220 protein-coding genes, 4 tRNA genes and 4 pseudogenes (2 of these 228 running past the window's edge) are annotated in these 226286 nt (G+C 71.4%); 115 read left to right on the forward strand and 113 right to left on the reverse strand.

What is annotated here, in order from left to right; all coding sequences use genetic code 11:
• Positions 1-1240: the 3' portion of a serine hydrolase domain-containing protein gene (locus ACLQ26_RS16445; protein ID WP_425745243.1), read on the forward strand. Its footprint begins 344 nt before the window's first position; the window shows 1240 of its 1584 coding nt (coding positions 345-1584); the start codon falls outside the window, past its left edge; it ends in the stop codon at positions 1238-1240.
• Between the two features lie 48 nt (positions 1241-1288).
• Here the strand turns inward: ACLQ26_RS16445 and ACLQ26_RS16450 are convergent, their stop codons facing one another.
• From ACLQ26_RS16450 to ACLQ26_RS16515, 14 genes are all read right to left on the reverse strand, one after another.
• The gene (locus ACLQ26_RS16450; RefSeq protein WP_425745244.1) at positions 1289-1984 is read right to left on the reverse strand and encodes a DivIVA domain-containing protein; all 696 of its coding nucleotides are present in this window, start codon (positions 1982-1984) and stop codon (positions 1289-1291) included.
• Positions 1981-3177: a globin domain-containing protein gene (locus ACLQ26_RS16455; protein ID WP_425745245.1), complete on the reverse strand. Its 1197-nt coding sequence runs from the start codon at positions 3175-3177 to the stop codon at positions 1981-1983. Before ACLQ26_RS16455 ends, ACLQ26_RS16450 begins: the two co-directional genes overlap by 4 nt.
• A 2-nt stretch (positions 3178-3179) precedes the next feature.
• Positions 3180-3578 (reverse strand): group I truncated hemoglobin, encoded by a 399-nt coding sequence (locus tag ACLQ26_RS16460; RefSeq protein ID WP_425745246.1) that lies wholly within the window; start codon positions 3576-3578, stop codon positions 3180-3182.
• Between the two features lie 363 nt (positions 3579-3941).
• The gene (locus tag ACLQ26_RS16465) at positions 3942-4538 is read right to left on the reverse strand and encodes a MerR family transcriptional regulator (protein WP_425745247.1); all 597 of its coding nucleotides are present in this window, start codon (positions 4536-4538) and stop codon (positions 3942-3944) included.
• A gap of 190 nt (positions 4539-4728) precedes the next feature.
• The gene (locus tag ACLQ26_RS16470) at positions 4729-5193 is read right to left on the reverse strand and encodes a bifunctional nuclease family protein (protein WP_007460347.1); all 465 of its coding nucleotides are present in this window, start codon (positions 5191-5193) and stop codon (positions 4729-4731) included.
• Between the two features lie 185 nt (positions 5194-5378).
• Positions 5379-6080 carry a MerR family transcriptional regulator gene (locus ACLQ26_RS16475; RefSeq protein ID WP_193376631.1) on the reverse strand — a complete coding sequence of 234 codons (702 nt, stop codon included), beginning with the start codon at positions 6078-6080 and terminating at the stop codon, positions 5379-5381.
• A 50-nt stretch (positions 6081-6130) separates the two neighbouring features.
• Positions 6131-6583 carry an oxoglutarate dehydrogenase inhibitor Odhl gene (gene odhI, locus ACLQ26_RS16480; RefSeq protein ID WP_007071101.1) on the reverse strand — a complete coding sequence of 151 codons (453 nt, stop codon included), beginning with the start codon at positions 6581-6583 and terminating at the stop codon, positions 6131-6133.
• A 217-nt stretch (positions 6584-6800) separates the two neighbouring features.
• A complete protein-coding gene (gene gcvH, locus ACLQ26_RS16485; RefSeq protein WP_363686170.1) occupies positions 6801-7181 on the reverse strand; it encodes a glycine cleavage system protein GcvH in 381 nt (126 codons plus the stop codon).
• An 83-nt stretch (positions 7182-7264) separates the two neighbouring features.
• Positions 7265-8230 carry a DUF881 domain-containing protein gene (locus ACLQ26_RS16490; protein WP_425745248.1) on the reverse strand — a complete coding sequence of 322 codons (966 nt, stop codon included), beginning with the start codon at positions 8228-8230 and terminating at the stop codon, positions 7265-7267.
• An 11-nt stretch (positions 8231-8241) separates the two neighbouring features.
• Complete coding sequence (locus ACLQ26_RS16495; protein WP_007460356.1) at positions 8242-8574, reverse strand: small basic family protein; 333 nt, start codon at positions 8572-8574, stop codon at positions 8242-8244.
• Positions 8571-9509 (reverse strand): DUF881 domain-containing protein, encoded by a 939-nt coding sequence (locus tag ACLQ26_RS16500; RefSeq protein ID WP_425745249.1) that lies wholly within the window; start codon positions 9507-9509, stop codon positions 8571-8573. The genes ACLQ26_RS16495 and ACLQ26_RS16500 overlap by 4 nt, the downstream gene beginning before the upstream one ends.
• Positions 9506-10138, reverse strand: a complete 633-nt coding sequence (locus ACLQ26_RS16505) for a CDP-alcohol phosphatidyltransferase family protein (protein WP_425745250.1) — start codon at positions 10136-10138, stop codon at positions 9506-9508. Before ACLQ26_RS16505 ends, ACLQ26_RS16500 begins: the two co-directional genes overlap by 4 nt.
• A 293-nt stretch (positions 10139-10431) precedes the next feature.
• Positions 10432-10896 carry a MarR family winged helix-turn-helix transcriptional regulator gene (locus tag ACLQ26_RS16510; RefSeq protein WP_425745251.1) on the reverse strand — a complete coding sequence of 155 codons (465 nt, stop codon included), beginning with the start codon at positions 10894-10896 and terminating at the stop codon, positions 10432-10434.
• A 56-nt stretch (positions 10897-10952) separates the two neighbouring features.
• The gene (locus ACLQ26_RS16515; protein ID WP_425745252.1) at positions 10953-12131 is read right to left on the reverse strand and encodes a PP2C family protein-serine/threonine phosphatase; all 1179 of its coding nucleotides are present in this window, start codon (positions 12129-12131) and stop codon (positions 10953-10955) included.
• A 226-nt stretch (positions 12132-12357) separates the two neighbouring features.
• On the opposite strand from ACLQ26_RS16515, the gene ACLQ26_RS16520 reads away from it, so the two are divergent.
• The 3 genes from ACLQ26_RS16520 to ACLQ26_RS16530 all read left to right on the forward strand — a co-directional run bounded on the left by ACLQ26_RS16520 (position 12358) and on the right by ACLQ26_RS16530 (position 13989).
• Positions 12358-13239 (forward strand): universal stress protein, encoded by an 882-nt coding sequence (locus ACLQ26_RS16520; protein ID WP_425745253.1) that lies wholly within the window; start codon positions 12358-12360, stop codon positions 13237-13239.
• A gap of 70 nt (positions 13240-13309) precedes the next feature.
• Complete coding sequence (locus ACLQ26_RS16525) at positions 13310-13522, forward strand: hypothetical protein (protein WP_007460364.1); 213 nt, start codon at positions 13310-13312, stop codon at positions 13520-13522.
• Entirely contained in the window at positions 13519-13989 is a 471-nt protein-coding gene (locus ACLQ26_RS16530) for a hypothetical protein (RefSeq protein ID WP_425745254.1), read from the forward strand. The genes ACLQ26_RS16525 and ACLQ26_RS16530 overlap by 4 nt, the downstream gene beginning before the upstream one ends.
• A gap of 2 nt (positions 13990-13991) precedes the next feature.
• Here ACLQ26_RS16530 and ACLQ26_RS16535 read toward each other — a convergent pair whose 3' ends face one another.
• Entirely contained in the window at positions 13992-14198 is a 207-nt protein-coding gene (locus tag ACLQ26_RS16535; protein ID WP_425745255.1) for a hypothetical protein, read from the reverse strand.
• Between the two features lie 132 nt (positions 14199-14330).
• On the opposite strand from ACLQ26_RS16535, the gene ACLQ26_RS16540 reads away from it, so the two are divergent.
• Positions 14331-14981 carry a hypothetical protein gene (locus ACLQ26_RS16540; RefSeq protein WP_363685795.1) on the forward strand — a complete coding sequence of 217 codons (651 nt, stop codon included), beginning with the start codon at positions 14331-14333 and terminating at the stop codon, positions 14979-14981.
• A gap of 5 nt (positions 14982-14986) precedes the next feature.
• Here the strand turns inward: ACLQ26_RS16540 and ACLQ26_RS16545 are convergent, their stop codons facing one another.
• From ACLQ26_RS16545 to ACLQ26_RS16600, 12 genes are all read right to left on the reverse strand, one after another.
• On the reverse strand, positions 14987-15172 hold the full coding sequence (locus ACLQ26_RS16545) for a hypothetical protein (RefSeq protein ID WP_363686189.1): 186 nt from the start codon (positions 15170-15172) through the stop codon (positions 14987-14989).
• Positions 15173-15245: 73 nt separating this feature from the next.
• The gene (locus ACLQ26_RS16550) at positions 15246-16523 is read right to left on the reverse strand and encodes a hemolysin family protein (RefSeq protein WP_425745256.1); all 1278 of its coding nucleotides are present in this window, start codon (positions 16521-16523) and stop codon (positions 15246-15248) included.
• Between the two features lie 80 nt (positions 16524-16603).
• Positions 16604-16801 (reverse strand): hypothetical protein, encoded by a 198-nt coding sequence (locus ACLQ26_RS16555; protein WP_030327722.1) that lies wholly within the window; start codon positions 16799-16801, stop codon positions 16604-16606.
• A 57-nt stretch (positions 16802-16858) separates the two neighbouring features.
• Entirely contained in the window at positions 16859-17602 is a 744-nt protein-coding gene (locus tag ACLQ26_RS16560; RefSeq protein WP_425745257.1) for a hypothetical protein, read from the reverse strand.
• 72 nt (positions 17603-17674) lie between these two features.
• Positions 17675-19429 carry a selenocysteine-specific translation elongation factor gene (gene selB / locus ACLQ26_RS16565; RefSeq protein ID WP_425745258.1) on the reverse strand — a complete coding sequence of 585 codons (1755 nt, stop codon included), beginning with the start codon at positions 19427-19429 and terminating at the stop codon, positions 17675-17677.
• A gap of 2 nt (positions 19430-19431) precedes the next feature.
• The gene (selA, locus tag ACLQ26_RS16570; RefSeq protein ID WP_425745259.1) at positions 19432-20736 is read right to left on the reverse strand and encodes an L-seryl-tRNA(Sec) selenium transferase; all 1305 of its coding nucleotides are present in this window, start codon (positions 20734-20736) and stop codon (positions 19432-19434) included.
• Positions 20737-20756: 20 nt separating this feature from the next.
• A tRNA-Sec gene (locus tag ACLQ26_RS16575) sits at positions 20757-20852 on the reverse strand.
• 34 nt (positions 20853-20886) lie between these two features.
• Positions 20887-22083 (reverse strand): NrfD/PsrC family molybdoenzyme membrane anchor subunit, encoded by a 1197-nt coding sequence (nrfD, locus tag ACLQ26_RS16580; protein ID WP_425745260.1) that lies wholly within the window; start codon positions 22081-22083, stop codon positions 20887-20889.
• Positions 22080-23276: a 4Fe-4S dicluster domain-containing protein gene (locus tag ACLQ26_RS16585; protein WP_425745261.1), complete on the reverse strand. Its 1197-nt coding sequence runs from the start codon at positions 23274-23276 to the stop codon at positions 22080-22082. The genes nrfD and ACLQ26_RS16585 overlap by 4 nt, the downstream gene beginning before the upstream one ends.
• The gene (fdh, locus tag ACLQ26_RS16590) at positions 23266-26538 is read right to left on the reverse strand and encodes a formate dehydrogenase (RefSeq protein ID WP_425745262.1); all 3273 of its coding nucleotides are present in this window, start codon (positions 26536-26538) and stop codon (positions 23266-23268) included. The genes ACLQ26_RS16585 and fdh overlap by 11 nt, the downstream gene beginning before the upstream one ends.
• 90 nt (positions 26539-26628) lie before the next feature.
• Positions 26629-27051 carry a DUF6069 family protein gene (locus ACLQ26_RS16595; RefSeq protein ID WP_425745263.1) on the reverse strand — a complete coding sequence of 141 codons (423 nt, stop codon included), beginning with the start codon at positions 27049-27051 and terminating at the stop codon, positions 26629-26631.
• Entirely contained in the window at positions 27048-28046 is a 999-nt protein-coding gene (locus tag ACLQ26_RS16600) for an RNA polymerase subunit sigma-70 (RefSeq protein ID WP_425745264.1), read from the reverse strand. The genes ACLQ26_RS16595 and ACLQ26_RS16600 overlap by 4 nt, the downstream gene beginning before the upstream one ends.
• Before the next feature lie 154 nt (positions 28047-28200).
• Here ACLQ26_RS16600 and ACLQ26_RS16605 point away from each other — a divergent pair, with 154 nt between their 5' ends.
• Both ACLQ26_RS16605 and ACLQ26_RS16610 read left to right on the forward strand, forming a co-directional pair.
• Entirely contained in the window at positions 28201-28542 is a 342-nt protein-coding gene (locus tag ACLQ26_RS16605; protein WP_425745265.1) for a hypothetical protein, read from the forward strand.
• A complete protein-coding gene (locus tag ACLQ26_RS16610) occupies positions 28539-29198 on the forward strand; it encodes a nucleotidyl transferase AbiEii/AbiGii toxin family protein (RefSeq protein ID WP_425745266.1) in 660 nt (219 codons plus the stop codon). Before ACLQ26_RS16605 ends, ACLQ26_RS16610 begins: the two co-directional genes overlap by 4 nt.
• A 63-nt stretch (positions 29199-29261) precedes the next feature.
• On the opposite strand, the gene ACLQ26_RS16615 is transcribed toward ACLQ26_RS16610, so the two are convergent.
• A complete protein-coding gene (locus ACLQ26_RS16615) occupies positions 29262-30164 on the reverse strand; it encodes an SDR family oxidoreductase (protein WP_425745267.1) in 903 nt (300 codons plus the stop codon).
• Between the two features lie 168 nt (positions 30165-30332).
• Here ACLQ26_RS16615 and ACLQ26_RS16620 point away from each other — a divergent pair, with 168 nt between their 5' ends.
• Positions 30333-32123, forward strand: a complete 1791-nt coding sequence (locus ACLQ26_RS16620; protein ID WP_425745268.1) for a bifunctional metallophosphatase/5'-nucleotidase — start codon at positions 30333-30335, stop codon at positions 32121-32123.
• A gap of 92 nt (positions 32124-32215) precedes the next feature.
• On the opposite strand, the gene ACLQ26_RS16625 is transcribed toward ACLQ26_RS16620, so the two are convergent.
• Positions 32216-34651 (reverse strand): ATP-binding protein, encoded by a 2436-nt coding sequence (locus ACLQ26_RS16625; RefSeq protein ID WP_425745269.1) that lies wholly within the window; start codon positions 34649-34651, stop codon positions 32216-32218.
• A gap of 97 nt (positions 34652-34748) precedes the next feature.
• On the reverse strand, positions 34749-37763 hold the full coding sequence (locus ACLQ26_RS16630; protein WP_425745270.1) for a S8 family serine peptidase: 3015 nt from the start codon (positions 37761-37763) through the stop codon (positions 34749-34751).
• A 296-nt stretch (positions 37764-38059) separates the two neighbouring features.
• On the opposite strand from ACLQ26_RS16630, the gene ACLQ26_RS16635 reads away from it, so the two are divergent.
• The gene (locus ACLQ26_RS16635; RefSeq protein ID WP_425745271.1) at positions 38060-38590 is read left to right on the forward strand and encodes a GNAT family N-acetyltransferase; all 531 of its coding nucleotides are present in this window, start codon (positions 38060-38062) and stop codon (positions 38588-38590) included.
• A gap of 33 nt (positions 38591-38623) precedes the next feature.
• Here the strand turns inward: ACLQ26_RS16635 and ACLQ26_RS16640 are convergent, their stop codons facing one another.
• The gene (locus ACLQ26_RS16640) at positions 38624-39874 is read right to left on the reverse strand and encodes a DUF222 domain-containing protein (RefSeq protein ID WP_425745272.1); all 1251 of its coding nucleotides are present in this window, start codon (positions 39872-39874) and stop codon (positions 38624-38626) included.
• 178 nt (positions 39875-40052) lie between these two features.
• Positions 40053-40532, reverse strand: a complete 480-nt coding sequence (locus ACLQ26_RS16645; protein ID WP_393289910.1) for a winged helix-turn-helix transcriptional regulator — start codon at positions 40530-40532, stop codon at positions 40053-40055.
• 106 nt (positions 40533-40638) lie between these two features.
• Between ACLQ26_RS16645 and ACLQ26_RS16650 the strand changes: the two genes are divergently transcribed.
• Positions 40639-42258: an MFS transporter gene (locus ACLQ26_RS16650; protein ID WP_425745273.1), complete on the forward strand. Its 1620-nt coding sequence runs from the start codon at positions 40639-40641 to the stop codon at positions 42256-42258.
• A gap of 223 nt (positions 42259-42481) precedes the next feature.
• Here the strand turns inward: ACLQ26_RS16650 and ACLQ26_RS16655 are convergent, their stop codons facing one another.
• Positions 42482-43348, reverse strand: coding sequence for an oxidoreductase (locus ACLQ26_RS16655; protein ID WP_425745274.1), 867 nt, complete (start codon positions 43346-43348; stop codon positions 42482-42484).
• 156 nt (positions 43349-43504) lie between these two features.
• On the opposite strand from ACLQ26_RS16655, the gene ACLQ26_RS16660 reads away from it, so the two are divergent.
• From ACLQ26_RS16660 to ACLQ26_RS16695, 8 genes are all read left to right on the forward strand, one after another.
• On the forward strand, positions 43505-44386 hold the full coding sequence (locus tag ACLQ26_RS16660) for a helix-turn-helix domain-containing protein (protein ID WP_425745275.1): 882 nt from the start codon (positions 43505-43507) through the stop codon (positions 44384-44386).
• Between the two features lie 51 nt (positions 44387-44437).
• The gene (locus tag ACLQ26_RS16665; protein WP_425745276.1) at positions 44438-44980 is read left to right on the forward strand and encodes a TetR/AcrR family transcriptional regulator; all 543 of its coding nucleotides are present in this window, start codon (positions 44438-44440) and stop codon (positions 44978-44980) included.
• A gap of 96 nt (positions 44981-45076) precedes the next feature.
• Positions 45077-46108 carry a medium chain dehydrogenase/reductase family protein gene (locus ACLQ26_RS16670; protein ID WP_425745277.1) on the forward strand — a complete coding sequence of 344 codons (1032 nt, stop codon included), beginning with the start codon at positions 45077-45079 and terminating at the stop codon, positions 46106-46108.
• A gap of 318 nt (positions 46109-46426) precedes the next feature.
• Positions 46427-46600, forward strand: a complete 174-nt coding sequence (locus tag ACLQ26_RS16675; protein WP_358096054.1) for a hypothetical protein — start codon at positions 46427-46429, stop codon at positions 46598-46600.
• On the forward strand, positions 46597-47652 hold the full coding sequence (locus tag ACLQ26_RS16680; protein WP_425745278.1) for a glycosyltransferase family 4 protein: 1056 nt from the start codon (positions 46597-46599) through the stop codon (positions 47650-47652). The genes ACLQ26_RS16675 and ACLQ26_RS16680 overlap by 4 nt, the downstream gene beginning before the upstream one ends.
• A 130-nt stretch (positions 47653-47782) precedes the next feature.
• Positions 47783-48919, forward strand: coding sequence for a glycosyltransferase (locus tag ACLQ26_RS16685; protein WP_425745279.1), 1137 nt, complete (start codon positions 47783-47785; stop codon positions 48917-48919).
• Positions 48916-49968 (forward strand): glycosyltransferase, encoded by a 1053-nt coding sequence (locus tag ACLQ26_RS16690; protein ID WP_425745280.1) that lies wholly within the window; start codon positions 48916-48918, stop codon positions 49966-49968. Before ACLQ26_RS16685 ends, ACLQ26_RS16690 begins: the two co-directional genes overlap by 4 nt.
• Positions 49965-51440, forward strand: coding sequence for a glycoside hydrolase family 130 protein (locus tag ACLQ26_RS16695; RefSeq protein WP_425745281.1), 1476 nt, complete (start codon positions 49965-49967; stop codon positions 51438-51440). The genes ACLQ26_RS16690 and ACLQ26_RS16695 overlap by 4 nt, the downstream gene beginning before the upstream one ends.
• Positions 51441-51501: 61 nt before the next feature.
• Here ACLQ26_RS16695 and ACLQ26_RS16700 read toward each other — a convergent pair whose 3' ends face one another.
• A complete protein-coding gene (locus ACLQ26_RS16700) occupies positions 51502-52317 on the reverse strand; it encodes an RNA polymerase sigma factor SigF (protein WP_425745282.1) in 816 nt (271 codons plus the stop codon).
• A 337-nt stretch (positions 52318-52654) separates the two neighbouring features.
• Here ACLQ26_RS16700 and ACLQ26_RS16705 point away from each other — a divergent pair, with 337 nt between their 5' ends.
• The gene (locus tag ACLQ26_RS16705; RefSeq protein ID WP_425745283.1) at positions 52655-53869 is read left to right on the forward strand and encodes a PP2C family protein-serine/threonine phosphatase; all 1215 of its coding nucleotides are present in this window, start codon (positions 52655-52657) and stop codon (positions 53867-53869) included.
• Positions 53870-53937: 68 nt separating this feature from the next.
• Positions 53938-55005 carry a DUF2855 family protein gene (locus tag ACLQ26_RS16710; RefSeq protein WP_425745284.1) on the forward strand — a complete coding sequence of 356 codons (1068 nt, stop codon included), beginning with the start codon at positions 53938-53940 and terminating at the stop codon, positions 55003-55005.
• 8 nt (positions 55006-55013) lie between these two features.
• Here the strand turns inward: ACLQ26_RS16710 and ACLQ26_RS16715 are convergent, their stop codons facing one another.
• Entirely contained in the window at positions 55014-55814 is an 801-nt protein-coding gene (locus ACLQ26_RS16715; RefSeq protein WP_425745285.1) for an SDR family NAD(P)-dependent oxidoreductase, read from the reverse strand.
• A 582-nt stretch (positions 55815-56396) separates the two neighbouring features.
• Between ACLQ26_RS16715 and ACLQ26_RS16720 the strand changes: the two genes are divergently transcribed.
• Positions 56397-58229, forward strand: coding sequence for a sigma-70 family RNA polymerase sigma factor (locus tag ACLQ26_RS16720; protein WP_425745286.1), 1833 nt, complete (start codon positions 56397-56399; stop codon positions 58227-58229).
• Positions 58226-58846, forward strand: a complete 621-nt coding sequence (locus ACLQ26_RS16725; protein ID WP_425745287.1) for a DUF305 domain-containing protein — start codon at positions 58226-58228, stop codon at positions 58844-58846. The genes ACLQ26_RS16720 and ACLQ26_RS16725 overlap by 4 nt, the downstream gene beginning before the upstream one ends.
• On the opposite strand, the gene ACLQ26_RS16730 is transcribed toward ACLQ26_RS16725, so the two are convergent.
• The gene (locus ACLQ26_RS16730) at positions 58810-59418 is read right to left on the reverse strand and encodes a GNAT family N-acetyltransferase (protein ID WP_425745288.1); all 609 of its coding nucleotides are present in this window, start codon (positions 59416-59418) and stop codon (positions 58810-58812) included. The two genes, ACLQ26_RS16725 and ACLQ26_RS16730, sit on opposite strands and share 37 nt — an antisense overlap.
• Before the next feature lie 126 nt (positions 59419-59544).
• Between ACLQ26_RS16730 and ACLQ26_RS16735 the strand changes: the two genes are divergently transcribed.
• Genes ACLQ26_RS16735 through ACLQ26_RS16745 form a run of 3 tightly spaced genes read left to right on the forward strand, consistent with a single transcriptional unit; the run spans position 59545 to position 63001 of the window.
• Positions 59545-60255: a siderophore-interacting protein gene (locus tag ACLQ26_RS16735; RefSeq protein WP_393289871.1), complete on the forward strand. Its 711-nt coding sequence runs from the start codon at positions 59545-59547 to the stop codon at positions 60253-60255.
• Positions 60252-61523 carry an MFS transporter gene (locus tag ACLQ26_RS16740; protein WP_425745289.1) on the forward strand — a complete coding sequence of 424 codons (1272 nt, stop codon included), beginning with the start codon at positions 60252-60254 and terminating at the stop codon, positions 61521-61523. Before ACLQ26_RS16735 ends, ACLQ26_RS16740 begins: the two co-directional genes overlap by 4 nt.
• The gene (locus tag ACLQ26_RS16745; protein WP_425745290.1) at positions 61520-63001 is read left to right on the forward strand and encodes an MFS transporter; all 1482 of its coding nucleotides are present in this window, start codon (positions 61520-61522) and stop codon (positions 62999-63001) included. Before ACLQ26_RS16740 ends, ACLQ26_RS16745 begins: the two co-directional genes overlap by 4 nt.
• On the opposite strand, the gene ACLQ26_RS16750 is transcribed toward ACLQ26_RS16745, so the two are convergent.
• Genes ACLQ26_RS16750 through ACLQ26_RS16760 form a run of 3 tightly spaced genes read right to left on the reverse strand, consistent with a single transcriptional unit; the run spans position 62998 to position 68641 of the window.
• Positions 62998-65865 (reverse strand): FAD-binding and (Fe-S)-binding domain-containing protein, encoded by a 2868-nt coding sequence (locus tag ACLQ26_RS16750; RefSeq protein ID WP_425745291.1) that lies wholly within the window; start codon positions 65863-65865, stop codon positions 62998-63000. The two genes, ACLQ26_RS16745 and ACLQ26_RS16750, sit on opposite strands and share 4 nt — an antisense overlap.
• Before the next feature lie 26 nt (positions 65866-65891).
• Positions 65892-67064 carry an anhydro-N-acetylmuramic acid kinase gene (locus ACLQ26_RS16755; RefSeq protein ID WP_425745292.1) on the reverse strand — a complete coding sequence of 391 codons (1173 nt, stop codon included), beginning with the start codon at positions 67062-67064 and terminating at the stop codon, positions 65892-65894.
• Between the two features lie 11 nt (positions 67065-67075).
• A complete protein-coding gene (locus tag ACLQ26_RS16760) occupies positions 67076-68641 on the reverse strand; it encodes a sodium:solute symporter (protein ID WP_425745293.1) in 1566 nt (521 codons plus the stop codon).
• A 187-nt stretch (positions 68642-68828) separates the two neighbouring features.
• On the opposite strand from ACLQ26_RS16760, the gene murQ reads away from it, so the two are divergent.
• Positions 68829-69722, forward strand: a complete 894-nt coding sequence (gene murQ / locus ACLQ26_RS16765; RefSeq protein ID WP_425745294.1) for an N-acetylmuramic acid 6-phosphate etherase — start codon at positions 68829-68831, stop codon at positions 69720-69722.
• Positions 69723-69748: 26 nt separating this feature from the next.
• Here the strand turns inward: murQ and ACLQ26_RS16770 are convergent, their stop codons facing one another.
• The 5 genes from ACLQ26_RS16770 to ACLQ26_RS16790 form a co-directional block, all read right to left on the reverse strand.
• Positions 69749-70999: a GAF domain-containing protein gene (locus ACLQ26_RS16770; protein WP_425745295.1), complete on the reverse strand. Its 1251-nt coding sequence runs from the start codon at positions 70997-70999 to the stop codon at positions 69749-69751.
• Positions 71000-71181: 182 nt separating this feature from the next.
• Entirely contained in the window at positions 71182-71451 is a 270-nt protein-coding gene (locus tag ACLQ26_RS16775) for a hypothetical protein (RefSeq protein ID WP_357124207.1), read from the reverse strand.
• Between the two features lie 31 nt (positions 71452-71482).
• Positions 71483-73327 (reverse strand): hypothetical protein, encoded by a 1845-nt coding sequence (locus ACLQ26_RS16780; protein ID WP_425745296.1) that lies wholly within the window; start codon positions 73325-73327, stop codon positions 71483-71485.
• Positions 73324-73647, reverse strand: coding sequence for a hypothetical protein (locus ACLQ26_RS16785; RefSeq protein WP_425745297.1), 324 nt, complete (start codon positions 73645-73647; stop codon positions 73324-73326). Before ACLQ26_RS16785 ends, ACLQ26_RS16780 begins: the two co-directional genes overlap by 4 nt.
• Entirely contained in the window at positions 73637-74068 is a 432-nt protein-coding gene (locus tag ACLQ26_RS16790) for a YbaB/EbfC family nucleoid-associated protein (RefSeq protein ID WP_425745298.1), read from the reverse strand. Before ACLQ26_RS16790 ends, ACLQ26_RS16785 begins: the two co-directional genes overlap by 11 nt.
• A gap of 210 nt (positions 74069-74278) precedes the next feature.
• Here ACLQ26_RS16790 and ACLQ26_RS16795 point away from each other — a divergent pair, with 210 nt between their 5' ends.
• Positions 74279-74515 carry a hypothetical protein gene (locus ACLQ26_RS16795; RefSeq protein WP_425745299.1) on the forward strand — a complete coding sequence of 79 codons (237 nt, stop codon included), beginning with the start codon at positions 74279-74281 and terminating at the stop codon, positions 74513-74515.
• A gap of 117 nt (positions 74516-74632) precedes the next feature.
• Here the strand turns inward: ACLQ26_RS16795 and ACLQ26_RS16800 are convergent, their stop codons facing one another.
• Positions 74633-75931: an NAD(P)/FAD-dependent oxidoreductase gene (locus ACLQ26_RS16800; RefSeq protein WP_425745300.1), complete on the reverse strand. Its 1299-nt coding sequence runs from the start codon at positions 75929-75931 to the stop codon at positions 74633-74635.
• A 173-nt stretch (positions 75932-76104) separates the two neighbouring features.
• Here ACLQ26_RS16800 and ACLQ26_RS16805 point away from each other — a divergent pair, with 173 nt between their 5' ends.
• Positions 76105-76503 carry a ChaB family protein gene (locus ACLQ26_RS16805; protein WP_425745301.1) on the forward strand — a complete coding sequence of 133 codons (399 nt, stop codon included), beginning with the start codon at positions 76105-76107 and terminating at the stop codon, positions 76501-76503.
• A gap of 44 nt (positions 76504-76547) precedes the next feature.
• On the opposite strand, the gene ACLQ26_RS16810 is transcribed toward ACLQ26_RS16805, so the two are convergent.
• From ACLQ26_RS16810 to ACLQ26_RS16825, 4 genes are all read right to left on the reverse strand, one after another.
• A complete protein-coding gene (locus ACLQ26_RS16810) occupies positions 76548-77255 on the reverse strand; it encodes a GAF and ANTAR domain-containing protein (protein WP_425745302.1) in 708 nt (235 codons plus the stop codon).
• 300 nt (positions 77256-77555) lie between these two features.
• Positions 77556-80009, reverse strand: coding sequence for a ricin-type beta-trefoil lectin domain protein (locus tag ACLQ26_RS16815; protein ID WP_425745303.1), 2454 nt, complete (start codon positions 80007-80009; stop codon positions 77556-77558).
• A 308-nt stretch (positions 80010-80317) separates the two neighbouring features.
• Positions 80318-81691, reverse strand: a complete 1374-nt coding sequence (locus tag ACLQ26_RS16820; protein WP_425745304.1) for a lectin — start codon at positions 81689-81691, stop codon at positions 80318-80320.
• A 473-nt stretch (positions 81692-82164) separates the two neighbouring features.
• Complete coding sequence (locus ACLQ26_RS16825) at positions 82165-82881, reverse strand: GAF and ANTAR domain-containing protein (RefSeq protein WP_425745305.1); 717 nt, start codon at positions 82879-82881, stop codon at positions 82165-82167.
• Positions 82882-83242: 361 nt separating this feature from the next.
• On the opposite strand from ACLQ26_RS16825, the gene ACLQ26_RS16830 reads away from it, so the two are divergent.
• Positions 83243-83650, forward strand: coding sequence for an STAS domain-containing protein (locus tag ACLQ26_RS16830; RefSeq protein ID WP_425745306.1), 408 nt, complete (start codon positions 83243-83245; stop codon positions 83648-83650).
• A 103-nt stretch (positions 83651-83753) separates the two neighbouring features.
• Here the strand turns inward: ACLQ26_RS16830 and ACLQ26_RS16835 are convergent, their stop codons facing one another.
• Positions 83754-84734, reverse strand: a complete 981-nt coding sequence (locus ACLQ26_RS16835; RefSeq protein ID WP_425745307.1) for a helix-turn-helix transcriptional regulator — start codon at positions 84732-84734, stop codon at positions 83754-83756.
• Between the two features lie 358 nt (positions 84735-85092).
• Between ACLQ26_RS16835 and ACLQ26_RS16840 the strand changes: the two genes are divergently transcribed.
• Complete coding sequence (locus ACLQ26_RS16840; RefSeq protein ID WP_425745308.1) at positions 85093-86496, forward strand: glycoside hydrolase family 6 protein; 1404 nt, start codon at positions 85093-85095, stop codon at positions 86494-86496.
• 147 nt (positions 86497-86643) lie between these two features.
• Here the strand turns inward: ACLQ26_RS16840 and ACLQ26_RS16845 are convergent, their stop codons facing one another.
• Positions 86644-87627, reverse strand: a complete 984-nt coding sequence (locus ACLQ26_RS16845) for an aldo/keto reductase (RefSeq protein WP_425745309.1) — start codon at positions 87625-87627, stop codon at positions 86644-86646.
• Between the two features lie 195 nt (positions 87628-87822).
• Positions 87823-89043, reverse strand: coding sequence for an MFS transporter (locus ACLQ26_RS16850; protein WP_425745310.1), 1221 nt, complete (start codon positions 89041-89043; stop codon positions 87823-87825).
• Positions 89044-89236: 193 nt separating this feature from the next.
• Here ACLQ26_RS16850 and ACLQ26_RS16855 point away from each other — a divergent pair, with 193 nt between their 5' ends.
• From ACLQ26_RS16855 to ACLQ26_RS16870, 4 genes are all read left to right on the forward strand, one after another.
• Positions 89237-89887: a CGNR zinc finger domain-containing protein gene (locus ACLQ26_RS16855; RefSeq protein ID WP_425745311.1), complete on the forward strand. Its 651-nt coding sequence runs from the start codon at positions 89237-89239 to the stop codon at positions 89885-89887.
• A 181-nt stretch (positions 89888-90068) separates the two neighbouring features.
• Complete coding sequence (locus tag ACLQ26_RS16860) at positions 90069-90758, forward strand: DUF998 domain-containing protein (RefSeq protein ID WP_425745312.1); 690 nt, start codon at positions 90069-90071, stop codon at positions 90756-90758.
• 67 nt (positions 90759-90825) lie between these two features.
• A complete protein-coding gene (locus tag ACLQ26_RS16865) occupies positions 90826-91197 on the forward strand; it encodes a YciI family protein (protein WP_425745313.1) in 372 nt (123 codons plus the stop codon).
• A 37-nt stretch (positions 91198-91234) separates the two neighbouring features.
• Positions 91235-92503, forward strand: coding sequence for an RNA polymerase sigma factor (locus ACLQ26_RS16870; protein ID WP_425745314.1), 1269 nt, complete (start codon positions 91235-91237; stop codon positions 92501-92503).
• Between the two features lie 130 nt (positions 92504-92633).
• Here the strand turns inward: ACLQ26_RS16870 and ACLQ26_RS16875 are convergent, their stop codons facing one another.
• The gene (locus ACLQ26_RS16875) at positions 92634-92933 is read right to left on the reverse strand and encodes a helix-turn-helix domain-containing protein (RefSeq protein WP_425745315.1); all 300 of its coding nucleotides are present in this window, start codon (positions 92931-92933) and stop codon (positions 92634-92636) included.
• A gap of 942 nt (positions 92934-93875) precedes the next feature.
• On the opposite strand from ACLQ26_RS16875, the gene ACLQ26_RS16880 reads away from it, so the two are divergent.
• The 5 genes from ACLQ26_RS16880 (at position 93876) to ACLQ26_RS16900 (ending at position 97241) form a co-directional block, all read left to right on the forward strand.
• Positions 93876-94436 carry a hypothetical protein gene (locus ACLQ26_RS16880; RefSeq protein ID WP_425745316.1) on the forward strand — a complete coding sequence of 187 codons (561 nt, stop codon included), beginning with the start codon at positions 93876-93878 and terminating at the stop codon, positions 94434-94436.
• A gap of 123 nt (positions 94437-94559) precedes the next feature.
• Positions 94560-95078: a SigE family RNA polymerase sigma factor gene (locus ACLQ26_RS16885; protein ID WP_425745317.1), complete on the forward strand. Its 519-nt coding sequence runs from the start codon at positions 94560-94562 to the stop codon at positions 95076-95078.
• Complete coding sequence (locus ACLQ26_RS16890) at positions 95078-95572, forward strand: hypothetical protein (RefSeq protein ID WP_425745318.1); 495 nt, start codon at positions 95078-95080, stop codon at positions 95570-95572. The genes ACLQ26_RS16885 and ACLQ26_RS16890 overlap by 1 nt, the downstream gene beginning before the upstream one ends.
• Positions 95573-95677: 105 nt before the next feature.
• A complete protein-coding gene (locus ACLQ26_RS16895; RefSeq protein ID WP_425745319.1) occupies positions 95678-96358 on the forward strand; it encodes an NAD(P)-dependent oxidoreductase in 681 nt (226 codons plus the stop codon).
• Positions 96359-96362: 4 nt separating this feature from the next.
• Positions 96363-97241, forward strand: coding sequence for a sigma-70 family RNA polymerase sigma factor (locus ACLQ26_RS16900; protein WP_425745320.1), 879 nt, complete (start codon positions 96363-96365; stop codon positions 97239-97241).
• 249 nt (positions 97242-97490) lie between these two features.
• Here ACLQ26_RS16900 and ACLQ26_RS16905 read toward each other — a convergent pair whose 3' ends face one another.
• Complete coding sequence (locus ACLQ26_RS16905; protein WP_425745321.1) at positions 97491-100349, reverse strand: glycosyl hydrolase family 95 catalytic domain-containing protein; 2859 nt, start codon at positions 100347-100349, stop codon at positions 97491-97493.
• A 469-nt stretch (positions 100350-100818) separates the two neighbouring features.
• The gene (locus ACLQ26_RS16910) at positions 100819-103707 is read right to left on the reverse strand and encodes a glycosyl hydrolase family 95 catalytic domain-containing protein (RefSeq protein WP_425745322.1); all 2889 of its coding nucleotides are present in this window, start codon (positions 103705-103707) and stop codon (positions 100819-100821) included.
• A gap of 311 nt (positions 103708-104018) precedes the next feature.
• On the opposite strand from ACLQ26_RS16910, the gene ACLQ26_RS16915 reads away from it, so the two are divergent.
• Entirely contained in the window at positions 104019-104639 is a 621-nt protein-coding gene (locus ACLQ26_RS16915; protein WP_425745323.1) for a TetR/AcrR family transcriptional regulator, read from the forward strand.
• A pseudogene (locus tag ACLQ26_RS16920) lies at positions 104636-105010 on the forward strand (DUF6069 family protein); the annotation flags it as partial. The gene ACLQ26_RS16915 and the pseudogene ACLQ26_RS16920, both read left to right, overlap by 4 nt.
• Before the next feature lie 66 nt (positions 105011-105076).
• On the opposite strand, the pseudogene ACLQ26_RS16925 reads toward ACLQ26_RS16920, so the two are convergent.
• Positions 105077-105221: pseudogene (locus ACLQ26_RS16925) on the reverse strand (MerR family DNA-binding transcriptional regulator); the annotation flags it as partial.
• A gap of 285 nt (positions 105222-105506) precedes the next feature.
• Between ACLQ26_RS16925 and ACLQ26_RS16930 the strand changes: the two are divergent.
• The 3 genes from ACLQ26_RS16930 (at position 105507) to ACLQ26_RS16940 (ending at position 108021) form a co-directional block, all read left to right on the forward strand.
• On the forward strand, positions 105507-106112 hold the full coding sequence (locus ACLQ26_RS16930) for a SigE family RNA polymerase sigma factor (protein ID WP_425745324.1): 606 nt from the start codon (positions 105507-105509) through the stop codon (positions 106110-106112).
• On the forward strand, positions 106102-107508 hold the full coding sequence (locus ACLQ26_RS16935) for a hypothetical protein (RefSeq protein ID WP_425745325.1): 1407 nt from the start codon (positions 106102-106104) through the stop codon (positions 107506-107508). Before ACLQ26_RS16930 ends, ACLQ26_RS16935 begins: the two co-directional genes overlap by 11 nt.
• Positions 107509-107945: 437 nt before the next feature.
• Positions 107946-108021, forward strand: a tRNA-Arg gene (locus tag ACLQ26_RS16940).
• Positions 108022-108281: 260 nt separating this feature from the next.
• Here the strand turns inward: ACLQ26_RS16940 and ACLQ26_RS16945 are convergent.
• The 5 genes and pseudogenes from ACLQ26_RS16945 to ACLQ26_RS16965 form a co-directional block, all read right to left on the reverse strand.
• Positions 108282-109646, reverse strand: coding sequence for a collagen-binding domain-containing protein (locus ACLQ26_RS16945; RefSeq protein ID WP_425745326.1), 1365 nt, complete (start codon positions 109644-109646; stop codon positions 108282-108284).
• 273 nt (positions 109647-109919) lie between these two features.
• The gene (locus tag ACLQ26_RS16950) at positions 109920-110096 is read right to left on the reverse strand and encodes a hypothetical protein (RefSeq protein WP_425745327.1); all 177 of its coding nucleotides are present in this window, start codon (positions 110094-110096) and stop codon (positions 109920-109922) included.
• A gap of 376 nt (positions 110097-110472) precedes the next feature.
• Positions 110473-110766, reverse strand: coding sequence for a hypothetical protein (locus ACLQ26_RS16955; protein WP_425745328.1), 294 nt, complete (start codon positions 110764-110766; stop codon positions 110473-110475).
• Positions 110767-110981: 215 nt separating this feature from the next.
• A complete protein-coding gene (locus ACLQ26_RS16960) occupies positions 110982-111968 on the reverse strand; it encodes a phosphotransferase (RefSeq protein WP_425745329.1) in 987 nt (328 codons plus the stop codon).
• A 61-nt stretch (positions 111969-112029) separates the two neighbouring features.
• Positions 112030-113010, reverse strand: a pseudogene (locus ACLQ26_RS16965) (sigma-70 family RNA polymerase sigma factor); the annotation flags it as partial.
• Between the two features lie 66 nt (positions 113011-113076).
• On the opposite strand from ACLQ26_RS16965, the gene ACLQ26_RS16970 reads away from it, so the two are divergent.
• Complete coding sequence (locus ACLQ26_RS16970; protein ID WP_425745330.1) at positions 113077-113355, forward strand: hypothetical protein; 279 nt, start codon at positions 113077-113079, stop codon at positions 113353-113355.
• 242 nt (positions 113356-113597) lie between these two features.
• Here the strand turns inward: ACLQ26_RS16970 and ACLQ26_RS16975 are convergent, their stop codons facing one another.
• The 6 genes from ACLQ26_RS16975 to ACLQ26_RS17000 form a co-directional block, all read right to left on the reverse strand.
• Complete coding sequence (locus tag ACLQ26_RS16975) at positions 113598-113948, reverse strand: DoxX family protein (RefSeq protein ID WP_425745331.1); 351 nt, start codon at positions 113946-113948, stop codon at positions 113598-113600.
• A gap of 131 nt (positions 113949-114079) precedes the next feature.
• The gene (locus ACLQ26_RS16980; RefSeq protein WP_425745332.1) at positions 114080-114859 is read right to left on the reverse strand and encodes a hypothetical protein; all 780 of its coding nucleotides are present in this window, start codon (positions 114857-114859) and stop codon (positions 114080-114082) included.
• Between the two features lie 49 nt (positions 114860-114908).
• Complete coding sequence (locus ACLQ26_RS16985) at positions 114909-115508, reverse strand: ClpP family protease (protein ID WP_425745333.1); 600 nt, start codon at positions 115506-115508, stop codon at positions 114909-114911.
• A gap of 134 nt (positions 115509-115642) precedes the next feature.
• Entirely contained in the window at positions 115643-116230 is a 588-nt protein-coding gene (locus ACLQ26_RS16990) for a helix-turn-helix domain-containing protein (protein WP_425745500.1), read from the reverse strand.
• Positions 116231-116342: 112 nt separating this feature from the next.
• The gene (locus tag ACLQ26_RS16995) at positions 116343-117461 is read right to left on the reverse strand and encodes a hypothetical protein (protein ID WP_425745334.1); all 1119 of its coding nucleotides are present in this window, start codon (positions 117459-117461) and stop codon (positions 116343-116345) included.
• Between the two features lie 11 nt (positions 117462-117472).
• Positions 117473-117985 (reverse strand): SigE family RNA polymerase sigma factor, encoded by a 513-nt coding sequence (locus tag ACLQ26_RS17000; protein ID WP_425745335.1) that lies wholly within the window; start codon positions 117983-117985, stop codon positions 117473-117475.
• A gap of 170 nt (positions 117986-118155) precedes the next feature.
• On the opposite strand from ACLQ26_RS17000, the gene ACLQ26_RS17005 reads away from it, so the two are divergent.
• Positions 118156-119169 (forward strand): potassium channel family protein, encoded by a 1014-nt coding sequence (locus ACLQ26_RS17005; protein ID WP_393289437.1) that lies wholly within the window; start codon positions 118156-118158, stop codon positions 119167-119169.
• Between the two features lie 19 nt (positions 119170-119188).
• Here the strand turns inward: ACLQ26_RS17005 and ACLQ26_RS17010 are convergent, their stop codons facing one another.
• Entirely contained in the window at positions 119189-119668 is a 480-nt protein-coding gene (locus tag ACLQ26_RS17010) for a MarR family winged helix-turn-helix transcriptional regulator (RefSeq protein ID WP_425745336.1), read from the reverse strand.
• 82 nt (positions 119669-119750) lie between these two features.
• On the opposite strand from ACLQ26_RS17010, the gene ACLQ26_RS17015 reads away from it, so the two are divergent.
• A complete protein-coding gene (locus tag ACLQ26_RS17015; protein WP_358161359.1) occupies positions 119751-120395 on the forward strand; it encodes an FMN-dependent NADH-azoreductase in 645 nt (214 codons plus the stop codon).
• A 71-nt stretch (positions 120396-120466) separates the two neighbouring features.
• On the opposite strand, the gene ACLQ26_RS17020 is transcribed toward ACLQ26_RS17015, so the two are convergent.
• The 3 genes from ACLQ26_RS17020 to ACLQ26_RS17030 form a co-directional block, all read right to left on the reverse strand.
• Positions 120467-121501, reverse strand: coding sequence for a 2-oxoacid:ferredoxin oxidoreductase subunit beta (locus ACLQ26_RS17020; RefSeq protein ID WP_425745337.1), 1035 nt, complete (start codon positions 121499-121501; stop codon positions 120467-120469).
• A complete protein-coding gene (locus tag ACLQ26_RS17025; protein ID WP_425745338.1) occupies positions 121494-123341 on the reverse strand; it encodes a 2-oxoacid:acceptor oxidoreductase subunit alpha in 1848 nt (615 codons plus the stop codon). The genes ACLQ26_RS17020 and ACLQ26_RS17025 overlap by 8 nt, the downstream gene beginning before the upstream one ends.
• A gap of 287 nt (positions 123342-123628) precedes the next feature.
• Entirely contained in the window at positions 123629-125068 is a 1440-nt protein-coding gene (locus tag ACLQ26_RS17030; RefSeq protein ID WP_425745339.1) for a hypothetical protein, read from the reverse strand.
• Between the two features lie 128 nt (positions 125069-125196).
• Between ACLQ26_RS17030 and ndhC the strand changes: the two genes are divergently transcribed.
• Positions 125197-125574, forward strand: coding sequence for an NADH-quinone oxidoreductase subunit A (ndhC, locus tag ACLQ26_RS17035; protein ID WP_007455225.1), 378 nt, complete (start codon positions 125197-125199; stop codon positions 125572-125574).
• 67 nt (positions 125575-125641) lie between these two features.
• On the opposite strand, the gene folP is transcribed toward ndhC, so the two are convergent.
• Positions 125642-126511 (reverse strand): dihydropteroate synthase, encoded by an 870-nt coding sequence (gene folP / locus ACLQ26_RS17040; protein ID WP_425745340.1) that lies wholly within the window; start codon positions 126509-126511, stop codon positions 125642-125644.
• Positions 126512-126662: 151 nt separating this feature from the next.
• Here folP and ACLQ26_RS17045 point away from each other — a divergent pair, with 151 nt between their 5' ends.
• From ACLQ26_RS17045 to ACLQ26_RS17060, 4 genes are all read left to right on the forward strand, one after another.
• Positions 126663-127268, forward strand: a complete 606-nt coding sequence (locus tag ACLQ26_RS17045) for a DivIVA domain-containing protein (protein ID WP_425745341.1) — start codon at positions 126663-126665, stop codon at positions 127266-127268.
• A complete protein-coding gene (locus tag ACLQ26_RS17050; protein WP_363685115.1) occupies positions 127265-127762 on the forward strand; it encodes an SRPBCC family protein in 498 nt (165 codons plus the stop codon). Before ACLQ26_RS17045 ends, ACLQ26_RS17050 begins: the two co-directional genes overlap by 4 nt.
• A 66-nt stretch (positions 127763-127828) precedes the next feature.
• Positions 127829-128398 carry a DNA-3-methyladenine glycosylase I gene (locus ACLQ26_RS17055; RefSeq protein ID WP_363685117.1) on the forward strand — a complete coding sequence of 190 codons (570 nt, stop codon included), beginning with the start codon at positions 127829-127831 and terminating at the stop codon, positions 128396-128398.
• A gap of 25 nt (positions 128399-128423) precedes the next feature.
• A complete protein-coding gene (locus ACLQ26_RS17060) occupies positions 128424-129047 on the forward strand; it encodes a hypothetical protein (RefSeq protein ID WP_425745342.1) in 624 nt (207 codons plus the stop codon).
• Here the strand turns inward: ACLQ26_RS17060 and ACLQ26_RS17065 are convergent.
• The 4 genes from ACLQ26_RS17065 to ACLQ26_RS17080 are packed head-to-tail and all read right to left on the reverse strand — an operon-like array spanning position 129044 to position 133274.
• On the reverse strand, positions 129044-130285 hold the full coding sequence (locus ACLQ26_RS17065) for a DUF1501 domain-containing protein (protein ID WP_425745343.1): 1242 nt from the start codon (positions 130283-130285) through the stop codon (positions 129044-129046). The genes ACLQ26_RS17060 and ACLQ26_RS17065 overlap by 4 nt on opposite strands.
• A 16-nt stretch (positions 130286-130301) precedes the next feature.
• Positions 130302-131600: a DUF1800 domain-containing protein gene (locus tag ACLQ26_RS17070; RefSeq protein WP_425745344.1), complete on the reverse strand. Its 1299-nt coding sequence runs from the start codon at positions 131598-131600 to the stop codon at positions 130302-130304.
• 59 nt (positions 131601-131659) lie between these two features.
• Positions 131660-132451 (reverse strand): enoyl-CoA hydratase-related protein, encoded by a 792-nt coding sequence (locus ACLQ26_RS17075; RefSeq protein WP_425745345.1) that lies wholly within the window; start codon positions 132449-132451, stop codon positions 131660-131662.
• A gap of 4 nt (positions 132452-132455) precedes the next feature.
• Positions 132456-133274, reverse strand: a complete 819-nt coding sequence (locus tag ACLQ26_RS17080) for a PaaX family transcriptional regulator (protein ID WP_363685127.1) — start codon at positions 133272-133274, stop codon at positions 132456-132458.
• Between the two features lie 190 nt (positions 133275-133464).
• On the opposite strand from ACLQ26_RS17080, the gene ACLQ26_RS17085 reads away from it, so the two are divergent.
• Positions 133465-133632: a DUF3117 domain-containing protein gene (locus ACLQ26_RS17085; protein ID WP_007455245.1), complete on the forward strand. Its 168-nt coding sequence runs from the start codon at positions 133465-133467 to the stop codon at positions 133630-133632.
• A 148-nt stretch (positions 133633-133780) separates the two neighbouring features.
• Positions 133781-135256, forward strand: a complete 1476-nt coding sequence (locus ACLQ26_RS17090) for a leucyl aminopeptidase family protein (RefSeq protein ID WP_425745501.1) — start codon at positions 133781-133783, stop codon at positions 135254-135256.
• A gap of 3 nt (positions 135257-135259) precedes the next feature.
• Here the strand turns inward: ACLQ26_RS17090 and ACLQ26_RS17095 are convergent, their stop codons facing one another.
• Positions 135260-135847: an O-methyltransferase gene (locus ACLQ26_RS17095; RefSeq protein WP_425745346.1), complete on the reverse strand. Its 588-nt coding sequence runs from the start codon at positions 135845-135847 to the stop codon at positions 135260-135262.
• A 297-nt stretch (positions 135848-136144) separates the two neighbouring features.
• On the opposite strand from ACLQ26_RS17095, the gene ACLQ26_RS17100 reads away from it, so the two are divergent.
• Both ACLQ26_RS17100 and ACLQ26_RS17105 read left to right on the forward strand, forming a co-directional pair.
• Positions 136145-137473 (forward strand): S1C family serine protease, encoded by a 1329-nt coding sequence (locus ACLQ26_RS17100; RefSeq protein WP_425745347.1) that lies wholly within the window; start codon positions 136145-136147, stop codon positions 137471-137473.
• A gap of 76 nt (positions 137474-137549) precedes the next feature.
• The gene (locus ACLQ26_RS17105; protein WP_425745348.1) at positions 137550-137972 is read left to right on the forward strand and encodes a preprotein translocase subunit TatB; all 423 of its coding nucleotides are present in this window, start codon (positions 137550-137552) and stop codon (positions 137970-137972) included.
• A gap of 385 nt (positions 137973-138357) precedes the next feature.
• Here the strand turns inward: ACLQ26_RS17105 and ACLQ26_RS17110 are convergent, their stop codons facing one another.
• From ACLQ26_RS17110 to ACLQ26_RS17120, 3 genes are all read right to left on the reverse strand, one after another.
• Positions 138358-139506, reverse strand: a complete 1149-nt coding sequence (locus tag ACLQ26_RS17110) for an Mrp/NBP35 family ATP-binding protein (RefSeq protein ID WP_425745349.1) — start codon at positions 139504-139506, stop codon at positions 138358-138360.
• Positions 139507-139594: 88 nt separating this feature from the next.
• A complete protein-coding gene (locus ACLQ26_RS17115) occupies positions 139595-140221 on the reverse strand; it encodes a DUF1003 domain-containing protein (RefSeq protein WP_007455258.1) in 627 nt (208 codons plus the stop codon).
• Positions 140214-141500, reverse strand: coding sequence for a magnesium transporter MgtE N-terminal domain-containing protein (locus ACLQ26_RS17120; protein ID WP_425745350.1), 1287 nt, complete (start codon positions 141498-141500; stop codon positions 140214-140216). Before ACLQ26_RS17120 ends, ACLQ26_RS17115 begins: the two co-directional genes overlap by 8 nt.
• A gap of 33 nt (positions 141501-141533) precedes the next feature.
• Between ACLQ26_RS17120 and ACLQ26_RS17125 the strand changes: the two genes are divergently transcribed.
• Both ACLQ26_RS17125 and ACLQ26_RS17130 read left to right on the forward strand, forming a co-directional pair.
• Positions 141534-142409, forward strand: a complete 876-nt coding sequence (locus ACLQ26_RS17125; protein ID WP_425745351.1) for a PhzF family phenazine biosynthesis protein — start codon at positions 141534-141536, stop codon at positions 142407-142409.
• 12 nt (positions 142410-142421) lie between these two features.
• Positions 142422-142952 (forward strand): hypothetical protein, encoded by a 531-nt coding sequence (locus ACLQ26_RS17130; protein WP_425745352.1) that lies wholly within the window; start codon positions 142422-142424, stop codon positions 142950-142952.
• A 106-nt stretch (positions 142953-143058) separates the two neighbouring features.
• Here the strand turns inward: ACLQ26_RS17130 and ACLQ26_RS17135 are convergent, their stop codons facing one another.
• Positions 143059-143802 carry an HAD family hydrolase gene (locus tag ACLQ26_RS17135; RefSeq protein WP_425745353.1) on the reverse strand — a complete coding sequence of 248 codons (744 nt, stop codon included), beginning with the start codon at positions 143800-143802 and terminating at the stop codon, positions 143059-143061.
• 94 nt (positions 143803-143896) lie between these two features.
• Between ACLQ26_RS17135 and ACLQ26_RS17140 the strand changes: the two genes are divergently transcribed.
• Entirely contained in the window at positions 143897-144865 is a 969-nt protein-coding gene (locus ACLQ26_RS17140; RefSeq protein WP_425745354.1) for a DMT family transporter, read from the forward strand.
• 6 nt (positions 144866-144871) lie between these two features.
• On the opposite strand, the gene ACLQ26_RS17145 is transcribed toward ACLQ26_RS17140, so the two are convergent.
• The 3 genes from ACLQ26_RS17145 to ACLQ26_RS17155 form a co-directional block, all read right to left on the reverse strand.
• Positions 144872-145516 carry a hypothetical protein gene (locus ACLQ26_RS17145; protein WP_425745355.1) on the reverse strand — a complete coding sequence of 215 codons (645 nt, stop codon included), beginning with the start codon at positions 145514-145516 and terminating at the stop codon, positions 144872-144874.
• A 112-nt stretch (positions 145517-145628) separates the two neighbouring features.
• Positions 145629-145904, reverse strand: coding sequence for a hypothetical protein (locus tag ACLQ26_RS17150; protein ID WP_425745356.1), 276 nt, complete (start codon positions 145902-145904; stop codon positions 145629-145631).
• A gap of 10 nt (positions 145905-145914) precedes the next feature.
• Complete coding sequence (locus ACLQ26_RS17155; RefSeq protein WP_425745502.1) at positions 145915-146739, reverse strand: SDR family NAD(P)-dependent oxidoreductase; 825 nt, start codon at positions 146737-146739, stop codon at positions 145915-145917.
• 125 nt (positions 146740-146864) lie between these two features.
• Between ACLQ26_RS17155 and ACLQ26_RS17160 the strand changes: the two genes are divergently transcribed.
• Positions 146865-147821: an HpcH/HpaI aldolase/citrate lyase family protein gene (locus ACLQ26_RS17160; protein WP_425745357.1), complete on the forward strand. Its 957-nt coding sequence runs from the start codon at positions 146865-146867 to the stop codon at positions 147819-147821.
• Positions 147822-147854: 33 nt separating this feature from the next.
• Here ACLQ26_RS17160 and ACLQ26_RS17165 read toward each other — a convergent pair whose 3' ends face one another.
• On the reverse strand, positions 147855-148358 hold the full coding sequence (locus ACLQ26_RS17165; protein ID WP_425745358.1) for a DUF4190 domain-containing protein: 504 nt from the start codon (positions 148356-148358) through the stop codon (positions 147855-147857).
• Positions 148359-148544: 186 nt separating this feature from the next.
• Between ACLQ26_RS17165 and ACLQ26_RS17170 the strand changes: the two genes are divergently transcribed.
• The gene (locus tag ACLQ26_RS17170; RefSeq protein WP_425745503.1) at positions 148545-149384 is read left to right on the forward strand and encodes an SDR family NAD(P)-dependent oxidoreductase; all 840 of its coding nucleotides are present in this window, start codon (positions 148545-148547) and stop codon (positions 149382-149384) included.
• A 13-nt stretch (positions 149385-149397) separates the two neighbouring features.
• Here ACLQ26_RS17170 and ACLQ26_RS17175 read toward each other — a convergent pair whose 3' ends face one another.
• Positions 149398-149934, reverse strand: coding sequence for a DUF4190 domain-containing protein (locus ACLQ26_RS17175; protein WP_425745359.1), 537 nt, complete (start codon positions 149932-149934; stop codon positions 149398-149400).
• 173 nt (positions 149935-150107) lie between these two features.
• On the opposite strand from ACLQ26_RS17175, the gene ACLQ26_RS17180 reads away from it, so the two are divergent.
• Positions 150108-151304 (forward strand): acyl-CoA dehydrogenase family protein, encoded by a 1197-nt coding sequence (locus tag ACLQ26_RS17180; RefSeq protein ID WP_425745360.1) that lies wholly within the window; start codon positions 150108-150110, stop codon positions 151302-151304.
• On the opposite strand, the gene ACLQ26_RS17185 is transcribed toward ACLQ26_RS17180, so the two are convergent.
• The 3 genes from ACLQ26_RS17185 to ACLQ26_RS17195 are packed head-to-tail and all read right to left on the reverse strand — an operon-like array spanning position 151285 to position 154552.
• A complete protein-coding gene (locus ACLQ26_RS17185; RefSeq protein ID WP_425745361.1) occupies positions 151285-152025 on the reverse strand; it encodes a hypothetical protein in 741 nt (246 codons plus the stop codon). The genes ACLQ26_RS17180 and ACLQ26_RS17185 overlap by 20 nt on opposite strands.
• A gap of 26 nt (positions 152026-152051) precedes the next feature.
• Positions 152052-152459, reverse strand: a complete 408-nt coding sequence (locus ACLQ26_RS17190; RefSeq protein WP_425745362.1) for a CoA-binding protein — start codon at positions 152457-152459, stop codon at positions 152052-152054.
• Positions 152460-152485: 26 nt separating this feature from the next.
• Positions 152486-154552, reverse strand: coding sequence for an intein-containing Rv2578c family radical SAM protein (locus ACLQ26_RS17195; protein WP_425745363.1), 2067 nt, complete (start codon positions 154550-154552; stop codon positions 152486-152488).
• Positions 154553-154644: 92 nt separating this feature from the next.
• Between ACLQ26_RS17195 and ACLQ26_RS17200 the strand changes: the two genes are divergently transcribed.
• Positions 154645-155064: a thiol-disulfide oxidoreductase DCC family protein gene (locus ACLQ26_RS17200; protein WP_425745364.1), complete on the forward strand. Its 420-nt coding sequence runs from the start codon at positions 154645-154647 to the stop codon at positions 155062-155064.
• Here ACLQ26_RS17200 and ACLQ26_RS17205 read toward each other — a convergent pair.
• The 3 genes from ACLQ26_RS17205 to trxA all read right to left on the reverse strand — a co-directional run bounded on the left by ACLQ26_RS17205 (position 155028) and on the right by trxA (position 156938).
• On the reverse strand, positions 155028-155984 hold the full coding sequence (locus ACLQ26_RS17205) for an HTTM domain-containing protein (RefSeq protein ID WP_425745365.1): 957 nt from the start codon (positions 155982-155984) through the stop codon (positions 155028-155030). The two genes, ACLQ26_RS17200 and ACLQ26_RS17205, sit on opposite strands and share 37 nt — an antisense overlap.
• A complete protein-coding gene (locus ACLQ26_RS17210; protein ID WP_425745366.1) occupies positions 155981-156421 on the reverse strand; it encodes a hypothetical protein in 441 nt (146 codons plus the stop codon). Before ACLQ26_RS17210 ends, ACLQ26_RS17205 begins: the two co-directional genes overlap by 4 nt.
• Positions 156422-156575: 154 nt before the next feature.
• The gene (gene trxA / locus ACLQ26_RS17215; RefSeq protein WP_030329190.1) at positions 156576-156938 is read right to left on the reverse strand and encodes a thioredoxin; all 363 of its coding nucleotides are present in this window, start codon (positions 156936-156938) and stop codon (positions 156576-156578) included.
• A gap of 547 nt (positions 156939-157485) precedes the next feature.
• Between trxA and ACLQ26_RS17220 the strand changes: the two genes are divergently transcribed.
• The 11 genes from ACLQ26_RS17220 (at position 157486) to ACLQ26_RS17270 (ending at position 166011) form a co-directional block, all read left to right on the forward strand.
• Positions 157486-158001, forward strand: a complete 516-nt coding sequence (locus tag ACLQ26_RS17220; RefSeq protein ID WP_425745367.1) for a MaoC family dehydratase — start codon at positions 157486-157488, stop codon at positions 157999-158001.
• 90 nt (positions 158002-158091) lie between these two features.
• Positions 158092-158616, forward strand: a complete 525-nt coding sequence (locus ACLQ26_RS17225) for a hypothetical protein (RefSeq protein ID WP_425745368.1) — start codon at positions 158092-158094, stop codon at positions 158614-158616.
• 53 nt (positions 158617-158669) lie between these two features.
• On the forward strand, positions 158670-159293 hold the full coding sequence (locus tag ACLQ26_RS17230) for a TrmH family RNA methyltransferase (protein ID WP_425745369.1): 624 nt from the start codon (positions 158670-158672) through the stop codon (positions 159291-159293).
• Positions 159294-159374: 81 nt separating this feature from the next.
• The gene (locus tag ACLQ26_RS17235) at positions 159375-160052 is read left to right on the forward strand and encodes a DUF6758 family protein (protein WP_363685177.1); all 678 of its coding nucleotides are present in this window, start codon (positions 159375-159377) and stop codon (positions 160050-160052) included.
• 114 nt (positions 160053-160166) lie between these two features.
• On the forward strand, positions 160167-160325 hold the full coding sequence (locus ACLQ26_RS17240; protein ID WP_007455302.1) for a hypothetical protein: 159 nt from the start codon (positions 160167-160169) through the stop codon (positions 160323-160325).
• Between the two features lie 6 nt (positions 160326-160331).
• A complete protein-coding gene (locus ACLQ26_RS17245) occupies positions 160332-161207 on the forward strand; it encodes a PH domain-containing protein (protein ID WP_425745370.1) in 876 nt (291 codons plus the stop codon).
• Between the two features lie 103 nt (positions 161208-161310).
• Positions 161311-162150 carry a SigE family RNA polymerase sigma factor gene (locus ACLQ26_RS17250; protein ID WP_425745371.1) on the forward strand — a complete coding sequence of 280 codons (840 nt, stop codon included), beginning with the start codon at positions 161311-161313 and terminating at the stop codon, positions 162148-162150.
• Positions 162151-162206: 56 nt separating this feature from the next.
• Entirely contained in the window at positions 162207-163409 is a 1203-nt protein-coding gene (locus ACLQ26_RS17255) for a hypothetical protein (RefSeq protein ID WP_425745372.1), read from the forward strand.
• A 108-nt stretch (positions 163410-163517) separates the two neighbouring features.
• Positions 163518-164390 carry a PHP domain-containing protein gene (locus tag ACLQ26_RS17260; protein WP_425745373.1) on the forward strand — a complete coding sequence of 291 codons (873 nt, stop codon included), beginning with the start codon at positions 163518-163520 and terminating at the stop codon, positions 164388-164390.
• 41 nt (positions 164391-164431) lie between these two features.
• The gene (locus ACLQ26_RS17265; RefSeq protein WP_266248663.1) at positions 164432-165046 is read left to right on the forward strand and encodes a MarC family protein; all 615 of its coding nucleotides are present in this window, start codon (positions 164432-164434) and stop codon (positions 165044-165046) included.
• Positions 165047-165060: 14 nt separating this feature from the next.
• Positions 165061-166011 (forward strand): RecB family exonuclease, encoded by a 951-nt coding sequence (locus tag ACLQ26_RS17270; protein WP_425745374.1) that lies wholly within the window; start codon positions 165061-165063, stop codon positions 166009-166011.
• Between the two features lie 64 nt (positions 166012-166075).
• Here the strand turns inward: ACLQ26_RS17270 and ACLQ26_RS17275 are convergent, their stop codons facing one another.
• A complete protein-coding gene (locus ACLQ26_RS17275) occupies positions 166076-166939 on the reverse strand; it encodes an oxygenase MpaB family protein (RefSeq protein WP_425745375.1) in 864 nt (287 codons plus the stop codon).
• A gap of 47 nt (positions 166940-166986) precedes the next feature.
• Positions 166987-167280, reverse strand: a pseudogene (locus tag ACLQ26_RS17280) (Fur family transcriptional regulator); the annotation flags it as partial.
• Positions 167281-167463: 183 nt separating this feature from the next.
• Between ACLQ26_RS17280 and ACLQ26_RS17285 the strand changes: the two are divergent.
• A complete protein-coding gene (locus ACLQ26_RS17285) occupies positions 167464-167946 on the forward strand; it encodes a DUF2231 domain-containing protein (protein ID WP_363685307.1) in 483 nt (160 codons plus the stop codon).
• Positions 167947-168058: 112 nt separating this feature from the next.
• On the opposite strand, the gene ACLQ26_RS17290 is transcribed toward ACLQ26_RS17285, so the two are convergent.
• On the reverse strand, positions 168059-168388 hold the full coding sequence (locus ACLQ26_RS17290; RefSeq protein ID WP_425745376.1) for a hypothetical protein: 330 nt from the start codon (positions 168386-168388) through the stop codon (positions 168059-168061).
• A 105-nt stretch (positions 168389-168493) separates the two neighbouring features.
• Between ACLQ26_RS17290 and ACLQ26_RS17295 the strand changes: the two genes are divergently transcribed.
• Positions 168494-168676: a hypothetical protein gene (locus tag ACLQ26_RS17295; protein WP_425745377.1), complete on the forward strand. Its 183-nt coding sequence runs from the start codon at positions 168494-168496 to the stop codon at positions 168674-168676.
• Positions 168677-169276: 600 nt separating this feature from the next.
• On the opposite strand, the gene ACLQ26_RS17300 is transcribed toward ACLQ26_RS17295, so the two are convergent.
• Both ACLQ26_RS17300 and ACLQ26_RS17305 read right to left on the reverse strand, forming a co-directional pair.
• Entirely contained in the window at positions 169277-169714 is a 438-nt protein-coding gene (locus tag ACLQ26_RS17300) for an FmdB family zinc ribbon protein (RefSeq protein WP_425745378.1), read from the reverse strand.
• A gap of 27 nt (positions 169715-169741) precedes the next feature.
• The gene (locus ACLQ26_RS17305) at positions 169742-170419 is read right to left on the reverse strand and encodes a 5-formyltetrahydrofolate cyclo-ligase (RefSeq protein WP_425745379.1); all 678 of its coding nucleotides are present in this window, start codon (positions 170417-170419) and stop codon (positions 169742-169744) included.
• 85 nt (positions 170420-170504) lie between these two features.
• On the opposite strand from ACLQ26_RS17305, the gene ACLQ26_RS17310 reads away from it, so the two are divergent.
• The 6 genes from ACLQ26_RS17310 (at position 170505) to ACLQ26_RS17335 (ending at position 177163) form a co-directional block, all read left to right on the forward strand.
• A complete protein-coding gene (locus tag ACLQ26_RS17310) occupies positions 170505-172889 on the forward strand; it encodes a diguanylate cyclase (RefSeq protein WP_425745380.1) in 2385 nt (794 codons plus the stop codon).
• 9 nt (positions 172890-172898) lie between these two features.
• Entirely contained in the window at positions 172899-173861 is a 963-nt protein-coding gene (locus ACLQ26_RS17315) for a UTP--glucose-1-phosphate uridylyltransferase (protein ID WP_425745381.1), read from the forward strand.
• Positions 173858-175171 (forward strand): molybdopterin molybdotransferase MoeA, encoded by a 1314-nt coding sequence (gene glp / locus ACLQ26_RS17320; protein ID WP_266248677.1) that lies wholly within the window; start codon positions 173858-173860, stop codon positions 175169-175171. Before ACLQ26_RS17315 ends, glp begins: the two co-directional genes overlap by 4 nt.
• 79 nt (positions 175172-175250) lie before the next feature.
• On the forward strand, positions 175251-175901 hold the full coding sequence (locus tag ACLQ26_RS17325; RefSeq protein WP_425745382.1) for a GNAT family N-acetyltransferase: 651 nt from the start codon (positions 175251-175253) through the stop codon (positions 175899-175901).
• A 178-nt stretch (positions 175902-176079) separates the two neighbouring features.
• The gene (locus ACLQ26_RS17330; RefSeq protein WP_425745383.1) at positions 176080-176859 is read left to right on the forward strand and encodes a hypothetical protein; all 780 of its coding nucleotides are present in this window, start codon (positions 176080-176082) and stop codon (positions 176857-176859) included.
• A gap of 230 nt (positions 176860-177089) precedes the next feature.
• Positions 177090-177163, forward strand: a tRNA-Ala gene (locus tag ACLQ26_RS17335).
• A gap of 377 nt (positions 177164-177540) precedes the next feature.
• Here the strand turns inward: ACLQ26_RS17335 and ACLQ26_RS17340 are convergent.
• The 4 genes from ACLQ26_RS17340 to ACLQ26_RS17355 form a co-directional block, all read right to left on the reverse strand.
• Positions 177541-178722 carry a low temperature requirement protein A gene (locus ACLQ26_RS17340; RefSeq protein ID WP_425745384.1) on the reverse strand — a complete coding sequence of 394 codons (1182 nt, stop codon included), beginning with the start codon at positions 178720-178722 and terminating at the stop codon, positions 177541-177543.
• Between the two features lie 77 nt (positions 178723-178799).
• Positions 178800-179498, reverse strand: a complete 699-nt coding sequence (locus ACLQ26_RS17345; protein WP_425745385.1) for a hypothetical protein — start codon at positions 179496-179498, stop codon at positions 178800-178802.
• Between the two features lie 96 nt (positions 179499-179594).
• Positions 179595-180497 carry a hypothetical protein gene (locus ACLQ26_RS17350; RefSeq protein ID WP_425745386.1) on the reverse strand — a complete coding sequence of 301 codons (903 nt, stop codon included), beginning with the start codon at positions 180495-180497 and terminating at the stop codon, positions 179595-179597.
• 141 nt (positions 180498-180638) lie between these two features.
• Complete coding sequence (locus ACLQ26_RS17355; protein ID WP_425745387.1) at positions 180639-181295, reverse strand: 4'-phosphopantetheinyl transferase family protein; 657 nt, start codon at positions 181293-181295, stop codon at positions 180639-180641.
• 185 nt (positions 181296-181480) lie between these two features.
• Between ACLQ26_RS17355 and ACLQ26_RS17360 the strand changes: the two genes are divergently transcribed.
• Positions 181481-181750: a hypothetical protein gene (locus ACLQ26_RS17360; protein ID WP_425745388.1), complete on the forward strand. Its 270-nt coding sequence runs from the start codon at positions 181481-181483 to the stop codon at positions 181748-181750.
• 54 nt (positions 181751-181804) lie between these two features.
• Here ACLQ26_RS17360 and ACLQ26_RS17365 read toward each other — a convergent pair whose 3' ends face one another.
• From ACLQ26_RS17365 to ACLQ26_RS17380, 4 genes are all read right to left on the reverse strand, one after another.
• Complete coding sequence (locus tag ACLQ26_RS17365) at positions 181805-182587, reverse strand: peptidase (RefSeq protein ID WP_425745389.1); 783 nt, start codon at positions 182585-182587, stop codon at positions 181805-181807.
• Positions 182587-183882 (reverse strand): VWA domain-containing protein, encoded by a 1296-nt coding sequence (locus tag ACLQ26_RS17370; protein WP_425745390.1) that lies wholly within the window; start codon positions 183880-183882, stop codon positions 182587-182589. The genes ACLQ26_RS17365 and ACLQ26_RS17370 overlap by 1 nt, the downstream gene beginning before the upstream one ends.
• Before the next feature lie 87 nt (positions 183883-183969).
• On the reverse strand, positions 183970-184335 hold the full coding sequence (locus ACLQ26_RS17375; protein ID WP_425745391.1) for an MmcQ/YjbR family DNA-binding protein: 366 nt from the start codon (positions 184333-184335) through the stop codon (positions 183970-183972).
• A 380-nt stretch (positions 184336-184715) separates the two neighbouring features.
• Entirely contained in the window at positions 184716-186269 is a 1554-nt protein-coding gene (locus ACLQ26_RS17380; RefSeq protein ID WP_425745504.1) for a dolichyl-phosphate-mannose--protein mannosyltransferase, read from the reverse strand.
• Positions 186270-186524: 255 nt separating this feature from the next.
• Here ACLQ26_RS17380 and rsmI point away from each other — a divergent pair, with 255 nt between their 5' ends.
• The 3 genes from rsmI to ACLQ26_RS17395 all read left to right on the forward strand — a co-directional run bounded on the left by rsmI (position 186525) and on the right by ACLQ26_RS17395 (position 188084).
• Positions 186525-187364, forward strand: a complete 840-nt coding sequence (gene rsmI / locus ACLQ26_RS17385) for a 16S rRNA (cytidine(1402)-2'-O)-methyltransferase (protein ID WP_425745392.1) — start codon at positions 186525-186527, stop codon at positions 187362-187364.
• Positions 187365-187458: 94 nt separating this feature from the next.
• Entirely contained in the window at positions 187459-187713 is a 255-nt protein-coding gene (locus ACLQ26_RS17390) for a type II toxin-antitoxin system Phd/YefM family antitoxin (protein ID WP_425745393.1), read from the forward strand.
• Positions 187710-188084 (forward strand): type II toxin-antitoxin system VapC family toxin, encoded by a 375-nt coding sequence (locus tag ACLQ26_RS17395; protein WP_425745394.1) that lies wholly within the window; start codon positions 187710-187712, stop codon positions 188082-188084. The genes ACLQ26_RS17390 and ACLQ26_RS17395 overlap by 4 nt, the downstream gene beginning before the upstream one ends.
• A 70-nt stretch (positions 188085-188154) precedes the next feature.
• On the opposite strand, the gene ACLQ26_RS17400 is transcribed toward ACLQ26_RS17395, so the two are convergent.
• Complete coding sequence (locus tag ACLQ26_RS17400; protein WP_425745396.1) at positions 188155-189318, reverse strand: hypothetical protein; 1164 nt, start codon at positions 189316-189318, stop codon at positions 188155-188157.
• A gap of 157 nt (positions 189319-189475) precedes the next feature.
• On the opposite strand from ACLQ26_RS17400, the gene metG reads away from it, so the two are divergent.
• A complete protein-coding gene (gene metG, locus ACLQ26_RS17405; RefSeq protein WP_425745397.1) occupies positions 189476-191278 on the forward strand; it encodes a methionine--tRNA ligase in 1803 nt (600 codons plus the stop codon).
• Positions 191279-191323: 45 nt separating this feature from the next.
• Here metG and ACLQ26_RS17410 read toward each other — a convergent pair whose 3' ends face one another.
• On the reverse strand, positions 191324-192562 hold the full coding sequence (locus tag ACLQ26_RS17410; protein WP_425745398.1) for a hypothetical protein: 1239 nt from the start codon (positions 192560-192562) through the stop codon (positions 191324-191326).
• A 75-nt stretch (positions 192563-192637) separates the two neighbouring features.
• Between ACLQ26_RS17410 and ACLQ26_RS17415 the strand changes: the two genes are divergently transcribed.
• The 7 genes from ACLQ26_RS17415 to ACLQ26_RS17445 all read left to right on the forward strand — a co-directional run bounded on the left by ACLQ26_RS17415 (position 192638) and on the right by ACLQ26_RS17445 (position 199177).
• Positions 192638-193537: a TatD family hydrolase gene (locus ACLQ26_RS17415; RefSeq protein WP_425745399.1), complete on the forward strand. Its 900-nt coding sequence runs from the start codon at positions 192638-192640 to the stop codon at positions 193535-193537.
• 46 nt (positions 193538-193583) lie between these two features.
• The gene (gene rsmA, locus ACLQ26_RS17420; RefSeq protein WP_425745400.1) at positions 193584-194453 is read left to right on the forward strand and encodes a 16S rRNA (adenine(1518)-N(6)/adenine(1519)-N(6))-dimethyltransferase RsmA; all 870 of its coding nucleotides are present in this window, start codon (positions 193584-193586) and stop codon (positions 194451-194453) included.
• Between the two features lie 32 nt (positions 194454-194485).
• Positions 194486-195070: a Uma2 family endonuclease gene (locus ACLQ26_RS17425; protein WP_363685265.1), complete on the forward strand. Its 585-nt coding sequence runs from the start codon at positions 194486-194488 to the stop codon at positions 195068-195070.
• On the forward strand, positions 195067-196017 hold the full coding sequence (locus ACLQ26_RS17430; protein WP_425745401.1) for a 4-(cytidine 5'-diphospho)-2-C-methyl-D-erythritol kinase: 951 nt from the start codon (positions 195067-195069) through the stop codon (positions 196015-196017). The genes ACLQ26_RS17425 and ACLQ26_RS17430 overlap by 4 nt, the downstream gene beginning before the upstream one ends.
• Positions 196018-196140: 123 nt before the next feature.
• Positions 196141-197946 (forward strand): ABC-F family ATP-binding cassette domain-containing protein, encoded by a 1806-nt coding sequence (locus ACLQ26_RS17435; protein WP_425745402.1) that lies wholly within the window; start codon positions 196141-196143, stop codon positions 197944-197946.
• Positions 197947-198041: 95 nt separating this feature from the next.
• On the forward strand, positions 198042-198497 hold the full coding sequence (locus ACLQ26_RS17440) for a DUF4383 domain-containing protein (RefSeq protein ID WP_363685271.1): 456 nt from the start codon (positions 198042-198044) through the stop codon (positions 198495-198497).
• Positions 198498-198700: 203 nt separating this feature from the next.
• A complete protein-coding gene (locus ACLQ26_RS17445; protein ID WP_344358177.1) occupies positions 198701-199177 on the forward strand; it encodes a DUF4383 domain-containing protein in 477 nt (158 codons plus the stop codon).
• Positions 199178-199183: 6 nt separating this feature from the next.
• Here ACLQ26_RS17445 and ACLQ26_RS17450 read toward each other — a convergent pair whose 3' ends face one another.
• Both ACLQ26_RS17450 and ACLQ26_RS17455 read right to left on the reverse strand, forming a co-directional pair.
• Positions 199184-199867 carry a TetR family transcriptional regulator gene (locus ACLQ26_RS17450; RefSeq protein ID WP_393294609.1) on the reverse strand — a complete coding sequence of 228 codons (684 nt, stop codon included), beginning with the start codon at positions 199865-199867 and terminating at the stop codon, positions 199184-199186.
• Between the two features lie 223 nt (positions 199868-200090).
• Positions 200091-201056, reverse strand: coding sequence for an acyl-CoA desaturase (locus tag ACLQ26_RS17455; RefSeq protein ID WP_425745403.1), 966 nt, complete (start codon positions 201054-201056; stop codon positions 200091-200093).
• Between the two features lie 362 nt (positions 201057-201418).
• Between ACLQ26_RS17455 and ACLQ26_RS17460 the strand changes: the two genes are divergently transcribed.
• The 10 genes from ACLQ26_RS17460 to ACLQ26_RS17505 all read left to right on the forward strand — a co-directional run bounded on the left by ACLQ26_RS17460 (position 201419) and on the right by ACLQ26_RS17505 (position 210830).
• A tRNA-Gln gene (locus ACLQ26_RS17460) sits at positions 201419-201490 on the forward strand.
• 109 nt (positions 201491-201599) lie between these two features.
• Entirely contained in the window at positions 201600-203132 is a 1533-nt protein-coding gene (gene glmU, locus ACLQ26_RS17465; protein ID WP_425745404.1) for a bifunctional UDP-N-acetylglucosamine diphosphorylase/glucosamine-1-phosphate N-acetyltransferase GlmU, read from the forward strand.
• A gap of 57 nt (positions 203133-203189) precedes the next feature.
• The gene (locus ACLQ26_RS17470) at positions 203190-204170 is read left to right on the forward strand and encodes a ribose-phosphate diphosphokinase (RefSeq protein WP_007455396.1); all 981 of its coding nucleotides are present in this window, start codon (positions 203190-203192) and stop codon (positions 204168-204170) included.
• Positions 204171-204502: 332 nt separating this feature from the next.
• A complete protein-coding gene (locus tag ACLQ26_RS17475) occupies positions 204503-205192 on the forward strand; it encodes a 50S ribosomal protein L25/general stress protein Ctc (RefSeq protein ID WP_393293320.1) in 690 nt (229 codons plus the stop codon).
• Positions 205193-205287: 95 nt separating this feature from the next.
• A complete protein-coding gene (gene pth / locus ACLQ26_RS17480; protein WP_425745405.1) occupies positions 205288-205878 on the forward strand; it encodes an aminoacyl-tRNA hydrolase in 591 nt (196 codons plus the stop codon).
• A gap of 134 nt (positions 205879-206012) precedes the next feature.
• Positions 206013-206843, forward strand: a complete 831-nt coding sequence (locus ACLQ26_RS17485; RefSeq protein WP_425745406.1) for an inositol monophosphatase family protein — start codon at positions 206013-206015, stop codon at positions 206841-206843.
• A gap of 65 nt (positions 206844-206908) precedes the next feature.
• Positions 206909-207820 carry a sulfate adenylyltransferase subunit CysD gene (gene cysD, locus ACLQ26_RS17490; RefSeq protein WP_007455400.1) on the forward strand — a complete coding sequence of 304 codons (912 nt, stop codon included), beginning with the start codon at positions 206909-206911 and terminating at the stop codon, positions 207818-207820.
• Positions 207820-209130: a sulfate adenylyltransferase subunit 1 gene (locus ACLQ26_RS17495; protein WP_425745407.1), complete on the forward strand. Its 1311-nt coding sequence runs from the start codon at positions 207820-207822 to the stop codon at positions 209128-209130. The genes cysD and ACLQ26_RS17495 overlap by 1 nt, the downstream gene beginning before the upstream one ends.
• A 105-nt stretch (positions 209131-209235) precedes the next feature.
• Positions 209236-209742, forward strand: a complete 507-nt coding sequence (locus tag ACLQ26_RS17500) for a MarR family winged helix-turn-helix transcriptional regulator (protein ID WP_425745408.1) — start codon at positions 209236-209238, stop codon at positions 209740-209742.
• A 146-nt stretch (positions 209743-209888) separates the two neighbouring features.
• Complete coding sequence (locus ACLQ26_RS17505; RefSeq protein WP_425745409.1) at positions 209889-210830, forward strand: NADP-dependent oxidoreductase; 942 nt, start codon at positions 209889-209891, stop codon at positions 210828-210830.
• 234 nt (positions 210831-211064) lie between these two features.
• Here the strand turns inward: ACLQ26_RS17505 and galK are convergent, their stop codons facing one another.
• The gene (gene galK / locus ACLQ26_RS17510) at positions 211065-212234 is read right to left on the reverse strand and encodes a galactokinase (RefSeq protein WP_425745410.1); all 1170 of its coding nucleotides are present in this window, start codon (positions 212232-212234) and stop codon (positions 211065-211067) included.
• A complete protein-coding gene (gene galE, locus ACLQ26_RS17515) occupies positions 212231-213214 on the reverse strand; it encodes a UDP-glucose 4-epimerase GalE (RefSeq protein WP_425745505.1) in 984 nt (327 codons plus the stop codon). Before galE ends, galK begins: the two co-directional genes overlap by 4 nt.
• Before the next feature lie 190 nt (positions 213215-213404).
• Here galE and ACLQ26_RS17520 point away from each other — a divergent pair, with 190 nt between their 5' ends.
• The 6 genes from ACLQ26_RS17520 (at position 213405) to ACLQ26_RS17545 (ending at position 218009) form a co-directional block, all read left to right on the forward strand.
• Complete coding sequence (locus ACLQ26_RS17520) at positions 213405-214445, forward strand: hemolysin family protein (RefSeq protein WP_425745411.1); 1041 nt, start codon at positions 213405-213407, stop codon at positions 214443-214445.
• A gap of 33 nt (positions 214446-214478) precedes the next feature.
• On the forward strand, positions 214479-215504 hold the full coding sequence (gene trpS, locus ACLQ26_RS17525) for a tryptophan--tRNA ligase (protein WP_425745412.1): 1026 nt from the start codon (positions 214479-214481) through the stop codon (positions 215502-215504).
• Between the two features lie 26 nt (positions 215505-215530).
• Complete coding sequence (locus ACLQ26_RS17530; RefSeq protein WP_425745413.1) at positions 215531-216100, forward strand: 2'-5' RNA ligase family protein; 570 nt, start codon at positions 215531-215533, stop codon at positions 216098-216100.
• A gap of 80 nt (positions 216101-216180) precedes the next feature.
• Positions 216181-217104: a YhjD/YihY/BrkB family envelope integrity protein gene (locus tag ACLQ26_RS17535; RefSeq protein ID WP_425745414.1), complete on the forward strand. Its 924-nt coding sequence runs from the start codon at positions 216181-216183 to the stop codon at positions 217102-217104.
• Positions 217104-217490: a GntR family transcriptional regulator gene (locus tag ACLQ26_RS17540; RefSeq protein WP_363678320.1), complete on the forward strand. Its 387-nt coding sequence runs from the start codon at positions 217104-217106 to the stop codon at positions 217488-217490. Before ACLQ26_RS17535 ends, ACLQ26_RS17540 begins: the two co-directional genes overlap by 1 nt.
• Before the next feature lie 81 nt (positions 217491-217571).
• Positions 217572-218009, forward strand: coding sequence for a hypothetical protein (locus ACLQ26_RS17545; RefSeq protein ID WP_039907332.1), 438 nt, complete (start codon positions 217572-217574; stop codon positions 218007-218009).
• 136 nt (positions 218010-218145) lie between these two features.
• On the opposite strand, the gene ACLQ26_RS17550 is transcribed toward ACLQ26_RS17545, so the two are convergent.
• Together ACLQ26_RS17550 and ACLQ26_RS17555 are read right to left on the reverse strand one after the other, a co-directional pair.
• Positions 218146-219780, reverse strand: coding sequence for a glycoside hydrolase family 13 protein (locus ACLQ26_RS17550; RefSeq protein WP_425745415.1), 1635 nt, complete (start codon positions 219778-219780; stop codon positions 218146-218148).
• A gap of 73 nt (positions 219781-219853) precedes the next feature.
• The gene (locus tag ACLQ26_RS17555) at positions 219854-220900 is read right to left on the reverse strand and encodes a LacI family DNA-binding transcriptional regulator (protein ID WP_425745416.1); all 1047 of its coding nucleotides are present in this window, start codon (positions 220898-220900) and stop codon (positions 219854-219856) included.
• Between the two features lie 199 nt (positions 220901-221099).
• Between ACLQ26_RS17555 and ACLQ26_RS17560 the strand changes: the two genes are divergently transcribed.
• The 5 genes from ACLQ26_RS17560 to ACLQ26_RS17580 form a co-directional block, all read left to right on the forward strand.
• Entirely contained in the window at positions 221100-222350 is a 1251-nt protein-coding gene (locus ACLQ26_RS17560; RefSeq protein WP_425745417.1) for a sugar ABC transporter substrate-binding protein, read from the forward strand.
• Complete coding sequence (locus ACLQ26_RS17565; RefSeq protein ID WP_425745418.1) at positions 222350-223990, forward strand: ABC transporter permease subunit; 1641 nt, start codon at positions 222350-222352, stop codon at positions 223988-223990. The genes ACLQ26_RS17560 and ACLQ26_RS17565 overlap by 1 nt, the downstream gene beginning before the upstream one ends.
• A gap of 110 nt (positions 223991-224100) precedes the next feature.
• Positions 224101-224916: a sugar ABC transporter permease gene (locus ACLQ26_RS17570; protein WP_425745506.1), complete on the forward strand. Its 816-nt coding sequence runs from the start codon at positions 224101-224103 to the stop codon at positions 224914-224916.
• Positions 224917-224987: 71 nt separating this feature from the next.
• The gene (locus ACLQ26_RS17575) at positions 224988-225335 is read left to right on the forward strand and encodes a hypothetical protein (protein WP_363678334.1); all 348 of its coding nucleotides are present in this window, start codon (positions 224988-224990) and stop codon (positions 225333-225335) included.
• Positions 225336-225612: 277 nt separating this feature from the next.
• Positions 225613-226286, forward strand: partial view of a BMP family lipoprotein gene (locus tag ACLQ26_RS17580; RefSeq protein WP_425745507.1) — the 5' portion only. 397 nt of this gene lie beyond the right edge of the window; 674 of the gene's 1071 nt are visible here — the first part of the coding sequence; it begins with the start codon at positions 225613-225615; its stop codon lies beyond the right edge, outside the window.

Raw genomic sequence — 226286 nt, forward strand, 5'->3', positions numbered from 1 at the left:
CGGCCGCGTCGACCTCGACACCCCGGCGTCCACCTACCTCCCGTGGCTGCGCCTCGGTGACGCGCAGACCGCCCGGACGGTCACCATCCGCCACCTTCTCACCCACACCAGCGGACTCCCGCAGGTGTGGAGCACCACCCTGACCGACCGGTACGACAACCGCCCCGGCGGCCTGACCCAGTCCGTGCGTGACCTCGCCACCCTGCGGCCCACCACCGCTGTCGGGCAGACCTATCAGTACAGCGACGCCAACTACATGATTCTCGGCGCGCTCGTCGAGAACGTCAGCGGCGACACCTTCGGCGCATACCTGCGCCGACACGTGCTCGACCCCCTGCGGATGACGCACTCCGCAGGCTCCGCCGACGAGGCCCACGCCATCGGCATTCCGGCCGGGCACCGCTACTACCTCGGTCGGCCACAGCGCTTCGCTGCGCCTTTCGACACCGCCGGAGTGCCTTACGGCTTCCTCGCCGCCAGCCTCGACGACCTGTCCCACTACGCCATCGCACAGCTGGGCGGCGGCCGTTACGGCGACACCCGGATCCTCGGCCCTGACAGCACCCGACAGATGCACACCGGGACCGTGGCCACCGGTCACGGCACCTACGGGTTCGGCTGGAAGAACAGCACCCTCGACGGCATCGGCATCCGCATGGTCTGGCACGCCGGCGCGACCCCCGACTACTTCACCCACATCGTGCTGGCCCCCGACGCGAACCTCGCCGTGATCATCATGACCAACGTCTACGGCCTGCCGATGGACGCCCAACTCAGCGCCGGGGCGTTCAACCTCACCCGCATCCTGCACGGCGGCGCACCCACGTCCGTCAGCGCTGACCCCACCCACTCCCGGGTCCTGGCCGGGCTGGCCGCTGTCACCGCGCTGCTGCTCACCGCCCTGGCCCACTCCTGGATCGGCCTGGTCCGCGGCCGGCGGCAGAGCATCACCCGGCGCGCCCGAACACTCGCCGGCACCGCCGCCCAGGTGGCGGCGTGCGCCACCGTGGCGGCCTGCGCCGCCTGGCTGGTGCCGTCCTTCTGGAAGGGCGCCGGACTCGTCAAACTCCAGTTGTGGGCACCAGACATCGGACACGGCATCACGGTCGTCATCGCCCTGGCCGCCGTTCTCGCGCTGACCCGACTGGGCATGGGTGTGTACGCCGTGCTCCCCCATGGACCGTCCTCGCCGACACGAACGACCGACATTCCCGTGCACCCCGAGCAACGAGGCAACTGAAACGCCACCCGGGTGGGGCTCGCCCTACGCGGACCCCACCCCGGCCCGTCACCGCTGGTGATGACGCGGCAACGCCGCCTGACCCGCCGCGCCCCCCACGAAGGACGCCCCCGGCGTCTCCGCCGCGATCCGGTCCATCGTGCGCGCCAACTGCTCACTGCCGTCGTCGAGATGCCGCGCCGCCGCCTGCATGTGCGACACCATCATCTCCCCGAAGATCCGCAACGCCTCCCGCGTCGCCACCGTGTCGTCGAAGCTCGACCCGGCCGAACTGCGGTACTCCGCCACCGCCCGCTCAGCCTCCTGCTTCGCCTCCTCCGCCGCCGCCCGCATGTAACTCTCGTACTGCACCCGGGCGTACTCGGCGACCCGCCGCGCGTAGTCGTGCGCCTGCGCGATGATCTGCTCGGCCTCCCGCTGCGCCGCCGACAGCAGATTCACCTCCTTGGCCGCCGGCACCTTCGCCGCCGCCCCCGCGCTCGGAATCACCCCGTGCCGGTGCAACTCCACCCGGTCGGTGAGCCGCTCGTTCTCCGCCCGCAGGTTCGCGATCTGCGTCGCCAACAGATCCAACTCGTCGGCCACCTGCACCCGGAACCGATCCACATCGGCGTTGTCGTAACCACGCCGCGCGAACGGCGCCGTCCCGAACTCCCACCGCCGAACCCGGTCGGAGGTCATCCGCACCTGCACACCACCGGACACCTGCATACCGTCGTACCGGCTGATCGGGGTCGCGCTCACCGCTCACGCCTCTCGTTCGCCACAGCGGGGCCCGTGCGCCCCTCACTCGACTGCTGAACCGCCGTACGCCACGCCGGGCCGTACCACTGCGTGCCCAGACCCTCGTGGTGCACCTGACCTTCGTGATAGCCCGCGCGGGCCAACGTCTGCACCGCGTGCGACACCATCTCGTCCGACCCGCACACGTACACGTGCCGCGAACGCCAGTCACCATCGGCCAACGCCCGGTCCACGGCCTGCACGAACTCACCCGGCCGGTGCACGTCCGCGCCCACCACGTACGTCACCGTCAACCACGCAAAAGACGACGCCAACTTGTCGATCGCGTCGCTGTCGTAGAACTCGCTGGGCGAGCGCGCACCCACATACAGGTCCACGCGACGACGGGAACCCTCCGCGGCGACCTGCTCCACCAACGCCTTCACCGGCGCCCAGCCGGTACCCGACGCCAGCAGCAACAGATCGCTGGAACCCGCCGCCCACAACCCCAGGCGCTCCCCCACCGGCGCGGCCAGATGCACACGGTCCCCCACCGCCGACCCGTACACCAGCCGCGACGACACCGCGCCCCCCGGAGCGGCCCGCACATGCAACTCCAGCGTGCCGTCCGCGCGCGGCGCGTTCGCCGGCGAGTAGTACCGCCACGACCGCACCGACGGATGCGACACCCCGATCGACTGACCCGGCGTGAACGGCAACAGGTACTGCGGGCGCACCGTCAACACCGCCACGTCGAACGCCCGCCGCTCATGGGCCACGATCTCCGCCACCCACCACGGTGGGTTCACCGCCTCCGCGGCCTGCGCCGCCTCCATCATGACCTGCGCGATCAGCCCGTACGCCGCCGCCCAGTCCTGGGCCAGCTCATCGGTCCACTGCTCGGCGAGGAAGTGTTGCAACGTCGCCAACAGCGCCTCACCGACCGCCGGATAGTGCTCCGCGCGGACCGCGAACTTCCGGTGATCCGCGCCCAGGTCCTGCAGGAAACCCACCAGCCGATCGACCTGGTCCACATGGGACACGATGTGCCCCAACGCGGTGACCAGGCGGTCCCGCTGCCCCGCCATGTTCGTGGGGAACATCTGCCGCGTCTCGGGATGCGCCAGAAACAACGTCGAATAGAAGTAGAGCGGCACCTCGTCGCCGTGCCCGGCGACGAGGGACCAACTCTGCTTGAGTCGGGCCGCGTCCACGCTCAGACGCCCGGACGCTCTCCGGCGGCCACCACCTGGTCCTGCACCTGCGCCAGCACCGCCCGCACGTCGTCCCGCACATCGGCCGGAACACCCAACTCGGACAGCGTCGCGATCAGGTACTCACCCACCTTGGTGTAGTGCGCCACCGGAATGCCCAACGGCTGGTGCGCCTCGGCCAACCCGCGACCCGTGTACTCGTTCGGGCCGCCCAACACCACCGTCAACATCAACGCCAGGTGCCGACGCTGACCCGCCATGTCCACAGTGGCGAAGTAACCCGCCAACTCTGCGTCGGCGAGCACCTTGTCGTAGAACAGCTCCACGGCCGCCTTCACCGAACTCGCACCGCCGATGCGGTCGTAATTCGAGGGGGGAGCGGTCTCTTCCGTAACCGTCACGGTCGTTCCTTCCGGGGTGACAGGTCGCGCGCGCGGTGACGCGCAGGGGCAACGGCCACCGACGGCACACCGTCAAGCCACGGCGGCACACCGGGGACCGTGACGGACCATAGCGTGCCCACGACCTCCGGTCAGGGCCCCCCTATCGGTTTCCCGACAGTTGACGCACACGCACCGTCACCACCAACAACCCGATGATCCACCCACCGCAACCAGGAGACAACCCACAGTGTCCACAGTGGAACCGACGACCCGGACAACCGGAACCCGCGCCCAACAACCTGACCCACAGTCATCAGACGGCCGCAACCAAAATTGTCACAGACGTCGATGGGCCGGGCACCGACAGTCGCGCCGCGCCACTCAGCCCGCGCGCCGCCGCGCCCGCCGCGCCGCCAACTCGTCACCCACCGGATCCGACGCGGACCCCACCACCGGCTCCGCCGGGCCGCTCACCGCCGGCTCCGCCGGCAGATGCGACAACGACCCCTGAATCTCCTTGAACGCCCCACCGATCGCGATCCCGAAGACGCCCTGCCCACCCTGCAACAGGTCGACCACCTCCTCCGGAGACCGACACTCGTACACAGTCGTCCCATCGGAGATCAACGTGATCCCGGCCAGATCCTCCACACCCCGCGACCGCAACGCCTCGATCGCCTTACGGATGTTCTGCAGGGACACCCCCGCGTCCAACAACCGCTTCACGACCTTCAACACCACCAGATCGCGGAACGAGTACAAGCGAGACGTCCCCGAACCCGACGCGTCCCGCACACTCGGCACCACAAGCGTCGTCCGCGCCCAGTAATCCAACTGCCGATAACTGATGCCCACCGCGTGGCACGCCGTCACACCGCGGTAACCCACCGAGCCGTCACTCTCAGTCGCCGCACCCGGCGACACCACACCCGACTCGCCCACCTGTGTACCCGGATCGGAATCCTGCGGCTCGTGCATCCGGACAACCTCCCCGTCAGTGCGGCGACGCGCCGTTTCCTCCGACGCGCACCCCTCGACACGGCAACCCTAACGCCACCGTCAGGGGTTACCACGGAGGAACCGACGCGACACGCCGCGCAGCCACCGAGAAAGATCACCAACCAGCGCCGACGTCACCCCACCGTGACACCAGCACGGACCGAGCCACTCAGCCCGCGAAATCCTCCGGACGCACCTGCTCCAGGAACTCGCGGAACTTCTCCACCTCGTCCTCCTGCTCATCGGGGATAACGATCCCCGCCTCACTGAGGACCTGCTCCGCACAACGAATCGGCGCACCGACCCGCAACGCCAACGCGATCGAATCGCTCGGCCGCGCCGACACCCGCACCCCATCGCCGATCAACAGATCCGCGTAGAAGACATTCTCCTTGAGCTCGGTGATCTCCACCGCCTGCAACGGCGCCTGCAACGCCGCCAACACATCCCGCAACAGATCATGCGTCAACGGACGAGCCGGCTTGACCCCCTGCTGCTCATAAGCGATAGCCGTGGCCTCGACCGCGCCGATCCAGATCGGCAGATAGCGGTCGCCCTCGACCTCCCTGAGCAGGACGATCGGCTGGTTGCTGGGCAGCTCCACCCGAACTCCGACCACGCTCAGCTCGCGCACCGCCGCCTCCGTGTCGTTGTCACCTACGCCGCACCGCGCCCTTCCCTGCACGGTACACGGACCGCAACACGGCCGTCGTATGCGCTACAGCACCACGCCCGCGCCAGAAAGGGGTTACCCCGGCAAGCCTACGGCACGCTTCGGAGAAGAGATCTTTCCGCTCCACCGCCACCTGCCGGGCACCCTCACCGACCCAACGTCGACCGCAGCCCCACCCGCACCAACGCCGCGTGCAACTGCTCCGACAACGCCACCAACTCCCGCGCCGTCTCCGCCGCCCGCGCCCGCGCCGCCGGATCACTCTGCCGCGCCAACGGCGCCACCAACTGCGCGAACAACCCGACCTCACGATCGGCCGCACTCCGGTAACCCCGCAGATGCCGCGGCTCCAACCCGTACGCCGCCAAACCCGCCACCGCCGACGCGATGATCAACGCATCCGCGTCATACCACCCCGGCGGATCCGACACCAGCACACCGAGCCGCTCCAACTCCACCAGAGTCGACTCGTCGATCCCACTACGGGCCACCAGCTCAGCCCGGCCGAGCCGCACCTGCGACGACTCGGCCGGCTCCGCCGACTCCCGACCCGGCACCGCACCATCGGGCCCCACCGCGACCAACGCCGGCCGCGACCGCTCCGGCTGCTCACCGGACGAATCCCACTGCGCCAACTGCTCACGGATCACCCGCAACGGCAGATACCGGTCCCGCTGCGCGGTCAACACGAACCGCAACCGCGCCACATCATCCCAGCTGTACTTCCGGTAACCCGCCGCCGTCCGCTGCGGCTCCACCAGCCCCTCGGCCTCAAGAAACCGCAGCTTCGAAATGGTCGTGTCCGGGAAATCAACCCGCAACTGACCCAGCACCTCACCGATGCTCATCAGCGGCTGGGACCGGGCCGCCCCGGGTGGCGTGGAGGCCGCAGGCTCGTTCACCCCCGGCCGGCCTCCTCCTCCGGGCGCGGACCGGCGATGAACACCACCCGGAACTTACCGATCTGAACCTCGTCACCATTGCTCAACGTGGCCGCCTCAACCCGCTCACGATTCACGTACGTGCCATTCAGGCTACCCACGTCCCGCACCGTGAACGTCCCACCATCACGGTGGAACTCCGCGTGCCGGCGCGACACCGTCACATCGTCGAGGAAGATGTCACTGTCCGGGTGCCGGCCACTTGTCGTCACATCGTGGTCCAACAGGAACCGGGCACCCGCATTCGGACCGCGACGAACCACCAGCAACGCCATACCCGGCGGCAACGAACCGGACATCCGGCTCGGCACCACATCGGTGTCCGGCCCTTCCAGCACTTCGTCGAGCGAGCCGAGATTGAGCGTCGAGGTGACGTCGAGCGGGGGGAACTCGTCGTCTGGGCGCGTCATGGGACCACCTCACGGATCTGTTCGGTCGGCGTCGGGTAATGGCGGGTCTGGCCGCCGGGCGATCGTTCACCCGGCGGCTGGCTCCCCGTGCCCGGGAAGGCAATTCCGCAACGCTCAACTAATGGGTTCTTCTCGGTCGACTGGGCGAGCCTAGCCAGCGCCGAAATGCAGGGCAACCGGACGCGCGCAGACATCCCGCACACCGGATCAAGCACACTCAGCCTTCGGTGATCTTCTGGTACGCGCCCGCCGTCAGCAACCCGTCCGTCGCCGTCGGATCGTTCGGAGTGATCTCCACCAACCAACCCGCACCGTACGGATCCGTGTTGATCAGCTCAGGAGTGTCACCCAACGCGTCGTTACGCGCCGCCACCGTACCCGCCACCGGCGCGTAGATCTCCGACACACTCTTGGTCGACTCGATCTCGCCCAACGAGTCACCGGCCGCGACGACCGCACCCGCCTCCGGCAACTGCACATACACGATGTCACCCAACGCGTCCTGCGCGAAGTGCGTAATGCCGACCCGGATCGAACCGGTACCGTCACCCGCCACCCACTCATGCTCGGCGGTGTATCGCAGATCCTCGGGTATCACCAGACGCGTCCTCATCCATCGGTGCACCGGACCACCCGGGCCCGGCGCGGCCGCGCCGGCCAGGAGACCGGACGGGCGTGTTCCTACTTGGTCGGCACGTGCAGCGCCGAAACCTCGGCAACCTCACGCTCCCCAAACGTCACGTTACCGCCGTCACCCCGGACCGTCGCGACCACCCCACCAGGAATGTTCAAGGCCGTACGCATCGTCGCCGGATCACCGATCACCGTGATCGTGAACGGCCCCGTCAACCGACGCCCCTCCACCATCAACGACCCGTTGTCCCCATCGAGGAAGTACGTCGATGCGATCACCCGCACCGTCGCCCGGTCACCACCGGAGATCTGCATCGCCTCCGCGCCCGCGCCCCGCAACTCCTGCACGGCGTCCAACACCCGGTCCGCCGTGATCGGCTTGACCCCGTTGCTGGTGAACTCCACAGTCAACCCCGGCCCCACCGCCGGCAACGTACCCGCCAGAATCCCCAGCTCGTCCGCCCGACGGGTCGCCTCGTCCAACGCCGCCTGCCGACCCTGCGCACCCGAGGCCAACTGCCGCTGACTGTCCTCCAGCGCCCGAATGTCCTGCTGAAGACGATTCTCACGCGCATCCAGATCCGACAGGATCCGCACCAGGTCCTCCTGGCGCGTCGCCCCCAACGTCGGATCCGCCGACGTCGTCCGCAACTGCACCACCAGGGTGAACCCCAGCAACGCCAACAACGCCGCGATCATCAAACCCGCCGCGCTGAACCGCGACCGACCCGCAGCCACCGGCGCCGCCGACTCCACGACCGGCTCGTCCACCGACGCACCCGCCCGCGACACCGCGCTCAGGTCCACCGTCGCACCGTCATCGGCCGGCACCACCTCAGGCTCCGCACCCGGTGACTCCGGCTCCTCGGCAGGACCGCTCGGCGCCAACGGACTCAACTCGTCCGGATCCGGCGCGTCCGGCCGCGGATCCGGTTCACCCGCCGGCCCACCCGGTCGCGCCGGCCCCGCCGGCTGCGGCCAACCCGTCCCCGTCTCCGCCTGCTCGTCGCTCATCGCTGTCAAACCTACGCCCGGAACAGGTGCCGACGGATCGCCGCCACATTTCCGAAGATCCGCACACCCAGAACGACGACCACACCGGTGGACAACTGCCCGCCCACCCCCAACTGGTCACCCAGGTACACGATCAGGCCAGCCACCAGCACGTTCGAGATGAACGACACCACGAACTGCTTGTCGTCGAAGATGCGGTCCAACTTCGCCCGGACCCCACCGAACACCGCGTCCAACGCGGCGACCACCGCGATCGGCAGGTACGGCTGCAACGCCGCAGGCACCGTGGGATCAAGCCACACGCCCAGCACCACACCGGCGAGCAACGCCAGCACCGCGATCATCCGCCACCTCCGGAAGGGCTAGCGGTCCCCGGCGAACCCGACGACCCAGGACTGCCGGACCGGACACCCGACCCAGAAGGGCTCGGACTGACCGACGGCTTGGCGTAGCGTAGCTGCGGCTCCGGAGCCGCCGGCAGGGCGAGGTCCTCCGCCTTACGCACACCGAACGACAGGCCGGTCTTCTGCGCGACCTCCCGCATCACCGCAGCGCTCCGGCTGTCCTCGAACTTGCGCCGCATCGACCCCGGCCCGATCGCCGACACCTCGTACGGCCCCGTCACCGGACGGAAATCCACCAGGATCGCCTCACCCGCCGTACGGATCGTCGACGTCGACGTCAACCGCTGACCGTTGATCGAGATCGCCTCCGCACCGGCGCTCCACAACGCGTTCGCCACACCCTGCAGATCGCTGTACAGAACCTGCGACGGCCCCGCGCCCTTGCCGGTCACCGCGTCCGCGTTGCCCGGGCCGTCCGCCAGGCGCACCACCACACCGTCACCGCGCACCCGACCCAGCCCGGTGACCGCCTCCAGGTCCCGCAGGCGCGCCGCGGTCGGCCCGCCCAACGCCGCGTCCCGCTGCCGGCTGACCTCCTCGCGCAGCTGGTCCGCGCGCGTCGACAACCGGTCGGTCTGGCTCTCCCGCTCCTTGATCTGCGCCACCAACCCGGAGCGCGCCTGGGCACGCCCCGGCTCGTCCGCCATCGTCTGGCGATACGCCACCGCGAACAGGAAACCCAGCACCACCACCACGACCAGGCCGACCGCCCGAGCCGGCCAACCCCGGGACTCGTCCGGCGACGACGCCACCCGCCGGCGCGCGGCCGCCGCGTCGGCGTACCCCGGGTCCAGGGGATTGCGGAACAGCTCGGTGAGGAAGTCCGGGGCGTACACCCGATCCGGGCGGGGACGCTCCGGCGGCCTCGCGCTCACGCGGCCGCTCCCGCGCCGCGCGCCGCGCGGACCAGCCGCGACGCCTGCACCACGTACATCGCGCCGGCCACCCAGTAGAGCACCAGCCCCCACCACGCCAAACCCCAGCCGATCGCGGCCGTCGCCGTCGCCGCCGCGCTCCACTCGGTGGCCAACAGCAGCACCGGGAACGCCGCGAGCAGCAGGAAGGTGGCGGTCTTGCCCATGTAGTGCACCGGCGGTGGCCCGTACCCGTAGCGGCGCAGCACCGCCAGCGAGCCGAGCAGCAGCACCTCGCGGGCCAGCAGTGCCGCCGTGAACTGCCACGGCACCACCTCCCGGGCGGTGAAGGCGAGCAGCGTGGCGAGGATGTACAGCCGGTCGGCGAGGGGGTCGAGCAGCTCCCCGAGCCGGCTCACCTGACGCAGCCGGCGGGCGATCCAGCCGTCGACCCAGTCGGTGGTGCCGCCGATGGCCAACACCACCACCGCCGCCACGTCCGCGCGGGCCACCAGGAACAGATAGAGGAACAGGGGTACGCCCAGCAGGCGCCCGAAGCTGATCAGGTTGGGCAGGGTGAGGACCTGGTCACCGGGAGCCTGGTCACCGGTGTCCCGCGGATGCTCTGCCCGAGCCGGCCGACGCGACACCGAACCTCCTCCACCGCACGCCCCGACGCCAGACCGAGATCGGGCGCGGCGGAGGTCGTACGCGCTGTCGGGCCGGCAACCGCCGGCGCCCCTGCGGCCCCGGGACGGGACCTCTGCTCTGATGCGGCCCGCGATCGTGGTGATCGCGGGCCGGTTGAGTGCGCTGCCACTATATCGGGCCACCCCCGTGCGCCCCGGTCGCCGCCGCGTCCTGTTGGTGCGGTGCTGTCGCTTTGTGGCGTGGATCACCACGTGTAAGTCGTCCTAGGACGCTAGTCGAGAGGGGTGACGGATCAGGCCGTCTGCACCGCCTGGTCCACCTGCTGTTCCGGCACCGTCTGCGTCGCCGCCCGGCCGAAGGCGAGCAACGACAGCAACAGATCGTGCTGCATCCGTGGCGGCATCCTGTCCAGCACGGCCTGCACCGCGCGCTGCCGCCGCTCCGCCAACTCCCCCAGCAGGGTCAGGGCGGCGGACGTCAGCACCAACCGCACCTCCCGCCGGTCGCGCGGGTCCGCCACCCGGCGCAACAGCCCGGTCGCCTCCAGCCGGTCGCAGAGGCGGCTGGCCGAGGAGGGCACCACGTCCAGCAGCTCCGCCAGGCCGTTGACGTTGGTCTCCCGCCGGCCGTTGATGAGCATCAGCACCCGCAGCTGGGTCGGTGGCACCTGATGCCGCGACGCCACCGAGTCGAGCACGGCGATCAGCGTCTCGGCGGCCGCGTCGATCGCCGAGGCGAGATCCGCCTGTCGCTCCACCCGCTGTCCCCTGCCGTCGTCGCGCTGGTGCCCGCCCGGCACGACCCCGGCGACCCTCATCCGCCGTCGCGCTCACGCGGACCATGCCAGTCCAGGCAGACGACGACGGCGTCGTCGCGCAAATCCGAGTCCGCGTGGTAGACGTGCAGTTCGCGCATCACCGTACCAACCGCCTCGGTCGCCGGCTGCAAGCGCGTGGCCCGCAGGGAACGGGCCATCATCCGCTGCCCGTACGGCTCCCGCCCCGCCGGCTCGGCCGCCCACACCCCGTCGCTGACGACGAACACGCGGTCACCCGGGGCGAGCGGAAACTCCTGCACCTCGTAGCGGGTCTCGGCGAACATGCCCAGCGGCAGCTGCTGCTCCAGCTTCATCGGCTCGACTGTCGCGCCCCGCATCCGCAGCAGATGCGGCGAACCGGCGTCGACCGCCCGCACCCGCCCCGTGTGGATGTCCAGCTCCAGCAGCAACGTGGCCACGTGCCGACGGCCCCGGTGCTGGTAGTAGACCGTGTCCGAGGCCAGCTCCGCCTGCTCCACGAGGCCACCGCCGGAGCGGCGGGCGTTGCGCATCGCGTTCACGGTGACCGCCGTCAGCAGCGACGCGGCCAGGCCACTGCCCTCGCCGTTGAGCACCGTCAGGGTGAGCCGGTCCCCGTCCAACGACCAGTCGAAGTGGTCGCCACCCACGGTGTACGCCGGTTCCAGCTGCCCGGCCAGGTGAAAGGCGCGGTGCGCCACGCTGCGACCGGGCAGCAGGTCCCACTGCATCTCGGCGGCCATGCTGAGTCGCTCCCGGCGACGGGCCCGCCGATAGCGGTCGGTCTCCCGGTCCGCCGCCCGCATCGCCACCGCCAGGTCGCCGGCGATGTCGGTGGCGCGGCCGGTGACCTCCGGGCCCGGCACGGTCGGCAGCTCGATGAGCAGCACACCCAGCCGCTCCCCCCACACCGTCAGCGGCAGGTAGAGGCGGCACGCGCCGTCCTCGAGCCCGTCGCGCACCGGCTGCTGGCTGGAGAAGCAGCGCTGCGCCACGGTGTGCCGGGCCAGAGCTCCGGCCGCCGGCAGGTCCGGATCCAGCACCGGCCAGAGCCCGCTGATCCGGTAGTCGGCGACGAACACGTCGGTGCGCAACGCGCCCAACGCCGCCCGGATCGCCCGGTCCGCCGCCTCCGCCAACTGGTCGGGCGCGGCCTCACGCAGCGCGCGCGACACCCCGTCCGGCGCGTCCACCATGGTTGGTCGTCCCTCCAGAAGCTTGCTACAGGGCAAGCATCATACGGACGACGCCGGACAACCCGTCGCCGCGGGTCAGCCGGCACCCCGCGCCGCGAGGACGCCGTGGACGGCGCCCGGCACGTCGGCGGGCGAGCCGCCACCGGTGCACCGGGACGATCCCGACCTGCGGTATCGCTCCGCCGCGCCGCCACGCCCGCGATACTGGCCCGGCGGGAGGTGCACGGTGAACTCGGCGGACAGCGCGGCGGTGGTGGTCGGCGTGGACGGCTCGGAGCCGTCCCTGCGCGCGGTGCGCCTGGCCGCCGCCGAGGCCGTGCGCCGGCACCGGCCGCTGCGGGTGGTGCACGGGTTCGTCTGGCCGCTGCTGCACGTGCCCGTCTCCCCCGCGCCCGACGCCCCGCCCGGCGCCGGACTGCGCCAGCGGGCCCAGGAACTGGTCCGCGCCGCGGTGGCCGAGGCCGAGGCGACCGCACCCGGCCTGACGGTCTCCGGCGAGATCATCGACGGCGAGGCGTCCGCGGTGCTCGTGGGCGAGTCCCCCACCGCCGCGCTCGTCGTCCTCGGCGACCGCGGGCTCGGTGGCTTCTCCACGCTTGTCGTCGGCTCGGTCGCGGTGCAGGTCTGCGCGTACGCCGACTGCCCGGTGCTGGTCGCCCGCGGCGACCAGCGGCCCGACGAACCGGTGGTGGTGGCGATGGACGGCTCGGCGGCGTCCCGGCTGGCAGCCGAGTTCGCCGCGGAGACCGCGCTGACGCGCGGCGTGCCGCTGCGCGCCGTGCACGCCTACCGCCACCCCGGCAGCAGCGGCCCCGGTGACATGCAACCCCTGGTGTACGACGAGGCGCAGCTGCACGGCGAGCAGGAACGGATGCTCACCGGCTGGCTGGACGGGCTGACCGAGCGCCACCCGGGACTGCGGCTGACCTGGCGGGCGACGCACGGCCGCGCCGGCGCGGTCCTCGCGGAGGCGTCGGGCACCGCCCAACTGATCGTCGTCGGGGGGCAGGGGCGCGGCGAGGTGACCGGGTTGCTGCTGGGGTCGGTGAGCCAGTCGGTGCTGCACCACGCCCGCTGCCCGGTCGCCGTGGTCCGCTGGCCCCGCTGACCCCGGGGTTGTACCGCCGCCAGACGGGTAGACGGCCGCGGTACGCCAACGGCGACGAAGGAGGCAGCAGATGCCAGGACCACGGCCGGGCAGCAACGCGTACGACAAGCAGCGCGCGCGGATGCGCAACGCTATCGACGATTCCGGACGCCGGGTACCCGACGGCAAGGCCAACCAGGTCGCGAACCGGATCCTGCAGGAGGATCGCGGCCAACGGGGTGTCGTCCGCGGCGAGCGCACCTACGGCCCCAAGAGTGAACGCGAACCGGGCGACCCGAAGTGAGGGCGGTCGACCTGGCCGACGGCGCCATCGCGGGCGCCGTCGGCAGCACCGCGCTCAACGTGGTCGGCTTCCTGGACATCGCCCTGCGGGCACGACCGGCGAGCAGCACGCCGGAGCAGACCGTCGACAGGCTCGCCGGCATCGCGCACGTGGACCTGGGGTCGGGGCCCCGGGCGGCGAACCGCCGCTCGGGGCTCGGTGCCCTGGTCGGCTACGGGCTGGGCATCGCCGCCGGCGTGGCGTTCGCCGCCTACGCCGGTGGTCGGCGTCAGCCCTTGCCGCTGGCGACCGGCCTGCTCGGCGCCGGCGTGATGGCGATGACCGACGGGTCCATCACCGTGCTGGGCATCAGCGACCCGCGCACCTGGCGGCGCTCCGACTGGATCTCCGACATCATCCCGCACCTGGCGTACGGTCTGACGGCCGCCGCCACCTGGAACAGGTTGCGGCGGCCGTCCGATCGCTGACGTTAGGAGCGGGTGTCGCTGTCGTCCTCGGCGACCGGCTCACCCGCCGGGCCGTACGGCGACACCTGCCCCCTGGGCACCGGCCGGCCGGCGTCGCCGCGCGACGTGCCACTGTTGCGTGGGTGCCCGGTCGGCTGGGGCCCCTTGCTGTCCTGACTCGTCGCTCCCTTGGCGTTACGCCGGAACTCCTCCTGCTGCGGGTTGACCACGAGCGTCTCCTCCCGGTACGGCAGTCGGCATCGACCGCCTCCAGCGGCGGCATACCCGCCCGAACCGGTGCCATTCCGGTCCCGGCCCGCCTCGGAAGGGCTAGCCGGGCCCGGGGCGGGTACCCGTGCGGTGTGGGTGACGATCGAGCGGTGGTGCGGGTCCTGCTGGACCGGCGCCGCCACACGTACGCGGAGGAGGCCGGCATCCGGCTGTCCGACCGCCCCGGTCCGCTGTACCAGCTGCTGGTGCTGGCCACCCTGCTGAGCACACGGATCCGGGCGTGCGTGGCGATCGACGCCGCGCGGGAGCTGTTCGCGGCCGGCTACCGCACACCGCAGGCGATGGAGGCCGCGAGCTGGCAACAACGGGTCGACGCGCTGGGCCGCGGTCACTACCGCCGCTACGACGAGCGCACCGCCACCATGCTCGGCACCGGTGCCCGCCTGTGTCTGGACCGCTGGCACGGCGACCTCCGGCGGCTGCACCGCGACGCCCAGGGCGACCCGGCCGGGCTTCGTCGACGACTCACCGAATTCCCCGGCATCGGACCCACCGGCGCGGACATCTACCTGCGCGAGGCACAGACGGTGTGGTCCGACCTCCGCCCGTACGCCGACCGTCGCGCCCTCGCCGGCGCGAAGCGGCTGGGCCTGCCGGGCTCACCGGACCGGCTGGCCGGGTTGGTCGACGAACCGGACTTCGGTCGGCTCGCCTCGGCGCTGGTGCGGGTGGCGCTCGGCGAGGAGTCCGCCGGCGAGGTCACCCGCGTCGCCGCCGGGTGAGGCGTTCACTTGACGGTCTTGTCACCCGGTCGGGTCAGGTGCCACACGCCGAGCGCGGCGAGCAGCGCCAGGATGATCACCCCGCCGGAGATGCCACGGCCCTCCTCGGGGCTGCGGCCGGCGCTGCCGAAGTAGATCACCGCGAGGCCGGCGAGCACGGTGACGAACGTACGCAAACCTCGGTCCTTCACCTACCGCACGGTAGGCAGCGGGCAACCACGGCGGGTCTTTTCGGGCGTCCTGTCCCCCGTCCGGGCGACACGGTCAGTGGTCCGGAACGAAGCCGCGCAGCCGCACCCGCCGCACGGCCCGGTCGGCGACCTCCACCACCTCCATGGTCAGGCCGGGCAACCGCACCGTCTCGCCCGGTTCTCCCGGCAGGTGACCCAACCGTGCCAGCACCAGCCCGGCCACCGTCGTGTACTCCCGCGACAGCGGGAAGCTCAGTCGCACCCCCAGATCGGGCAGGTCGTGCAGGGGGAAGTCGCCGGGCACCAGCAGCGACCCGTCCCGTTCCCGGATCACGCCGCGCACATCGCGGTCGGTTTCGTCGTACAGCTCGCCGACGACCTCGGCCAGCAGATCCTCAAGCGTGACGATGCCGTCGATGCCGCCGTGCTCGTCGACGACGAGGGCCAGTTGCTGGTGTTCCTGGCGCAGCCGGCGCAGCGCGTCGGCCACCGGCAGGGTGACCGGCAGCAGCAACGGCGACCGGACCCGCTCCCCCACCGTCCCGGCACCGGCCCGCACCAGGTCGCGGATGTGCACCACGCCGAGCACCTCGTCCAGACCGCCGGGGCCGGTCACCGGGGCACGGGACCGGCCCGCGCCGGCCAGTCGGCGTACCCCCTCGTCGGCGGGCAGGTCGGTCGGCAGCGTGGTCACCTCCCGGCGGGCCACCAGGATCTCCCGCAGCGTCCGACCGGCGATGTCGAACGCCCCGGTCAGGATCTCCCGCTGCTGCGCCGACAGGCCCCGCTGACTGACAAGCATCTCCCGCAGCTCCTCCTCGGTCATCTCCTCCCGGCTGGCCCGGGGGTCCCCGCCGGCCAGCCGGACCACCCTGTCGGTCGCCCAACTGAGCAGCCACACCGCCGGACGCGACACCCGGGCGAGCAGGTCCAGCGGCCCGGCGCTGAGCAGCGCCCACCGCTCGGCGCGCTGCATGGCCAGCCGCTTGGGCGCCAGCTCGCCCAGCACCAGCGTGACGAAGGTCAGCGCCACCGTCACCAGCAGCACCGCGGCCGGGCGGGCCGCCGCGCCGAGGAAGCCCAACGGAGCGACAAGCGGCTGCGCCAGCGACACCGCCGCGGCCGCCGAGGCGAGGAACCCGGCCAGGGTGATGCCGAGCTGGATGGTTCCCAGGTAGCGGTTCGGGTCGCGGGAGAGCCGGACCAGCCGCTCACCGGCGCGGGTGCGCCGACCCAACCGCCGCAGCTGCCCCTCCCGCAACGTCACCAGCGCCATCTCGCTGCCGGACAGCGCGGCGTTGACAAGCACCAGCACGGCCACCAGCGCCACCTGCCCCAGCTGACCGCCCACCGCGCACCCCCGTTGACCACCTCAGGTCACCTAACCGCAGCGTGCCCGGCTCCGGGTCCGGTTTCCGGCCGTCCGGGCCCTCAGTCGACCTCCAGGTCGTCAAGCGAGATGGCGTGGGTCATCAACCACCGGGCCAGCGCCGACATGCCGAACAGCCAGAGCGGCACCGACTCGGTGGGACCGTTTGTCGCGTAGATGGCGAACCGCAGGTCCGGCGCTCGGTACGCCTCGATCCGCCACCGGTGCTGCCGGTCCCGCCAGACCGCCGAAGGGTCCATGGCGTCACCGTAGGTGACCGTCGACGGTCGGGGGGCCGGTTAGCCCGGCACCGGGGATCAGCCCGGCACCACCGCGACGCCGAGCAGCGCACGCGCGGCGGACACCAGGGCGGCGATGCCGAGCCCGGCGAGCAGCAACCAACCGACACCGCGCCACCCCGAGCCGCGATCGGGCGGCGGCTCCGAGGGTGGTCTCCACATCTCGCGGTACGACCAGGCCAGCACGCCCACCCCGAACGGGAGGAGCCCGATCCAGAACCAGAACCAGCGGGTGCCGACCAACGGTGGGGCGCCCCCGACGAGCCGGACCAGCCACAGCAGGGTCACCGCGCCGGCGAGCAGCCCGGCCGTCTCGGCGATCCGATGCGCGGCAACGCCGCTGGTTTGCCACGGGTCCGCCACCGCTGCGAGTCGCGCGTCCGACCCGGCGGGTTGCTCCGTCGACTCCGGCCCGCCGGGGTCCGCCTGCTCCTCGGGTGGCTCGACGAAGGCGTACCGGACCTGGCCGCTCGGCACGCTCCAGGCGAGCATGCCGCCCCGCGTGTCGTACCGGGGCTGCGGGCGGCTGCCCCAGTACGCGTCGTCGTCGACCCAGCCCGACGCCCGTTGGAAGGTCACCACCCGGCCGGCCGCCAGATCCCGGTCAAGCTGCGCCGCTGTCGCCTCACGTGGCGCTACCCACCAGGCCAGCGAGGCCCACAGCACCCACAGCACCGGCAACGCCCACCGCAACGCGACCGGGACGAGGCCCCGCCACCGGCCGCCGGACGGCCGCGTTGGGGCCGGAGACAGCTCGATCATCCCCCCACCATGGCAGCCGGACGCACTCCCGTCAGCCCCGAGAACGCCGCGACCGGGCCGCGCGTCGCACGCTCAGGTGACGACGATCCGGGCGTCGTCGGGCAGGCGGCGGGTGGCGCCACGCCGGTCCAGCAGTTCCAGCAGCGGGACCGCCACCCGGCGGGTGGTGTCCAACGCCTGCCGGGCCGCCGACAGGGTGAACGGCTGGGGCAGCCCGGCCAGCACGGGCACCGCCGCGTCGAGCGCGTCGGGCAGCAGCACCACGCTGTCGGCCAGCCGCAGCAGCGCGCCGGCGCGTACCGCCGCACCGATCTCCCGGGGGCCCAGGCCCAGGTCGACGAGGCGGTCCGCCTCGGGGGCGCGGAACGGCCGGTCGGCGTACTCGGCGCGCAGCCGCCGCACGGCCCGTGCCACCGGCTCCGGGAGGGTGTCGACGGCGGCCGTTCCAATCCGGCCACCGTGGACCCGCAGCGGCGGGCGGATCAGCGCCTCGACAAGCGCCCGGTCGGGCAGGGCGAGGCGTTGTCGCAGCGCGTCCACGGGCATGCCCGGCTCCAACGGGTGCTCCCGGGCGTAGCGGCCGACCTCCTCGGTGAGCTGCACGCCGAGCCGCTGCCAGTGCGCCGGGTCGGCCAGCCAGTCACCGGCCACCGGCGTGGCCTGCACCGGCACACCCATCCGCCGCAGCGCGCCGACCCGGACGAGCCGACGGCGGCGCAGCTCACCGGCCAGGTCGGGGCTACCGTCGAGGCCGGCCAGGACCGTCGCGCGGGCGGCGGCCGCACCTCGACGTGACAGCGGCGGCGGCGCCACGTCGAGGACCCGCACACCGCCGGCCACGTGGTGTCGGCCGGGGTCACGCAGCAGCGCCCGGTCGCCGACCAGCAGCGGCAACGGGCGGGCCAGCCGCAGCCGGACGGTGTCCGCGCCGAGCGGTCGTACGCGCACCGGCACCGCCGCCGACCCCACGTGCAGGGTGAGGGTGGCGGGCAGGTCGGCGGCCGGGTCGCCGGTGAGCCGTACGTCGATGACGTCGGTGCGGTGGAACCGGCCCGGGGTGAGCAGCGCGTCGCCGCGGCCGAGCCGGTCGCGGGGCGTACCGCGCAGGTTGACCGCGACCCGCGCCACGGCGGTCGCCTCGGGGCGGGCCTCGCCAAGGGAGTGCAGGCCGCGAACGCGCACCGTCTCGTCGGCCCCGGCCAACTCCAACTCGTCGCCGACGCGCACCCGGCCGGCGCCCAGGGTGCCGGTGACGACGGTGCCGCTGCCTCGCACGGTGAAACTGCGGTCCACCCAGAGACGCACCGGAGCGTCCACGGTGGGGGCGGGCAGCCGGGCGGCGAGCCGGTCCAGCGCGGTGCGCAACTCCGGCAGGCCGGCGCCGGTCAGTCCACTGACGGCCACCGTCTCCACCGCGCCGAGGCTGCTCGCCGCGATCTCCGCGCGGGCGTGTTCCGCCGCCGGCGCGGGGTCGGCCAGGTCCGCGCGGGTCACCACCAGCAGTCCGTGCCCGACGCCGAGCGCGTCGAGCGCGGCGAGGTGCTCGGCGGACTGTGGCATCCACCCCTCGTCGGCGGCGACCACGAGCAACGCGGCCGGCACCGGGCCGACCCCCGCGAGCATGTTCGGCACGAACCGTTCGTGCCCGGGCACGTCGACGAAGGCGATGGTGGCGCCGGACGGCAGCGTCGTCCAGGCGAACCCCAGGTCGATGGTCATGCCCCGGCGGCGTTCCTCGGCCCACCGGTCGGGTTCCATCCCGGTCAACGCCCGGACCAGTGTCGACTTGCCGTGGTCGACGTGCCCGGCGGTGGCGACGACGAACATGCTCAGTCGTCTCCGGGAACGCGCAGCACCGCCGCCAGGACCGCCTCGTCGGCGTCGACGGGAACACAGCGCAGGTCGAGCAGGAGCCGGCCCCGCACCACCCGGCCGAGCACCGGTTGGTCCCCGGTGCGTAGTGGCACGGCGTACCGCTCGGGCAGGCTCAGCGCCCACGAGTCCAACTCGACGCCGGGGCCGCCGCCGCCGCCGACCACGGCGACCGCCGGGACGACCTCCGCCTTGCGGCCGTCCGCGCCGAGCCGGTCCCGCAGCAGCTCCACCCGGCGGCGCAGGGCGGCCGGGTCGGCGTGCAGCGCGGCCCGCGTCGGGGTGTCCGGGCGGTGCAGGGTGGCGGCCAGCGCGGCCAGGGTCAGCTTGTCCACACGCAGCGCCCGGGCCAGCGGGTGGCGGCGCAGCCGTTCGACGAGGGCGGCGTCGCCGAGCAGCAGACCGGCCTGGGGGCCGCCGAGCAGTTTGTCGCCGCTCGCGGTGACGAGCGTCGCGCCGGCGCGCAGGGCGCCGGCGGCGTCCGGTTCGTCGGGCAGCAGCGGGTCCGGCGCGAGCAGCCCGGAGCCGATGTCGGCGACCACAGGCACGGCGAGCGTGGCCAGTTGGCGTACCGGCGTGGCCGAGGTGAAGCCGGTGATCTGGAAGTTCGACGGGTGCACCTTGAGCACGAACCCGGTCTGCGGGCCGACGGCAGCGGCGTAGTCGTCGAGCGTGGTGCGGTTGGTGGTGCCCACCTCGCGTAGGCGGGCGCCGGTGCTCTCCAGCAGGTCCGGCAGGCGGAAACCGTCACCGATCTCGACCAGTTCGCCGCGGCTGACCACGATCTCCCGACCGGCGGCCAGCGCGGTGGCGGCCAGTACCAGCGCGGCGGCACCGTTGTTGACCACGTGCACGGCGGCGGCGTCCGGCACGGCGGCGGCCAGCGCGTCGAGCGCGTCCCGGCCGCGACGCGCCCGCCGGCCCGTGCGCAGGTCCAGCTCGACGTCGGTGTGCCCGGTGGCCGCCACGACCGCGGCCACGGCGGTGGGTGACAGCGGCGCCCGGCCCAGATTGGTGTGCAGCACGACGCCTGTGGCGTTGAGCACCGTGCGGGGACCCGAGGCGGGCAGTCCGGCGAGTGCCGCGTCGCGGACCTCGTCGGGCTCGATCTCACCGCGGCGGGCCCGCTCCTGCGCCTGGACGACGGCGGCCTTGACCCGGTCCCGGCCGAGGGTCGCGACGGCCGCGGCCAGACTCGGGTCGGCGAGCAGCGTGTCGGTGCGGGGCACCCGACGTCGCGGGTCCACGCTGCCGTCGCCCATCACGTCACTCCTGCCGCCGTTGGCGGAGACGGACGGGAATCGAACCCGCCTGGCCCGGGTCCCGGACCACACCGGTTTTGAAGACCGGGAGGGGCACCAGCCGCCTGAACGCCTCCGTCGCACATTCGATCACAACGCCGGAGCCGCCGCTCAGTCAGCCGCCGGATCCACCCCGGTCCGCCGCGCGTTCACCCGCTCGCGTTGCGGCACCATCGTGTAGCGCGGATCCCGCGCCGACGCGACACCGCCGTAGAAGATGCCGAACCGGGTGGCCACCGACGCGCCCAGCAACGCAGCTCCCGACATCGCGCCCGCCGCCCGACTGCGCCGCCCGAGCAGCGCCCCGGCCACACCGGCGACGGTCAACAGCCGACCGGCGCGCAGCAGCCGACCGGGCCGCCCCGACCGGTAGGGCTCGCTGAGCAACCCCAGGCGCGTCTCCACGCGGTGCGCGCCGAACAGTTCCAGGGCCGCACCGGCCACCGCCATCCGGCGGGCCGGCCCGGCCTGCGCCGGCGGCGCGGCGAGCAGCCCCACCGCGGCGCCGCTGGCCAGCGCGCTGCCCGCGAAGATGACAGGCAACTCGGGGTACGCCTCATGCCACGACGGCACCGCCGTGTCGGCGAGCAGCACCCCCGTGTACGTGGCCAGCGCCGGCGCGGTGGCGGCGGCGACGAGCCCGGCGGCGTGCCCGGCCGGCGGCAGTGCCCGGCCGACCAACCCGAGCAGCCCTCGTCGGGGCAGCCAGCCGGCGGCCTCGGCGACCGCCGCCACCCCGGCGGCCGGCCCGAACGCGGTGAGGATCCAGGTGCCCACCGACATGGGCGAGGTCGGCTTGGCCACCCGCAGCATGTGGTGGAACCGCTCCGGGCGGCCCAGGTCCCGGATCAGGAAGACGGCGCTGGCGCTGACGGCGCCCAGCGCGGTGACCCGGCCGGCGCGGCGCAGCACCGGCCGGCCGGTGAGCTGCCCTCCCGCGCCGAGCAGCGACGAGCCGGCGGCCAGCCCACCGGTGAACAGGTACGCGGCGATGTCCCACTTCCAGACCGGCGCCTTGAGGACGGGCCGGCCGTAGTACGAGGTGAACTCGGCCTCCGGGACCCGCAGCTCCTCGCCGCCGCCACCACGGCGACCGCCCCGACGACGGGGCCGCCGGCTGTCCGGTCCGCTGGTCCCGGCCCGGCTGCCGTTGCCGGTGCGCGACGCCAGGCCGGTCGCGGCGTCGACCGGGCCACTGCTCGTCGGGGCATCGTGGCCGGTAGGCGTCGGCAGCGGTGGGCCGTCTGCGGCCAGCCGGTCGCGGAAACGGCGGAACCGGTCGCCCACCTCAAGGCGGCGTGCGCTCACGAGGATCCTCCGACGACGAACGCGGCGACGGTCGCCGCCGTCATGGCCAGCGCGGCGAGGCCGGCACGTTTCCACATCGCCGGCAGGTCCCGGGTCGTCACGATCGGATCCGGTGGCAGCCCGTACACCTCCGGCTCGTCCAACAGCAGGAAGAACGCGCCATCACCACCGACGCCGTCGTTCGGGTCGTGCCCGTACAACCGCGCCTCGGGCACTCCATGCTCGTGGAGCTTCGCCACCCGCGCGGCGGCCCGCTCCCGCAACTCGTCCAGCTCGCCGTACTGGATCGACTCCGTCGGACACGCCTGCGCACACGCCGGCGTCATCCCCGCACCCAACCGGTCATAACACAGCGTGCACTTCCACGCCCGACCATCATCCTTACGCTGATCGATCACCCCGTACGGACACGCCGAAATGCAGTAACCACAGCCGTTGCAGATGTCCTCCTGCACCACCACCGTCCCGAACTCCGTCCGGAACAACGACCCAGTGGGACAGACGTCCAGGCAGGCCGCATGCGTGCAGTGCTTGCACACATCCGACATCATCAACCACCGAAAATCCGACCGCTGCTCCACACCCGTACCCCGCCCCGGAGGCTGCCCACCCGGCATCCCCAGGAACTGCGGGCCCGCGCCGCCGGTGGTCCCGGCCGCAGCGGTGGGGCCGTGGCCCGTGACGGGGTGTGCGCCGGGGTCGTGCGCGCCTACCGGGTCGCCGAGCACGTCGAGCCGGCCATCGTGGCCGGTGCCGGGCGGGGTGCCGTCGGGCCGGGTGCCGTTGGTCATGCGCGCGGCGGCCGACGGTGACCCGGGCGGCAGGCCCGGCTCGGTGCCGGTCGGGCCGGCGGTGCCGGCGGCGACCGCCGCCGACGCCGCGCTGACCGTCGCGCCTGTCGGTGTGCCCGCGAACGCCGCGCTGCCGTGCCCCGTCGGGCGCGGCTGCTCGATGAACGCGACGTGCCGCCACGAGTTCGCCGTCAACGCGCCGGTGTTGTCGTACGACATGCCCAGCAGATCCAGACCACTTCCCGGAACGCCGTTCCACTCCTTGCAGGCCACCTCGCACGCCTTGCACCCGATACACACGCTCGTGTCGGTGAAGAACCCCATCCGCGGCGGCGCGTTCGTGTAGCCGGCGTCCGGCGCCGGATCGAGCGGCCCGTAGAGGCTGTTCGGGTCAGGAACCATCGCGCCCCTCCACGTCCTGGTCGGTGGTGACGGCAGGCGCGTGTCCGCCCGGTGTGATCCCGGCGCGCCGCTGGTAGTCGGCGACCAGGTCGAGCAACGCCTTCCCGGTGGGCCGGCGGCCCGACCGGACGTCACAGGTACCGATCTTGCTCTCCTGGATGAGGACGTTGGGGTCGAGGGTGATGCCGAACAGGTCGTTGGCCGAGTCGCCGGTCACCAGACCCTCGAAACCGAAGTGGTACGGCAACCAGAGCTGGTGGATGATCCGACCGTCCACCCGCAGCGGAGTGAGCCGGTCGGTCACCAGCACCTTCGCCTCGATGACCGCGCGCCCGCTGATCAGGTGCGCCCACCCCAGATGCGCCAGACCGGCCTCGGCGGCCAACTCGGGTGACACCTCGACGAACATCTCCGGCTGCAGCTCGGCCAGCGGACGCACAGTGCGGCTCATCCCACCGGCGGTGTGGTGCTCGGTGAGCCGGCTGACAGTGAACACGTACGGGAAGACCTGGCTGTGCTCCTGCGGCGGGCTCGGGTTGACCGAGTTCACCGGGTGCGCGTACGACTTGCGGGTCGGGTTGGCCTGCTGCCGGTACAGCGGGTTACGCACCGGCGACTCCACCGGCTCGTAGTGCGTCGGCAGCGGGCCGTCCAGCACGCCACTGGGCGCGTACAGCCAGCCCTTGCCGTCGCCCTGCATGACGAACGGATCGTCACCGGCGATGCCCTCCGTACCGGACGCGCCGGCCGGCGGCCGGTACGACGGCGGTTTGGTCTTCTCGAAGTCCGGCACGTCGTAGCCGGTCCACTCGGCCTTCTCCGCGTCCCACCACACGTAGCGCTTGCGCTCGCTCCACGGGTTGCCGTCCGGGTCGGCCGAGGCACGGTTGTAGAGGATGCGGCGGTTCGCCGGCCAGGCCCAGCCCCACTCGGCGGCCACCCAGTCCTGCTCGTGTCGGGATTTGCGCCGGGCGGCCTGGTTGACGCCGTCTGCGTACACACCTGTGTAGATCCAGCAGCCGATCGCGGTGGAGCCGTCCGCACGGGCCTCGGCGAAACTGGACAGTGGACGCCCGGTCGTCACGTCGTACCCGTTGATCTCGCGAAGGACCGACTCGGCGCTCGGCTCCGCGTGCGGGCCGTGCGTGGGGTAGTCCCAGGTGAGGTCGAGCAGCGCCCGGTCGCGCGGCAGCGGCGAGGCGGCCAACTTCTCGCGCAGCCTGCGCCCGAGGTGGTAGAAGAACCACAGCTCGGAGCGGGCGTCGCCCGGCGGCTCGACGGCCTTCTCCCGCCACTGCAACAGGCGCTGCGTCTGGGTGAACGTGCCCTCCTTCTCCACGTGCGAGGCGGCGGGCAGGAAGAACACCTCGGTTCGGCACTCCTCGGGCACGATCTCGCCGGTGGCCACCTCGGGCCCGTTCTGCCAGAACGTCGCGCTCTCGATCATGAACAGGTCCCGGACGACAAGCCAGTCCAGGTTGGCCATGCCCAGGCGCTGCGCGCGCCCGTGCGCCGAGCCCACGGCAGGGTTCTGCCCGAGCAGGAAGTACCCCTTGATCTTCCCGTCGATCATGTTGAGCACCTGCTGGTAGGTGCCGTGGTCGCCGGTCAGTCGCGGCAGGTAGCCGTAGCAGTAGTCGTTCTCCGGTGTCGCCGCGTCACCCCAGTACGCCTTGAGCAAGCTGGCCGCGAACGACCGGGCGTTGCCCCAGAAGCCCTTCTGCCCGGGGTGCCGGATGCTGTCCACCCACTCGTCGAACGTGGGGTGGTCGGCGTGGTGCGGCATCGGCAGGTAGCCGGGCAGCAGGTTGAACAACGTCGGGATGTCCGTGGAGCCCTGGATGCTGGCGTGCCCGCGCAGGGCCATCACCCCGCCACCCGGGCGGCCCATGTTGCCCAGCAGCAACTGGATGATCGCCCCGGTACGGATGTACTGCACGCCCACGCTGTGCTGCGTCCAGCCCACCGAGTAGATCAGCATGCCGGTGCGGTCCCGGCCCGAGTTGGCCGTCCACGCCTGGGCCAGCTCCAGGAACTTGTCCTGCGGGATGCCGCAGACCCGCTCCACCATCTCCGGCGTGTAGCGGGAGAAGTGTCGCTTGAGGATCTGGTAGACGCAGCGCGGATGCTGCAACGTCTCGTCCCGCTGGGTCTGGCCGCCCACCGGCGCGCCGTGCGACTCGTGCTCCAGCCCGGCCGCGCTGTCGCGCTCCTTGGCCGTGTGCCCACTGCCGGAGGAGTCCTCGTTGCCCTCGTACTGCCAGCTGTCCTGGACGTAGGTGCCGGTCTCCGGGTCGAAGCCGGAGAAGAACCCGTCACCGTCCTCGGTGTCGCTGAACCGCTCACTGACGATCGTCGCCGCGTTGGTGTAGGCCAGCACGTACTCGCGGAAGTCCAGCTCGTTGTCGAGGATGTAGCGCACCACGCCGCCGAGCAGGGCGATGTCGGTGCCGGCACGGATCGGCAGGTACGCGTCCGCCACCGCGCTCGTCCGCGTGAACCGCGGATCGACGTGGAACACCTTCGCCCCACGGCGCTTGGCCTCCATCACCCACTGGAACCCCACCGGATGCGCTTCCGCCATGTTCGAACCCTGGATGACGATGACGTCAGCGTTGGCGATGTCCTGCTGGAAATCCGTCGCACCGCCACGACCGAAGCTGGCCCCCAGACCGGGGACGGTGGCGGAGTGTCAAATACGGGCCTGGTTCTCGATCTGCAACGCCCCCATCGCGGTGAACAACTTCTTGATGAGGTAGTTCTCCTCGTTGTCCAGCGTCGCCCCACCCAGACTGGCGAAACCCAGTGTCCGGTTGAGCGGCCGGCCCTGCTCGTCGGCGTCCTCCCAGGTCTGCTCGCGGGCGGCGAGCATCCGGTCGGCGATCATGTCGAGCGCGGTGTCGAGGTCCAGGTCCTCCCACTGCGTCGAGTACGGCCGCCGGTAGCGGACAGTCGTCTGCCGCAGCGGACTGGTCACCAGGCTCTTGCTCGCCGCGCCCTTCGGACACAACCGACCCCGCGAGATCGGACTGTCCGGATCACCCTCGATCTGCGTGACCTGCCCGTCGGCGACGTACACCCGCTGACCACACCCCACGGCGCAGTACGGGCAGACGGACCGGGCCACGCTCTCGGCGGCCTCGGTGCGAGCGGTCAGACCGGCCGAGCGCGCCGACTTGGCGGCAGCGCCCCGGCCCAACGGGTCGGTGCCGGTGAGCTGCCGATACACCGGCCAACCCTCGATGAACGTCCGCAGACCCATCCCCGACACCCCCTCCCACGCGAGCGACCCCACGAACATAGGTCAGACGAGGACTCTTCGCGAATCGAGGGGGCGCCGGGTCGCGAATGGTCAGTCGGCGCGGGCGCGCAGGCGCCACGCCACGGCCGGGACCAGCACCGCCGCGGCGACGAGGTGCAGCCCGACGAGGGCGGCGGCGGTGGCGGCGTTCGCCCCGCTGACCAGGGGCGGGACCAGCGAGATCGCGGTCAGCGACACCGCCGTCCACACCCATCGCGCGGCCGGACGCGCGCTCCACCGCAGCAGAGCGGCGGCGATGACGACGCCCACGACCGAGAAGAACCCGGTCACCACGGCGAACCCGGGCAGCGGAATCGCCTCCCCACCGTCGGGGACCTCGAAGTCGACGCCAACGGCCCGGGCGAGCGCGGCCGCGACTGTGGTGACCACCATCGCCACGAGCGTGGCGAGGACGCCGGTGCCGGCGAGCCCACGCAGTCGGCCGACGCGGCCGGCCCGGGCCGCGACTGTCACCGTGCACCGTCCGCCGGCAGGCGCTGCGGCAGCCCGAGCAGCGGGAACTGGTCGTCGTGGAAGGTGACGATCTCGGCGACCGCCCCGCCGGTGACGCGCAGGACGTCGATGGTCAGCGGCAGGTACGCGTCCTCGGACTCCCGCCACAGGTAGAAGGCGACGGCGGGCTGCCGGTTCACCGCGGTCGGTACGCCGCGCAGGCGCCCCAGGTCCGCGAAACCATCCTCGACCCAGTCGTGCACCACCGCGTCGCGGCCGACGTGGACGCCGGGGGTGGGCGGCATCGAACAGCGCACATCGTCGCGCAGCATCGCGGCCAGCCCGTCGATGTCCTTGGCCACGCTCGCGTCGGTGAAGCGGCGCACCAGCTCGCGCGTCTGCGCGTCCCCGTCACCGCCGGTCCAGTCCTGCCGCTCGGCGGGCAGATGCTCACGCATACCGGCGCGGGCCCGCTGCAACGCGCTGTTCACCGAGTTCACGGAGTCCCCGAGCAGCTCCGCGACGTCCCTCGCCGGCCAGCCCAGCACGTCCCGCAGGATCAGCACGGCCCGTGGGCGCGGCGCGAGGTGCTGAACCGCCACCAGGTACGCCAGCTCGATCGTCTCCCGCGCCACCGCGAGGCTCTCCGGCTCGTCCGCGTCGCCCGCCGGCAGCTCGTCGAGCAGCCGGTCCGGGTACGGCTGCAACCACCGCACCTCGCCACCCGTCGCAGGCTCCGGACGGCACCTGGCAAGCAGGTCCAGGCAGGCGTTCGTGGCGATCCGGTACAGCCAGGCCCGCAGCGACGACCTCCCCGCGAAGGTCTCCCGCCGCCGCCACGCCCGCAGCAACGTCTCCTGCACGGCGTCCTCGGCGTCCTCGAACGACCCGAGCATCCGATAACAGTGCACGTGCAGCTCCCGCCGGTGCCGAGCCGTCAGCCCCGCGAACGCCGCCTCGTCGACCCCACCCAGACCATCCACGTCCACAGGCTCCCGCGTGTAGGCACTTGTCACGTCCCGCTCCCGTCTCGTCGTGTCCCGTCGTAGGTATGACGGGTGCGGGCGCGAGAACTCATCACCGCCGGCGCGGGCTCCTCGGCCCGCCCGCCGCGCGGGCCCAGGAACGTAGCTGAGCGACACCGGGACCGGTGGGGGTTACCCTGACAGCATGCAGGCCGTCTCGCCCACCGCGACCGGCGTGGCCTTCCTGGCCCGCCCGGGTCGTCCGGCCGTCGTGGCGCGCACCCTCACCGAGCTGACCGGCCCCACCCGCGGCGTCGTGGAGCTGCCGGTGCGGTTGATGTGGAACGCCGAGCGCACCTTCGACCTCGGCGACCCCGACCAACTGCTCTGGATGTACGAGAACGTGCTGCGCGAGACCGCAAGCACCGACGACCTACGCACGCTGATCAACGGGCGGACACTGCGCCGGGTCTGGCGGTTGCTCAACCTGCCCCGGGGCGTCCGCCTCGCCTGGGAGAGCCGGCACCGCGGCCTGCGCGCGGCGTGATCGCACCCCACCTGCACGAGTTCTACCGGGAGGTGGCCCGGGTGGCGCTCACCGCCGCCGGGCCCCACCGGTTCGTGCTCGGCGGTGGGGTGGCCTGGGCCGCGCACGGCCTGGTCGCCCGGCCCACCGAGGACGTGGACCTCTTCGCCGACGTCGAGGGCGCTGCCGCGGCGGCCACCGCCGGGGTACGCGTCGCGCTCGAGCGGGCCGGGTTCACCGTCACCGACGCCGACCCCGACAGCGAGCTCGCCGACCTGTTCGACGGCTACGGCCAGGACATGAAGGACTTCGTGGTGAGCCGCGACGGACGACAGATCCGGCTCAGCCTGGCCCGCCTCGACCGGCAGCAGAGCCCGGTGGTCATGGACCTCGGCCCGGTGATGGACGTGCGCGACCTGGTCGCCAACAAGATCGCGGCCCTGGTCAACCGACGGGAGGTCCGAGACTTCATCGACGTGGCCGCGGCGCTGGAACACTACGACGTGACGCAGTTGTTGGTGCTCGCCCGGCAGGTCGACCCCGCGCTGGACCCGGCCGACGTGCGAGCCGCCGGGCGCTACCTGGACCGGCTGTCCGACACGCGTTTCGGCCGCTACGGCCTGAGCGCCGACGACGTCGCGCGGGTACGGCACCGCTTCACCACCTGGCCCCGCTGACCCCAGCACCCGCGAACCCGTACCGCCGGGTGGTCACCCACGGGCGACCACCCGGCGGTGCGATCACTTCGTCGGTCGACCGCCGGTGACCCCCAGGATCTCGCCGGTGACGTAGCTGGACTCCTGGGAGGCGAAGAAGACGTACGCCGGGGCCAGCTCCGCCGGCTGACCCGGCCGGCCCTCCGGGGTGTCGGTGCCGAACTGCTCCACCTTCTCCTTCGGCATCGTGGAGGGGATCAGCGGCGTCCAGACCGGGCCGGGGGCGACCGCGTTGACCCGGATGCCCTGCTCGGCCAGGTCGGCCGCGAGGGCCTTGGTGAAGTTGGCGATCCCCGCCTTGGTGGTGGCGTAGTCCACCAACTGCGGCGACGGGTCGAACGCCTGGATCGACGCCGTGTTGATGATCGCCGACCCCTGCGCCAGGTGCGGGATGGCCGCCTTGCAGAGCCAGAACATGGCGTACAGGTTGGTCTTGAGCACCCGGTCGAACTGCTCGGTGCTGATCCCGAGGATGCCCTTGTCCTGCGACATCTGGTACGCCGCGTTGTTCACCAGGATGTCGAGGCCTCCGAGGTCACGTACCGCCCGGTCGACCAGCTCCTGGCAGTGCGCCTCGTCGGTGATGTCGCCGCGGACCGCGATGCACCGCCGCCCGGCGCCCTCGACGAGCCGGACGGTCTCCCAGGCGTCGGCGTCCTCCTCCTCGCTCAGGTAGGAGATGAGCACGTCGGCGCCCTCCCGGGCGAACGCGATCGCGACGGCCCGGCCGATCCCCGAGTCACCGCCGGTGATCAGCGCCCGCTTGCCGTCGAGCTTCCCACTGCCCCGGTACGACTCCTCGCCGTGGTCCGGCTTCGGCGTCATCTCCCCTGTCGAGCCGGGTGGCGCCTGCTGCTGACTGGGCGAACCGGACTGCTGGCCGTACTGGCTGGTCGGGTCCTGCTGCGTGTGCTGGTCCTCACTCACCGACATCTCCTCGCACCGCGCGGGTCCGCTCCCGCGACAACCGTTCCCCCACCGCCCTACCCGGGCGCAGGCTGCGGAAACCGGGGCTGGCGTGGCGGGAGTGACAGGCGCTGGTTATGGTGCGCGAGGCGCTCACGAGGCGCGTCCACCCCCATGGAAAGGCACGTCATGACCTCTGGATCCGGTCCGTCGCGTCGCCAGGTGCTCGCCGGCGCCGCCGCGGCGGCGACCGCCCCGCTGATCGCCGCCGCCCCCGCGCAGGCGGCGGGCCCGGCCCGCCCGCGCACCTGGGACCTCACCCTGCTCGGCACGTCGGACACCCACGGCAACGTCTACAACTGGGACTACTACCGCGACGCCGAGTACGACGACAGCAAGCACAACGACATCGGCGTCGCGAAGCTGGCGACCCTGATCAACCAGATCCGTCGGGAGCGGCGCGGCAAGGCCACGCTGGTGCTCGACGCCGGCGACACCATCCAGGGCACCCCCCTCGCCACGTACTACGCCAAGCAGGAGCCGATCACCGCCACCGGCGAGAAGCACCCGATGGCCCGCGCCATGAACGTCATCGACTACGACGCCGTGACGCTTGGCAACCACGAGTTCAACTACGGCCTGCCGCTGCTGGACCTGTGGATCCGCCAGCTCGGCTTCCCGGCCCTCGCCGCGAACGCGATCAACGCGAAGACCGGCAAGCCCGCCTTCCTGCCGTACGTCATCAAGAAGGTCTCCCTCGGCTTCGCGGCGCCCACCCTGCGGGTCGGCATCCTCGGCCTGACCAACCCCGGTGTGGCGATCTGGGACAGGGGCAACGTCGAGGGCAAGCTACGCTTCGACGACATGGTGGCGACCGCCGCGAAGTGGGTGCCGATCATGCGGGCCCGCGGCGCGGACCTCGTCCTGATCTCCGCGCACGGCGGCGACAGCGGCACCTCCAGCTACGGCCCGGAACTGCCGAACGAGAACCCGGTGGCGCTCATCGCCGAGCAGGTGCCGGGGATCGACGCGATCCTGTTCGGGCACGCCCACAACGAGGTCGTCGAGCGGTTCGTCACCAACGCGCGGACCGGGGCGCAGGTGCTGCTCTCCGAGCCGTCCAAGTGGGGCCAGCGGCTGACCCGGATGGACTTCACCCTCGCCCGCGAGCACGGCCGGTGGACGATCACCAAGAAGGCCGCCACCATGCTGAACACCAACACGGTGGTCGAGGACCCGAAGGTGCTCGCCGCCGTGCGCGCGCAACACCAGAAGACCATCGCGTACGTGAACCAGGTGGTGGCCCAGGCCACTGTGGAGATGTCCGCCGTGGAGTCCCGCTACAGGGACACCCCCATCCTGGACTTCATCAACCACGTCCAGGCCGAGACCGTCACGAAGGCGCTGGCCGGCACGCAGTACGCCGGGCTGCCGGTGCTCTCGCAGGCCTCGCCGTTCAGCCGCACCGCGGTCTTCCCCTCCGGCGACGTCAAGATCCGCGACGTGGCCGGGCTCTACGTGTACGACAACACCCTCGAGGCGGTCGTGCTCAGCGGCGCCGAGGTGCGCGCGTACCTGGAGTACTCGGCGAAGTACTTCCGGACCCTCGCCCCGGGTGCCCCCGTGGACACCGAGCAGATCAACGACTCGACGGTGCCGGACTACAACTACGACGTCATCGCCGGCCTGGACTACGACATCGACATCGCGAAGCCGGTCGGCCAGCGGATCACCCGACTGGTGCTGCCCGGCACCGACACCCCCGTCGCGGACGACGCGCAGTTCGTGGTGGCGGTGAACAACTACCGGCGCAGCGGCGGCGGCAACTTCCCCGGCATCGTGAAGACCCAGGTCTACAACGAGCAGCAGGAGATCCGCCAGCTGCTCATCGACTGGGCGCAGGCCAAGGGGACGATCAACCCGGCCGACTTCTTCCAGCCCAACTGGCGGCTCGTACGCGAGGGCGTCCCGGTCTTCTGATCCTCTGATCGCGCAACGCCGGCGGGGCGGGGGGGGGGCCCCCCCCCGGGCGCCCCGCCACCCGCACCACCCACGGTTCGGCCTGCGGCGACTCAGGTCGGGACGAGCTCCCGGCACCGGCGCAGCGCGGCGAGAGCGAGCGGCGCGTCCCTACCCGCGGTCCCGGCCTCCAGCTCGGCGACCGCCTCCGCGGCGCGTGCCGGATCGCCCGTCAGTACTGCCGCCTCTGCCAGCACCACAACAGCATCTGCGGCCCACGCCAGGATTCCCTTGGCCCGCACCAGTGTCAGCGCCTCGGTGGCGTGCCGGACGGCCTCGTCCGGCCGTCCGGGCAGGGTCAACCGAGCCAGCGCCGAGAGCCCTTGCACCAGCGGCCAGATCGCCCCGACCCGCCTGGCGTCGGTCACCACCTCGCGCAACGCCTGTTCCGCGCGCCGTGTCTCGCCGTCCCTGCCAGCGGTGCGGGCCAGCACGGTGGCCAACTCGGCTCGCGCGTCGAGCAGGGTGACAGGCATCCGCTCGGCGCTGGCCACCACTCGGGACAGCCGCTCGGCCAACCCGTCGAACCGTCCGGCAGCCCGCTCCAGCGACAGCTCCGTCACCTCCACCAGGGGAGCCAGCCGCTGGTAGCCGGTCTCCTCGACCAGCTCGCGGCCGTCCGCGAGAAGTGCGGTGGCCCGATCCAGGTGCCCGGCGTGCAGAGCGCCCTGCGCCCAGTTCAGGCAGGCCCGCGCGTGTTCCCGGGGCCGGTCGGCCAGGGCGACCGCGCCGCGTAGCTCCTCGACGATCGCCCACGCCGCCGGGTCGCCCAGCTCCAGCAGCAGCGAGGCGCGGGCGATGCGTACCGCGAGGTGCGCCGCCGGGTCCTGGCTGGCCGTGGCGGCGGCCTCCGCCTCCGCGCACCGGGCCAGGTGGTCGTCCACGTGCCGCCCCACCACGGTGTCGGGCGCCGCCAGGACCGCGAGGGCCGGGGCCCTGCGGCGCGGTGCCCGCAGGTACGGCACGGCCCGTTCGATCTCGGCGTACCCGCGCAGAGCCTCGCCCTGCTGGCGCAGCATCCGCCCGAGCACCAGACCCAGCTCGCCCCGGGTGCCGGGCGGCAGCCGCCGGTCGGCCAACAGCCGCTCCAGCACGGGAATCGCGGTCGCCTGACTGAGCCCGTCGATCGCCGACCGACCGAGTTTGCCGGCCAGCCGGGCCCGTACCGGCCGGGGCAGCTCGGCGACGTCCATCGTCTGGAGCAGGAAATCGGCGGCGGTGGCGTCGTCGCCGCGCTCGGTGGCGAGGTCGGCGGCGGCTTCGGCGTTGCGGACGAAGTCGGCGCCGCTGCCGGCCAGCCGGTAGTGGTAAGCGAGTTGGGCGACCGGCCTGGGCAACTCCTGCTCCAGCACCCGGGCGACGCGTAGGTGCAGCCACTGCCGGGTCTCCCGGGGTACCAGGTGGTACACCACCTGGCGGGCCAGGTCGTGGCGGAACCGCAACCCCTCGCCTGTGTCGTGCAGCAGGCCCGCCCGGTGCGCGGCGGTGAGCGCCGCGCCCACGGATGCCCGGTCCTGGGCGAGCACCGCGGCGAGGACGCGCTGATCAGGCGCGCGGCCCAGCACGGCGGCGGCGCCGAGCACATCCCGGGTGGCGTCGTCGAGCGGGCGCAGTCGCCAGAGCAGCACGTCCTGCAGGACGAACGGCACGCTGTCGTCGGCCAGCGGGTCGCCGCCCCGCTCGGCGAGCGTGCGCAGCACCTCCTCCACCACGAACGGGATGCCGGCGGTGCGGTCCAGCAGGGCGGCGGTGAGCCGGGGCGACGGGGCGTCCAGCCGCAGGGTCCGGGCGGCCAGCCGGCGTACGTCGTCGGCGTCCAGAGGACCCAACAGAACGCGGGTGACCGCCCGGGGCGTACGCGAGAAGACGTCGTGGATCGGTGTGCTGCCGCCCGGCGGCGGCGTGCGGGCCGTCAGCACGACGGCCAGGCCGTCCACCGGACGGGCGCTGAGGTAGCCGAGGAATTCGCAGGTCGCCGGGTCGGCCCAGTGCAGGTCTTCGAGAAGCAGCGTGGCGGGGCTCAGCGCGGTCAGCACCGCGGCGACGGCCCGGAGCAGCCGGTGTCGTTCGGCTGCCGGGTCGGCCAACGGTGGCGGCGCGGCGGGCAACACGTCAGCCAGTTCGGGCAGGAGTGGCGCCAGGGCGCCGGCCACCGGGTTGAGCCCGTCGACCGGTCCCAGCCGGTCCGCGCCCGTCCGGATGGCGTCCAGCAGTACGCCTAACGGAAAGGGCTCCGGGACGTCGTCGCACTCGCCGACCAGGTGGCGGCCGGGAAGCGTGGCGAGGAGTTCGCTGATCAGTCGGCTCTTGCCGATGCCGGGCTCGCCCTCCAGCAGGACCAGGCACGGCGCCGCGTCGACGAGCCGGCGGAGCTGGGCCAGTTCCGCCGTCCGCCCGACGAACTCGACGGGTCCGCGCAGGCGCGCGGGGCGGACGGAGGTGGAACCCCCGCCGCCCCGCGTCGTGTTGTCGTCGTCGCCGCCGCTCACCGTGCGGCGAGCAGATCACCCCGGCGTCGACTGTCGACCGGCCGGCGGGCCGACGGTGACTCAGGTCACACGCCGGCCCGCCGGGTCGGTGCCACAGTCAGGACTGGACGGTGACCGGAACGGTCTTGAGCGAACCGTCGCCGTTGCGGAACTCCAGCACCCCGAGGTAGCGCCGCCCCGGGAGGAGTCCGGACCAGCGCAGGGTGAGGTTCGCCGTCGCGCCCGGCTGGACGCTGCGCTGCTTCGGGTCGATGGTGAACCGGCCGGTGGAGGTGCCGGGCGCGCCCGGCAGATAGCTGGTGACCGTGTACGCGTTCACGCCGTCCGCGATGTTCTCGGTGAACTCCTGCTCGACGACCACGATGTAGTCACCGGCGCCGTCCGGCAGCGTCACCTTGGCGCCGTCCCGACCGCTGGCCGTGGCGGTGACGAACTTCCCGTCCTTGTCGTAGACGTTGAGGCTGAACTCCGTGCACTCCATCACGCCCTCCTCGTCGTCCCAGTCGATGTGGGAGCAGGTGGGTCGCGCCGACGTCACCTGCACGAGAGGGCTGCGAGTGCCGGCCGGCACGTGCAGGGTGGTCCTGCTGATCGAGGCCGGCAGCGGCACCGGCAGGTTGTTCGACGTGCTCCAGTCCCAGCTCGGCCCGTCGCCCTCGAGGGTCGCCACGTTGCTGGTGCCCGAGGTCAGGCCGGAGAGCTGGGAGATCAACTGCCCCTTGTAGCCGACCTCGGCGGCGATCCGGACGCTGCCGAAGGTGCCCTTGCCGGTGACGGCGTCGGGGGCGATCAGCCCGGAGTTGTGCACGACGAGCGGAGTGCGTACCCGGTGCTCGTACTGGTCGGTCCAGGTGAGCGCGCCGTCGGCCCAGGTGTCGAACGCGCCGCCGGTGTTGGTGACCTCCACAGTGAAGCTGGCGGACCTGCCGGGGCGGATCTGCATCTTCGCCGGGGTGACCTTGGCCTTGTAGCCCGGCGGGGCCTGCACCGAGGAGGTGTAGGTGCTGGTCCTGGTGCCGACGTTGGTGACGGTCCGGGTGACCGTCTGCTTGCCCACCATCCGGCCGAGCGCGATCGACGGGTAGTTGAGCTGGGCGGTGTCGATCGCGTCGATCGTGTCGCAGCCCTCCAGGTCGCCGAGCCCGAAGTCGCCCCCGCGGTCGGCGGACACCCCACAGAGATACCGGATCCAGTCCTGCTGCTGGGAGTCGTACACCAGGCCCGGGTCGAAGGCGCTGCCCGGCTCGACCTGGCCGGCCCCGTAGTTGAGCGGGGTGGCGTCCCGGGTGCCGATCTTGATCGGGTTGCCCTTGTCGGTCCGGTCCGTGGCGCTGGTCATCAGCGCCGAGCGGACCGCCGCGGGCGACCAGTCGGGGTGCTTGGCCAGCAGCAGGGCGGCGATGCCCGCGATGTGCGGCGCCGCCATCGAGGTGCCCGACTCCAGTGCGAAGTCCTCCCCGCCGATGGACGGCGAGAACGCGGCCACGATGTCCTGTCCGGGTGCGCTGATGTCCGGCTTGAGCAGCTCGCCGGCGTTCAGGTTCGACGGGCCCGCCGACGAGAACGCGGCGACCGAGGGAGCTTCGACCGTCTCCAGCTTGCTCGGCGAGATGGTCGCCGTGGCGTTGCCCTTCGCGACGTACGCGGTGACGGTGGCCAGGTCGACCTCGTTGATGTGCACGGTCGGCACGGTCTGCACGTCGGCGTTGAGGGAGTTCAGCTCGTCGTTGTAGAGCACCATCCCGACGCCGCCGGCGCGGGCCACCTCGATGCTCTTGTCGGTACGCGGGATCTCACCGCGCAGGCAGAGCACGATCGCGCCCTTTACCTTGGCCGGGTCCAGCGTGTCGTCGGCGCAGAGACCCGCGCCGTACGCGCCGTCCGGGTCGAGCGCGCTGTCCCGCGCGAAGACCAGGCGTGCCGGCCCGACACCCGTCTCGCCGAGGCCGGCTCCGGTGATCCTGGTGCCGTTGCCGAGGGTGAGCGTCCGGTTGTTCTGCCTGTCGGTGGTGCTGGCCGCCACCGTGGTCACCCACGGGGTCGAGTTGTCGACAGTGTTCGCGTACGGGCCCGAGTTGCCGGCAGCAGCGGACACGAACACTCCGGCGGCCGCCGCGTTGAAGAACGCCGCGTCGACGGCGCCGAACTGCTCGCTGTCGTCCCCGATCGAATAGTTGATGACGTCCACGCCGTCGGCGACCGCGTCGTCGATCGCGTGCACGATGTCGATGTCCGTGCCGGACGCCGACCCGGCGCCGTTGTCGTAGAGCGCCTTGTAGATCGCCAGTCGGGCGGCCGGCGCCATGCCGGAGATCGCGCCGAGGTCGCGGCCACCCTGCGTCGCCCGTACGCCGTGGTTGCCGGCGGCGGTGCTGGCGGTGTGGGTGCCGTGGCCGTTGCGGTCCCGGGGCGAGGAGTAGTCGTCCGGGAACGCGTCGGCGATTCCGCTGTCGTTGTACCAGCGGGCACCGATCACCTTGTTGTTGCAGGCGACGGGCGCCTCGACACCGACGTCGCAGGTGCCCTTCCACTTGGCGTCGATGATCGCCTGGTCCGGACGGGGGCTGGGCAGCGCCGCGAAACTCGCGCTCTCCGGCCAGTACCCGCTGTCGATGACGCCGACGATGACGCCCTCGCCGGCGTGGGAGTCTCCGCCGAACTCCTGCTTCCACACGCCGTCGCGGCCGGTGAGGCCGAGGTAGTCGGGGGTGTGTGAGGTGGCGGCGTGCACCGTGTGGCTCTCGTACACCGCGCGCACGCCCCGCGTCGCGCGCAGCCGGGCGGCCTGTGGCCCGGTCAGGTCCGCGGCGAAGCCGTTGAACGCGGTATCCAGGGTCACCCGGGTGCGGTCGGCCGGCACGCCGACGCTGTCCAGGACGGCCGTACGCTTCTGCCGCAGGTGCTCACGGTAGGCGTTGGCGGTGCCGGAGGTTCGGTTCAGCTTGCCGCCGGGCGTCGGCTTGGTCGCCGCGATCCCCGCAACCCCGCCGGTGTACGTCGCCAACGGCTCCTCGGCGAGCTGAACCAGGTACCGGGCGGTCGGGCCGCTGCTGGTCGGGGCGGCGGTGGCGCTGGTGGGCAGGCTGGTCAGGCCGGCCGCGGTCAACGCCACGGCGGCCAGCATGCTGACCCCGCGCCTGGTCCGTCCGGGCCGATGTGTGATCGGTTGTGGCACGTCGTTGCCTCCACGTTCGGTGCCGGCCGCCACGACTGATGACGGTTGCCGAAACGTAGGATCGGCGGCGGTCATCCAGAAGCACTCGTAACCTGCTCGACACCTTGGAAACAAGCTCGTAACGCAACGGGTACTTTGCGCGTCATTTGGGTTGGCGCTGCGGTGGGGCTGCCGCTGCCGCTGCCGCTGCCGCGGCGGCGGTTCAGGCCGCGGCGGCGGATTACAGTTCCGCCATGGACGACACCACCCGCGGCATTCGGATCAGACGCGGTGGCCCGGCCGACGCACCTGCCGTACTGGACATGCTCGACTCCGCGGTGATCTGGATGAACGCTCGCGGCAATACCGAGCAGTGGGGCACGACGCCGTTCTCGGAGAAGCCCGGCGGGGTCGAGATGGTCGATCGGTACCTGACCGAGAACCTTCCGTACATCGCGGAGCTGGACGGCACACCGGCCGCCGCCCTGGTGTTGGACTCCGGGCCCCATCCGCAGGCACCGATCGCGCCCGCGGAAGAGCCCGAGCGGTACGTCCGCCTGCTGGTCTCCGACCGACGATTCGCCGGTCGACACCTCGGGTCGGCCCTGCTGGCACACGCCGTGGAGGAGACCCGGCGAGCCGGTGTGCGGTTGCTGCGGGTCGACTGCTGGGCGGGCGGCGGTGGCGAGTTGGTGGCCTTCTACGAGCGCCACGGGTTCACGTCCACCGAAACCTTCCAAGCTGGAGCCTGGCCGGGGCAGGTGCTGGCCCAGCGGATCGGCTGACCGCGAGCAGCAGGAAGGTGGCGGGCGCCGGGGCTACGTGCGGCGGTGGTATTGGTTGCGGCGGGGGAGTTGATCGGGGTCGAGCCAGGCGGGTGGGGTGAACTCGGGGTGGCCGTCGCCGGCCGACCGGACGGTCCAGTCGCCGTGGTGGATGTGCCGGTGGTGATGGCCGCAGAGCAGGACGGCGTTCGCAAGGCTGGTGTCGCCGCCGTCGGCCCAGTGGTCGATGTGGTGGGCGTCGCACCAGCGTGGCGGGCGGTCGCAGCCGGGGAAGGCGCAGCCACGGTCACGAAGGACGAGTGCCCGGCGGAGTGCACCGGTGATGAGCCGACGTTGGCGGCCGACGTCGAGGACCTGGCCGGCCCCGCCGAGGACGGCGGGCAGGATGGCGGCGTCGCAGGCGAGCCGACGGACCGCTTCCGGGGTCAGCCCGAGGCTGGTGTCCAGTGTGCCCGCGTCGAGCTGTCCCACGAGGCCGTCGAAGCTGGTGGTGACGACGAGCTGGGCGACCTCGCCGCCGTGTTCGGGCAGCTCGCCGGTGCGCAGGGTGAGCCGGCAGAGGTCGGCGAAGGCATCGTGTCGGCGTTGCCCGGGGGAGCGTTGATCATCGGAACCTGACGGCGCGGTCAGGGGGTCGATGGCGGCGCGCAACAGGCCGGCGGCTTCGGTGTCGAGGATGCCTGTGAGTCGGAGGCGGCCGTCGGTGAGGGTGGACAGAGTGACGTGGCGGTCGCGGGCGGCTCGGCGCGCCTCGGCCTCCAGCGCGGTCTTCGCGGCGGCGTCGGCGACCTCAGGTGCGACATGGTCGAGGATCCGCATGCTCAGCTTGCGGAGCAGTGTCGGATCGAACTGCCCGGCCCATTCCACGAGCACACCCACCGCCTTGTCAGCGACCGCCGCGCCGGCGGTGCTCCGCACGGTGTCGACGGTGTCGGCGATGACCCGGGCCTGATCGAGCGTGATGTCGGCATCGGCCAGCGCCTGTCGTACTCCCGGGTTGCCGTTGTCGAGCGCGGCAGCGAGGTCGACGAGGCGACGGGCGGTGGGAACGGTGAAGCGCAGTCGTTCGCGGAGCCACACCGCCGTGGAGGACGCGCCCTGCGCGGTAGGTATGCCTCGGCAGTCCAGCTCGCGAATGAGCGAGAGCTTGACGGCGGCGAGGCGTTGCTCGATGCGGTGCACCGCATCGAGCGCGGCGACGAGGTCGTCCGCGGGGAGGGCCCAGGCGGCGCCGCCGGCGCAGGCTGCGACCACACCTTCCGCCTGCGTCAACTCCTCCACCATGGCCCGAGAATAGAACAGGTGTACGACACTTCCAGTCACCAGGATCGATCGATCTTCAGCCGCCGACCGGCCTGCTCGCGGCACCCGGCCCGCCGGGAGCTGTCGGCCTGCTCGCGGTGTCCGGCTCGCCGGGAGTTGTCGGGCTGCTCGCGGTGCCCGGCTCGGCCGGGCCCGGTTGTCAGTTGCGGCGGATCAGACCCGGCCCGGCGGTGATGTCGATGTCGCCGCTCTCGATGTCGTGTCCGGCCGCGCAGCGGAGTACGGCGCGGACCGGTTCGCCGCAGTCGTGGTGGGTGGCGAGGATGCCGGGGCCGGCTTCGTCGGCGCTCCAGGTGTCGCCCCAGTTGCGTAGTGCGGTGATGACCGGCAGCAGTTCGTGGCCCTTGCGGGTGAGTTGGTACTCGTGGCGGGTGCGCTGTCCCGGCTCCCGGTAGGGAATTCGTTCGAGCAGGCCGGCGGCGACCATGTCCTTGAGGCGGGCCGCCATGGCGGGCTCGCCGACCCCGACCCGCTGGACGAAGTCGTCGAACCGGCGCGTGCCGAGCAGCGCCTCGCGCAGGATCAGGATCGTCGAACGGCTGCCCACGATGTCCATCGCCCGTGCGACGGAGCAGTTCTCCATCGACCAGGAATCGCGGTCGTCCCGTAGGTCCTCCATGTGTTCCAGCCTACCTGACTTGCGTCGACGCTAGCCAGGTGATTCACTGGGACGCTGCTGACTTTTGCAAAGGCAAGCCAGCAGGACTCCAACCCGAGGACACCTTGTGACCACCAGCAGCACGGCCCCGACCGGGCCGGCCAGCGCCGCTCCGACCGGGCCGGCCAGCGCCGCTCCGACCGGGCCGGCCAGCGCCGCTCCGACCGGGCCGGCCAGCGCCGCCCGTACGTCCGTTCGCGGCTCCCGGCCGGTGACCCTGATCGCCATGTGTCTGGGCGCGATGATCACCTTCCTGCAGATCACCGCGACGGTCTCCGCCCTGACCACGATCCAGGCCGACCTTCGGGTCGATCCGACCACCGTGATCTGGATCCCCAGCGCCTACACCCTGGTCGTGGCGAGCCTGGTGCTGTCCGCCGCGACTCTGGGCAACCGGTACGGGCGCAGGCGCATGTTCGGAGCCGGCGTCGTCGCGATGATCGGCGGCGGCGCTGTCGTGGCAAGCGCGCCCACCGTGGCCTGGGTGATCGTCGGTCAGTTGGTCGCGGGCCTCGGCGGCGCTCTGATCCTGCCCAACAGCCTGGCGATCCTCGGTGCCACGTTCACCGATCCGCACCGCCGTACCGAGGTCATCACCGCCTGGTCGGCCGCCTCCGGCATCGGGCTGGCGATCGGCCCGCTCATCGCCGGCGCGCTGCTGCGTCACCATTCGTGGCACAGCGTCTACCTGTCGGTGATCGTGCTGGGCGTCATCACCCTCGTCGTCGCCGCGATCGGGGTGGTCGAATCGCGGCCCAGCGCCGGACGACTCGACCTGCCCGGTCTGCTGCTCGGCACCGTCGCCATCGCCGCCGCCGTCTACGCCATGATCCAGGGCGGACGCGACGGCTACGCCAGCCCGGTCGTGGGGACCGCCTGGGTCGTCTCGGCCTTCGCGCTTGTCACGTTCGTCCTGGTCGAGCTGCGGAGCAACAACCCGATGCTGGACGTACGGCTGTTCCGCTCGGCGTCGTTCAGCGCCGTCATGATCGTCGCCGCGGTGTCGCTGTTCGGCTTCACCGGAGTGGCGATCCTGCTCGTCCTGTTCCACGAGCGCGCCCAGGCGCTCAGCCCGCTGGACACCGGCTGGCGGATGCTGGTGCTCTTCGGCGCGTACGTGCTCGTGGCCTTCGCCGCCGGCCGGACCATCCGGCGCACCGGGTTCAAGGCACCACTCAGCGTCGGCCTGGTGCTCGGCGCGGTGGCCAGCTTCGGGCTGGCGGCGCAGGGGCCGACCACGACGTTCGAGCACCGCTGGGCGTTGTTCGCGTTGTTCGGCGCCGCGAGCGGGCTGGTGGTGGCCCCGGCCACTGCGGCGGCGTTGGCCAGCGTGGCGCCCGCCCAGGCCGGCATGGCCGCCGGCGCGGTCAACGCCTCCCGTCAGGTCGGCTCGGTGCTGGGCTCGTCCCTGCTGGGCACGCTGCTCACCACCACGATGCTGGCCGACCTGCCCGACCGCCTCGCCGCACACCAGGTCGGCGAACCCACCCGTACCGCCGTGCAGGCGGCGGTGGCCGCAGGCGCGACAGGTGATCAGCCGCTGCCCGATCCGGTCCGGGCCGCCCTCGCCGAGGCCATGACCTCCGGAGTCCAGGCCGGCCTGCGGATCAGCGGCATCGTCTTCCTGGTCACCGCCGTGCTCGCGCTCACCCTCATCCGCAACCGCCCGCACCAGCACTCGCACTAGGGCCGGCCCCGGCCCCAAGGCCGGGCCCGCCGGCAGCGGGACCAGGGCCGAGCCGGCGACCGCACTGGGATCCGGCCCGCGCCGGCACGAGGTGACAGCGCGCACCGCCCGGCCCCGGCCCGCGCCGGCACGAGGTGACAGCCGCGCACGGGGCGCGGGCCCGCGCCGGCCCGAGGTCGTCACAGCCGCGCACGGCCCGCGTCCCGGCGCCGGTGGGCTGCGGTCAGCCGCCGATGGTGTCCAACTCCGCGATCGCGTCGGCCGGCAGCGTCAGGTCGGCCGCGGCGAGGTTCTCCCGCAGGTGTGCCAGCGTCGAGGTGCCAGGGATCAGCACGGTGGTGGGGGAGCGCTGCAGCAGCCAGGCCAGGGCGACCTGCTGTGGCGAGGCGCCCACCCGGGTGGCCACGTCGTTGAGGATGTCGGACTGCAACGGCGTGAATCCGCCGAGCGGGAAGAACGCCGCGAACGCGATGTTCTCGTCCGCGCACCTGTCGACCAGGGCGTCGTCCTGCCGGTTCGCGAGGTTGTAGAGGTTCTGCACGGTGACCACCGGGGCGATGGCCTGGGCCTCGGTGAGCTGGGTGAGCGTGACGTTGCTGAGCCCGAGGTGCCGGATCAGCCCCTCCTGCCGCAATTCGGCGAGGGCGCCGAACTGCTCGGACAGGGGGTCGTCGCCGGTGCCCTCCGCCACGCCGACCCGCAGGTTGACCACGTCGAGGACGTCCAGGCCGAGGTGTTGCAGGTTGTCCCGGACCTGGGCCTTCAGCTCCTCCGGCTGCAACGCCGGGATCCAGGAACGGTCGGCGCCGCGGCGCGCGCCGACCTTGGTGACCAGGTGCAGATCCTCGGGGTACGGGTGCAGTGCCTCGCGGATCAGCTCGTTGACCACCACTGGGCCGTAGAAGTCGCTGGTGTCGATGTGTCGGACGCCCCGGTCGACGGCCTCGCGCAGCACGGCGAGGGCCTGCGCGCGATCGCGCGGCGGGCCGAAGACGCCGGGGCCGGCCAGCTGCATCGCCCCGTAGCCCATCCGGCTCAGGGTGAGGCCGTCGGCGGGGGTCAGGGAGCCGCCAGGAAGGTTGTCGCTCATGTCGTTCCTCTATCCGTTGTCGTCGTGGATATGCGGGCGGTCCGAAGATCGGCCTGCGACAACTGTCCGTCGGCATCCGTCCGACCGGCAGGGCGAGGCGTTCCTGGTAGTGACACGGCCAGTCACCGGGCGGTGGGGCGATCTACCGTCAAAGGCATGGACGCCACCAACCAGCTCGGCGACTTTCTGCGTGCGCGGCGGGAACAGGTCCGGCCCGAGGACGTCGGTCTCGGCCCGGGCGTCGGCCTGCGCCGGGTGCCTGGCCTGCGCCGGGAGGAGGTGGCGATGCTGGCCGGCATCAGCGCCGACTACTACCTGCGGTTGGAGCAGGGCCGTGAGCGGCACCCGTCGGTGCAGGTCCTCGACGCGCTCGCCGGGGTGCTCCGACTGGACCCGGAGGCCACCTCGTACATGATCGGGTTGACGCGTCCGCGGTCGCGCCGGGCGGTCCGGCCGGCCGTCGAGCGGGTGCCGGCCAGTGTTCTGCACCTGGTGCGGGAGCTTCCGATGCCGGCCTTCGTGCAGAACCGCTATCTCGACATTCTGGCGTCGAATCGGATGGCGCGGGCTCTGTCGCCGAACCTCGCTCCGGGCGCCAACCGGCTCCGCGCGGTGTTCCTGGACGCGGCGGAACGGGAGTTGTTCCGGGACTGGCGGCAGGCGATGCAGAGCGTGGTGGGGCAGATGCGCGCCGACTCGGCCGGCGACGCCGACGACCCGCGACTGACGGCGCTGGTGGGGGAGTTGTCGCTCAAGAGCGACTGTTTCCGCCAGTTGTGGGCCCGGCACGAGGTGCGGCGGCGGGAGGGCGTGGTGAGTCGGCTGCACCACCCCGAGGTGGGTGATCTCGACCTGTACTGCGACAAGCTCGCGGTCGCCGGCGCCGAGGGGCAGCTCCTGGTGATCTACCACGCCGAGCCCGGTACGGAGTCGGCACGGTCGTTGGCGCTGCTCGGCTCGATCGCGGCCAGCGCGCCGGACGCCGGCACGGACAGCCTCCGGGCCGGCGATCCCGCACGCCTGTATCCCCTGGAGTGAGAGCGGCCCGTGGGGTTGACGCAAGATGTTTGTGAGTGCACACTTACATACATGCGATCCACAGCCGAGGCCCGCCGAGCCACCGTTCTGAACGCCGCCGTGTCGGCGTTCGCGCGCACCGGCTTCCACGCCACACCGGTCACCGCCGTGGCGGCCGCTGCCGGCATCTCCGAGGCGTACGTCTTCCGGCTCTTCAGCGGAAAGCTCGGGCTGTTCGTGGCGGCCGCCGGGGCGTGCTTCGAGCGGATCGTCGTGGCGCTCGAAGCCGGGGCGGAGCGTGCCGGCGACGCCGGACCGGAGGAGGTTCTGGAGGCGATGGGCGACGCGTACGCCGAGCTGATCGCGGACCGCGATCTCCTGCTGTTCCAGGTGCAGGCGCAGGCCGTGACGGACGTCCCCGAGGTCGCCGAGGCGGTGCGGGCCGGCTACAAGCGGGTCGCCACCTTCGTGCGGAGTCGGTCCGGTGCCAGCGACGCGCAGGTGCAGCAGTTCTTCGCGTACGGCCAGCTCTGCCACCTGATCGTGACCGCCGGGCTGGAGCAGGTGGCCGAGCCGTGGGCTCGTGCGCTGACCGCAGGCATCCGCCACCCCTGATCCCGACGTCCGCACCATCGGGCCGCTCCCGGGCGGCCCACATTTTCCGCCCAGCATGTGTGTGAGTGCACACTTACAAACAAAAGGAGAACACCGATGACGACCGACAGGATGATCACCGAAGTGGTGCTGCCCGGCGTGGTGGAGCCGGACGGACTCCAGGTCAACCGACGTGCCATGCCCGTTCCCGCCGACGGGCAGGCGCTCGTCGAGGTCGAGGCGACCGGCATCTCGTTCGCCGAGCAGCAGATGCGCCACGCTCTCTACCCCGGCCAGCCGAAGTTTCCGTTCGTGCCCGGCTACGACCTCGTCGGCACGGTGCGGGCGGTGGGACCGGGCGGCGACGACGCGCTGATCGGCACCCGGGTCGCGGCGGTCACCAAGACCGGCGCCTGGGCCACCTACGCGCTTGTCGACCTTGACGCCCTGACCCCCGTACCCGCGGATCTGGACCCCGCGGCGGCCGAGACCGTCGTCGTCAACGGGGTGACCGCCTGGCAGATGCTGCGGGACGCCGACCTGAAGGCCGGCCAGACCATCCTCGTGCACGGCGCGAACGGCGGCGTGGGGAGCGTGCTCGTCCAACTCGGCCGACACCTCGGCCTGCGAGTCATCGGCACCGCCGCCGCACGGCACCACGCCGGGCTGCGCGAACTCGCCGTCGAACCGCTCGACTACCGCGACCCGGAAATGGCCGCCCGCATCCGTGAACTGTCGCCGGGTGGCGTCGACGCTGTCTTCGACCCGATCGCCGGCCCGGGCGTACGCACCTCGTACGCCCTGCTCGCTCCCGGCGGAAAGCTGGTCGTCTACGGCAACGCCGCCGCCGTGGGCACCGGGCAGTCGGTCGCCTGGGTCTTCGTGAAGCTGCTCGCTCGCCTCTACACCTGGAACGCCCTGCCGAACGGTCACCGGGTCGGGTTCTACAACTTCTGGTCCGGCCGCCGCACCCGCCCCACGGCGTTCTGGCGTCGGCTGCGTACCGACCTGGGCACCGTGCTCGATCTGCTGCGGCAGGGCGTGATCGTGCCGCAGATCGCCGCCCGTTACCCGCTCACCGAGGTCTCCGCCGCGCTGGTCTTCGCCGAGGCTCGCACCCGGCCGGGCAAGGTCGTGCTGGAACCCTGACGCCGGCCCGTCGGAGGCGCGGACGCGGTGCGCGTGCAGGGGCACCGGCCGGGGCGTACGCTGGGCATGTCGCCCGGGGCCCCCGGTGGCCGCCGGATGTCGCCGCCACCAGCCCGTCTGGGCATTACCGATCGTCCTTTCCCATCGCTGCGGCGTGTGTGCCGTGGTGGTTGGCACCGGCCACGTTCCGCCGGTCGGGTTTCACCCAGGACGGCACGTTCGGGTTCGCGGCGTTGCCGGAGACGGCATCCCACCCGCGCTTTCACACCGCAGTCCAGGCGCGTCACCGGTCCGGACGGCTCAACCAGGGAGCACCAGATGAGGATCGCCAAGCACAGGATCGTCAGCGCGCTACGCGATCGGGGCCAGCAGGCCCGGGCCGACTGGGTCGAGCGTGAGCTGCCCGAGCGCGTCGACCCGGCCAAGCACTCCGGGCTGCTCGCCACCCTGCACCTCGACCCAGCCGACCTCGCCGACGCGCCGTCTCCGTGAGGGTTGCGCTGCTCGGGCCGATCGCCTGGCGTACGCCCCCGCACCACTACGGTCCCTGGGAGCAGGTGACCGGCCTGCTCGCCGAGGGCCTGGTCAGCCGCGGTGTGGACGTGACGCTCTTCGCGACGCTGGACTCGGTCACCTCCGCCCGGCTCGACGGCGTCGCCCCCACGGGGTACGCGGACGACCCGGCCCTGGACGGCCGGGTGTGGGAGGCGATGCACGTCTCCCACGCGTTCGCCCGCTCGGCGGAGTTCGACCTGGTGCACAGCCACCTCGACTGGCTGCCGCTGGCGTTCGCGGAGCACTGTCACGCTCCACTGCTCACCACAGTGCACGGCTTCTCCGGGGCCGGGATCCTGCCCGCCTACGCCCGAGCCCGCTCGTCGTACGTGTCGATCTCCGACGCCGACCGGGCGCCGGAGCTCGACTACGTCGCCACGGTCCACCACGGCGTCGACATCGGCGGGCTGCCCTTCACCGGCGACGCCGGTCCGGGACTGGCCGCGTTCGGCCGCATCCACCCGGACAAGGGCACCCACACCGCGATCGAGATCGCCCGTCGCGCCGGCCGACCCCTGACCATCTGCGGCATCGTGCAGGACGAGCGGTACTTCGCCGAGCAGGTGGCCCCGCACATCGACGGGGACCGGGTCGTCTTCCTCGGCTCGGTCGGCCCGCGCCGACGCGCCGAGGTGCTGGGCGCCAGCACCGCCCTGCTGCATCCGATCGCGTTCGACGAACCGTTCGGGCTGTCGGTGGTGGAGTCGATGGTCTGCGGCACGCCTGTCGTCGCGTACGCGCGGGGATCCATGTCGGAGGTCGTCGACGAGGGCGTCACCGGATGCCTCGTCCACACCGTCGAGCAGGCCGTCGACGCGGTGACCCGGGCCGCCGGCCTCGACCGGGCTGCCTGCCGGGAACGGGCCCGGCACCGCTTCGACGCGGACCGGATGGTCGGCGACTACGTCGCCGTCTACGAGCGCCTCGTCGGCAGCGTCGCCGCACCCGTCGAACGACAGGTCGTCCCCGACCAGGCGACAGTGGTCTGACACCCCACCCGTAGCTGATCACCCCCGAACACGTTCCGCCGGTCACACACGCTGACCGACGTGCGCCGTCACCGCGTGAGGCGTGCCCCCGTACCGCGGTGGCGGCCGACAACCGGAAGGCCCGACGTTCATGCCCAGCTACGGATTCCTCAGCACCCACCCGCCGACGCGGTGTGGACTGGCCACCTTCAACTCCGCCCTCGCCGCCCAGCTCACCGCCGACGGCACGCGCGGTGGGATCGTGCGGGTCACCGACCACGGCGACGACCAGCGGCCGGCCCCCGGGGTGGTGCACACCTGGTCGGCGCGGACCCCGGCCGGGTGGCGGGACGCCGCCTCCGCTCTGAACACCTTCGACGTGGCCATCATCCAGCACGAGTACGGCATCTACCCGGGCGCCGACGGCGCGGACGTCCTGCCGTTGCTGCGCCGGCTCACCGTCCCGAGCATCGTGGTCCTGCACACCGTTCTGCGCGAGCCCTCCGCCCGGCAGAAGTCCCTGCTGGAGCAGATCGTCGCCACCGCCGGGGCGGTCGTCACGATGACCGACACCGCCCGGGATCGACTGCTCATCGGCTACGACGTGCCTGCGGAGAAGGTGACTGTCATCCCGCACGGCGCCGCCGAACTCACAGGTGTGCCCGTCGACAGGCGTACCCGCCCGCACCTGCTCACCTGGGGACTGATCGGCCCCGGGAAGGGCATCGAGTGGTCACTGCGCGCCCTCGCCCGGTTGCAGGACCTGGAGCCGACCCCCACCTACACAGTCGCCGGACGGACCCACCCGAAGGTGATCGAGCACCACGGCGAGACGTACCGGTCGGGTCTGCACCAGCTCGGCGCCCGGCTGGGGATCGCGCACGCCGTGGACTACCAGGACGTCTACCACGACCAGGATGACCTCGCCCGCCTGATCCGTTCGGCCGACGTGGTCGTCCTGCCGTACGACTCCCGCGAACAGGTCACCTCCGGCGTGCTCATCGAGGCGGTGGCCGCCGGAGTGCCAGTCGTGGCCACGGCGTTCCCACACGCCGTCGAGCTGCTCACCGGCGGGCCCGGTCTGGTCGTACCCCATCAGAACCCGGCGGCGCTGGCCCTGGCGGTCCGGCGGGTCCTGACCGAGCCGGGCCTCGCGACCCGGCTGGCCGGCCGGGTCCGGCCGCTGGCCGCGGATCTGCGCTGGCCGGCGGTGGCGGCCCGCTACGGCATGCTCGCCGAACGGCTCACCGACGTACGTCCGCCAGTGGTCAGCGCGGCGTCGGCGTGACCGCGACCGCCGGCCGCTCCCGGACGACCTCCGGCAGGCGATGGGTGGGCGCGCCCGCGCCGAGCTTCGCGCACCTGGCCCGGCTGAGCGACGACACGGGCCTGTTCGAGCACGCCCGACACGCAATCGTCCGGCGCGAGCACGGCTACTGCACCGACGACGTGGCCCGTGGCCTGGTCGTCCTCTGCCGCGAGCCGGAGCCGACGGAGGAGTTGCTGCGGCTCGCGGAGCGTTACCTCGCGTTCCTGACCCACGCGCAGGACTCCGCCGGTGCCTTCCACAATCGGCTCGGGCACGACCGGCGCTGGACCGACGAGCCCGGTCTCGGCGACTGGTGGGGCCGAGCGCTGTGGGGGCTGGGCACGGCCGTCGCCCGCAGTCCCGCCGCCTGGGTTCGGGAGGAGGCGCTTGTCGCCTTCAGTCGCGGGGCGACGCGGAGATCCCCCGCGCCGCACGCGATGGCCTTCGCCGGGCTCGGCGCGGCCGAGGTGCTGCGTCGCCATCCGGGCCACGTGGCCGCGGCGGCGTTGCTGGCGGACGCGGCCAGCGCCGTCGGCGCACCGGACACCGACGCGAGGTGGCCGTGGCCGCAGCAGCGGTTGACCTACGCCAACGCGGCCCTCGCCGAGGTCGTCATCGTCGCCAGTCAGCTGCGCCACGGTGGCCCGCCCCTCGACGAGGGCCTGCGGATGCTTGCCTGGTTGCGGGACGTCCAACTCCGCGACGGGCGGCTGTCCGTCGTGCCCGCCGCCGGATGGCGGCGCGGCGCCGTGCGCTTCCACCACGACCAGCAGCCGATCGAGGTCGCGGCCCTCGCGGACGCCTGCGCCACGGCCGCCACTGTCACCGGCGACCCGGCCTGGGACGACGGGGTACGCCAGGCGATCGGTTGGTTCCTCGGTGACAACGACCTCGGCACGCCGATGTGGGATCCGGGCACCGGTGGCGGTTACGACGGGCTGACCGCGCACGGCCCCAACCTCAACCAGGGCGCCGAATCCACACTCGCGCTCATCTCCACGCTCCAGCACGCCCGGCGGTGGTCGTGACCGACGTCCTGGCCGTCCGCCAGGACGTCACCCTCACCCCCGACCCGCGCCGGGTCGTCGTAAAGCTCTTCGTCCCGGGTGAGGACGCGGCGGTGGTACGCACCAGGGCGCGAGCGCTCATCGAGCGTGTCGCGGGCCTCGACGACGAGGAGACCGACCGGCTGCTGCGGGCCACGCTCGACCGCTTCGGCGCCCGGCACCGCGACCTCGCCGCGACGTTCCAGCACCACTACGACCTGGTGCGACACCGCGCCGCCCGGGCCACGGACCTCTCACCCGCCAGTCGGCTCCTGGTCGGCGCCTACTTCAGCCACGAGTACGCGGTCGAGGCCGCCGCCCTGTGCAACCCGTCGATGGTCGCCCACCCCGACCAGAGCCGGTTGAGCGCCGGGCAGCTACGCGTCGCGGTCAGCCTCCGCCAGATCGGTGAGGGTCACCTGTCGTCGATCGGGTTCGCCAGCGCGGTTCTCGGGCCGGGGCACCAGCTCACCGTCACCGACCGGTCCGGCCCCCTGGTCGTCGGACAGCGGACGGGAGTGCGGCACCGCAGGGATCTGCTCGTGGCCGGTCTGGCCGAGAAGGACTGCGACAACGAGATCACCGCGACGGTGCTGGACGCGCTGCCCGACCGGTACGACGAGGCGACCTTCGAGCGGGTGCTCGGCGGTCTGCCGCCGGATCTGCTCTCCCGCAGCACCGGACTGGACACGCTGGAGCACCTGCGCCGTACCAATGCCGGCAGCTACGCCACCGCCTTCCCGGCCGGGACGGCCCTGCACGAACGGGTGCTCTGGCCGGCCACCCCGGCGGAGAGCAACGGCATGGAGGACGCGCGGTTCGTCCGCTTCACCGACGGGTCCGATCCGGTCTACCGGGCCACCTACACGGCCTACGACGGCCGGAACATCGCTACCCGGGCGCTGGCCAGCCCCGATCTGCGCCACTTCGAGATGACCCCGATGCGCGGGCCGGGAGCCCGCAACAAGGGGGTCGCGCTGTTTCCCCGTACCGTCGGCGGGCGGCACCTGGCGCTCTGCCGCGCCGACGGCGAGACCATCGGCCTGACCGTGCTGGACACGGACAACCGTTGGCAGCCACCGGTTCCGCTGCACGCACCTCTGGACAGCTGGGAGCTGATCCAGGTCGGCAACTGCGGATCTCCCATCGAGACCGAGGCGGGCTGGCTCGTGCTCACCCACGGTGTCGGGCCGATGCGTCGGTACGCGATCGGTGCGCTCCTGCTCGACCTGCACCAACCGGATCGGGTGGTCGCGCGCCTGCCCGGCGTGCTTCTGGCGCCCGAACGGTCCGACCGGGACGGCTACGTGCCGAACGTCGTCTACTCCTGCGGCGGGCTCATTCACGACGGTGACCTGTGGCTGCCGTACGGCGCCAGCGACGCCCGGGTCGGCTTCGTCACCGTGCCGGTGGCCGCCCTGCTCGCCGCGATGGTGGACGCGCGGCGAGATTGATGGCCGACGTGCCGACGGCCGATGTGGCGGTCGGGCCGACGGGCCGCTGCGGTCGGATGGATCAGGCGAAGTCCGCGGAGAGGTGCCCGCGCAGTGTGGCCAGCGCCCGGGTGATCAGCCGGGAGACGTGCATCTGGGAGACACCGATCTGTTCGGCGATCTGGGCCTGGGTCAGGTTGCCGTGGAACCGCAGGCTGAGGATCCGTCGTTCGCGTTCCGGCAGCGTGGCGAGCGCCGGGCCGAGGGCGACGCGGAGGTCGACGCGGTCGAACTCGTGGTCGTCCTCCCCGAGGGTGTCGCCCAGCTCCATGCCCCCGTCGATCCCCATCGGGGTGGACAGTGAGGTCGCCCGGTACGCGCGGGCCCCCTCCAGCCCCTCCAGGACGGTCTCCTCGGAGACCTCGAGGTAGGTCGCGATGTCGGCCACCGTGGGCGAGCGGCCCAGGGTGTGCGTCAGGGTGCTGTTGGCGGCGGTGATCGAGAGCCGGAGCTCCTGGAGACGACGCGGCACCCGCACCGCCCAGGTGCGGTCCCGGAAGTACCGCTTGATCTCGCCGACGATGGTGGGGATGGCGTACCCGCTGAAGTCGACACCCCGTGTGGCGTCGAAGTGGTCGACGGCCTTGATGAGGCCGACCATCGCGGTCTGCGTCAGGTCCTCGTCCGGGGCGCCGCGCCCGGAGTAGCGGCGGGCCAGATGGCGGGCGAGCGGCAACCACGCCTCGATGGCGCGCTCCCGCAGTGCCGGTCGGCGCGGGTCGTCGGCGGGGGTGGTGGCCAGCTCGACGATCAGTTCGTCGCTGCCGGCGGTGTTCCGTCGGCTGAGGGCGGTGGGGGACTCGACAGTCGTGACCATGGGCTGGTCCTCTCCGCGCATGCCCGTCGACCAGGGCGACCGGAGGAATCCGGTGCGCTGTCGGCAGGACCACAACCACGGGCCTCGCCGCCGCGTCATGTCGTTCAGGTGCTGGCGTGCACGTTACCCGAAAGTTCGAACTATTGCTAGCCGAAAGTATGAGGTTGGGCAGGTCGTTGCCGCCGTTCGACACGTGGACCAATGCGCTTCCGCAAGGGCTGCCAGGGTCGCCGACATTCGTCCCTCCGCGAGGTGTGCGCCAGGCCCCGGCGGGGGAGTTCCTTGTCTCCCGGGGCCCCCGCGCATTGGCCAGTTGGCCGCCGGGCTTCTACGGTGGTCAGGACACGGGAGGTGGAGCGTGGTCGACGCCGGCGACGCGGCGCGTTGGCTGCAGCTCAACGCACCCCGGGGCGGGCCTGACGAGTTGTCGCTCCTGGTCACCCAGGCTGCACCGGCGGTCGGTGCCACCGAGATCGTGATCTATCTGGCCGACTACACCCAGTCCTGCCTCGTGCCCCTGCTGGGCGCCGGTCTCGCCCGGGACGAGCTGACGATCGAGACGACCCTGGCCGGTCGGGCGTTCACGACTCTCGACGTGCAGCGTGCCGCCGACAACCCGGACCGGCTCTGGGTGCCCCTGTTGCTCGGCTGCGAGCGGCTGGGTGTGCTGGAGGTCGTGTCGCCGGCCGCCGCCGACCAGGCGCTGGACGGGCCGGCCTGGGAGTTGGCGGTCAACATCGCTCAGGTCCTGGTGAACCGCCGCCTCTACGGCGATGTCGTCGAGCGGATGCGGCGGCGCCTGCCGATGCAGGTCGCCGCCGAGATCGTGTGGGGGCTGCTGCCGCCGCTGACCTTCGCGACCGACGACCTGGTGATCACCGCGATCCTCGAACCGTGCTACGACGTCGGCGGCGACATCTTCGACTACGCGCTGAACGGCGACGTGCTCAGCCTCGGGCTCTTCGACACCTGCGGGCACGGCATCAAGGCGAGCACCCTGGCCTCGCTTGTGGTCAGCGCGTACCGCAACGCGCGCCGGTCCGGCCTCGACCTCGTCGACACGGCCATCAGCATCGACAGGTGGGTGCGCTCGGAGCACCCGAGCTACTTCGCGACCGCGCTGCTCGCCGAGCTGGACCGGCGGACCGGTCGGCTCCGGATCATCAACGCGGGCCACCCCGGCGCCATGCTGCTGCGCGACGGCAAGGCCATCCGGGAGCTGCCGGGGCCGACCGCGCTGCCGCTCGGCCTGGGTCACCTGTCCGAGGCACGACCCCAGGTGTACGAGGAGGAGCTGCACCCCGGCGACCGCATCCTCGCCTACACCGACGGCATCACCGACGCGAAGAGCATCGACGGTGAGCGGTTCGGGCCGGACCGGCTCGTCGACTTCGTCAACCGTGCCCTCAACGACGGGCTGCCCAGCCCGGAGACGATGCGCCGCCTGGTGCGTGCCGTCCTCGCGTACCAGGACGAGCAGCTCGACGACGACGCCACGGCCCTGTTCCTGGAGTGGCAGCCCCCGCACCTGCCGCTGGCGCACCTGCGGCACGTCACCGCGCCCCAGCCCTGACCGTCGAGTGGGATTTTGCACTCCCAGTGCACTTGTCTTTGGAATTCGAGGCTGTCTAGCGTCACACCATGGCTGACTCGTGGACCTTCGCCGTGGACCGTGCCGACCTGCGCCACACCACGCTCGCCGACGCCGAGGCGCCCGCGCTGCCCGACGGCGCGGCGCTGCTGCGCGTCGACCGCGTCGGCCTCACCGCCAACAACGTGACCTACGCGGTGCTCGGCGACGCGATGCGCTACTGGGAGTTCTTTCCGCCGGGCCCGCGCGGGCTCGGGCCGCAGTGGGGGCTTCCGCCGCTGTGGGGCTTCGCCGACGTGGTCGCGTCGACGGTTGCCGGGGTCGAGGTCGGCCAACGGGTCTACGGGTACCTGCCTCCCGCCGGCCACCTGGTGGTCCGGCCGGACCGGGTGGACGCGTCCGGGTTCCGCGACGCGAGCCCGCACCGGGCCGAGCTGCCCTCGCCGTACAACGCGTACCGGTCGACCAGCGGGGACCCGGCCTACCAGGCCGGGCAGGAGGACCTGCTGATCCTGTTCCGGCCGCTGTTCTTCACCTCGTTCATGCTGGCCGACCAGGTCGTCGACAACGACTTCTACGGCGCGCGGTCGATAGTGCTCTCGTCGGCGTCGAGCAAGACGGCGTACGCTGCCGCGTCCGAACTGCACGGTCGCGGCCCGCGCCTGGTCGGGCTCACCTCGCCCGGCAACGTCGCGTTCACGCGGTCCCTCGGCTGCTACGACGACGTCGTCGCGTACGACGACATCGAATCCCTCGACGCGGTCCCGACCGTCTACCTCGACCTGTCCGGCGCGCCCGCGACCCGGGCCGCGCTGCGCGGTCACCTCGGCGACCGGCTCGTCCGGGACATCGCGGTCGGGCTCACCAATCAGACGCCCAACGCGGACGCCGCCGGGGAGGTCTTCTTCGCGCCGGTGCAGATGCGCAAGCGCGGCCAGGACTGGGGCCGTGACGGGCTCGACAGGCGGTTCACCGAAGCCTGGCAGCGGTTCGTCCCGGCGGCGAGCGGGTGGGTCGACGTGCGGGTCGGCGACGGTCCCGAGGCCCTGCGCCACGCGTGGCTCGACGTCCTCGCCGGTCGTACGCCGCCGCGGGTGGGTCACGTCGTCCAGTTCTGAACCGACCGTTACGGGACGATCGCGTCCACGTAGCCCCCGTCGACCCGGACCGCCGCGCCCGTCGTCGCGGAGGCGAGCGGCGAGGCGAGGTACGTGACCATGTTGGCGATCTCCTCGGGCTCGATGAGCCGCTGGAGCAGCGACTGCGGCCGGTGCTGCCGCATGAACTCGCGCTGCGCCTCCTCCCACGGCAGGCTGTCGCCGACGAGTTCGGCCACGAAGTCCTCCACGCCGCCGGTGTGGGTCGGCCCGGCAAGCACCGAGTTGACTGTCACGCCGGTGCCGGCGGCGGCCTTCGCGAACCCGCGCGAGACACCGAGCAGGGCGGTCTTCGAGACGCCATAGTGGATCATCTCGGCGGGGATGGCGACAGCCGAGTCACTGGCGATGTACTGCACCCGACCCCAACCGCGTTCCATCATCCCGGGCAGGTAGGCGCGGGTCAGCCGGACGCCGGCCAGCACGTTCACCTCGAAGTAGCGACGCCACTCGTCGTCGGTGATCTCCAGGGCCGGAGTGCTGCCGAAGACGCCAAGATTGTTGACCAGGATGTCGACGCTGGGCAGGAGGTCGAGCACGCGCGCCGTACCGTCGTCGGTCGAGACGTCGGCGTCCACCTCGACGACCTCGACGCCGGGGACCTCGCCGCGCAGCGTCGTGGCCGCGCGCTCGACCGAGGCGGCGGTACGGCCGTTCACTGCCACCCGGGCTCCGGCGCGGGCGAGCCCGGCCGTGATGGCGGCGCCGATTCCCTGGGTCGAGCCGGTCACCAGCGCGGTCCTGCCGGTGAGATCGATCTGAAGCGTCATGTCTGTCCCGTCCGTTCGCACCAACCGACCCCGGTTCGGGGGACGGCTTCCGCAATCTCGACCGTAGCCGTGCCGACTCGACCCGGCAGCGTGAGTCGGACACCTCACGTCCCCGCCTCGGTCGGCACGGAAACCGCAGGCGATCGGCTGGTGACGTTGGTCCCGTACCCGCCGGTTGCCCTCGGCGGCTAGGCTGTGGGTGCGGGTACCGATGGCCCATCGCCGGGCCCGCCCCTCCGCCTCTCCACGGCTTCGAAGCTGCCGACGACTGAGTCGAGCGCTGCCGTGCACATCTCCTGGAGCACCTCGTGCCCGATATGACGTCCGCCCGGAACCCCTTCACCATCGAGGGGGGCAGGGTCGTCGACGACGAGCGCAGTCCGACCGCGGACATCAGTGCCGCGTCCATGACCCGCCTGCGTACCCCCTTCGCGGCGGAAGCCGAGGCCGGTGCCCCGGCCGACCGGCCCGACCGCTCGGAGGAGAAAACCGTAATCTGACCCCGCTGCCGCTCGTCTCCGATCACGAGGCGGGCAGCGCGCACGCGCGCTGCCCGGACCGAGCGCAGGAGGAGTGGGATCCATGTCGTCAGCCGGTCGGGCAGCACCCGATCCCGGGCTGGTCGTCGCGGCTCGACAGGGCGACCGGCGCGCTCTCGACGACGTCGTGGCGGCCTCGCTTCCGCTGGTCTACAACATCGTCGGGCGCGCGCTCCGCGGCCACGCCGACGTCGACGACGTCGTCCAGGAGACCCTGGTACGGGTGATCCGGCACCTGCCCGCGCTCAACGACCCGGCGGCCTACCGGTCCTGGCTCGTGGCGATCACCATCCGTCAGGTGCGCGACTGGGACCAGCGTCGCCGTGTCGCGCTCGACCGGGACGCCGGGCTCGACGCGATCCACAACGTGCCCGACCCGGCCTCCGACTTCGCCGGGATGACGATTCTCCGGCTCGGCCTCACCGACCAGCGTCGTGAGGTAGCCGAGGCGACCCGCTGGCTCGACCCGGACGACCAGGAACTGCTCTCGCTGTGGTGGCTGGAGGAGACCGGCGAGCTGACGCGTACCGAGGTCGCCGAGGCCGCGAGTTTGTCGCCGGGGCACGTCGCGGTCCGGATCCACCGGATGAAGGAGCAGATCCAGAGTGCCCGGGGCGTCGTCCGTGCCCTGCGTGCCCGTCCCGGCTGCCCGGACCTGGGCGCGGTGACGGCCGAGTGGGACGGCACTCCCAGCCCGCTGTGGCGCAAGCGGCTGGCCCGGCACGTCCGTGACTGCGCGTTCTGCGGACGCCTGGGCGCCACGTTCCTGCCGATCGACCGGCTGCTCGCCGGCATGCCGCTGCTGCCGCTACCGCCCGGCCTGAGCGCCCACGTGTCGAGCGCGACAGTGCCCCCGGCGGCCGCGCCGGCAGTCGGGCCGCATCCCCCGGGCGTTGCCGAGCTCGCGGTGCACGCGCCGCGCGGTCTGGTTCCGTACCTGGCCGCCGGAGTGGTCGCCGCGGTCATCGCGATCACCACGTTGGTGGTGGTGCTGCCGGACGATCCGGTCGCCGCGCCCTCGTGGGCAGGTCCGCCGCCCGCGGCGCCCACCGCCGTCGCCTCCACCTCTCCCTCTCCCAGCAGCGCGCCGTCACCGAGCGCGCGCCAGTCGTCGAAGGCCCCTGTCGCTCCGGCGGTCAGTTCCGTGCGCAAGGGCGTCGGGGTGTGGAACTTCGCCGGAGCGAGCCAGGCGCTGGCCAGCTCGAAGGCCGGCTGGTACTACACCTGGGGCACCCAGCACCCGGGGATCAGCACTCCCCGCGGCGCGACGTTCGTGCCGATGATCCGCAGCGCGGAGAACGTCACCGCCGCGGAGTTGGCGCGGGCCAGGGCCGCCGGGCCCCACCTGCTCACCTTCAATGAGCCGGACCTGCCCGAACAGGCGAACATGACAGTCGCGCGGGCACTGGACCTGTGGCCGCAACTGATGGCGACGGGCAGCAGGCTTGGCAGCCCGGCGGTCGCGTGGGGCGGCGCGGACCCCCAGGGTTGGCTGGACCGGTTCATGACCGGCGCCGAGGCCCGTGGTCACCGGGTGGACTTCATCACCCTGCACTGGTACGGCGCCGACTTCACGACGGCGGCGGCGGTGAACCAGCTTCGGGAGTACCTGCAGGCCGTCTACAAGCGGTACCACAAGCCCATCTGGCTGACCGAGTTCGCGCTGATCCGCTACGACGGTGGGCGTCAACAGTTTCCCAGCCAGGAGCAGCAGGCGGCCTTCCTCACCGCGGCCACCGGCATGCTCGGCCAGCTGTCGTACGTGCAGCGCTACGCCTGGTTCGGCCTGCCCGCCACCGACAGGGACCGGTCCGGGTTGTTCAGCGACGGCACCCGGGCGACAGTGATCGGCCGCGCGTTCCAGGCCGCGCGGTGAACAGGCGGGCCGGGCGCGTCGGGCGCGTCGTCGGCGTCGTCGGGACCCTCGCCGCGACGGCGCTGGCCGTGGGTCTGACCCGGGACGCGGACCACGTCGACCGGACCGCCGCGCCGGCGTCGGTGGCACCCGCGTCGGTGCTGCTCAACGGCACCGATGACGCCTTCATCCAACTGCTGCTCCCGATGAACGACGGCGCGCTCGCGTTGCTCGACGACCTCGACGCCCGTCCGTCGGCCGGCGACCCGGCGCTGCGTGCCGTCCTCGGTGACATCCGTGCGGCGCACCGGGCCGAGTCGGTGGAACTGCGCAGGCTGCTGGCCGCCGGCAACAGACCGGAACAGAACATCCATGCGGGGCACCAGATGCCCGGCATGGTCACCGACGTCGCTCTCGCCGAGCTGCGCGCGGCCCCCGAGGCCGAGGTCCGCTCCCGGGCGGTCGGTCTGCTCCGGGCGCACCTCGCGCAGACAGTCGTGCTGTGCCGGGGCGAGCAGACCGCCGGGGGCAGCCCGGAGGTGAAGACCCTCGCCGGCCGGATCCAGGAGGTGCGGGCCGCCGAGCTGAACGCTCTCGCACGTCAGCCCGGAGCGACCGGAACCCCGCCGGCCAACTGATCCGGTGCTGGTCTCGCGGGCGTCGGATGGTCCGACTCGAACCGGGAGCGGGTGAGGAACGCCAGTTGCGCGCGCTTGTCCGGCATGTCGATCTCGGCGTCGAAGGTGAAACCCTCGATCTCCAGTCGGCGCAGTGCGAGGTGGTTGCGGACGTCCGGCTCCACCACGATCCGCTGGGCGGCCGGGTCGAGGAACAGGAAACGGGCCAGGGCGGGCCCGACGGCGTTGGTCAGGCCGCGGGCGAGATGGCGGGCGGGGCAGAGCAGCAGGTGCATCCCGACGTCCCCGGGCTGCACGGCGTACCGCTCGCCGACCGGGTCCGCCTCGGGCTGGTAGCTCTGGAACAGGCCTACCGGCTCGCCGTCGACCTTGATCAGGTACGCGTGGTGGGTGGGCAGGCCGTCGACGAAGGTGTATATCTCGCGAACCTGGTCGACGGTGTGTGCGCCCATGCCCCAGAACGAGTTGCGGGGCAGAGTGACCCAGCCGTGCAGGAGCGCGGCGTCCCGGTCGGGTACGACGGGCGTCAACGTCAGCTCGCCGAGTTCGGTGATCTTCTCCTGGTAGGTCATGGCGCGGGATCCTTCGCTGGTCGGGGTGAGCGCGCCCGGGATGACGTGAGGGGGGCACGCGTTCCATCCGTGGCGCGAGTTAGGTTACCCTCCCCTAACAAAGGCTCGCCTTACCTGGAGGGGTGCGTGAAACGGAACTGGGAAGCCCTGGTCCTCAAGGCCATGGGAGGCCGGGACTTTCAGTTGACGGTGCGGGCGAGCGAGTCGGTGGACGGGCACTACCAGCGGCTGCTCCTGGACGACGGCGGCCTGCTGGAGGCGTGCGGGGTCCACCCCACGATGTGGGTCCGGCTGTGGTTCGACAACGACGGCCGGGCACACCAGCGGGCGTACACCCTCGTTGACCCCGACCCGGCGAACGGCCGGTTCAGCCTCGAATTCGCCATCCACGACGGCTGCGCGGCCCGCTGGGCCACCACGGCGCAGGTCGGCGACACCATCGTCGCCACAGTCCAGGGCAGCGCGTTCCAGCTGCCCGACCCGGCACCCGAGCACCTCTACCTCGTCGGCGACGCGGCGTCCCTGCCGGCGGTGAACAGCCTGCTCGACGCGAACGCCGACATCCCGGCGACGGTCTGGCTGGAGTACGCCCACGAGGGCGAGAAGGCCCTCACGCCGCGTGCCCGGGCACACCACGCCATCACCTGGGTGCCCCGGGACACGGACGGTCGACACCTCGTCGAACGGGTCCGCTCCGACCTGCCCGCCAACGACGCGGCCCACTACTGGGTGGCCTGCGAGGCGGCCACCACCCGCGGCATCACCCGACACATCCGCCGGACGCTCGGCGTCGACAAGGACCGGCTGACCTCGCTCGGCTACTGGAGAGCTCCGTGAGAGGCCGGCTCGGCACCCTCACCGCGCTGTACGTCACCCAGTACCTCGGCATCGGCTTCATCACCGTCGGGTTGACCGCCATCCTGCGCGACGGCGGCACCTCCCTGGACACCCTCGCGCTGTTGCAGGTCGTCGGCCTGATCTGGCCCATCAAGTTCCTCTGGGCCCCGATCCTCGACCGCTTCGGGTCGAAGCGTCGCGGCCACTACCGGTCCTGGCTCCTCGTCCTGCAGAGCGCCCTGGTGCTGGCCCTGCTGGCACTGCTGCCGTTCTCCCGCCCGGCCGACGCGCTCGGCCCGGTCATCGCCATCTGCGCCGCGTACGTCTTCTTCTCCGCCACACAGGACATCGCCGTGGACGCCGTCGCCGTGCGGATGCTCGGCGAGACGGACCGGGGGACCGGCAACGGCATCCAGGTGGCGGCGAGCTACCTCGGCAACCTGCTCGGCGGTGGCGCCTGCGTGCTGGTCTACGACCGGTTCGGCTGGGCTTCGGCGGTCGGCCTGCTGGCCGCGTTGACAGCGGTCGGACTGCTTGTGGTGTGGCGGTTCTCCGAGCCCGCCCGGACCGATCGCGTGGACCGGGTCGGCACCGCGTACCGGGCGCTGCTGTCGGTGTTCGGCCAGCCCGGCTGCCGGTGGTGGACCTTCGGCGTCGTGCCGCTTGTCTACGTCGGCGCGGGCATGGCGTACGCCCTGGTGACGCCCGCCCTGGTGGACGCCGGGTGGTCGCTGGGCCGGATCGGTGTGGTGACCGGAGTGGTGACAAGCGCGCCCGCCATCGTGGCCGGTCTGGTCGCCGGGGTGGGCATCGGGCGGTTCGGGCGCGGCAGGGTGCTCGTGGCTGGCGGTGTGACCCTCGCGGTGTCGACGGCGATGCTGCTGCCGTTGTTGAACGGCCGGGCGCCACTCGGCGGGACGATCGCCGCGCTCTGCTTCTTCATGGTGGCCTACACGATCGCCAACGTCGTGCTCTACACGGTGAACATGGACTACTCGCGACCGGGCACCGGCGGCACGGACTTCACGGTCCTGTCGTCGTTCGGCCTGGTCTGCTCGTTCGTGGCCGCCTCGGTGGGCCTGGCGGCGGCCGACCGGATCGGCTACCCGTCGGTCGCGGTCGCCGCCATCGTGCTGGTGGCCGCCGGGGTCGTCCTCGGCCTCGCGCACCAGCGACGGTTCCCCCGCACCCCCGACGCCAACCCGGCGCCGGCCGCCGAGCCGGCCGCCGAGCGCCCGTCGACCGACGACGTGCGGGCGGCGGTGTGACGCTCGTCCAGCCGGTCGCCGTTCCCACGGCGGCGACCCGACTGCCGCACCGCTGGCTCGTCCTGGCCGTCCTCTGCGTCGCCCAGCTCGTCGTGGTGCTGGACAACACGGTGCTGACAGTGGCGGTGCCGGTGCTCACCACCGAGCTGGGCGCCAGCACCGCCGACGTGCAGTGGATGATCAACGCGTACGCCCTGGTGCTGTCCGGACTGCTGCTCACGGCGGGCGCCGCGGCCGACCGGTACGGCCGGCGGCGGATGCTGCTCGCCGGGCTCGTCCTGTTCGGACTCGGTTCGCTGGTGGCCGGTCTCGCGAGCACCAGCGGTCAACTGATCGCCGCCCGGGCGGGGATGGGCGTCGGTGGGGCGCTGCTGGTCACCTCGACGCTCGCGGTGGCGATGCAGGTCTTCGACGGCCCCGAAAGGTCCCGGGCGATAGGCATCTGGGCGGCCACCAGCGCGCTGGGCTTCGCCGTCGGGCCGCCGATCGGCGGCACCATCCTGGCCCACCTGCCGTGGGGCGCCATCTTCCTGCTGAACGTCCCCATCGTGCTGGCCTGCCTGCTCGTCGGCCGGGCGCTCGTGCCGGAGTCCCGCACTCCGGCCGACGGCCGACTCGACATTTGGGGCGCCGCGCTCTCCACCGCCGGGCTCACCGCCGTCGTCTTCTCGATCATCGCCGGGCCGGAGCGGGGCTGGGCGTCGACCGAGGTGGTGGGCGCGGCTGTCGTCGGCGTACTCCTGCTGGGGTTGTTCGTCCGCTGGGAGCGGCGCATCAGCCATCCCATGCTCGACATGCACTTCTTCCGGGACCGCCGGTTCGTCGGTGCGATCTCCGGCGTCGTCCTGATCACCTTCGGGGCCACCGGCGCGCTGTTCCTGCTGACCCAGCACCTCCAGTTCGTTCGCGGCTACCCGGCCTGGGAGGCCGGCCTGCGCATGGCGCCCTTCGCCCTGTCCATCGTGGTGCTCAACGTCAGCGGCGTCGCCGCCGCCGTGATCCGCCGTCTCGGCCTGGCCGCCGCCATCGCCGTCGGCATGGCGTTGCTCGCGGCCGGCCTCGCGGTGGTGACAGTCGTGTCCTCCGACGGATACGGGGTGCTGCTCGGCGGCCTGCTCGTCATGGGCGTCGGTTGCGCCCTGGCCAACCCGGCGATCGTGGAGGCGGTGATGAGCGCGATCCCGGCCGAGAAGGCCGGTGCCGGCGCCGGGGTGGACGGGACCATGACCGAGGTCGGCAGCAGCCTCGGCATCGCCGTCCTCGGCGCCGTGTTGAACGCCCGGTTCGCGGCGCTGCTGCCCGCCGGGCTGGCCGGCGCGCAGTCGCTTCCCGCAGCCCTCGCCGCCGCCGAGGGACCGCAGCGGGCGGCCGTGACCAGCGCGTTCGCCTCCGCGCTGGAGACCGGGCAGCTGGTGGGCGCCGCGGCGGTGCTGGCCGGCGGTCTGCTCGCCGCCGCGCTGTTGCGCCGCGCGGGCTAGGCCGGCGGCTCGATCGCCTCGACGAGCACCTCGAGCACGTGCCGGTACGACTGCCCGGTGGCCCGGCTCATGCCCATCTCGCAGGTGCGGTTGCAGGAGGCGTACGCGTCGTGGTCGCGCTCGTTGACCTCGGCGGCCTGCGCGGCGGTGGCGCCGGCGGTGACCTCGGGGTGCAGCAGCCCCCGGTCGCCGGCGAACGCGCAACACCCCCAGCTGTCCGGCACTGTCACGGTGTCGGCGACCGCCCGGGCCACCGTGTGCAGGTCGTCGATGCCGTCGAGGTGCACCGTGGAGCAGGTGGGGTGCAGGGCCAGCGAGCCCAGACGTCGGGGCTCGGGCAGCGCCGGCAGGAGGTGCTCGGCGGTGAAGGTCACGCTGTCCACGAAGCGCAGAGCGGCGTACCGGGCGCGGTCGGACTCGGCCAGCGCGGCGGTCAACTGGGTCAACCCGTGGGTGCAGGACGACGCGTCGCAAACGATGGGCAGGCGGCCCTGGTCGCTTGCCGTCCACAGCGCGGCAAGGGTCCGCTCGGCCATCTCACGGTGGCCGGCCGGGTAGCCCTTGGACTGCCAGGGCGTCCCGCAGCACAGGCCCGCTGTCTCGGCCGGCACGACGACAGGCACGCGCGCCAGCTCGCACAGGCGCAGGAACGCCGCCGCCGAGCCGCCGGACGCGCCGTCCTCCGCCGCGAAGACGCTGCCGATGCAGGCCGCGAAGAACACCGCCCGGGCGTCCGGCGCGCTGCGCGGCTCGGGACGGGTTCCACCGGCGCGCGGCATGTCGGCGCTCCACTGTGGTACGAGTTCGGTCGCGCCGAGGGAACGGATCACGCCGGTGGCGGCGCGGGTCAGCGGTGTCGGTACGGCGTGCGCGGCGTTCAGCCCGACCCGGACGCCGGCCACGGCGCCCTTCCAGTGCCGGGCGACGCCACGGGCGGTGCGCTGGGCGCGTGGACTGTGTCGCTCGGCGCGCAACCGCTTCATCGCCGCGCCGGTGTCGATGCCGACCGGGCAGGCGGTGACGCAGAGGCTGTCGGCGGCGCAACTGTCCACCGCCGCGTACTCGTAGTCGGTGGTCAGCTCACGGCGGCGCTCCTCGTCCCCGGCGGCGGTGGCGAGGGCGATCTGCCGTTGCAGGACGATGCGCTGTCGGGGCGTGGTGGTGACGTCGGCAGTGGGGCAGACCGGCTCGCAGTAGCCGCACTCCACGCAGGCGTCCAGCTCGGGATCGACTGTCGGAACGGCCTTGAGCTGCCGCAGGTGCACCGTCGGGTCGTCGTTGAGCAGCACACCGGGATTGAGCAGGCCGCTCGGGTCGCACAACCCCTTCAGCTCGCGCATCACGTCGTACAGCTCGTCGCCGTACTGCCGGCGGACGAAGGGGGCCATGGCCCGGCCGGTGCCGTGCTCGGCCTTGAGCGTTCCCCCCTCGGCCAGCACGAGGTCGACCATGTCGTCGGTGAACCGGGCGTAGCGGTCGATCTCGGCCGGTGTGTCGAAGGACTGGGTAAGCATGAAGTGCAGGTTGCCGTCGCGGGCGTGCCCGAAGATCACCGCGTCGGGATAGCCGTGCCTCTCGAACAGGCGGATCAGCCCGTCGCAGGTGCCGGTCAGGCGCGGCATGGGCACCGCGACGTCCTCCAGCAGGGCAGTGGTGCCGGGCGGGCGAGCACCGGCGACCGCCGTGTAGAGGCCCTTGCGCAGGTGCCAGAGCTTGGCCCGTTCGCGCGGGTCACGGGTCAGCGCGGTGCCGGTGACGGCGGGCAGCCGGTCGAGCACCGGCTGGGCGTCGGCAAGCGTCGCGGCCAGCCGCTCCGCGCTGTCCTCCGCGAACTCCACAAGCAGCGCGGCGTGCCCGGCGACCGTCAGCCCGCGCAGGGCCGGGCTCGCGTCGGGGTCGCGCTGGCTGACCCGCAGCGCGGCCGCGTCGAGCAGTTCGGCGGTACGCGCGCCGGCGGCGAGCAGGGCGGGCAGCGCGTCGGTGGCGGCGCTGAGCCCGGGCAGGATGAGCAGGCCGGTGGCGGCGTGCTTGTGGATCTCGACGGTCCGGAAGACGGCCTCGGCCACGAAGCCGAGGGTGCCCTCGCTGCCGATCATCAGGCGCGCCAGCATCTCCACCGGGCTGTCGTGGTCGAGCAGCGAGTTCAGCCCGTACCCCATGGTGTTCTTCATGGCGAACAGCCGCTCGACGGTGGCCCGCGACCCCGGTGTCGAGCGCACCCGGTCGCGCAGCCGCAGCAGCCCGGCGTGCAGCTCGGGCTCGGTGGCGCGCAGCCGGTCGTCGGCGTCGCGCGCGGCGGAGTCGACGACGGTGCCGGACGGGAGGACGAAGCGCAGTGACTCCATGGTGCGGTACGCGTTGTCGGTGGTGCCGCAGGTCATCCCGCTGGAGTTGTTTGCCACCATGCCGCCGACGGTGCAGGCGGCCTCGCTGGCCGGGTCCGGGCCGAGCCGACGGCCGTAGCGGGCCAGCCGGGCGTTGGCCTGCCGGATCGTCAGGCCCGGTTGGAGCCGGATGCGGCGGCCCTCGTCGAGGACCTCGGCGTCGCGCCAGTCGGTGCGAACGTCGACGAGCACCCCCGCGCCGCCGGCCTGCCCGGCGAGGCTGGTGCCGCCACCGCGCAGGGTCAGCGGCACGCCGGCCTCCCGGGCGCCGACCATCAACGCACCCACCTCGGCCGCCGAGGCGGCGCGCACCACTGCCTGCGGCTCGAAGAGGTACGGCGAGGCGTCGTGCGCCGCCGCGAGCCTGCGGGGCAGTTCGGCGCTGGCCCGGGCCGGATCGTCGAGGCGCGGGCGCAGCAGGTCGGCGACCTCGCGGGCGCGGACGCCTGCCGCGTTAGGTGCGGGTACGACGGTGCTCATGGGCGGATCCTCCCGAAAAGAGGCGGTCAGTCGGCGGTGATCAGCAGCCGGTCCGGAGCGGTGTCGACGGGCGCGGGCAGCCGCAGCGGTTGGCGGCCGGGGGTGATGCTGCCGAGCACCGAGGCGTGCCGCGCGCCGGTGCCCGAGGGCAGGGCACCCGGCAGCCCGTGCACGGTCAGGTAGCCCAGCAGCGCGAAGGCCAGCGCCTCCTTGGCGTCGGACGCGACACCCACCTCGTCGCTGGAGGTCAGGTCGACGCCCGGTAGCTCGTCGACGAGCATGCCCATCAGCGTCGGGTTGTGCGCGCCGCCACCGGACACGACGAGTCGGGTAACGCCCTGCGCCCGGCAGGCGTCGGCCACCGTGACAGCCGTCAGTCGGGTGAGCGTGGCCAGCACGTCGTTCCTGTCCGGGGTGGGCGCGTCGGCGAGGGCGGCGAGCAGGTACGGCAGGTGGAACAGCTCCTTGCCCGTGCTCTTCGGGCCGGGCAGCCGGTAGTACGGCTCGTCGAGCAGCCGCCGCAGCAGGACCGGGTTCACCTGCCCGGCCGCCGCGCCGCGCCCGTCCCGGTCGTACTCCTCGGCGCCGCCGGTGAAGTGGCGCACGGCGGCGTCGAGGAGCGCGTTGGCCGGCCCGGTGTCGAACGCGAGGGGATCCGCGTCCGGCGCGACGACCGTGATGTTGGCGATCCCGCCCAGGTTCAGGGCGGCGGGGACGCCGGGCAGGCCCCGCAGCAGCAGTGCGTCGAACAGGGCGACCAGGGGAGCGCCCTGGCCGCCTGCGGCGACGTCGCGGCTGCGCAGGTCGGACACGACCGGAACGCCGGTGGCCTCCGCGATCCAGGCCGGCTGACCGAGCTGGAGGGTGCCGCGGACCGTACCCGCCTCGACCCAGTGGTGCATGGTCTGCCCGTGCGAGACGACCAGGTCGGCGCGGCCGTCGCACAGTTCCGCGACGGCCCGCACGCCCGCCTCGGCGAAGGCCTGGCCGATGCCGGTGTCCAGCACGCAGATCGCCTCGGTGGTGGTCGCCGCGGGTGGCAGGGCCGCGGCGATCTTGGTGCGCAACTCCTCCGGGTACGGGTGGCTCAGCCGGCCCAGCGGTCGCATCCGCAGGGTGTCGCCGCTCAGATCGAACTCGGCCGCGGCGGCTTCGATGCCGTCGTAGGAGGTGCCGGACATCAGACCGATCACGCGCATCACGTCCTCCTTCATGCCCGGCCGGCCGGCGTTGCCGCGGTGTCGTCGTCGACCTCGTCGCGTCGTCCGTGGTCGTACGGGTTCTCCGGCGCCGGGTGGAACAGGCTCGCCACGGTGCCGACGAGCAGGGTGATCAGGACGCCGATCGGCACCAGCCACTGCGCGGCGATGGCGGTGGCGGTGGTGGTACCGGCCGTCGTCACATCGATCTTGACGTAGCGGACGATGTAGGTCATCACCGCCACGGTGACGAGGAACGCGATGAACGCGTCGACCTGGTTGGCCCGCTTGACGAGGCGGCCGAGCAGGAAGGCCCCGAGCAGCGCGCCGTAGGTGTAGCCGGCGATGGTCAGACCGGTCAGGTAGACGTTTCCGGTGCTGGAGCTGAACGCGCAGGCGAAGATCGCCATCAGTACCGCCCAGACCAGGGTCATCACCCGGGCGAGCCGGAGCATCGCGTCGTCGGACGGCACCTTGCGGAAGAAGCTGTGGATGAAGTCGGCGACCGTGGAGTTCGACATCGAGTTCAGCGCCGACGACAGCGAACCCATCGCGGCGCCGAGGATGCCGGCCACCAGCAGACCCGAGATGCCCACCGGAAGGGCGTGCAGGATGAAGCTCGGGTAGAGGTTGTCGCTGCTGGCCAGGCCGAGCTCCTTGAAGGTCTGACCCTTGTTGTACGACCACAGCAGCGCGCCGACCAGGGAGAACGCGGCGAACTGGATGACCACGAAGACGCCGGAGGAGATCATCGCCTTCTGCCCCTCGCGCAGGGTGCGGGTGGACAGGATGCGCTGGACGATCAGCTGGTCCGACCCGTGGCTGGCCATCGCGAAGATCGCGCCACCGATGATCGCGGTCGGCAGGGCGAACGGGCTGGTGAGCACGTGCGCCAGGTTGAAGTTGGTGTCGAAGAGCTGGAACTTGCCCGCGTCCAGCGCCTGCGAGTAGCCGTCGAAGCCGACGGCGTGGCTGAGCACCGCGATGGCCAGGATCGCCCCACCGAGGTAAAGGCCCATCTGGATGGCGTCGGTCCAGATGACCGCCTTGATGCCACCGAGGTAGGTGTAGACCACGGTGATCAGCGTGAGGACCACGATGATGGCCTGGTAGCCGACGTGCAGGCCGAACTCGTCGAGGAGCAGCTTGATGGGGATGGCCGAGGCGAACAGGCGTACGCCCTCGGCGAGCAGCCGGGTGAAGACGAACGTGATCGAGGCCAGACCCTGAAGTTTCAGGCCAAACCGCTCACCGAGGTACTGGTAGGCGCTGACGAACCCACCGCGCTTGTAGAGCGGGATGAGCACCGTGGCCACGACGACGCGACCGATGACGTAGCCCAGGGCCAGCTCGACGTTGCCGAACCCCTGACCGCTGTAGGCCCCACCGGGCACGCTGATCACGGTCAGGACGCTGGTCTCGGTGGCGACCACGGAGAACGAGACGGTCCACCACGGCAGGCGGCCCTCGCCCACGAAGTAGTCCTTGGCGGATTTCTGCTTCCCGGACAGGCGTAGTCCGACGTAGGCGATCACCACGAGATACAGCACGATCACGACAAGGTCGAGTTGACGCACGGTTCACTCCCCACCCAGCGGTTGTCAATAAGTGACGTTGGCCCACAGTAACTCGAAACTTTTTGCCAGTGCCCGTCCGGGCTGGTTACGCTGTGGTTTCAGCCTGCTGATAGAGGACGCGTCGGCCCAGCAGGACGCGCCCGGTGGCACTCGGCAGCTGAACATCAGCGAGAGGAACGAACACCGGATGGACCTCAGCACCCTCGGCACCGAGACCCGCAACGACAAGACCAGCGACCTCGACCGGATGTCGCCCACCGAGTTGCTTCTCGCGATGAACGACGAGGACCGCTCGGTTGCGGACGCCGTCCGTCGGGCCGTACCGGACATCGCGGCCGCCGTCGACGTCATCGTGGCGTCGCTGCGTCGGGGCGGACGGCTGATCTACCTCGGCGCGGGCACCAGCGGCCGCATCGGCATGCTCGACGCCGTCGAGATCCCACCCACCTTCGGTACGACGCCCGACCGGGTCATCGGTCTGCTCGCCGGCGGGGCACGAGCCTTCGGGGTCGCCGTCGAGGGTGCCGAGGACGACCCGACCCGCGCCGTCGCCGACCTCGACGCGATCGGCCTCACCGACCGCGACACGGTGGTCGGGCTCGCGGCCAGCGGCCGTACCCCGTACGTGGTCGGCGGGTTGGATCACGCCCGTGCGCGCGGCGCCGCGACCGTCTCCGTCGCCTGCAACACCGACGCCGTGATGAGCCGGCACGCCGACGTCGCCATCGAGGTGCCCACCGGCCCCGAGGTCCTCACCGGCTCCACCCGGCTCAAGGCCGGCACCGCCGAGAAGCTCGTCTGCAACATGCTCTCGACAGCCACCATGGCCCGGCTCGGCAAGGTCTACGGCAACCTCATGGTGGACATGAACGCCACAAACGAGAAGCTCGTCGACCGGGCACGCCGGATCGTCGCCGAGGCCGCCGACACCGACCTCGACACGGCCGCGCGGGCGCTCGCGGCGGCGCACGGGCACGCCAAGACGGCAATCGTGCTGCTGCTCGCCCACTGCACAGCCGAGGAGGCCGCAGCACGGCTGCGCGCCGCCGCCGACGACGTCCGAGCGGCCGTCGCGGCCTGACCCGGGCGTCGCACCCGCCGGGGCGGTCAGCGGTTGACGTAGGCGGCCAGGCCGCCGAGCTCCTCGCTCGCGATGAACACCGACCGTACGTTGAGGATTGCCTCCTCGACGTGGGCGTCGCAGCCCCACGCCGCGTCACCCCACGAGTCGGCGATCTTGATCTTCGCCGGTGCGGTGCACCCCTGCGCGCCGCCGAGCTGGCAGTGCTCGGGATGCGGTCGGGCTGCCTGCGCTGCCGCGGCGGCGCGTATCCGGTCGGCGAGTTCCGCGGCGGCGGCGGCGCGCTGCTCGGCCTCGGCGCGCAGCTGCCGCTCGGCGCGGACCGCCTTGGCCAGCTCCTCGTTCGCGGCCTTGGCACGCGCTTCGGCGGCCGTCTTCGCCTGCTCGACGTGGTGGCGTTCGATGGCCAGGGCAGCGGTGTCGGCGAAGACCCGGGCCAGAGCCAGATCGGTGTCCTGCGGGACGCGCGGGGTGCGGTGGTACATGGCGAAGGTGCCCAACAGGCTGCCGTCGGGGGCCAGGATCGGCATCGACCAGCAGGCGGCGAGCCCGGCCCGCTCGGCCAGGGCGCGGAAGTCGTCCCAGAACGGGTCGGTGCCGATATCGGTGACGATGACCGGCTCCCGCCGGTACGCGGCGGTGCCGCACGAGCCGACACCCTCGCCGGTGGCGATCCCGTCGATGGCCTGGTTGTAGAACTCGGGCAGGCTCGGTGCGGCGCCGTGGCGCAGGTGCTGGCCGTCCGGATCGGCGAGCAGCACGGAGACGAGCACCTGGTCCGGTGCCAGGTTCTCGATGCAGCGCGCCATCCCGTCGAGCACCTCGGCCAGAGGCGCCTGGCGGGCGATCTGCTCCAGCATGGCGCGGTGCTCGGCCATCAGCCGCTGGGCGTGCTTGACCTGCGTGGTCTCCACACCGATCACGCGGATCCCGGTCACGGTGCCGCCGGCGTCGCGGCGCGGCTCGTAGGTGAAGTCGAAGAACGCTTCCCGCGCGTGCGGGCCGGTGCCCAGCACGATCCGCGCGTCCCGACCCGTGTAGGGCTCACCCGTCCGGTAGACCTCGTCCAGCAGATCGACGAAGCCCTGACCGGCCAACTCGGGCATCAGCTCGGCGACCGGAACCCCGGTGCGCGCCCGCTCCTCACCGATGGTGACGAAGAACGCCTGGTTCGCCGTCTCCACCACATGCGTGGGCCCCACGAGCGACGCGAAAACGGCGATGGACTGCCCGAACAGCGCCCGCAGATCCTCCTCGGCCGCCTCCCCGGAACGCACCGCAGTCGACCGCTGGCCCGATATCGCCGCCATGCCGTGGTCGCCCCTCTCCTGTCCGGCTTCGTCGGATGACTCATGGTTCGTCGCCCGCTGACGGTCGCCAGAGTACGGGGAAGACCGCGAGACCGCCCTGCGGCGTTGCGATGGTGCGGCAGCGGCTGTCGTACCGGTGCGGTGGCGGGTCAGTCGCTCTCGTCCACGAACTTGTAGTAGCTCGCGCGGAATCGTTGCAGCAGGGCGCGCATGAACTCCGGGCCGGCCTCCGGCGACACCCGGTGCGCGCCGGCCGGCACGCCGTTGTCGTAGAAGTCCTGTGCGACCGCACCCCACTCCGGATCGAGAATGGTCAGCGACACCGGTTGGCCGGGCTGCCAATTGAACTCGGCCACCCGATGTTTGGTGTGCTTGGCGAACGTGTACAGCGCCACCCTGGTCGCCGCCTGCTCGGTCATGCCTGCCTCCTGGTTCACCACGGCCCACTCACTACGGGCTCGGCGGGCGGAAGGCGTTCCACGCCTCGCCCGTGATCGTGCCCCGGGCACGGATCTCGTTGAAACGGTCCATCGCACCGGACAGCGCCTGCTCACTCAGGCCGGTGCCGCGCAGCCGGTCGGCCAGCACCGCCGGGTCGGTGTCCTGGAGCCGGGCCATCGTCTCCGGGCTCAGCGGCCGGTTCATCTGCTGTGTCACGAAGTCCGAGCGCAACGGCTCGGCGTTCGACTCGGGGAACGAGTAACCGTGGTCGATGGCGACCAGCCGGCCGTCGGGCCCGGTCAGGTAGTTAAGCATGTGCCGGTCGGTGTTGCCGCTGATGTAGTCGAGGACCGCCATCCGCTCGCCCTCGGCCCTCGGATAGTCAGCGGCGGGGCGGCCCGGGCTCGCGTTCTCCACGAACTCCTGCATCGACCCGGCCCCGTGCGGCCCGTCCCAGCGCGCCGTCGTCGGCACCAGCCCGAAGCCCAGATCCTCGTCCAGGCGCGAGGCGGCGACCTCACGCGGGGCCAGCTCGTTCTCCGGAATGCTGGAACGCACCTGGACGAACTCGTTCTCCGGCACGTTCGGCTTGTAGACGCCGCGCGTACCGTCGGTGAACGTGACCTCGTACGCGTCGTTGACGTGTCCGCCGGGGTCGAGTTCGGTCATGCTGTGCACCTCCCTGCCGAGCAGCCGCAACTCGGCCTCGCTCGCATGATCGGGCACCAGCGGATCGGCTGTGGACCCGGGCTCCGCGGTGTCGGGCCCGTCGGAGTCCGGCGGCTCGTCGGCGTCGCGCGCCGGACCGCCGTCATGGCCTGACCCGCCGTCATGGCCTGACCCGCCGCCGTGCGGCGGCCCTCCGGCGTGGCCCGGCCCGCCCGCCGCCGGCGGTGCTCCGGGCGGTCCGCCGTGCGCCGGGCCGCCACCCGCAGGCCCCGGCTCGCGGTCGAAGTCGGGTGGCCAGTCGCCCTGCCGGGCCCACGGCGGCGGCTGCCCGCCGCCGGCCGGATCCGTGTAGCCGCGCGCACCCGGGCCGGGGGCCGGCATGTCGGTGGAGCTCGACCCGCCAGGGGTACGCCGGAGACCGCTCAGCGCCGTCCGGAGGGTGTCGAGCAGTTCGCCGAGCTTGGACAGGATCGGCCGCAGGCGGCTGACGCTGCGGGCCAGCGCCGTGAGGAGCCCGGCGACCTTGGCGGCCCACTTGGCGACAAGTGAGGAGACCTGCGCCGCGACCAGCGGAGTGGCCGCGCCCAGGGTCAGGCCGGCCTCGGCGAGCCACACCCACAGCCGGACGGCGAGGACCGAGACGAAGTCGGCGATCAGATCCCGGACCAGCTCCCGGACCAGGGCCACGAGCAGGCCCGCGCCCTCCACGACGGTGCCGATCAGATCGGTGGCGTCCGCCAGGCCGGCGAGGTGGCGCAGGTGCTGGTCGCTGTAGCGGCGGTACGCCTCCGACGCGGGACCCGTCCAGGTGGCGATCTCGGTGCGGACCGCCTCGGACAGAGCGGTGGCCTGATCGCTCACGTGTCGGGAGACGTTGTGCCACGTCTGCGCGTACGCGGTGATCTGGTCCGGGTCGCCGGCCAGCCAGTCGAGGGCGTCGGAGAGCGGCTTGACGTGCTCGATGAGCCAGGCGACCCCCCACGAGACGACCGACCCGATCGGGTCGACGCAGGTCGCCAGCACCTCCATCGACGTACCGAAGCCGCCGATGGTCAAGTCGACCCAGGAGCCGCTCTCGATGCCGTTGCGCAGGTCGACCAGGCTCTCGACGAGGCCGACGCCGCTGTACGCGGTGGTGGTGTCCTGCCGGGCGGCGATCAGCGGGTTCGCCACGTCGGTGCTCATCGGTGCATCCGCCCGAGGGAGGCCGAGATCGTTCCGTCCGTGTGGTCGTAGGCGTCCACAGTCCCGTCGAGCGCACCGGCCGCGCTGTGCAACGCCTCCTGCGCCGCCGCGAGCGCGTCCACGGCCGGGCCCTGGAGAAAGTCCAACAGGAAGGGGAGCGCCTGGCAGACAGGCAGGTGCCCGTACGCGCCCGCGCCCATCCGCACGTACGCGGCCGCGTCGTGTGCGGCGCCGATCCCCCCGGAGATCCGGTCGACGGAACGGGCGTGCGCCGACACCGCCGCGGTGGTGACCTCGAACCCGGCTGCCTCAGCGCCCACGGTCACCCCACCCGGCGTACCCCTGCTCGTCTTCCTCGGTCACCGCGGGGAAGCGCGACTCGTAGCTGCCGACGACGGCGCGGGCGGTCTCGGAGTCGGCGCCGACGGTCTCCGCCGCGGCCTCCGCCACCTGCGGGGCCAGCCGCCCCTGCGCCCGGCGCATCACCGCCAGCACCTCGGCGGCGATCTCGTCCGCCCGCCAGCTGAGCACCCGATGGTCGAGTCGGAGGTCGGTCATGGCCCCGGACGCGGCGACGGTCACCTGGACCGCGCCGTCCGCACCCTCGGCGGTCGCCGACATCTCCGCGACGCGCTCGGACAACTCCTGCGCCCGGGCGGCCCGCTCGGAGATGCCCGCCGACCAGGAGGCGACGAACCGCTCGGTCGCCGCGTCGAAGTCACCGCTGGGAAACTGCGCCATCAGACCTCCCCCGTGTGACGGCTGCCGGCCGCCCCAGGGTCAGCCCGATGCGGCGCGGCCAGCACACGATACGCCCTGACTCTCCGACATGGAGTCCGCCGACAGCGAGGTGGGCGACGCCCGCCCGGTCCAACCGGTCCGACTTGTGCGGTGTGCCCGGGGCGAGCCGGGGTAGCGGTAGGGGAGGCAGCGAATCCTGAGGAGGACAAGATGACCGAGCCCAGGTACGTACCGATCGGGTTGGCCGCCGCCGGGCGGTTGACCGAGGACGACGGCGACGGCGCCACCTCCGGCGGGGAGGTCGTCGGCGCGGACGACGCGGCGGCGGACGCCGCCCGGGCCGGTGCCGACGTGGACCTGTCCCGTGCGAACCGCGACGGCGACGGCACCCCGGTCGGAAGGGCGGACGCCGAAGCCGACCGCGACCGCGCCGCCCGCCACGGGTGACCGCGCCGAGCCAACAGCCGCCGCGCCCCGCAGCCCTTCGGCTGCGGGGCGTTCGGTTCCGGGCACGAGCCGGTGACGGGCGGCATTGTGCAGGCCGCCCGGTTCTGGCAGGAGGAATCAGCCTCGGGCCCGTTCCGGTGCGGCGGTGTCCAGTGGCACCGCGGCGCCCGGCACGAGTCCGAGTTGGACGCTGGGTCGGGAGCCGACGGCGGCGAAGAGCCAGTCGGCGACGGTGCGGGCACGGTTGGCGGGCAGGGACAGCAGGTGGTAACCGCGGGCCACGGCGCGGGCCGGCAGCCCGGACAGCGGCACGTGCAGGGGGTTGGCGGTGGCCTGCCAGCCACCGAGGTCGACCACGAAACCGAGGTCGCGGTGGCGGTACGGGCGGCGTCGACCGACGCCGTACGAGGCGGCGATGTTGTCGGCGGCAAGCCGGCCCTGTCGGACGGCGTGCTGGGCGGTCATCGGCGTGATCTCACCGGGCCGGGCCGGGTCCGGTACGGCGGCCGCGTCGCCGCAGGCGAGGATCTCCGGGTGGCCGGGCACGGCGAGGTATTCGTCGACTGTGACCCGCCCCCTGGTGGTGGGCAGGCCGGTCGCCCCGACGAGCGGGTCGGGTCGCACCCCGACGCACCACACCAGGGTGCGGGACGCCACGAACCGGCCGTCGGACAGCTGGACGCCGTCGGCGGTGGCCTCTGCGACCGACGTACCCAGGCACACCTCGATCCCGCGCTCGCGCAGGACCCGCCCCGCGACCCGGGACATGCGGTCGGCGAGCCCGGGCAGGACGCGGTCGGCGGTGTCCAGCAGCAGCCAGCGCGGGCGGATCCCGTTGAGTCTCGGGTGGTGGCGGATGATCTCGTCGGTGAACAGTTGGCCCTGGGCGGCGACCTCGGTGCCGGTGTAGCCGGCCCCGACCACCACGAAGGTGCAGCGGGCCTCCCGTTCGACCGGGTCGTCGGTGGCGTCGGCCATCTCGATCTGCTGGATCAGCCGTTCGCGCAGGTGCAGGGCCTCGGGGATGCCACGGAAGCCGTGGGCGTGGTCGGCGACGCCGGGAATCGGAAGCAGCTTGTTGACGCTGCCGGCGGCGAGGACCAGCCGGTGGTACGCGAGCCGGCCGGGGCGTCCCTCGGGGTCCGCGTAGGAGACGGTACGACCGTCGGTGTCGATGCCGTCGACCTCACCGAGGACCACCCGTACGCCGGGCAGGGTGTCGGCCAGCGGCACGGTGACCCGGCGCGGGTCGAGCACCCCGCCGGAGACCTCCGGCAGCAGCGGCAGGTACAGGAAGTAGTCGGTCGGATTCACCAGCACCACGTCGGCGGCGCCACGGGCGACGCCTGTCAGGCGGCGGGCGGCGTGGAAGCCGGCGAATCCTCCGCCGACGATGACGATCCTGGGTCGGGCCATGACGGATCCCCTCGGTGATCGGCTGTCGTTCCTCGGTCCCGAGCAAGAGGTAACCCCGCTCCTGCGGCGGAAACCTGTCCAGCGGCAGCATCTCGGATCTCCCGCCGAAACGGGCGTTTGGTGCCCTGCTGGCGCGGGCACGTCACCCAGAACAGTCGATGAGAGGAGCGACGATGCCGGCACGGAAGGACATGCCCAGCACCCTGAAGCGATCCCCGAAGAAGGCACAGGACACCTACGCGGAGGCGCACGACTCGGCGGTCGACTCGTACGGCGAGGGCGAGCGTGCCCACCGCACGGCGTTCGCTGCGGTCAAGCACTCCTTCGAGAAGGTGGGCGACCACTGGGAGCCGAAGGGCAAGAAGGGGCCGAGCGACGAGAAGGCCGCTGGCGGCCGTGGTTCCTCCGGCAGCACCGCCGGTGGGGTCGACGCCAACGCCAGCAAGGAACACCTGATTGGCGTGGCGAAGAAACTCGACATCCGTGGCCGGTCCCGGATGAGGAAGTCCGACCTCGTCGAGGCCATCCGCAAGGCCAGCAACAACAGCACCCGCAAGGCCCGCGGCAGTTAACCGCGCGGAGCGCGGGTGTCCCCGGCGCTTCGGTGGCCCAGCGCTCAGGTGTCCCTGGCTGCTCGGTCGACGAGGGCCTGGGCCACGTGGCGGAGCTTGCGGTTGGAGTCCTGCGAGACCTTCGACAGGATTGCGAAGGCCTCGTCGGGGGTGCAGCGGCGTTCGGCCATGATGATGCCCTTGGCCTGTTCGATGACGGCGCGGCTGGCCATCGCCTCCTGCATCTGTTGGGCGAGGGTGGCGGTGCTGTCGTAGAGGTGCGCGTTGGCGAGGGCGACGGCGGCGTACGCGGCGAAGGTCTGTAGGACGGTGATGGTGTCGTCGTCGAAGGCGTGTGGGATGCGGGCGTAGACATTCAGCGCGCCGACGACAGCCTCCTGGATCGGCAGGCCGACCGACACGGAACTGCCCAGCCCCGCCGCCCGTCCGAGTTCGGCCCACTCGGGCCACCGGTCCTCGGCGGGGAGGTCGGGCACGGACAGGATGCTGCCACCCGCGGCGGCCTCCAGGCACGGGCCGCGCCAGTGCGCGTACTGTCGCTCGTCCATCTCGAGGGCCAGGTCGTCGGTGAACGCAGCGGTGTGCCCGGTCCCGCCGCGAACGAGCGTGACGGACACCTCCACCGGCGGGGACAGCACCCGTTTGGTCAGCTCCGCGACGCGTTGCAGGACGTCGTCGAGCCTCATCTCGCCGAGCCTGATGCGACCGAGTTCGGCGAAGGCGTCGGCGGGATCCGTCGGCGGGCGGGGCATGGCACCAGGTCCTCAGGGCCGGCGCGCCCCCAACCAGAATCGGACCGGGGGGATGAGGGCACGCGGATGGCGGCCCACGCGTGGCGGACCGCTGCACGGACCCACCGGGGCGGATTCGGGACCAACGCCGTTGCTTGAAGCCGATTCGCCACACCCGGTACGGCGGATGTGGGCTACAGGCCCGTCACGATACTCCCGCCTCGGTCAGGTGCCCCAACGACAACGCGGCGACGGCCGGCCGCTCAGCTGAGCGGCCGGCCGCCACGATCCGGTACGGGTCCTCGTGCGGACGTCAGCCCGTCAGCCGCGGATCCACTGCTGGTTGCTGCCACCGGTACAGGTCCAGATCTGGACGGCGGTGCCGTTGGCGGTGCCCGCGGCGTTGACGTCCAGGCAGAGCCCCGACGCGACCCCGGTGATCGTGCCGTCGGCGTTGACGCGCCACTGCTGGCCACCACCGCCGTTGCAGGTCATGATCCGCGCGCGGCTTCCCGCTGCGGTACCCGCCGCGTCGAGGCACTTGTTGCCGTAGACGGTCAGTTGGTTGCTCGCGGTGAGCGTCCACTGCTGGTTGGCGCCGCTGTTGCAGTCCCAGATCTGCACGACCGAGCCGTCGGCCTGGCTGGCACCGTTGACGTCCAGGCACCGGTTGGAGCCCGCGCCCCGGATCGCCGTGGTCGCACCCGGATTCCCGGAGCTGCCGACCGGCGTGATGGTGAGGTTGTCGAACTGGGCTGTGACTCCCTGACCCGTGCCGTACCCGATCTGGCCGGCGACCCAGGTCGAGTCGGAGACCGTGCCGACTGTGGTGCCGTCGATCGCCGCGGTGAGGGTGCTCCCGTTGAGCGTCAGCGACAGCTTGTGCCAACGGCCGGTGCCCAGCGCCGAGGTGTTTCCGCTGGCCAGCGTGCGCCAGTTGCCGCTTGTGTTGTTGCTCCTGATGGACCACGCGCCACCGTCGGTCACCCGGAAGTAGTAGCCGTTGAGGTTCTGCGGCCCCTGGTGGTTGTACGTGTTGGCGCGACCGATGAGCTGCGCGTAGCCGGACTTCTCCAGCAGCACGTCCGAGGAGACCGTGTAGTTGCGCCACGACAGATCGCCAAGCAGCGTGTACGGCTCTGCCTGACCGGACGTCCAGAAGATCGGCGTCTGCTCCGACATCTGGCGTACGCACTGGCCCGCGCGACCAGCCGCGCAGCCGGCGATCTCGAACGAACCCTGCTGGTCCATCAGGTACTTCGCCTCGCGCCCGACGGCGTAGCTGTCGAAGGTGTCGCTGTACGGCAGCGCCAGGTTGCCCGCGGCCGGGCTGGTCGCCGTGCTCTTACCCTGACCGGTGGTGGTGGCGATGCTGTAGACGTAGCCGGGCTGGACGGTGAGCGAGAAGCGCCCGCCGCTCGGCGTGAGGTCGCTGCCCCGGACGAAGTGGTCGGCGGTGTTGTTCGACCGGACGTTCGTCGACCAGACGTGCACGGCGCCGGTGGACAGGCCGCCGGTGACTGTGAAGTCGAGGGTCTGCGCGGAGCCGGCGTCCATCGTCTCGATGATGGTGCTGTAGTCGCTGTTGTTCGTGGACTTCAGCGAGACGTAGCTGCCGTTGTTGCGGTTGCCGCCGAGGTAGCCGCTCGATGCGTCGAGGTAGCGCCAGCCCGGGGCGGTGAACTGGGTGGTCTGCGCCATCACCCAGGTGTTCTTGCCGATGGAGTACGCGCCGGACCAGGGCTGCTGGGCAACCGCCACGCCCGTGGTCGCCCAGGGGATGTTCGGGGTGATGGCGGCGATGGCGGGCCAGTTGATGTAACCGGTCATCTTGCCGTCGATGTAGCCGCGGTTGATGCCCCGGGCGAGGGCCTGCGCTCCGGCGTTGTAGTCGTCGGAGCCGTTCTCACTGGCCCAGAGCTGCTTGCCTGTGGAGACCGCGTTGCCGGAGCTGGGGCAGCTGGTCTGGGCGCTGCGGTAGCCGCAGACGTAGTGGCTGCCGAAGACCTGTACGGCGTTGGCGAACGCCGGGTCGCGCAGCGATTCGTCGGCGGCGCCCCAGCCGAAGTCGTCCGAGGCGACGATCTTCACGCTGCTGTAGCCGTGGGAGTTGAGGGCGGAGCGGAGGTTCTTGTACCAGCTGGCGTTGTAACCCTTCTCGTTCCACCCGCCGAGGTAGTTGATGGTCAGCCCGTGGGTGGCCGCGCAGTCCAGCCAGGCCACCAGGTAGTCGATCGAGTCCTGGGACCAGAAGTTGCGGTTTCCGATCCAGCCCGGCGCTCCCCAGGCCAGGCCCGCCAGGGCGATGTTGGCGTTGCGCGACCTCGCCTGCTCCATCAGCCACCACTCGTAGCCCCGGTTGCAGTTGATGCTGCCCCGGGTGTGCTCGTGGCTGGGCTCGGCGCCGGAGGTGGAGTTGGTGTCCCCGCCGATCTCGGTCTTCAGCAGCTGCATGGCAGCGCCGCGGCCCGGCTTGAACAGGTAGTCCAGGATGTCACTGCGCTGGGGCTCCGGGTAGTCGATAAGCAACCTACTGTTGCCGCCACCGCCACTTACCGCGCCGATCCCGTCGAGCGCCCGTCCACCGGACCCACCGTTGATCGTGATGGCGGTTGCCGCCTGGGCGGGAGAGGCGAACCCGGTCAGCACTGCCGCCGCCAGCACCACCGCCCCCGCTAACGATGCGGCCAACCGACGCGGATGCCACGTGCTCCGCCATGACCGGCGTGGCCCACCGTCGTCAGTGCTGTGCCGATGATTCTCTCTGTCGAACATCTGGCTCGCCTCCCCAGGCGTTTCGGCCCCGGAGCCGTACGGCGCATCGAGCTGCCGTACCACGCAGGAGGCCGCCTATCGAAGATCTTTAATGAAAAGACGTCATATGTTAAGCACCGGATCGATCGGCGGTCAACGCCCTGTGAACTGCCGTTTTGTCGATCGCCTTCCGCGACCTCTGGCGACGGATCGTCGAAAAATCGGTTGATAGATATGATGAATTTCGGTCGGGCGGATCCGGCGGCCGCCCCGAGTGGTTCGGCCGCCGGCCCGTGTCCGTGGAGATCCCTACCGATGCCTGTCCGTGCTCAGCTGCGGCTCCATCGTTGGTTGGTCGCGCCGTTGCAGTCCCAGATCTGGACGCGCGTGCCGTTGGCCGTGCCGTTGCCGACCACGTCCAGACACCGGCCCGAACCGACACCTGTGATCGAGCCGTCGGCGTTGGACCGCCACCGCTGGTTGGACTGGCCGTTGCAGTCCCAAATGATCACCGAGCTGCCGTTCGCGGTGCCGGCGCCATTGACGTCAAGGCACTTGCCACCGAAGACGCGCAGCTCCCCGGCCGCGGTCGAGGTCCAGCTCTGGTTGCTCTGACCGTGGCAGTCCCAGATGATCGCTGCCGCGCCGTTGGTCTGCGTGGCGCCGTTGACGTCGAGGCACCGCCCGGAGCTTCCGTTGCGCAGGGGCGACGTGCCGCTCGGCGGCGGGGTGGTCGTAGGGCTTGCCGTCGGCGTCACGGTCGGGGTCGGCGTGGGATCGGTGCTGCCGAACTGGGTGAAGAACCTCCACACCTCACCCTTGGTCCAGGTCCTGGCGCCGCTGTCCCCGCCGCCGTCCACAGGGCCGGGGGTGTGCCCGCCGTCGAAGGCTGCCCACACCACCGGATAGCCGGCTCGGCAGCCCGAGTAGGTGGTGGTGATGTGGGTCAGGCTGCCCGCCCTCGGCTCCGGCGGGCTCTGTGGGGTACACCCGTTGTTCCGTACGAACGTGTCCCGCAGGGACCGTCCGGCGGAGACGTTGAGCACCGGGTCGCCGATGCCGTGGATGCCCATGTAGGCGATCGGCTGGGTGGCGCCGCCGCACCCGCTGAGCTGCCCGCCGGAGTAGACCGCGACGGCGCGGAAGACGCCGGCCCGGGAGCAGGCAAGCGAATAGCTCATGCCTCCGCCGTAACTGAAGCCGAGCGCGAAGAGCTGCGTCGTGTCGACGCACAGGTCCGCCTCGATCAGGCTGATCATGTTGTCGACGAAGGTGACGTCCTGGCCGCCGGGGTTGGCCCAGCCGTTGCCGTTGCCCTGGGGGGCGACGAAGATGGTGCTGTTGTTCGCCTGCTGCCGCAGCCCGTAGTAGGACCAGGCCGCCCCGTCCGACCCGCCGCCGTCGACGTCGTTCATGGTGCCACCGTTCCAGTGGAACCCGAAGATCAACCGGTACGGGTGGTTCCGGTCGTAGTTGTCGGGGATCCGCAGGATGAAGCTACGGTTCTGGCCGCTGCTCTGGATGGACCGTTGACCGCTTGTCAACGTGGGCGCCTTGCCGCACCCGGCGGTCGCCGCGGCCGGTGTCATGTCCGCGGCCGACGCGGTGGTGCTCAGACCGCCTGTCATTGCCGTCACGCCCACTGTCGCGACGAGAAGCGCCGCCGTCGCGAGTGAACCAAGGATGGGTCTACGTCTTGTCATGATGGGGCTCCCGCCACTCGGCACGAACTGATTCAGGTGTAGGGGTCCACGGCGACTCCTGCACCGCCACGGCATGCCACTCCTGGTCGCCCCCGCCGGCCACACTCACCGTGGATGTAACTCCGGAAGGCGAAGCGGCCACGGCACCCGGCCGGCTCATCGCCACAGCCTCGCCACTGGTCGCGCTGCCCAGGCGTGACCAGGTGGTCGTCGAATCGCTGGTGGCCCGCACCGTGCGCACCCGAACACCACGCGACCGACCGTCGGACGGCGCCGGAGCACACGCCTCGGCGTCGAATCGATTCGGCCCGACGCTAGATCGCACAGTGAAATATGTCAATGCCGTGTCCGGCAGGTTGCGGCCCGGAGAGCCCATGCGATGGCTGCCAGCCGTACCGTCGCGCCGACCGGCACCTGACCAGGTGCCGCGGTGTCGGCGTCGAGCACGACCGGCCGCCGCGCCGCGGGCAGGATCAGGACGCGGAGGGCTTCCTGGCTGCTCGGTCGACGAGGGCCTGGGCCACGTGGCGGAGCTTGCGGTTGGAGTCCTGCGAGACCTTCGACAGGATTGCGAAGGCCTCGTCGGGGGTGCAGCGGCGTTCGGCCATGATGATGCCCTTGGCCTGTTCGATGACGGCGCGGCTGGCCATCGCCTCCTGCATCTGTTGGGCGAGGGTGGCGGTGCTGTCGTAGAGGTGCGCGTTGGCGAGGGCGACGGCGGCGTACGCGGCGAAGGTCTGTAGGACGGTGATGGTGTCGTCGTCGAAGGCGTGCGGGGTGCGGGCGTAGACGTTCAACGCGCCGACTACCGCCTCCTGGATCGGCAGGCCGATTGAGACGGAACTGCCCACCCCCGTCTTCAGCCCGCGCTCGGTCCAGTCGGGCCACCGGTCCTCGACGCGGAGATCGGGGACGGACATGAGGTCGCCGCTGGCGGCGGCGTCGAGGCAGGGGCCGGTTCCCTGGGCGTACTGCCGCTCGTCCATGTCGAGTGCCAGGTCGTCGGTCAACGCCGCGGTGCGCCCGGTGCCGCCGCGAACGAGCGTGACGGACACCTCCACCGGCGTGGAGAGGACGCGTTTGGCGAGTTCGGCGACGCGTTGCAGCACGTCATCGAGAGCGACCTCACCGAGCTTGATGCGGCCGAGTTCGGCGAAGGCGTCAGCGGGGTCCGTCGGCGGGGAGGCCATGGCACCAGGTCCTCACGGCTGGCACGCCCGTCGTACAGCAGGAACCAGGCGGGGCGCGGATGGCAGCCCGTCTGTCGCCGGACCGCTGCACGGACCCACCGGGGCGGATTCGGGACCAACGCCGTTGCTTTGACGCCGATTCGCCACATCCAGGTAAGGCGGATGTGGACTACAGATTCGCCAGGATATCCCGCCGAGCGGCCGTGGGCGCGAAGTGAGACCGTCCGCCACCTGGGTGGTGTCGACGGCGAAATCGTGGGTAGGGTGGACGGCGGGTCAAGACATGTGCCCAGGTCAACCGCTCGCGCGTCTCGATGCCGCGGCGGATCCGACTCACCGATGCACCAGATCGGGAGGCGACATGTCCGTCCTCACCAGGCCTGATCGGCACCGCGCTCAACCCGCCAAGCCGATCATGACGCTCGACCTGGACAGCGCTGGGTTGGCGCCAGTGATCACCGTTCGTGGCGAGGTCGACATGAGCACCGCGCACCTCGTCAGCGAGCTGGCCGAACACGTGATCGCCCGGCGTCCCGTACGGCTGGTACTCGACTTCTCCCGGGTGACCTTCTTCAGCGCCCACGGCATCAGCGCCCTGCTGCGGGCACAGCACGCCGCCACCCGCGCAGGGGTCACGCTGACCCTGCGCGAGGCCGCCCCGTGCGTGACCCACCTGCTTGTGGCAACTGGCACCCGAATCGACACGGAGGTGCCGGCAGCACCGCCGCCTGAGTCACGCGTGCCCTGCGCGAGGCCGGTCTCTGCTTGAATCACCCGCTGGTGGCGACCGGTGACCGGATGGACCCCGGGCGGGCCGGCAAACGGTCGCGGGCCGGCGGTCGCACCGCGGATGGCGGTGCCGAGGCCACGTGTCAGGTGCGCAGTGTCTGGCTGGGGCTGCTGCCGTAGGCGGCGCGGTAGTCCGTGCTGAAGCGGCCGAGGTGGGTGAAGCCCCAGCGGGTGGCGATCATGGCGACGGTGACACCCGTGCTCGGATCGGCGGTCTGCAGATCGCGGTGCGCGCGTTCGAGGCGGATCCGGCGGACGTACCGCATCGGGGTGGTGTCGTGGTGACGGCGGAACGCGAGTTGCAGCGCCCGGGCACCCACGCCGGCCGCGGCGGCGATCTGGTCGACCGTGATCGGCTGGCCGGCGTGGTCGTCGACGTAGGTGACGGCTTGGCGTAACGCTCGGGGAGTCACCTCGCCGGCGGAGCGCAGGGCCGCGGTGTGGACGGTGTTGGGGAACACGGCCAGGGCCGTCGCCGCGAGCAGGTGGCGGGCGTTCTCGGTGATCAGTGGGTTGGTCATGAGGGTGGGGTCGGACAGCACGGCCCTGGTCAGGTGGGAGAGGGTCTGGGTCCAGTGTCGACCGAGCGCCGCCGAGATCGGCCGGGAACTGTCGAAACGCAGCTCCGTACCGTTGATGCCGGTCTTTGCGTGGGCGACCTCCTCCAGCAGGGCGCGGGGAAGGCGGGCGACGAACGTGTCGATGTCGTCGTAGGTGAGGTCCTCGGAGTGGTCCGGCAGGATCAGCATCACGTCTCCGGACCGCATGCGGTACTCGTCCTTGGCCCTGGCGACTGTGAAGCGGCCGCCCATCAGGTAGGCGATGTTCAGGTCGCCGTCCGGAGCCGTCTGAGCCTGGGTGCGCGCCGAGTAGTGCAGCCGGGTCACGCCGACGTCGGCGAGCGAGGTGGTGGCGGTGCGTAGGCCGGCTCCGTCGCGGCCCTCACCGGAGAACCGCACCTTGATGTCGAGGAAAGCCCGCCGGACGAAGTCGTGCGCCTCGTCGGTGTCGCGGGTGGCGTAGCGCTGCCAGTGCGAGCCGGAGTAGAGGTTGCCGTCTGCCATGTCGACGCCTCTCCCAGGACCCCGGACGACCGTTCTGTCCACGATACGCATCACCTTCGCGACAGGCGTAGCGCGATGCTCTCCTCGATGGCGATACAGCACCGGCTGCCGATATGCAGCAGGTGGATCGCCGCTCGGGCCTTTGCCACGGCGATCCGGCGGGTGCCCTTGGTCAAGCAGTCGGGCAGGGGCACCCGCGCCCGGCCGTTCGCGTGGCCGTCCAATGCGGGCGACCATCGGCGACTCCGATCCTATCGATGAGCGTGTACGTCTTGGCAGCGGCGCGTGCCTCCGCTACCGTCCATGGGAACGCTCCCACAAAATTGGAAACGTCTATGTGACCAGGAGGCAACACGTCGTGGCTATCCTCTCGTCGCTCCGCCGCAGATCGGCGGTCACTAGCGCGGCGGCCGTCGTGGGCGCCGCCGCCATCGGCGTCTGCCTCGCCGTGAGCAGCGCCTCCGCGGGCACGCTCTCCGGATCGCTCTACCGCGACCCGAGCTCGGCGGTCATCCGCTGGGTCGCCGCCAACCCCGGCGACTCGCGTGCCGCAGTCATCCGCGACAAGATCGCGAGCCAGCCGCAGGCCCGCTGGTTCGCCAACTTCAACCCGTCGACTGTGCAGTCCGAGGTCTCCGGGTTCATCGGCGCCGCCAACGCGGCGCAGCAGATCCCGGTGCTCGCGGTGTACGAGATCACCAACCGGGACTGCGGCGGCGCCAGCGCCGGTGGTGCGCCGGACCTCAACCAGTACCAGACGTGGGTGTCCAACTTCGCCCGAGGGCTGGGCAACCAGACGGTCATCATCATCCTGGAGACCGACTCCCTCGCCCTCACGACGTGCCTGAGCAGCGGTGAGCTCAACGCCCGTAACCAGGCGATCTCGACGGCAACCCGGACCATCAAGTCGGGCAATCCCAACGCCAAGGTCTACCTCGACGGCGGCCACTCCACCTGGAACAGCGCGGGTGAGACGGCCAATCGGCTCCGGGCCGCAGGCGTGCAGTACGCCGACGGCTTCTTCACAAACGTGTCGAACTTCAACTCCACCTCCAACGAGGCGAACTTCGGCCGGAACGTCATCTCCTCCCTCAACGGCATGGGCATCTCGGGCAAGCGCCAGGTCATCGACACCAGCCGCAACGGTGGTGCCAGCGGGGACTGGTGCGGCGACGACAACACCGACAGGCGCATCGGCCCGTACCCGACCACGAACACCGGCGACTCCAACATCGACGCGTACCTCTGGGTGAAGCCGCCGGGGGAGGCGGACGGTTGCCGCTTCACGGCCGGTTCGTTCCAGCCCGACCTGGCCTTCAGCTTGGCCAACGGCGCGCCCAACCCGCCGACGACCGCTCCGCCGACGACGGCTCCGCCGACGACTGCGCCGCCGACCACGGCCCCGCCGACGACTGCGCCGCCGACTACCGCTCCGCCGACGACGGCTCCGCCCACCACGCCGCCGCCGACCGGTAACGGCTGCTCCGCCTCGGTCGCGGTCAACCAGTGGAACGGCGGATTCACCGCGAGCGTGACTGTCACCGCCGGCTCCGCGAGCATCAATGGCTGGACCGTGACCATCACGCTGCCCGGCGGCAGCGCGATCACTGGCGTGTGGAGCGCCCAGGCCAGCGGCGCCAGCGGAACCGTCCGGTTCACCAACGTGGGCTACAACGGACAGGTCGGCGCCGGGCAGTCGACAAACTTCGGCTTCCAGGGCACCGGCACCGGCCCGGCCGCGGCCATCTGCGCGTCCGCCTGACCCCACCCGATACTGCGGCCCGGCGCGGAGGATCACCCTCCGCGCCGGGCCCGCTGCCTTTCTCCGGTACGGGACCGGGAGTACCAACTCACCCTTCGGCGGCCCGGATCGCTTTTTCCGGGCTCAGCTGGAGGGTTGATGGGCTGGTCAGCGCTCGATCACCCGCATCTGCTCGTCGGTGTGGTGACCGCCCTCGGCGACTGGCAGCGCGGTGAGGGTGGCGACCTGTTCGGGCGTCAGCGTGACGGTGTCCGCCGCGACGTTCTCCTGGACGCGGCTCACCCGCTTGGTGCCGGGAATGGGGACGATGTCGTCGCCCTGGGCCAGCAGCCAGGCCAGCGCGACCTGTCCCGAGGTCGCCCCCGCCTGGTCGGCGACCTCCTGCACCTGGTCGGCGATGCGCAGGTTGCGCTGGAAGTTCTCCCCTGTGAAGCGCGGGTGGTTCTTGCGGAAGTCGCTGTCGTCGAGGCGCTCGACGTCCGCCGGGGACCGTAGGGCGCCGGTGAGGAAGCCACGGCCGAGCGGGGAGTACGCCACCAGCCCGATGCCCAGCTCGCGCAGCACGGGAAGGATCTGTTCCTGGTCACGGGTCCACAGCGAGTACTCCGACTGCAGGGCGGTGACCGGGTGTACGGCGTGGGCACGCCGGATGGTGTCGACCCACGCCTCGGACAGGCCCACGTAGCGGATCTTGCCCTCCCGCACCAGGTCTGCGAGCGCGCCCATGGTGTCCTCGATCGGGGTGCTCGGGTCGACGCGGTGCTGGTAGTACAGGTCGATGCGGTCGGTGTCGAGGCGCTTGAGTGAGCCCTCGACCGCGGTGCGGATGTTGTCCGGGCTACTGTCCAGGCCCCCGGGGACGCGGCCGTCATGCGAGACGAGGCCGAACTTGGTGGCCAGCACGACCTGGTCGCGGCGGCCCCGCAGGGCGCGACCGACAAGTTCCTCGTTGGTGTACGGGCCGTAGATCTCCGCGGTGTCGATCAGTGTGACGCCCAGTTCGAGAGCGCGATGAATGGTGCGGATCGACTCGGCATCGTCGCTGCCGGCGCCGCTGTAGCCGTGCGACATTCCCATCGCGCCCAGACCGATGCGGGCAACTTCAAGCTCGCCCAACTTCACCGTACGCATGCTGTTCTCCCTGTCGTTCGTCGAGTGGAGAGCCCACCGCCCGGCGCGGCGGACGACGGGCGGCAGTGGTGTCGATCTGCCGGTAGCCCTCTCAAGCACACACCGTTGTGAGGTCTCCGGGGAGTCCCTGCTCAAACCCTCGCGGCCGGGGTTACGTCATCCATGGAACCTGCTGCACAGGGCGGGTCACGGGACTCAAGAGTGAGCAGCGGGTTGCCCGACCGGCTGCCGTTCGGGATCGTGACCGGCCGTTCCGTGCTCTCGCGGTCTCCTGCGGGACAGCTCGTGGCAGGCGAGCAACGCGAACGCCCCGGCGGTGAGCAGGCCCCCGAACAACGGGATGACGCGCACCCCGGCCCTCGCCAGCAGGCCCGCACCGATGAGTGAGCCGGCCGCGAGGCCGAGGTTGAACGCGACGCTGAGGCTGGCCGACGCCATGTCGGTGGTGGATGGGGTCACCTGCATGATGCGGTGCTGGAGTGCCGCGATCAGCGAGCTGAACGACATTCCCGCCACGGCGAGCAACGGAATGGTCAGTGCCTTGTTCGCGCCGACCCCGGCGAGGCCGACCATCGCGGCGGTGAGGAGCCCGAGCAGACCCAGCACCACACCGAGCGGAAACCGGTCCAGGATCCGGCCGACCGCCCAGGTGCCGACGACGCCGAACGAGCCTTGGACGAAGAGCAGCATGCCGAGGGATGCCGCGGCGAACCCGCTGACGTCGAGGAGGAAGACGGTCATGTAGGTGAACGCGCCCATGGCGCCGGTGACCGCGAGGACGGTGGCGACGAGGAGCACGACGAAGCGGTGTCGATCCGGCATCGCCCCGGTGTCGCCGGCACTGTCCTGCGGTGTGACGCTCGGCAGGAGCAGGACGACCGCGATGCAGATGACGAAGCCGAGGACGGCCATCGCGACGAAGGCGGCCCGCCACCCGGCCTGAGCGCCCAACCAGGTGCTCAGCGGCACGCCGAGGACCGGGCCGAGCGCGTTGCCGATCGACAGTCGAGCCACGATGCGGCCTCGGATGTTCGCGGGGAACATCGAGATCGCCACGGGGAACACCACAGCCCAGAAGACACCGTTTGTGGTGGCGGACACCAGCCGTGCGGCGAGCAACATCTCGTACGAGGTTGCGAGGGCCGACACCGTCGTCGCCGCGGCGAACACACCGAGGGTGCCGGCGAGCAGCGGGCGCCGGGGCACTCGCCGAGTCACCCGGGTCAGCGGGAGCGCCACGATCATGACCACCACGGCGTACCCGGTCACCAGCAGGCCGGCCTCGGACCTCGAGCGCCCCAGGTCCGGCGCGATAAGCGTGAGCAGCCCGATCGGGAGCACCTCGGTGGTGACGTAACAGAAGGTGGCGGCGGACAACGCGGCGAGGGCGTAGACCGCTCGTCGTGGGTGCGTCATGGGCTGCCTCCCAGTTCCGCCGCACCTGCGGCACGGCGATCACAGGCGCTGTGGCGTGATTCCAGCTAAATGAGTTTTGACGGTAGCATAGATGAGCTGGAATTCCTCCGACTCTCTGACTAGGACGTTCCATGGGGGTGACGCCGTCCGCAGCGAAACCGTCTTCAGTGGATTAGGTGGTAGCATGGCCGGCATGCCGCTCGACGTGTGCCAGCTACCGTTGGTCGGCGGGCATCCCGCGCTCGATCTGGTCAACACACTCGAGCGAGGGGGCACGTCGCCACACGACTTCCTGTCCGACAGCTCCGCTCTACTGCGCTGGTCGGCCCGCGTGGGTGTGCTCAGCGACGCGGAGGCCGACCAGGTTGAGCAGGCGTGGCGCGACGAACCCGCGGCGGCGCACGCGGGACTGTCCGCCGTACGCGACATCCGGGATGGGCTGTTTCTCGTGCTGCTCGCCGCGATCACCGACGCGGACGGTGCTTCGGCGGGTGACCCCGTCGCGGCCGGCGCCGCGCTTGTCGCACTCCACCAGCGCTGGTCCGGAGCGGCCGCCCGAGCACGATTCGTGCTCGACAGGTCGCGGGTACGGGTGGCCTACGGCACCGTGCCGGCCATGCTGGTGCTCGACCGGATCGCCGAGGCCGCCCTCGACGTCATGCTGACGGCCGACCTGACCCGGGTGCGCCGCTGCCCGGTGCGCGAAGGTGGCTGTGGCTGGCTGTTCCTCGACCAGAGCCGCAGCGGGTCCCGCCGTTGGTGCCGCATGGCCGACTGCGGCAACGCGGTGAAGGCACGACGGCTCACCGAGCGTCGCCGCGTCGCCCGCGCATCCCACTCGTAGGCGGTCGACGAAGGCTGCGTGGGCTGCACACAACGCCGTGACCGAGCCTGCGCCGAACACGGCAGGGCTGATCATCGCGCTCTCAAAAAAATCTTGGGGTGGGTTGTCGAAGTCGCGTCTGGCCGTTCGAGGGACTGGGTGAAGGGCCGGACAAGCCGACCCGCCGCGAAGGGCAACGACCATGACCGAGCAGATGACCACCACCACGTCGACCGCGATGACCTGCGACCCGGCGGTCCGGGTCACGAAATCCCTCCTGGCGTACGGCGTCATCGCCGGCCCGCTGTACGTCGCGGTGTCGCTGGTCGAGGTGTTCACCCGGTCCGGATTCGACCCGACACGGCACGCGTGGAGCATGCTCAGCAACGGTGACCGAGGTTGGATCCACATCACGAACTTCCTGGTGAGCGGTCTGCTGACAGTCGTGTTCGCGGTCGGACTGCGTCGGGCGCTGGAGAGTGGGCCCGGGGCGCGCTGGGCACCGAGGCTGATCGGCGCGTACGGCGTGAGCCTGATTGCCGCCGGTCTGCTGCGCGCGGACCCGGGGCTGGGTTTCCCGGTCGGTACGCCGGAGGGCCCTGGGACGATCAGTTGGCACGGCTACGGTCATTTCGCTGCCGGGGCCGTCGGGTTCAGTTGCCTGATCGCGGCGTGTTTCGTGCTGGCCCGCCGCTTCGCCGCCGAGGGCGCGACTGGTTGGGCCTGGTCCTCGCGGGGCGTCGGTGTGGTGTTCGGCGTCAGCTTCCTGGGTCTGACCGCGGGTGCCGGCGCCGCCTGGAGCATCCTCGCCTTCACTGCTGCCGTACTGCTGATCTCGGGCTGGCAGGCAGCCGTCGCGGTCGATCGCTACCGGCGCGTGTCGCGGCACTGATCGTCAGCACAGCCGAACCACACTTGTTCCGAGCCAACCCGAAGTGCATGTCCGGAGGAGAAGAAAAATGCGTTATCTGGTGATTCTCAAAGCAGCACAGCCCGACGGCCCGCCGCCTGCCGAGCTGATGGAGGCGATCGCGAAACTCGGTATGGACGCGACGAACGCCGGCGTGATGCTCGACATGGGCGGGCTGGCTCCCACCGCGAACAGCGCCCGGATCGCGGTCACCGCCGGTGGGCTCAGCGTCGTCGACGGTCCCTTCGCCGAGGCGAAGGAGCTGATCAGCTACGTGGTGTACGAGGTCCGCTCCAAGGAGGAGGCTGTCGAGTGGGCCGGCCGGTTCATGCGGCTGCACCGTGACCTGTGGCAGGGCTGGGAGGGGGAGGCTGAGGTCTCGCGGGTCTTCGGGCCGGAGGACTTCGCACCACAGGGATGAGCGGGCGAGATCTTCGATGGTGGTTGGATCGGTAGCCGTGACGGCTACCGATCCATATCGCGTTGTCGAGGCGGTCTGGCGGATCGAGGCGGCTCATCTCATCGCGAAGCTGACCCGGATCGTGCGTGACGTCGGCCTGGCCGAGGAGATCGCCCAGGACACCCTCGTCATCGCATTTGAACAGTGGCCGAAGCAGGGCGTGCCGAGAGATCCCGGCCCGTGGCTGATGGCTACCGCCAAGCACCGGGCGATCGACCTGGTCCGGCGGCGGATCCGCTACGGCGAGAAGCTCGCCGAGATCGGCCGGGCCCTGGAGATCGCGCCTGTCGACGAGCAGGACGCCGTGGACGACGCGTTGGACGACCACGTCGGCGACGACCTGCTGCGGCTGATCTTCATCTCCTGCCATCCGGTGCTGTCAACCGAGGCGCGTACCGCGCTCACCCTGCGTGTGCTCGGCGGGCTGAGCACCGAAGAGATCGCCCGGGCCTTCCTCGTCGCCGAATCGACAGTTGGTCAACGGATCGTGCGGGCCAAGCGAACCCTGGCCGCCAAGCGGGTGCCGTTCGAACTCCCGCCACCGGATCAACTCGCCGAGCGGCTCACCTCGGTCCTGGAAGTCCTCTACCTGATCTTTAACGAGGGATACTCGGCGACCGCCGGCCAGGACTGGATGCGGCCTGACCTCTGCCGGGAGGCGTTGCGGCTGGGCCGGGTGCTGGCCGGGTTGATGCCGGACCAGGCCGAGGTGCACGGGCTGGTGGCGCTGATGGAAATCCAGTCGTCGCGAACGTGGGCGCGCACGGACGGGGCCGGTGCGGCAATTCTGCTCGGCGACCAGGACCGGACCCGCTGGGACCGGCTGCTGATCCGGCGCGGCCTCGCCGCCCTGGCTCGGGCGCAGGAGATCGGCGGCATACTCGGACCGTTCGTGCTGCAGGCCGAAATCGCCGCCTGTCACGCCCGAGCCCGGTCTACGCAGGAGACCGACTGGTCACGAATCGCGGCGCTCTACCTGGTGCTGTCCCACGTGTGGCCGTCACCGGTTGCCGAGTTGAATCGGGCGGTCGCGGTCGGAATGGCCGAAGGGGCGGCCGAGGGATTGAGCATCGCTGACCGGGTGCAGGCGAGTGGGGCTCTGGACCAGTACCCGCTGCTTCCCGCCGTACGCGCCGACCTCTTGGCGAAGCTCGGTCGGACGGCCGAGTCCCAGCAGGAGTACGCGCGAGCCGCCGCCCTGACCCGCAACGCCAAGGAGCGAGAGATCTTCCAGGCGAAGGCCGAAGGCGGTACCCCGATCGACTAGCTCCGCCGTGGGAACTGCCGTCGAGGCGGGCCTGCAAGCGATAGGTGGGTGGGCACGCCGGGCATGGGTCCTGCCGTGCCCGGCCTGCGAGGGGCGCGGATCCGGTTGGGAAGTACACCGGGCGTGGCCCTCACTGCTGCTCTCTGTTCTGCCGGAGGGCTTCCTCAAGTTGGTCTTCCAGGATGATGATCCGGCAGGCCGCCTCCAGGGCGGTGCCGCCGTCGACCATCTCGCGGGCACGGGCGGCCAGGCGCAGCTGGTAGCGCGAGTAGCGGCGGTGCCCGCCGCTGGAGCGGTGCGGGTCGATCAGTTTCGCCTCGTCCAGCCGGCGCAGGAAATCCTGCGTGGTGCCGAGCATCTCCGCGGCCTGCCCGATGGTGTAGGCGGGGTAGTCCTCGTCGCCGAACATGTCTTCGGGGTTTCGCCCCATGTCACCTCCACGTCGAGGGCCCCGGCGCTTACGCGCCGGGGCCCAGGGTTACGGGTCAGAACACCATCTGCCGACTGGAACGTCGGCTCTTCGTATCCACACCGGCCGTCACTGACGGCAACGGGTGCGAGGATCGCATATGCGTGACCGGAGACCACCTCTCGTTCGATGGAAACTGCGGTGTCCGCCCGGCCGGACATGACGGCCGAAAGCGGGCGATCCAACGGTGTACGGCCCTCCCTTTCCTCTGCATCTCTTCCAACTTGCCGACGTACGGTCCGCCGGTGTCGGAGCCCACGCAACTTCACGGCCCCGCACACGTACGGCGAACATCAGCTGGAGCCCTGAGCGGTTCCTTGGCCCCACCTGCGGTGCCCCGTCGCGCATCACGCCGGGGCTGACGTGCTCACTGCCGTTCTGGAGCAGAAACTTGGTCCTGCTCCGACGCCCGTCGTGACCTCACGGCCGGGCGGTCCGTCTGCGTCTTCGTATCCCTCTGCTCTATACCTGAGGAACAGTATCCCTGGCCCTCAAGAATGTCTAGCCGTTTGAGCATAGATTTTCTGGGCTGTCCGCCGCGGGTCTCCTCAGGGGCCGTCGTGGGTCGCCGGACTCCTGGCCGTGGCCCCCGGGCGCGCGGGGTCGTTGGGCGTGACCTGCGGTGAACACCGCCTGAGCAAGATCGCCGAAGATTTCGAAGAATTTTTCTGGGTGGCGGCAACCTGCGGGCGGCGGATCGCATGTACCCCGATGTAAGCGACGATCGCCACGATCCATAGGGGTCCGGAAATGTCTGCTCGTCACCTCCTGCTGCTGCCCGTTGCCACTGTCCTCATTGGACTGTCAGCCTGCGACTCCGGGGAGTCGTCTGGTCCTGGCCCAACCGCATCCGCTCCGACGCCGACTGCTGTGGCCGCTGGCACCCCCAGTGCGTCGCCCGCGGTGGCTGCCCCGGCGGCGGGGGTTGCCGACTGTCCCTCCGGGACGACCTTCCAGTCGCTTGTCGAGCTCCCGAAGGGCTGGTCCTTCGGGGAAGTGAAGTGCTTCAAGGACTGGGCTACGGGCGATCCGCAGGGCCCGACGGCGGGTGACGGCGTCTACCTGTTCCACTTCGTGTCCGGGACGGGCTGGAAGTACTACGACCAGGGCAGCGACTGGGACTGCAAGGATCTCGGCATCAGCGAGGCGCCGTTCTGCGTCTCGGAGCCGACGAAGACGGCACCGAAGCCGGCGTCGAAGCCGACGAGCGGTACGGCCATGAGTGCCAAGTGCCCTTCGGCGAAGACCCTCGAGGCTCTGGTCGAACTTCCCAAGGGCTGGACCTTCGGCAGTGTCGACTGTGTCAAGGACTGGGCGGGAGCCGATCCGGAGGGCCCGGGCGTCGGTGACGGCTCGTACCTGTTCCACTTCGTGCCCGGCACGGGCTGGAAGTACCACGGCGATGGCAGTGGATACGACTGCGTGGACCTCGGCCTCAAGGAGGCGCCGTTCTGCATCTACTGACCGGGTGACCGCTGTCGTTTGCTGTGGCGCACACCAGCTAAGGTGTGCGCCACAGTCAACCGGCCGCATCGACGCCGCCGCTGCCTGAAGGACTTTGGGGTAGGTGGGGGGAACGAGCGGAGCATGGCGGACTCCATAGACGATCTTTTCTGTGAGTTCGTGCGGACCCGCTCGCCGGCGTTGCTGCGGACGGCGTTCCTGTTGACCGGTGACCGGCACCTCGCCGAGGACCTGGTGCAGGATGCGCTGGCCCGCACCCATCGGGGCCGGCGGCGGCTGAATGATCCCGGGCACTTCGAGGCGTACACCCGCACCGCCATGTACCACCAGCATGTCAGCTGGTGGCGGCGCCGCAAGGTAGCCGAGTCCCTGCCCGGGGAACTCGCCGACGTGGCGCAGCCCGGCAGTGACCACGCTCGCCGTACCGATCTCAAGGTCGCCCTGCACCAGGCTCTCGCCCAACTCACACAGCGGCAACGGGCCGTGCTGGTGGCACGGTTCTTCGAGGACCGCAGCGAAGCCGAGGCCGCAGAACTTCTGCAGTGCTCGGTCGGCACGATCAAGAGTCAAACCAGCAAGGCGCTGGCTCGCATGCGCCAGATAGCGCCGGACCTGATCTCGGCCGTGATGGAGGAGGCCTGATGACCGACAACCTCGGGCCGCTGCGTCAGGCCATGTCCGACCTGAGCGAGCTCGGCGGCACCGCCGACATGTACGAACGCACCCTGCGCAGATCGCGGCAGGTGCAACGACGCAGGGCTGTCGCTACCGGCGCCGCGGTGGCGGCGGTGTTCGCCATCGGCGGTACGGCCGCATTCGCCACCCTGAACCGGCCCGACCCGTTGCTGCCGCCCGCAGCCACCCCCACCAGTGTCGACCCTCAAAAACCCACCTGTCCGTCGACTGAGAGCCTCGGGACCCTGGTCGAGCTGCCGGTGGGGTGGTCCTTCGCGTCCAGGCCGGTGGAGTGCGTCGAGACGTGGGCCGCCGTCGACGTGGAGCGCCCGAACGCCAGCGCCATCATCTACCTGTTCCATTACACGGCCGGCAAGGGCTGGCGACTCCAGGACCAGGGCAACGGATGGGACTGCAAGGAACTCGGCCTGACCGAGCCCGCGTCGTTCTGCACGTCCTGACCGTCGGCCGGGGGCCCCCTCCTTGCCCGTCGCGCCTCGCATGTCACAAACCCACCGGGCGGATCGACGATCCTTTCGAAGCCACCTCGGAAGGGAGCACACCGGATGCGTATCGTCGTTCTCGGCGCGAACGGGGGCACGGGCCGTTGCCTGGTACAGATGGCGCTGGACGCCGGCCATGAGGTGCGGGCGGTGACCCGGCAGCCGCAGTCGTACCCGGTCAGAGGCCCCGGCCTGGAGGTGGTGGCCGCCGATGCCACCGTGGAGGTCCCCTTGGATGGTGCCGCCGTGGTGTTGTCGACACTCGGCACGCCGTTCACTCGGCGACCGGTGCGGCTCTACAGCCGCAGCACCGCGACGGTCCTCGCCGCGATGCGCCGCGAGGGTGTACGCCGGCTCGTCGTTGTCAGTTCCAGTGCCACCGAGCCGCATCACCATGCCGAGGGCGGGTTCCTGCTCAACCGCGTCATCCAGCCGTTGGTCACCGCCACGATCGGCAAGTCCACCTACGACGACATGCGCGCCATGGAGAAGCTGGTGTCAGAGAGCAACCTCGACTGGACGATCGTGCGCCCGTCGGGGCTGTTCGACAGCGACAGCGTCACCCGATACCGGCTCTCCGAGAGCCGCTCAGACGGCATCTTCACCAGCCGAGCCGACCTGGCGGCCTGTCTGCTGGCCCAGGCCACCGACACCACCTGGGTCAGGCGGACCGTGGCCGTCACCACCGCCGAGGGCACTCCGACGCTGTTGGCGATGCTGCGGCGGGAAGCGTTCGGGAAATAGGGACATGGACGACCAGCAGTGGTTCGCCGAGCAGTTGGCGCAGCACCGCCCGCAACTGCGGGCCGTCGCCTATCGGCTGCTGGGCTCGCAGGCCGAGGTCGACGACGCGCTGCAGGAGGCATGGCTGCGGACGACGCGCGCGGACCCAACCGCGATCATCAACCCTGCGGCGTGGCTGACCACGCTTGTCGGGCGGGTGTGCATCGACATGCTGCGGGCCCGGCAAGCGCGCCGCGAGCAGTTGGGCGCAACATGGGCGCCGCTGGTCAGTGAGTACGGGGATCCCGAGGAAGCCAGCCTGCACACCGACGCGGTCGGCATCGCGTTGCTCGTGGTGCTGGACAGCCTCGAGCCCGCCGAACGGCTCGCGGTCGTGCTGCACGACATGTTCGGCATGCCGTTCGAGCAGGTGGCCGCCGTCGTGGGACGTACACCGGCGGCCACCAGGCAGCTTGCCAGCCGAGCCCGGCGGCGACTACGTGAAGGCGCTCCGCAGCCCCGGGCCGGCCTGCCCGCCCAGCGACGTGTCGTCGACGCGTTTCTGGCGGCCGCACGCGCCGGCGATTTCGACGCCCTGCTGACCCTGCTGGATCCCGACGTGGTGTTCCGCTCCGACCATGGACGACGTGCACGGTTCGCGCCGGCCGTACTCACCGGTGCCCGCGCGGTGGCCACCCGGGCGGCCGACGCCGGGCCACTGTTCGCGCGCCTCTGCGCTCCCGCGTTGGTCAATGGCGCCGCCGGGGTCGTCGCCCGCGACCGGCGCGGCAGGCCCGTCGCCGTCGTCGGTTTCACCGTCGACGGCGAACGCATCGTCGCCATCGACATGATCCTCGACCCGGACAAGCTGACCCGTCTGCGGCGTGGAAGATCGATTTCCTGACGCACGTAAATGGTCTCCCGGCTGGTTAGCCTTGATGGCGTCGGACCTGAACGCCCTCACCGAAACGGTCATCCTCGGGTCGGTGGCGCTGATGGCCTGCCGTCCCTGAACGGACTCGCGGTGGCTACCTGACGGTGGCCTTCACCTACAACCTCGTCGGAATCCCGCTCGGGTGAGGGCCGGCTGGCCCTCACCCGAGCGCAGGTCAAACCTTGGGTGATCGGTAGCCGTGAGACAGCTCCGAAGCCCCTAGATTCGTTGAAGTTTGAAGCGCTGATTGGTGCCGGTGCCGGGTGTCCACTGGGAGATGCGGGCACCGTCGGCGGTCGAGGCCTGCCAAACGTCCATTGCCAGACCGCTTTGCCGGTTGATGAGCCTGACCACCCCGCCGCCCTGGTCGTCGATCCGCCATTGCTGGCTGGCGGCGTTGGGCGTGTCGGGCTGCTGGGTGATGTCAGCACCGGTGCTGTTGCTGGCGACCTGCAGGAACAGGCCGCTGTGCCGCGCCCTGATCCGGAAGTGGCCCCCGTCCGCCGACAGAAAATCGAACTGCTGGTTCTGTCCGCTGCCGCTCTGCCACTGGATCAGCGCCGCGCCGGCGGCGGTGGACGCACCGTTGATATCGGCGGCCTTACCGCTGTGCTGGGCGACGAGCCGGTAGTACGCACCAGCCTCGACCGGCCCCGAGTTGACCCCGGACGCGCGGTAGGTGTGGCCGGCCTGGCCGGCGAACTCCACGAGATCGGCCTCGATCCGCGTCGGCTGGACGGCGCTGCCGCTCGTCTCGTCCCGCAGTTCGAAGGTGCCGGCGAAGATCCGGTTGCGAACGCGGATGGTTCCGGCGCGGTCGGGAACGACGACGAGCTCGATTCGGCTGCTGCCCCAGGCGGCGCCGACGGTGTATCCGCCGCGGCCCCGGAGCCCGGTGACCTGCCCGGTCGGCCAGGCGGATGGTAGCGCGGGCAGGAGGTGCAGTTCGCCGGCGTGGCTTTGGAGCAGCATTTCGGCGATGCCGGAGGTGGCGCCGAAGTTGCCGTCGATCTGGAAGGGCGGGTGCAGGTCGAACATGTTCGGTGCGAGTCGGTCGGTGCGTACCAGGTCGCGGAGGAGCTTGTGGGCGCGTGTGGCGTCTTCCAGTCGTGCCCAATAGTTGATCTTCCAGGCGAGTGACCAGCCGGTGCCGTCGTCGCCGCGCAGTTCCAGGGTCTGTCGTGCGGCCTGGTGCAGTTGTGGTGTGCCGCGTTTGGTGATCTGGTTGCTGGGGTGCAGCCCGTACAGGTGGGAGACGTGCCGGTGAGTCCGCTCGGTCTCCACCCAGTCGGCGAGCCATTCCTGGATGTTGCCGCGGGACCCGACCCGCGTCGGCGGCAGCCGGTCCCGGGCAGTCAGTACCTGGGCCCGATAGGTGGCATCCACGTTGAGGACTTCGGCGGCCCGTGCGACGCCGTTGAACAGGTCACGCAGGATCTGGTTGTCCATCGTCGGCCCCGCGCACACGCTGGCGTTCGTGTGATGACGCAGCTCGGGCGAGTTCGACGGGTTGGTGACGAGGTAGCCGAGCGTCGGGTGGCTGACCAGCGTGTCGAGGAAGAACTGGGCGGCGCCCTTCATGGCTGGGTAGTTGGCGCGCAGGAACTCGACGTCTCCGGTGAACTGGTAGTGGTCCCAGATCATCGTGGCCAGCCACGCGCCGCCGGTCTGCCACATTCCCCACAGGGCTTCGTCGACCACCGACGAGCCGCGCCACGCGTCGGTGTTGTGGTGGGTGACCCAACCCCCCGCGCCGTACTGCACCTGAGCAGTGCGGGCGCCGGTGATCGTCAGATCTTTGATCATGTCGAACACCGGCAGGTAACACTCGGCCAGGTTGGTGGTGTCGGCCGGCCAGTAGTTCATCGGCAGGTTCGCGTTGATGGTGTACTTCGAGTCCCAGGACGGGGCCATCTGGTCATTCCAGATTCCCTGCAGGTTCGCCGGCTGGCTGCCCGGCCGTGAGGAGGAGATCAGCAGGTAGCGACCGTACTGGAACAGCAGCGCGGAGAACTGCGGATCGTTCACGCTCGCGTGCTGCGCGATCCGCACGTCGGTGGTCTGGTCGGCCGCAGTCGTGCGTCCCAGATCTATCGACACCCGGTTGAACAGCGCCTGATAGTCGGCCACATGGCGGCCACGCAACTGGTCGAAGCCGGTGGTGCGGGCCGCGTCGAGGTGCCGCCGCGCGACGCCCTGGTAGTCGCCATTGACGGTGCGGTAGTTGACGTAACTGGAACCGATCGACACCAACAGGGTGACGCTTGTCGCGCCGGAGACCCGCAGCGTGCCACCGGAGCTGCTGACCGTGCCGCCGCTCACGGCGGCATTGGCCAGAGCAAGGAAACGGACCTGCCCGTTGATGCCCTCCATGTTGCCGGAAACACCGTCGAGGCCGATCGTGGCGGCGTCCGGGCTGGACACGCTCGTCCGTTGCGGGCTGCTGAACGTGGCGGTGAACGTGATCGCGTTTGCCCGGTCAGCGGTCAGCCGGATCACGATCACCTGGTCCGGTGCGCTGGCGAACACCTCACGCTGAAACCGCACCCCGTTGAGCACGTAGCTGGTGGTAGTGGTGGCCGTGGTCAGATCGAGGGTCCGCTGGTACTGCGACGCCCCGCTGGCACTGCCAAAAGCGAGCCGCAGGTCGCCGACTGGCTGGTAGGCCAACTGCCCGACCGGACTGCCCAGCATGGTTTGGTTGATCAGGTCCTGCGCCTGCGTCCACTGATCGGCGAAGACCCTTCGCCGAATTTCCGCCAGGTTGGCGGCTCCACGGGTGTTGGCCGAGTCGTACGGGCCACCGGCCCACACGGTGTCCTCGTTGAGCTGCAGCCGTTCGGTGTCGACATTCCCGAACACCATCGCGCCCAACCGTCCGTTACCGATCGGCAGAGCCCGTAACCAATCCGTACCCGCCGACTCGTCGTACCACAACGCCATGTCGTTGGCCGCCAGCACCTGTGGGGGTGCAACCGACCCGGCCCGCGCGGCTGCGGTCCAACCCGCCGGCAGCAGCATGACACCAGCCCCGGCCGCCCCGGCTCCGAGAAGTTTCCTTCGTGTCACTTCAGACATCTTGTCTCCTTCAGCAAGCCGAGCGACGCAGCGGCGGCCCCAGCCGCCCCGGTCGTCGCGACCGAAGGGCAGGAGAAGCGGAACGTTGACGAGGGGCGGCGCCTGAGTTTTTCGAGGGTGTTACGGCGTCAGGCATTCATCAGACGTCACATGTTAACAACTGAGATAAAAGATGGTCAATGCGTTGCCGCTGTTGCCCTGACCGTTCAGGGCTCGTAACCCAGCCCACACCAGTGGCTTGTGGCTGCTACTTCACCTGCGCTAGCAACAGTTTCTAGGGGCGGCGTGTCACCTTGCTGTTCGCGTCGTCGCCGTAGGGATTCGGCGCGTAAGAGGCGATCGACTAACGCGTGCTCCCCAAAGGTAGATGTGTCCTCTGGGCCGGGCTACGCGCTGAGCCGCTCACTCCCGTGCCAACCACGTCTCCCCGGCACGACACCGCGGCGACCAGTGCCTCTGACCTCCCGCATCAGACATCGAGGATTTGCCATTCCTGGCTGGTCTCGCCGCTGACCGGTTGCTGGACCGCCCTGGCGCCGTCCGCGGTGGAGCCGCCTTCGATCCCGACACACAGGCCATTACTCACGTTGACGAACCGGTGGTATCCGCTGGTAGTTGCCGGGACGAGGTTCCACCACTGGTTACGTCCGCCGTTGTCGGCCCACTGGACGAGTGCCGCGCCCTGGCCGGAGCCACCTGGACTGTCCAGGACTTTGCCGCTCTTGACGCCGGACAGTCGGAATGAGCCATCGCTGTTGGATAACAGCCGCCACTGCTGGTTGGTTGCGCCAGTCCACGGCCACTGGATGACGCCTGCCCCGTCCGTGGTGGCGCCGCCGTTGACGTCCAGCACCTTTGCGCTGCGCCTGTTGACAAGTCGAACGACGCCGCCGGCGGCGGCTGGTAGACCCACGACGACCTGTATCTGTTGCCCGGCCGTCAGCGAGATCACCCGCGCATGCGGGCCGACGGGCGAGGGAGCGACAGTCGCGGAGGTGGTGACGGATGCCATCCCGCGCCGGCTGATGAGGGTGATCGCCTGGGTGATCGTCGAGGTGAGTGCCACGGTTACCGAGCGACCAGGAAGATCCCAGGAGAGGCTGTGGATGCGGACCTGGTTGCGTCCACGGACCCCGGTGATGGTGCCCCTGGCGAGTTGGCCGGGCAGGGCGGGCAGCAGCTCGATGACGCCGGGCCTGGAGTACACGAGCGCTTCGCTGAGCACGGCCGGCAGCGTGTTGGCCGCATCGGCGTTGTAGGTCTCCAGATTCGGGTTGTGTGCTGTCATCAGCGACCGGAAGATCATGTTGTTGCCGATGATCTTCCGGAGGTTGCTGTAGACGCCGGCGGCGTCCTTCAGCCGAGCGGAGGCGAGGGCTCGATGGAGGCTGCCGTGCGCCGAGGTGTTCTCGTCACCGCGCAGCGCCAGGGCCCTGAGCGCGGCGGTGACCAGCGCGGGTGCCTCCTCGGGATTGATCTCGTGCAGGGGCCACGCGCCGTACAGGTGATGGACGTGCCGATGGTTGTAGCGGTCCGTGAGACCCGGCCAGGACCATTCGGCGAGGGCGCCGCTGCCGTTGACCGTGTAGGGCGGGAGCTTCGCCAGCAGGGCCGTCCAGCGTGCGACACCCTGGCCGGCGCCCTGCTCGACACCGAGCGCGTTGGCGGCCTCGACGGCGGCTCGAAGGGCGTGTCTGCCGGCCTGGATGTCGCCGGTGGCGTTGATCGCCAGTAGGACGTTCGTGCTGGCCGGCGAGTTCTCCATCGAGAACGACGGTACGAACACCACACGGCCGGCCGAGTCGGTGCGGGTCAGGAAGTCCTCGTAGAACAGCGCCAGCTCCATCAGCGCCGGGCCCAGCTTCTCGGCCAGAAACGTCCGGTCTCCGGTGACCTGGTAATACTCCAGCAGCGGGTAGAGCAACCAGTCCGCGCCGCCGGTCCAGCACTGGCCGGGGAAGCCGGGATCGAAGTGCAGCATGTACCCGTACTCGCCGTCGGTTCGCGACGGGGCCAGGAAGCCGCGGGCGCCGTACAGGTTGCGAGCGTTCGTGCGCCAGTGCGCGAGCTGGCCGAGGATCAGGTTGAAGTAGCCCTGCATGGCGTCGGTGAGGTCGAGGGTGTTGCCGCCGGCGACCTGCAGGTTGATGTTGGCATCGGTGGTGAAATCGTCGGCCCAGGCGCCGTTCCAGGTGCCGGCCCAGATTCCGGTCAGCCGCGGCGGCAGCACGCCGCTGGAGGAGATGAACAGGTAACGGCCGCTGTCGTAGAGGCGCTCCAGCAGGGCCACATCGATGGTGTTGCGGTTGGCATTCTGCCGGGCGATCAGCTGGGTGGTCGACAGTTGCCGGTCGGCGGCGGAGACGTTCAGGTCCAGGCGGGAGCGGTCGTACATCGCCGAGTGCAGGGCGACGTGCCGGGTCCGTAGCTCGGCATAGTCGGCGCGCACCGCGGCCAGCGCCGCGTGCAACGGCTTGCTGTCCCAGGCTGTGGGCGACTCGTAACGGTCGAGTTTGGTCAACAGGACGAGCTTGGTTGCCCCGCTGACGACGATCGTCGACCCGTTCGCGGCCACCGTGCCACCGGTGGCGACGACCCGGGTGACGCCCTCGAAGCCGAACGCGCCCTGCCCGGACGGGTAGGTGCCGCGCAGGTTCAGGTAACCGGAACCGTCGATGACGCTGGCCAGGGTGGTGAAACGGACCGAGCCGGGGACGCCCGCGAGGGCGGTGTTCACGCCCAGCGTCGCGTCGATCGACCGGCCGGATGCCGGAGTCAGTTCGTGTACGACGACGTTGTCGGCTCGGGAGGCGAAGGCGCGACGGGTCCAGGTGCCGTTGCTGTCGGTCCAGGTGGACGTGACCTCGCCGGTCCGGAAGTCGGTGCTGCGGACGTACCCGTTGGTCGTGGTCATGCCGGGAGTGCTGATCTGCAACTCGAAGCCGGGGTGGTAGGTCTGGGTCCAGCGCAGGCTCCAGCCGGCCGCGAAGTCCGTGTTGGCTCCGGCGTAGTTTCCGGCCAGCGCCTTGTCTCGTACGCCGGCCAGCCGCCCGGAGATTACTGGCGGAGTCACGCCCCGGCTGCCGTTGGGCAGCACGAAGCGGTGGTGATTGAAGATCACCTTCTCGAGGGTCGGCGTTCCGTACAGGACGGCGCCGTACTCGCCGTTGCCGGTGAGGAACCCGTCGGTCCAGGTTGCCGCAGGGGTCGCGTCGTAGATCCCACGCTCGGGCGGTGTGGCCTGAGGCGCAACGGCGGCTGCCCGTCGGGCGCCCACGGCCGGGGTCAGGGCTGCCGAGCCGGCGGTCAGCGCGGTGGTGACGAGCAGGCGCCTACGACTCACGGGCAGGTCTGTCATCGGAAGCCCTTCTCGACGACGGGGCTGAAGTGGTGTGCGCCGTATGGCGCCGGAGCCGCCGCAGCCTGGTCTTGTCTACCTACAGGCCACGGGTCCGCAGGGTCGAATCGATTCGACGATAGTAAGTTCACCATCGGTTTACGTCAATGAAACGCGCTGTCCCCAACCGTGGGTTCGCCATGCTCCGCGAGGACGCTCGGGTCGGCCGGAGCGGGGCAATCCGGCTGGCGAGGTGCCAGTAACGGTCGCTCGGGTTCGATCTCCAGCAATCTCATTGACGGAGTGAGTCCTCACTCCTTATGTTGATTAGCATGACTGAGATGCCCAGCCGGCGCAGAGCGCCGGGGATGAGTGCGGAAGATCGACGCGAGATGATTGTTGCTGCGGCGCTGCCTCTGCTGGTCGAGCAGGGTTCCGCAGTGACCACCCTGCAGATCGCCAAAGCGGCCGGGATCGGTGAGGCGACGGTGTTTCGGGCCTTCGCCGACAAGGACGAGCTGTTGGACGCTTGTCTGTCGGCTGCCCTGCGTAACGACCATGTTCTCGCCGAACTCGACGCAGTGCCGTTGGATCAGCCCTTGGCCGCCAGGCTGACCGAGGCGGCAGCGACCCTGCATGCCTACCTGGATCGGATGAGCGCGGTGATCGCGGCGCTGCACTCCAGTGGCCGCCGAAGTGAGCGGCGCGGGTCGGCTGACAGCAGCGCGACCGGTGGTCGGGCAGCGGCGGGCGAGCGCACTCACCAGGCGTTGATTCGACTGCTGGAACCCGACCGGGCCGCGCTGCGACTGCCGGTCGAACAGCTTGCCGTCATCTTCCTCGGCATTCTCATGGGCCGGCGAGGAGGGCCCGGGGCCGCGGAGACTCCGGTCGAGACGCTTGTCGACGTGTTCCTGCACGGCGTGGTCGAACCTGCGTCGGCTGCCACATGAACCGCAGCCACCGAATTTGGGGCGTGGCCGGGGCCGTTGGTGTGGCCGCCGCCCTCTGGATGGTCGCTGTCCCGCTGCTGGGGTACCGGCTCACCGTCGCCGGTGGGCCACCCGGGCGGGAAACACTGGAAATCGGTCTTGTTCCGGTCGTGATCGTCGCGCTGGCCGCAGCCCTGGCTGGGTGGGCGCTGCTCGCATTCCTGGAGCGGGTACTGCCCCGGTCCGCGCGGCTCGTATGGACGATCACCGCGCTCGGGGTCCTGCTGGTGTCCTTCGCGCCGCTAATGGCCTCCGGTCTGGACGTCGCGACCCGGGTCATCCTCGGCGCCCTGCACGTGGGGGTAGCGACCGTCCTGATCGCGGCCATGACCTACAGCGCCGCACGCCCCGCCCTCAGCACGGTCACCGACGACGCGGGTGGTGGCGGCCGTGTGGAACATGGCGAGCCGGCCGAGGTCGGGCTGGGTGTAGAGGCGGAAGCCGCCTCGCTGCGGGCGGAGGGGTGGTCAGGCCGGCTTCCTCGTAGTGGCGGATGGTGCGGATTTTCAGCCCGACCCGTTCGGCGGCTTCGCTGATCTGGATGAGGCGATCAGCGGCCGGGCGGGGGTCCGGTTCGTGGGACGGACCCTTCGACTGCTGATGCAATAGCGGCGGTTCGTCTGCCGCTGCGAAACCCTTCCACAGCGAACACGCGTGATGATCCATCTGGCCCGTGGTTTACACGGAATGAGCCGTAGAGCCATGTCCGGTTTACGGCCAAGTCTCGGCGTGAGGTTTCCGGTCTCTGCGGAGTTGCGACTGTCGGTCAACCTTTTCGGCGTTCCTACGGTCTTCCTCTCGTCGGTGGCGCCCCGCTAGGACTGGAGAGTGCAGGTGACGGATGACGGTTTCCGCGAGTTCGTCGAGATCCGGTACGCGGATCTGATGCGGACTGCGTACCTGCTGACCGGTTCGCGGCACGCGGCCGAAGATCTGGTGCAGAGCGCGCTGATGCGGGTGATGCGCCGCTGGCGGCAGGTGAACGACCCGGTGGCTTACGTCCGCCGAATCATGGCCAACGAGCGGGTCAGTCTGTGGCACCGGTTCGGTTCTCGGGAATTCCTGGCCGGGGTGACCGGTGCCTGGCGACTGCACGCCGAGCGGGGCCGGAGTTCAGATGTGGCAGACGACGTCGTGGTTCGCGACGAGGTACTCAGCGCGTTGCATACCCTGCCGCCCCGTATGCGGGCTGTGCTGGTGCTGCGTTACTGGGAGGACCTCCCAGAGGCGCAGATTGCCCAGATGCTTGGTTGCTCGATCGGCACGGTGAAGAGCCAGGCGTCGCGTGGGCTCGTCCGGCTACGTGCGGTGCTGCCGGCCTCGTCGGTCGGCTCATCTGCATCGGATGAGCAGGTGCCTCCGCTCGACAATCAGGCGCCGTTGGACGTGGCTCCGGTCATGACGAGAGGGAGAGGTGTGAACGATGGCCGATGAGCTTCGGCAAGCGTTGGCCCGGATCGCCGAGCCGGTGGTTCCGGGTCCTGACCCGTACCAGCGGTTGCTGGCCCGCGTGCATCGGCGCCGGCAGCGGCGGGTGGCAGTGACGTGCGCGGCCGGCCTGGCGGTGGTGGCGATGGCGCTGCCGGTAGTCGGTGCCGCTGGCCGGCTGGCGGGCCCCGGCGTGGCAGCGTCGCCGCCACCCGCAACCGAGACGTACCAGCCGGCAAGCCGCATCGACCAGCCGATGGTGCGGCAGTTGCTCGACTCGCCGACCCGGGGCAACCTGGCCGGCGACAAGGCGCTGATCGCGGACATCGAGCGGCAGTACCGGGCCGCCCGCGCAGAGCTGCTGGTCGACCCGATGCTCGACGAGGTCAAGGTGCTGCTCGCACACGACACGCCGGGCGCCCGTAGCGTGGTGGTGGCCTTCCTGGACGACACACATGCGCTGCTCCGCTCAGGAAACGCTCAGGCCGGAGCATCAGTGAAGGAACTGCTGAGCAAGACCGGCACTCCGGACGAACCGCAACCCCTGACCCCGTACGTCTTCGGCGCTCTTCAAATGCCGGTGACCGGCCGCCACGTCGCCGACCTCACGGTCGGGCTCGCACCGGCCGGATGTCTCGTCGAGGCCTCCTCAGACGGCCGGATCCAGCCGGACGGATCGGTTGCCCGGAGCTGGCAGGTGGTGAGCACCGAGGGTTTCATCGTCCGGGGGGCGGGCCTCGCGACCGAACGGTGGCGGTTCACCTGCCAAGGCGTGGTGCGCTACGCCGGTCCGGCAGCTGGTGGACTGGGTGTCGTCCACCCGACCGAGGCGGCCTCGCCGGTGTCCACCGCCGGCGCGCGCGGCTCGGTGGACGCCACACTTGCCGCCACCGCCGTGCGCGACCTGCAGAGGGAGCTCGATGGTCACGGACTCACCGGACCGGCACCTGAGGTGATCTGGGGCGGGCGGTTGCCCGACTGGGTACCCGGCGCACCAGCGGCCGTGTTGGTGAATTCATGCTCGGCCGACGGTGGCTGCGCCGCGTTGCTCAAGACCGAGGCTGCGCCGCCACCGCAACCGGGGTCGGGGTCGCCGAGTGACTACTGGCCCGCTACTGGGAGTCCTGACCTGGTCGTCGTCCAAGTACCGAGGGAGGCAGGCGGCGTGCTGGTCGTTGGACCGGAATCGGCGGTCCGCGTCGAGCTGCTCGACGGGAAGGAGCGAGTGATCGCCAGCGGCCGGCTCGACGCTGGGACGGTAGCGGTGCGTGTCGATCCTCGTCGAGTGGTCAAGGCGAAGGTGTTCGACAAGGACGGTCGGCTCTTGCGAGTCGAGGCCACACCGGGCCTCGGCGCCAACTTCAGCGAGCGGCTTGGTGAGCCAACCGTATGGGCCTGGTGACGATGGCGTGCTGACCGCGTGTCCGGTCCGACCCCGTGTCGGCCGGCATGCGGTTCCCGCCGTCCGGCAGCGCAGGCTAGTCGCAGGCACCGGGGTGGCCTCGACACCGCCCACCACGGTCGACCCACCGTAACCACCCGCGGACCGTGACCCGCCAGTGCCAGCCCGCTCACTCAGGAACTGGGGGCGCCTCCGCCGGAGGCGTAATTAGCGCAACCCCGCAACCGCTCGTTCAGCCCTTGTCGCTCCGATCTCCCGGGCGCACCGCTTTGACGCGACCTGACCGTGACCGGCGCTGGCGATCATGGTCGCAGGCCCGTCCGTGGTGATCCGCGTGTGGTCGTCGGTCGAGGCGTTTCACCGGGCCAACGCAGGTCAACACGGGTCGCTCCCTGCCAACGTGGGTCGACCCGCAGGTCGTTACACTGACCACTCGCGCCCTCGTAGCTCAGGGGATAGAGCATCGGTTTCCTAAACCGTGTGTCGCAGGTTCGAATCCTGCCGGGGGCACCAAAGCGAGGCCCTGACCAGCGGAAAGTCAGCCAGGGCTTCGATTTCTATCTATGCATGCGTGAGACGTCCTCCGGAAACCCGGCAATAACGCTGCGGGGCGATCGGATTGGCCTGGTGTGTCGACAGCCGCGCTCTTCCGGCCTGACGTGGATCGCGGTCGGCGGCGGCGCGGGCCGCAGAGGGAACCTCGCGAGTGCAGGCGAGCAGGGCGTCACCCCGAGGCGGTTGTCCCGCCTCGGGGTGACTTCTGTTCATCCGAATCAGCGTTGGGCGCGACGCCGTTTGGTTGCGAGCAACAGCAGGGTCAACCCCACTCCCGTCAGGACTGCGCCAGTGCCGGCCAGGGGCAGGCTTGCGGGACCGGTCACCGGCAGCGGGGGCTGCGTCGGTGTTGGTTGCGGCGGGAAGGTCGGTGTCGGTTGCGTCGGGCTGGGGGTAGGCGCCGTCGGGCTCACCGTCGGGCTCACCGTCGGGCTCGGCGTTGGTGTCTGAGTCGGGGTAGTGGTGGGACTGCCTGTCGGCGTTACGGTCGGGCTCGGGGTGGGCTGCTGGCAGTTGAGGGCGGTCGAGAACGGGAAGTCGTGGATCTCTCCGCCGTCGTGGACCAGCGTCCGACTGATCACGCTGCCCTCGATGTTGCTGTTGGTGAGGGCGTTCAGGTCGGCGTTAGGGGCGTAGATCGTGCCCTCGAGGGTCGCGCTGGCGTCCGTCAGCGTGACCGACGTAGCGGTGGGGAAGTTGAAAAAGATGAAGCGTGCCTGGGGGCCACCGATCCCGGCGAACGTCGGGACCTGCCAGACGAAATCGTCGGCCACGCCCGTGGTGTCCACGTTGACGAGCAGCGGTGTGTCGGCGGTGGGTTGGGTGGCGAAGGTGAAGGTCCCGATGTTGGCCAGGTCGGTCGCGCTCAGATTGAGCGTGTTGGTCACCCCTGGGGTCAACGTGATCACAGCGTTGCTGCCCGGTGGGATCGGGCGTGGCAGCACTGCCCCCTCCGGCGTCCGAAGCACCACGTTCTGCAGGCAGGTAGCGAGGCTTCCGGCGGTCTGCCGGAAGGTGGCGAACGCGGCGGCGAAGTCGATCGGCGAGGCCGGTCCGACGCTGGGCACGGGTTGCCGGGTGACCAACTCGACACGTGGACTCGCGTCGTAGTCGTTGGCCGGCAACACGCGAGTGTTCACCAGTGCCCCGTTGTTGTCCACGTCCCGCACGAAGGCTCCGGTCAGGTCGCCGACCTTCACGTATCCGTTCTGCAGCACCTGGAGGCGGGTGCCGGGCACGCTGCCGGCGAAATCGACTTGGCCGCCAACGACAAGAGCGGTCGGGTTGGTGTCACCTTGGACGATGAACGAGCCGGCGGTGTTTGTCGCTACCTGATAGTTACTGAAGCTCAGGCTGCCGCCGATGGCGACGGTGCCCTCATTCTCGCTGCCGAGCAGCCTGGCATTTCCCTGCGTCATCACCAGGAAGCCCTGAGCAGGTGCAACCGGGTCGATCACCGCCCTCGGCTCGGCCGCGCCAGGCTGGGCCACCATCAACGTCAGGGCCAACAGGGCCGCGAGACCCGCCAGTGGCAGAAACGTCAACTGCGCTCGTTTGCTTAACAATACCGACTTGGCCATCATCCTTTACCAATCCCCCGAGAAGTCACGAACCGGTAAACGATCGACTTCGGCCGTCGGTGTTATGTGTGCAGAGAGATACTCCGATCGGATGAACTCCGAGGAATTCCTACTCCGTGTCGATAGCGCCTGCTCGGTGTGTCGAGCCTCGGTCAGGGGTCGCTCGACGCAGTGCGCGCCGGCGCGGCCGGGCTAAGCGTTCGCGTCCGCGTGGTCCCCACCGCCATCGTCGAGAGATTCATGCCTACCGGCACCGGGCGTCCGGCCGCAGGAGCACTAGCAGCTGCCGTCACCGCTGTCCCCACCCAGCGGGGGGCTGAGCGGGAAGTCGCCAGCATCATCGTCTGCCTGGCGATGCCGTGATTTCCAGAAGGAGATCAGCGCGAGGACCACCACGGTGACCAGGATCCCGGCGACGCCGACGACGCCCACCGCCTGGATCACTGACGCCATCGGCCGAGCTTATGGCTGCCCAGCCACTTCCAGCGAGACAGCGTTGGCCCGGCATGGCGGCGGAGATTTTCGAGCTGAGCGTGCACACCTGCGACGATCACAGCATGACCAGTCACGATGGTGAGCCCTGTCCCGAGTGCGGGCACGCGCGGCAGGTACACCCGAGGCCGGACGGTCGCAACCTCTCCATCTGCGCGGCCTGTATCTACGAGGAGGACGAGGGGCTACGCGATGTCGAGGCAATGTGTAGCAAAGCCTTCCCCGCGGTGCGGGCGGGTGACTAGCGGGTGACGGTGAGGGCAGGCACCAGCTGAGCGACGATCAGGGCAGACGTGGCAGTCAACGATGGACGATGGGGGATCGCGCTCTCGTGGCGCTAGCCGACTCGTGCGCGGGCGGGGCGAGGTTCGGCGTACGGCTTCCGGCCCACAAGAGGTGGAGCGGGAGCCCTCTTCTCGACCACGATGCCAGTGCGCTGGACGTACAGCTCCCGCTTGGCGGTGGCGTCGCCCCTTGAGTCCAGGACGTAGCCCGTCAACCACATCCAGCCGCTGTACGGGTCGATCTCCCCGACGGACACGAGCCGGAGCCGCAGCGCCCGGTCCCCGGTGAACTGCGGCGAGCACGCCGGCCCGATCAGCAGCAGGTCGCCGGGGTTGAGCGCGCTCACGGCAGCCAGCCGACGAAGCGGAGGCGGAGCGTCTCGCACAGCCAGAGGGGCAGAACCGGTCCGTACCGTGTCATTGGCCCTCACCCGGCCAGTGCCCACGGTTGATCGGGATGCGGTGACGGGAGTGGCAGGGAAGCTCTGCACCGCAGCGGCAGACGTTCCGCCACCGAATCCACGACCAGACCGGCCGGTCCCGGCAGTGGCGCACCTCGTTCTCAACCTTCGTGCAGCTGGCTCAGCGCCGATGCTCCCCAGCCGGTCGGGTCGTTGCCGGGCGGCACGAAGGCCAGCGTCTGCCAGAGCACCACGATGTCCCACCAGGCCGCCTCCGCCGGGCTGAGCCGGCGAACCGACTCGTAGCCGGCGCGGAACTGCGCGTGCACGGCGACCGGCACCGGCCCCCAGTCGTGGTAGCGGGTGCCGAGCAGGACCGCCGACCGGGCCAACTCGACGACCGGGTGGTCCCGCTGGGCCTCCTCGAAGTCCAGAACCGCGACGATCTCGCTTCCGACGCACAGAATGTTGGCCGCCCGCAAGTCGGAGTGCAGGAGCTGCCGTGCCAACGGGTCGGCGGGGGCGGCGGCGACCAGACCACGGAGGGCATCGCGGAGGGTCGTTGGCACCTGCTCGGTGTGCCCGTCGAGCCAGCCGATGACCCGATCCGCCAGCGGCTCGGCGGGAGCGGAGTAGGTGGAGACGGGATCCGGGTCGGGATGTGGGCAGGCCGCCAGCGCCTCCTGCAGCCGGGCCAGGAGCGCGCCGGCCGCCCACACCTGGGTAGGGTCGGCGGTGTCGAGAAGCTCGCCCGCGATCACCCGCTGCAGACCCATCGAGACGCGACAGGCCTCGACCTGCAGGCGGCCGTCCCGAGCCGGGACGGGTGCCGAAACCGGCAGACCCTGGCCGTCCAGCCAGCTCGTGAGGCGCGCAATCGCCGCCAGCCGTGGGAAACGGCCGGGCATTACCGACCATTTCGCGAGCATCCGGCCGGCCGGCGTGCCGACCCAGGCGAGCGCGTTGCCGCCGCTCATCACGATCCGGTCGCAGGAATCGACTCGAACACCCCAGTGCTCGTCGAGCGTGTCGGCTACCCATCGGCCGGCCGAGTCACCGTCGCTGAAGCCGAACCTTCCACTCAGCGTCTCGCTGGGATCGTGCGTCTCCCACAACATCTCCAGGACCGGGGCATACGTTTCGGCCATGCGCGGTATCCCACCACGCCGGGCCTACGGTGTCATACCAACCACGGGCGGGCCTTCACTCCTACGGACGCCTGTCGATCGGTAGTCCGAAGAGGGGGAACAGGTCGGCTCGGTGGAACGCCAGCACCGCGGAGACCCCGGCCTTGGTCACTGTCAGCACCTGCAGGGTGTGCGCGTGGAAGGTGCCCTCCCGTCCGCGCGTGTAGCAGGCGAACGCGGGCTGACCGTTCGCGGACGTCTCCACCATGATGCGCCGTCCCTCTCCCGGCAGCAGCTTCGCCGTCAGCAGACGCAGTACGTCCTTGCGACCGTCGAACCAGGTGGGAATCGGCGGCATCTCCCACCTGGTGTCCTGGGTCAGTAAGCCCTCCAACGCGACCAGATCGGTCTTCTCGAATGCTGTGGCGTACTTGTCGAGAAGCGCACGGCGGGCGGGCTCCTCTGGTTCGCTGAACTGGTCCTCGGCCGGTGCGAGCCTGGCCAGTTCCGCACGCGCCCGCTGGAGTGAACTGTTCACCGCGGCCGTCGTCGTTTCGAGCAGATCCGCTACCTCGGACGCCTGCCATGCGAGGACCTCCCGCAGAATCAGTACTGCGCGCTGCCGCGGTGGCAGGTGCTGCAACGCGGCAACCATCGCCAGCCGTAGGCTCTGCCGGGTCCCCACCACCAGGGCCGGGTCGGCGTTCAGCAGGAGATCCGGGAACGGCTCCAGCCAGGTCGCCTCCAGCGCCTGCGCCTCCAGGTCGTCGGGATCGGTGCCGGGAGCACCCAACGCTGACGGCACCATCCGGCGGCTGCTGTGCTGCAACGCGTTCAGGCAGACCCGGGTGGCGATCCGGTAGAGCCAGGTCCGCACCGACGAGCGCTGCTCGAACTCCGCGAATCCCCGCCACGCACGGAGGTACGTCTCCTGTACCGCGTCCTCCGCGTCGTGCAGCGAACCGAGCATCCGGTAGCAGTGCGCGACCAGCTCACTCCGGTGCTGCGCGAACTCGTCCTCCAGGTCCACGGCATCTCCTCGATCGGCTCCTGACGGGCAAACTGGCGATGAGTTTCCGGGTTCCGCGCGGTCAGTACCAGTGACAGCGAAAACAGCAGGGAGGGCCCGATGAGCGCCACAGTGATCCGCTACCAGACCAAGCCCGAAGCGGCAGACGAGAACCAGCGTCTGATCGAGAACGTCTTCGCCGAACTGGCGGCCACGGCACCGCCCGGCCTGCGGTACAGCGCCTTCCGGCTGGCTGACGGGGTCACCTTCGTTCACGTCGTCGACGGCGCCGGGCTCACCGAACTGCCCGCCTTCAAGGAGTTCCAGCGCACCATTGGGGACCGCCTGGCCGGCGGCCCCACCCGCGACGACGCGACACCGATCGGCTCGTATTCGTAGCGGAGCAGGGTGTCGCGAAAGCCTGCCTGGACGAGTAGGTCCTAACTCATGACCCGGCTGGGGTTGCGGTGAAGAGGGCTGCGCATCCTCTTGGTTGCCCGCCGTGTCGATGTGCTGTTGAGCGCTATACCGCAGAGGTATGAATATGACTCTGAGGTATACCCCTTACGACCGCGTCCGCCCCCACGGAGGTGACCGACAGTCACCGCCGGCCGCCCAGGCCAGGGTTAGGACTTGCTCGCCTAGAAGCGGTAGGCCAGGTTCGCGGCCAGCGCGGCCAGTACGGTGACGAAGAAGACCGCCCATCCCACGAGCTTGCGAGACCCCACCCGCAGGTGCGCGATCAGCGCGCCGACGAAGTACAGCACGAGACCCACGGCGGCGAGTGTGCCCAGCAGCGGCACGGCGAACCCGACCAGCAGGCCCGCCGAGCCCGCCGCCAGCAGCAGGCCCAGCACCGGCAGCCACGAATGAGGGATCCGCTTCATGTCCGCCTGGGCCTTGGGATAGTCGTGGCCGATCAGGTAGGTGACCGCGGCGATGGCGGTGAAGACCGAAGCGATGATGGTGACTGTCACGTAAGCGGCGAACATGGATCCTCCTTGTGGTTGTCACCCCAAGGACGGGACAGCGCGGCGAAACGTTACCGCGCAGCCCCACAGCAGAGCCCGGACAACAGCGGTGCCCTCCGGATGATCCGGAGGGCACCGCGTCGTCGTAGGGGTCAGAGGAACTCGTACATGTCCGCGGAGGCCGGTTCGGTGTCGCCGGCAGGCGGTGCGGTCACCGAGACCTGCTCGCCGAAGCCGCTCATCTTCATGTCGGTGACGAGATCGCCGACCTTCTTCGTGGCGATCGTGTAGGACAGTGCGGTGAGCCGGCCGTCGCCGTCGACGGTCGCCTCGAAGGGGATCGCCTTCGGATCCTTCGCCAGCTTGGCGGTGGACTCCAGGCCGTCGCGCATTCCGCCGTCGGTGCCGGCGGCCTCTGCGGCCTTGTTGAGGTCGGCGGTGCCGCTGTAGTGGCCGGGGCTCACTTCCTGGGTGGTCACGATGCCGCCGATGATGCCGGTCTGCGCCTTGAGGTCGAACGACTGACGCAGCGAGCTGGTCGGCCGGAGCTTGCTGAGGTCGATCTTCATCCAGGGCTTCTTGCCGTCGAGCGAGTCCGACTTGATGTAGGCGGCGTCGCCGATCAGCCGGGCCTCGATCGGCTCCGGGGCGTTCCCAGTGACGTGGATGGTCTTGGCGGCGGGGTCCATCTTGCCGCTGAGGGTGATCGACTGGTTGCCGGCCTTGACCGAGGCGTCCATGGTGACCGTGCCGGCGAGGCTGCGCTCCATGGCCTGCCGGACGGCGGCGGTCGGTTCGAGTTTGGACGTTGCCGGAGCGGCGGAGGGGCCGGCGGAGGACCCGGACCCCCCGGTGTCGCCAGAGGTGGTGCCGCAACCGGCCACGAGGGCGGCGGCGAGGGCAATCGAAAGGGTAGGGATCAGTCGACGCATAGACGTGACCCTAACCAACGAGCACCACCCGGGGGTGCCTCCGGGTCGGTCAGTCCGCCGGCAGTTCGTCGGCTCGGGCGAGCACCCGGTCGATGAGGCCGTACTCCCTGGCCTGCTCGGCGGTGAACCACCGGTCGCGGTCCCAGTCCTGCTGGATCTCGTCGAGCGTGCGTCCGCTGTGCTGGGCGATCAGCTCCTGCATGGTCCGCTTCACGTGCAGCATGTTCTCCGCCTGGATGGTGATGTCCGAGGCGGTGCCGCCCATCCCACCGGACGGCTGGTGCATCATGATCCGCGAGTGCGGCAGCGCGTACCGCTTGCCGGCCGCGCCCGCGCAGAGCAGGAACTGCCCCATCGAGCCGGCGAACCCGAGCGTCAGCGTGGCCACGTCGTTGCGGACGTAGCGCATCGTGTCGTACACGGCCATTCCGGCGCTCACCGAGCCGCCCGGCGAGTTGATGTAGAGGTAGATGTCCCGGTCGGCGTCCTCGGCGGCGAGCAGCAGGATCTGCGCGCAGATCTGGTTGGCCGACTCCTCGGTCACCTCGGTGCCGAGGAAGACGATCCGCTCCCGCAGCAGCCGCTCGAACACCTGGTCGCCGAAGGTCGGCTGCCCGCCGTCCCGCATCCACACGCCGTACCCGATCATCTGCCGCCGCCCTCCACCGTGCCGGCGGGCGGGAGACCGCCCGGGGGACCGGCCCCTCCAGCGTGCGGCGACGCCTGGCCGCTGACCAGGGATTCTGCCGCCGGCAGATCCGCCCAGGGCAGAACCCGGCCGGCCTACACCAGGGTCAGCCGCCGCCGGCCCGCCCGGGCCCGGCGGCAGGCCAGCATCTTGGAGGTACGCGGGCCGGGGCGCCCGGCCGGCGCAGAGGCGATCAGCCGGACCCGCAGCCCTGCCCCGCCAACTGTCGACCCGACAGGCGATGCCGGACCGCCGACGTGCAGGATCGGCCCGCCCAGCCGCAGCACCGGGCCGACCGGCTGCCGGACGGGGGCCGGGACGGCGGCCACGGGTGGCGTCGACCCACTCGGCTGGAAGCCGATCCGGAAGGTCGAACCGGTCTCGGTGCGCGCCGACGGCACCCGCTCCAGCTGGGCCAGCGCCGCCCGGGGCGCGGCGGGGATGCGCGGCTCGACCCGGCGCAGGTCGTCGCGGGCCTGTTCGAGAAGGTCGGACAGGCGGATGCCGAGTGCCCGGCAGATCGCCGCGAGCACCTCCGACGAAGCCTCCTTGCGGCCCCGCTCGACCTCGGACAGGTAGGGCACGGACACCCCGGCGGACGCGGCCACCTCGCGCAGTGTGCGGCCCTGACTCTGGCGCAGCCGGCGCAGCACCCCACCGATCACTCGTCGCAGCAACGACATGCCGGCCTCACTCTCGCGGTCGTCGTCGAGGAACACCCCCATCATGCCCGTCCCCGGCCGTCCGGGCCGACCCGAAACGGGTCCGCGCCGCTCGACGGCGCGGACCCGGGTCTCACCGGTGCAGGTGGGTGTGCCAGGCGGCCGGCTCGGTCACCAGTTTGATCGTCGGGAACAGCGCCCGGGTGCCACCGGCGGGAAGCAGGGCACTGTCATCAATCGTCACATTCGCCCCGTCGACGTTGTAGACGGTCAGCGACTCGGAGCCGTTCTGGCCGCCGAACCGCGCCTGGTGCCCGTCGACCGTGGTGTTCGGGTCGACGAACTCGTTGTCGGCGGGATCGGTGATGTTCCGGTACCGGGAAATGGTCACCGTCATCGTGCGGGCCCGCTGCTGGCCGGGATCACCCGTGACCGACTCCGGCGACCAGGTGGTCGAGGCGTACCAGACCCTCGGCTCGTCCAGCGACTCCTGCACGTCGACGGCGATGACCCGTAGCGCCGCCGGCACGCCCGCCACCGTCGCCGGCATCGGGACCGGGTCGTCGTCGAACCGTAGCGACCTGGCCACCTGGACCGCGGTACCCCGCACGTCCGGGCCGGTGCCGACGACCTTGAGCTGCGCCCAGCCGTCCGGCGCGTACCGCCACCGCAGGATCGCCTCCGGCTGCTCGGCACCGCCGTACGAGGTGAAGCTGCTCGCCCCGCCGTTCAGCTCCGGGCCGGGCGTGGTTTTGCCGGGCTGGGCGGGTTCGCCGCTGTCCCGCTGAGGCGCCGCGGGTTGCACTCCCTTCGGATAGAGGGTGACGGCGACGCCCCTCCACTGGCCGCCGCCGGGCGCGGTGGACGCGCCGAGGTAGACGCCGGGGCCGGAGAGCAGCAATCCGGCCTGGTACTGGAGTTGCGGCAACCCGCTCGGCAGCCAGCCGAACCGGACGTACACCCGTTGTGGGTCGACAGTGGTGAGCGCGGCCGGAAGCCCGGTCGGGCCCTCGCCGCCCGCGGCGCCGTTCGGGGCCGACTCCGGCGCTCGATCGGGGGTCAGCAGGTCGGGGACCGTGAGCCCGCCGACGGTCAGAGCGGCGGCCAGCAGCGCGGCGCCGGCACCTCGGGCGAGACGGCGTTGCCGCCGCCCGGTGGTCATCGCCCGATCCAGATCGAGCACGGCGGAGGGCCGCTCGGCCGATTCGACCTCGGCCAGCATCAGGTCGCTCATCTGGCGTTCGTCAAGCATCGTCGCTCCTCTCAGTTGCCGGTCAGGGTGGGGGTGAGCAGGGTGCGCAGGGTGGCCAGGCCCTTGGCCGTCTGGCTCTTGACGGTTCCCGTGGAGCAGCTCATGGCCCGGGCGGTCTCCTCGACGCTCAGATCCTGGAAGAACCGCAGGACCAGCACCGCGCGTTGGCGCGGCGGCACCTGCCGCAACGCGCCGACCAGGGTGATCCGGTCGGTCGGATCGACGGTGGTCGTCGGCGCCTCCGGCAGGGCGGCGCCGAGCCGGACCCGCGCCCAGCGCGACCGCCGCTCGTCGATCAGCCGCCGCAGCAGCATGGTGCGGACGAGCGCGTCCAGGTGGTCGGCCTGCCGCGCTCGCGCCCAGGAGCGGTACAACTCGGTGAGGACGCGTTGCAGGATGTCGTCACCCCGGTCCCAGTCCCCGCACATCAGGTAGGCGGTCCGTCGCCACTGGACCATCCGGGACTGGACGTACTCGGTGTATTCGTCGTCGGCCTCGGCTCGCCGTCCGCCGCTCGTCGTCACGAGGGTCGCGCCCCCTCCGTCAGCCGGCCTGCACCGGTTCGTCGTTGTCGTCAAGTAGTCGTACGCAAGGGCCGCCGCGGTTGTCCGCTGCGCGCAACCCGGGCGTCCGGCGTGCGGCGTACCCGCTATGTTGTGGTCGTGCAGGCGACGGCGGCGGAACAGGTTCGACGGTGATCCATTTTCCCGCGCAGCGCCGGGGCCCACTGAGCGCGCTGAGCCTCCGGCTCGCTGCTGCCCTGGGTCTGGTCTTCGCCGTGGTGGCGGCGGTCTACCTGGACCGGGACGGCTACCGCGACGTCAACGAGGACGGCCTCACCCTGCTCGACTGCTTCTACTACGCGGTCGTCTCGCTCTCCACGACCGGCTACGGGGACATCACCCCGGCCGCGCCGTCGGCCCGGCTGGTGAACGTCCTGTTCGTCACCCCGGCCCGGGTGCTCTTCCTGATCATCCTGGTCGGCACCACCCTGGAAGTCCTGACCGAGCAGTACCGGACCGGCCGTCGCCTGTCGCGGTGGAGGAGAGTCGTGAAGGACCACGTCATCATCTGCGGCTACGGCACCAAGGGCCGCAGCGCGGTCAACGCCCTGATGGAGAACGGCCTGGACCGGTCGCGGATCGTGGTGGTGGAGCGCAGCAGCGTCGCCCTGCGGCAGGCCACGTCGGCCGGGCTGGTGGCCATCGAGGGGTCGGCGACGCGGTCGTCGGTGTTGAACGAGGCGCACGTCAAGAACGCGAAGGCCGTCATCATCGCGACCGACAGTGACGACGCCTCGGTGCTGGTGGCGCTTACCGTGCGGCAGCTGACCGCCGGGCAGGTCCGGATCATCGCGGCGGCGCGGGAGGCGGAGAACGCCCCACTGCTCAAGCAGAGCGGCGCGCACCACGTCATCGTCTCGTCGGCGACCGCCGGCCGCCTGCTCGGCCTGTCCACCTCGGCGCCGCCGCTTATCGACGTGGTGGAGGACCTGCTCACGCCGGGGCAGGGCATGGCGTTGGCGATGCGCTCCGCCGAGCGGGACGAGGTGGGTCGCTCGCCGCGCGAGCTGGACTCGCTGGTGATCGCCCTGGTCCGGCGGGGCAAGGTGGTCACCCTGGCCGACCGGGCCGGTGCGGTGATCGAGACCGGCGACATGCTGGTGCACGTCCGCGACGACCGCCCGCAGTCCGCGACGACTGTCTGACGCACCGTGCTCTGGCGCCTCAGCAGGCGTCGGGCTCCTCGTCGATCGCCGCGCTGCAGCTGATCGGTGTCGTGGTGGCGGCACGCCGGAGCAGCTCGTAGAGCGTCTCCCGCTCGGCTGGTTCCAACGCCCCCAACACCTCGTCCTCAGCGCCCGCGAGGGCGCATTCCGCCTCTTTGAGGCGTTTCGCACCATCGTCGGTGAGTTCGACGACGTGTCGTCGACGGTCCTGGGGTGACCGCCGCCGCTCGACCAGTTCCTTCGCTTCGAGGTCGTTGAGCAGCCCGACGATGTTGGTGCTGTCCATCTCGAGGGTGGTGGCGAGCGCCTGCTGACTGGTGCCCCCGCCCGCGCGCAGCACCGTGAGTGCCACCAGATGCCGGGGCCGCAGGCCCAGTGGCGCCAGCACCGACTCGGCCCGCAGTCGCATCCGCCGGGCCAGGTGGTCCAGCAGGGCACCCGAGCGGTGCTCCGAGGGATCCAGCGGCAGGGCGGACATGTGACCCAGTCTACCGACGCGTCGGAACATCTGCCTGCTATAAATAGTTGGTGCAACACATACGATCCTTGGAGGAGGAATCATGAACCTGCTGCATATCGATTCGAGCATCCGGGGCGACTGGTCGGTCAGCCGGCGACTCACCGCCCGCGCCGCCGCCGCCTGGCGCGCGGCACACCCCGACGGCACGGTCACCTACCGTGACCTGGGCGCCGAGCCGCTGCCGCACCTGGACTCGGCCGGCGGACTGGCGCGGATGACGCCTCCGGACCAGCACACCCCGGCCCAGCGCGAGTCCTGGGAGCTCAGCCTGCGACTCGTCGACGAGGTGAAGCAGGCCGACGTGGTGCTGCTCGGCCTGCCGCTCTACAACTACGGCGCCCCCAGCAGCGTCAAGTCCTGGGTCGACCACCTGGTCGTCGCCGGTGTCACCTACGACCCGACGACACAGGAGGGTCTGCTCGGCGGCCGCGAGTTCGTGGTGCTGGCCACCCGTGGCGGCGGCTACGGCGAGGGCACCCCGCGCCACGGCTGGGACCACGCGGAGCAGTGGCTCCCGCACGGCCTGTCGATGACCGGCCTGGAGCCCCGCTTCATCAGCACCGAGCTGACCCTCGCGCCGTCGGTGCCGGCGATGGCCGAGCTGATCCCGCTGCACGAGACCAGCCTCGCGGCCAGCGAGAAGGAGATCGACAACCTCTGGACCCCGGCCTCCGCCCAGCGCTGAGGCAGCATGGCACGACGCGAGCGGCCGCCCCCGGGTACCGGGGACGGCCGCTGTCGTTCAGGTCGGACGGGTCAGAGGATCGTCCAGGTGTCGCCGCTGCCCAGCAGGCCGGCGAGCTGCTGCTCGGGGGTCTCGGTGACAGTCGCCCTGGCGGCGGCGAGCTGGTCCTGGACCACGCTGTCGTAGGACGGCCGGTCCACCGACCGGAACACCCCGATCGGGGTGTTGCGCAGGTCCAGGCCGGGCAGCCGGGACAGCGCGAACGCGTACGCCGGGTCGTTGACCGTCGCGTCGTGCACGACGATCTCCTCCGGGCGGACCGAGCTGGTCTCCCGAACCTCCAGGCCGAACGCGCCCGGCGGGTGTACCACGCAGAACTGCCCGTCGGCACCGAAGGTGATCGGCTGCCCGTGCTCCAGGCGGATCAGGTAGTCGTCCCGGGTGGACGGGTCCTTGAGCTGCTCGAACGCCCCGTCGTTGAAGATGTTGCAGTTCTGGTAGATCTCCACGAACGCCGAACCCTCGTGCTCGGCGGCGGCCCGCAGTACCGACTGCAGGTGCTTGCGGTCGGAGTCGATGGTCCGACCGACGAAGCTGGCCTCCGCGCCGAGAGCGAGCGACAGCGGGTTGAACGGCGCGTCGGCCGAGCCGGCAGGCGTCGACTTGGTGACCTTGCCGACCTCGGACGTCGGCGAGTACTGACCCTTGGTCAGGCCGTAGATCCGGTTGTTGAACAGCAGGATCTTGAGGTTGACGTTGCGCCGCAGCGCGTGGATCAGGTGGTTGCCGCCGATGGACAGCGCGTCGCCGTCACCGGTGACCACCCAGACCGACAGGTCCGGCCGGGACACCGACAGGCCGGTGGCGATCGCCGGCGCGCGGCCGTGGATCGAGTGCATCCCGTACGTGTTCATGTAGTACGGGAAACGCGACGAGCAGCCGATCCCGGAGACGAACACCGTCCGCTCGCGGGGGATGTTCAACTCCGGCATGAACTGCTGGATGGCCGCCAGGATCGCGTAGTCACCGCACCCGGGGCACCAACGCACCTCCTGGTCGGACTTGAAGTCCTTCGCGGTGAGCTTGAGGGCGACAGGCTCAGACATTCTTCAGGACCTCTTCCAGCGTCGTCTCCAGCTCGGCGGCCGTGAACGGCAGACCTCGGACCTGGTTGTAGCTGATCGCGTCGACCAGATAGCGGGCCCGGATGACGTGGGCCAGCTGGCCCAGGTTCATCTCCGGGATGACCACCTTGTCGTAGGAGCGCAGCACCTCGCCGAGGTTGGCCGGCATCGGGGCGAGGTGCCTCAGGTGCGCCTGGGCGATGGACAGCCCGCGCTGGCGAACCCCGCGGCAGGCCGCGCCGATCGGGCCGTACGTCGAGCCCCAGCCCAGCACCAGCACCCGGGCATCGCCGTCCGGGTCCTCCACCTCGATGTCCGGCACCGGAATCGTCTCGATGCGGGCGGCCCGCGTGCGGACCATGAAGTCGTGGTTCGCCGGATCGTACGAGATGTCACCGGTCTTGTCGGCCTTCTCCAGGCCGCCGATCCGGTGCTCCAGCCCCGCCGTGCCGGGGATCGCCCACGGCCGGGCCAGGGTCTCCGGATCGCGCAGGTACGGCAGGAAGGTGGTGCCGTCGTCGCCGTTGGGCTCGGTGGCGAACTCCACCCGCAGGTCGGGCAACGACTCGACGTCGGGCAGCAGCCACGGCTCGGAGCCGTTCGCCACGTAGTTGTCCGACAGCAGGATCACCGGCGTGCGGTAGGTAAGCGCGATCCGGGCCGCCTCCAACGCCGCGAAGAAGCAGTCCGACGGTGACTTCGGCGCGATCACCGCTACCGGGGCCTCGCCGTGCCGCCCGTAGAGCGCCATGTTCAGGTCGGCCTGCTCGGTCTTGGTCGGCATACCTGTCGACGGGCCGGCCCGCTGCACGTCCACGATCACCAGCGGCAACTCCAACGCCACCGCCAGGGAGATCGTCTCGCTCTTGAGCGCCACACCCGGACCGGACGTGGTCGTGACCCCCAGGGCACCGCCGTACGACGCGCCCAGCGCGGCTCCGACCGCGGCGATCTCGTCCTCGGCCTGCATGGTCAGCACACCGAAGCGCTTGTGCTTGCTCAGCTCGTGCAGGATGTCCGACGCCGGCGTGATCGGGTACGCCCCGAGGAAGACCGGCAGCCCGGAGCGGACCCCGGCGGCGACCAGGCCGAGCGACAGCGCGGCGTTGCCGGTGATGTTGCGGTAGGTGCCCGGCTGCATCTTGGCCGGCTTGACCTCGTACCGGACCGCGAAGTCCTCGGTGGTCTCGCCGAAGTTCCAGCCGGCCTTGAAGGCGGCCACGTTCGCGGCGACCAACTCGGGGCGGGCCGCGAACTTGCGCTCCAGGAAGCGCAGGGTCGACTCGTACGGTCGCGAGTACATCCAGGAGAGCAGGCCGAGGGCGAACATGTTCTTCGACCGCTCGGCGTCCTTCTTGGACACTTCGTACGCGGCGAGCGCCCGGACGGTCATCGACGTCAGCGCCACCGGGTGCACGACGTAGCCGGCCAACGAGTCGTCGTCAAGCGGACTGGCCTGGTAGCCGACCTTGGCCAGGTTGCGCCTGGTGAACTCGTCGGTGTTGACGATGATGTCCGCGCCGCGCGGCAGATCGGCCAGGTTGGCCTTGAGCGCGGCCGGGTTCATCGCCACCAGCACGTTTGGCGCGTCGCCAGGCGTGAGGATGTCGTAGTCGGCGAAGTGCACCTGGAAGCTCGACACGCCGGGCAGGGTGCCGGCGGGAGCCCGGATCTCGGCGGGGAAGTTCGGCAGCGTGGAGATGTCGTTGCCGAGCTGCGCCGTCTCCGAGGTGAACCGGTCGCCGGTCAACTGCATGCCGTCGCCGGAGTCACCGGCGAACCGGATGACCACCCGGTCGAGTTGACGGATCTGCTTGGTCACTGTGCCACCTTCGTTCGCGACTGCGGGACCTCGCCCTGCCCGGCCACGGGACCTCCTTGACGCAACGTTCCACCGCACCGCCCCAGGCTGGTCCGGTCCGCTGTCGTTCCTCAGTGAGAGCCTACGTCGAACGGACCCCCGACCCTCCCCGGAGGTCCGCCGACTGAGACCCGATCAACGTAAGATTTGCCCGGCATTGCGGGGTTTCGCCCCGCCCGCCGTAATTCAGATCACCGTCCACGGCCGGCCGCGACCCCGGCCGGGTGACGGCCAGGGTCGTCGATCGGTCAGTCGGCGGGCGGAGCGGCGGGCTCGGCGGCCGACCCGCCGAACCGGCGGCGCAGCGAGGTGGTCGCCAGCGTGAGGGCAAGCACCACCAGCAGCGCGGAGACCGCGATCAGGATGACCGCGGTGCGCTGCACCGAGGTCATGCCGTCGTCGTCGGTGGTGGCGCCCGCCGGGAGTACGCCCTGGGAGCCGGTCGGCGCGGGCGGCGAGACCACAGGCGTGGCAAGCGCCGCCGCCGCGGTGATACGGAAGCTCATCTGCACCCGCCGGGTCGCGCCGTTGCGCGGGTCGAGCTGACCGATCACCGCCCCGGACAGCGGCGCCTCCCGCTGGGCCTGAGCGGTCGCCTCCACCGGCAGCCGCAGCTCGCGGGTCTCGCCGGCCGCCAGCAGACCCGCGTCACACCGGGTGCGGGACGTCTCGACCGCCACGCAACCCACCGGTGGGGTCGGCACGCTCACCCCGGCCGGCAGGATCACCTCCACCAGGCCGGCGGCGTCCACCGTGCCGGTGTTGACCAGCCGAACCGCGAGGGTGCTCGCCGCGCCGCTGATGTCGAACGCGACCTCGTCCGCGTCCAGCGAGATCCCGGGCACCGGCGGGCCGGGCGGGAACAGCACCGCGAAGCCCTGGTCGTCGGCCACCTCATCGGGCACCCCCGGCGCGTCCGCGACGACCTGCACGGAGCCGCTGATCGGCATGCGCTCCCAGGCGTTGCCCGCCACCCGCAGCCGGACCACGCTGCTGAACCGGACGCCCGCCTCGGCCGTCCAGGCCCCGCAGCGGTACGCGCCACCGCCCGCGGCGACGCACCCCTTCGTCCCGGCGTCACTCAGCCCGGCCGGCAGGGTGTACGAGAGTCGCACCCGCTGCGCGACGGTGCCGGTGTTCGCCACGGTGACCCGCAGCGTGGTGGTGGTGCTGGCAGCGTTCCAGTACGCCTCGGGCAGGGTGACGTCCTCGGTGGTCACCTGCACGCCGAGCGGACTGGACGCCGGCGCCTGCGTGCCACCCGGCGCGGGCGGCTGGACCGGGGGAGCCGGCGGCCCGAGCGTCGGCGGACGGGTGCTGCCGGCCGGGGCGGGAGCGGTGGTGGTCGGTGCCGGCACGTTCGGCGGGGTGGTCGGCGGAGGCGCCGGCGGCGTCGTCTCCGGTGGCGGCGCGGTGGTCTCCGGCGCCGGGTCGGTCGGCACGGGATCGCCGCCCGGGTCCTCGGTCGGGGTGGGTTCCTCCGCCGGGGTGGTCTCCGGGTCCGGGTCGGGCTCCGGCGCCGACTCCGTCACGGCGGCGATCGGGTGCGTGTGCGGCACCGCCGCGCTGGCGAGGGTCGGAGCGGCGGCGAGCGCCGCGAGCAGCCCGAGCGCGAGCGAGGTCACCAGCAGGGGCGCGGGAGGTCGCCCCGCCGCCCGGCGATCGGGCGATACCTTCACGCGGGCCATCTGTCCTCCGGTGCCATGGGTGGAAGTCCAATGTTCGTTAACAGTTGCCTCGGCGCACTAGTCCCGCCCGGAAACAAATCCGTAACGTGTTTGGGACGGCCCGTTCGGGTGGGCGGTAAGCTGCCGACGTGACCGGTTACCTGGGCTCGTACGCGACGCTCGGGCTCCTGCTGCTCGTCAGTGTCCTGTTCTTTGTGACGGCGTTCTCGGCCAACCGGGTGTTACGTCCCGCCCGTCCGGCCGACCCGTTCGGCAAGCGGACCAGCTACGAGTGCGGGCTCGACCCGGTCGGCGCGGACTGGGCGCAGATGCAGATCCGCTACTACGTCTACGCCTACCTGTACGTGCTGTTCGCGGTCGAGGCGGTGTTCCTCTTCCCGTGGGCGGTGGTCTTCGACCGGCCGGGCTTCGGGCTGGTCACGGTCGTGGAGATGGCGGTGTTCGTGGCGGTGCTCGCCCTCGGCATCCTCTACGCCTGGCGTAGGAACATCCTGCGCTGGACCTGAGCGCCGCGACCTCCGGCGATCGTGCCGCTCCGCCTGCCGTTCACGTCGGTTACCGCGACCGGACGACTCAGGCCAGACCCCGCCGGGTCGCCGCGGGCGGGCGGTCGCCGCGGATCGAGGCGACCATGTCCAGCACCCGACGGGTGGGCCCGACCTGGTGGGCCCGGAACACCCGAGCCCCCAACCAGGCGGAGACCGCCGTCGCTGCGAGCGTGCCCTCCAGCCGCTCGGCCACCGGCAGGTCCAGCGTCTCGCCGACGAAGTCCTTGTTGGAGAGCGCCACAAGCACCGGCCACCCGGTAGCGGTCAGCTCGTCCAGCCGCCTGGTGATCTCCAGGGAGTGCCTGGTGTTCTTGCCGAAGTCGTGCGCCGGGTCGATGAGGATCCCGTCGGGGCGTACGCCTGCCGCGACCGCGCGCTCGGCGAGCCCGGTCACCGTCGCGACCACGTCGGCGACCACGTCGTCGAAGGCGGCCCGGTGCGGCCTGGTCCGGGGGACCAGCCCGCCGGCGTGCGAGCAGACCAGACCGGCGCCGGTGTCCGCCGCGACCCGGGCGAGCGCCGGGTCTGCGCCCGACCAGGTGTCGTTGAGCAGGTCCGCGCCGGCCGCCACAGCCTCCGTCGCGACCTCGGCGCGCCAGGTGTCGATGGAGATGACCACCTCCGGGAACGCGGCCCGTACGGCGGCGATGGTGTCCACCGTCCGCCGGATCTCCTCTGCCACGTCCACGTCGGCGCCCGGCCCCGCCTTGACCCCGCCGATGTCGATGATCGCCGCGCCCTCGTCGACAGCCCGCTCGACGGCGCGTAGGGCGCTGTCGGCGGCGAAGGTGGCGCCCCGGTCGAAGAACGAGTCCGGTGTGCGGTTGACGATGGCCATCACCACCAGCTCATCCGGGGCGAACGTCCGCCCACCAAGCCGAAGTGCCCCGGCCATGACGCCTCCCGACTGTCCGCACCGTCGCCGCCGCTCCGGCCGCCACCGACGCTAGCCGGTCGGTCGGCGGGCCCGCTGGTCGGGCGCGGGCGTCGATGGCGATCGGGGTGGTGGGGTCGCTCCCAGCCGGCTGTCGTGCCACGATCAGTGCATGGGTCAGCTTCTGCTCCTCCTGGTCGTGGCGTTGACTGTCGCGGCGGTGGTTTTCGGCGTGACGGTGTTGGTAAGTGGCCGCGATCCCGGCCTCACGCCGACCGAACCGGATTCGCAGGCCATCCCGCTGCCGGGCACCCGACCACTGCGGGAATCCGATGTGGGCGCGGTCCGTTTCGACACGGGGTTGCGCGGGTACCGGATGGCGCAGGTCGACCAGGCGATGCGTCGTGCCGCCTACGACATCGGCTACAAGTCGGAGTTGATCAGCGTGTTGGAGGCAGAGGTCATCGCGTTGCGCGAGGGTCGCACCGACGACGCGGACGTGCTGCGCCAGGCCCGGGAGCAGGCTGCCGGGGCGGTGCCGGGCCCGACCACGGCGGAGCCGGCTGCGGCAGCGGTGCCGGCCGACGCGGGTACGACAGCGGCCGGGGCGGACGCCCTGCCCGCCGCCACCTCCTCGCCTGCCGACTCCGACGGCATGGCGCCGGCCGACAGCGAGCCGACCGCCGACCACAAGCCGGTCGACCGCACGCCGGCTGACGACGAGCCGGCCGGCGGTGCCGGGCAGCACGGCACGGTGGTCCGGTCGGAGACGGTGTGACCGGCCCGGAGGGCGCTGATGATCTTCGGGAGGCGGCCCAACCCGGCGCCGGTGAGGTGACCGCCACGGTCATCGTGAACGCTCCGGCGGCCCGGGTCTTCGCCGCGTTGCTCGCCTGGGAACGGCAGTCGGACTGGATCCCATTCACCCGGGTCCGGGTCGTCGAGGGCGACGGGCGCGAGGGCAGCCGGATCGAGGCGGTGACCGCGCTCGGCCGGGCGACACTGCGCGACGAGATGCGCGTGGTCCGGGTCGACGAGCCGTACGAGATCGGCGTGGTGCACCACGGCCAGGTGCTGCGCGGCCCCGGCGTCCTGCGCTGCACCCAACTCGGCGAGACCCGCACCCAGGTCGTCTGGCACGAGTGGTTCCACCTGCCGGGCGGCCGGGCCGGTCGGCTGGCGTGGCCGGTGCTCTGGCCCGGCTCCAAGCTGGGCCTCACCCAGGCGCTCAAGAGGTTCGGCCGTCTGGTCGAGCAGGGCCGCCTGCCCTGACCGTGCCGCCGGCCGGGTGAACCCGACGATGCGGGGCTGTCGGTGCGATGGCCTAGCGTGTGCGACGTGAGTGACCTGGTGATCGGCGCCGACGGGCTGGCCCGCTGCGCCTGGGGGGCGAGCACCCCCGACTACGCCGTCTACCACGACACCGAGTGGGGGCGGCCGCTGCGCGGCGACGACGCGCTCTACGAGCGGATGACCCTGGAGGCGTTCCAGTCCGGCCTGTCCTGGCTGACCATCCTGCGCAAACGCCCGGCGTTCCGGCTGGCCTTCGACGAGTTCCACATCGCCACCGTGGCCGGCTACGGCGACGCCGACGTGACCCGGCTGCTCGCCGACGCCGGCATCGTCCGCAACCGGGCCAAGATCGAGGCGGCGATCGCCAACGCCCGCGCCGCGCTGGAGCTGCCCGACGGGCTGTCCGCGCTGCTCTGGTCGTTCGCGCCGGAGCGCCGGCCGGCCCGCCCCGCCTCGTTCGCCGAGCTGGCGCCGATCACCGGAGAGTCGACGGCCATGGCCAAGGCACTCAAGAAGCGCGGCTTCCGATTCGTCGGCCCGACCACCGCGTACGCCCTCATGCAGGCCACCGGGATGGTCGACGATCACATCGTCGGCTGTCACGTCACCCGTTGACCGGCGGCGTGATGGGATGGCAGGCATGACGACCGAGACCGCACAGCGGGCCGGTGCGGCCGGCCACGCCGACGGGCAGGGCACCTGGGCGGTGCTGCTGCCGGCGGAGCGTTACGAGGCCGAGCGGCTCGTGCACCACGACACCCTGGAGCTGACCGGGCTGACCGACGTCGGTCGCCCCGGCCCCGGTGACCGGGTGGCGGTGCTTGCCGACGCGCCGCCGCGACTGGTGGCCCTCGGTCGGGTCACCGCGCCGACGCAGCGGCACTCCGAGGACCCGGACGATCCGCAGTCCGACGTCGAGCCGGGGACGCTCGTCGTGACGTACACCCGGCGGGCCTTCGACGAGCCGGTGCCGACCGACCTGCTCACCCTCGACGGGCCGGTCACCGCGCTGGAACCGGCCGCCTTCCGGGCGCTTGCCGACCAGCTCGGCCCGCCTCCGGCGCGGCGCACCTGGCTGGTGAGCCTCGACCTGCCGATCGAGGCCGGCACGCCGGCCGAGGCGGTCCGCCTGTTCTGGTCGTACGTGCAGGAGCTGGGGCCGCGCGAGCTGCCCGCCTTCGTGTCACCGGCCGGCGACGAGCTGGCCATGCAGGCGTTCGTGCTGGGCGCGGCGGCCAACCAGGACCCGGAAGAGGACGACTAGAACAGCTTGTCGAGTCGTCCCCGCCAGTCGGCGAGCACCGGACCCGGATCGGTGTCCAACACCCGCTCCAGCAGCGTGGCGTAGACGTCCCGGAAGTCGGTGGTGTATTTCAGGTCGCCGTCGTCGAGGTCGGTGAGGCTGGGCGCGTCCCCGTGCCAGCCGCCGCGCACCCCCGCGCCGAGCAGCAGCATGTCGGAGGCGGTGCCGTGGTCGGTGCCGTCCGAGGCGTTGGCCCGGACCCGGCGACCGAACTCGGAGTAGACAGCCACCACCACCTTCCGGCCCGCCTCGCTGCGACTCATCCGGTCGGCGAACCCGGTCAACGCCCGGTCCAGCTGACCCAGTAGGACGGCCTGCAACTGCTTCTCGTCGGCGTGCGTGTCGAAGCCGCCAAGCGACACCGAGAAGACCCGGGTGGACACTTCCGCCTCCACGCACTGCGCGACCAGGTCCAGCTGCGCGTCCAGCGGGGTTCGCGCCCCGCCGGTGGCCGTCGCCGGGGCCTGCTCACCGTCCGGGTCGTCCGCCTCCGTGGCTGCGGAGTCGCGTACCTGGCGGATCATCTCGTCCACCGACCGCAGGTCGGCGAAGCAGGCGGCGGCGCGGCCCCGGGCGGCCGACTCGCCCGCCTCGGCGGCGGCGAACGCGGTGAGCGTCTCCGCCGGCAGGCCCTTCGCGGCCTTGCGGTCGGTCACCGGCACGGCGGCGCCCGCGCTGTGCGCCCCGGCCAGCAGCGGCGGCAGCGCCGGCTCGAACGAGACCGCCAGCCTGGGGTCGCCGCCCGCCTGATCCAGCCAGCGGCCGAGCCAACCGGTGTTGCCGGGCCGGTCCGGTTGCGCCGTGTGCCAGATGTCCATCGACCGGAAGTGGCTGCGGTCCGGCTTCGGGTAGCCGATCCCACGCACGATCGCCAGTCCGCCACTCGACCAGCGCTGATGCAGCCCTTCCAGCGCCGGGTTGAGGGCGAAGTCGTCGTCCAGGCGCCGCACCTCGCCGTCGGGGTACGCCAGCTCGGGGCGGGCCGCCCGGTAGGCCGGGTCGCCGTACGGGATGACTGTGTTCAGGCCGTCGTTGCCGCCGTACAGGGTGACAAGCACCAGCGTCCGCGACTGCGGGTCCCGGTCTCCGGAGGTGTCCAGCAGGTCCCGCAGGCCGTACGCGCCGGCACCGGCGGCCAGCGCACCCGCGCCGACCACCCCGCTGGTGAGCAGGAACCTGCGTCGGGTCAGGGCGTCCATTTCTCGACTCCTCCGCTCAGCTGACTGTGTACTCGGGGCTGACCAGGCCGGCGGCCAGCAGTTTCCGTGGTTCGCCGGCCAGCGGTGTGAGGGCGGCCCGGGTGCGGGCGCCCCAGCCGTCGACGACAAGCAGTCGGGCCAGGGCATCCGGCCGGCCGGCGGCGGGCGCGGCGCTCAGCCGGGCCAGCACCGCCGGGGTGGCCGCGGCGGCCAGCATCCCGGCCATCCGGAGCCGGGCCTGCAACGACGAGGTGGTCAGCCACGCGGCGCCGGCCGGCCAGCCGCCCACGCTGGGCGGTCGCAGCGGCACCTGGTCCAGCGCGTTCAGGCCGGACAGCAGTTGCTTGCGCTGCTGCTCCGGCAGCGCGGACGGCCGGACGCCGAGCTGTCGCAGCGCGCCGACCAGCCACTCCACCGGCTGCTTCACGAGGGTGCCCCGGGTCTGGGCGAAGGCCGGCGACGAGAACATCGTGCGCAGGGTCGCGACGGTGTCCCCGCCGGCCAGGCCGTCCGGCGCCGGGACGTCGGTGCCCGCGTAGCGGAACCAGAGCCGCCCGGCCACGAACGTCGCCGCCGCCGGTTGGGCGGCCAGCAGTCCGGCGTACGCCTCGGCGTCGAAGCGGCCGGTCTGCCCCAGGATCGTCTTCTCCCCGGGGTCGTGCCGCTTGGCCTCGAAGCGGGCGACGCCGGTGCGCCGGTCCACCGTCCAGCCGGTCAACGCCCGCGCGCCGGCCTTCACGTCGGCCTCCGTGTACGCGCCGATGCCGAGGGTGAACAGCTCCATCAGCTCGCGCGCCAGGTTCTCGTTCGGCGCCTTGCGGGTGTTCTTCTGCCCGTCCAGCCAGATGATCAGAGCCGGGTCGTGCACCATCGCGGCGACAAGCGGGGCCAGCGGCCCGCGCCCGTGGCGGCGCAGGGTCTCCAACTGGCTCAGCATCACCCGCGCCGACTTGACCTTCTGCGCGCTTGTCGCCCAGTGCCCGTGCCAGAAGAAGAGCAGCTTCTCGGTCAGCCCGTCCTCGGCGGCGACCATCCGGTCCAGCCACCAGAGGGTCACCTGCTGGAGCTGCTCCTTGCGCTGGGCATTGGCCTTCTGCCTCTGCTCGCGGGTGGACTCCTTGGTCAGCCCGGCGTACGGGTCGGCTTGCAGCGTCGGCGGCGGGGTGGCCGCCGCGCCCCGGTCGGCCCGAGCCGGGGCGAGCAGCTTGTCCAGGGTCGCCGCCGGCCCGGCCCGCTCGGCCGCGTCCACCTCGTCGGCGGTCGGCCCGAAGGTCGCCCGACGCAGCAGGTGTGCCACCGCTTCACGATCGCTCATGCGGTCCGACGCTAGGCGGCCCGCGTACGAGGACGGTAAGGGCGGGGTGCGAATCGCGTTCAGTGTCCCTCGAAGACCGGTTTCTGCTTGGCGACGAACGCGAGGGTGGCAGCCCGGTGGTCGGCGGTGGCGCCGCAGATCGCCTGGGCCTGCGCCTCGGCCGAGAGGGCGTCGGCGAGGGTGCCGGCGTCGGCGATGGAGAGCTGCCGTTTGATGGCCCCGTACGCCACGGTGGGGCCGGCGGCGAGCCTGCTGGCCAGTTCCTGCGCGACCGGCAGCACCTGCTCGTCGTCGTCCGTCAGCCGGGTGATCAGCCCCAGCCGGCAGGCCTCCTCGGCGCGGACCGGCTCGGCGAGCATCAGCAGCTCCACGGCCTTGGCGTGACCGACCAGCCGGGGCAGCGTCCAGGAGGCGCCGGTGTCGGCGGCCAGTCCGACCTTCGCGAAGGCCATCAGGAAGCTGGTGCTCGGGCCACCGATCCGGATGTCGGCGAGGAAGGCCAGCGACGCGCCCGCCCCGGCGGCCATCCCCCGGACCGCGGCCACCACCGGTTTGGGCAGGTTGGCCAACCGGGCGGCGATCGGGTTGTAGTGCGCCCGCACGGTGTCCAGCGGCGGGCCGGAGGAGTTGCCGAGGGTGGCCACGTGCTCGCGCAGGTCCTGCCCGGCGCTGAACGCCCCACCGGCCCCGGCCAGCACGACCGCCCGGCAGGACCGGTCGGTCTCCAGCTCGGCAAGCGTGTCCCGCAGGGCCTCCTTGAGAGCCAGGTCGAGCGCGTTCATCGCCTGCGGCCGGTTCAGGGTGAGGGTGACGACGGCGTCGGTCCGGTCGACGAGCAACGGCTCGGTCACGTGTCTAACGACCCTTCTGTCGAACGATGCGGTTCCCGGCGTCGAGGCACTGCTCGACGTACCGGTCGGCGGCCGGACGCAGGCGAGCCGCGTGCCGGTCGAAGAAGCTGGCTGCGGCCGTGCCGGGCCAGCGCTCGGGGAGCAGCGCCGGGGGCAGCTGCGGGTCCCGGAACAGGAAGGTACGCCACGCGTGCACGAGCCGGAACCGGGCGGCGTACGCCTCCTCGTCGGTGCTGCGGACGGTGACCGCGCCGAGCAGCGGGCGCTGGTCGGCGACGAATCGCTCGTACGCGCGGCCGATCTCGGCCAGGTCCCAGGCTCGGCGGACGACGCCCATCGCGCCGGGGGTGCCGGAGAAGTGCGAGGCCGTGAACCGCTCGAACCGGATGCCGGCCTCGGCCAGCAGCAGGTCGACGTCCTCGGCGGGCCGGGTGGCCACCCAGGTCTGCTCGTCGAGGGTGCCGTAGCCGAGGAAGCTGAGGGTGGCGGCGAGTCGCTGCCGGTCCCGTCGGGAACCCGGCGCCTCGAGCACGAGCAGGTCGAACCGCCCGTCCCAGGTGACCCGCCCGGTCCGGTAGATCCGGGCCGCCGCCTCGTCCAGTCGGCGAGCGGCTTTTGGTGTGATCGAATATCCCGGTCCGGAGGCCAGCCGGAGCGGGTCGAGCCAGCCTTGACGCACCATCCGGGACACGGCGGTGCGAACGGCTGGCGGTGCGATTCCCAGCGGCGCCAGTAGCTTGACCAGGGCGGCGACCGGTGCGCGGCCGCCTCTCGGTCGGAGGTGGTCGCCGTACAGGTCGAAGAGTGCCGACCGTGCCTGCATGACCGCACATTGTGACAGGCCTTCTCAAGATAAGCTAGATGCTGTTACATCAATGCTGCTCCGGTTTGGGTCCGGCGGTGTTCATCAGGGAAAATCGTCTGTCGACACCCCCGCGACAGTTGCGGGTGGTCGTGACGAAGTGGCTGTGGGGCAACCCACCGACCCTGGTGTAGGTCTGAGGGGAGACAACATGGCGGCGATGAAGCCGCGGACGGGCGACGGTCCGCTGGAAGTCACCAAGGAGGGTCGGGGCATCGTCATGCGGGTCCCGCTGGAGGGCGGTGGCCGGCTCGTCGTCGAGATGACTCCCGACGAGGCCAACGCGCTCGGTGACGCGTTGAAGGCAGCCGCCGGCTGAGTGAGAAACGACCCGGACGGCGTACGTCGTCCGGAGCGTTTCCTGGGCCCTGAGCCACCGGGATCGCCGGTGGCTCAGGGTCTTCATCGGTGTGGGCGGGCGATGGCCCGCTCCCACCCTGCGACGTTTCCTGGAGGTGCGGTTCCGCGTGCTCGCCATCCGTCCGCTCGCCGAGTCCGAGCGGCTCGAAGTCCTCGTCCTGCCGGTCCGCCCCGCCGAGTCGGCGATGGAGGGCGACGCCTCGGCCGAGCTCGTGCCGACCGCCGTGGCGCTCCCGGACGGCACCGCCGAGGAGGCTGCCGCGCTGGTGCCGGTCGCCCGACTGAGCGGTCGACCCGGCGAGATCCGTACCCATCTGCGTCCCGGGCGCGGCCCTGGCCGGCTGATGCTGCTCGGCATCGGCGACGGCGGGGAGTCGGCCTGGCGGGACGCCGGCGCGGCTCTGGCCCGCGCCGCAGCAGATGAGACGCACATCACTATCGCGCTGCCCGGCGAGGTGACTCCGGCCGCGGTCCGCGGACTGGCCGAGGGGTTGCTGCTCGCCTCGTACCGGTTCCGGATGACCGACGCCGACGACCCACCCGCGCTCGACGGCGTCGACCTGCTGGTCGCCGACCCGGCCGCTCACGAGAGCACCCTCGCCACGGCGCGGACCACCGCCACGATGACCCGCCTCGCCCGTGACCTGACCAACACCCCCTCCTCGGTGAAGACCCCCCAGTGGTTCGCCGACCAGGTGACCTCCGCCGCCGCCGATCTGCCGGACCTCCGCCTGACGGTGCGTGGCCCGGCCCAGCTGGCCGCCGAGGGCTTCGGTGGGATCCTCGCCGTGGGCGGCGGTTCGGCAAGTGGCCCGCGGCTGGTCGAGATGGACTGGCATCCCGCGAACGCGCGCACCCACGTGGTGCTGATCGGCAAGGGCATCACCTTCGACACCGGCGGCCTCTCGATCAAACCGGTGCCGGCGATGAAGCTGATGCGCAAGGACATGGCCGGCGCGGCGGCAGTCGTCGCCGCCACCCTCGGCGCGGCCGCGCTGCGCCTGCCGGTCCGCATCACCACGCTGGCCCCGCTCGCCGAGAACATGGTCAGCGGCTCGGCGTTCCGCCCCGGCGACGTGATCCGGCACTACGGCGGGACGACAAGCGAGACGACAAACTCCGACGCCGAGGGCCGCCTCGTCCTCGCCGACGCGCTGGCGTACGCGGTGCGGCAGCTCAAGCCCGATCTGCTGATCGACCTGGCCACCCTCACCGGTGCCAACGCCGTGGCGCTGGGCAAGCGCACCGCCGCCCTCTACAGCGAGAACGACGACCTGGCCGCCGACCTGCTGGCCGCGATCGCGGCGGCCGGCGAGGCGGCCTGGCGGCTGCCGCTGCACACCGACTACGTGGAATACCTGGGCAGCGAGATCGCCGACCTCTTCAGCGCGCCCGCCCAGGGCGCCGGTTCGGTGGTGGCCGCGCTCTACCTGCGTGAGTTCACCGGCGAGCTCCGGGACCGCTGGCTGCACCTGGACATGTCCGCCCCGTCCTGGGCGGACGGCGACCAGGCCGAACTCACCCGCGGCGCGACGGGCTGGGGCGTCCGCTCGCTGCTGCGCTGGCTCGCCAGCATCGACTGACGGTCAGCACTTCACGGCGGCGAGGACCCCGTGCCCGACCGGGAGCAGCGCGGGAATCCAGTGCTCCGACTCCCGGACCGCCTTGATCGTCTCGCGGACCGTCACCGTCTCCGCGTCCCTGGCCGCCGGGTCAGCGATCCGACCGTGCGCCAGCATGCCGTTGAGCGCGAGCACGCCGCCCGGGCGCAGCAGCCGCAGCGCCGCTTCCACGCAGGCGTGGAACCCGGTCGCCTCGGCGTCGACGAAGACCAGGTCGTACGCCCCGTCGGCGAGCCGCGGGAGCACGTCCAGCGCACGACCGGTGATGATCCGGGTGCGGCCTGCGGCGAAGCCGGCCTCGCTGAAGATCCGGCGCGCGATCCGCTGGTGCTCCACCTCCACGTCGATGGTGGTGAGCACGCCGTCGACGCGCATGCCACGCAGCAGCCAGACACCGCTCACGCCCGTGCCGGTGCCGATCTCCACCACCGCGCGGGCGTTACCGGCCGCGGCCAACAGCCGCAGCGCCGCCCCCGCTCCAGGTGTGACCGCGTCGAGGCCCACCTCGTGGGCCAGGCTGCGGGCGGTGCGTAGGACGAGATCCTCGGTCACGTACGACTCGGCGAACTGCTGAGCCTGGGTCGTCGAACCGCCGGAACCGGCGACCGTGGCGATGGGGCACCTCCGGGCGGTGCGTGGTGCGGGGGCGGGTTGGCACTGTGAGCGTAGAGGCGACCGGCGGGAGGCGCAGCCGCGCCTCCGCCCCCTCGCGATCACCGGAGGCAACCGCTGACTCCACCGCGCGCATCCGTGCAATCCTGGAAGCGGTATTCCGTCAGCCTCGACCGCGTCGAACCGTGGCCGGGCGAAGCCGGCGCGGAATCCGGGGACGGACTGGGAGGCACCGACGTGACCGACGGCTGGGATTGGCGGCGGGGCGGTGAGACTCCGGCTGCGGCGCGCCCGCCCGGGGCAGGGGTCCCGCCGGTGGGGCCGCCGACCACGCCGGGGAGCGACACCGCGCCCGCGGCCGGTGCGTCGCCCTGGTGGTCCGACGCGCTCGGCGATCCGTGGCGCGACCCGGCGACACCCGCCGCGGTGGTGGTGCCCGGGGCGGTGGTGGCGGGGACCGAACCCGAGCCGGTCACCGACCCGGACGCGCCGGGCCGACCGACGCTGCGCCATCTGCTGCTCATTCCGGTGATCACCGCGCTGCTCGCGGGCACGCTGGGTGGCGCGTTGGGTTACGCCTTCGCGGTACGCGGCGGCGCAGCCGCCGGCACGGTGCTCGGTGCGCCTGTCGCGGACCCGCCGGCGCTGGCCCAGCGCAAGCCGGAGTCTCTGGCCGGAGTCGCCGAACGTGTCCTGCCCAGCGTGGTCACCGTCCGGGTGAGCAGCCTCGGCGGGACCAGCGAGGGTTCCGGCTTCATCGCCAGCGCCGACGGTCACGTGATCACCAACGATCACGTGGTGGCCGGCAGCAGCGGCAAGGCGTCGGTGATCTTCAACGACGGCACCTCCGCTCCGGCGACAGTCGTCGGTCAGGACCCGGAGTCCGACATCGCGGTGATCAAGGTGAACCGGACGGGGCTGCGACCAGTGGAGTTCGGCGACTCCGACGCGCTTGCCGTCGGCGACCCGGTGCTCGCCGTCGGCTCACCCCTGTCGCTTGCCAATACAGTCACCGCCGGCATCGTGAGCGCCCTGGACCGGACGATGCAGGCCGGCGAGCCGGGTGGCCCGGTGCGCTACTACGCGGCCATCCAGACCGACGCCGCGGTCAACCACGGCAACTCGGGCGGTCCACTTGTCGACGGCGCCGGACGGGTGGTCGGCGTCAACTCCACGATCAAGTCGCTGGTGGCCGAGGGGCAGGAGGCCGGCAACATCGGGCTCGCCTTCGCCATCCCGATCAACCAGGCCAAGCGCGTCACCCAGGACATCATCGGCACCGGCAAGGCCCGTCGTACGGTCATCGGCGCCCAGGTGGGTGGGCCGGGCGCGGGCGCCAACGGCGGCGTACGGCTGGCAGCCGTGGAGCCCTCCGGGCCGGCGGCCGGGGCCGGGCTGAAGGTCGGCGACGTGATCCTGAAGCTCAACGGCCGGCCGATGACCGAGCCGACCGACCTGATCGCCCTGGTCCGCAAGTTCGCCCCGGGTTCGGTGGTGACCGTCGAGTTCAGGCGGGGGTCCACTCGGCAGAACACGTCGGTGACCCTCGCCGCGGATGCCAAGTGAACAGCGGGTCACCCCCTGCCGGAAAGCCGTCCGACGTGCGTAGTCTTGCTGCTGACGCCGAGAGGAGGCCCGCGGGATGTTCGAGAACCTGAACATGTGGGAAGTCGGGGCGCTGCTGCTCCTGGCGCTGTTGATCTTTGGTGATCGGCTGCCTGCCGTGATCAACGACGGCCTGCGGATGGTGCGCAATCTGCGCAACATGGCCCGCAACGCCACCGGCGACCTCAGTCGCGAGCTGGGCACCGACATCCAGCTCGAGGATCTGCACCCGAAGGCCTTCATCCGCAAGCACCTCCTCAGCGAGGAGGACGAGGCGGCGATCCGCAAGCCGATGCAGGGCGTCTACGACAACCTGCGCGCCGACGTCAGCGGAGTGCACAACGAGCTGAAGGACGTAGCAAACGCCGTGGACCCGCGGTCGAACGGCGCCCGGCCCAGCACGGCCACCGGCTCCGCGCCGGCGCCGGCTCCCCGGGCCAGCTACGACGACGCCACCTGACCGACCCGCGCCGCCCGGCTCGCCCCGGCCTGCGCCCCGCGCCGCCCTGGGCTCGCGTCCGCGGCCCTGGTCTCGTCCGGGCCCGTGCCCGTCCGGGCCCGTGCCCGTCCGGGACTGCCGTCTGCCTTGATCAACTCGGTTTCCAGGAAGTCGGCCTTTCAACCGGCGCGGGATACCCCGACTTCCTGAAACCCGAGTTGACCATGCCGTGCGACGCTGTGCCGGGCGGGCCGGGCCGGGCGAGGCTGTGCCGGCCGCGCCGCGCCGTGCCGGGCTGTGCCGGGCCTGTGCCGGGCTGTGCCGCGGCGGCCTGGCCGGGCCACCTCCTGACACGACTCAGCCCGCCGGCCAGGAACGGCCGACGGGCTGACGGTGTTCGGGGTGGTCAGCGCCCGGCGGGCTTGAGGCCGAGCGGCTTGCCGAGCAGCGACTCACGGCGCAGCGCCAGCCGGTCGGCGACCGCGCCGAGCGCCTGCGCGGCCGGGGACTCCGGCTCGGCCAGCACGATCGGGTTGCCGGCGTCGCCGGCCTCGCGGACCCGGGTGTCCAGCGGGATCTGACCGAGCAGCGGCACCTGTGCGCCGATGGTCCGGCTCAGCGACTCGGCGACGGCCGTGCCGCCGCCGGCGCCGAAGATCTCCATCCGGGAGCCGTCCGGCAGCTCCAGCCAGGACATGTTCTCGATGACGCCGACGACTCGCTGGTGGGTCTGCAGGGCGATCGCGCCCGCTCGTTCCGCCACCTCGGCGGCGGCGGTCTGCGGTGTGGTGACGATCAGGATCTCCGAGTTGGGCAGCAACTGGGCCAGTGAGATGGCCACGTCGCCGGTGCCCGGGGGCAGGTCGAGCAGGAGCACGTCCAGGTCGCCCCAGTAGACGTCGGCAAGGAACTGCTGCAACGCCCGGTGCAGCATCGGGCCGCGCCACACCACTGCCGCGTTGCCCGAGGTGAACATGCCGATCGAGATCACCTTCACGCCGTGCGACTGCGGCGGCATGATCATGTCTTCGACGCGTGTCGGTCGGGCCTCCGTGCCCAGCATCCGGGGCACCGAGTGGCCGTAGATGTCCGCGTCGACCACGCCCACGGAGAGCCCACGGGCGGCGAGCGCCGCCGCCAGGTTGACCGTCACGCTGGACTTGCCGACACCGCCCTTGCCGCTGGCCACCGCGTACACCCGGGTGCGCGAGCCGGGCTGGGCGAACGGGATGACCGGCTCCTCGCTGGCGCCACCGCCGCGCAGCTGCGACTGCAACGACTGCCGCTGCTCGGGGCTCATCACGCCAAAGTCGATCTCCACGCCGGCCACACCGGGCACCGCCGCCACGGCAGCGGTGATGTCCCCGCGCAGCTTGTCCTTGAGCGGGCAGCCGGCGACGGTGAGCAGCAGCTCGACCCGTACGACGCCGTCGGCGTCGATCGTGGCGGACCGGACCATGCCCAGCTCGGTGATGGGCCGGCGGATCTCCGGGTCGTTGACGGTGGCCAGGGCGGCCTGGATCGCGTCCTCGACGGTGCTCACGGGTGCTGACATGCCCGCAATGCTACGTCGCGGGGCATCCCCTCCGACCGCTGGCCGCGAGTGGTGTGAGCCAAACGATGACCCGTACCCGACCCGCTGATCAACGGTCGGGTCGGGCGTCGCGGGCGAAGTCCCCGTCCAGGTCGTCGCGCGGCTCGTCCAACCCCAGGCCGTCTGTCGCCCGCTGCGCGCGCCGCTCCTGTTGGCCGTCCTTCTCCTGCTGCCGGCGCTCCAGGCGTTGCCGGCGCTGCCCCGCCTCGTCGAGCTCCTCGGCCAGCCGGGTCAGCTCGGAACGGAGGAAGTCGCGGGTGGCCACCTCGCCGAGCGCGATCCGCAGCGCGGCGATCTCCCGTGCCAGGTACTCGGTGTCCGCCTTCTGGGCCGTGGCCCGCCGTCGGTCCTCCTCCAGCGCCAACCGGTCCCGGTCGGCCTGGCGATTCTGGGCCAGCAGGATCAGCGGCGCGGCGTAGCTGGCCTGCAACGACAACACAAGCGTGAGAAACGTGAAGGTGTACGGGTCGAAGCGCAGCTCGGCCGGCGCGAGAGTGTTCCAGCCGAACCAGATCGCGATCACCACGGTCATGACGACGATGAAGTTCGCGGTGCCCATGCCCCGGGCGATGCCCTCCGACCAGCGACCGAACGCCTCTGCGTCGAACCGGGGGAGCTTGATGCCCCGGGGCTCGCGGGGCTGGTCCAGCCGCTCCGTGCGGCGCTGCTCAGCCACCGTCGCCGTCCAGTACCGCGTCGGAGGTGCCCGGGGTGCCCAGGGCGTCCCGGTCTCGCCAGTCCCGGGGCAGCGAGTGGTCCAGCACGTCGTCGACAGTCACGGCGCCGACCAGCCGGTTGCTCCGGTCGATCACCGGCATGGCGACCAGGTCGTAGGTGGCCATCCGGCGGGTGATCTCCGGAAGTGGGGTGGTGGGACGCAGCGGGTCGATGTCGTTGACCACCACCTTGCCCAGCAGGTCGGCGGGTGGTTCCCGCAGCAACGCCTGGAAGTGCACCATGCCCAGGTAGCGGCCGGTCGGGGTGTTCTGCGGTGCCCTGGTCACGAAGACCTGCGCGGCGATGGCGGGGGAGAGCTGCGGCTCCCGGATCCGGGCCAGCGCCTCGGCGACTGTGGCGTCCGGCGGCAGGATGACCGGCTCCGACGTCATCACGCTGCCCGCCGTGCCCGGCGTGTACTTGAGCAGCTGCCGTACCGGGTCGGCCTCGTCCGGCTCCATCAGGTCGAGCAGCACGTCCTGCTCCGGCGGGGGCAGCTCGTTGAGCAGGTCCGCCGCGTCGTCCGGGTCCATCTCCTCCAGCACGTCCGCGGCCCGTTCCCGGTCCAGCGCGGCGAGGATCTCCACCTGGTCGTGCTCCGGCAGCTCGCTGAGCACGTCGGCCAGCCGCTCGTCGTTCAACGCCGCCGCGACCTCGTTGCGCCGCGAGTCGGGCAGGTCCTGCAGGGCGTTGGCCAGGTCGGCCGGGCGCATGTCCTCCAGGACGGCGAGCAGGTTCGCCGTACCCCGGTTGTCGGCGATGCCGCTGAGCCCACGGACCCGGTCCCACTCGACCTGGTGCAGGTGGCCGCGGCGGCTGAGCCGGCCGGTCTGCTCGCGGACCGCGACCCGGCTGAGCGACCACTCACCGCCGCGCGTGCACTCCATCGCGACGTCCACCACAGCGCCGGGCTGGCCGCCCGGTTCGAGCTGTACGCGCCGGTCCAGCAACTCCTGGAGCACCAGCAGTTCGTTCGGGCGCTTCTCGAAGCGGCGCAGGTTGAGGGTGCCGGAGCCGAGGACCACCGCGTCGGCGTCGATCGAGGTGATCCGGTTGATGGACAGGAAGATCCGTCGGCGCATCGGCATCTCGGCGACCAGACCCACCACCTCGGGGGGACGTTTGGTAGCCCGCAGCCGTCCCACGGCGTCACGGACCCGCCCCACCTGGTCGCCGTTCGGATCGAAGACGGCGACTCCGGCGAGACGGGCGATGTAGACCCGGGTCGGCGTGCTCACGGGCACCAGCCTAAGCGCCTAGTGTTTATCAACATGTCGACCTTGGCCTACGAGATCGTGGACGTCTTCACCGACCGCCCGTTCGCCGGCAACCCGCTGGCCGTGGTGTTCGGCGCGGAGGCGCTGGCCACGGAGCAGATGCAGGCGCTCGCACTGGAGTTCAACCTCTCCGAGACGGTGTTCGTGCTGCCACCGACCCAGGTGGGGGCCACCTACCGGGCCCGCATCTTCACGCCGGCCGAGGAGTTGCCGTTCGCCGGGCACCCGAGCGTCGGCGCGGCGGTCACCGCGAGTCGACGCGGGATGTTCGGTGTGGGGCAGGTCACCCAGGAGTGCGGGGCGGGTGTGCTGCCGATCGAGGTGACCGCGTCCGGGGCGACGCTCACCGGAGGCAGCCCCACCCTCGGTCCCGAGCTGGACCCGGAGCCGTTGCTGGAGATCGCCGGGCTGGTCGCGGACGACCATGACCAAGCCGGGCCCGCACCCCGCGTGGCCGGCTGCGGGCTGGAGTTCCCGTACCTGCCGGTCCGCCCGGAGGCGGTGGCCCGGGCGCGGGTGAACCCGGCGGCAGCGGAGCGGTACGGGGTGGCGCACCTGAGCGTCTTCTCCTGGGACGCCGGCACGCAAACCGCGCACGCTCGGGTCTTCGTGCCGGGCATCGGCGTCCCGGAGGACCCGGCGACCGGCTCGGCGGCGCTCGGGCTCGGGGTCTGGCTGGTGGCGACCGGCCTGTTGCCGGGGGAGGGGAAGGCCCACTACGCGGTGCGCCAGGGCATCGAGATGAATCGTCCGTCCGCGCTGGCCTGCACGGTGACCGCGGCGAACGGTGTGGCCGCCGGCGCGACGGTCGCCGGTCAGGTGATGCCGGTGGCCCGGGGCGAGATCGCCGTGCCCCCGTTCGTGGGCTGACTGACGGCGCCGATGCGGGAGAATGTCCGTGTGACGGACGAAGATGCCTCCGGTGGCACGCCGCTTGTCGACGAGGCGATGAAGAAGGCCGCGGTGGCCTGGGTCAGCGTGTCCGGCGGGCCCGCGCTCGCACTCTGGTGCGCCCCGCTGGAGGGCGCGCTCTTCGTGGTGAGCGGGCCGGGCGAGCAGGCCGCGCCGGGGCTGGCCGACGCGACCGAGGCGCAGGTCACCCTGCGCGGCGACCACGGAGGACGGATCGTCACCTGGCCGGCCGGGGTGACCCGACTGGCGCCGGGCACCGACGCGTGGGACACCACCGCGCCGCTGGTGGCGGCCAAGCGCCTGAACGCGCCCGGCCCGACCGCCGATCTGGTGTCCCGCTGGGCCGCCGAGGGTTGCGCGGTGAACCGACTCGCCCCGGCCGGCGAGCCGTTGACCGGCGCCGGCCTGCCGTCCGACGCGCAGGCCGAGCAGCCCCGGGAGACTCCGGCGGTCCGCGCCACCCGCAAGCCGTTCCGCCTGCACCGGGTCCGCCGCCGCTGACTCCCCGGCCCGCCGGCCCGCTGACTCTCCGGCCCGGCCCGGCCCGGCCCGGCCCGCTCCCCGGCTCTCCGGCCCGCTGGCCTGCTGGCCCGTTTGGTCGGCGCGGTCAGGTCGTTGGGCCGGCGACGCCCGAGCCGACGCCGAAGGTGCCCACGCCGACGGTTTCGACGGTGCCCACGAGGTCGAGCACCTCGCGCAGGTCGCCGAGCGTGCAGCCGCGCCATTCCCGGTCTGCGTTGAACACCATGTGCTCGGCCAGGTCCGGCGCGGCCAGCCGGACGGCGGTCAGCCCGGCGCGCTCGGCGCCGGTGAGTTCCTGGCTGCCGCCGTCGCCGACGTACAGGCACTCGTCCGGCGCGAGCCCCAGCCGACGGCACGCGGTCAGGTAGAGCGCCGCGTCCGGCTTGCACCGCCCCACCTGCACCGAGAAGACCTGGACGTCGAGCAGGGGCGCTACGGCGAGCTGCGGCAGGAAGGCCGGCAGTTCGTGCGTACAGTCGCTGATCACGCCGGTGCGCAGGCCGCGCTGGCGCAGCGCCGCGAGCACGGGCACCGCGTCGGCCCGCAGCCGCGTGTCCGCGCGGACCGCGCGGTGCCGGGACGCCACCGCCGCCCGCAGGGCACGGTCACTTGGGTGTACGCCGACCTGGGCACACACCCACCGCAGGGTCGCCTCCGCGTTGCCGAACCGGCCGCTGGCCCGCTCGTAGTAGGTGCGATTCAGCACCTCGGTAAGTGTTTCGGTGGGGCAGCCCAGCAGCTCGGCGGTGCCGAGGTGCGCGGCCCCGCGCTGCACCGAACGGGTGAGCGTGCCGAAGAAGTCGAACAGCACCGCCTGGTAGCTGGGCATGGCGAAGCGCCTCCGGCGGTCGGGGGTCGCCGACGCGGCCCGCGTGATCGTAACGGAGTGCTGACGGTCGGTGCTGTCCGTGATCGTGTGAGGATTGCTTCCCGTGCCCCCTGGAACATCCCGCCGTCCCCTCGATCCGCTGACCACCGGTGCGGTCGGCCTGGCCGTGGTCGCCGTGTCGTCGTCCGCGCCGCTGATCGCGTACGCCGCCGCCCCCGCGCTGGCCATTGCGTTCTGGCGCAACCTGCTCGCGGTCGCCGTGTTGGGTCCGTTCTCCCTGGCGCGGCGCCGGGCGGAGTTCCGCAGGTTGACAGTCGGCGTGGGTCGGCGGGAGGGCCTGTTCTGCGTCCTCTCCGGGGTCGCGCTGGCCGGGCACTTCGCGACCTGGGTACCGAGCGCCAAGCTCACCTCGGTCGCCGCGGCCACCGCGCTGGGCGCCACCCAGCCGGTCTGGCAGGGGCTGATCGCGCGTGCCCAGGGCCGTCGGCTGCCGCCGGTGGTGTGGATGGGCATCGTCGTGGCCGTCGGCGGAGCGGTGATCGCCACCGGCGCCGACGTGGGCATCTCCGGCCGGGCCGTCGTCGGCGACCTGCTGGCGGTGACCGGCGGCATGTTCGCCGCCGTCTACACCGCCTTCGGTGAACGGGCCCGGGCCAGCATCAGCACCACCACCTACACGACCATCTGCTACGGCATCTGCGCGCTGATCCTGCTTGTGGTCTGCCTGGTCGGCGGGGTACGGATGACAGGCTTCGACGGGCGTACCTGGCTGGCGATCCTGGCCCTGGTGGCCGGCGCCCAACTGCTCGGGCACTCGATGTTCAACTACGCCCTGCAGAAGATCCCCGCCACCACGGTGAGCGTGCTGATCCTGCTGGAGGCCCCCGGCGCGGCCCTGCTCGGCTGGGCCTGGCTGGGTCAGCTGCCCCGCCCGTACGCGCTGCTGGGCATGGCGTTGCTCCTTGTCGGAGTCGTGGTGGTGGTGCTGGGCGCCGCCCGCGCCGGCCGCCGAGCGGCGCCACCGACCGCGCTGCCGGCCGATCCCGCTCCACTGGAGGGCTGACGGCTCTCACAGGTACGCCGCGAAGTGCTCCGCCACCAGATCGGTCAACTGGTCGCCGTGGAGGCTGCCGTCGACCCGAATCACCCGTACGCCCAGTCGCTCGGCCTGCACCACCGCGTCCGCCGCCACCAGTTCGTCGCGTGCCCACCGGTTGCGCAGTGCCCGCTCCGGGTCGCTGACCCCGGTGGTGACCGCGCGCGCCCGTGGCAGTCGGTCGATCTGGCGGGCGCGGAACTCGGCGGTCGGCACCAGCACCACCAACTGCCGCAACGACTCGACGACCGGTGCCACCAGTTCGGGGCGCAGTCCCCACCCCTCGGCCACGACCCGGCGGCCGGGCACCAGCGCACTCAGGTCGTCCAGGACCCAGGCGAAGCGGCGGGGGAAAGCGGCCAGCGTGTCGACCGCCATCCGTGCCGGGTCCGTGCGGACCCAGGTGGTTTCCGGATCGGGCCCGGCCGGCGGCTCACCCCGCCGGACTCGGTCGGCGATGCGTCGATCGTCGTGGCCGCGGGCGTCGTGGCGGTCATAGAGGTACGCGGTCAGTCCGTGCCGCAGGGCCAGTTTCACGGCGACTGTGGACTTGCCGGCCCACTGCCCACCACCGATCCAGAGGGCCCGGCGTGCGGTGGCCGTCGCATCGAATTCCATGCCTCGACCCTGACCGGCACACCCGTCAAGATCAAGTCTTGTTCTCGCCGTCACCACGTGATGAAGTGGAGAAAGGAGCAGCGCGGCCTGGGTCGGCGGACCGACCGGGCGGTCAGAGCTCGTGGACCTCGATGACCCGGGTGTTCGGGGCTGCCTCGCCGAGGGCGGCGCGCAGGTCGACTCGCTCTGGGTCGACGAGGAACGACTCGTAGCCGATCCGGTCGTCGAAGGTGATCACGTGTACCTCGGCTTGCCCGTCGGTGTCGCGCAGCCGTCGTTCCAGACGGCCGCCGTGGCGGCCGAGCAGGGCCAGCACGGTGTCCTCGTAGCGCTGCCCGGCGGCCTCGGCCCCGGCCGGATAATCGACGACGGCGACAAGAGTCAGCATGGCGGCCACGCTATCCATCGACGCCGACGGCCGTGGCGCTGGCTTCCCAGAGCCGGGCCGCGAGCTGCGGGTCGGCGGCCTTGCGGTACGGCCGACGCGGCCGGCGGTTGTAGTAGTACGCCCCGTCGATGAGCCGGGCCGGATCCTGGTTGGCCAGCCAGACCAGCGTCTCGGCGGCGCTCTCCGGGCTGCGGAACGGCAGCACCCGCATGCCGAAGGCGACCAGCCTGCTGTCGTTGGCGAACCGCGTCCGCACCACTCCCGGATGAAAGCTGTACGTGCGGATGCCCGGCCAGCGGCGGGCCGCCTCGGCGGTGAACAGGATGTTCGCCTGTTTGCTGCTGCCGTACGCGCCCATCGGCCGGTAACCGCGCAGCGGCTTGTTGAGGTCGTCCGGGTCGAGCGCTCCGAAGCGGTGCGCGCCCGAGGCGGTCACCACGATCCGGCCCACCCGGTCGGCGAGCATGTTGGTCAGCAGGAAGGGGGCCAGGTGGTTGGCCTGGATCGACAGTTCGAAGCCGTCGACGGTGGTGAGCGGTTGGAGCGCGATGGCCCCCGCGTTGTTGGCCAGCACGTCGATCCGGTCGTACGCGTCGCGCAGCCGCCCGGCGAGCCGACGCACGTCGTCGAGGACCGCGAAGTCGGCCCGGAACAGCTCGGGGCGCGCGCCGGAGGTCTCCCGTACCCGTTCCGCCGCGGCCTGGAGGCGGGCCGGGTCCCGCCCGACCAGCACCACCTCGTCACCACGGCACGCGAAGTTCACCGCGGCGGCCAGTCCGATGCCGGAGCTTGCTCCGGTAACCACCACGAGTCGACGCTCAGTGAGATCTTCCACAGGTCCATTCACCCCGGTCATGGCGCGAGGTTACCGTGACGTCACCACACCCTTTGGGATCGTTAAGTTTTCCTCGGAGCCAGGTGGCGTCGGCGTGCCTGCCGGCCGCTGGAAGGAGCACATCCATGGCCGCAGTCGGTCGTCCCCGCCGGTCCTGCCTCGCCGTGCCGGGTTCCAGCGTCAAGATGCTCGGCAAGGCGCAGGGCCTCCCCGCCGACCAGGTCTTCCTCGATCTGGAGGACGCCGTCGCCCCGCTGGCCAAGCCGGACGCGCGCAAGAACATCGTGGCCGCCCTCAACGACGGTGACTGGGCGGGCAAGACCCGGGTGGTCCGGGTCAACGACCTGACGACCCCGTGGACCTACCGGGACGTCATCGAGGTGGTCGAGGGCGCGGGGGCGAACCTCGACTGCATCATGCTGCCGAAGGTGCAGACCGCCGCCCAGGTGCAGTGGCTGGACCTGACGCTCACCCAGATCGAGAAGACGCTCGGTCTCGAGGTCGGCCGGATCGGCATCGAGGCCCAGATCGAGAACGCGGCCGGTCTGGTCAACGTGGACGCGATCGCGGCCGCCTCGCCCCGGGTGGAGACCATCATCTTCGGCCCGGCCGACTTCATGGCGTCGATCAACATGAGGTCGCTTGTGGTCGGCGGCCTGATCCCGGACTACCCGGGCGACCCGTACCACTACATCCTGATGCGGATCCTGATGGCGGCCCGGATGCACGACAAGCAGGCGATCGACGGCCCGTTCCTGCAGATCCGGGATGTGGACGCGTTCCGCGAGGTGGCCAAGCGTTCGGCGGCGCTGGGCTTCGACGGCAAGTGGGTGCTGCACCCGGGCCAGATCGACGCCGCCAACGAGGTCTACCAGCCGGCCCAGGCCGACTACGACCACGCAGAGCTGATCCTCGACGCGTACGAGCACTACACCTCGGAGGCCGGCGGCAAGCTCGGCGCGGTGATGCTCGGCGACGAGATGATCGACGAAGCGTCCCGCAAGATGGCGTTGGTGATCGCCGCCAAGGGCCGCGCCGCCGGGATGAGCCGTACCTCGTCGTTCACCCCGCCAGCCCAGTGACCGGTCACGCCGGGACGGCCGCCGCCGGCCGCGTCAGTAGCTGCTGTCGCTGCCGCTGTCGTTGCCGGTCGTGACCGCGAAGATGATCGCGGCGACGTAGAACGCGATCCCCAGCACCATCAGCGCGGTGACGATCCAGCCGACGATGATGCCGGCCTTCGCCATCCCCTCGCCGCCCTCGCCGCTGGCCCGGATCTGCTTCTGCGCCACGTGACCGAGGATCGCCCCGATCGGCCCGGTGATGCCGCAGGTGGTCAGGCCGGCAAGCGCCAGCACGAGCGCCGCGATGGCGAGCCCGTTGGTCTTCGGCGGCGGCGGGTAGCCGTAACCGGGCGGCGGCGGGTAGCCGGGCGGCGCGTAGGCCCCCGGCGGCAACTGCCCACCCGCGTACGGGTCGACAGGCGCGTACGGATTTCCGGGGCCGGGCTGGGTCGGTACCGGATGGCCGGCCACCAGGGTCGGGTCCGGCGGTGCGCTCGACGGCTGAGCCGACCAGGTGGGGTCGGTCCAATTGCCGGGGGGTGGGGGATTGGTCATGCGAACTCTCCGTCGGCTCGGGTGCGCCGTCAGAGTAGCCAGGGGTGACCAAACCCGATGCCCCCGCTCCCGGGTGCCGCGTTGCTCGGGCCGTTCGTAACGGGCAGGATCCCTGGCATGGCATTAGACGCGCGCGCCGCGGACCGTTCCGGCAGCCGACCGCGACGGGACGTGAGCCGCCCAGGTGTGGGCCGCCGTGGTCGGGCGGTCACACCGGCCGGCGCGGCCGGCCCCGACGACGAGCCGGTCGCACTCACCGACCCGGTGACCATGCGGCTCGACGGGCGGGTCGCCCTGGTGACAGGGGCCGGCAGCCCGGACGGCATCGGGTACGCGACCGCGCGGCGGCTCGCCGACCTGGGGGCGCGGGTGGCAATCGTCAGCACCACCCGGCGCATCCATGAGCGGGCAGGTGAGCTGGGGGTGACCGGGTTCGTCGCGGACCTGACCGACGAGTCCGAGGTCGGCGCGCTTGCCGATGCGGTCGCCGAGCAGTTGGGCGACGTCGAGGTGCTTGTCAACAACGCGGGTCTGGCGAGCCGGGCCAGTCAGGGGGTGCTGCGTCCCGTCGCTCAGCTGACCTACGACGAGTGGCGCGGCGAGATCGACCGCAACCTGTCCACCGCGTTCCTGTGCAGTCGCGCGTTCATCGGCGGCATGGCCGAGCGGGGCTGGGGGCGGATCGTCAACCTCGCGGCCACCGCCGGGCCGGTCAACGCCCTGCCCACCGAGGCCGCGTACGCCGCCGCCAAGGCCGGAGTCGTCGGGCTGACCCGCGCGCTGGCAATGGAGATGATCGCCGACGGGGTGACAGTGAACGCGGTGGCGCCGGGCACCATCTACACGGCGGCGTCCACCATGGCCGAGATCAAGCAGGGTCTGGGCACGCCTGTCGGTCGACCGGGCACCCCGGACGAGGTCGCGGCTGCCATCAGTTTCCTCTGCTCGCCGGCCGCCTCGTACATCACCGGTCAGATGCTTGTGGTGGACGGCGGCAACAGCGTCCGGGAGGCGCGCTTCCGGTGATCGGCCGTGCGGGTCAGTAGCCGCCGCTGTCGCCGTTGTTGCTGAAGATGACGAGCGCCAGCCAGCCGCAGCAGGCCAGCAGGGTCAGCGCCGTGAAGGCGTACCCGAGGATCAGCCCCCAGGTGGCGAGCTGGTCGCCGTCCTCGCCGCTGGTGCGGATCTGTCGCTTGGCCAGGTGGCCGAGGACGGCGCCGGCCGGGGGGAACACGAAGGCGAACACCAGCGCCAGGATCGCCAGCACGTTGGTGCCTCGACCGGGACCGGACGGCGGCGGGCCGTACTGGCCGTAGGGGCCCTGCGGCGGGTACGGCGGCTGCTGCCCCCAGTGCGCCGGCTGATGCGGTCTCTGCTGCTCGTAGGGCGACGGCTCGTCCGCAGGGGGGCCGTACGGGGAGCGTTCCGGCGGCCCGAACGACGACTGGTCCGGCGGCGGTGGGTACGGCGACTGGCCGGCCGGCGGCGGCGCGTACGGCGACTGGTCCCGGGGTGGCTCGTAGGGTGACGGTGGTGGCTCGTCAGACGGGGGGCCCGACGGTGGCGGGTAGCTCACGGCTGGCCTCCTACCGGTGCCGGAAAAGTCCCTCTCGCCGGACGCTACCCGCAGCGGTGAACCTTTTCACAGCTGTTGTGGGGACTGGTCACCTTGGCCGTGGCGCCCGGGAGGCCGATACTGACCGAGCGTTCAGTTACCCATGAGTAGTGCGCGGATCTCCGGAGGCTGAGATGGCCCGACTCGCCCAGACGCCCGGCCTGACCGATGTGCAGCGATCGATCCTGGAGACGGTCCGGGAGTTCGCCGACAAGGAGATCATCCCGCACGCCCAGCGGCTGGAGCACGCCGACGAGTACCCCACCGACATCCTCGACGGGATGCGCGAGATGGGGCTGTTCGGGCTCACCATCGACGAGGAGTACGGCGGGCTCGGCGAGTCGCTGCTCACGTACGCCCTCGTCGTGGAGCAGCTGTCCCGGGGCTGGATGTCGATCTCCGGCATCGTCAACACCCACTTCATCGTGGCGTACCTGATCTCCCAGCACGGCTCCGCCGAGCAGAAGGCCCGCCTGCTGCCGAGGATGGCCACCGGCGAGGTGCGCGGCGCGTTCTCGATGTCCGAGCCCGAGACCGGCTCCGACGTCTCGGCGATCAAGTCCCGGGCCGTCCGCGACGGCGACAACTACGTGCTCAACGGGCAGAAGATGTGGCTGACCAACGGGGCGTACTCCTCGGTGGTGGCCACCCTGGTCAAGACCGACACCGGCGCCGAGTCGGTGTACGGCAACATGAGCACCTTCCTGCTGGAGAAGGAGCCGGGCTTCGGCGAGACCGCCCCCGGCCTCACCATCCCCGGCAAGATCGAAAAAATGGGTTACAAGGGCGTCGAGACCACCGAGATGGTGCTCGACGGGGTGACCGTGCCCGACTCGGCCATCCTCGGCGGCGCCGACAGGGTGGGCCGTGGCTTCTACCAGATGATGGACGGCATCGAGGTGGGCCGCGTCAACGTGGCCGCCCGCGCCTGCGGCATCTCCATCCGCGCCTTCGAGCTGGCCGTCACGTACGCCCAGCAGCGCAAGACCTTCGGCCAGCCCTTGGCCAAGCATCAGGCGATCGCCTTCAAGCTCGCCGAGATGGGCACGAAGATCGAGGCCGCGCACGCCCTCATGGTCAACGCCGCACGCCTCAAGGACGCCGGCCAGCGCAACGACGTCGAGGCCGGAATGGCCAAGCTGCTCGCCTCCGAATACTGCGCCGAGGTCGTCCAGGAGGCGTTCCGCATCCACGGCGGCTACGGCTACTCCAAGGAGTACGAGATCGAGCGGCTGATGCGCGAGGCCCCGTTCCTGCTCATCGGGGAGGGCACCTCGGAGATCCAGAAGACCATCATCTCCCGCGGGCTGCTCAAGGAGTACAAGCTCTGAGCGACCCCTGCCGTGGCTCGTTGGCCAGGTCCTGCGGTCGGAACCGGTAGTCGTCGAGGGCGGCAATCAGACGATCCTCCGGCACCGCCGTGTCCCTGCCACCGACCACCGGCGCGGGCCGTAGCGACCGCCAGACCGCCGGCCGCAGCCGTACGCCATCCAGTCGGCCGTTGCGCCGGTGCGGGCTGACCCGGTCGATGTTCGTCCAGTCCAGAGCTGTGCGGCCGTGCCGGATCGCGCTGACGGTAAGCGCCAACCGGCCGGTGAACCGCGCCTCCTCATAGGCCGTCCGACCGGTCCAGACCGCGAACCCGACGACGAGCACCGGCCGGACAATGTCGACCCAGCGGCCGTGCGGAGGCAGGCTGGCGAGCAGGCACCCGCCGATGACGATCAACTGGATCGCCCCCGCCACCAGGTCGACCCACCCGGCGAGCGACCGACGTGCCACCAGGCCCGGTTCGACCGTGTCCAGGCCGGCGACACGCTCCCGCCAGCGCAGGTGGCCGTCCCGCCGTGGCCACCACCGCCCGCTCAGCAGTCGGGCGCCGATGGTCAGCCAGACCGTCAGACTCACGATGGCGGAGTCGATCGGAGGCACCAGCAGCAGCCCACCGGCGACCCCCGCCGTCACCGCCATCGCGGTCGCCAGAGCCGAGACCCGGCGCAACCAGAGCCCATCGCCAAGCGAAGGCACGCGACCGAGCCGCAGAAGGACCATGCCGCGAGGGTACGACCACCGGGGAACTAGGACAGGCGGGTCAGGTTGGCGGCGGCGCGCTCGACGATGAGGCAGCGGTCCTCGACATAGTCCATCCCGGCCTCCTCGGCGATCCGTCGCGCCTCGGCCGAGACGATGCCCAGTTGCAGCCAGACCGCGGGGGCACCGATCGCCGCCGCGTCCCGGACCACCTGCACGGCGTCGGCCGCCGGCCGGAACACGTCCACCAGATCCACCGGGTGCGGGATGTCGGCAAGCGTCGGGTACGCCCGCTCGCCGAACAGTTCGTCGACGGTCGGGTTGACCGGGATGATCCGCCAGCCGTACTGCTGCATCTGCAACGGCACACCGTGCGCGGCCTTGCGCGGGTCGCGCGACGCGCCCACGACGGCGATGACTGCGGAGTCGGCGAGGATCTGCTGAGCGGTACGCACCCGCCGACTGTAACGCCGCCGTTCGCTCAGAGCAGGGTCAGCTGCTCGGCGGCCGGCGGGGGCGGCGGCTCGGGCAGGCGACGGTTGTCGCCCACCTCACCCCGGTGCAGCCCGTGGCGGCGGGCGGCGATCCGCACCCGCGCGGTCAGCTCCCGCTGGTACGCCTGCGGGGCGTACGCGCCTGCCCGGTAGAGCTCGCGGTAGCGGGGCACGAGGTGCGGATGGTCCTGGGCGAGCCACTGCGCGTACCACTCCCGGGCACCGGGGCGCAGGTGCAGCGCCAGCGGCGTCACGCTTGTCGCCCCGGCGGCCGCGATTGCCGCCACCGTCGCGTCGATCGACTCGTCGCCGTCGCTCAGCCCGGGCAGGATCGGCGCCATCAGCACCCCGACCTCGAAGCCGGCGTCGGTGAGCCGGCGGACCGCGTCCAGCCGGCGGCTCGGATGCGGCGTGCCCGGCTCGACGCCACGCCAGAGCTGTTCGTCGACGAAGCCCACCGAGTAGGAGATGCCGACCCGGGTCACCTCGGCGGCCTCGCGCAGCAGGGGCAGGTCGCGCAGGATCAGCGTGCCCTTGGTGAGGATGGAGAACGGGTTGGCGAAGTCGCGCAGCGCGGCGATGATCTGGGGCATGAGCCGGTAACGGCCCTCGGCCCGCTGGTAGCAGTCCACGTTGGTGCCCATCGCCACGTGCGCGCCCCGCCACTTCGGCGCGGCCAACTCCCGGCGGACCAGCTCACCCGCGTTGACCTTGACGATCACCTGCCGGTCGAAATCGGCGCCGGCATCGAGATCGAGATAGGTGTGCGTGTTACGGGCAAAGCAGTTGTGGCTCACCACTCCGTTGGCGATGAAGTCGCCGGTGCCGGTGGTGATGTCCCACAGGGGTAGCTCCAGCCCGAGCGGTTGGATGCCCACCACCTTGAGTGCGCTCTGATTCTTCAGTGCGGCGCCCTCGATCGACCGCTTGCGGGTGATGGCCGGGTCGGTCAGGTGAAAGAACCGGAGCCGGGCTGCCAGGCCGCCGGTCACCCTGACGGTCCGCACACGGTTAGGTAGGCCGGGATCTTCTTGTACGCAGGCGAACCCGAAGTGCCGTAGCGCTGCCGTCGTCTGGTCGAGGATGGCGTCGTCGCTGTTGCTGATGCGCAGGATGCCTTTGCTGCAACTGCCCTCCGCGTCGAAGATGCCGGCCAGGAAGCCGAGTCGCCACTCGTCGCTGGGGCTGACCGGCCATTGGATCAGTTCGGTGATCCTCTCAATGTCCCGCCCTTTGGAGGTGCGGATGGCAGACAGGGCTCGGCGACTGCCGCTCGCCGGAGAGAAGGAGAAGCGCGTGGTTTCGATGCCTTCCTGGGCAAGATATCGCTCACTCCGACTCAATGCCTCGTCGTCGATCAGCGCCAGACGAAACCGGTGCACGACCCCATAGGCGTACGAGAAGGTGCCCAGATGCGCGTCCCCGCGGATCATGCCGCAGAGGTAACCCCGCCGGTAGTCGGGTGACTCCTTGGGCCCGGTCGCGAACCCGCCCGTACCGATCAGGCGGTTGTTGGTGGTCAGGTAGGGGCGTTGGCCAACGCCCTGCATGGCCCCGGTGACGTACTTCCAGCCACGATCCGAAAGGAACCGGTGGTCCCCACTGGTGACGAGCGTGGTGCCGTCCGCAAGTGCGACTCGGTACGCAGGCTTCACGGTGGACCACTTGTCGAGCACCGTGGTGACGACGTAGCGCCGGTAGGCGCCGCGTCGTTCCGTTCCGTAGATCCGGTCGCCCGGCTCCAATTCGCTGATCGGTTTGGTGCGACCGTCAGCCATCAGGATCGGGGTGTCTGCACCCAGGCAGTACACACACGCATGGGAGCAGCCCCGGTACGGGTTGATGGTCCACTCGAAGGGGACGCGGGACTGGCCGGGCACCCGGTTGAGGATGGATTTGGCCTGCACCTCGTAGAAGGTCATCCCGGCGAACTCGGGGGTGTCGAAGGTGCGCACGACGGCGCCGGGCAGCGCCAGCGGCAGGGGTGGCGTCGCTGGCGCTGCCCGCTCGGGGTCTCCCTCAGCCGGGGGAGCGGTGAGGTTGTCCCAGCGCATGGCCACTATTCGAACACGTGTACGAGGTGCGCGCAAGTGACGCGCCGGACACCGGAGCCCAAGGGGCGGTCGCGCGGGGGAGGATGGACACCATGGAGAGGTCGACCTTCGTCTACGACGGGGACTGCGCGTTCTGCACGAGCTGCGCGGAGTTCATCGAGCGCCGCATCCCCACCGCCGCCCGGGTGGTGCCCTGGCAGTTCGCCGACCTGGACGCGCTCGGTCTCACGGCCGCGCAGTGCGAGGAGGCCGTGCAGTGGGTCGGCGCGGACGGCTCACGCGCCGCCGGGCCGGACGCCATCGCGAAGCTGCTCGCCGCGAGTGGTCCGCTCTGGCGGGTCGCCGGGGCCGGGCTGCGGTTCCCGCCGGCGCGCGCGGTGGCCTGGCCCGCGTACCGCTGGGTGGCGCGCAACCGGCACCGACTCCCCGGTGGTACGGCGGCGTGCTCCCTGCCGCAGGAGGCCCGGGACCGGCTCTACGGGCCGGCCGGCCGCCCGAGCACCGGGGCCTGATCGTCGAGCGGCGTCGGCTTCGTGCCGGCGCCGACCCGCTCCTGATCTGGTGGCGTCGCCGCGGTGTCGACGTCCGTCGAGGTCGATCCTGAGGTGTCGCGGCCGGCGAGCCGGCGGGCCCAGACCAGCGGGCGGACCCGCTCCAGCGGCAGGAAGCTCGTCATCGCGGCGAGGTGCGGCGCGAACGAGATCGTGATGGTCGCGATTGTCACCACGTGGAACGAGTAGAAGAAGCCGACCATGGCCAGTCGCCAGCGGGCCGGCAGCAGGAACACCACGGGGCTGAACAGTTCGAAGGCCACGATGCCGAACTGGGCCACGATCAGCAGGTACGGCACCTGGGCGATCAGGTCCGCCAGGTCGGTGCCGCGTCGGATGATGGCCCGCGCCAGCACCGAGCCGGTCAGCCAGTCCGGGCCGCCGAAGCGCAGCTTGGCCCAGGCCGCCAGGAAGTACGTGCAGATCACCGCGATCTGGGTGACCCGAAGTGCCCAGCCACCGGCCTCGGTGCGGGTGGTGTCGCCGTGGCGCGCCCGGCCGGCGGTGGGCAGCACGGCCAGTGCGACGAGCAGCCCGAACCGGTCGTGGTCGACCTTTCCGTAGCTCATCGCGATGATCATCCACTCGAGGTAGAGCGCACAGACCGACCAGCCGAGCAGTCTGGGCGCCCGGCCGCTCGCGGCGAGCAGGGCGAGCAGCAGCAGCGCCCAGAAGATCACCGCCACGGCCGTGGGGGTCGGCGTCGGCAGTGGGAGCAGGCGGCCGATCAGCAGAGGCTGGTACAGCTCGCCGGGCACGCTGGCCCTGGTGCGTACCCACGGGGTGAAGACCACCAGGTCGGCGGCGACGAAGAGGTAGATCAGGGTGCGGAAGGCGGCGATCCGGCCGCGCGGCACCGCCTCGGTCAGCCAGCCGCTCATCGGGCCACCTGCCAGCGGACCACTGTCTCGTCGGTGTGCTTTCCGGTGGGCCGGCCGGCGCGGATGCCGTGCCAGCGGATGACGATGCGAACCTCGACAAGCGCCGGGGCGTCCGGGTGGCGTTCGGCGTACGCGTCGGCGACCTCGGCGAGCAACGTCGGGTCGGCGGCGTACCGGTCCTGCTGGCCCTCGATCTCGGCGCGGCGGATGCCTGTCGCGTTCTGGTCGAGATCGACCACGGCACCGGTGCTGTTCACCCCCTCCACGCGCGTGTCCGGAGCGGGTGCGTTCGGCGGGTTCGAGGTGGCGTACATCCGGAACGGGCCGAACGGGAAGTCGTCGTCGCTGCCCCAGAACGTGCCGAGCAGCAGCAGGACGAGACCGAGGGCTGTCGCGCCCAGCCGGGTCGCGCGCCCGCGGGTGGTGAGGGTCTCCATCGGGTGGTGACGATACGGGATGTACCGGCCGCGCCGGGTCCCACCGACGGTCAGTTCCGCCTGCCCAGGTCGGTGATCATGCGCGGGTGCCCGGGTACGACGAAGGGCCGGACCCGAACCGGGCCCGGCCCTCGCGCGCCGTCGCGGGGACGGCTCAGTGGTTGTGCTCGGCCAGCTGCTTGCGGACGTCGTCCATGTCCAGCGCCTCGACCTGCTCGATCAGGTTCTCCAGCGCGGACTCGGGAAGCGCGCCCGGCTGGGCGAAGACGATGACGCCGTCGCGGATCGCCATGATCGTCGGGATCGACCGGATGTCGAACTTCGCGCCCAGCTCCTGCTGAGCCTCGGTGTCGACCTTGCCGAAGACGATGTTCTGGTGCTTCTCCGAGGAGCGCTCGTAGACCGGGGCGAACCGCTTGCACGGACCACACCAGTCGGCCCAGAAATCGACCAGGACGATGCCGTCGTTGCCGGTCACCTCGTCGAAGTTCGCCGAGGTCAGCTCAACGGTTGCCATTGCACTCTCCGATCACCGCGGTTTGTCTGCGTCCCGTAGAACCAGGGCTGACCGTATCGAATTCCCGGGTCGTCCAGCGCGAAACGTGCGCCGGGCTGCCCGGGGCCCTCGGCGGTCATCGAAGAGTGTCAGTTCACACCGTCCTGCGGAACGCAAGTGCATGACGCACTTGCGTGACCTGCGGTGATGGGAGCGGTTCCAGGGAGATCCACCCAGTCAAGCGCTACGAATCGGTAACTTGAGCCCTGACGAGGCGGTATCCGGCCTGCGGAGATCGCTGATCAACCCGCGCTTCGTCACGGAGAGTATTGTTACAAAAAGATAAATGTGAGCTCGATCTCTGTTGAACCCATGCCGCCGTAGGGCAGAATTCCTCACATCAGAGCGTGGGCGGCGGGTGCCGGGGAGGGCCCCGCCGCTCATTGCGTCTCCCCTCGGGTGAGTGACCGGTGTGACATTTCCGCCGAGGCCGCGCCCCGACCGTTGCCTTAACCATCGATAAGGCATGCTGTGCCGAACTTCATCGCCGCCCGTCGAAGGGACCAGGATGCAGTTCGGCCGCTACTACGAGGAGTTCGAGGTCGGCGCGGTCTACCGGCACTGGCCGGGCAAGACCGTCACCGAGTACGACGACCACCTCTTCTGCCTGCTCACCATGAACCACCACCCGCTGCACCTGGACGCGCACTACGCCGCGACGGCCAGCCAGTTCAAGCGCAACGTCGTGGTCGGCAACTACATCTACTCCCTGCTGCTCGGCATGTCGGTGCCCGACGTCAGCGGCAAGGCCATCGCCAACCTGGAGGTCGAGTCGCTGCGGCACGTGGCGCCCACCTTCCACGGCGACACCATCTACGGCGAGACGACAGTGCTGGACAAGCGGGAGTCCGGCTCCAAGCCCGACCGGGGCGTGGTCTCGGTGGAAACCCGCGGCTACAACCAGGACGGCACCATGGTCTGCGTCTTCCGCCGCAAGGTCATGGTCCCCAAACAGGAGTACGCGGCAAGCGCCGTCGCCGAGGGAGTGGACCCGGAGCGGCCCAGCTTCCCCGACCCGCGCTGAGGCTCCCCGGCCTCCGCCGCCCGCCACCGGGCTTCCCCTTCCCCGCAGGAGGTTCTGCGGGGGAGGGGGTCGGTCACCCTTTCGGGGCTTATGCTGGCGCCGGAGGTTCCGATGAGCCACTCCGTCGCCGGAGAGCCGCCCTCTGCCGGCCGCCGCGCCGCACCCTTGACCACCGCCGTCTACTCCGCCGCCGAGTGGGACCTGCTCACCAGCCTCCCCGCTCGGGTGCTCGTGGCCGCCGCCGCGCCCGGCGCCGGCCGCCCGGAACGGGGTGTGCTGGCGGGCCTGGCCGGCCTGGACGCGGTGGCCGCCGGCCGGGGGTTCGACAGCGATCTGGTCCGTGCCGTCGTCGCCGCGATCTACGCCCGCCACGACGGTGCACCGGCACCCGCCGAGCGGCTCACCGACCTGGTGGACCTGCTGGTCGCCTGCCGGGCAGCGGTTCGGGTCCTGGCGCAACGGGCTGATCCCGCCGACTCGGCCGCGTACCGCCAATGGGTGCAGTCGGTCGCGGCCCGCGTCTGCCGGGCGGTGCCCGGCCCCGGCGGACGTCTGGCCAGCCCCGCCGACCGACGCTTCCTGGACCGGCTGGGTGACGCGCTCGGCCTGCGCTGAGGTCGGCGGGCCGCCGCAGCGGACGCCGCGACGGTCCGTACCCTCTGATGACCGTGACCGACGACCAGCTTGAGGTGGGCGTGGGCCCCTGGCCGGGGGACCCGCCCGAGGACCCGCGCTACGACAGGCAGTTGCTCGCCGAGGGAGACCGGCGCAACGTGGTCGACCGCTACCGCTACTGGCGGCACGAGGCGATCGTCGCCGACCTGGACCGGCACCGACACGGCTTCCACGTCGCCATCGAGAACTGGCAGCACGACTTCAACATCGGCACGGTGGTACGCAACGCCAACGCCTTCAACGCCGCCGAGGTGCACATCGTCGGACGGCGACGGTGGAACCGGCGCGGCGCGATGGTGACCGACCGATACCAGCACGTTCGTCACCACGAGACGATCGAGGAGTTCGTCGACTGGGCGGCGGGGCAGCGGCTGCCCGTGCTCGGCATCGACAACCTGCCCGGCTCCCGCCCGCTGGAGACCGGCACCCTGCCCCGGGACTGCGTGCTGCTCTTCGGCCAGGAGGGACCGGGCCTGTCCGAGCCCGCCCGCGCCGCCTGCGCTCAGCTCTACTCGATCGCCCAGTACGGCTCGACCCGGTCCATCAACGCGGGTGTGGCCAGCGGCATCGCCATGCACGCGTGGATCCGTACCCACGCCGGCCCGCCGCCGGACTGACCCTCGCCCCATCGGCCGAATCGGACGTTCCGGCTTGACGTGTCGGCGTTGCGGGGTGACGGTGGAGTTGTGAGTGTCGCGGTGAGTTGTCCGAGATGCGGGGGCCCGGTACGGGCGCCGGATCTGATGCACACCGAGTCGAGGTGCCTGCGCTGCGGTCCCGTGCCGCCGTTGCACGTGCCCGAACACATCGGAGCGGAGATCATCGCGAGCGTGGTGGAGCGGATCACCGCGGCCGAGGGTCCACCGGGGACGCCGCTGTGGTGCCCATGGCCGCTACCGCCCGGTTGGACCCTCACCGGAGTGGCGTACGCCGGTGACGACCGCACGGGGGTGCGGGCGACGGCGGTGGCCTGCGCGGGGCCCGCGCCGCTCGACGACGGGCCGGCGGATCTGGTCTTCGTGGCCGAGGAGCCGGGCGTCGGTCTGGGCACCCGACTCGCCGGTCTGGCCGGCCCTGATCCCGGACCGGAACTCGTCGACGCGCTGACCGACCCCGGTCCGGGGCACCCCGAGCACGTGGGGCAGGCCAGGATCCGGGTCGGCGGGCATCCGACTCCACTGTGGTTGGTTAATTCTCCGACGGATCGAAGCGCGTACGCCGGCGAGGCTCGGGGAATGTGGCTACATGCGATAGCCTGGCCGGCGAGCGCGGGTCATCTCCTCGCGGAAGAGGTCGTGTTACACGACCTGACCGAGTGGACTCCGCCCGAGCTCGTGTACGGCGCACCGTCTCCGTACCTGTCCGGGAGAGCTTGACACCTTCCGGTTTGACGGAGAACGGACGCAGATCTTCACTGTACGACACCACACTGATACTCTGGGTGCCGCTGCGGTAATGGGACCCGGCGCCGCGCGAGAGGATGGCCCGCCATGGTCAAGAAGGTCCTCACCTGGGCCGGAATCGCATTCTTGATCTTCTTCGTCGCCTATCGGCCAAACTCTGCGGCTGATGTGTTCAAGTCTCTGGGCGGCGGGATCATGGACATCGCCCAGGGGTTCGGCGACTTCTTCACCAGCCTCGTCGCCTAACCGGCGATGGGCAGCCCCTCCGGTCCACCCTTCGACCCGGACGATCCTGACCGGGAACGCCGCGAGCGCGACACCGAGCCGATCCCGCGGATCGGGCCGGATGACGGCCCGGGCTACGGAGCCGGTCCCGGCCTGTCCGATGGGCCGTCCCTTTCGGACGACGTCGGCTACGGCGACGGGCCCGGCTATGCCGGCGAAGGGCGGTCCGGTCGGGGCTGGATCCGTGATCCCGAGGCCGCCTACCAGCCACCGCAGATCTCCGAGGACGAGCTGGCGGGGCTTCGTGCCGATGCGACGGGGGCGACCCCCCGGCGGGTGCTTCCGCTGGAGGACGAGCCCAGCTCGCTTGTCGCCCGCTACCTCTTCCCCACCGAGCGCTACCGGGGCGAGTGGAAGCGGCACTGGATCCACCTCGCCAACCCGCTCCTGATCGGCGTCGCGGCGACGTTCGTGCTCGGCTACCTGTCCGGCTTTCTCGCCGGTAACAACGTGGGGGCGCTGACGACCATCGCGGTGCTGCTCTGGTTCGCCGTCATGGGCTGGGTGGCCTGGAAGGTCGCCGACTGGTGGTATGACCGGTTCATCCTGACCAACAAACGGGTCATGGTGGTCAACGGCATCGTCACCCGCAAGGTGGCCATGATGCCGCTGGTCCGGGTCACCGACATGAAGTACGAGCAGACGCCGACCGGCCGCGCGCTCAACTACGGCACCTTCGTCCTGGAGTCCGCCGGCCAGGAGCAGGCGCTGCGCGAGGTCAAGAATCTGCCCAACCCGAACGAGCTGTACCTGCGAGTCGTGGAAGAGATGTACGAGCCGCAGGCGGTCGAGGCGCGGTTGGGCAAGGAGGCCGACGAGGCCAAGGCCGACGACGGGGCGTGAAAGTTTTCGTCCGAACATCGGAGCAAGTGCACACCTTTCGTCATGGACCGGAACACCTCTGACGTGGCACTCTGCCAGGACGGTATGGGTGCGGAGGTGTGCGGTGGCGAGCAGGGACCCGTTGGAGGAGGAGTTTCGCGAGTTCGTCGCGGCTCGCTCCGCCGCCCTGCTCCGAACCGCCTATCTCCTCGCCGGCGACTGGGCGACGGCCGAGGATCTGCTCCAGACGGCGCTGACCAAGACCTACCTCGCCTGGAAGCGGCTCGGTGGGATCGAGGCGGTCGAGCCGTACGCCCGTCGTGTGATGGTCAACACCTCGACGAGTTGGTGGCGTCGGCGCTGGCACGGTGAACGCCCCACCGAGGTGCTACCCGAACGACCCGGCGTCGACGAGATCGAGCAGCAACTCGACCGCGACCTGCTCTGGCGACACCTCAGGGAGCTGCCCAGCAGGCAGCGGGCGGTGCTCGTCCTGCGCTATTACGAGGACATGTCGGAAGCGCAGACGGCCGCGCTGCTGGACATCTCGCCGGGCACGGTGAAGAGCCAGGCGTTCCGGGCGCTGGCCACGCTGCGCCGACGAATGGGTGCCGCCACCCCGGACCTGACCGACACCCCCGGTGCGAACCGGGGCACCGACACCGCCCTCTCGGGGCGGGCCCGTGCGGCCGCCTCCTCGGGTCGGACCCGGGACGCCGCTCCCTCCGGCCGGGGTCGCGACGCTGCCGGAGCCGGCCGGGGCGCCGACGCTGCCCGACCTGGTTCTGTCGGGAGAGTTCCAGGGGGTCGTTACGCGGCGACGCCACGTCCGGCGGCCGGTCGGGCCGAGCCGGGAGCGGTGGCACCCGGCCCATCCGTGCCCCGCCCGATCGCACCGGCGGTCGAGCTGCCTACCGCTCCGGCGGCCGTGCCCGTCGGCACCGGTGCCGGAGACCAGCAGTGAGCGCATTCCCGCGGCGGCCCGACAACCTGACGGACGGTCCGCAGCGTCCTAACCAGGTGCGACGTGACCAGCTGGAAGGTGCGGTGCGGGAGACTCTCTCGCACCAGGTTGCCGTCACCCGTCCACTGACCGCCGACCCGGCCGGTCAGGCCATCCGACGGGCCAACCGGATCCGACGCCGGCGGGCCGGTGTCGCTGTCGCGCTCGGAATGGTCACCACCGTGCTGATCGGCGTCGGCATGACGCAGCTCGCCGACGAGACCGGCCGGGAGGGCTCCCCCACCGTCGTGATCGGCGATCCGGACCTGTCCGTCCGGCCGCTCCTCTCAGCCACCGTCGCCCCACCTCCGCCGTCGCCCGGAACGCCTGCTGGCCTGCTCCTCGACGGCACCCTGATCAACCCCGACGGCAAGCGGTTGGCGCTGCCCAGCGTCGGCCACGCCGAACGCGCCCACAGCCTGCCCAGCGGCGCCGGTCTGCTGGTGGTCGGTGCCCCGACCACCGCCGGCCGTTCTCTCTGGGTCGCCCAGGACGACGGCCTGGTGCAGGTGCTGCTGGCCGGCGCGGGCCAGATCGTTCTCGCGCCCGACGCCAGCCAGGTCGCCTGGCGGGACGGCAAGGACCTCCTCGTGGCGGGAGTGGTCGGTACCCAGCTCATCGGCACGGTGCGTACTTCGGTCCCGGACGACGCGGAACCCGTCCGATTCGTCGGGAACAGCGTGCTGATCCGGCTCGACCGGAACGGGCCGGCCCACGCCCTGTGGCGGCCCGGCGGGGGGGAGCTGATCCCGGTGTTCGAGCGGGGCACCCTGAACGTCTACGGTGCGCTGCCCGACGGGCGGCTGATCGGTCAGGTATCCGCGAGTGGGCCCGCCGGGACCTGCCTGGCGGTACTCGACCCGAAGCGGGCTCTGAAACCGGTACGCACCGCCTGTGGCACGCAGTTGAGCCTGGACGGCGCGGGCGGCGTGTCCGACGACGGGCGCTGGCTCCTGGTGAACGGAAAGGTCGGCGCGAGCGACCGCGCTCTCCTGGTCGACCTGGAGAGGCTCGGTACGACGCTGAACGCCGTGCCGGCCGGCCCGACGCTGAGTGGCGCTGTCGCCTGGACGACCGGAACGGACGTCTCCTACGTCGACAGCGCCGGCAAGCTGGTTCAGGTCGACATCGAACGGGTGCGAGCCGGGCAACCGGCCGAACCGGTGCCCGTCGCCGGCCTTCAGCCCGGTGACCGGCCGGTCCTGGTCACCGGATCCTGAGGCCAGCAGCTCTTCGCCGCGTCTCGGCAGACGGGCGCTGAAGGTTGCGCCTCCGGCTGGGAGGCACCTACGCGAGCCGGATTCGGGTCTTCCCGATAGCGTCGGGAGGTGACCTCGCGTACCGGCCCCGCGCCGCGGATCGACCTGCACGCCCACTCGACCGCCAGCGACGGCACGCTCAGTCCGGCCGAACTGGTCCGCGCCGGCGCCGATGCGGGCCTGGACGTGCTGGCCATCACCGACCACGACACCACCGCCGGTTGGGCGCCGGCCGTGCGTGCGCTGCCGCCCGGTCTGCGCCTGATCCGGGGCGCCGAGCTGTCCTGCCACTGGTCCGGCTCGCACCCGCCGGTACCGCTGCACCTACTGGCGTACCTGTTCGACCCGGAACACCCGGAGCTGGTCGCCGAGCTGGCCCGGGTGCGGGCCGCCCGCGAGGAGCGCGGCGAGCGGATCGTGGCGCTGCTGCGCGCCGACGGCATCGACGTGAGCTGGCCGGACATCCTGTCCGGGGCGGGCGGCGGCACGGTGGGCCGCCCGCACATCGCGCAGGCGCTGATCCGTGCCGGACTGGTCGCCGACACCCGGGAGGCGTTCGGCCCGGCCTGGCTGGGTGAGCGGTACCGGCTGCCGAAGGAGGACATCGACGTCTTCCGCGCGGTCCGGCTGGTCCGGGCCGCCGGGGGCGTACCGGTCTTCGCCCATCCGCGCGCCACCCGACGCGGCCGGGTGGTGCCCGACGAGCTGATCGCCGAGCTGGCCGCCGCCGGGCTGGCTGGCCTGGAGGCCGACCACGAGGACCACAGCCCGGCCGAGCAGGCGCACGTACGCGCGCTCGCCACCGAACTGGGCCTGCTGGTCACCGGCTCCTCGGACTTTCACGGAACCCACAAGAGCGTCCAGCTCGGCGCGTTCACCACAGGCGTCGAGGCGTACGAACGGATCGTCGCCGCCGGGGTGACCGAGGTCGCTTCGGGCTGATCCGCGTATTTCGCCCACCCGGGCGCGACTAGGTTGATCACGTGGATCTGAAGCTGTTCGGCGAGGTTTTCGTGACCCTGCTGGTGATCACCGACCCGCCGGGCATGATGCCGATCTTCCTGGCGCTGACCGGCCCGCTGCCCGCACGGGACCGCAACCGAGCGGCCTGGCAGGCTGTCGCGCTGGCCCTCGGCGTAATCGTGATCTTCGCGGTGGCCGGGCAGACCCTGCTCGACTACCTGCACGTGGACCTCCCCGCGTTGCAGGCCGCCGGTGGGCTGCTGCTCGTCCTCGTCGCACTGGAACTGCTGACCGGCAAGGCAGACGATCCCAGCCAGCAGGTCACCTCGAACATCGCGTTGGTGCCGCTGGGCACCCCGTTGCTGGCCGGCCCGGGTGCCATCGTGGCGACCATGCTCTTCGTCCAGCAGGCCGACGGGCTGGGCGACTTCACCGCCATCGCCGTGGCCATCCTCGCCGTCATGGTCGCGGTCTGGATCGTGCTGCGCTTCTCCGGCGGCATCGTGAAGATCCTCCGCCCCGGCGGCATCGAGGTGTTGACCCGGATCGCCGGCCTGCTCCTGGCCGCGATCGCCGTCCAGCTCATCGCCGACGCGGTCGCGGCCTTCGTCACGCAGTACGTGAACATGGCCTGACCGGCACACCGGAAATGTCGGCGGGGGATGGCAGGATCGCAGGCGTGCGACGAGCCTCTTCAGCCGGACGACCCGCCGCGGGCGGTCGGGCCCCTCAGCAGCGCCCCGGTGGCGCCGAGCAGCTCGGCTTCGAGGGGATGCCGGAACGACTGTTCGTCTGCACCCCGAGCAAGCTCGGCGCGTACGCGGACTGCCCGCGCCGCTACCGCTACTCCTACGTCGACCGGCCCGCACCGCCGAAGGGCCCGCCGTGGGCGCACAACTCGCTCGGCGCCAGCGTGCACACCGCCCTGAAGAACTGGTATGCGCTGCCCGCCGACCGTCGTCGCCCCGAGGCGCTGGCCACCCTGCTCAAGGGCACCTGGGTCCGTGAGGGCTACCGGGACGACGAGCAGGAGCGGGCCGCCTACCGGCGGGCGCTGGGCTGGCTGGAGGCGTACGTCGAGACGTTGGAACCGGAGGCCGACCCGCTCGGTGTCGAGCGTGTGGTGGCGGTCAAGACCGCCGTGCTGGCCTTCAACGGCCGCACCGACCGCATCGACTCGCGGCCCGGGCCCGAGGGTCCGGAGCTGGTCATCGTCGACTACAAGACGGGCCGCACCGGGCTGGACGCCGACGACGCCCGGGGCTCGCAGGCGCTGGCGCTCTACGCGTACGCGGCCGAGCGGGTGTTCCGCCGACCGTGCCGCAGGGTGGAGCTGCACCACCTGCCGACCGGCACGGTCGCCGGCCACGACCACACCGTCGAGTCGCTGGCCCGCCAGTTGACCCGGGCCGAGGACACGGCCCGCGACATCATGGCCGCGGAGCGGGCGGTCGCCGACGGCGGCGACGCCGACGAGGCGTTCCCGGTGTCGCCCGGCCCGCGCTGCGGTTGGTGCGACTACCGGCGGCACTGCCCGACCGGGGCACAGACACCAGGCAAGGAGCCGTGGGCGGCCGTGGACCGGCCCGTCGAGGGCTGATACGGCCGGCCCGCGCCTGCCCTCGGGCGCCGGCCCGCATTGATCCCCGGCCGGGCGGGCTCGGTCAGCCGGCCAGCGGGGTCGCGGCGTGCCGCTCGGCCCGCTTCTTGGCGGCCTCCACCAGCGGCCCCTCGAAGTAGCGGTGCGGCACCGCCCCGAGCGCCAGCCGTAGGGCACGCAGGGTGAGGTCCGCCGACAACTCGGTCGTGGGCAGCCCCAACCCGCCGTACATCCGCCGGGCCCACGGGGGCAGCAGCGCGAGCGCGGTGCCGGCGATCCCCAGGTACGCCCAGCGCGGCGGGCCGAGGGTGAGGCCCAGCCGGGCCGGCAGGCTGAGCTTCCACGGCAGCGGCGGAGCGGTGAGGAAGAGCGCCGTCTCGGCGGCCTCCCGGGTCATTCGCAGCTCCGGCCGTACGGCGCGGTAGTACGCCTCCACCTCGGCAGCGGTACCCGGCACAGTGGCCGGGTCCAGCCCGACGAGGGCGGCCGACCGGCGCTGCTCGGCGTAGTAGCCGTCCACCTCGTCGTCGGTGAGCGGCAGACCCGCCCGCCGGGCCGTGCTCAAAAACGATTCCACCTCGGTGACATGCACCCAGCGCAGCAGGGCCGGGTCGTCGATCCGGAACTCCTCGCCGGTGCCGGGATCGGTGGCCCGCAGCCGGGCGTGCAGGCGACGCAGTCGCGCCCCCGCCTGCTCCGCTTCAGCCGTCGTGGCGTAGACGGTGGTAGCCACGTAGGTGGCGGTTCGGACCAGTCGTCCCCACGCGTCGGTGCGGTAGTTGCTGTTCTGGGCGACCCCGGCCATGGCCCGGGGGTGCAACGCCTGGAGGTAGAGCGAGCGCAGGCCGGCGACGATCAGGATCGGCTCCTCGTGCACCTTCCACGTGACCGAACCCGGACCGAAGAGGCCGAGGTCATCGGAGTCCACCTACCAAGCGTGCCACGGCTCGCTGGTCGGCGCCGGTGTGGGCCGGTTCAGCTGTCGGCGGCGCGGAGCGACTGGCAACTCGGGCAGAGACCCCAGAAGGTCACCTCTGCCTCGTCCACCTCGAAGCCGTGCGCGACGCCCGACTCCAGGCAGGGAGCACTGCCGACCGCGCAGTCGACGTCGGCGATCTCGCCACAGCCCCGGCAGACCACGTGATGGTGGTTGTCGCCGGCGCGCGCCTCGTACCGGGCGGGACTGCCGGCCGGCTCGATCCGACGGGACAACCCGGCTCGGCTCAACGCCCCCAGCACGTCGTAGACCGCCTGGGTGGAGACCGACGACCAGCAGCGACAACCGTCGTCCGCCCTGGTTGGCAACGGACACAGCCAGCAGAACCGGCGCGCGGGGTAGCGCCGTGCTGAACCTGATCGCCGCCGCGCGCGTGTCTTTCGGGCGAGAGCTCGGGGATGACCGGCGGTCCGTACGCTGGCGATCCCCGCACCGTGATCCACCTGGAGGTGTCGATGTTCGAGGAGATCCTGGGCCTACCGGTGCACGTCCTCGTGGTCCACGCGGTGGTCGTCTTCGTCCCGCTGCTGGCGGTGCTGGCCATCGGATACGTGGGGTTGCCGCGCTGGCGGCACCGACTGGACTGGGCGCTGGGCATCCTCGCCGTCGTCGCACCGGTGACCGCGTTCGTGGCCGTCCAATCCGGTGAGGCATTCACCGACGCCCTGGTAGCCCGCGGCTACCAGGGCCAGATTCTCGACCAGATCTTCGAGCACTCCCGCTACGGCGACATCCTGTTCCGGATCGTGGTGCCCCTGGGGATCGTGGCCATCGCGCTGCTCGTGGCGACCAGCGGGCACCCTCGGGTGCCGCGGCTGCCGGCGCTGGTGACGCCAGTGCTCGCGGTGGCGGTCGTCGCGCTGGCCCTCGCCGCCCTGATCTACGTCTACCTGACCGGTCACTCCGGCGCGGAGGCCGTCTGGGGCACCACCCTCTGACGGGCGGGCACCCGTCGGTGCTGCTCCCTCGACGTCGCTCGTTCGTCGTCGCTCGTTCGTCGTGGCTCGTTCGTCGTCGCTCGTTCGACGTCGCGCGCAGTAGGTGAGGCGCTCAGAAGATGATGCGCGAGCAGAGCAGACAGACCAGAGCCACCAGCACCACGGCGGCTGCGGCGCCGAAGCCCCAGGTGACCCGCTGGGAACGCTGCTCGGCGGCATCCAGCCCGGCCATGTCCTGTGGTGGAAGCTGTCGAGGCGGAGCCGGCTCCAGGTGCACCGGGGGACGCCAGCCGGCCGGGGGCGGCACGCTCGGGGGCGGGCCCGCGTAGCCGCTCGTGGCTGCGGTGGCGGGTGGGGGTTGGTCGGCCGTCGCGCCGTCGCCGGTCCCGGGCCGGCGCCAGTAGTCGTCGTCAGGGGTGCTGCCGCCGCTGGGGGTCGTCACGCCGTCCGACGCTACCAACGAAGCCGGCGGTCCGGTCGCTTCTGAGCCGTGTGCCAACGGTCGGCGAGCGGCCCGCCGCTGTCGCCTGCGCTAGTCTTGCCGCTCGTGAGCACCGAGGACCCCGGCACGCTGGGCGCGCGCGGCGATGATGACCGCACCGTCGACCTGAGCGACGACTTCGTGGTGCTGCCCGAGCAGACCACGGACGACACCGACCACGGCTGGGGCGAGCGGAGCAGCGACAACGACGACTGGCTCCTCGCCCAACGCCCCCCACACTGGGACTGACCCCGAAGCCACGCGCCGGACCACCGCCCGTGCGGCAGGTTCCGCAGGCTGGACTGACATCCTGCCTGCGACCCGTAGACGGACGGCCGCCCGCATGGCAGGGTCGGCAAGCCGCTGCGGCACCCCGACTGCGCCGCTGGTCGCCGGGCAGCCGGCCGGGGTGTCCGTGCCGGTTGGGGTGTGCAGGATCGCGGCGGCCAGGCCGAGCAGCGCGGCGACCAGCCCGGCCCGCAGCACGGCGCGACCGGCGGGCAGGGCCGGCCGGCGCAGTGGACGCAACGCCCGTGCGGAATCCAGCTTGCGGATGATCATTTGCCGCCTCCGTCCCGGGTGCCGTCATGGTGGCACCCGTAGAGCGGCACGTTAGGCCGGCGACGGCCGGCGGTGCGGACGCTTTGTCCCCGCCTGTGGACAACCGGCCGGCCTGTGGATAACGCCCACCGGCCGGCCGGACCTGCTAAGGACGGCGGGCTCGCTGCGGCACGGCAAGAGGATCCGGCTTCTTGATCCACTCGGGTTCCTGGAATCCGGGCGATCAACACGGCCCGGAGGGGCCGACTTCCTGCACTCCGAGTGGATCAAGGCCGGCTCGGGCTGCGGTCAGGACGCGGAGCTGGCCGCCGGCGCCTTGCCGCCGCCCGATCCACCGGACGACGATCCACCGGACGACGACCCGGACGAGGACGACCCGGACGACGACCCACCGGAGGACGAGCCGGACGACGAGGACGAAGACGACGACCCGGAATCCCCACCCGAGGACGAGGACGACGAGGACGACTCGGACTTGGCGGGCTTGCCGCCGGCGGTCGTCTCAGAACCGGACGCGCGGGAGTCGGTGCGGTAGAAGCCCGAGCCCTTGAAGACGATGCCGACCGAGTTGAAGACCTTGCGGAGCCGCCCCTCACACGCCGGGCACTCGGTCAGCGGCTCGTCCGAGAAGGACTGCACCGCCTCGAGCTGGTGACCGCACGCGGTGCAGGCGTACTGGTACGTGGGCACGTTCTCCTCCGGTATCTGGGCTCGGCCAGTTGGCACTCGACGTATTCGAGTGCCAATGGTGCGTCATTCGGCCCGGGTTCGTCCAGCGGACGTGTGGGGCGCGACACCGTGCGCCGTACCCGGGCCGTTGTCAAGCGTACGCATCCCCTCGGCGGGGGTGACGACCGAGCGGACCGGACGGTCGTGCGGCTCCGCCGGCAGCGCCTCGACCAGCTCGCCGTCGTGCAACGGCACCACGGTCAGGGTCACGCCGGACACCCGCGCCAGCGCGCGGTCGTACGAGCCGCCGCCGCGGCCCAGCCGTCGTCCGCGAAGGTCCACGGCGAGCGCCGGTACGACCACCAGCTCCGCGCCGGTGACCGCGGCCACGCCGAGGCGGGGGCCGATCGGCTCCCGGATGCCCCGGCCGGCCGCCACCAGAGCGTCCGGTCCGGAGTACGCGGCCCAGTCCAGGTCAAGGTCGGGACGGAGCACCGGAAGCAGCAACTCGGCGTCGGGCGGCAGCGCCGACCGCAGCACCTCCGGCAGGTCGGCACCGCCCGGCTCGGAGCCGACCGGGACGTACGCCGTCATCCGGCGCGGGCGCAGCCGGCGTACCAGGGCGATCAGCTCGGCCTGGACGCGCCCGGCGGCCTCGGCCCGCGCCGCGGGGGGTAGGGCCCGGCGGCGGGCGAGCAGGTCGACCCGGGTGTCCCGCTTCGTCACTCGGGTCACTTCCGCTTCATCAGAAAATTCCGGCACGCAACACTCCTGACGCAACGCCACTCCCACGGTTGCTCTGTGTCAGCATCGCAAGCAACGGAGGCGGAACTTCCGGGGGGACCGAGTGACGCTACGCGGGCGGTTGACTGCAGCCTTCCTCGTGGTGGTGCTCGGCCCGGTCCTGCTCGGGGCGTTCTTCGTCGCGTCCACAGTCACGGCCGTCGACCGCAGCCGGTCCACCGAGCGCCTCGCGGTGGCAGCGTCCACGGTGCGTACCTCGGTCGACGCGCTCTGTCAGCAGCTGCGCGCCACCGCCGACGCGGTCGCCCTCACCGGTGACCCGGCCGTCGCCGCCAGCCAGCTCGTCGGCCGTGGGTTGGCCGCGGCGGTGCTTGTCACCGACGTGAACGGACGCGTCACGTACGCCTCGCCCGACGCTCCGCCGACCCCCTGGCGGGACTGCTCCGAGCCGGCCACCGCTTCGTCGGGCCCGGTCCGCGCGCTGGCCGCCCGGGTCGACCGCCGCGACCCGACCGGCGCGCCGTTGGGCACGGTGGCCGCGGCGCACCTGGTCGACCCGGCCTTCGTGGCCCGGCTGGCGGCGGCGACCGGGGTCGCGGTCACTCTGCTCGACGACGGCGCGAGCGCCGCCCGGTTCACGCACACCACCGAATCCCGGGAGGTACGCGACGCGGTGCTGGCCGCAGCAGGCGGCGCCAGCGGTGAGCGGGTCACCGAGACCCCCAAGGGCCGGTACGTACGGCGGATCGGACCGTCGGCCGGTCAGCCGCTGCCGCTGGTGTTGTCGGTGCCGAGCGAGCGGCCGCCCATGCTGCACGTCACGCTTGCCGGCGTGGTCGTACTGGCCGGGCTGCTCGCCGTGTTCACCGCCTGGCGTCTGGCCCGGGTGACCACCCGGCCTCTGGCGGAGCTGGCCGGTGCGGTCGACCGGGTGGCGCACGGCGACCTGACCGCCCGGGTGCCGGTGCGCAGCCACGACGAGCTGGGTCGGCTGGCCGCCGCTTTCAACCGGATGACCCGCGAGACGGGGTCGTACGTCGCGGCGCTGACCAGCAGCCGCGACCAGCTCCGCGGGCACCTCGCGGTGCTCGGCGACACCCTGGCCAGCACCCACGACCTGCAGCGCATCCTGCGGGTGATCCTGCACAGCGCCATCGCCGCCACCGGGGCGCGGGCCGGCGCGGTGCTGCTGGTGGAGGCCGGTGGGGTGCTTGTCGCGCAGTGCGGCGAGGGGTTGGACGGGCGCTGGCCGGCGGGGGACCCGGACGGGTCGCAGGGCCTGCGGGTGCCCGTGGGCGTCGGCGTGGTCGGCGCGGTGGCCGCGACCGGCGAGCCGCAGCGGGGCCGGATGGAACCGGCCGACGTCCCGACCGGCGAGCCGCGCTGCCGCACCTACGTCGCGGTTCCCTTCGCCACCCCCGGCGGCGCGACCAGCCCGAGCGGCGCGACCACGCTCGGCGGCGCGACCACGCTCGGCGGCGCGACCACGACAGTCCCGGGCGGTGAGAGGAGTCTCGACGAGTCCGGCGCTCCGGCGGCGGCGCTCGGTGTGCTGGCCCTCTACGACCGGGTGGGCGCGGACGAGTTCGACGACGACGACCTGGACACCCTGCGCACCTTCGCCGGGCACGCGGCCGTGGCGGTGGAGAACGTCCGGGTGCACGAGGAGGCGCAGCGGCTCTCCCTCACCGACCCGCTCACCGGGCTGTGGAACTACCGCTACCTGCGCGAGTCGATCCGGCGGGAGGTGGAACGGGCCAGCCGGTTCGGCCGGATGCTCAGCGTCCTCGCCCTCGACCTGGACCGCTTCAAGGACGTCAACGACACGTACGGGCACGCGGCGGGGGACACCGTGCTTGCCGAGTTCGCCCGCCGGGTACGCGGTGAGATCCGCGAGGTCGACCTGGCCTTCCGGCAGGGCGGTGAGGAGTTCGTGCTGCTCCTACCGGAGACCGATGCACGCGGAGCGGCGATCGTGGCGGAGCGGCTGGGCGCGGCGGTGCGCGAGACACCGATCGCCGTCGAGGCGTACGCGGGGCCGATCGTGGTCACCGTGTCGGTGGGCATCGCCGTCTACCCGGACCACGGGAGCACCGGACGGGAGGTGCTGGAAGCCGCCGACGACGCCCTCTACGCGGCCAAGGCGGCCGGCCGGGACACCTACCGCGTGGCCGAGGCCCGCCCCGAGGTGCCGACGCGGGAGATCCCGGTGCCCGCCGGCGCCGTCAGCCCATCCGACGGGCTGCCGCGTGCCGGCCGACCCGTGCAGGTCCCGCGGGAGCCGGGCGGCCACGCCCGGTCCGAGTCGGCTGCGGGCGTACCGGAATCGAACCGGTCGGGGCCCGCGCACGCCCGGCCTGATCCGGTCGACGAGCCGACGGCCACCGCCGCGGACGCCGCGCGGGCCGGCCCCGACGTCGCCGGGCCGGGGCCGGGCGGCGGCGCGTCTTCTGGGCCACACCCGCCGCGGCAGAGCCGTGGCCGATAGTCTCGCGGCATGTCGGAGCACTCAGCGAACCCCTCATCGACGGTCGCCGCAACCGGCCGTCCCCTGGCGGTCAAGGCCGTCATCCCGGCCGCCGGACTGGCCACCCGCTTCCTGCCGGCCACCAAGGCGGTCCCGAAGGAACTGTTGCCGGTGGTCGACCGGCCGGTGTTGCAGTACATCGTCGAGGAGGCCACCCAGGCCGGCATCGGTGACGTGTTGCTGATCACCGGTCGGGGTAAGACGTCGATGGTGGACCACTTCGATCGACGCCCCGACCTGGAGACCAGGCTGGAGGAGAAGGGCGACGCCGAGCGGCTGGCCGCCGTGCGCCGGCCCAGTGAGCTGGCCGAGATCTACACCGTCCGCCAGCCGGAGCAGCTCGGGCTGGGCCACGCCATCGGGTACGCCGAGTCGCACGTCGGCGACCAGCCCTTCGCGGTGCTGCTCGGCGACGAGTTCGTCAAGCCGTCCGAGCCGCTGCTGCCGGCGATGCTGGAGTTGCAGGCCCGGACCGGCGGTGTGGTGCTCGCCTTCTTCGAGGTCGACCCGGCCGAGACCAAGCGCTACGGGATCGCCTCCGTCGAGCCGGCCGAGGCGGAGCTGACCGACATCGGTGAGGTCGTCAAGGTCACCGGCATGGTGGAGAAGCCGCAGCCGGAGGACGCGCCGAGCAACCTCGCGGTGCTCGGCCGGTACGTGCTGCCGGGGAAGATCTTCGACGCGATCCGCCGGACCAAGCCGGGCAGCGGTGGTGAGATCCAGCTGACCGACGCGATGGAGCTGCTGCGTACCGAGGGCGTCCCGGTGCACGCGATCGTCTACCGGGGCACCCGCTACGACACCGGCATGCCGCTGGGCTACCTCCAGACGGTGGTGCAGATCGCCGCCGAGCGCGAGGACCTGGGCAGCGAGTTCCGCGCCTGGCTTGCCGACTTCGTCAAGGCCGACGCGGCAGGCGGATCTGGTACATGACCGCGACGGCCGACGCCGAGGCGGCCGCGAACGAGTTGACGCCGCTCGCCGACTACCTGGGCAGCGTGCTGCGCAGGTTACGAGCGCTGCCGCCACTCGACCTCGACCTCACCCAGGCGCACGGCAACGTCCTCGCCGAGGACGTCGTCGCGCCGCACTCCTTCCCGGCCTTCGACCAGGCGGCCGTGGACGGGTACGCGGCCCGCTGGGAGGACATTTCCGGAGGGGGCCGGGGCCCGAGCTACGTCCCGGCCCCCTCCGGCACGCCCGGCGGGCGGACCATCCGGCTCAACGTGGTCGGCGACCTCGGCGCGGCGAGCTGGCGGCCGGTGCGCCTCACCCCGGGCTCGTGCTTCTCGGTGGCCGCCGGGGCGCCGCTGCCCGTCGCCGCGGACGTCGTGGTCCCGGTGGAGTGGACCGACCAGGGCATGGCCGCCGTCGAGATCTTCCGCACCCCCAAACGGGGGTACGGGGTACGCCGCGCCGGTGAGGAGCTGCCGGCCGGCACCCTGCTCGCCCGCGCCGGCACGTACGTGTCCCCGGCGCTTGTCGCGGTGTTCGCCGCCACCGGCATCGGGCACGTGGTGGTCCGGCCCAGCCCTCGCGTGGTCATCGTGGCCACCGGCGACGAGTTGGTCGACGTGGGTCGGGGCAGCCAGCCCGGCCAGGTGGTGGACGCGAACTCGCACGCGTTGACCGCCGCCGCGGCGGAGGTGGGCGCACTGGCGTACCGGGTCGGTATCTGTGACGACGACCCGGAGGGGCTGCGCGGGCTGCTGGAGGACCAGACCCTGCGCGCCGACCTGATCATCACCACCGGGGGGACCGGCACCGGTCCGGGTGACATGGTGCGCCGGATCCTGTCCCGCCGTGAGGGCGGCCGGGCCGGCCCGGTCACCTTCACCGACGTGGCGCTCTATCCCGGCACCGCGCTCGGGTTCGGCACGGTCGGCGCCGAGGAGGTGCCGGTGGTCTGCCTGCCCGGTGACCCGGGCGCCGCGCTCATCGGTTTCGAGGTGCTGGCCCGACCGGCGATCCAACTGCTCGCCGGCGCCGAGCCGGTGTTCCGGCCCAGCGTTCGGGCGCACCTGCTGGAGACCGTTTCGTCCCCCGGCGGGCTGCGTGAGTTCCGGCCCGCCCACGTCGCGGAGCGGCGCGGCGGCGGTTACACGGTGCAGCCGCTGCGCGGTGGCCCGTTCACCCTCTCCGGCCTCGCCGAGGCGAACGGGCTGCTGGTGCTCGGTGAGCGCGTCACCACCGCTGCCGCCGGCTCCACCGTGGACGTCCTGCTGCTCGACAGGCGCCGGTGAGTCTGCCCGTCTGCTCCTCGACGGTGCGGGTGGTGGCTCCACTTGCGCACGAACCGGTCCCGCGCGGGAGACTGTGCCTGTGAGCCTCTTCGGACCCGAGCGGGCCCCCGGCTGGCCGGCGGTGCTGGTCGACGGCCCGGTGCTGCTGCGGCCGTACCGGCGCTCCGACGCGGCGGCCTGGTCGGAAATCCGCCGGGCCAACCGGGCCTGGCTGGCACCGTGGGAGTCGTCGCTGCCGGGCAGTTGGGACGAGCTGAACTCGCCTGCCGCGTTCCGCTGGGTGCACCGTGACCAGCGGCGTTCGGCCCGCGAGGGCGAGGGAATGCCGTTCGCGGTCTGCCTGCGCGAGGCCGACCGGGACCGGTTGGTCGGGCACCTCAACGTCGGCAGCATCGTGCGCCGCGCCTTCTGCTCCGGCTACGTCGGCTACTGGGTCGACGCCCGGGTCGCCGGCCAGGGCGTGATCCCGACGGCGCTCGCCCTCGCCGTGGACCACGCGTTCGGCCCCGGTGGACTGCACCGGGTGGAGGTCAACATCCGGCCGGAGAACCGACCGTCGCGGCGGGTGGTGGAGAAACTGGGCTTCCGCGAGGAGTCGTACCACGTGCGCTACATGCACATCGACGGCGCCTGGCGGGACCACATCGGATACGCGATGACGAGCGAAGAGGTCGCCGCCGAGGGCGGTCTGTTGGCCCGCTGGCACCGGGTACGCGCCACCGCGCGGTAGCGGCGTCCCACGCACGGGATCGGCGCGGCGCGGCGGCATCACGGTCGGTGCGCCGTAACCTCAAGTAACTGCAAGCTGCGGCAAGCGCTCACCGTCCGGACGATCTACGCACCCAGGCACGATCGGTGGAAGATCCTGCGGTCGGGGAGCCCTTGCTCCGAATTCGGTGACGGGAGGGGTGAGGGTGCCGACCTCGGTGCTCCTCGCCGTCCTCGCCGCCGCCGGCCTGCTCGCCCTGGCCCCGGCGCTGGTTCGCCGGTACGACGCCACCGAGCGGCTGGTGGCGGAGCGGGCGCAGTCGACGGCACGGGTGCTCCAACGCCGTCGACGGCGCCGCACTGTGCCAGGACGGCAGCCCGTCCACCCGCCGCGCTCCCTCGTCGTCACCCTCAGTGAGGATGTGGCTACGGGGAGGCTGGCCGCGCCGGTTTCCGCGCCTCCGGCGGCCCGCCGCTCCGGCCGCCTGCGCGCCGTACCGCCGGCCGCCAAGCGATCCCGCCGTCGTCCGCCGCGCCGGCAGCACACCCCCGCCGTGTACCGCCGACGCCGGGTGCTGGCCGCGCTGCTGCTGCTCAACGTCGTCGAACTGATCGGCGTGCTGTTCGTCAGCCCCGGCTTCTGGATCGGGTTCTCGGTCACCTTCCTGCTGCTGGCCCTGTACGTCGTACACCTGCGCGGGCGTGCCCTCGCCGGCCGTCGTCGACGCCGCGCCCGCGCCCGGGAGGCGGCGTGGCTGGCCGCCCGCCAGGCCGAGGTTCGCCGGGAGCAGGCCCGCCGCGCGGCGGCCCGCCGGGAGGCGCAGCGCCGCCTGGCGGCCCAACGCGAGGGGGTACGCCGAGCAGCCATGGGCCTCGACCGCCCCGGAGACCTACCGGCGGCCGTCAACGGTGGCTCGGTCTCGTACCGCCGCTCGGGAGGGCTGCGCGGCCGCCCCTACGAGGCCGGCCGGGGTGCCTGACCCGTCGGCCCGGCTTGATCGTCTCGGCCGGCTTGATCGTCTCCACTTCCTGGAAATGGCGGTATTGGGGCGTCCGGGATGCCCCGTTTTCCTGGAAGGCGAGTCGATCTCCGTGCTGGCGCGGGCGGCGCACCGGGGGGCGGATTCGCGGTGGAGGTCGGCGACCTGTTAGCCTTGCTGCCGGCCCGCCCGGTGTAAGCCGGGTGGGACCGAAGCCGGTTCGCCGGTGGGGGGCTGTGGCGCAGACTGGTAGCGCACCTCGTTCGCATCGAGGGGGTCAGGGGTTCAAATCCCCTCAGCTCCACCCCAGGTCAAAGGCCGTTTCCGCGAGTCGGAGACGGCCTTTTTCGATCTTGTTCGCCACGGAAGAGCAGTAGGGGTCGAGCCCGACTTCGCGGCCGGCGAAGAACTCCTCCGCCGCCTGACCGATCGCGAGCAACCCGGGGCGCCAGGAGCTCGATCTAGGCGGCCTCGGCGGTTGGTTCGGCCCGCTGACCATCATCGGCCTCGGCCTGCTCGCGTGGGTGACCCTTCGCCGCCGTGGTGTACGACGAACGGTCGCTCGGCAGCGAGACATCACACCTGACCAGCCCTGAGAACGTACGTCGCCGCAGGGGGCCGGGCTCACTCAGTGATCGGCGGGCCGGCGGCCGTCGCCGCCGCACGGCCGTTACCCGGCCCTCAGGTGCGGTCGAGGCCGATCCCGCCGGCCTTGGCTGCCCGGCGGCCGATCGTGCTGGGTGCGAAGGCGACCACGCCGAGCACGAGTGTCGTGGTTGCCAGAGCCACCATCGGCGGCAGCCGCAGCAGCAGCGGTGTCAGTGCGAGGAGGACGGCGACCCCGAGCAGTGAGCCCAGTGACCAGATCCCGCTGGTGGCCTTGAACGCGATCCGGCCGCAGAGGACGAGCACCGCCCCGACGACGATCAGGCCGGCACCCCAGCGACGTTCGGTGCCCTCGGTGGACAGCCCGATGGTGATCTCGTCCCCGACCGCGATGCAGACGATGCCAGCGACGAAGGACAGGTGCCGATAGGCCGCGATGACGGCGATCTGGGCACCGTGGTTCTCGAGGGAGTTGCTGAGGGCTCGGTGTTCCGGAAGGAAGTAGAGCCGCCACAGCGCCACCGCGTTGGCGAAGGCCAGCACGGCCGCGGCGCTCTGCGGCAGTTCGAACGGGCCGGTGGCGTAGGTGGTGCCGCTGACCAGGATGAGTTCACCCAGCGCGACGATGCTGATCTGGCCGAAGCGTTCGGCCAGGTGTTCGCCGACGACCCGGAGTTGCTCGCTGGGGACCTGCCCGACCTTCGGCACGGGCCACCCCACGTAGGCGACGGCGAAGTCGATGCCCAGCGCCGCGATCCAGAGCGCCAGGCGGGGGCCGGCCGGCAGGAACGCCCCGACCAGCCAGGGGGCGGCGGACACCCCGAACCACACCGCGACGACCAGGGTGCGCCGCTGCGCGGGGTGCCCGCGCAGGGCCGGCAGCAGGGTCGCCGCCCGGCCGAGGTGGACGAGGACGTACGCGCCAGCGAAGAAGATGCCGTGTGCGCCGAATGCCAGCGTCACCGAGGCGGCCATCACCAGCCCGACGAGCATCACCCCCACCACGAGCCGCTGGATCAGCGCTTCGTTGGGGTTGAACCAGTCGGTGGACCAGGCCGTCGCGACCCAGACCCACCAGACGGCGCCGAGCAGGACCATCGTCTGTACGACGTTGAGCCAGCTGAGGTCGTGCAGGAGCCGGTCCGACAGCCGCGTCAGCGCGAAGATGAACGTCAGGTCGAAGAAGAGTTCCAGGGCCGACGCCTGGCGCGATGACTCTCGTTTTCGCAGGAGCCGCGCAGGGCTGCTCTTTGCCACCGGATTGCCGCCTCGTCTGCTCGCTCGGCAATCGTTCTATCACGTACGGTAATCAAGCGGGGCGGTATGCGTGCGCTCTAGGAGAAGCGTTCCGTCGATACGGGGACCAGGCCGTGTTGTCGCAGGACGTTGGTCAGTCCGGACAGGGTCGGGCCCACCACCTCGGCCGCGCCGGTCCTCAGCAGCACTGTCACGTCGAGACCCCAGGCGAGTGTGTGGCCAACCCGTCGTAGTTCCCAGGTGATCCGGTCGCCGTCCTTCTCCAGGTGACCGCTGGCGGCCGATCCGGTCGTGTCACCGGAGGGCGTCCGCCAGCTCGCCCTCAGTCCTGCCACCTGGTCCGCCCGGAGATCCTTGGCGAAGAGGACGCGGTAGACGCGCCGCTCGTGGAAGCCTGCCGGTGGGTGGGCAGGACCGAGCCGCAGCGGCGCGGCGGTCGCGAACGGTTGGTGGTCTTGGAAGTACGTACGCAGCACGGCTTCGGTGGGTAGCTGTCCACCACCGAGCCTGCGGTAGGCGCTCTCGGCGCTGCTGCGTGCAGCGGGGACCACCCTTGCGAGTAGATCCGGATCGAGACGCATCGTTCGGCTGAGTGCGGCGGAACTCCACCAGCCGACGCCCGACGGAGTCCAGCTCGCGCTGTCCAGGCCCGTGGTGGAGAAGTCGTGGTGGCGGGTGAACCGCTCGACGACTATCGCCTCCACGTCGGCGGCACGGTCACGGTCGCCGTGCCGGAGGCGCAGGACCAGGTAGTAGTCCAGGAAGTGGGCGTTCATCGCCGACCGGGTGACCCCGGTGCGCTGGACCGGCGGCTGACACTCGACCTCGCACGTGCGTGGGGCCGGCCCATCGTGTGCCGGCCCCACGGCACGTCACGGCTTCCAGGAACCGGCGGTGGCGAACTCATGCTGGTACTCCAAGACGCCCGAGGTGTCGTGCACGTCGAACACGACGCTGCCGGTCCGCTTGGTGCCCACGGTCAGGTCGTTGGCGGCCGGCATCGGTTTGCCGCAGCCGGACAAGATGCCGGCTATCGCGTTGGTCTCGGTGCCGTCGGCGGCGACCCACTGGAAGTAGAACGGGTTCGCCGAGCCGGTGCCCTTGGTGACCGTCACCGTCACGTCGGCGATCACGTACATGCCCTCGTCGGGTTTGAGGCCGTACGACGTGCAGGGCTTGGTGGCGGTGCTGAACTTCGTCACGGTGATCTCGACGGTGCCGCCGTTGTCGTCGATGACGAGGGTGTCCCCGGCGGACATGTTCCGGGTGTCGCTGTTGGCGGACGCGCGGGGCGACGGCGCGGCGGTGGCCGGCGGCTGCCCGACACCACGGGTCACCGCCGGGGTGGGCAGCGCCTCGGGCACCTCGTTCGCGACGTGGTTCGCGCCGATGACCACCGCCACGATGCCGCCCGCGCAGCAGAGCAGGGTGAGCACGGCCGCGGTCACCGCGATGGCCACCACTGTCCTGTTGGAGTTCTTCGTCGGCACGGGCGGCGGCGTCTTGATCGGGTAGCCCGGACCGCCGGCCTGCGGGTACGCAACACCGGCCTGCGGGTACGCGCCACCGGCCTGCGGGTACGCGCCACCCGAGAACGGCGGCTGCGGCGGGTTCGCCGCTGCCGACCACGGGTTGGGCGGCATCGGCGCCTGCGGGACCGTCGGATCGGCGGCGGACTGCTGCGGCTGCGGTGTCGCCGGGAACGGCTGCGTCGGCGGCTCCGGGCTGGGCTGCTGAGGATCCTGCGGTCCGGCGGGGGGGTGGGGGTGGGTCACCGTACTCCTTGGCGCCTCGTACGTGCGGTTCGGGAACCCGCCGACGCTACCGTGCGTCGCCGAACGGCCGGTCGCCGCGCCGGCTCGTGTCCCATCGTCCGTGCGCGTCGGCGCACCGGCCAGGATGGACGATGCGGGGAGTCAGCGCAGCGTGAGGACGGCGGCGGTGCGTACCAGGCCGTCGGCGACCACGAACCGGCCGGTGATCGTGCTCGGGGGATCGGTCACCTCGGCCGCGTCCACCCGCCCCGGTGCGATCCGGGCCGTGAACGTGCCGGCGTCCGGGTCCAGCGTGAGGTGGGCGTCGTGGAAGTCCAGCCAGCTTCCGACGACCGGGTGCCAGACCTTGTAGACGGTCTCCTTGGCGCTGAACAGCACGATGGGCCAGAAGATATCGGAGGGTAGCCGCGCAAGGCTCTCCTCCTCCTCGGGCAGCAGTACGAGTCGGCGTACCCCCGCGTTGATCTCGCGGTGCCGTTCGGCGTCCATGCCTACCGATCGCAGGTCGGTGGCGCGTGCCGCGGCGGCGGCGCAGTAGTCGGTGGTGTGGGTGATGGCGCCGACCACCCCGGCGGGCCAGACGGGCGCGCGGTCGGCGGCGGCCGGCACGGCCACCGCCGGCAGGCCGAGGTCGGCCATCGCCCGACGGGCGCAGACCCGGCCGGCGGTGAAGTCCCGGCGACGGGTCTGCACCGCCCGTTCGCCGAGACACGCCTGTTCGGCGGCGAGGAGTTCGCCGGTCCAGTCGTGGGTCTCGGCGACGGCCACGGCGACCGTCGGCGGCAGGAGGTCACGCATGTCCGCCGCCTACCGTCGGGTAGTGCGGAGGCATTAGCTCGTCAGTCAGATTTCCGACTCCCACGACGGGAGAAGCTACCGCAAAGATGTAACACCGGAGGCACGTGTCGCGCTCTCCAGGATGGCTCCGGGGGGACCACCATCGATAGCTGGCCAGTCCCGTGGACATCTGGAGAGGACCTGCGATGAGCGATGGCGCCGAACGGCCGAGGGGTCGGGCCGACGACCACGCGCCGACGACCCCGGGCTGGAGCTGCGGCTCCTGCGGCGACGAGTGGCCGTGCGCGACGAAGCGCACCCGGCTGCTGGCGGAGTACGGGGGTGACCGGGCGATGCTCAGCGTCTACCTGGGCTCGTGTCTCGCCGCCGCCGCCGAGGACCTGCGAGCGGCCCCGGTGATGTCGCTCCAGAACCGGTTCATCGGCTGGCTCCCACGCGGCGCGCGACGCCGCTGAGCCCACCGGTGGCCCCGCCCGAGGTGCGCGGGGCCACCGGTTGACCGGACGGGTTCAGGCCCGGCGAGGCCGCCGGGTCAGCGCGAAACCGACCACCCCGGCCACCGCGGCGAGCACGCCGCCGATGCCGGTCCAGATCCATCGCGAGCCGAGATCCGGCAGCCAGTCCGCCGGCGAGTCGCCCTCGTCGTCGGCCTCCGGGTCTGGCGTCGGTACGGCGTTGAGCACCGTCCCCGCCTTCGTGTTCGGCACCAGTGGCGCGGCCAGCGCACCGTCGTCGGCCGAGGCGCCCCGGTCCGCGAGGACGCCGACCAGCAGGTCCACGTCGACGGGCGCGCCCAGATCCGGCTCGGGCAGGTCGGTGACGGAGAGCCGGACGACGTACGTGCCGGGCAGCGGGTCGGCCGACCATGGCTCCGCCCAGGGGCGTACCTCGCGCAGTGTGCAGCCCAACGCCACACTCGACGCCTTGCCGTCCACCGTCGGGGTCTGCGCCCCGGCGGTGCACGCCTGCCGTCGGCGCAGCCCGTCGAACACGTCCACCGTCCAGGTGGAGGCACCGCTGCGTGCCTTCGGGAAGGTGACGGTGGCGCTGATCTCGTGCACCTGACCGGCGGTCGCCGCGAACGACCAGTAGAGGTGGTCGCCGACCGAGGCGTCCACCCGCACCGGCTGGCCGGCCGTGATCGGGGTGGCGGTGAGGAACGAGGTGCCGGCCCGGGTCACCGGCGTGGCGCCCGGAGAGGGGGTGGGGGCCGCCACGGCCGCCCCGGGCAGCAGCGCGGCCCCACCGGCGGCGAGCAGCGCCGCCAGCGACCGGAACAGTGCGGTACGCATCAGTTCTCCCTCCAGGTGGCGACCCACCAGCGGGTGAGCAGGCCGGCGATCAGGCCGGTGAGCAGGCCGGCCACGGTGAGCAGGGCGAGCAGCACCCAGCCCCGTCCGAGATCGGGCCCGTCCGGGGCCCCGGCGGCGGCGACCACGTCGATGGTCAGCTCCACAGGCATGCCGGGCGTCGCAGCGGTGCCCGGGCGTGCGGCGAACGAGTTGCTCACCACCAGGCAGACGGTGGTGGGTTCGACGACGGGCGTCGAGGTCTCGGCTGTCGCGTTCTCGTCGTCGTCGGTGTCCTCGTCGTCGGCGGTGGCCGACCAGCGCAGACCGGCGGAGAGCACGTCGGCCCGGCCGCTGCCGGCGTCCGCGCCGCGGACCAGTTCGCGGCCATCCGCGGCGGTGGCCCGCAGCAGCACCCCGTAGTCCCGGTTCACCGGCCGGTCCAGCGACATGCTCACCGACGCGCGCAGCTCCTGCCCGGGGCGTACGGGCACCCGGTAGTAGCGGTGCTCGGAGAACGCCTCCCGGTCGGCGTAGACGCCGGGGGCGAGCAGGGGCGCGGAGTCACAGGCGTTCGCGCCGCCGACCACGGTGGGGGCTCGGGTGTGGGTGTCACCGGCCCGCTCGACGAGCTGTTTGATCCGGCCGGTCAGCTCGTCGGCGCTCTGCGCGGCGGTGTAGGTGCCTCCGGTGGCCCCGGCGATGCAGAGCAGTTGGCGACGTACCTTCTCGTCGGGCGCGAGACCGAGCGTGTCGACGACCAGGCTGGTGCCCTGCGCGGCGAGTTCCCGGGCCACCTGGCACGGATCCGGCGGCGCGCAGGTGTCCTCCCCGTCGGTGATCAGCACGATCCGCCGGGTGGTGGCGCCGGCGCCCAGGTCCTGCGCGGCGGAGCGCAGCGCGAGCCCGACCGGCGTGAACCCGGTCGGTCGGAGCGTCGCGACCGCCGCCTTGGCCCGTGTGCGGTCGACCGGCCCGACCGGAACGATCTGCTGGGTGTCCTGGCAGCCGACCTTCTTGTCCTTGCCCTTGTAGGTCGCGCCGAGCACCCGGATACCGAGCTGGGTCTCCTCCGGCAGCGCGTCCACCACGTCGTTGAACGCCTGCTGGGCCACCGAGATCCGGCTGCGCCCGTCGATGTCCGCGGCCCGCATCGAACCGCTGACGTCGAGCACCAGCTCGACCCGGGGCGGCTCGGCCACCTGCTCCTCGTCGGCCGCCGCCGGGGCCGGCCCGGTCAGCGCGGTGGTCGCCAGCAGTCCGAGGAGGACGGCCGCCGATCGTCTGAAGTTGATCACGGCCCGCAGTGTAGTGAGATCCACTTTGGATGATCATTGGGGTGGTTGGTCGTCCCGGGATGGCCGGGGACGCGCGGAACCGCCGGGTCAGGCGGGGGCGTCGAGCAGTGCGACAAGCCGCTTCGGCGCGATCTCCCGGTACGCGTCCCGGCACAACTCGTCGATCTCGGCCCAGTCGACGTCGCCGTCGAGTCGTACGCCGAGCCACCCCCGGCCACCGACGTAGGGCGGGCGGAAGAAGCGGGCCGGATCCGAGGCGGTCAGCTCCGCCTGGGCGCCGGTCGGCGCGGCACACCACAGGTGGGGGAAGTCGTTCTGGTGGTGCCCGTCGGCGTGCAGGGTCACGAACACGCTCTTGTCCCGGACGAACCAGGTCGGTGACCCGTGGCTGGGGCGCTCGGTCACCTCGGGCAGCGCGAGGCAGATCGCCCGGACCCGGTCCAACAGTTCCACGGCACCCCGCCTCCCGTCACGATCGCGACGCGACCACGGCGAGCCTAGTGCGTCGGGCCGCATCACCGGCAGTCCTCGTCGGCAGTCCTCGTCGGTGTCGCGACGGCCAATTCGGGGCGCTGGGTCCACGCCAGGTCACCCTCGGTCAACTGCCTTATGGCAAGTATCGGCCCGGCCGATATCCGTCGGAAATCTGACCCAAGTCGACCCGTTGTGCCGGTGGTGCGCGGTGGTTAAGCTCTTGATGCGCGCCCCAATCGCCCGCTTCCCCCGTGGCAGGCGATCGGGGCGCGCGTCTTTGTGTAAGAGGTCGGGCCCGCACGCGAGACGCGTGCGGGCCCGATTTCCGTCGCGCTGTGCGGCGCGTCGCCTGCCGGTGCTTATATCCAGCGACCGTCGAGCCACATTCGGGACAGCCAGTCCGAGTACGGGATCAGCCGGCCCACGAAGATCGGATAGAAGTACGCGAAGCACAGCGCCACCAGCAGCACGTACGCCCCGGCCGCGACGCTGCCCACCAGCCGGCGCTCATAGCCCGCGTCGCCGGGCACCAGGGCCGCCGTCTCACCCACGTCACCCCCGGCCGGGGCGATGAGCGCGCCGAGCACGTACACCACGGCCAGCACCAGGAACGGCAGGGCCGGCGCGACGTAGAACGAGAACATCGTCCGACCGTCGAGGGCGAACCAGAACCAGGGCAGCAGCCCGGCGGCCACGGTGAGCAGGATCGCGCCGGCCCGCCAGTCCCGCCGGGCCACGCCCAGCCACACCAGCGCCACCAGGGCGGGCAGGAACGACCACCAGAGCAGCGGGGTGCCGAGCAGCAGGATCTCCGACGCGCAGGTCGGTGCGCCGCAGGCGCCGTCGCCGGACCAGTGGAACGCCACCGGCCGTCCGAGCAGCAGCCACTGCCACGGCCAGGACTGGTACTTGTGCGGATCGTCGAGTTGGGCGTGGAAGCCGTACGCCGCGCGGTGGTACTCGAAGAGGTTGATCAGCGGGCCGATCACCGGGGTGTCGCTGAGCGAGCCGGTCGGGTACGCCGCCGACGACGCCAGCCGGTAGTAGCCGTCGTCGCTGAGCAGCCACCCGGACCAGGTGGCGAGGTAGGTGCCGACCATCAGCACGCCGGCCAGCACCACCCAGGGCACCTCGTCGAGGAGGGTGTCCCGCCAGGGCCTGCGGACGCCCGCCGAGCGGCGGACCCCGACCTCCCACAGGACCACGAACAGGGCGAACACCGGCACGAAGTAGAGCGCGCTCCACTTGACCGCGCAGGCGCAGCCGATCAGCACCCCGGCGGCGAGGCGCCACCACGGCCACGTGCGCCAGCCGGTCGGCGGTCGGCCCGCGCGCCCCGGCAGGCTCGGGTCGAGCCCGTCGTCCAGGGCGCGCGCCCAGCGTCGACGTCGGGAGTCCCGGTCGAGCACCAGCGCGCCGAAGGCGGCCAGCACGAAGAACAGCAGGAAGATGTCGAGCAGCGCCGCGCGCGACAGCACCAGGTGGAAACCGTCCAGGGCGAGCAGCAGCCCGGCAGCGCAGCCGAGCACCGTCGAGCGGAACAGCCGCCGACCGATGCGGACCAGCAGCAGGACCGACAGCGTGCCGATCACGGCCGCCGAGAACCGCCAGCCGAACTCCGGCGCGGTGGTGAACAGGTGCCCGCCGACGGAGACCTTCGACTCCGCGTCCTGATAGCCGAAGGCCCACTCGCCCACGCCGATCAGCCACTTGCCCAGCGGGGGGTGCACCACGTACGACGGGACGTTGTCCTTGTAGTTCCACTCGACGCCCCGGCTGATCAGCCCGTACGCGTCCTTGGCGTAGTACGTCTCGTCGAAGATCTTGCCCTTGGGGCTGGACAGGCCCACGAAGCGCAGGATCGCCGCGATCGCCACGACCACGGCTGTGGCGATCCATGAGAACGGGTCCATCCGGGCGTCGACGGTGGCGAACCGGCGGCGGACCCCGGCGGACACCCCCCCGCCGTCGGCACGTGGTGCCGTCGGGTCCTGGCCAGGGCTGGGCTCGCCGGTCACCTCGACCGTGTCGGCCGGGTCGGCGCTCGGGCTCTGCGCTGTCGACGCACTCGTCACCCGGCGATCGTAGGCTGCCAGGGTGTCGTGTGGCGCCCGTCGTCCCTGATACCGGTATTCGCTGTCGATGAAGGAGACGATCACGTGGGTGAAATGTCCGAAGCTGGGCGCCTGATCCTGCTCGGTGCCCCGCTCGGCAACCCCGCCGACGCCTCGGTGAGGTTTCGGGAAGTGCTGGCCAGCGCCGACGTGGTGGCCGCCGAGGACACCCGTCGCCTCACCCGCCTGGCCCGCGACCTCGACATCACAGTCGGAGGCCGGATCGTCTCCTACTTCGAGGGCAACGAGGAACGGCGTACGCCCGAACTGGTCGAGGTCATCCTCGGCGGGTACGCGGTGGCGCTGGTGACCGACGGCGGCATGCCGAGCGTCTCCGACCCGGGTTACCGGCTGGTCCGGGCCGCGCTGGACGTCGGGGCGCCGGTCACCGTCGCGCCAGGTCCCAGCGCGGTGACCACCGCCCTCGCCGTCTCCGGCCTGCCCTGCGACCGGTTCTGCTTCGAGGGGTTCCTGCCCCGCAGCGGAAGCGCCCGCCGGTCCCGGCTGCGCGCCCTCGCCGCCGAGGAGCGCACCCTCGTCTTCTTCGAGGCGCCGCACCGGATCGGCGCGGCGCTCGCCGACCTGGTCGAGACGTTCGGGGCGGACCGGCCGGCCGCGCTCTGCCGGGAACTGACCAAGACCTACGAGGAGGTGCTCCGCCGTCCCCTCGGCGAGTTGGCCCGGTGGGCCGCCGAGGGCGATCCGCGCGGGGAGATCACCCTGGTGGTGGCCGGCTCACCGGCGACCGCCCCGGAACGCCCCGACGACGACGCCCTGCGCGCGGCCGTCGCCGAGCGGGAGGCCGCCGGCCGGTCCCGCCGGGACGCCATCACCGACGTCGCCACCGAATACGCGCTGCGCCGCCGCGAGGTCTACACGATCGTGCACAGCTGACCCGCTCGGCGTTCCGGATCCGAGCAGTCGAACCGTCGGCGCACGGGGTCAGGCAGGCTAAACTAAGTCCTTAGCTAACCAGGGAGGTCGCGTCGTGTCGGCTGAGGCTGTGCACTACAACATGCATGATGCCAAGACCCATCTGTCGCGCATCATCGAGCGGGTGGAGCGCGGCGAGGAGATCATCATCGATCGGGCCGGCACGCCTGTGGCAAAGGTCGTGCCCCTGGTCCGGCGAGCCAACCGCACCGCCGTCGGCTCCCTCGCCGGCCGACTGGACCTCTCCGGCGACTGGGACTCACCAGAAACCAACGCCGAGATCGCCGCCGACTTCGGCGTCGGCGCATGACCCTGCTGCTGGACACTCACGTCGCGCTCTGGGCCATCACCGGTGACGCGACCGTCGGCGTCGAGTTCCTCGACCGGCTACGCCACGAGCCGGACATCTTCCTCTCCCCGGTCACACTCTGGGAGATCACCATCAAACAGAGCACGGGGAAACTCGCCGGGCCCCCCGACCTCGCCGAGCGGGTCAGAGACATGGGCTTTCGGGAACTTCCGGTGACCCACGCCCACGCCCTCGCCGCTGGCCGCCTGCCGCCACATCACCGCGACCCCTTCGACCGCATGTTGGTGGCCCAGGCGATCACCGAGAGTCTCACCCTGGCCTCCCGCGACGCGTCGATAGCGCTGTACGACGTGGACGTCCTCAAGGTGTGATCGGGCGGGCCTGAGCCATTCCAGCGCGGCCAGAACCGAACCCGAACCCGTGGATCAAGAGCCGGCGGGGTCACCAGGCGGCGACGAGGAAGCCGAGGGTGATCAGCGCCGGGCCGGCGAGAGCCGCGGCCACCGCCCAGCGGCGGTGTCGCCGGCCGGGCAGACGTGCCGACCCCGTCCACCGGACGATGCCGGCGGCGCAGCCGAGCACCGCCAGCAGCCCGGGCAGCCAGCGCAGGTGTCGGCCGGCGCCGGTGTCGGCGTACGCGGTTCCTCCGTCCGGGCCGGTCATCCGTGCCCGCATCGCAGCCCCGGGCGCGTCGCCCCCGGTGGGTACGCCGCTGACGCGTACCCCGTGGGCCAGGAAGCGCCCGTCGTCGGCCGTGAAGATGCCCCGGCACCGCTGGGTGAGACCGCCGCCGGTGCAGTGGTCGATCGCCACGGTGCCGTCTCGCGCGTGCCCGACCGCGAGCCAGAACGGGCCGGCGCTGACCCAGGCGAAGAAGGCCGCGACCAGGCTCAGCAGCACCAGCGCGGTCAGCCCGGGCAGCGGGTCCGGCAACGCTGTCGTCCGCGACGCCGCGCGGCGGTCCCTCGCCAGGGCGCGACGCTTGGGGGCGACGTCCTCCTGGATGGGGGTGCCGTCCCAGTGCACCTCCTCGATCGGCGCCCAGAACGCGACCTCGTCGTCCGGTGGCCGGTCACCGTCGACCCGGTGGGCATCCCGCAGACGGCTCTGCTGGCGTACCGGCACCCGGCGTGGCACCGCGTCCACCGGTGCCCCGGTGGTCGGCTCCACCTGGACGGGCGGCCGGGCGGCTGGGTGCGCCACGACGGGAGCCCCGGCGGCGGGGTGCGCCTCGTCGGACGCTCGGGCCGGTTCGCGTACCGCCGAGGTGGTATCGGCCGACGGGCCCGGCGGGTTCGGGCGGGCCGGGCTGGGCGCGGGTGCCGTCGGGCTGGGCCGCGCCGGGGTGGGGGCCGGCGCGGTCGGCGTGGGCCGGGCCGGGGTCGCGGTGACCTCCGGCGACCCGTCCCTTCGCGGCGCGGCCGCCCGCCCGGACGGCGTGGGCCGTTGGTGGGTTGGCCGATCGGGTGCGGCGGCGGGGACCAGCCGGGGGTGCGGCGCGACTCCGGTGCCCCGCGGTGCGCCGGACGCCGAGCCTGGCTCGTCGCCGTCCGTCGGCCCGGTGGGACGCTCGTCGTGGTCCCGGGCCGCTCCTCTGCCAGTCACGATGTTCATTGCACACCGGTAGCGCGGGCTGATCGGGCAGGTGGACCGCGTGTCGACGACAAATCGGACCAATGGGCGGGGTGGTCGGTCCGGTCCGGCGGCCCGACACCCCTATTGGTTCGCGGATGCCCCGGGCGGGTCACTAGGCTTGCTGCTCATGAGTCACGTTCTCGCGGCAGTGGCCTGGCCGTACGCCAACGGCCCCCGCCACATCGGCCACGTCTCCGGTTTCGGCGTTCCCTCCGACGTCTTCGCCCGGTACATGCGGATGGCCGGCCACGACGTGCTCATGGTCTCCGGCACCGACGAGCACGGCACCCCCATCCAGGTGCAGGCCGACGCCGACGGGGTGACCCCGCGCGAGCTGGCCGACAGGTACAACAGGGTCATCGTCGAGGACCTGCACGGCCTCGGGCTCTCCTACGACCTGTTCACCCGCACCACCACCCGCAACCACTACGCGGTGGTGCAGGAGCTGTTTGAGGGGATGTACCGCAACGGCTACATCGTGCCGAAGACCACCATGGGTGCGATCTCGCCGTCCACCGGGCGCACCCTGCCCGACAGGTACATCGAGGGCACCTGCCCGATCTGCGGGTACGACAGCGCGCGCGGCGACCAGTGCGACAACTGCGGCAACCAGCTCGACCCGATCGACCTGATCGACCCGAAGTCGCGGATCAACGGTGAGACCCCGAAGTTCGTCGAGACCGAGCACTTCTTCCTGGACCTGCCCGCCCTGGCCGACGTGCTCCGCCAGTGGCTGGACACCCGGGAGGGGTGGCGGCCCAACGTGCTGCGGTTCTCCCGCAACCTGCTCGACGACCTCCAGCCCCGGGCGATCACGCGGGACCTGGAGTGGGGCGTGCCGATCCCGCTCGACGGCTGGCGGGACCGCCCCGACAAGCGGATCTACGTCTGGTTCGACGCGGTGATCGGCTACCTGTCCGCCTCGATCGAGTGGGCCCGCCGCTCCGGCGACCCCGAGGCGTGGCGCAGGTGGTGGTCCGCCGACGGGGAGGGCAAGGACGCCCGGTCGTACTACTTCATGGGCAAGGACAACATCGTCTTCCACTCGGTGATCTGGCCGGCGCTGCTCTCCGGATACTCCGGCGAGGGCTCCCGCGACGGCGAGCCGGGCGAGCTGGGCCAGCTCAACCTGCCCACCGAGGTGGTCTCCAGCGAATACCTGACCATGGAGGGGCGCAAGTTCTCCTCGTCCCGCAAGGTCGTCATCTACGTCCGCGACTTCCTGGAGCGCTACGACGCGGACGCGCTGCGCTACTTCATCGCCGCCGCCGGCCCGGAGAGCAACGACACCGACTTCACCTGGGCCGAGTTCCTGCGCCGCAACAACGACGAGTTGGTCGCCGGCTGGGGCAACCTGGTCAACAGGTGCGTCTCGCTGGCGGCGAAGAACTTCGGGGCGATCCCGCCGGTCGACCCGGCCGGGCTCACCGAGGCCGACGAGGCGCTGCTCGCAGTCGCCCGGACCGGGTTCACCACGGTCGGTGACCTGATCGGCCGGCACCGGCAGAAGCAGGCCATCGGCGAGGCCATGAGGGTGGTCGCCGAGGCCAACAAGTACCTGTCCGAGCAGGCGCCGTGGAAGCTCAAGGACGAGGCCGACAAGCCCCGCATGGGCACCGTCCTGCACGTCGCCCTCCAGGTGATCAGCGACGCCAACACGCTGCTCACCCCGTTCCTGCCGCACTCCGCGCAGCAGGTGCACGAGCTGCTCGGCCGCACCGGCGTGCACGCGCCGATGCCTGTCATCGAGCAGGTCGACGACCTGGACGGTGGGCCGTCCTACCCGGTGCTGACCGGGGACTACACGGTGGGCGCGCGCTGGGAGTCGGTGCCGCTGGAGACCGGCACGCCGCTTGCCGCGCCGAAGCCGGTGTTCCGCAAGCTCGACCCGTCGATCGTCGACGAGGAGCTGGCCCGACTGGCCGGCTGAGCGTACGACGCCCCCGGCGGCAGGGCATCCGGCCGCCGGGGGACGTCACATCGCGTACCGGGTGTCCATGACCTGGTCGTTGCTCACCTCGGTGCCTGGTGCCCACGTCTCGTAGACACCCCGGTCGTGGCACTGCGCGCCGGTGGCGATCACCGCGTCCGGGTCCGGGTGGCGCAGCCGCAACCGCAGCCAGCCGGCTTCCTCCCGCAGCACCAGGCACGACACGCCCCGCCACTGCGCGAACCGGACCCGGCGGGCCACCGCGTCCACCGGATAGCGGGCCGCCCGGGTCATCGCCAGCACCCGGAACCCGCCGGGCAGGTCGGCCACCGCCTCGTACTCCGTGTCGCCGTACAGCCCGACCAGTTGGGTGGAACGCGGGGCGTCGCCGGTCGGCACGTACTCCTGGTCGGGGGAGAGGCCCGGCACCGCGGCGAGCAGATGCCGCCACTGCGGGCCCACCATCCGCAGCCAGGCGCGCTGCTCGGCCTGGTAGCTGTAGAGCACCACCTCCACCCCCTCCTCGGGGTAGGCGAGCAGGGTCGCGTTCGCCGGCATCGGCAGGTCGGCGAAGTCCCGGGTGATGAACTCCGGGACGAGTTGGCCGTTGCTCGGCACGAAGCCGGTGCCCAGCACCGGAGGGCCCAGGCGGTCCCGGGACGACAGCGCCGTCAGACCCCGGTGCGCCTCGCCCACCGGCACGTCGTAGTCGCCCGGGTCGGCGGCCCGCCAGCGCAGCGCGTACGCCACGTCCGAGCCGTCCCGACCGACGTCGCCGTCGGTGCGCAGCACCGTGGTCGCCGACGGCGTACGCAGGTGCGCCACGTCGTGCTCCCGGTAGCAGAAGCCGTGCGGCAGCCAGCCCCGCACGTACCCGGCGAGCTGCCGTGCGGAGAGGATCTTCACCATCCGGGTGCCGCGCCGGACCACCGCCGAGGCGCGCACCGCTGCCAACACCGGGTCACCCGCCGCGGACGGCTGCTGGCTGAGGTGGTGTACGTGCGACCAGCCGCGCTCCCGGTGCGCCGGCATCATCAGCGGTGTCTCCGGCTCCTCGGCCGGCTCGGCGGCCCCGTGCACCCCGCTCACCTCGGTGACGTGCACGAACCGACGCCACGGCAGGGCGCTGCCCGGGCGCGGCGCCCGCTCGAAGCCGGCCACCTCCTCGGCGCTGAACAGCTCGTACGCGGCACCCCGGGCGATCTCCTCGGCCGGGTAGACGCCGCCGCCGAACGCCACGCGAAGCCCGGTGCGCTCACTGGCGGGACTGCTGAGCTCGCTCACGCGGCGACGGTAGAGTCGCGCGGCGTAGTCGAGGTGAACGCCGGGTGGCGGGCGGATGGACGGGCCCGGTGTGTGATGCTGTCGCTGATGAGCGAGCCGACTGAAACCCGCCGCGAGCGTGCCGCCCGGCGGGCCGGAGAGTTCCCGCCCGCCCCCGAGCCGCTGCCCCGGCCGGTGCTGGACAGCCACACTCACCTGGACATCACCGTCAGCGAGGCCGGCGTACCCGGTGGTGGGCCGTCCGACGACCCGATCGCCACGGCGATCACGGTGGCCACCGGGGTCGGCGTGGACCGGCTGGTCCAGGTGGGCGTGGACGTGGCGTCCTCGCGGTGGGGCGCGGACATCGCCGAGGCGTATCCCGCAGTGCTGGCCACCGTGGCGCTGCACCCCAACGAGGCGCCCCGGCTGGCCGACCTCGACGAGGCACTGCGGGAGATCGAGTCCCTCGCCGCCCGCGACCGGGTCCGGGGGATCGGCGAGACCGGCATGGACTTCTTCCGCACCGGCGACGAGGGGCGCACCGCGCAGGAGGCGAGTTTCCGGGCGCACATCGCCATCGCCAAGCGGTACGGCAAGGCGCTTGTCATCCACGACCGGGACGCGCACGCCGACGTGCTGCGGATCCTCGACGACGAGGGCGCACCGGACACGGTGGTGCTGCACTGCTTCTCCGGTGACGCCGAGTTCGCCCGCGAGTGCGTACGCCGGGGCTACCTGCTCAGCTTCGCCGGCACCGTCACCTTCGGCAGCGCCACAGCCCTGCGCGAGGCCGCCGCGCTCACCCCGCTGGACCAGATCCTGGTGGAGACCGACGCCCCCTACCTCACGCCGACGCCGCACCGTGGCCGGCCGAACGCCTCGTACCTGATCCCGCTGACCGTCCGCGCGCTCGCCGCGACCACGGGCAGTGACCTGGACGAGCTGTGCGCGGCCATCTCCGCCGCCGGCGACCGGGCCTTCGGGCCGTGGTGAGCCCGGCCCGGCGGCCGGTCCCGACCACGCCGCTACGCTGCCAGGCATGACCGGTCTCCTCGGCCCGGCGGAGATCCGGGAGCTGGCCGCCCGGCTGGGCGTCGCGCCCACCAAGAAGCTCGGCCAGAACTTCGTGCACGACCCGAACACGGTGCGCCGGATCGTCACCGCCGCCGGGCTGACCCCCGACGACGTGGCCCTGGAGGTCGGCCCCGGGCTCGGCTCACTCACCCTGGGGCTGCTGCCGGTCGCCGGGCACGTGCACGCCGTGGAGATCGACCCGACGCTCGCCGGCGCGCTGCCGGAGACCGCCGCCCGGCACGCGGGGGCGGATGCCGGCCGGCTCACCGTGCACCGCGCCGACGCGCTGCGCGTCCGCGCCGCCGAACTGGGCGAGCCCGCACCGACCGCGCTTGTCGCGAACCTGCCGTACAACGTCGCCGTACCTGTGGTGCTGCACCTCCTCGCCGAGCTGCCCAGCCTGCGACACGGCCTGGTGATGGTGCAGAAGGAGGTCGCCGACCGGCTCGTCGCCGGTCCCGGCTCCAAGGTGTACGGCATTCCGTCGGTAAAGCTCGCCTGGTACGCCCACGCCCGGAGCGCCGGCAAGGTGCCGCCGAACGTGTTCTGGCCGGTGCCCAACGTCGACTCCGGTCTGGTCGCCTTCACCCGCCACGAACCGCCCCGAACCGACGTGGAGCGGAAGCAGGTCTTCGCCGTGGTGGACGCGGCGTTCGCGCAGCGCCGCAAGACCCTGCGCGCCGCGCTGGCCGGCTGGGCCGGCGGCCCGGACCGGGCGGCCGCCGCGCTGACCGCCGCCGGCGTCGACCCCGGCGCCCGGGGTGAGTCACTTACCGTCGAGCAGTTCGCCGCCATCGCCGCGTCGGCCCCGGCCGGTCCGCGTACCGCGAAGTAGGCTGACGCCGTGCCCGCCGAGGAGGTGTACGAGTGACCGCGCAGCCGATCGAGCCCGCCGCCCAGGGGATGTGGGGCCCGGATCCCGTCCGGCAGCGACTGGCCAACCACACCATCGAGGACGTGCTGGCCCTGCCCGGCGACGCCCCCCGCGTCGAGCTACGTGACGGAGTCCTCGTCGTGGTTCCTTCCCCCACCTATGACCACCAGAACATCAGCAGCTTGCTCTGGATGTGGCTGCGACAGCACGCGCCGCTGGATCTGTCGCCCGCTACCGCCGTCGGAGTGGCGCTCAACCACCGCAACACCCTTGAACCGGACGTGGTGCTACTACGCCGGCCTCTTGTCGGTACAAGCCACTACTTCGACGCTGAGCAGGTCATGCTGGCCGTCGAGGTCGTCTCGCCCGGCACCCGTCGGCGGGACCGGTTGGAGAAGCCGGCCGACTACGCCGATGCCGGGATCCCGCACTACTGGCGGATCGAGCAGAATCCGGTGCACGTGTACGCGTACGACCTGGTTGACGGCCGGTACGAGCTGGCCGCCGACTCTGCCGAGGAGCTGATCGTGGCCAAGCCGTTCGACATCCGCCTGCGCGTACGGGACATCACCCCGTGACCGAGGCCTGGCGACCGGATGGCGAGGACGAGCGACGCGGGGCCCTCGGGCCGGTGAAGGTCCGGGTGCCCGCCAAGGTCAACCTGCACCTCGGGGTGGGCCCGCTGCGCCGCGACGGCTACCACGAGCTGAACACCGTCTACCATGCCATCTCGATCTACGACGAGCTGACCGCCCGGCGGGGCGACACGCTCGCGTTGACCATGGAGGGCGAGGGCACCGGCGAACTCGCGCTTGACGACTCCAACCTGGTGATCCGCGCCGCGCACGCCCTGGCCGGGTACGCGGGGGTGCTGCCGCACGCCCGCCTGCACCTGCGCAAGCAGATCCCGCTCGCCGGTGGGCTGGCCGGCGGCAGCGCGGACGCGGCCGCCGCGCTGGTGGCCTGCGACGCGCTCTGGGGCACCGGACTCTCCCGCGACGAGTTGGCCGGGATCGCCGCCGACCTGGGTTCCGACGTGCCGTTCCTGATCTACGGCGGCACCGCGCTGGGCACCGGCCGGGGCGAGGCGGTCAGCCCCGTACTGGCCCGGGCCACCTCCTGGCACTGGGTCGTGGCGATCGCCGACGTCGGCCTGTCCACCCCGGCCGCGTACCGCGAGCTGGACCGGCTGCGCGACTCCGGCGCCGCCGGCACCCCGCTGGGCAGCACCGACGCTTTGCTGGGCGCGCTGCGTCAACGTGCCCCCCGGGTCCTCGCCGGTACGCTCGGTAACGATCTTCAGGACGCCGCGCTGGCGATGCGGCCCGCGCTTGCCGACACCCTGAAGGCCGGCGAGGCGGCCGGCGCGCTCACCGGCATCGTCTCCGGCTCCGGACCGACCTGCGTGTTCCTCGCGGCCGACGCGGCCGACGCCGAGCGGATCGCCGCCGAACTGTCAAGCGCCGGCGTGTGCCGGGAGGCCCGGGTCGCGCACGGCCCGGTCGCCGGCGCCCGCGTCGGCTGACGACTCGTTCCCACCCGGCTCGCGGGCGCGCGGCGCGGGCGTTCGGAGCGTCCGCGTACCCTTGACTCAGGCGTCCCGAGGTGCCCGCCGGCACCCGGACGCCTTGATCTTGAAGGGTGGAACGTGGCCAACATCGTCAATCTGGACCGGGTGTCCAAGGGGTACGGCGCCGCCGGGCGGCTGCTCACGGACGTCTCGCTCGGCCTGGACGACGCCGACCGGATCGGTGTGGTCGGCCTCAACGGCGCCGGCAAGTCCACCCTGCTGCGCCTGCTCACCAAGCAGGAGGACCCCGACGACGGTCGGGTCACCCACCGCCGCGACCTGCGTGTGCTCTGGCTACCGCAGCAGCTCACCCTCGCCCCGGACGCCACCGTCCGGGACGTCGTGCTCGGCACCGCCTGGCTCGGTGAGGGCATGGGCGCCGAGCACGAGTGGGCCGGCGACGCCGGTGTGCGCAACATCCTCGACGGCCTCGGCATGCCGCACCTCGGCCTCGACCAGCCGGTCGGCCCGATGTCCGGTGGCGAACGGCGGCGGGTGGCACTCGCCGCGCTGCTCGTCCGCGACTCGGACCTGCTGATCCTCGACGAGCCCACCAACCACCTCGACGTCGGCGGTGTCGACTGGCTGGCCCGGCACCTGGTCGGCCGCAAGGGCGCCCTCGTCGTGGTCACCCACGACAGGTGGTTCCTGGACGCGGTCTGCACCACCACCTGGGAGGTCGCCGACCAGACCGTCCGCGCGTACGAGGGCGGCTTCGCCGCCTGGACCCTCGCCCGCGCGGAGCGCGAACGCGTCGCCGCCGCCACCGAGGCCCGCCGGCAGAACCTGCTCCGCAAGGAGATCGCCTGGCTGCGGCGCGGCCCGCCCGCCCGTACCTCCAAGCCCCAGTTCCGCATCGACGCCGCGAACGCGCTGATCGCCGACGTGCCGCCGGCGCGCGACACCATGTCCCTGCAGCGGATGGCGGTTTCGCGCCTGGGCAAGCAGGTGTACGAGCTGGAGAACGTCGAGCTGCACGCCGGCCCGAAGGAGATCCTGCGCGACGCCACCTGGCTGGTCGGCCCCGGCGACCGGATCGCCATCCTCGGCGCCAACGGCGCCGGCAAGACCACCCTGCTGCGGATGCTCGCCGGCATCACCCGCCCGGACGGCGGCCGCCTCGGCACCGGTTCCACGGTGCGACCGGCGTTCCTCTCCCAGGAGCTGGCCGAGTTGCCCGGGCACCTGCGGGTGCTGGAGGCCGTCGAAGAGGTCGCTCGCCGGGTCCAGCTCGGCGACCGGGAGGTCTCCGCGTCGCAGCTCGCCGAGGTGTTCGGCTTCGACGATCGCCGACTCTGGACCCCGGTCAGCGACCTCTCCGGTGGCGAGCGTCGCCGGTTGCAGATGCTGCGGCTGCTCGCGGGTGAGCCCAACGTGCTGCTCTTCGACGAGCCCACCAACGACCTGGACACCGACACCCTCGCCTCGCTGGAGGACCTGCTCGACTCGTGGCCCGGCACGATCATCGTGGCCAGCCACGACCGCTACCTCATCGAACGCGTCACCGACACGGCGTACGGGATGTTCGGCGACGGTCGGCTCGTGCACCTGCCCGGTGGTGTCGACGAGTACCTCGCCCGGACCGCCGAGCGGGCCGGCACTCCCCGGGCGGGCGGCACCTCGACCTCCGCGCCCGCTTCTCCGTCGGGAGGCGGCATGTCCGCCGCCGAGGTGCGCCAGGCGCGCAAGGAGTTGTCCCGACTGGAACGGCAGCTCGGCAAGCTCGACCAGCGCGAGGTCACCCTGCTCGACCAGCTCGCCGCCGACGCCACCGACTACGCCCGCGTCGCCGAGCTGGACACCCAGCTCAAGGACCTGCGCGCCGAACGGGAACGGATCGAGGAGACCTGGATGACCCTCGCGGAGGACCTGCCCGAGAGCTGAGCGTGCCGGGCACGCCGGCGCGGGGGCCGTGTGCGGCGTCACACCGACACATGCGGGACAATCGTCGGCGACACCTCACCCTTGGAGACCCAGACATGGCCCACACCCCCATCAACCACCCCGCGCGGCCGATCTACCGGGCGATCGGCGGGCTGACCGGTCTGTACCTGGTGGTCTTCGGCGTGCTCGGCATCATCGCGGGCGCCGGCGACGAGATCCTCGCCCAGGACGACACCCGCGTCCTCGGTCAGGGCACCAACCTCGGCTTCTCGCTGCTCTGCGTGCTGCTCGGGCTCGTCGTGCTGGTCGGCACCGCGCTGGGCCGCAACATCGACGTGGCGATCAACCAGTGGCTGGCGTACGCCCTGATGGTGATCGGCCTGGCCGGCCTGGCCTTCATCCGGACCGACGCCAACTTCTTCAACTTCAGCATCTTCACCGTGATCGTCGTGATGACTGCCGCCCTGGTGCTGCTCATGGCCGGCATGTACGGCAAGGTCGGCACGGAGGATGAGGCTGAGGCTTTCCAGAAGGCTCGTCTGGTTCTCTGATCTTCTGCGGTTGCGGCCGTGGGTTTTCGCCGGAGCCCGAGCTGCTCCGGGCGGTCAGGCTTGATCCCTGCGCAGCTCGGGCTCCGGCGAAAACCTGACCTGGTCCGGCCTTTGGCGGACCCCTTCGGCTTTGGGGTTCTTCGGACAGTTGGCTCTGGCCTGGGCGACAATTCCCCTGAAACGGTCAATCAGGGGGTCTTGGTATGCCGCACTTTCCGGTGAACCATCCGGCACGGCCGCTCTACCGGGTCCTCTCCGGACTGATCGGCGTCTACATCCTGGTCTTCGGCGTCTGGGGTGTCGCCGAGACGATCGGTGACCCGCTCTTCGACAGGGGCAGCCACTGGGCGCTGGGGCTCCGTACCAACCTGGCCTTCTCACTCGCCTCGGTGGTCTTCGGAGCCGTCCTGATCTTCGGAGCGTCCCGGCGCAGCAACCTCGGCCACTACATGAACCTCACCGCCGGGGTGGTGTTCCTGGTGACAAGCATCCTCATGATGTCAGTGCTGCAGACCGACGCGAACTTCCTCAACTTCTCGATGTCGACAGTGATCGTGTCGATGCTGTTCGGCCTGATCCTGCTCGGCACCGGGCTGTACGACAAGGTCGGCCCCTCGGAACACGCCGAGGCGGAGCTGGAACGCCGCAAACACCCGGTGGCCGACGCGCACCGCAGCTGAACGAGGTCAGCGGCGGCGTGCGGTGATCAACGTGGGCTTCGCCTCCAGGTGCGACAACCCGTTCCACGCCATGTTGACCAGGTGCGCCGCCACCGTCTCCTTGCGCGGCTTGCGCACCTCCAGCCACCAGCGGCCGGTCAACGCGACCATGCCCACCAACGCCTGCGAGTAGAGCTCGGCCAGCTTCGGGTCGTACCCGCGGCTCTTGAACTCCGCGCCCAGGATGTGCTCGACCTGGTGGGCCACGTCGTTCATCACGCTGCTGAAGGTGGCCGTCCCGGACAACAGCGGCGACTCGCGGACCAGCACCCGGAACCCGCTGGTCTCCTCCTCGATGTAGCCCAGCAGGGCCATCGCCGCCTGCTCCAGCAACTCGCGCGGATGCCCCGCCGTCAGCGCCGTGGTGATCCGGTCCAGCAGGGCCCGGACCTCCCGGTCGACAACTACCGCGTACAACCCTTCCTTGCCACCGAAGTGCTCGTACACCACCGGCTTGGAGACCTTGGCGCGTGCCGCCACCTCCTCGATGGAGGTGGCGTCGAAACCGCGCTCGGCGAACAGTTGCCGGCCGGTCGCGATCAACTGCTCCCGACGCTGGGCCGCCGACATGCGTACCCGGGAGGTGGGCTTGGGTTTCGCCGCCGCAGCCGGCACTGGGCGCCGGCCGGCATCGTCGCTGGCCTCGGGCATGTCGCCGCCTCGCTGGCGCTCGGTCACGCCCTGCCGTGGGATGGTGCCTCCGCTGTGCCCGTTCACGTTGTCGCCTCACTGGCGGGTGGCCTGACCACCCTGCCGCGCCGTCCGACCGTACCCGGATCGGGCCCGGCCCCCCGTCCGCCGAGCCGCCCGGTCCCCCCGCTGCGCTCGGTCATCCGGCCATCCTGCCAGGCGACACCCCGGGGCACCGCCCGGTTTATCGGGTTGCGACAGGCTTCACGAGCTTGGCCGCGAGGCGTTCGGGCTTCGGCCAGCGCACCTGCGACGCCGCGCCCGTCTTCTCGAACAGCCAGATCACCCGGGCGGAGATGTCCACCTGACCACGCAGCACACCGTGTCGGGCGCTGGTCGGGTCGGCGTGGTGCAGGTTGTGCCAGCTCTCACCGAACGACAGGATCGCCAGCGGCCAGAAGTTCGACGCCCGGTCGCCCTGGCGCATCGCGAACGGGCGCTCGCCGTACACGTGGCAGACCGAGTTGATCGCCCAGGTGACGTGGTGCAGGAGGCCGATCCGGACCAGCCCGGCCCAGAAGAACGCGGTGAGCGCGCCCTGCCACGACCAGGTCACCAGGCCCCCGATCAGCGCCGGGCCGAGCAGCGAGACGGCAACCAGCACGGGGAACAGTCGGTCGACCCGGCTGATGTCGCGGTCGGCGATCAGGTCCGGTGCGAACCGCTCCCGGTTGGACAGTTCGCGACGGAACAGCCAGCCCACGTGTGCGTGGAACAGGCCCCGCGTCAGTGCCCAGAAGCTGGTGCCGAAGCGCCACGGCGAGTGCGGGTCACCCTCCAGGTCGGAGAACGCGTGGTGTCGGCGGTGGTCGGCCACCCACTGGATGATCTCGCCCTGCACCGCCAGGGAACCCGCGACCGCAAGCGTCACCCGCAGCCACCGCTTGGCCTTGAACGAGCCGTGCGTGAAGTAGCGGTGAAAGCCCACAGTGATGCCGAGCCCGGAGACCACGTACCAGACCAGGCCGATGATCACGTCGCTCCAGCCCAGCCAACCGCCCCAGGCCATCGGCACGGCGACCAGCAGAGCCACGAAGGGGATCACGACGAAGGCCCACAGGGCGGCCAGGATCCCGGAGGACTGGCTGCCGTCGGTGAGCGGTTTCGGGCCGGGGCCGGCGGTGTTGGGTTCGAGCATGGTGGTGGACATGGCACCTCGCAGAGGGGACGGAAACGATCACGAACCTACGCCTACGTCACCGTAACTTACGGCTCGGTAGAGCGCACGGGGAAGTTTCGAGAAGCTGTCGTACGCAGGTGCGAAAGCCCTGCTCAGAGCCGTTGTTCGGTCACTGAGGCAGGCCGGATCCGCACTGCGGAAAGGGCCCGCGCCCCTCGGATCCAGGGTCCGTCACGACCTGCTGAGAGAGGTGCGACCGCCGCCTCGGTCGTGGGCGGCACGGGAGGATCGCAAGGATCATGAAGGGCGTGAGTGCTGGCGTCGCCCCCGTCGGGCGTTAAGGTGTAGCGGCGGGATGCGCGTCGGGGAGCGACGACGTCCTGACGTTGCGATCGGCCGTGGTGTAATTGGCAACACCCGGGTCTTTGGTACCCGTATTTCAGGTTCGAACCCTGGCGGCCGAGCTGCCCCCTAAGTCCGTTTTGGGTTTCACTGGGGGTAACAGGGAACGGTGCCGGACCCCGTGGTTAGCATGGCCGCGAGAGTGTCCGCCGTCCCGACGGGAGCCATGTCGTGCCCCAGCCCCACAGTCGTACCGTCGTCGTACTCGCCGCCGGTGAGGGCAAGCGGATGAAGTCGGCACTGCCCAAGGTATTGCACCCCCTGCTCGGCCGTACCCTGCTCGGTCACGTGCTGAGCGCCGCCGCGCCGCTGAGCGCCGACCGCACCGTCGTCGTGGTGGGGCACGGCGCCGACCAGGTCCGGGCACACCTGGCCGAGATCGCCCCCGACGCCACGCCCGTGCTCCAGGCCGAGCAGCTCGGCACCGGGCACGCCGTCCGGATCGCGCTGGACGCCGTGCCGGAGGGCGCCGGCACGGTCGTGGTGATCAACGGAGACGTGCCGTTGCTGCGCCCGGAGACGGTGGGCGCGCTGGTGACCGCGCACGAGGAGGCCGCCGCGGCGGCCACCGTGCTGGCCGCCGAGGTGCCGGACCCGACCGGACTCGGGCGGATCGTCCGGGACGCCGACGGTCGGCTGGAGCAGATCGTCGAGGAGCGCGACGCCGACACCACGCAGCGCGCGATCCGGGAGATCAACGCCGGCATCTACGCGTTCGACGCGGTGCGGCTCCGCGACGCGTTGGGCAAGCTGTCCACCGACAACGACCAGGGCGAGGAGTACCTGACCGACGTGTTCGGCCTGCTCCGTTCCGCAGGCGAGCCGGTCGCGGTGCACGTGGCCGTCGACCACGTCGAGACGCTGGGCTGCAACGACCGCGTGGAGTTGGCGTCGCTGCGGCGGCTGCTGCGCGACCGGGTCAACGAGGCATGGATGCGTACCGGGGTGAGCCTGCTCGACCCGGCGACCACCTGGATCGACGTGACCGTGGCGCTGGACCGCGACGCGGTAGTCGACCAGAACACCCAGCTGCGCGGCGCCACGGTGGTCGGCGCGGGTGCGCTTGTCGGGCCGGACGTCACGCTCGTCGACACGATCGTCGGCCCGGCCGCCTCGGTGGTGCGCAGCCACGCGGTCGGCGCCGAGGTGGGCGCGGGCGCCAGCGTGGGACCGTACGCGTACCTGCGGCCCGCGGCGCGGCTCGCCGACAAGGCGAAGGTCGGCACGTTCGTCGAGGTGAAGAACTCCGAGATCGGCGCCGGCTCCAAGGTGCCGCACCTGACGTACGTGGGCGACGCGACGATCGGCGAGCAGACGAACATCGGCGCCGCGTCGGTCTTCGTCAACTACGACGGGGTCAACAAGCACCGCACGGTGATCGGCAGCCACGCCCGGACCGGGGCGGACAACATGTTCGTCGCGCCGGTCGAGGTGGGTGACGGCGCGTACACGGCGGCCGGCTCGGTGATCGTGGACGACGTGCCGGCGGGCGCGATGGGTGTCGCCCGGGCGCGGCAGCGCAACATCGAGGGCTGGGTGGTGAAGCGGCGGGCCGGTACGGCGGCGGCCGAGGCCGCGCAGCGTGCAAACGACGCGAAGGGTGCGTCGGAGGTGGCCGGCACCGCAAGTGACAGTGAGGCAATGCACGGGCGGGCCGAGACGGTGGGCGGTGCGTCCGGCGCGGGAGATACTGCAACCGAATAGTCCCCGACCCACCACCACCGGGCCGGGTACCGCCGACAAACGGGAGCAGACGGGCCCATGGGCAGCATCGTCGCCGAAAACCGCAAGAGCCTGATGCTCTTCTCCGGACGGGGTTTCCCGGAGTTGGCCAAGGAGATCGGCGAGGTGCTCGGTGTGGCACCGACGCCAGCCGACGCGTACGAGTTCGCCAACGGCGAGATCTTCGTACGGTTCAAGGACTCGGTGCGTGGTTCGGACGCCTTCGTGGTGCAGTCCGTGACGCACGGGGTGAACACCTGGGTCATGGAGACCCTGATCATGGTGGACGCGCTGAAGCGGGGGTCGGCCAAGCGAATCACCGTCGTGCTGCCGTTCTACCCGTACGCGCGGCAGGACAAGAAGCACCGGGGTCGGGAGCCGATCTCGGCCCGGCTGGTGGCGGATCTGCTGAAGACCGCCGGTGCGAACCGGATCCTCACGGTCGACCTGCACACCGCGCAGATCCAGGGCTTCTTCGACGGGCCGGTGGACCACCTCTTCGCGATGGACATCCTGGCGGAGTACGTGGAGCACAGGTACGCCGGCCGGCCGATGACAGTGGTGGCGCCGGACTCGGGCCGGGTACGGGTGGCCGAGCGGTGGACCGACCGGCTGGGTGGCTGCCCGCTGGCGTTCATCCACAAGACCCGCGACCCGATGAAGCCGAACCAGGTGGTGGCGAACCGGGTTGTCGGTGAGGTGGAGGGCCGGGTCTGCCTGATCGTCGACGACATGATCGACACCGGCGGCACGATCGCCAAGGCGGCGGACATCCTCAAGGAGTCGGGCGCGGCGGAGATCGTGGTGGCGTCCACCCACGCGCTCCTGTCGGACCCGGCCACCGAGCGGTTGAAGAACAGCCCGATCAGCGAGGTCGTGGTGACCAACACGCTGCCGTTGCCGCCGGAGAAGCAGCTGGACAAGCTGACCGTGCTGTCGATCGCGCCGCTTCTGGCGCGGGCGATCCGGGAGGTCTTCGACGACGGCTCGGTGACCACCCTGTTCGGTGGCCTGAGCTGAGGGCGCACCCCCTTTCGACATTCGACGCGCCGACGGGCGCAAACCTGGCAGTCTGGTGGGAAACGGGGCTGGCGCGCTGGTGGGAAAGCCATCGGCGTTCCGGTCTGGAGCCGTGACCGGGGACTGCCGACAAACCGGGAAACAGCTCGGGTAGACTGGTGCGGTTGCCACGGCGAGGGTGCCCGGCGGGCCGCTGAAAAGCGCCGCACGGAGGCACCGTCATCGACGCGGTGCTCCGGGCAGTCGTTCATGACGCATGAGCCCCAGCGAGCCCCTCGCCCCAGCACCGCAAGACGACAAGCCGCCGTAGCGAAAGCATCAGGAGTTTCCCCGTGTCCGAGGTAAAGATCAGCGCCGAGCCCCGCACCGAGTTCGGCAAGGGTGGTGCCCGTCGTACCCGCCGGGCCGGCAAGGTGCCCGCCGTGCTGTACGGCCACGGCGAGAAGCCCAAGCACATCGCGCTGCCGTCGCGGGAGTTCGCCGCCGCGATCCGCAAGGGTGGTGCCAACCAGCTGTTCGCGATCGACATCACCGACGGCACCCAGGTGCTGGCGCTGCCGAAGGCGATCCAGCGTGACCCGATCCGGGACACCTTCGAGCACGTGGACCTCATCCTGGTGCGCCGGGGCGAGCAGGTCACCGTCGAGGTGCCGGTCCACCTGACCGGTGAGGCCGCGCGGGACACCCTGATCGTGCACGACCACGACACCCTCTCGGTGACCGCCGACGCCACCAAGGTGCCGGACCACCTCGAGGCGTCGATCGAGGGCCTGGAGGCGGGCTCCTCGGTGACCGCCGGCGACGTCGAGCTGCCGAGCGGTGTCGAGCTGGCCGTCGACCCGACGCTGCCGGTCGCCGCGGTGACCGCCGCGCCGACCGCCGAGCAGCTTGAGGCGACGCTGCCCGAGGTCGAGGAGGCCACCGAGGAGGCCGAGGCCGAGACCGGCGAGGTCACCGAGGGCTCCGAGGGCGCGGACACCACCGAGGGTGGCGAGAGCGCCGAGGCGCGTACCGAGGCCTGATCGGTTCGTATTCGTGCGGCAGGCGTCCCCGAGTTTCGGGGGCGCCTGCCGGCGTATCGGGAGTCGGTCGATCCGACGGCGGGAAGGGACGGGTCGTGACGGACGAGGCGGGGCCGTGGCTGGTGGTCGGCCTGGGCAACCCCGGTCGGGAGTACGCCGGCAACCGGCACAACGTCGGGTTCATGGTGGCTGATCTGCTGGCCGGGCGGGTGGGCGCGCGGTTCGGTAGGCACAAGCGGGCCGTGGCCGAGGTCGCGGAGGGGCGGCTGGGGTTCGGCGGCCCGAAGCTGGTGCTGGTCAAGCCGCTGACATACATGAACCTGTCCGGTGGGCCGGTCGCCGCGCTGTCGCAGTTCTACAAGGTGCCCCCGGCGCAGGTGGTCGCGGTGCACGACGAGTTGGACATCGGCTTCGGCCAGGTACGGATCAAGTGTGGCGGCGGCGAGGGCGGGCACAACGGCCTGCGTTCGATGTCCAAGTCGTTGGGCACCAAGGACTACGTCCGGGTGCGGTTCGGTGTGGGTCGCCCACCGGGTCGGCAGGACCCGGCGGATTACGTGCTGTCGGATTTCAGCGCGGCGGAGCGCAAGGAGCTGGATTTCCTGGTGGACCGGGCTGCCGATGTGGTGGAGTCGGTCATCGTCAAGGGCGTGGAGCCGACCCAGAATCTCTACCACGGCAGCTGAGGCGGCCCGGCGTACCGGATCGGAAACGGTTGGCCGGTAGTCTGCGCCTTTCGGCGTGCCGTGACCGGCGACGCGGGTCGCGGCCGATCGGTGCGTGCGGGCACAGGCCGCGGCGAGGCGACGGGAGCGGGCAGATGGGCAGTCCTCCGATGATCGACGGGGCGTTCGCCAGGTGGTTGGCCTCCCGGGCCGGTCAGGCGCTGCTCGACCTTCGTGCGGAGTTGGGTTTCGCGGACACAGGCGCGCTGAAGTCGGCCGGGGACAAGGTGTCGCACGACCTGATCCGTACGGAGTTGGCGCGGTGGCGGCCGGGGGACGCGGTGCTCTCCGAAGAGGACGAGGGCTCCCGGTTGGCCTGGGCGGCCGAGGTGAACGCCGGCGCGGTGTCCCGGTTGACGGCGGACCGCGTGTGGATCATCGATCCGTTGGACGGCACGCGGGAGTTCTCCGAGGAGGGCCGCTCGGACTGGGCGGTGCACGTCGCGCTATGGGCGCGGAACGCGCCGAGCCCGCACGGGCTGGTTGCCGGGGCGGTGGGGTTGCCGGCGCAGCACCGGGTGCTGGGCACCGACTATCCGCCGGCGTACCCGCCGATGACTGTGGAGGCGGCGACTGCCGGCGAGCGGAAGATCCGTCTGGCGGCGAGCCGGAGCCGACCGCCGGTGTTCCTCACCGACCTGGCCGAGGACGTCGGCGCGCACCTGGTGCCGATGGGCTCGGCCGGTGCGAAGATCGCTGCGGTGGTGACCGGCGAGGTGGATGCGTACATCCATGCGGGTGGGCAGTACGAGTGGGACTCGGCGGCCCCGGTGGCTGTGGCGACGGCCACCGGACTACACGCTTCCCGGATCGACGGTTCTGCGCTTCGATACAACGAGGCGGATCCGCGCCTGCCGGACCTGCTGGTCTGTCGCAAGGATCTCGCCAACCGGTTGCTTGCAGCGCTGCAGAGGCATTCCGGGTAGCCTGAGCACGCTTCTTGACATGTCCGACCGGAAAGGTCTGGAAATCGGATGAGCGAGCGAGTGTCATGACGTCCCCCGCGGCCTACCGGGTCTCCCACCTGGACGCCCTCGAAGCTGAGAGCATCTTCGTGATGCGCGAGGTCGTCGCCGAGATGGAACGCCCGGTGCTGCTCTTCTCCGGCGGCAAGGACTCGATCGTCATGCTGCGGTTGGCGCAGAAGGCGTTCGCTCCGGCCAACATCCCCTTTCCGGTGATGCACGTCGACACCGGGCACAACTTCCCCGAGGTGCTCGAATACCGCGACCAGCGGGTCGCCGAGCTGGGGTTGCAGCTCGTGGTGGCGAGCGTGCCGGAGGCCCTGGCCAGCGGGCTGGTTCGCGAGTCCGGTGACGGGATGCGCAACCGGATCCAGACGCCGGTGCTGCTGGACGCGGTGGAGAAGCACCGCTTCGACGCGCTGTTCGGTGGCGCCCGCCGCGACGAGGAGAAGGCGCGGGCCAAGGAGCGGGTGTTCAGCTTCCGCGACGAGTTCGGCCAGTGGGATCCGAAGAATCAGCGCCCGGAGCTGTGGTCGCTCTACAACGGCCGGCACCACCCGGGTGAGTCGATCCGGGTCTTCCCGCTGTCGAACTGGACCGAGCTGGACGTGTGGCACTACATCGCCCGCGAGCGCATCCCACTGCCGTCGATCTACTACGCGCACGAGCGCGAGGTGATCGAGCGGGACGGGATGGTCTACGCGGTCAACGAGTTCTTCCGTCCCCGCGCGGGTGAGGAACGGTTCAAGGCGCAGGTGCGCTACCGCACCGTCGGCGACGCCTCCTGCACCGCGGCGGTCCGCTCGGACGCGGACACCGTGGAGAAGGTCATCGAGGAGGTGGCGGCCACGCGGATCACCGAGCGGGGCGCGACCCGTGGTGACGACCGGGTCAGCGAGGCCGCCATGGAGGACCGCAAGCGGGAGGGGTACTTCTGATGACCACCGAGATCGTGGCCCCGGTCGGCACCGAGGCCACCGGTGACGCGCGGCCCATGGACCTGCTGCGGTTCGCCACCGCCGGCAGCGTTGACGACGGCAAGTCGACCCTGATCGGTCGGCTGCTCTACGACACCAAGTCGCTCTTCACCGACCAGTTGGCGGCGGTGGAGGCGGTAAGCGCGGCCCGTGGCGACGAGTACACCAACCTGGCGCTGCTCACCGACGGCCTGCGCGCCGAACGGGAGCAGGGCATCACCATCGACGTGGCGTACCGGTACTTCGCCACGCCCCGGCGCAAGTTCATCATCGCGGACACCCCAGGGCACATCCAGTACACCCGCAACATGGTCACCGGCGCCTCCACTGCCGACCTGGCGCTGATCCTGGTGGACGCGCGCAAGGGCCTGGTGGAGCAGTCCCGCCGGCACGCGTTCCTCTGCTCGCTGCTGCGGGTGCCGCACCTCGTCCTGTGTGTCAACAAGATGGACCTGGTCGACTGGTCGCAGGAGGTCTACGAGCGGATCGCCGACGAGTTCACCGCCTTCGCCGCGAAGCTCGACGTTCCGGACCTGACAGTGGTGCCGATCTCCGCGCTGCGCGGCGACAACATCGTGTCCCGCTCGGAGAACATGCAGTGGTACGAGGGTCCGTCGCTGCTGCACCACCTGGAGCGGGTGCACATCGCCAGCGACCGCAACCTGGTCGACGTCCGGTTCCCGGTGCAGTACGTGATCCGCCCCCAGTCCACGACTGTCACCGACTACCGCGGCTACGCCGGTCAGGTCGCCTCCGGTGTGCTCAAGCCGGGGGACGAGGTGATGGTGCTGCCGTCCGGCTTCACGAGCCGGATCGAAGCCGTGGAGACCGCCGACGGGCCGGTCGCGGAGGCGTTTCCGCCGATGTCGGTGACGGTACGGCTGGCCGACGAGATCGACATTTCCCGGGGCGACCTGATCTGCCGGCCGAACAACGCGCCGGCTGTCGCGCAGGACATCGAGGCGATGGTTTGCTGGATGGACGAGACCCAGCCGCTGCGGGTCGGCGCCCGGTACGCCATCAAGCACACCACCCGGTCGGCTCGCGCGATCGTGCGCGGCCTGCACTACCGGCTGGACATCAACTCCCTGCACCGTGACGAGTCGGCCGACGAGCTGCGGCTCAACGAGATCGGCCGGGTACGGCTGCGCACCACGGTGCCGCTGCTTGCCGACGAGTACCGCCGCAACCGCACCACCGGCGGCTTCGTCATCATCGACGAGGCCACCAACCGCACGGTGGGCGCTGCCATGATCGTCGAAGCCGCCTGACCGCCCGATCCGTGAAGTGGTGGCCTCCCTCGGTGGGAGGCCCCACTTCCAGGTCAACGCCGTCGCCCTGGATAACTTCGAATTCAAAGCAGGTACGATCGCGGGATGAGTGAGGCGGCACCACGCCTGAGCGCGGAGCAACTTGGCGCGTACTTTGCTCTGGTGGAGGTCAGCAGCCTTCTTCAGTACGCGGTGGACGAGCACCTGCGCGTCGATGGTGACCTCAGCTATGTGCAGTTCCAGCTCCTCGCCCGGCTTGTCGACGCGCCTGGCGGCAAGCTGCGGATGACCGACCTGGCTGACGGTGTCGTGTACAGCCGCAGCGGGCTGACCTACCAGGCGGGCTTGCTGGAAAAGCGTGGCCTGATCACCCGTTCGCCGTCGCCGGACGACGAGCGCAGTGTCATGGTGGCGGTCACCGACGTCGGTCGCGACCTGATCGCCCAGGTGCTCCCCGGGCATGTCGACCGCGTCCGGGACCTGTTGTTCGAACCCCTGACCGGCGACGACGTCGCCACCCTCAACTCAGTCCTAGGCCGGGTCCGCGACCACATGCGCGCCGCTCCGCCCCGCTCCGCCAGGCCTCGCGGCAGGCGTAACCGGGCCGACTGAGGCGTGAGCCGAGTCTGAGGCTCGGGCCCATGGTCTGTGACGGTTGTCACCCCCTGCGCCACACTTGCTTCGAATTCGAAGCGTGCTAGCGTTCAGATGTGCTTCGAAATCGAAGCACAACGGATTTCAGAAGGGCGAGGCTCGTCATGAAGGCAGTGCGTTTCCACGAGTACGGCACTCCCGAGGTCCTGCGCTACGAAGACGTGGAGCAGCCGGCCCCCGGCGTCGGCGAGGTCCGGATCCGGGTGGCGGCGACGTCGTTCAACCCGGTCGAGGGCAACATCCGCGCCGGTGTCATGCAGGGTTCCATTCCGATCCGGCTGCCGCACACCCCCGGCATCGACATCGCGGGCACTGTCGACGCGCTCGGCCAGGACGTGACCGGCTTCGACATCGGTGACCGGGTGATCGGCGCCCTGCCGCTGACCAGCACCGGCGCGGCCGCCGAGTACGTCATCGCCCCGGCCCCGATCCTGGCGGCGGCCCCCACGAGCGTCCCGCTGGTGGACGTCGCCGGACTGCCGGTGGTCGGACTCACCGCGTGGCAGGCGCTGTTCGACCACGCGAAGCTGACCACCGGCCAGCGGGTGCTGATCAACGGCGCGGGTGGCGTCGTCGGCGGCTACGCGGTGCAGCTGGCCAAGAACGCCGGCGCGTACGTGATCGCCACGACCGGCCCGCGCAGCTCCGAGCAGGCCAAGACGGCCGGCGCCGACGAGATCCACGGCCCCGGGATCCCGGAGCTGTCCGAGCCGGTAGACGTCGTGCTCAACTTCGCCCCGATCGCCCCGGAGCAGATGGCCGCCCTGGCCGCCGTGATCCGGGACGGCGGCGTGCTTGTCAACACCACAGTGTGGATGCCCGCCGCGTCCGACGAGGCCCGCGGCGTACGGGGCGTCAATCTCTTCTTCCGTCCCGACGGCGAACAGCTCGCCGGGCTGGTGACCCTGCTTGACGCCGGCACGTTGCACCTCGGCGCGACCCGGCGGGTGCCGCTTGCCGAACTGGCGCAGGTGCACGTCGAGGTTGCCACCGCCCCGATCAACGGCAAGGTCGTCCTCGTCGCCCCCAGCACCACCCTCGACTAGACGAGTAAGTCCGGTGTGGCTGCCCGCCGTGTCGATGTGCTGTTGAGCGGTATACCTCAGAGGTATGAATATGACTCTGAGGTATACCGCTCACGACCGCATCCGCCCCCACGGAGGTCACCGCCGGCCACCGGCCGCGCCACCGCCCGCGCCACCGCCACCGCCCCAGGCAGGGTCAGGAGCTACTCGTCTAGAGGAAGACCCCCGCCGAAAGGTCACCGCGGGAGGGTGGGGTCAGTGCAGGCGGGTTGCGCCGGGGGCTGGGAGGACCGGAACCGTGGTGGGGGCGGTGAAGCCGCGTTCGGCGTACGCGGCCGTGACGGCCGACGCCACCGCCTCGGCGCGATCGGTCTCGACCAGGGCCAGGACGCAGCCACCGAACCCGCCGCCGGTCATCCGGGCACCCAGCGCGCCGGCCGACAGTGCCGCCTCGACGGCCGTGTCGATCTCCGGCACGGTGATCTCGAAGTCGTCGCGCATGGAGACGTGCGAGGCGGTGAGCAGCGGGCCGATGTCCCGGACCCGGCCGGCGCGCAGCAGCGCCACCGTGTCCAGCACACGCTGGTCCTCGGTGACCACGTGCCGGACCCGTCGTCGGGTCTCCTCGTCGTCGAGACGGGCCAACGCGCTGTCGAGCTGGTCGACTGTCACGTCGCGCAGCGCGGTCACGCCGAGCGCCTTGGCACCCGCCTCACAGGAACGACGGCGGGCGGCGTACTCCCCGTCGGCGTGCCGGTGCGGTGCGCGGCTGTCGATGACCAGCACGGCCAGCCCGGCGGCGTCCAGGTCGAACGGGATCTGTTCGACGGACTCGTCGCGGCAGTCGAGGAAGAGCGCGTGCCCGGCGCGGCAGCGGATCACTGCGGACTGGTCCATGATGCCCGTCGGCGCGCCCACGTAGACGTTCTCCGCCCGCTGCGCCAGTCGCGGCTGCCGCTCGGGAGCGAGGTCCAGCCCACCGAGGTCGAGCAGGGCGGCGAGCACGGCCGACTCCAGCGCCGCCGACGACGAGAGCCCGGAGCCCAGCGGCACGTCGGAGGCGATCGCCAGCCGGGCGCCCGGCACCGCGTGGCCGGCTTCGCGCAGCGCCCAGACCACCCCGGCCACGTACGCGCCCCAGCCGGTCACCCGGCCGGGCTCGGCCACGTCGTCCGCGCCGAAGGTGATCGTCTCGTCGGAGAGCTCGGACCAGACCGTCCAGCGCTCGTCGTCCTGCCGGTCGGCGGCGACGACGGTACGCATCGGCAGCGCGAACGGGAGCACGAACCCGTCGTTGTAGTCGGTGTGTTCGCCGATCAGGTTGACCCGGCCCGGTGCGGCCCAGCGGCCGGTGGCCTGACCGCCGTACTGGTCGGTGAAGCCGGCCGCGGCCCGCTCGGCGACGTCACCACTTGGCGCGCTCACGCCTGCTCCAGGACGTGCGTGCGGTAGAACGCCCAGGCATCGCCGACCATGTCGTGCAGGGTCGGCTTCTGCGGCACCCAACCCAACTCGTCGCGGGCCAGCGCGGAGGAGGCGACCAGCTCGGCGGGGTCGCCCTCGCGGCGCGGCGCCACCTCGACAGGTAGTTGGTGCCCGGTGACCTCGCGGACCACGTCGACCACCTGCCGGTTGGTGAAGCCGTTGCCGTTGCCGAGGTTGTAGATGCGGTGCTGGCCCCCGGTGGCGGCGTCCAGCGCCAGCAGGTGGGCGCGGGCCAGGTCGGCGACGTGGATGTAGTCGCGGACGCAGGTGCCGTCCACAGTGGGGTAGTCGTCGCCGAAGAGCTGGAGCTTCTCCCGCCGGCCGGCGGCGACCTCCAGGGCGATCGGGATGAGGTGCGTCTCCGGGTCGTGCCGCTCACCGAGCGCGACGTCCCCGGCGAGGTGCGCGCCGGCGACGTTGAAGTAGCGCAGCGAGACGGCGGCCAGCCCGTGCGCGATGGCCTCGGAGGTGAGCGCCAGGTCGACGGCGAGCTTGGTGGCGCCGTACGTGTTGGTGGGCGCCTTGACCGCGGTCTCCGTGATCGGCAACTCGGTGGGGTTGCCATAGACAGCGGCGGTGGAGGAGAAGACCATCCGGGGCACCCCGGCGGCGCGCACGGCGTTGATCAGGGCGAGCGAACCGACCGTGTTGTTCTGCCAGTACAGCTCCGGCTTCACCATCGACTCGCCGGCGGCGATGAGGGCGGCGAAGTGCAGCACCCCGTCGAAGCCGGCGTCGGGGGTGAGGACCTGGGCGGCGTCGTGGATGGACGCCTCGACGTGGGTCGCGTCCGGAGCGAGCGCCTCGCGGTGACCGGTGCGCAGGTCGTCCAGGACGACCACCTGGTGGCCCGCGTCGAGCAGCATCCGGGTCACCACGCTGCCGATGAATCCGGCGCCTCCGGTGACGAGCAGTTTCACGTCGTTGCCTCCTGCCTGGCCCGCCGGGACGTGGCCCTTGGTGATCACCCTACGGCGGCGGATGGGACCGGAGCCGACCACGCCGCCAACCCATTCCATCATAATCTCTCATGTTTAAACAGAGCCGCACATCCCCTCGACTCCGCGCGATCCCCGGTACGGCGGGCACCCGGTGTCTACCATCTCTGTCATGCGGGAAGCGGCCCGTTCCGGGCTCCGGCGACGCGTGCGGGGGAGGCCCCGCCGCGATCCCGGCCCGCTCGCCCGAGCCGTCGCCCGGGTGCTGGTCCGTACCGCCGACGGTGCCACCCGCCTCGTCACCGACCTGCTCGGGGCCGGTCCGGCGGCGGGTCGAGAACGCATCTCCGAGGCCGAGTTACGGGATCTCGTCGCCGTGAACACAGTGCTCGATCCCGACGAGCGGCGGATCATCGACGAGGTGTTGGTGGCCGGCGCGAGTCTCGTACGCGAGGTGATGATGCCCCGGACCGAGGTGGTCTTCCTGCCGGCCCGGCTGACCATCGCGGAGGCCGCCCGGCTCATGCGGGCCGAGACGCACAGCCGCTACCCGGTGACCGACGGCACCCACGACGACGTGGTCGGGTTCGTGCACCTGCGGGACGTGCTGCTGCGTCCGGACTCCGACCCGTGTGGCACCGTCGGCGAGCTGACCCGCGAGGTCAAGCAGGTGCCCGGAAGCAAACGGGTCCTGGCCGCCCTGACCGAGATGCGCCGGGAGGGCCACCACCTGGCGGTGGTGATCGACGAGTACGGCGGGACCGCCGGGATCGTCACCCTGGAGGATCTGATCGAGGAACTCGTCGGGGAGATCCACGACGGGTACGACACACCCCCCGACCCGGCGCACGCCGGCCTGCCCGCGGTGGTCGACGGTCGGCTCAACCTCGCCGACTTCGCCGAGCGGACCGGCGTGACGCTGCCCGCCGGGCCGTACGAGACGGTCGGGGGGTACGTGATGGCCGTGCTGGGCCGGCTGCCACTGCCCGGGGACGAGGTGCCGGTACCCGCCGAACCGCCCGACGACGGCGGCCCCGATCCGGCGGACCCGGCGGACGGTTGGCTGCTGCGCGTGCTGGCCCTGGACGGCCGTCGGGTCGCCCGGCTCGCCGTGTCGGCGCTCCGCGTGCCGGAGCAGCGACGCGCGGGCGTGCCACGCGAGGTCAGCGCCCCGACACCGGCCGGCCGTGGCCGACGCGCCGGCCCGTCATGACGGCCCGGCCCGCTTGCTGACAGAATTATCGCCATGCCCGACGTTTCCGAGCGACCCCGCGTCTTCTCCGGCATCCAGCCGACGGCCGACTCGTTCCACCTCGGCAACTACCTGGGAGCTGTGCGGCACTGGGTGGCCCTGCAGGACACCCACGACGCGTTCTACTGCGTGGTGGACCTGCACGCCATCACCGCGGGTCACGATCCGGCGCTGCTGCGCCAGCGGACCAGGGTGGCGGCCGCCCAGCTCTACGCGGTCGGTCTCGACCCGGAGCGCAGCACCCTCTTCGTGCAGTCGCAGGTGCCCGAGCACCCGCAGCTGGCCTGGGTGCTCGGCTGCATCACCGGCTTCGGCGAGGCGAGCCGGATGACCCAGTTCAAGGACAAGTCGCAGAAGCAGGGCAACGAGCGGGCAAGCGTCGGGCTCTTCACCTACCCGGTCCTGCAGGCCGCCGACATCCTGCTCTACCAGGCCAACGCGGTGCCGGTCGGCGAGGACCAGCGCCAGCACCTGGAGCTCTCCCGCGACCTGGCCCAGCGGTTCAACTCGCTGTTCGGCGCGACGTTCACGGTGCCCGCGCCGCACATCGTCAAGGACACCGCGAAGATCACCGACCTGCAGGATCCGACGGCCAAGATGTCCAAGTCGTCGTCCTCGCCCGCCGGCATCATCGACCTACTTGACGATCCGGCCCGGTCGGCCAAGAAGATCCGCTCCGCGGTGACCGACACCGGTCGGGAGATCGTCTTCGACGCCGAGACCAAGCCGGGCGTGTCCAACCTGCTGACCATCTACTCGGCGCTCAGCGGGCGGGCCATCGACGACCTGGTGGCGGCGTTCGCCGGCCGCGGCTACGGAGACCTCAAGAAGGAGCTGGCCGAGGTCGTGACGGAGTTCGTCCGCCCGATCCAGGAGCGCACGCGCACCTACCTCGACGACCCTGCCCAGCTGGACAAGCTGCTCGCCGCCGGCGCGGAGAAGGCCCGGTCGGTGGCCGGCGAGACCCTGCGGTCCGCGTACGAGCGGGTCGGCTTCTTCCCGCCGGTGCGCGGCGAATAGCGCTGCGGGGACAGGTGGGCGGGTCGGTGGCCGACGTGACGGCGCGGAGCGTGGATCGCAGTGACGGGGTGCCGCCGTCCGGCGACACCGTCCAGATCGGCATCGCTGTGGACATCCCGGAGCCGTGGGGGGCCCAGCTCACCCGGCGACGGGTCGAGGCGGGCGATCCGCTCGCGGTACCGGCGCACGTGACGCTGCTCGGCCCGACCGAGATCCCGACCGCCGTCCTGCCGGGCGTCGAGCGGCACCTCGCCGCCGTGGCCGCCGCGCATCTGCCGTTCACGCTGCACCTTCGGGGCACCGGCACGTTCCGGCCGGTGACGCAGGTGGTGTTCGTCGCGGTGGCCGCCGGGATCAGCGAATGCGAACTGCTGGCCGCCGCCATCGCGACCGCGCCGGGCCTGCACCGCCAGACCCGTTTCCCGTACCATCCGCACGTCACCGTGGCGCAGGACGTCGCTCCGGAGGCGTTGGACAGGGTGTACGAGGATCTGGCCGACTTCTCCGCGATGTTCGAGGTCGACGGGTTCACCCTCTTCTCGCACAGCGGGCAGACCCGGTGGCAACCCCGCCGGGACTTCCGCCTCGGCGACTGAACGGTCGGCGACCCGCCGGGCGGCGAGCACTCCTGCGCCGGTTGCCACGGTGGCGGTGAAAGATCGGCGAGGATGATCGCGTGAACGTGATCGGCCGGATCGAGGCGGGCATCGACCGCTGGGTGAGTGCCGCGCGCCGCCGGTCGAACCTGTTCGACCACGTGTGGCGTGCCGGGGCGCTCTACGCCGAGGTGTTGGCCGGGCGGCTCGCCGCAGCGATCGCCTACTACGGCTTCTTCGCGGTCTTCGCGCTGGCTCTGGTCGCGTACTCCATCTTCGGCGCGATCCTCGAGGACAACGACGAGGTCTCCGCGGCGGCGGCCGGGTTCCTCAAGGAGAACCTGCCGTTCCTGGACGCGCAGCAGATCGCCAACTCCAGCGGGACTGTCGGCGTGGTCGGTCTGGTCATCCTGGTCTTCACCGGGATCGGCTGGGTGGAGGCGATCCGCTCCTCCCAGCGGCTCATGTACGCGCTCAACCAACAGCCCGGCAACCTCGTGGTTCGGCGACTGGTCGACCTGGGGGTGATGATCGGCGTCTTCGTGCTGCTCGGCCTCTCGGTGGCGGCGGTGGACGCGTTGGAGTCGCTGCTGCGCTTCCTGCTGCGCAGCACCGGGTCGGTAGGCCTGACCACTGTCAGTGCGGTGCTCAGCGTGCTTGTCAACGCGGTGCTCGCCACCGCGCTGCTGCTCGCCGTGCCCCGGCTGCGGATGAGCCGGTCCCGGTTGCGCCCGGTGGTGCTGCTGGTGGCGGTCGGCATCACGTTGCTCAACACGGTCGGGCGGTACTACGTGGTGCGTACCGAGCGCAACCCGGCGTACACGGTGGTGGCCGGCGCGGTAGGTCTGCTGCTCTACCTCTACCTGCTGAACCAACTGGTGCTGTTCGGGGCGGCGCTGCTCGCGACCAGTACGAGCGGGCGCGTGGTGGATCTGGCGGAGGGCGCCCCGCCGGTGGACATCGACGAGGACACCGATCCCGGCGCGCCGGGCGGTGCGGGCTGATGGCGGAGGTGCCGGACGTGCTGATAACTGTCGATGCGGACTCGCCGGTGCCCCCGTACGAGCAGGTGCGGTTGCAGCTCGCCGAGTTGATCGGCGACGGCCGGTTGCCGGTGGGCAGCCGCCTGCCCACTGTCCGGCAGCTCGCCGCCGACCTGCGGCTGGCCGCGAACACAGTGGCGCGGGCGTACCGGGAACTGGAGGGGGCGGGGCTGCTGGAGACCCGGGGGCGCAACGGCACCTTCGTGGCGCCTGGTCGCGACGACGCCGTCGACCGGCTGCACCGGGCGGCGGCGGGCTACGCGGCCGAGGCGGCTCGGCTCGGCGTCCCGCCCGCCACCGCGCTCGCCCTGGTCCGGGCCGCTCTGGATGCCGCCCGACCCGGCTGACCGGCTCCTGATCGACCGCCGGATGGGCGGTAACTGAACAGAACCGCACCGATGCTCGCGTTCGCGGACCATGATGAGCCGGTGGGCGCACTCATGACACTGGACCTGCCGGCCGACTCGCCGATGCTCGGCCTGCCGTGGATCATCACCTTCGGGCCGTTGGGCGACCTCGACGAGTGGGAGCCGGTGGTCTGCGGGCCGTACGAGCGGCCGCACGCGTTGGCGTTGGCCGAGGCGGTGGTGGCCGAGGAGCAGCTGATGGCAGTGGTCGAGCCGCTGCTGCCGGCGCTGTCGGCGGACGAGATCCGCAGCGAGATCGCCGCCGCGCAGGTGGCCGCCGAGGACGAGGCCCGTCAGGTCGAGGGGGCCGACCTGTACGGCGACTTCGAGGACGTGATCGACGAGGAGTTGGACGCCGCGGCGGACGAGGCGGGCCACGGTGAACCCGTCGAGCCGCCGAACGAGGCCGAGGTCCGCGCCGGCTTCACCCGGATCGCGGCCCTGCTCACCGCGAAGTGACGCGAACACCGGCGCCGCGCGGAGCGGACTCCGCGTGACGCCGGTGCACCTCACCCCCCACCACAAGGGGCCGGTAGCCCAGTCGCCCGTTGGCGCGGGGCACGACGGACGACCAGGTCGAGAACGGCTTACCCGCTCAGCGCCGTTCCAACCAGGCGGCCGCGTCGACGGGCAGCAGATGGCCGGCGCCCTGCCGGGTGAGCGTCGCGCTGGCGACTATCGGTTCGCCGTACCCGTCGATCTCCACCGGCGCTCCGCTGAGGTTGACCACGCAGGTCAGCACGGTTGCGCCGGCGGTGCGGGAGAAGGCCAGCACGCCCGGTCCACTCTCCAGCCAGCTGACGGGGCCGGCGCCGAGAGCCAACGCCGGGTGTTCGTGACGGATGCGCAGGGCGGCTCGGTACAGCTCCAGCGTCGAGCCGGGAGTGCCGGCCTGCGCGGCGACCGACAGGGCACGCCAGGTCGCCGGGGCGGGCAGCCAGCTCAGCTGGCTGCTGGCCGGCCCGAAGCCGTACGGCGCCAGCTCACCGCTCCACGGGATGGGCACCCGGCAGCCGTCGCGGCTCTCGCCGGTCCGCAGGAACGCCGGGTCCTGGCGCAGCTCGTCGGGGAGGTCGAGAACCTCGGGCAGCCCCAACTCCTCGCCCTGGTAGAGGTAGGCGCAGCCGGGAAGGGCGAGCATGAGCAGGCTGGCGGCGCGGGCGCGGCGCAGCCCTTCCGGGCCGTCGCCGTAGCGGGTGACGTGCCGCTGCTTGTCGTGGTTGGACAGCACCCAGGTGGTGGGCGCGCCGACCACAGTCGCCTCGGCCAGCGCGGTGTCGATCACCTTGCGGAACGAGTCGGCGGACCAGGTGGCGTCGAGGAAGTCGAAGCTGAACGCCTGGTGCAGCTCGTCCGGGCCGATGTAGCGGGCCAGGCGCTGCGGGGTCTCGGCCCACGCCTCGGCGACAGCCATCCGAGCACCCGGGTAGCTGTCCAGGATGGGCCGCCACGCGCGGTAGATCTCGTGTACCTCGTCCTGGTCGAAGTAGGGCAGGCGGGCCTTGCCGAGCAGGTCGACCTGGCGCTGCCCGGTCGTCATCGTGCTGAAGCCGACGTCCGGCAGCCCTTCGGCCTTGATCATGCCGTGGGCCACGTCGACGCGAAAGCCGTCCACGCCCCGGTCCAGCCAGAACCGCAGCACGTCCTCGAACTCCGCGCGGACCTGCGGGTTGCGCCAGTTCAGGTCCGGCTGGGCCGGGTCGAACAGGTGCAGGTACCACTGGCCGTCGGGGGTCCGGGTCCAGGCTGGGCCGCCGAAGATGCTCTCCCAGTCGTTGGGGGGCAGTTCGCCGTGCGCGCCCCGGCCGTCCGCGAAGAGGTAGCGGGAGCGTTCGGGCGATCCGGGGCCGGCGGCGAGGGCGTCGGTGAACCAGCGGTGCGCGCTGGAGGTGTGGTTGGGCACCAGGTCGACGATGATCCGCAGGCCGAGGGCGTGCGCGTCGGTGATCATCGTGTCGAAGTCGGTGAGGGTGCCGAACAGGGGGTCGACGTCGCGGTAGTCGGCGACGTCGTATCCGCCGTCGACCATCGGGGAGGTGTAGAACGGGGTCAGCCAGAGCGCGTCCACGCCGAGGTCCCGCAGGTACGGCAGGCGCTCCCGGATGCCGGCGAGGTCGCCGACGCCGTCACCGTCACTGTCGGCGAAGCTGCGCACGTAGACCTGGTAGACGACCGCCGAGCGCCACCAGTCGTCGTCGGTGCGGGGCGGGGTGGTGGCGCTGACGGTCATTGGTGATGTTTCCCCGTCTGTCTCGTGCTCGGGCGCGGCTGTCTGAGCAATATGCCGCCCGCCCTTGCAAGAGTCAAGCAGATCTTGCGTAAGGAAACCGCACGGCGGTGGGGGCCACTGCGGTGGAACCCCGCGCGACCAGCTCGGGGCGGAACAGGTACTCCGAGTGCGGGGCGCCGTGCCCGTTGATCTCGTCCACCAGGGCCCGGACCGCGGCCACCGCCATCGCGGTGACCGGCTGCCGCACCGTGGTCAGCGGCGGGTCGGTGAAGGCCATCAGCGGTGAGTCGTCGTAGCCGACCACGGAGACGTCGCCGGGGACTGTCAGACCGCGGTGCCGGGCAGCCCGCACCGCGCCGAGCGCCATCAGGTCGGAGCCGCAGACCAGGCCGGTGACGCCCCGGTCGAGCAGCCGACCGGCCGCCGCCTCGCCACCCTCCACACCGAACAGCGTCAGTTCGGCCAGTGGGCCGAGGTCGGCCTCGGCGACGCCGGCGAGTCGGGTCATCGCCGCCCGCCAGCCGGCCACCTTTCGCTGCACCGGCACGAACCGGTCCGGACCGGTGATCAGGCCGATGCGTCGGTGCCCGAGCGCGACGAGGTGAGTCACGGCCAGGTCGGCGGCCTCCCGGTCGTCGCAGGAGACGAAGGGGGCGCCGATGCCGGGGACGTACCCGTTGATCATCACGACCGGCAACGGTCGGGCGATGAGCGCCCGGTAGCGGTCGTGGTTGGCGGCGGTGTCGGCGTGCAGGCCGGAGACGAAGACGATCCCGGAGACCTGCCTGTCGAGCAGCATCTCCACGTATTCGTCCTCGGTCACACCGCCGGCGGTCTGGGTGCAGAGCACCGGGGTGAACCCGCTCTGCGCCAGCGTCGACTCGATGACCTGCGCGAACGCGGGGAAGATCGGGTTGTCCAACTCGGGCACCACCAGGCCGACCAGGCCGGCGCTGCGCTTGCGCAGCCGGGCCGGCCGCTCGTAGCCGAGGACGTCGAGGGCGGTGAGGACGGCCTGTCGGGTCTCCGGGGCCACGCCGGGGCGGTCGTTGAGCACCCGCGACACCGTGGCCTCGCTGACTTCGGCCTGCTGGGCGATGTCGGACAGTCGAGCGCGCATGGCGGCACTTTAGCCCACCGGCAAGTTCTTGCGGGGCGCTCTGCAAGCCCTTCCATTATCTGCAACGTCTTGCTAACGTCCCCGCAACATATCGCGAGCAGCGCGCAGTATCGCTGCGTCGACTGGCAAAACTTTTCAGCTTTTCCCACTGGCGGACCGTCCTTCCCCCGGCGGATCCGCCATGACGACAGGAGTACCGATGCGCATCCGTACCGCGGGTGTGGTCGCCCTCTTCGCCCTGGCGCTCGCCGCCTCCGGCTGTGGTGGCGACAGCGACGAGCCGGCCGCGAAGGAGTCCCCCAAGGCCGCCGGCGGCAAGCTGGTGATCTGGGCGGACGACAAGCGCACCGACGCCCTCAAGCCGTTCGCCGAGAAGTTCGGCCAGGAGAACGGCGTCACCGTCGAGGTCCAGGCCGTCCCGAATGAGGACCTCCAGAACAACTTCGTGACCGTGTCGAGCCAGGGCGGCGGCCCGGACGTGGTGATCGGTGCCCACGACTGGATCGGCAATCTGGTGCAGAACGGCGCCATCGACCCCGTGCAACTGCCCGACGAGCAGAAGGCCGCCTTCAACGAGACCGCCATCAAGGCCGTCACCTTCAATGGCCAGCTCTATGGCGTGCCGTACGCGCAGGAGAACCTGGCGCTGATCCGCAACACCGAGCTGGCTCCCGAAGCGCCGAAGACGATCGAGGACCTGGTCGCCACCGGCAAGCAGCTCAAGGCGCAGAAGAAGGTCACCGAGACGCTGTGCCTGCAGGTCGGCCAGAAGGGCGACGCATACCACATCTACCCGCTGTACGCCTCGGCCGGCGGTTACCTCTTCGGCACCACCTCGAACGGCGACTACGACCCGAAGGACCTGGGCGTGGGCAAGCCGGAGTCGATCGCCGCGTTCAAGAAGATCGCCGCGCTCGGCGAGAAGGGCGAGGGCGTGCTGAAGCGCTCGATCGCCGACACCAACTCGACCGCCACCTTCACCGGCAAGAAGTGCGCCTTCCTGGTCTCCGGGCCGTGGGCCACCGCCGACGTGAAGAAGGCCGGCATCACGTACGACATCTCCGCCGTCCCCGGGTTCGCCGGTGGCAAGGCGGCCGCGCCGTTCGTGGGCGTGCAGTCCTTCTACGTGGCAGCCAAGGGCAAGAACAAGGCTCTCGCCCAGGAGTTCGTCGTGAACTACGTCGCCAAGCCGGAACTGGCCGTGGCGCTCTACCAGGCCGACCCGCGCCCGCCGGCGTTGACCGCCGCGCTGGACCAGGTCAAGGGCAGCGACCCGGACCTGGCCAAGTTCATCGAGGCCGGCAAGGATGGCCAGGTCCTCCCGGCCATCCCGGCCATGGCCGCGATCTGGGACCCGTTCGGTAAGGCCGAGGCCGCCGTCATCGGCGGCGCCGACCCGGCCAGCACGGTCACCGCGGCCGGCAAGACGATCGCCGGCTCGATCAAGTAATGACGACACCGCTGTCCGGCCCGGGGTCTGCCCAGCAGACCCCGGGCCGGGGGCCCGTGGGCACCGGGTCCCCGCGCACGTCCCGTACCGCGCGGAACCACGCGCCGATCACCGCGGCCGGCCTAGCCGCGAAGGTGATCCTGCTCGGTCTGGTGGCCGGGATCGCGATCTGGGCGGCCTTCCCGCTCGTGGAGGCCGGCAAGTGGGCCGGGCTGGCGGTGCTGGTGCTGACCACCGGCGCGCTGTTCTACCTGTACCTGGGCCGCCGCCACGTGCCGGCGAAGTACCTCGTCCCGGGCACGCTCTTCCTGATCGCATTCCAGGTCGTGCCGGTGCTCTACACCGCGAGCACGGCCTTCACCAACTTCGGCGACGGCCACCGCGGCAGCAAGGACGACGCGATCGTCGCGATCCAGAGTTCCTCGGTCAAGCAGGTTCCGGGCTCCGCCCAGTACCCGATGTCCGTGGCCACCAAGGGCGACCCCGCCACCGGCGCCCTGGTCTTCCTGGTCACCGACCCGCAAACCAGCACGGTCTCCGTCGGCGACACTCAGGGCCTGCGTCCGCTCGACACCAGCGCTGTCACCGTCGCCGCCGGCGGGAAGGTCACCGCGGCCGAGGGTTACACCGTGTTGAACATCGGCCAGGCCAGCGCCCGCAGCAAGGACATCACCGACCTGGTGGTGCCGACCGCCGGTGGCGCGCTGCGCTCGTCCGGCCTGTCCCGGGTGTACGAGGGCAAGGCCCTACGGGCGTACGACGCGGGCTGTGACTGCGTTCGGGACAGCGACAGCGGGAAGACCTGGACCGCGGACGGCGAGGCCGGCGCCTTCGTCGCCGCCGACGGCGAGCGGCTGGCCCAGGGCTGGAAGGTGAACGTCGGGCTGTCCAACTTCACCCGGGTGCTCACCGACGAGCGGATCTCCGGACCGTTCCTCGGCACGCTGATCTGGAACTTCGCCTTCGCGATCGGCTCCACCGGCGGCACGTTCATCCTCGGCATGTTCATCGCGCTCGCGCTGCACTCGCCCCGGATGCGGGGCACCAACCTCTACCGGATGTTGCTGATCCTGCCGTACGCCATGCCGTCCTTCGCGATGCTGCTGGTCTGGCGGGACATGTTCAACACCGACTTCGGGCTGATCAACGATCTGTTCGGGCTCAGTGTCGACTGGTTCGGGCAGGACTGGTCAGCGCGCGTGGCGGTGATCCTGGTGCAGCTCTGGCTCGGCTATCCGTACATGTTCCTGGTGGCCACCGGCGCGCTACAGGCCATCCCGCGGGAGTTGACCGAGGCCACCTCGGTCGACGGAGCGTCACGCTGGCAGTCGTTCCGGGCGGTCACCCTGCCGCTGCTGCTGGTCGCGCTCTCACCCCTGCTGATCTCGTCGTTCGCGTTCAACTTCAACAACTTCAACGCCATCTACCTGACCACCGAGGGCGCGCCGTTCCCGGCGGACAACCCCAGCAACGGCGCCACCGACCTGCTGATCACCTACACCTACCGGCTGGCGTTCGGAGGGCAGGCCGCGCAGTTCGGCTTCGCCGCGGCCATCTCGTTGTTCATCTTCACCATCGTCGCGGTGGTCTCGGCGGTCAGCTTCCGGCGGACCCGCCAACAGGAGGAGGTGTACGCGTGACCACACTCACCGGAGCCACCGTCACGGGCGGTACGAGCGGACCGGAGGCAGCCAACCACCTCGGGAGGAGGCGGAAGAACCGGTGGTTCGCCGAGGTCGGCTGGCGGCACCTGGTCGGACTGCTGGGCGTGCTGTTCAGCCTCTTCCCGCTCGTGTTCGTCGTCTCGGCGGCGCTCAATCCGCTCGGCACCCTGTCGTCCACCGAGTTGGTGCCGACCGGCGGGGTGTCATTCGAGAACTTCGGGGATCTGTTCGCGCGAACCGAGTTCGCCAACTGGTTTCTGAACTCGCTGCTCATCGCCGGCGGCGCATCGTTCGCCTCGCTCCTGCTCTCCGCGCTGGCGGCGTACGCCTTCTCCCGGATGCGGTTCCAGGGGCGACGGGTGGGGTTGCTGTCGTTGCTGCTGATCCAGATGTTTCCGCAGTTCCTGGCGATCGTGGCGATCTTCCTGATCTTCGGCACGATCACGGACCTGTGGCCGGCGATCGGCTTCAACACCCCGTGGGGCCTGCTGCTGCTCTACCTGGGTGGCGCGCTGGGTGTGAACACCTGGCTGATGAAGGGCTTCTTCGACACGCTGCCCCGGGAGTTGGACGAGTCGGCCACAGTGGACGGCGCGTCGCACGCGCAGGTTTTCTTCCGGATCCTGCTGCCGTTGGTGGCGCCGATCCTCGCGGTGACCGGGCTCCTCGCCTTCATCAACACCATCAACGAGTTCCTGATGGCGAGCGTCTTCCTCACCGACACGGATGCCAAGACCCTCGCGGTCGGCATGCGAGGCATGTTGCAGGGCGGCGAGCGGAACACCAACTTCGGGATCTTCGCGGCCGGCACACTGCTCACCGCGATCCCCACCGTGCTGGTCTTCCAACTCCTGCAGCGCTACATCGTCTCCGGCCTGACCGCCGGAGCGGTCAAGGGATGACCAGCGGGTTCGACGCGCCGACCTGTCGGCCCCCTACTACGAACTGTCGTTGATAGGGGAGGATGGGCGGCGTGGAAGCACTGCGACTCATCCTCCTCTATGTCCATCTGATCGGCTTCGCCCTGCTGCTCGGCGGCTCGATCGCTCAGTACGTCAGCGGCAGACTGCGGATCAATTCCGCCATGCTCTGGGGTGCCGTGATCCAGTTGCTGACCGGGCTCGGTCTCTCCGCCCCGCTGCGCGGTGGCGGGGACGACGAGCCGAACCCGGCGAAACTTGTGACGAAGTTGGTGATCGCGCTGCTGATCTTCGTCATGGTCTTCTTCTCCCGGAAGCGGGACGTGGTCAACCGCGGCCATTTCCTCGCGATCGTCGGCCTGACCCTGGTCAACGCGGCGGTGGCGGTCTTTTGGCGGTAGCGTCCGAGGAGGGGGCCGACCCCCGAAACCGGACGTTAGCGACGCCTGGGCGCTCGGTTAGCAGCACGAAGAGTGATGTGCCCCACGCAAGGGTTACACCCGGGTAACAGGCGCTCAACAGTCGTGCACGATTGTCGGCCGGTGGGTGGGCGCGGGCGTACGCTCCCGTCCGTAACGTGGGACAGCCGGCGGCACACCCGCAGGTCGGCTGATGGGCTGCCACCGCACTAGGCGCGGTGTGCAATGGGAAGGAGACGTCTTGCGCTCGGTGCGTGGGATGCGGATCGCCTCGATCTTCGCGGTGGGTGGGCTCGTGCTGAGCGCCGCCGCCGCTTGTGGCGAGGCCCCCGATGATGACAAGAACGCCGGCAGCGGCGCCAAGAAGTACAGCGCCTGCATGGTGACCGACGTTGGCGGCATCGACGACAAGTCGTTCAACACCTCCGCCTGGAAGGGCCTGCAGGAGGCCAAGGCCGCCAACGACAACATCGACATCAAGTTCGTCGCGTCGAAGGCCGAGGCCGACTACGAGCCGAACCTGACGCAGTTCGTCAACCAGAAGTGCGACTTCATCCTGGCCGTCGGTGGCCTGATGGCCAACGCGACCTCGAAGATCGCCAAGGCGAACCCGAACCAGCAGTTCGGCATCGTCGACGCCAACCCTGGTGACGCCAACGTCTACCCGATGCAGTTCGACACCGCGCAGGCCGCGTTCCAGGCCGGCTACCTGGCCGCCGGGATGAGCAAGAGCGGCAAGGTGGGCACCTACGGTGGTCTGCCGATCCCGCCGGTGACGATCTTCATGGACGGCTTCGTCGACGGCGTGTCGTACTACAACACCACGAAGAAGAAGAACGTCCAGGCGCTCGGCTGGAACAAGGAGACCCAGAAGGGCTCCTTCACCAACGACTTCGCCAAGCAGGACGAGGGCAAGAAGGTCTCCGACGCGCT

Origin of the sequence: Micromonospora sp. DT43 (assembly GCF_049841645.1) — a bacterium.
In the GTDB taxonomy this organism is placed as follows: domain Bacteria; phylum Actinomycetota; class Actinomycetes; order Mycobacteriales; family Micromonosporaceae; genus Micromonospora.

Coding starts and splice junctions, on each gene's coding strand:
- ACLQ26_RS17395 (WP_425745394.1), top strand. CDS start 187,710: ATGACCCTGCTGCTGGACACTCACGTCGCGCTCTGGGCCATCACCGGT.
- ACLQ26_RS16850 (WP_425745310.1), bottom strand. CDS start 89,043: ATGACGCACCCACGACGAGCGGTCTACGCCCTCGCCGCGTTGTCCGCC.
- ACLQ26_RS17440 (WP_363685271.1), top strand. CDS start 198,042: ATGGCCCACACCCCCATCAACCACCCCGCGCGGCCGATCTACCGGGCG.
- ACLQ26_RS17485 (WP_425745406.1), top strand. CDS start 206,013: ATGGGCAGTCCTCCGATGATCGACGGGGCGTTCGCCAGGTGGTTGGCC.
- ACLQ26_RS17245 (WP_425745370.1), top strand. CDS start 160,332: ATGGGCAGCCCCTCCGGTCCACCCTTCGACCCGGACGATCCTGACCGG.
- ACLQ26_RS17495 (WP_425745407.1), top strand. CDS start 207,820: ATGACCACCGAGATCGTGGCCCCGGTCGGCACCGAGGCCACCGGTGAC.
- ACLQ26_RS16645 (WP_393289910.1), bottom strand. CDS start 40,532: ATGGAGGACCTACGGGACGACCGCGATTCCTGGTCGATGGAGAACTGC.
- ACLQ26_RS16885 (WP_425745317.1), top strand. CDS start 94,560: ATGGCGGACTCCATAGACGATCTTTTCTGTGAGTTCGTGCGGACCCGC.
- ACLQ26_RS17125 (WP_425745351.1), top strand. CDS start 141,534: ATGTCGACCTTGGCCTACGAGATCGTGGACGTCTTCACCGACCGCCCG.
- ACLQ26_RS17030 (WP_425745339.1), bottom strand. CDS start 125,068: ATGGCCCGCGTGAAGGTATCGCCCGATCGCCGGGCGGCGGGGCGACCT.
- ACLQ26_RS16890 (WP_425745318.1), top strand. CDS start 95,078: ATGACCGACAACCTCGGGCCGCTGCGTCAGGCCATGTCCGACCTGAGC.
- folP (WP_425745340.1), bottom strand. CDS start 126,511: ATGGCCGGGGCACTTCGGCTTGGTGGGCGGACGTTCGCCCCGGATGAG.
- ACLQ26_RS16800 (WP_425745300.1), bottom strand. CDS start 75,931: ATGGCCCGACCCAGGATCGTCATCGTCGGCGGAGGATTCGCCGGCTTC.
- ACLQ26_RS16985 (WP_425745333.1), bottom strand. CDS start 115,508: ATGATCGGGTACGGCGTGTGGATGCGGGACGGCGGGCAGCCGACCTTC.
- ACLQ26_RS16795 (WP_425745299.1), top strand. CDS start 74,279: ATGACCGAGCCCAGGTACGTACCGATCGGGTTGGCCGCCGCCGGGCGG.
- ACLQ26_RS17225 (WP_425745368.1), top strand. CDS start 158,092: ATGCTGGCGCCGGAGGTTCCGATGAGCCACTCCGTCGCCGGAGAGCCG.
- ACLQ26_RS16605 (WP_425745265.1), top strand. CDS start 28,201: ATGCAGGCCGTCTCGCCCACCGCGACCGGCGTGGCCTTCCTGGCCCGC.
- ACLQ26_RS17185 (WP_425745361.1), bottom strand. CDS start 152,025: ATGGTCCTTCTGCGGCTCGGTCGCGTGCCTTCGCTTGGCGATGGGCTC.
- ACLQ26_RS16970 (WP_425745330.1), top strand. CDS start 113,077: ATGAGCGCCACAGTGATCCGCTACCAGACCAAGCCCGAAGCGGCAGAC.
- ACLQ26_RS16835 (WP_425745307.1), bottom strand. CDS start 84,734: ATGGCAGACGGCAACCTCTACTCCGGCTCGCACTGGCAGCGCTACGCC.
- ACLQ26_RS17220 (WP_425745367.1), top strand. CDS start 157,486: ATGCAGTTCGGCCGCTACTACGAGGAGTTCGAGGTCGGCGCGGTCTAC.
- trxA (WP_030329190.1), bottom strand. CDS start 156,938: ATGGCAACCGTTGAGCTGACCTCGGCGAACTTCGACGAGGTGACCGGC.
- ACLQ26_RS16560 (WP_425745257.1), bottom strand. CDS start 17,602: ATGATCGAGCTGTCTCCGGCCCCAACGCGGCCGTCCGGCGGCCGGTGG.
- ACLQ26_RS16960 (WP_425745329.1), bottom strand. CDS start 111,968: ATGGCCGAAACGTATGCCCCGGTCCTGGAGATGTTGTGGGAGACGCAC.
- ACLQ26_RS16465 (WP_425745247.1), bottom strand. CDS start 4,538: ATGCACGAGCCGCAGGATTCCGATCCGGGTACACAGGTGGGCGAGTCG.
- ACLQ26_RS16900 (WP_425745320.1), top strand. CDS start 96,363: ATGGACGACCAGCAGTGGTTCGCCGAGCAGTTGGCGCAGCACCGCCCG.
- ACLQ26_RS17210 (WP_425745366.1), bottom strand. CDS start 156,421: ATGGAGACCCTCACCACCCGCGGGCGCGCGACCCGGCTGGGCGCGACA.
- ACLQ26_RS17415 (WP_425745399.1), top strand. CDS start 192,638: ATGCTGTCGCTGATGAGCGAGCCGACTGAAACCCGCCGCGAGCGTGCC.
- ACLQ26_RS16990 (WP_425745500.1), bottom strand. CDS start 116,230: ATGTCGTTGCTGCGACGAGTGATCGGTGGGGTGCTGCGCCGGCTGCGC.
- rsmI (WP_425745392.1), top strand. CDS start 186,525: ATGTCCGAAGCTGGGCGCCTGATCCTGCTCGGTGCCCCGCTCGGCAAC.
- selB (WP_425745258.1), bottom strand. CDS start 19,429: ATGTTCGTCGTCGCCACCGCCGGGCACGTCGACCACGGCAAGTCGACA.
- ACLQ26_RS16715 (WP_425745285.1), bottom strand. CDS start 55,814: ATGACGCTTCAGATCGATCTCACCGGCAGGACCGCGCTGGTGACCGGC.
- trpS (WP_425745412.1), top strand. CDS start 214,479: ATGCCCGACGTTTCCGAGCGACCCCGCGTCTTCTCCGGCATCCAGCCG.
- ACLQ26_RS17315 (WP_425745381.1), top strand. CDS start 172,899: ATGTCGGAGCACTCAGCGAACCCCTCATCGACGGTCGCCGCAACCGGC.
- ACLQ26_RS17110 (WP_425745349.1), bottom strand. CDS start 139,506: ATGTCAGCACCCGTGAGCACCGTCGAGGACGCGATCCAGGCCGCCCTG.
- ACLQ26_RS16915 (WP_425745323.1), top strand. CDS start 104,019: ATGACTGAGATGCCCAGCCGGCGCAGAGCGCCGGGGATGAGTGCGGAA.
- ACLQ26_RS17550 (WP_425745415.1), bottom strand. CDS start 219,780: ATGACCGTCAGCGCCACCACCCCGCCCCGCACCGACGACGACTGGTGG.
- odhI (WP_007071101.1), bottom strand. CDS start 6,583: ATGACGCGCCCAGACGACGAGTTCCCCCCGCTCGACGTCACCTCGACG.
- ACLQ26_RS17520 (WP_425745411.1), top strand. CDS start 213,405: ATGCGGGAAGCGGCCCGTTCCGGGCTCCGGCGACGCGTGCGGGGGAGG.
- ACLQ26_RS16810 (WP_425745302.1), bottom strand. CDS start 77,255: ATGCCCCGCCCGCCGACGGATCCCGCCGACGCCTTCGCCGAACTCGGT.
- ACLQ26_RS16845 (WP_425745309.1), bottom strand. CDS start 87,627: ATGCGTACGGTGAAGTTGGGCGAGCTTGAAGTTGCCCGCATCGGTCTG.
- ACLQ26_RS16585 (WP_425745261.1), bottom strand. CDS start 23,276: ATGGTTCCTGACCCGAACAGCCTCTACGGGCCGCTCGATCCGGCGCCG.
- selA (WP_425745259.1), bottom strand. CDS start 20,736: ATGGGCGACGGCAGCGTGGACCCGCGACGTCGGGTGCCCCGCACCGAC.
- ACLQ26_RS16910 (WP_425745322.1), bottom strand. CDS start 103,707: ATGACAGACCTGCCCGTGAGTCGTAGGCGCCTGCTCGTCACCACCGCG.
- ACLQ26_RS17135 (WP_425745353.1), bottom strand. CDS start 143,802: ATGCCCAGCTACCAGGCGGTGCTGTTCGACTTCTTCGGCACGCTCACC.
- ACLQ26_RS17555 (WP_425745416.1), bottom strand. CDS start 220,900: ATGCGCGCTCGACTGTCCGACATCGCCCAGCAGGCCGAAGTCAGCGAG.
- ACLQ26_RS16620 (WP_425745268.1), top strand. CDS start 30,333: ATGACCTCTGGATCCGGTCCGTCGCGTCGCCAGGTGCTCGCCGGCGCC.
- ACLQ26_RS16820 (WP_425745304.1), bottom strand. CDS start 81,691: ATGACAAGACGTAGACCCATCCTTGGTTCACTCGCGACGGCGGCGCTT.
- cysD (WP_007455400.1), top strand. CDS start 206,909: ATGACGTCCCCCGCGGCCTACCGGGTCTCCCACCTGGACGCCCTCGAA.
- ACLQ26_RS16980 (WP_425745332.1), bottom strand. CDS start 114,859: ATGCGTCGACTGATCCCTACCCTTTCGATTGCCCTCGCCGCCGCCCTC.
- ACLQ26_RS17205 (WP_425745365.1), bottom strand. CDS start 155,984: ATGAGCGGCTGGCTGACCGAGGCGGTGCCGCGCGGCCGGATCGCCGCC.
- ACLQ26_RS16950 (WP_425745327.1), bottom strand. CDS start 110,096: ATGGCGTCAGTGATCCAGGCGGTGGGCGTCGTCGGCGTCGCCGGGATC.
- ACLQ26_RS16975 (WP_425745331.1), bottom strand. CDS start 113,948: ATGTTCGCCGCTTACGTGACAGTCACCATCATCGCTTCGGTCTTCACC.
- ACLQ26_RS17560 (WP_425745417.1), top strand. CDS start 221,100: ATGCGCATCCGTACCGCGGGTGTGGTCGCCCTCTTCGCCCTGGCGCTC.
- ACLQ26_RS16860 (WP_425745312.1), top strand. CDS start 90,069: ATGACCGAGCAGATGACCACCACCACGTCGACCGCGATGACCTGCGAC.
- ACLQ26_RS16995 (WP_425745334.1), bottom strand. CDS start 117,461: ATGCTTGACGAACGCCAGATGAGCGACCTGATGCTGGCCGAGGTCGAA.
- ACLQ26_RS16675 (WP_358096054.1), top strand. CDS start 46,427: ATGAGGATCGCCAAGCACAGGATCGTCAGCGCGCTACGCGATCGGGGC.
- metG (WP_425745397.1), top strand. CDS start 189,476: ATGAGTCACGTTCTCGCGGCAGTGGCCTGGCCGTACGCCAACGGCCCC.
- ACLQ26_RS17010 (WP_425745336.1), bottom strand. CDS start 119,668: ATGTCCGCCCTGCCGCTGGATCCCTCGGAGCACCGCTCGGGTGCCCTG.
- ACLQ26_RS16775 (WP_357124207.1), bottom strand. CDS start 71,451: ATGACCGAGCAGGCGGCGACCAGGGTGGCGCTGTACACGTTCGCCAAG.
- ACLQ26_RS17365 (WP_425745389.1), bottom strand. CDS start 182,587: ATGCGTACCGCACTGTTCCGGTCGCTGGCGGCGCTGCTCGCCGCCGGT.
- ACLQ26_RS17180 (WP_425745360.1), top strand. CDS start 150,108: ATGGCCCGACTCGCCCAGACGCCCGGCCTGACCGATGTGCAGCGATCG.
- ACLQ26_RS16935 (WP_425745325.1), top strand. CDS start 106,102: ATGGCCGATGAGCTTCGGCAAGCGTTGGCCCGGATCGCCGAGCCGGTG.
- ACLQ26_RS17470 (WP_007455396.1), top strand. CDS start 203,190: ATGGGCAGCATCGTCGCCGAAAACCGCAAGAGCCTGATGCTCTTCTCC.
- ACLQ26_RS17360 (WP_425745388.1), top strand. CDS start 181,481: ATGAGCGATGGCGCCGAACGGCCGAGGGGTCGGGCCGACGACCACGCG.
- ACLQ26_RS16525 (WP_007460364.1), top strand. CDS start 13,310: ATGCCAGGACCACGGCCGGGCAGCAACGCGTACGACAAGCAGCGCGCG.
- ACLQ26_RS17085 (WP_007455245.1), top strand. CDS start 133,465: ATGGCGGCGATGAAGCCGCGGACGGGCGACGGTCCGCTGGAAGTCACC.
- ACLQ26_RS16865 (WP_425745313.1), top strand. CDS start 90,826: ATGCGTTATCTGGTGATTCTCAAAGCAGCACAGCCCGACGGCCCGCCG.
- ACLQ26_RS17160 (WP_425745357.1), top strand. CDS start 146,865: ATGGCCGCAGTCGGTCGTCCCCGCCGGTCCTGCCTCGCCGTGCCGGGT.
- ACLQ26_RS17015 (WP_358161359.1), top strand. CDS start 119,751: ATGAACCTGCTGCATATCGATTCGAGCATCCGGGGCGACTGGTCGGTC.
- ACLQ26_RS17285 (WP_363685307.1), top strand. CDS start 167,464: ATGTTCGAGGAGATCCTGGGCCTACCGGTGCACGTCCTCGTGGTCCAC.
- ACLQ26_RS16895 (WP_425745319.1), top strand. CDS start 95,678: ATGCGTATCGTCGTTCTCGGCGCGAACGGGGGCACGGGCCGTTGCCTG.
- ACLQ26_RS17355 (WP_425745387.1), bottom strand. CDS start 181,295: ATGCGTGACCTCCTGCCGCCGACGGTCGCCGTGGCCGTCGCCGAGACC.
- ACLQ26_RS16945 (WP_425745326.1), bottom strand. CDS start 109,646: ATGATGGCCAAGTCGGTATTGTTAAGCAAACGAGCGCAGTTGACGTTT.
- ACLQ26_RS16905 (WP_425745321.1), bottom strand. CDS start 100,349: ATGTCTGAAGTGACACGAAGGAAACTTCTCGGAGCCGGGGCGGCCGGG.
- ACLQ26_RS16475 (WP_193376631.1), bottom strand. CDS start 6,080: ATGAGCATCGGTGAGGTGCTGGGTCAGTTGCGGGTTGATTTCCCGGAC.
- ACLQ26_RS16555 (WP_030327722.1), bottom strand. CDS start 16,801: ATGGACCCTTCGGCGGTCTGGCGGGACCGGCAGCACCGGTGGCGGATC.
- ACLQ26_RS17500 (WP_425745408.1), top strand. CDS start 209,236: ATGAGTGAGGCGGCACCACGCCTGAGCGCGGAGCAACTTGGCGCGTAC.
- ACLQ26_RS17380 (WP_425745504.1), bottom strand. CDS start 186,269: ATGGACCCGTTCTCATGGATCGCCACAGCCGTGGTCGTGGCGATCGCG.
- ACLQ26_RS16790 (WP_425745298.1), bottom strand. CDS start 74,068: ATGGCGCAGTTTCCCAGCGGTGACTTCGACGCGGCGACCGAGCGGTTC.
- ACLQ26_RS17080 (WP_363685127.1), bottom strand. CDS start 133,274: ATGCAGGCACGGTCGGCACTCTTCGACCTGTACGGCGACCACCTCCGA.
- ACLQ26_RS17105 (WP_425745348.1), top strand. CDS start 137,550: ATGTTCGAGAACCTGAACATGTGGGAAGTCGGGGCGCTGCTGCTCCTG.
- ACLQ26_RS16655 (WP_425745274.1), bottom strand. CDS start 43,348: ATGAGCGACAACCTTCCTGGCGGCTCCCTGACCCCCGCCGACGGCCTC.
- ACLQ26_RS17270 (WP_425745374.1), top strand. CDS start 165,061: ATGTCGGCGGGGGATGGCAGGATCGCAGGCGTGCGACGAGCCTCTTCA.
- ACLQ26_RS17445 (WP_344358177.1), top strand. CDS start 198,701: ATGCCGCACTTTCCGGTGAACCATCCGGCACGGCCGCTCTACCGGGTC.
- ACLQ26_RS16685 (WP_425745279.1), top strand. CDS start 47,783: ATGCCCAGCTACGGATTCCTCAGCACCCACCCGCCGACGCGGTGTGGA.
- ACLQ26_RS16855 (WP_425745311.1), top strand. CDS start 89,237: ATGCCGCTCGACGTGTGCCAGCTACCGTTGGTCGGCGGGCATCCCGCG.
- ACLQ26_RS17020 (WP_425745337.1), bottom strand. CDS start 121,501: ATGTCTGAGCCTGTCGCCCTCAAGCTCACCGCGAAGGACTTCAAGTCC.
- ACLQ26_RS16635 (WP_425745271.1), top strand. CDS start 38,060: ATGGACGACACCACCCGCGGCATTCGGATCAGACGCGGTGGCCCGGCC.
- ACLQ26_RS16830 (WP_425745306.1), top strand. CDS start 83,243: ATGTCCGTCCTCACCAGGCCTGATCGGCACCGCGCTCAACCCGCCAAG.
- ACLQ26_RS16805 (WP_425745301.1), top strand. CDS start 76,105: ATGCCGGCACGGAAGGACATGCCCAGCACCCTGAAGCGATCCCCGAAG.
- ACLQ26_RS17540 (WP_363678320.1), top strand. CDS start 217,104: ATGGCGGAGGTGCCGGACGTGCTGATAACTGTCGATGCGGACTCGCCG.
- ACLQ26_RS17060 (WP_425745342.1), top strand. CDS start 128,424: ATGACGACCGAGACCGCACAGCGGGCCGGTGCGGCCGGCCACGCCGAC.
- ACLQ26_RS17565 (WP_425745418.1), top strand. CDS start 222,350: ATGACGACACCGCTGTCCGGCCCGGGGTCTGCCCAGCAGACCCCGGGC.
- ACLQ26_RS17165 (WP_425745358.1), bottom strand. CDS start 148,358: ATGACCAATCCCCCACCCCCCGGCAATTGGACCGACCCCACCTGGTCG.
- ACLQ26_RS17130 (WP_425745352.1), top strand. CDS start 142,422: ATGCGGGAGAATGTCCGTGTGACGGACGAAGATGCCTCCGGTGGCACG.
- ACLQ26_RS17145 (WP_425745355.1), bottom strand. CDS start 145,516: ATGGAATTCGATGCGACGGCCACCGCACGCCGGGCCCTCTGGATCGGT.
- ACLQ26_RS16490 (WP_425745248.1), bottom strand. CDS start 8,230: ATGAGCGACGAGCAGGCGGAGACGGGGACGGGTTGGCCGCAGCCGGCG.
- ACLQ26_RS16755 (WP_425745292.1), bottom strand. CDS start 67,064: ATGCGCGTGATCGGTCTGATGTCCGGCACCTCCTACGACGGCATCGAA.
- glp (WP_266248677.1), top strand. CDS start 173,858: ATGACCGCGACGGCCGACGCCGAGGCGGCCGCGAACGAGTTGACGCCG.
- ACLQ26_RS16665 (WP_425745276.1), top strand. CDS start 44,438: ATGCGATCCACAGCCGAGGCCCGCCGAGCCACCGTTCTGAACGCCGCC.
- rsmA (WP_425745400.1), top strand. CDS start 193,584: ATGACCGGTCTCCTCGGCCCGGCGGAGATCCGGGAGCTGGCCGCCCGG.
- ACLQ26_RS16670 (WP_425745277.1), top strand. CDS start 45,077: ATGACGACCGACAGGATGATCACCGAAGTGGTGCTGCCCGGCGTGGTG.
- ACLQ26_RS16495 (WP_007460356.1), bottom strand. CDS start 8,574: ATGATCGCGGTGCTGGCGTTGCTCGCCGGTGTGGTGCTGGGCGTGTGG.
- ACLQ26_RS16875 (WP_425745315.1), bottom strand. CDS start 92,933: ATGGGGCGAAACCCCGAAGACATGTTCGGCGACGAGGACTACCCCGCC.
- ACLQ26_RS16815 (WP_425745303.1), bottom strand. CDS start 80,009: ATGTTCGACAGAGAGAATCATCGGCACAGCACTGACGACGGTGGGCCA.
- ACLQ26_RS16515 (WP_425745252.1), bottom strand. CDS start 12,131: ATGGTGGACGCGCCGGACGGGGTGTCGCGCGCGCTGCGTGAGGCCGCG.
- ACLQ26_RS16710 (WP_425745284.1), top strand. CDS start 53,938: ATGGCTGACTCGTGGACCTTCGCCGTGGACCGTGCCGACCTGCGCCAC.
- ACLQ26_RS17345 (WP_425745385.1), bottom strand. CDS start 179,498: ATGAACGCCCACTTCCTGGACTACTACCTGGTCCTGCGCCTCCGGCAC.
- ACLQ26_RS17505 (WP_425745409.1), top strand. CDS start 209,889: ATGAAGGCAGTGCGTTTCCACGAGTACGGCACTCCCGAGGTCCTGCGC.
- ACLQ26_RS17200 (WP_425745364.1), top strand. CDS start 154,645: ATGGAGAGGTCGACCTTCGTCTACGACGGGGACTGCGCGTTCTGCACG.
- ACLQ26_RS17045 (WP_425745341.1), top strand. CDS start 126,663: ATGGGTCAGCTTCTGCTCCTCCTGGTCGTGGCGTTGACTGTCGCGGCG.
- ACLQ26_RS16730 (WP_425745288.1), bottom strand. CDS start 59,418: ATGACCTACCAGGAGAAGATCACCGAACTCGGCGAGCTGACGTTGACG.
- ACLQ26_RS16780 (WP_425745296.1), bottom strand. CDS start 73,327: ATGAGCACCGACGTGGCGAACCCGCTGATCGCCGCCCGGCAGGACACC.
- ACLQ26_RS16640 (WP_425745272.1), bottom strand. CDS start 39,874: ATGGTGGAGGAGTTGACGCAGGCGGAAGGTGTGGTCGCAGCCTGCGCC.
- ACLQ26_RS17065 (WP_425745343.1), bottom strand. CDS start 130,285: ATGGACGCCCTGACCCGACGCAGGTTCCTGCTCACCAGCGGGGTGGTC.
- ACLQ26_RS16750 (WP_425745291.1), bottom strand. CDS start 65,865: ATGAGCACCGTCGTACCCGCACCTAACGCGGCAGGCGTCCGCGCCCGC.
- ACLQ26_RS17450 (WP_393294609.1), bottom strand. CDS start 199,867: ATGCCCGAGGCCAGCGACGATGCCGGCCGGCGCCCAGTGCCGGCTGCG.
- ACLQ26_RS17240 (WP_007455302.1), top strand. CDS start 160,167: ATGGTCAAGAAGGTCCTCACCTGGGCCGGAATCGCATTCTTGATCTTC.
- ACLQ26_RS17150 (WP_425745356.1), bottom strand. CDS start 145,904: ATGCTGACTCTTGTCGCCGTCGTCGATTATCCGGCCGGGGCCGAGGCC.
- ACLQ26_RS16700 (WP_425745282.1), bottom strand. CDS start 52,317: ATGCGCGGAGAGGACCAGCCCATGGTCACGACTGTCGAGTCCCCCACC.
- ACLQ26_RS17070 (WP_425745344.1), bottom strand. CDS start 131,600: ATGAGCGATCGTGAAGCGGTGGCACACCTGCTGCGTCGGGCGACCTTC.
- ACLQ26_RS16660 (WP_425745275.1), top strand. CDS start 43,505: ATGGACGCCACCAACCAGCTCGGCGACTTTCTGCGTGCGCGGCGGGAA.
- ACLQ26_RS17455 (WP_425745403.1), bottom strand. CDS start 201,056: ATGTCCACCACCATGCTCGAACCCAACACCGCCGGCCCCGGCCCGAAA.
- ACLQ26_RS16720 (WP_425745286.1), top strand. CDS start 56,397: ATGTCGTCAGCCGGTCGGGCAGCACCCGATCCCGGGCTGGTCGTCGCG.
- ACLQ26_RS17195 (WP_425745363.1), bottom strand. CDS start 154,552: ATGCGCTGGGACAACCTCACCGCTCCCCCGGCTGAGGGAGACCCCGAG.
- ACLQ26_RS16825 (WP_425745305.1), bottom strand. CDS start 82,881: ATGGCCTCCCCGCCGACGGACCCCGCTGACGCCTTCGCCGAACTCGGC.
- murQ (WP_425745294.1), top strand. CDS start 68,829: ATGGACCTCAGCACCCTCGGCACCGAGACCCGCAACGACAAGACCAGC.